General features: G+C 71.2%; 173 protein-coding genes, 4 tRNA genes, 1 other RNA gene, 3 pseudogenes and 1 riboswitch (1 of these 182 running past the window's edge). Of the genes and pseudogenes, 98 read left to right on the top strand and 83 right to left on the bottom strand.

Features of this window, described 5'->3' with window-relative positions:
• Positions 1–118: 118 nt before the first annotated feature.
• The 5 genes and pseudogenes from ACIRRU_RS13990 to ACIRRU_RS13970 all read right to left on the bottom strand — a co-directional run bounded on the left by ACIRRU_RS13990 (position 119) and on the right by ACIRRU_RS13970 (position 4,307).
• Complete coding sequence (locus ACIRRU_RS13990; RefSeq protein ID WP_403679632.1) at positions 119–1,498, bottom strand: serine hydrolase domain-containing protein; 1,380 nt, start codon at positions 1,496–1,498, stop codon at positions 119–121.
• Between the two features lie 161 nt (positions 1,499–1,659).
• A complete protein-coding gene (gene argG / locus ACIRRU_RS13985; RefSeq protein WP_363204193.1) occupies positions 1,660–3,108 on the bottom strand; it encodes an argininosuccinate synthase in 1,449 nt (482 codons plus the stop codon).
• Positions 3,109–3,176: 68 nt separating this feature from the next.
• Positions 3,177–3,571: pseudogene (locus ACIRRU_RS13980) on the bottom strand (hypothetical protein).
• 39 nt (positions 3,572–3,610) lie between these two features.
• The gene (locus ACIRRU_RS13975) at positions 3,611–3,913 is read right to left on the bottom strand and encodes a hypothetical protein (protein ID WP_403679649.1); all 303 of its coding nucleotides are present in this window, start codon (positions 3,911–3,913) and stop codon (positions 3,611–3,613) included.
• 58 nt (positions 3,914–3,971) lie between these two features.
• Positions 3,972–4,307 (bottom strand): hypothetical protein, encoded by a 336-nt coding sequence (locus ACIRRU_RS13970; protein ID WP_403679629.1) that lies wholly within the window; start codon positions 4,305–4,307, stop codon positions 3,972–3,974.
• Positions 4,308–4,506: 199 nt separating this feature from the next.
• Between ACIRRU_RS13970 and ACIRRU_RS13965 the strand changes: the two genes are divergently transcribed.
• The gene (locus ACIRRU_RS13965) at positions 4,507–5,748 is read left to right on the top strand and encodes a hypothetical protein (RefSeq protein WP_403679626.1); all 1,242 of its coding nucleotides are present in this window, start codon (positions 4,507–4,509) and stop codon (positions 5,746–5,748) included.
• A 419-nt stretch (positions 5,749–6,167) separates the two neighbouring features.
• Here the strand turns inward: ACIRRU_RS13965 and dnaB are convergent, their stop codons facing one another.
• Entirely contained in the window at positions 6,168–7,643 is a 1,476-nt protein-coding gene (gene dnaB, locus ACIRRU_RS13960) for a replicative DNA helicase (protein WP_363204195.1), read from the bottom strand.
• 458 nt (positions 7,644–8,101) lie between these two features.
• Between dnaB and ACIRRU_RS13955 the strand changes: the two genes are divergently transcribed.
• Positions 8,102–9,439: an MATE family efflux transporter gene (locus tag ACIRRU_RS13955; protein ID WP_403679623.1), complete on the top strand. Its 1,338-nt coding sequence runs from the start codon at positions 8,102–8,104 to the stop codon at positions 9,437–9,439.
• Positions 9,440–9,649: 210 nt separating this feature from the next.
• Here the strand turns inward: ACIRRU_RS13955 and rplI are convergent, their stop codons facing one another.
• The 4 genes from rplI to rpsF form a co-directional block, all read right to left on the bottom strand.
• On the bottom strand, positions 9,650–10,096 hold the full coding sequence (gene rplI, locus ACIRRU_RS13950) for a 50S ribosomal protein L9 (protein WP_363204197.1): 447 nt from the start codon (positions 10,094–10,096) through the stop codon (positions 9,650–9,652).
• Between the two features lie 18 nt (positions 10,097–10,114).
• Positions 10,115–10,351 carry a 30S ribosomal protein S18 gene (rpsR, locus tag ACIRRU_RS13945; protein ID WP_003967857.1) on the bottom strand — a complete coding sequence of 79 codons (237 nt, stop codon included), beginning with the start codon at positions 10,349–10,351 and terminating at the stop codon, positions 10,115–10,117.
• Positions 10,352–10,393: 42 nt separating this feature from the next.
• Positions 10,394–10,999, bottom strand: coding sequence for a single-stranded DNA-binding protein (locus ACIRRU_RS13940; RefSeq protein ID WP_363204198.1), 606 nt, complete (start codon positions 10,997–10,999; stop codon positions 10,394–10,396).
• 75 nt (positions 11,000–11,074) lie between these two features.
• Positions 11,075–11,365: a 30S ribosomal protein S6 gene (gene rpsF, locus ACIRRU_RS13935; protein WP_006126011.1), complete on the bottom strand. Its 291-nt coding sequence runs from the start codon at positions 11,363–11,365 to the stop codon at positions 11,075–11,077.
• Positions 11,366–11,711: 346 nt separating this feature from the next.
• Between rpsF and ACIRRU_RS13930 the strand changes: the two genes are divergently transcribed.
• The 3 genes from ACIRRU_RS13930 to ACIRRU_RS13920 all read left to right on the top strand — a co-directional run bounded on the left by ACIRRU_RS13930 (position 11,712) and on the right by ACIRRU_RS13920 (position 14,398).
• A complete protein-coding gene (locus tag ACIRRU_RS13930) occupies positions 11,712–12,023 on the top strand; it encodes a hypothetical protein (RefSeq protein ID WP_403679621.1) in 312 nt (103 codons plus the stop codon).
• 161 nt (positions 12,024–12,184) lie between these two features.
• Positions 12,185–13,303 (top strand): lipid II:glycine glycyltransferase FemX, encoded by a 1,119-nt coding sequence (locus ACIRRU_RS13925; protein ID WP_403679619.1) that lies wholly within the window; start codon positions 12,185–12,187, stop codon positions 13,301–13,303.
• A 63-nt stretch (positions 13,304–13,366) separates the two neighbouring features.
• Positions 13,367–14,398 (top strand): alanine racemase, encoded by a 1,032-nt coding sequence (locus ACIRRU_RS13920; protein ID WP_363204201.1) that lies wholly within the window; start codon positions 13,367–13,369, stop codon positions 14,396–14,398.
• A 27-nt stretch (positions 14,399–14,425) separates the two neighbouring features.
• On the opposite strand, the gene ACIRRU_RS13915 is transcribed toward ACIRRU_RS13920, so the two are convergent.
• Positions 14,426–15,934 carry a glycosyltransferase family 87 protein gene (locus ACIRRU_RS13915; protein ID WP_403679616.1) on the bottom strand — a complete coding sequence of 503 codons (1,509 nt, stop codon included), beginning with the start codon at positions 15,932–15,934 and terminating at the stop codon, positions 14,426–14,428.
• A gap of 172 nt (positions 15,935–16,106) precedes the next feature.
• Positions 16,107–18,872, bottom strand: a complete 2,766-nt coding sequence (locus tag ACIRRU_RS13910; RefSeq protein WP_403679614.1) for a transglycosylase domain-containing protein — start codon at positions 18,870–18,872, stop codon at positions 16,107–16,109.
• 391 nt (positions 18,873–19,263) lie between these two features.
• On the opposite strand from ACIRRU_RS13910, the gene ACIRRU_RS13905 reads away from it, so the two are divergent.
• The 3 genes from ACIRRU_RS13905 (at position 19,264) to ACIRRU_RS13895 (ending at position 22,489) form a co-directional block, all read left to right on the top strand.
• Positions 19,264–19,953 carry a helix-turn-helix transcriptional regulator gene (locus tag ACIRRU_RS13905; RefSeq protein ID WP_363204204.1) on the top strand — a complete coding sequence of 230 codons (690 nt, stop codon included), beginning with the start codon at positions 19,264–19,266 and terminating at the stop codon, positions 19,951–19,953.
• Between the two features lie 59 nt (positions 19,954–20,012).
• On the top strand, positions 20,013–21,095 hold the full coding sequence (locus tag ACIRRU_RS13900; protein WP_403679611.1) for an inositol-3-phosphate synthase: 1,083 nt from the start codon (positions 20,013–20,015) through the stop codon (positions 21,093–21,095).
• A 125-nt stretch (positions 21,096–21,220) separates the two neighbouring features.
• Positions 21,221–22,489 carry an MFS transporter gene (locus tag ACIRRU_RS13895; protein ID WP_403679610.1) on the top strand — a complete coding sequence of 423 codons (1,269 nt, stop codon included), beginning with the start codon at positions 21,221–21,223 and terminating at the stop codon, positions 22,487–22,489.
• A gap of 97 nt (positions 22,490–22,586) precedes the next feature.
• On the opposite strand, the gene ACIRRU_RS13890 is transcribed toward ACIRRU_RS13895, so the two are convergent.
• Positions 22,587–24,029 (bottom strand): CCA tRNA nucleotidyltransferase, encoded by a 1,443-nt coding sequence (locus ACIRRU_RS13890; protein ID WP_403679608.1) that lies wholly within the window; start codon positions 24,027–24,029, stop codon positions 22,587–22,589.
• Positions 24,030–24,212: 183 nt separating this feature from the next.
• Here ACIRRU_RS13890 and ACIRRU_RS13885 point away from each other — a divergent pair, with 183 nt between their 5' ends.
• From ACIRRU_RS13885 to trxA, 7 genes are all read left to right on the top strand, one after another.
• Positions 24,213–26,510 carry a DUF6049 family protein gene (locus tag ACIRRU_RS13885; RefSeq protein WP_403679606.1) on the top strand — a complete coding sequence of 766 codons (2,298 nt, stop codon included), beginning with the start codon at positions 24,213–24,215 and terminating at the stop codon, positions 26,508–26,510.
• A gap of 50 nt (positions 26,511–26,560) precedes the next feature.
• Positions 26,561–28,720, top strand: coding sequence for a murein biosynthesis integral membrane protein MurJ (murJ, locus tag ACIRRU_RS13880; protein WP_403679604.1), 2,160 nt, complete (start codon positions 26,561–26,563; stop codon positions 28,718–28,720).
• A 129-nt stretch (positions 28,721–28,849) separates the two neighbouring features.
• Positions 28,850–30,583, top strand: a complete 1,734-nt coding sequence (locus ACIRRU_RS13875) for a serine/threonine protein kinase (protein WP_403679601.1) — start codon at positions 28,850–28,852, stop codon at positions 30,581–30,583.
• 109 nt (positions 30,584–30,692) lie between these two features.
• Positions 30,693–31,415, top strand: a complete 723-nt coding sequence (gene sigM, locus ACIRRU_RS13870; protein WP_403679600.1) for an RNA polymerase sigma factor SigM — start codon at positions 30,693–30,695, stop codon at positions 31,413–31,415.
• A complete protein-coding gene (locus ACIRRU_RS13865) occupies positions 31,412–32,377 on the top strand; it encodes a hypothetical protein (RefSeq protein WP_403679598.1) in 966 nt (321 codons plus the stop codon). The genes sigM and ACIRRU_RS13865 overlap by 4 nt, the downstream gene beginning before the upstream one ends.
• A 124-nt stretch (positions 32,378–32,501) precedes the next feature.
• Complete coding sequence (gene trxB / locus ACIRRU_RS13860; RefSeq protein WP_363204213.1) at positions 32,502–33,473, top strand: thioredoxin-disulfide reductase; 972 nt, start codon at positions 32,502–32,504, stop codon at positions 33,471–33,473.
• A 52-nt stretch (positions 33,474–33,525) separates the two neighbouring features.
• Positions 33,526–33,855, top strand: coding sequence for a thioredoxin (trxA, locus tag ACIRRU_RS13855; protein ID WP_363204214.1), 330 nt, complete (start codon positions 33,526–33,528; stop codon positions 33,853–33,855).
• Positions 33,856–33,953: 98 nt separating this feature from the next.
• Here the strand turns inward: trxA and ACIRRU_RS13850 are convergent, their stop codons facing one another.
• The 9 genes from ACIRRU_RS13850 to rpmH all read right to left on the bottom strand — a co-directional run bounded on the left by ACIRRU_RS13850 (position 33,954) and on the right by rpmH (position 40,885).
• On the bottom strand, positions 33,954–34,571 hold the full coding sequence (locus ACIRRU_RS13850) for a GNAT family N-acetyltransferase (RefSeq protein ID WP_403679595.1): 618 nt from the start codon (positions 34,569–34,571) through the stop codon (positions 33,954–33,956).
• A 311-nt stretch (positions 34,572–34,882) separates the two neighbouring features.
• A complete protein-coding gene (locus tag ACIRRU_RS13845; RefSeq protein WP_403679592.1) occupies positions 34,883–35,974 on the bottom strand; it encodes a ParB/RepB/Spo0J family partition protein in 1,092 nt (363 codons plus the stop codon).
• Entirely contained in the window at positions 35,971–37,047 is a 1,077-nt protein-coding gene (locus tag ACIRRU_RS13840; RefSeq protein WP_403679589.1) for a ParA family protein, read from the bottom strand. Before ACIRRU_RS13840 ends, ACIRRU_RS13845 begins: the two co-directional genes overlap by 4 nt.
• Positions 37,048–37,375: 328 nt before the next feature.
• Positions 37,376–38,092 (bottom strand): 16S rRNA (guanine(527)-N(7))-methyltransferase RsmG, encoded by a 717-nt coding sequence (gene rsmG / locus ACIRRU_RS13835; protein ID WP_403679586.1) that lies wholly within the window; start codon positions 38,090–38,092, stop codon positions 37,376–37,378.
• 109 nt (positions 38,093–38,201) lie between these two features.
• Complete coding sequence (locus tag ACIRRU_RS13830; RefSeq protein WP_363204218.1) at positions 38,202–38,714, bottom strand: R3H domain-containing nucleic acid-binding protein; 513 nt, start codon at positions 38,712–38,714, stop codon at positions 38,202–38,204.
• A 14-nt stretch (positions 38,715–38,728) separates the two neighbouring features.
• A complete protein-coding gene (gene yidC / locus ACIRRU_RS13825) occupies positions 38,729–39,997 on the bottom strand; it encodes a membrane protein insertase YidC (protein WP_363204219.1) in 1,269 nt (422 codons plus the stop codon).
• Between the two features lie 3 nt (positions 39,998–40,000).
• Entirely contained in the window at positions 40,001–40,360 is a 360-nt protein-coding gene (gene yidD / locus ACIRRU_RS13820; protein WP_363204220.1) for a membrane protein insertion efficiency factor YidD, read from the bottom strand.
• Positions 40,357–40,728: a ribonuclease P protein component gene (gene rnpA / locus ACIRRU_RS13815; RefSeq protein WP_403679583.1), complete on the bottom strand. Its 372-nt coding sequence runs from the start codon at positions 40,726–40,728 to the stop codon at positions 40,357–40,359. The genes yidD and rnpA overlap by 4 nt, the downstream gene beginning before the upstream one ends.
• A 19-nt stretch (positions 40,729–40,747) precedes the next feature.
• Positions 40,748–40,885 carry a 50S ribosomal protein L34 gene (rpmH, locus tag ACIRRU_RS13810; RefSeq protein ID WP_003967884.1) on the bottom strand — a complete coding sequence of 46 codons (138 nt, stop codon included), beginning with the start codon at positions 40,883–40,885 and terminating at the stop codon, positions 40,748–40,750.
• A gap of 252 nt (positions 40,886–41,137) precedes the next feature.
• On the opposite strand from rpmH, the gene dnaA reads away from it, so the two are divergent.
• From dnaA to ACIRRU_RS13765, 9 genes are all read left to right on the top strand, one after another.
• Complete coding sequence (gene dnaA, locus ACIRRU_RS13805; protein WP_403679580.1) at positions 41,138–43,234, top strand: chromosomal replication initiator protein DnaA; 2,097 nt, start codon at positions 41,138–41,140, stop codon at positions 43,232–43,234.
• A 1,114-nt stretch (positions 43,235–44,348) separates the two neighbouring features.
• A complete protein-coding gene (dnaN, locus tag ACIRRU_RS13800; protein ID WP_363204286.1) occupies positions 44,349–45,479 on the top strand; it encodes a DNA polymerase III subunit beta in 1,131 nt (376 codons plus the stop codon).
• A gap of 191 nt (positions 45,480–45,670) precedes the next feature.
• Positions 45,671–46,555 (top strand): phosphogluconate dehydrogenase (NAD(+)-dependent, decarboxylating), encoded by an 885-nt coding sequence (gene gnd, locus ACIRRU_RS13795; RefSeq protein WP_403679578.1) that lies wholly within the window; start codon positions 45,671–45,673, stop codon positions 46,553–46,555.
• A gap of 66 nt (positions 46,556–46,621) precedes the next feature.
• The gene (gene recF / locus ACIRRU_RS13790) at positions 46,622–47,752 is read left to right on the top strand and encodes a DNA replication/repair protein RecF (protein ID WP_403679575.1); all 1,131 of its coding nucleotides are present in this window, start codon (positions 46,622–46,624) and stop codon (positions 47,750–47,752) included.
• On the top strand, positions 47,749–48,384 hold the full coding sequence (locus ACIRRU_RS13785; protein ID WP_403679573.1) for a DUF721 domain-containing protein: 636 nt from the start codon (positions 47,749–47,751) through the stop codon (positions 48,382–48,384). The genes recF and ACIRRU_RS13785 overlap by 4 nt, the downstream gene beginning before the upstream one ends.
• Before the next feature lie 428 nt (positions 48,385–48,812).
• Positions 48,813–50,885 carry a DNA topoisomerase (ATP-hydrolyzing) subunit B gene (gene gyrB, locus ACIRRU_RS13780; protein WP_363204225.1) on the top strand — a complete coding sequence of 691 codons (2,073 nt, stop codon included), beginning with the start codon at positions 48,813–48,815 and terminating at the stop codon, positions 50,883–50,885.
• Between the two features lie 46 nt (positions 50,886–50,931).
• Positions 50,932–53,568, top strand: a complete 2,637-nt coding sequence (gyrA, locus tag ACIRRU_RS13775; RefSeq protein WP_403679571.1) for a DNA gyrase subunit A — start codon at positions 50,932–50,934, stop codon at positions 53,566–53,568.
• Between the two features lie 93 nt (positions 53,569–53,661).
• Complete coding sequence (locus tag ACIRRU_RS13770; RefSeq protein ID WP_403679568.1) at positions 53,662–54,261, top strand: DUF3566 domain-containing protein; 600 nt, start codon at positions 53,662–53,664, stop codon at positions 54,259–54,261.
• Positions 54,262–54,340: 79 nt separating this feature from the next.
• A tRNA-Ile gene (locus tag ACIRRU_RS13765) sits at positions 54,341–54,414 on the top strand.
• Positions 54,415–54,756: 342 nt separating this feature from the next.
• On the opposite strand, the gene ACIRRU_RS13760 is transcribed toward ACIRRU_RS13765, so the two are convergent.
• On the bottom strand, positions 54,757–55,125 hold the full coding sequence (locus ACIRRU_RS13760) for a DUF6344 domain-containing protein (RefSeq protein WP_403679567.1): 369 nt from the start codon (positions 55,123–55,125) through the stop codon (positions 54,757–54,759).
• A 291-nt stretch (positions 55,126–55,416) separates the two neighbouring features.
• On the opposite strand from ACIRRU_RS13760, the gene ACIRRU_RS13755 reads away from it, so the two are divergent.
• The gene (locus ACIRRU_RS13755) at positions 55,417–55,551 is read left to right on the top strand and encodes a DLW-39 family protein (RefSeq protein WP_219818897.1); all 135 of its coding nucleotides are present in this window, start codon (positions 55,417–55,419) and stop codon (positions 55,549–55,551) included.
• A 390-nt stretch (positions 55,552–55,941) separates the two neighbouring features.
• The gene (locus ACIRRU_RS13750; protein WP_403679646.1) at positions 55,942–57,270 is read left to right on the top strand and encodes a hypothetical protein; all 1,329 of its coding nucleotides are present in this window, start codon (positions 55,942–55,944) and stop codon (positions 57,268–57,270) included.
• A gap of 21 nt (positions 57,271–57,291) precedes the next feature.
• Here the strand turns inward: ACIRRU_RS13750 and ACIRRU_RS13745 are convergent, their stop codons facing one another.
• Together ACIRRU_RS13745 and ACIRRU_RS13740 are read right to left on the bottom strand one after the other, a co-directional pair.
• A complete protein-coding gene (locus ACIRRU_RS13745; protein WP_403679564.1) occupies positions 57,292–58,815 on the bottom strand; it encodes a protein kinase in 1,524 nt (507 codons plus the stop codon).
• A gap of 178 nt (positions 58,816–58,993) precedes the next feature.
• Complete coding sequence (locus ACIRRU_RS13740) at positions 58,994–59,542, bottom strand: helix-turn-helix domain-containing protein (protein WP_403679562.1); 549 nt, start codon at positions 59,540–59,542, stop codon at positions 58,994–58,996.
• Between the two features lie 135 nt (positions 59,543–59,677).
• On the opposite strand from ACIRRU_RS13740, the gene ACIRRU_RS13735 reads away from it, so the two are divergent.
• From ACIRRU_RS13735 to ACIRRU_RS13725, 3 genes are all read left to right on the top strand, one after another.
• Positions 59,678–59,750: transfer RNA gene (locus ACIRRU_RS13735), tRNA-Ala, on the top strand.
• Positions 59,751–60,053: 303 nt separating this feature from the next.
• Positions 60,054–60,560, top strand: coding sequence for an FBP domain-containing protein (locus tag ACIRRU_RS13730; RefSeq protein WP_403679559.1), 507 nt, complete (start codon positions 60,054–60,056; stop codon positions 60,558–60,560).
• Between the two features lie 84 nt (positions 60,561–60,644).
• Positions 60,645–61,229, top strand: coding sequence for a TerD family protein (locus ACIRRU_RS13725; RefSeq protein WP_403679557.1), 585 nt, complete (start codon positions 60,645–60,647; stop codon positions 61,227–61,229).
• A 222-nt stretch (positions 61,230–61,451) separates the two neighbouring features.
• Here the strand turns inward: ACIRRU_RS13725 and ACIRRU_RS13720 are convergent, their stop codons facing one another.
• Entirely contained in the window at positions 61,452–62,168 is a 717-nt protein-coding gene (locus tag ACIRRU_RS13720; protein ID WP_403679555.1) for a DUF5324 family protein, read from the bottom strand.
• Between the two features lie 278 nt (positions 62,169–62,446).
• Here ACIRRU_RS13720 and ACIRRU_RS13715 point away from each other — a divergent pair, with 278 nt between their 5' ends.
• Together ACIRRU_RS13715 and ACIRRU_RS13710 are read left to right on the top strand one after the other, a co-directional pair.
• The gene (locus ACIRRU_RS13715; protein WP_403679553.1) at positions 62,447–62,974 is read left to right on the top strand and encodes a peptidylprolyl isomerase; all 528 of its coding nucleotides are present in this window, start codon (positions 62,447–62,449) and stop codon (positions 62,972–62,974) included.
• 285 nt (positions 62,975–63,259) lie between these two features.
• Complete coding sequence (locus tag ACIRRU_RS13710; RefSeq protein ID WP_403679550.1) at positions 63,260–64,165, top strand: rhomboid family intramembrane serine protease; 906 nt, start codon at positions 63,260–63,262, stop codon at positions 64,163–64,165.
• Between the two features lie 352 nt (positions 64,166–64,517).
• Here the strand turns inward: ACIRRU_RS13710 and crgA are convergent, their stop codons facing one another.
• Positions 64,518–64,772 carry a cell division protein CrgA gene (gene crgA / locus ACIRRU_RS13705; RefSeq protein WP_032776522.1) on the bottom strand — a complete coding sequence of 85 codons (255 nt, stop codon included), beginning with the start codon at positions 64,770–64,772 and terminating at the stop codon, positions 64,518–64,520.
• A gap of 152 nt (positions 64,773–64,924) precedes the next feature.
• On the opposite strand from crgA, the gene ACIRRU_RS13700 reads away from it, so the two are divergent.
• The 6 genes from ACIRRU_RS13700 (at position 64,925) to ACIRRU_RS13675 (ending at position 69,801) form a co-directional block, all read left to right on the top strand.
• Positions 64,925–65,692: a DUF881 domain-containing protein gene (locus ACIRRU_RS13700; RefSeq protein WP_403679547.1), complete on the top strand. Its 768-nt coding sequence runs from the start codon at positions 64,925–64,927 to the stop codon at positions 65,690–65,692.
• Between the two features lie 30 nt (positions 65,693–65,722).
• Positions 65,723–66,472: a class E sortase gene (locus tag ACIRRU_RS13695; RefSeq protein WP_403679545.1), complete on the top strand. Its 750-nt coding sequence runs from the start codon at positions 65,723–65,725 to the stop codon at positions 66,470–66,472.
• Positions 66,473–66,561: 89 nt separating this feature from the next.
• Positions 66,562–66,747 (top strand): hypothetical protein, encoded by a 186-nt coding sequence (locus ACIRRU_RS13690; RefSeq protein ID WP_363204237.1) that lies wholly within the window; start codon positions 66,562–66,564, stop codon positions 66,745–66,747.
• Positions 66,744–67,382: an aminodeoxychorismate/anthranilate synthase component II gene (locus tag ACIRRU_RS13685; protein ID WP_363204238.1), complete on the top strand. Its 639-nt coding sequence runs from the start codon at positions 66,744–66,746 to the stop codon at positions 67,380–67,382. The genes ACIRRU_RS13690 and ACIRRU_RS13685 overlap by 4 nt, the downstream gene beginning before the upstream one ends.
• Positions 67,383–67,801: 419 nt before the next feature.
• Positions 67,802–69,037, top strand: coding sequence for a class E sortase (locus ACIRRU_RS13680; RefSeq protein WP_403679541.1), 1,236 nt, complete (start codon positions 67,802–67,804; stop codon positions 69,035–69,037).
• Between the two features lie 26 nt (positions 69,038–69,063).
• Positions 69,064–69,801, top strand: a complete 738-nt coding sequence (locus ACIRRU_RS13675) for a class E sortase (protein ID WP_403679539.1) — start codon at positions 69,064–69,066, stop codon at positions 69,799–69,801.
• 86 nt (positions 69,802–69,887) lie between these two features.
• On the opposite strand, the gene pknB is transcribed toward ACIRRU_RS13675, so the two are convergent.
• The 6 genes from pknB to ACIRRU_RS13645 all read right to left on the bottom strand — a co-directional run bounded on the left by pknB (position 69,888) and on the right by ACIRRU_RS13645 (position 77,950).
• Positions 69,888–71,870 carry a Stk1 family PASTA domain-containing Ser/Thr kinase gene (pknB, locus tag ACIRRU_RS13670; RefSeq protein ID WP_403679538.1) on the bottom strand — a complete coding sequence of 661 codons (1,983 nt, stop codon included), beginning with the start codon at positions 71,868–71,870 and terminating at the stop codon, positions 69,888–69,890.
• Positions 71,871–72,042: 172 nt separating this feature from the next.
• Positions 72,043–73,500, bottom strand: a complete 1,458-nt coding sequence (locus ACIRRU_RS13665; protein ID WP_403679535.1) for a peptidoglycan D,D-transpeptidase FtsI family protein — start codon at positions 73,498–73,500, stop codon at positions 72,043–72,045.
• Positions 73,497–74,897, bottom strand: a complete 1,401-nt coding sequence (locus ACIRRU_RS13660; protein WP_363204243.1) for an FtsW/RodA/SpoVE family cell cycle protein — start codon at positions 74,895–74,897, stop codon at positions 73,497–73,499. Before ACIRRU_RS13660 ends, ACIRRU_RS13665 begins: the two co-directional genes overlap by 4 nt.
• 22 nt (positions 74,898–74,919) lie before the next feature.
• On the bottom strand, positions 74,920–76,422 hold the full coding sequence (locus ACIRRU_RS13655) for a Stp1/IreP family PP2C-type Ser/Thr phosphatase (protein ID WP_403679645.1): 1,503 nt from the start codon (positions 76,420–76,422) through the stop codon (positions 74,920–74,922).
• Between the two features lie 135 nt (positions 76,423–76,557).
• Positions 76,558–77,076, bottom strand: a complete 519-nt coding sequence (locus ACIRRU_RS13650; RefSeq protein ID WP_363204244.1) for an FHA domain-containing protein — start codon at positions 77,074–77,076, stop codon at positions 76,558–76,560.
• 10 nt (positions 77,077–77,086) lie between these two features.
• Positions 77,087–77,950, bottom strand: coding sequence for a DUF3662 and FHA domain-containing protein (locus ACIRRU_RS13645; protein WP_363204245.1), 864 nt, complete (start codon positions 77,948–77,950; stop codon positions 77,087–77,089).
• Positions 77,951–78,265: 315 nt separating this feature from the next.
• Between ACIRRU_RS13645 and ACIRRU_RS13640 the strand changes: the two genes are divergently transcribed.
• Both ACIRRU_RS13640 and ACIRRU_RS13635 read left to right on the top strand, forming a co-directional pair.
• Positions 78,266–78,348, top strand: a tRNA-Leu gene (locus ACIRRU_RS13640).
• Between the two features lie 401 nt (positions 78,349–78,749).
• The gene (locus tag ACIRRU_RS13635) at positions 78,750–79,532 is read left to right on the top strand and encodes a ScbR family autoregulator-binding transcription factor (protein ID WP_403679531.1); all 783 of its coding nucleotides are present in this window, start codon (positions 78,750–78,752) and stop codon (positions 79,530–79,532) included.
• A gap of 343 nt (positions 79,533–79,875) precedes the next feature.
• On the opposite strand, the gene ACIRRU_RS13630 is transcribed toward ACIRRU_RS13635, so the two are convergent.
• Positions 79,876–80,487: an FMN-dependent NADH-azoreductase gene (locus tag ACIRRU_RS13630; RefSeq protein ID WP_403679529.1), complete on the bottom strand. Its 612-nt coding sequence runs from the start codon at positions 80,485–80,487 to the stop codon at positions 79,876–79,878.
• Positions 80,488–80,632: 145 nt separating this feature from the next.
• Here ACIRRU_RS13630 and ACIRRU_RS13625 point away from each other — a divergent pair, with 145 nt between their 5' ends.
• From ACIRRU_RS13625 to ACIRRU_RS13605, 5 genes are all read left to right on the top strand, one after another.
• Positions 80,633–80,983 carry a winged helix-turn-helix transcriptional regulator gene (locus tag ACIRRU_RS13625; RefSeq protein ID WP_403679526.1) on the top strand — a complete coding sequence of 117 codons (351 nt, stop codon included), beginning with the start codon at positions 80,633–80,635 and terminating at the stop codon, positions 80,981–80,983.
• Between the two features lie 218 nt (positions 80,984–81,201).
• Positions 81,202–82,299, top strand: coding sequence for a hypothetical protein (locus ACIRRU_RS13620; protein WP_403679525.1), 1,098 nt, complete (start codon positions 81,202–81,204; stop codon positions 82,297–82,299).
• Between the two features lie 203 nt (positions 82,300–82,502).
• Positions 82,503–83,936, top strand: a complete 1,434-nt coding sequence (locus tag ACIRRU_RS13615) for a DUF2252 domain-containing protein (RefSeq protein ID WP_403679523.1) — start codon at positions 82,503–82,505, stop codon at positions 83,934–83,936.
• A gap of 222 nt (positions 83,937–84,158) precedes the next feature.
• On the top strand, positions 84,159–85,034 hold the full coding sequence (locus tag ACIRRU_RS13610) for a J domain-containing protein (RefSeq protein WP_403679520.1): 876 nt from the start codon (positions 84,159–84,161) through the stop codon (positions 85,032–85,034).
• Positions 85,035–85,079: 45 nt separating this feature from the next.
• Positions 85,080–85,424: a rhodanese-like domain-containing protein gene (locus tag ACIRRU_RS13605; RefSeq protein ID WP_010071374.1), complete on the top strand. Its 345-nt coding sequence runs from the start codon at positions 85,080–85,082 to the stop codon at positions 85,422–85,424.
• Positions 85,425–85,606: 182 nt separating this feature from the next.
• On the opposite strand, the gene ACIRRU_RS13600 is transcribed toward ACIRRU_RS13605, so the two are convergent.
• The 6 genes from ACIRRU_RS13600 to paaA form a co-directional block, all read right to left on the bottom strand.
• Positions 85,607–86,830, bottom strand: a complete 1,224-nt coding sequence (locus ACIRRU_RS13600) for an acyl-CoA dehydrogenase family protein (protein WP_403679518.1) — start codon at positions 86,828–86,830, stop codon at positions 85,607–85,609.
• A 119-nt stretch (positions 86,831–86,949) separates the two neighbouring features.
• Complete coding sequence (locus ACIRRU_RS13595; protein WP_403679516.1) at positions 86,950–88,008, bottom strand: 2Fe-2S iron-sulfur cluster-binding protein; 1,059 nt, start codon at positions 88,006–88,008, stop codon at positions 86,950–86,952.
• Entirely contained in the window at positions 88,009–88,506 is a 498-nt protein-coding gene (gene paaD, locus ACIRRU_RS13590) for a 1,2-phenylacetyl-CoA epoxidase subunit PaaD (RefSeq protein ID WP_403679513.1), read from the bottom strand.
• Entirely contained in the window at positions 88,500–89,216 is a 717-nt protein-coding gene (paaC, locus tag ACIRRU_RS13585) for a 1,2-phenylacetyl-CoA epoxidase subunit PaaC (RefSeq protein ID WP_403679511.1), read from the bottom strand. Before paaC ends, paaD begins: the two co-directional genes overlap by 7 nt.
• Positions 89,213–89,503 carry a 1,2-phenylacetyl-CoA epoxidase subunit PaaB gene (paaB, locus tag ACIRRU_RS13580; RefSeq protein WP_363204254.1) on the bottom strand — a complete coding sequence of 97 codons (291 nt, stop codon included), beginning with the start codon at positions 89,501–89,503 and terminating at the stop codon, positions 89,213–89,215. The genes paaC and paaB overlap by 4 nt, the downstream gene beginning before the upstream one ends.
• Entirely contained in the window at positions 89,500–90,579 is a 1,080-nt protein-coding gene (gene paaA / locus ACIRRU_RS13575) for a 1,2-phenylacetyl-CoA epoxidase subunit PaaA (RefSeq protein ID WP_403679508.1), read from the bottom strand. Before paaA ends, paaB begins: the two co-directional genes overlap by 4 nt.
• A gap of 115 nt (positions 90,580–90,694) precedes the next feature.
• Here paaA and ACIRRU_RS13570 point away from each other — a divergent pair, with 115 nt between their 5' ends.
• The 3 genes from ACIRRU_RS13570 to ACIRRU_RS13560 are packed head-to-tail and all read left to right on the top strand — an operon-like array spanning position 90,695 to position 93,779.
• Positions 90,695–91,507, top strand: coding sequence for a DUF5819 family protein (locus tag ACIRRU_RS13570; RefSeq protein ID WP_403679506.1), 813 nt, complete (start codon positions 90,695–90,697; stop codon positions 91,505–91,507).
• Positions 91,504–92,943 (top strand): HTTM domain-containing protein, encoded by a 1,440-nt coding sequence (locus tag ACIRRU_RS13565; protein ID WP_403679504.1) that lies wholly within the window; start codon positions 91,504–91,506, stop codon positions 92,941–92,943. Before ACIRRU_RS13570 ends, ACIRRU_RS13565 begins: the two co-directional genes overlap by 4 nt.
• A complete protein-coding gene (locus tag ACIRRU_RS13560) occupies positions 92,940–93,779 on the top strand; it encodes a TrmH family RNA methyltransferase (RefSeq protein WP_403679501.1) in 840 nt (279 codons plus the stop codon). The genes ACIRRU_RS13565 and ACIRRU_RS13560 overlap by 4 nt, the downstream gene beginning before the upstream one ends.
• On the opposite strand, the gene paaN is transcribed toward ACIRRU_RS13560, so the two are convergent.
• Positions 93,780–95,480 carry a phenylacetic acid degradation protein PaaN gene (paaN, locus tag ACIRRU_RS13555; protein ID WP_403679498.1) on the bottom strand — a complete coding sequence of 567 codons (1,701 nt, stop codon included), beginning with the start codon at positions 95,478–95,480 and terminating at the stop codon, positions 93,780–93,782.
• 156 nt (positions 95,481–95,636) lie between these two features.
• Here paaN and ACIRRU_RS13550 point away from each other — a divergent pair, with 156 nt between their 5' ends.
• Positions 95,637–96,239 carry a TetR/AcrR family transcriptional regulator gene (locus ACIRRU_RS13550; RefSeq protein ID WP_403679496.1) on the top strand — a complete coding sequence of 201 codons (603 nt, stop codon included), beginning with the start codon at positions 95,637–95,639 and terminating at the stop codon, positions 96,237–96,239.
• 192 nt (positions 96,240–96,431) lie between these two features.
• Here ACIRRU_RS13550 and ACIRRU_RS13545 read toward each other — a convergent pair whose 3' ends face one another.
• Positions 96,432–96,953: an Lrp/AsnC family transcriptional regulator gene (locus ACIRRU_RS13545; protein WP_363204260.1), complete on the bottom strand. Its 522-nt coding sequence runs from the start codon at positions 96,951–96,953 to the stop codon at positions 96,432–96,434.
• Between the two features lie 268 nt (positions 96,954–97,221).
• On the opposite strand from ACIRRU_RS13545, the gene pdhA (ACIRRU_RS13540) reads away from it, so the two are divergent.
• The 7 genes from pdhA (ACIRRU_RS13540) to ACIRRU_RS13510 all read left to right on the top strand — a co-directional run bounded on the left by pdhA (ACIRRU_RS13540) (position 97,222) and on the right by ACIRRU_RS13510 (position 106,239).
• The gene (gene pdhA, locus ACIRRU_RS13540) at positions 97,222–98,382 is read left to right on the top strand and encodes a pyruvate dehydrogenase (acetyl-transferring) E1 component subunit alpha (protein WP_403679492.1); all 1,161 of its coding nucleotides are present in this window, start codon (positions 97,222–97,224) and stop codon (positions 98,380–98,382) included.
• Entirely contained in the window at positions 98,379–99,410 is a 1,032-nt protein-coding gene (locus ACIRRU_RS13535; RefSeq protein ID WP_403679489.1) for an alpha-ketoacid dehydrogenase subunit beta, read from the top strand. Before pdhA (ACIRRU_RS13540) ends, ACIRRU_RS13535 begins: the two co-directional genes overlap by 4 nt.
• The gene (locus ACIRRU_RS13530) at positions 99,410–101,005 is read left to right on the top strand and encodes a dihydrolipoamide acetyltransferase family protein (protein WP_403679487.1); all 1,596 of its coding nucleotides are present in this window, start codon (positions 99,410–99,412) and stop codon (positions 101,003–101,005) included. The genes ACIRRU_RS13535 and ACIRRU_RS13530 overlap by 1 nt, the downstream gene beginning before the upstream one ends.
• Positions 101,006–101,147: 142 nt before the next feature.
• Positions 101,148–102,125, top strand: a complete 978-nt coding sequence (locus tag ACIRRU_RS13525) for an NTP transferase domain-containing protein (protein WP_403679484.1) — start codon at positions 101,148–101,150, stop codon at positions 102,123–102,125.
• A 71-nt stretch (positions 102,126–102,196) separates the two neighbouring features.
• Positions 102,197–103,960 carry a molybdopterin-binding protein gene (locus ACIRRU_RS13520; protein ID WP_403679481.1) on the top strand — a complete coding sequence of 588 codons (1,764 nt, stop codon included), beginning with the start codon at positions 102,197–102,199 and terminating at the stop codon, positions 103,958–103,960.
• Positions 103,918–105,060, top strand: a complete 1,143-nt coding sequence (locus tag ACIRRU_RS13515) for a potassium channel family protein (RefSeq protein ID WP_363204265.1) — start codon at positions 103,918–103,920, stop codon at positions 105,058–105,060. Before ACIRRU_RS13520 ends, ACIRRU_RS13515 begins: the two co-directional genes overlap by 43 nt.
• 189 nt (positions 105,061–105,249) lie before the next feature.
• Positions 105,250–106,239, top strand: a complete 990-nt coding sequence (locus ACIRRU_RS13510; RefSeq protein WP_403679479.1) for an NAD(P)H-quinone oxidoreductase — start codon at positions 105,250–105,252, stop codon at positions 106,237–106,239.
• A gap of 207 nt (positions 106,240–106,446) precedes the next feature.
• Here ACIRRU_RS13510 and ACIRRU_RS13505 read toward each other — a convergent pair whose 3' ends face one another.
• The 3 genes from ACIRRU_RS13505 to ACIRRU_RS13495 all read right to left on the bottom strand — a co-directional run bounded on the left by ACIRRU_RS13505 (position 106,447) and on the right by ACIRRU_RS13495 (position 109,944).
• Positions 106,447–106,995, bottom strand: a complete 549-nt coding sequence (locus ACIRRU_RS13505) for a bacterial proteasome activator family protein (protein ID WP_403679477.1) — start codon at positions 106,993–106,995, stop codon at positions 106,447–106,449.
• 241 nt (positions 106,996–107,236) lie between these two features.
• Complete coding sequence (locus ACIRRU_RS13500; RefSeq protein ID WP_403679474.1) at positions 107,237–107,581, bottom strand: hypothetical protein; 345 nt, start codon at positions 107,579–107,581, stop codon at positions 107,237–107,239.
• 719 nt (positions 107,582–108,300) lie between these two features.
• Positions 108,301–109,944 (bottom strand): protein kinase, encoded by a 1,644-nt coding sequence (locus tag ACIRRU_RS13495; protein ID WP_403679471.1) that lies wholly within the window; start codon positions 109,942–109,944, stop codon positions 108,301–108,303.
• A 314-nt stretch (positions 109,945–110,258) separates the two neighbouring features.
• Here ACIRRU_RS13495 and ACIRRU_RS13490 point away from each other — a divergent pair, with 314 nt between their 5' ends.
• Positions 110,259–111,851 carry a protein kinase gene (locus ACIRRU_RS13490; protein ID WP_403679469.1) on the top strand — a complete coding sequence of 531 codons (1,593 nt, stop codon included), beginning with the start codon at positions 110,259–110,261 and terminating at the stop codon, positions 111,849–111,851.
• A 143-nt stretch (positions 111,852–111,994) separates the two neighbouring features.
• On the opposite strand, the gene ACIRRU_RS13485 is transcribed toward ACIRRU_RS13490, so the two are convergent.
• The 3 genes from ACIRRU_RS13485 to ACIRRU_RS13475 all read right to left on the bottom strand — a co-directional run bounded on the left by ACIRRU_RS13485 (position 111,995) and on the right by ACIRRU_RS13475 (position 114,524).
• On the bottom strand, positions 111,995–113,026 hold the full coding sequence (locus ACIRRU_RS13485; protein WP_403679642.1) for a phosphotransferase: 1,032 nt from the start codon (positions 113,024–113,026) through the stop codon (positions 111,995–111,997).
• A 164-nt stretch (positions 113,027–113,190) separates the two neighbouring features.
• The gene (locus ACIRRU_RS13480; protein ID WP_403679466.1) at positions 113,191–113,667 is read right to left on the bottom strand and encodes a pyridoxamine 5'-phosphate oxidase family protein; all 477 of its coding nucleotides are present in this window, start codon (positions 113,665–113,667) and stop codon (positions 113,191–113,193) included.
• 197 nt (positions 113,668–113,864) lie between these two features.
• Positions 113,865–114,524, bottom strand: coding sequence for a response regulator (locus tag ACIRRU_RS13475; RefSeq protein ID WP_403679463.1), 660 nt, complete (start codon positions 114,522–114,524; stop codon positions 113,865–113,867).
• A gap of 348 nt (positions 114,525–114,872) precedes the next feature.
• Between ACIRRU_RS13475 and pdhA (ACIRRU_RS13470) the strand changes: the two genes are divergently transcribed.
• The 3 genes from pdhA (ACIRRU_RS13470) to ACIRRU_RS13460 are packed head-to-tail and all read left to right on the top strand — an operon-like array spanning position 114,873 to position 118,503.
• A complete protein-coding gene (pdhA, locus tag ACIRRU_RS13470) occupies positions 114,873–116,033 on the top strand; it encodes a pyruvate dehydrogenase (acetyl-transferring) E1 component subunit alpha (RefSeq protein ID WP_403679460.1) in 1,161 nt (386 codons plus the stop codon).
• A gap of 2 nt (positions 116,034–116,035) precedes the next feature.
• Positions 116,036–117,016: an alpha-ketoacid dehydrogenase subunit beta gene (locus ACIRRU_RS13465; protein ID WP_403679458.1), complete on the top strand. Its 981-nt coding sequence runs from the start codon at positions 116,036–116,038 to the stop codon at positions 117,014–117,016.
• Between the two features lie 11 nt (positions 117,017–117,027).
• Positions 117,028–118,503 (top strand): dihydrolipoamide acetyltransferase family protein, encoded by a 1,476-nt coding sequence (locus tag ACIRRU_RS13460; protein WP_403679455.1) that lies wholly within the window; start codon positions 117,028–117,030, stop codon positions 118,501–118,503.
• An 84-nt stretch (positions 118,504–118,587) separates the two neighbouring features.
• Here ACIRRU_RS13460 and ACIRRU_RS13455 read toward each other — a convergent pair whose 3' ends face one another.
• From ACIRRU_RS13455 to ACIRRU_RS13445, 3 genes are all read right to left on the bottom strand, one after another.
• Positions 118,588–119,487 (bottom strand): D-alanyl-D-alanine carboxypeptidase family protein, encoded by a 900-nt coding sequence (locus ACIRRU_RS13455; protein WP_403679452.1) that lies wholly within the window; start codon positions 119,485–119,487, stop codon positions 118,588–118,590.
• A 90-nt stretch (positions 119,488–119,577) separates the two neighbouring features.
• A complete protein-coding gene (locus ACIRRU_RS13450; RefSeq protein WP_403679450.1) occupies positions 119,578–120,261 on the bottom strand; it encodes a cation transporter in 684 nt (227 codons plus the stop codon).
• The gene (locus tag ACIRRU_RS13445) at positions 120,261–120,596 is read right to left on the bottom strand and encodes an ArsR/SmtB family transcription factor (RefSeq protein ID WP_403679447.1); all 336 of its coding nucleotides are present in this window, start codon (positions 120,594–120,596) and stop codon (positions 120,261–120,263) included. The genes ACIRRU_RS13450 and ACIRRU_RS13445 overlap by 1 nt, the downstream gene beginning before the upstream one ends.
• 206 nt (positions 120,597–120,802) lie before the next feature.
• Between ACIRRU_RS13445 and ACIRRU_RS13440 the strand changes: the two genes are divergently transcribed.
• Together ACIRRU_RS13440 and ACIRRU_RS13435 are read left to right on the top strand one after the other, a co-directional pair.
• Positions 120,803–121,483, top strand: coding sequence for a GntR family transcriptional regulator (locus ACIRRU_RS13440; RefSeq protein ID WP_403679445.1), 681 nt, complete (start codon positions 120,803–120,805; stop codon positions 121,481–121,483).
• Positions 121,480–122,787, top strand: a complete 1,308-nt coding sequence (locus tag ACIRRU_RS13435) for an MFS transporter (RefSeq protein ID WP_363204280.1) — start codon at positions 121,480–121,482, stop codon at positions 122,785–122,787. The genes ACIRRU_RS13440 and ACIRRU_RS13435 overlap by 4 nt, the downstream gene beginning before the upstream one ends.
• 34 nt (positions 122,788–122,821) lie before the next feature.
• Here the strand turns inward: ACIRRU_RS13435 and ACIRRU_RS13430 are convergent, their stop codons facing one another.
• Positions 122,822–123,646: a maleylpyruvate isomerase family mycothiol-dependent enzyme gene (locus ACIRRU_RS13430; RefSeq protein WP_363204281.1), complete on the bottom strand. Its 825-nt coding sequence runs from the start codon at positions 123,644–123,646 to the stop codon at positions 122,822–122,824.
• Positions 123,647–123,874: 228 nt separating this feature from the next.
• On the opposite strand from ACIRRU_RS13430, the gene ACIRRU_RS13425 reads away from it, so the two are divergent.
• The gene (locus tag ACIRRU_RS13425; RefSeq protein ID WP_403679442.1) at positions 123,875–124,669 is read left to right on the top strand and encodes a carbon-nitrogen family hydrolase; all 795 of its coding nucleotides are present in this window, start codon (positions 123,875–123,877) and stop codon (positions 124,667–124,669) included.
• 69 nt (positions 124,670–124,738) lie between these two features.
• Here ACIRRU_RS13425 and ACIRRU_RS13420 read toward each other — a convergent pair whose 3' ends face one another.
• Positions 124,739–125,230, bottom strand: a complete 492-nt coding sequence (locus tag ACIRRU_RS13420; RefSeq protein WP_403679440.1) for an LURP-one-related/scramblase family protein — start codon at positions 125,228–125,230, stop codon at positions 124,739–124,741.
• 64 nt (positions 125,231–125,294) lie between these two features.
• On the opposite strand from ACIRRU_RS13420, the gene ACIRRU_RS13415 reads away from it, so the two are divergent.
• The gene (locus ACIRRU_RS13415; protein ID WP_403679437.1) at positions 125,295–127,112 is read left to right on the top strand and encodes a thioredoxin-like domain-containing protein; all 1,818 of its coding nucleotides are present in this window, start codon (positions 125,295–125,297) and stop codon (positions 127,110–127,112) included.
• A gap of 93 nt (positions 127,113–127,205) precedes the next feature.
• Here ACIRRU_RS13415 and ACIRRU_RS13410 read toward each other — a convergent pair whose 3' ends face one another.
• From ACIRRU_RS13410 to ACIRRU_RS13400, 3 genes are all read right to left on the bottom strand, one after another.
• Positions 127,206–127,427 carry a DUF6458 family protein gene (locus ACIRRU_RS13410; protein ID WP_403679434.1) on the bottom strand — a complete coding sequence of 74 codons (222 nt, stop codon included), beginning with the start codon at positions 127,425–127,427 and terminating at the stop codon, positions 127,206–127,208.
• 103 nt (positions 127,428–127,530) lie between these two features.
• Positions 127,531–128,829, bottom strand: coding sequence for a M18 family aminopeptidase (locus tag ACIRRU_RS13405; protein ID WP_403679432.1), 1,299 nt, complete (start codon positions 128,827–128,829; stop codon positions 127,531–127,533).
• 344 nt (positions 128,830–129,173) lie between these two features.
• Entirely contained in the window at positions 129,174–131,000 is a 1,827-nt protein-coding gene (locus tag ACIRRU_RS13400; protein ID WP_403679429.1) for an acyl-CoA dehydrogenase, read from the bottom strand.
• Between the two features lie 167 nt (positions 131,001–131,167).
• On the opposite strand from ACIRRU_RS13400, the gene ACIRRU_RS13395 reads away from it, so the two are divergent.
• From ACIRRU_RS13395 to ACIRRU_RS13385, 3 genes are all read left to right on the top strand, one after another.
• Positions 131,168–131,626, top strand: coding sequence for an SseB family protein (locus tag ACIRRU_RS13395; RefSeq protein ID WP_363202967.1), 459 nt, complete (start codon positions 131,168–131,170; stop codon positions 131,624–131,626).
• Between the two features lie 150 nt (positions 131,627–131,776).
• Complete coding sequence (locus ACIRRU_RS13390; protein WP_363202968.1) at positions 131,777–132,733, top strand: pirin family protein; 957 nt, start codon at positions 131,777–131,779, stop codon at positions 132,731–132,733.
• Between the two features lie 65 nt (positions 132,734–132,798).
• Positions 132,799–133,866 carry an AI-2E family transporter gene (locus tag ACIRRU_RS13385; RefSeq protein ID WP_403679426.1) on the top strand — a complete coding sequence of 356 codons (1,068 nt, stop codon included), beginning with the start codon at positions 132,799–132,801 and terminating at the stop codon, positions 133,864–133,866.
• A gap of 44 nt (positions 133,867–133,910) precedes the next feature.
• On the opposite strand, the gene ACIRRU_RS13380 is transcribed toward ACIRRU_RS13385, so the two are convergent.
• Positions 133,911–136,091, bottom strand: coding sequence for a SpoIIE family protein phosphatase (locus ACIRRU_RS13380; protein WP_403679423.1), 2,181 nt, complete (start codon positions 136,089–136,091; stop codon positions 133,911–133,913).
• 199 nt (positions 136,092–136,290) lie between these two features.
• On the opposite strand from ACIRRU_RS13380, the gene aspS reads away from it, so the two are divergent.
• Both aspS and ACIRRU_RS13370 read left to right on the top strand, forming a co-directional pair.
• Positions 136,291–138,090 (top strand): aspartate--tRNA ligase, encoded by a 1,800-nt coding sequence (gene aspS, locus ACIRRU_RS13375; protein WP_403679421.1) that lies wholly within the window; start codon positions 136,291–136,293, stop codon positions 138,088–138,090.
• Between the two features lie 226 nt (positions 138,091–138,316).
• On the top strand, positions 138,317–139,108 hold the full coding sequence (locus tag ACIRRU_RS13370; protein WP_403679418.1) for a L,D-transpeptidase family protein: 792 nt from the start codon (positions 138,317–138,319) through the stop codon (positions 139,106–139,108).
• Positions 139,109–139,205: 97 nt separating this feature from the next.
• On the opposite strand, the gene metG is transcribed toward ACIRRU_RS13370, so the two are convergent.
• Entirely contained in the window at positions 139,206–140,819 is a 1,614-nt protein-coding gene (gene metG / locus ACIRRU_RS13365) for a methionine--tRNA ligase (RefSeq protein ID WP_363202973.1), read from the bottom strand.
• A 199-nt stretch (positions 140,820–141,018) separates the two neighbouring features.
• On the opposite strand from metG, the gene ACIRRU_RS13360 reads away from it, so the two are divergent.
• Positions 141,019–141,714: a response regulator transcription factor gene (locus ACIRRU_RS13360; protein WP_403679416.1), complete on the top strand. Its 696-nt coding sequence runs from the start codon at positions 141,019–141,021 to the stop codon at positions 141,712–141,714.
• Between the two features lie 11 nt (positions 141,715–141,725).
• Positions 141,726–143,024 (top strand): ATP-binding protein, encoded by a 1,299-nt coding sequence (locus ACIRRU_RS13355; protein ID WP_403679414.1) that lies wholly within the window; start codon positions 141,726–141,728, stop codon positions 143,022–143,024.
• Here ACIRRU_RS13355 and ACIRRU_RS13350 read toward each other — a convergent pair.
• On the bottom strand, positions 142,958–144,598 hold the full coding sequence (locus tag ACIRRU_RS13350) for a VWA domain-containing protein (RefSeq protein WP_403679411.1): 1,641 nt from the start codon (positions 144,596–144,598) through the stop codon (positions 142,958–142,960). The two genes, ACIRRU_RS13355 and ACIRRU_RS13350, sit on opposite strands and share 67 nt — an antisense overlap.
• Before the next feature lie 306 nt (positions 144,599–144,904).
• Here ACIRRU_RS13350 and ACIRRU_RS13345 point away from each other — a divergent pair, with 306 nt between their 5' ends.
• Entirely contained in the window at positions 144,905–146,977 is a 2,073-nt protein-coding gene (locus tag ACIRRU_RS13345) for a PhoX family protein (RefSeq protein ID WP_403679408.1), read from the top strand.
• A 190-nt stretch (positions 146,978–147,167) separates the two neighbouring features.
• A complete protein-coding gene (locus tag ACIRRU_RS13340; RefSeq protein ID WP_403679405.1) occupies positions 147,168–147,569 on the top strand; it encodes an RNA-binding S4 domain-containing protein in 402 nt (133 codons plus the stop codon).
• Positions 147,570–147,682: 113 nt separating this feature from the next.
• Here ACIRRU_RS13340 and ACIRRU_RS13335 read toward each other — a convergent pair whose 3' ends face one another.
• Positions 147,683–148,582: a hypothetical protein gene (locus ACIRRU_RS13335; RefSeq protein WP_403679404.1), complete on the bottom strand. Its 900-nt coding sequence runs from the start codon at positions 148,580–148,582 to the stop codon at positions 147,683–147,685.
• Positions 148,583–148,701: 119 nt separating this feature from the next.
• Here ACIRRU_RS13335 and ACIRRU_RS13330 point away from each other — a divergent pair, with 119 nt between their 5' ends.
• The 4 genes from ACIRRU_RS13330 (at position 148,702) to ACIRRU_RS13315 (ending at position 151,775) form a co-directional block, all read left to right on the top strand.
• Positions 148,702–149,109, top strand: coding sequence for a hypothetical protein (locus ACIRRU_RS13330; protein WP_403679402.1), 408 nt, complete (start codon positions 148,702–148,704; stop codon positions 149,107–149,109).
• 170 nt (positions 149,110–149,279) lie between these two features.
• Positions 149,280–149,888: an NADPH-dependent FMN reductase gene (locus ACIRRU_RS13325; RefSeq protein WP_403679640.1), complete on the top strand. Its 609-nt coding sequence runs from the start codon at positions 149,280–149,282 to the stop codon at positions 149,886–149,888.
• A gap of 61 nt (positions 149,889–149,949) precedes the next feature.
• Positions 149,950–150,921 carry an ATP-binding cassette domain-containing protein gene (locus ACIRRU_RS13320; RefSeq protein WP_403679400.1) on the top strand — a complete coding sequence of 324 codons (972 nt, stop codon included), beginning with the start codon at positions 149,950–149,952 and terminating at the stop codon, positions 150,919–150,921.
• Positions 150,918–151,775 carry an ABC transporter permease gene (locus ACIRRU_RS13315; protein ID WP_403679398.1) on the top strand — a complete coding sequence of 286 codons (858 nt, stop codon included), beginning with the start codon at positions 150,918–150,920 and terminating at the stop codon, positions 151,773–151,775. Before ACIRRU_RS13320 ends, ACIRRU_RS13315 begins: the two co-directional genes overlap by 4 nt.
• 200 nt (positions 151,776–151,975) lie before the next feature.
• On the opposite strand, the gene ACIRRU_RS13310 is transcribed toward ACIRRU_RS13315, so the two are convergent.
• The 4 genes from ACIRRU_RS13310 to ACIRRU_RS13295 all read right to left on the bottom strand — a co-directional run bounded on the left by ACIRRU_RS13310 (position 151,976) and on the right by ACIRRU_RS13295 (position 158,481).
• On the bottom strand, positions 151,976–155,797 hold the full coding sequence (locus ACIRRU_RS13310; RefSeq protein ID WP_403679395.1) for an AAA family ATPase: 3,822 nt from the start codon (positions 155,795–155,797) through the stop codon (positions 151,976–151,978).
• A 266-nt stretch (positions 155,798–156,063) separates the two neighbouring features.
• Entirely contained in the window at positions 156,064–156,486 is a 423-nt protein-coding gene (locus ACIRRU_RS13305) for a universal stress protein (RefSeq protein WP_363202984.1), read from the bottom strand.
• Positions 156,487–156,617: 131 nt separating this feature from the next.
• On the bottom strand, positions 156,618–157,361 hold the full coding sequence (locus ACIRRU_RS13300) for an FMN reductase (protein ID WP_403679392.1): 744 nt from the start codon (positions 157,359–157,361) through the stop codon (positions 156,618–156,620).
• A 34-nt stretch (positions 157,362–157,395) separates the two neighbouring features.
• Positions 157,396–158,481, bottom strand: coding sequence for an LLM class flavin-dependent oxidoreductase (locus ACIRRU_RS13295; RefSeq protein WP_403679389.1), 1,086 nt, complete (start codon positions 158,479–158,481; stop codon positions 157,396–157,398).
• Positions 158,482–159,041: 560 nt separating this feature from the next.
• Here ACIRRU_RS13295 and trpS point away from each other — a divergent pair.
• Positions 159,042–160,178 carry a tryptophan--tRNA ligase gene (trpS, locus tag ACIRRU_RS13290; RefSeq protein ID WP_403679387.1) on the top strand — a complete coding sequence of 379 codons (1,137 nt, stop codon included), beginning with the start codon at positions 159,042–159,044 and terminating at the stop codon, positions 160,176–160,178.
• A gap of 149 nt (positions 160,179–160,327) precedes the next feature.
• On the opposite strand, the gene ACIRRU_RS13285 is transcribed toward trpS, so the two are convergent.
• On the bottom strand, positions 160,328–162,334 hold the full coding sequence (locus ACIRRU_RS13285; protein WP_403679385.1) for an NAD-binding protein: 2,007 nt from the start codon (positions 162,332–162,334) through the stop codon (positions 160,328–160,330).
• A gap of 740 nt (positions 162,335–163,074) precedes the next feature.
• Here ACIRRU_RS13285 and ACIRRU_RS13280 point away from each other — a divergent pair.
• A complete protein-coding gene (locus tag ACIRRU_RS13280; RefSeq protein ID WP_403679382.1) occupies positions 163,075–164,148 on the top strand; it encodes a PucR family transcriptional regulator in 1,074 nt (357 codons plus the stop codon).
• Positions 164,149–164,371: 223 nt separating this feature from the next.
• Here ACIRRU_RS13280 and ACIRRU_RS13275 read toward each other — a convergent pair whose 3' ends face one another.
• From ACIRRU_RS13275 to ACIRRU_RS13265, 3 genes are all read right to left on the bottom strand, one after another.
• Positions 164,372–164,827 (bottom strand): tellurite resistance TerB family protein, encoded by a 456-nt coding sequence (locus ACIRRU_RS13275; protein ID WP_403679379.1) that lies wholly within the window; start codon positions 164,825–164,827, stop codon positions 164,372–164,374.
• A gap of 265 nt (positions 164,828–165,092) precedes the next feature.
• Entirely contained in the window at positions 165,093–166,379 is a 1,287-nt protein-coding gene (locus ACIRRU_RS13270) for a cation:proton antiporter (protein WP_403679377.1), read from the bottom strand.
• A gap of 2 nt (positions 166,380–166,381) precedes the next feature.
• Positions 166,382–166,852, bottom strand: a complete 471-nt coding sequence (locus tag ACIRRU_RS13265; protein ID WP_403679374.1) for a cation:proton antiporter regulatory subunit — start codon at positions 166,850–166,852, stop codon at positions 166,382–166,384.
• A gap of 232 nt (positions 166,853–167,084) precedes the next feature.
• Between ACIRRU_RS13265 and ACIRRU_RS13260 the strand changes: the two genes are divergently transcribed.
• On the top strand, positions 167,085–167,639 hold the full coding sequence (locus tag ACIRRU_RS13260; protein ID WP_363202992.1) for a hypothetical protein: 555 nt from the start codon (positions 167,085–167,087) through the stop codon (positions 167,637–167,639).
• 271 nt (positions 167,640–167,910) lie between these two features.
• Positions 167,911–168,693, top strand: a pseudogene (locus ACIRRU_RS13255) (cobalt-precorrin-6A reductase); the annotation flags it as partial.
• A gap of 113 nt (positions 168,694–168,806) precedes the next feature.
• On the opposite strand, the pseudogene ACIRRU_RS13250 reads toward ACIRRU_RS13255, so the two are convergent.
• The 3 genes and pseudogenes from ACIRRU_RS13250 to ACIRRU_RS13240 form a co-directional block, all read right to left on the bottom strand.
• Positions 168,807–170,468 (bottom strand): annotated as a pseudogene (locus ACIRRU_RS13250) (precorrin-2 C(20)-methyltransferase); the annotation flags it as partial.
• Positions 170,469–170,470: 2 nt separating this feature from the next.
• Positions 170,471–171,097 carry a precorrin-8X methylmutase gene (locus ACIRRU_RS13245; protein ID WP_403679372.1) on the bottom strand — a complete coding sequence of 209 codons (627 nt, stop codon included), beginning with the start codon at positions 171,095–171,097 and terminating at the stop codon, positions 170,471–170,473.
• A 182-nt stretch (positions 171,098–171,279) separates the two neighbouring features.
• Positions 171,280–172,575, bottom strand: coding sequence for a cobalamin biosynthesis protein CobG (locus ACIRRU_RS13240; protein WP_403679369.1), 1,296 nt, complete (start codon positions 172,573–172,575; stop codon positions 171,280–171,282).
• Positions 172,576–172,833: 258 nt separating this feature from the next.
• Positions 172,834–172,919: riboswitch (cobalamin riboswitch) on the top strand.
• Positions 172,920–173,012: 93 nt separating this feature from the next.
• Between ACIRRU_RS13240 and cobN the strand changes: the two genes are divergently transcribed.
• Both cobN and ACIRRU_RS13230 read left to right on the top strand, forming a co-directional pair.
• Positions 173,013–176,618, top strand: coding sequence for a cobaltochelatase subunit CobN (gene cobN / locus ACIRRU_RS13235; protein ID WP_403679366.1), 3,606 nt, complete (start codon positions 173,013–173,015; stop codon positions 176,616–176,618).
• Positions 176,619–176,702: 84 nt separating this feature from the next.
• On the top strand, positions 176,703–177,818 hold the full coding sequence (locus tag ACIRRU_RS13230) for a DUF4037 domain-containing protein (protein ID WP_403679364.1): 1,116 nt from the start codon (positions 176,703–176,705) through the stop codon (positions 177,816–177,818).
• Positions 177,819–177,911: 93 nt separating this feature from the next.
• Here the strand turns inward: ACIRRU_RS13230 and ACIRRU_RS13225 are convergent, their stop codons facing one another.
• On the bottom strand, positions 177,912–179,759 hold the full coding sequence (locus ACIRRU_RS13225; protein WP_403679361.1) for a lysyl oxidase family protein: 1,848 nt from the start codon (positions 179,757–179,759) through the stop codon (positions 177,912–177,914).
• A gap of 429 nt (positions 179,760–180,188) precedes the next feature.
• Here ACIRRU_RS13225 and ACIRRU_RS13220 point away from each other — a divergent pair, with 429 nt between their 5' ends.
• Entirely contained in the window at positions 180,189–183,254 is a 3,066-nt protein-coding gene (locus ACIRRU_RS13220; RefSeq protein WP_403679358.1) for an AfsR/SARP family transcriptional regulator, read from the top strand.
• A gap of 171 nt (positions 183,255–183,425) precedes the next feature.
• Here ACIRRU_RS13220 and ACIRRU_RS13215 read toward each other — a convergent pair whose 3' ends face one another.
• The 3 genes from ACIRRU_RS13215 to ACIRRU_RS13205 all read right to left on the bottom strand — a co-directional run bounded on the left by ACIRRU_RS13215 (position 183,426) and on the right by ACIRRU_RS13205 (position 185,445).
• A complete protein-coding gene (locus tag ACIRRU_RS13215; protein ID WP_403679356.1) occupies positions 183,426–183,842 on the bottom strand; it encodes a hypothetical protein in 417 nt (138 codons plus the stop codon).
• Positions 183,843–184,105: 263 nt separating this feature from the next.
• Entirely contained in the window at positions 184,106–185,209 is a 1,104-nt protein-coding gene (locus ACIRRU_RS13210; protein ID WP_403679353.1) for a hypothetical protein, read from the bottom strand.
• Positions 185,206–185,445 (bottom strand): 4-oxalocrotonate tautomerase family protein, encoded by a 240-nt coding sequence (locus ACIRRU_RS13205; RefSeq protein ID WP_403679350.1) that lies wholly within the window; start codon positions 185,443–185,445, stop codon positions 185,206–185,208. The genes ACIRRU_RS13210 and ACIRRU_RS13205 overlap by 4 nt, the downstream gene beginning before the upstream one ends.
• Positions 185,446–185,719: 274 nt before the next feature.
• Between ACIRRU_RS13205 and epsC the strand changes: the two genes are divergently transcribed.
• The 10 genes from epsC (at position 185,720) to ACIRRU_RS13155 (ending at position 197,156) form a co-directional block, all read left to right on the top strand.
• Positions 185,720–186,436: a serine O-acetyltransferase EpsC gene (gene epsC / locus ACIRRU_RS13200; RefSeq protein WP_363203003.1), complete on the top strand. Its 717-nt coding sequence runs from the start codon at positions 185,720–185,722 to the stop codon at positions 186,434–186,436.
• 193 nt (positions 186,437–186,629) lie between these two features.
• Positions 186,630–187,610, top strand: a complete 981-nt coding sequence (locus ACIRRU_RS13195) for a cysteine synthase family protein (protein WP_363203004.1) — start codon at positions 186,630–186,632, stop codon at positions 187,608–187,610.
• Positions 187,607–188,197: a cupin domain-containing protein gene (locus ACIRRU_RS13190; RefSeq protein WP_363203005.1), complete on the top strand. Its 591-nt coding sequence runs from the start codon at positions 187,607–187,609 to the stop codon at positions 188,195–188,197. Before ACIRRU_RS13195 ends, ACIRRU_RS13190 begins: the two co-directional genes overlap by 4 nt.
• 192 nt (positions 188,198–188,389) lie before the next feature.
• A complete protein-coding gene (locus ACIRRU_RS13185) occupies positions 188,390–189,340 on the top strand; it encodes a DMT family transporter (RefSeq protein ID WP_403679346.1) in 951 nt (316 codons plus the stop codon).
• A gap of 631 nt (positions 189,341–189,971) precedes the next feature.
• Positions 189,972–190,799 (top strand): cupin domain-containing protein, encoded by an 828-nt coding sequence (locus ACIRRU_RS13180; protein ID WP_403679345.1) that lies wholly within the window; start codon positions 189,972–189,974, stop codon positions 190,797–190,799.
• Between the two features lie 8 nt (positions 190,800–190,807).
• Positions 190,808–192,667 carry an asparagine synthase (glutamine-hydrolyzing) gene (gene asnB, locus ACIRRU_RS13175; protein ID WP_403679342.1) on the top strand — a complete coding sequence of 620 codons (1,860 nt, stop codon included), beginning with the start codon at positions 190,808–190,810 and terminating at the stop codon, positions 192,665–192,667.
• Positions 192,664–193,755 carry a PrpF domain-containing protein gene (locus ACIRRU_RS13170; protein ID WP_363203009.1) on the top strand — a complete coding sequence of 364 codons (1,092 nt, stop codon included), beginning with the start codon at positions 192,664–192,666 and terminating at the stop codon, positions 193,753–193,755. Before asnB ends, ACIRRU_RS13170 begins: the two co-directional genes overlap by 4 nt.
• Positions 193,734–194,978: an acyl-CoA dehydrogenase family protein gene (locus ACIRRU_RS13165; RefSeq protein WP_403679339.1), complete on the top strand. Its 1,245-nt coding sequence runs from the start codon at positions 193,734–193,736 to the stop codon at positions 194,976–194,978. The genes ACIRRU_RS13170 and ACIRRU_RS13165 overlap by 22 nt, the downstream gene beginning before the upstream one ends.
• Complete coding sequence (locus ACIRRU_RS13160) at positions 194,975–196,435, top strand: dihydroorotase family protein (protein WP_403679336.1); 1,461 nt, start codon at positions 194,975–194,977, stop codon at positions 196,433–196,435. Before ACIRRU_RS13165 ends, ACIRRU_RS13160 begins: the two co-directional genes overlap by 4 nt.
• Positions 196,436–196,520: 85 nt before the next feature.
• Entirely contained in the window at positions 196,521–197,156 is a 636-nt protein-coding gene (locus ACIRRU_RS13155; protein WP_403679333.1) for a flavin reductase family protein, read from the top strand.
• Between the two features lie 168 nt (positions 197,157–197,324).
• Here the strand turns inward: ACIRRU_RS13155 and ACIRRU_RS13150 are convergent, their stop codons facing one another.
• Positions 197,325–197,909, bottom strand: a complete 585-nt coding sequence (locus tag ACIRRU_RS13150; RefSeq protein ID WP_403679330.1) for a TetR/AcrR family transcriptional regulator — start codon at positions 197,907–197,909, stop codon at positions 197,325–197,327.
• A 162-nt stretch (positions 197,910–198,071) separates the two neighbouring features.
• Between ACIRRU_RS13150 and ACIRRU_RS13145 the strand changes: the two genes are divergently transcribed.
• The 3 genes from ACIRRU_RS13145 to ACIRRU_RS13135 all read left to right on the top strand — a co-directional run bounded on the left by ACIRRU_RS13145 (position 198,072) and on the right by ACIRRU_RS13135 (position 200,241).
• Positions 198,072–198,635 carry a hypothetical protein gene (locus tag ACIRRU_RS13145; RefSeq protein ID WP_403679327.1) on the top strand — a complete coding sequence of 188 codons (564 nt, stop codon included), beginning with the start codon at positions 198,072–198,074 and terminating at the stop codon, positions 198,633–198,635.
• A gap of 71 nt (positions 198,636–198,706) precedes the next feature.
• Positions 198,707–198,973 carry a hypothetical protein gene (locus ACIRRU_RS13140; protein ID WP_403679324.1) on the top strand — a complete coding sequence of 89 codons (267 nt, stop codon included), beginning with the start codon at positions 198,707–198,709 and terminating at the stop codon, positions 198,971–198,973.
• Positions 198,970–200,241 (top strand): damage-control phosphatase ARMT1 family protein, encoded by a 1,272-nt coding sequence (locus ACIRRU_RS13135; RefSeq protein WP_403679322.1) that lies wholly within the window; start codon positions 198,970–198,972, stop codon positions 200,239–200,241. The genes ACIRRU_RS13140 and ACIRRU_RS13135 overlap by 4 nt, the downstream gene beginning before the upstream one ends.
• A 681-nt stretch (positions 200,242–200,922) precedes the next feature.
• Here ACIRRU_RS13135 and ACIRRU_RS13130 read toward each other — a convergent pair.
• The 7 genes from ACIRRU_RS13130 to ACIRRU_RS13100 form a co-directional block, all read right to left on the bottom strand.
• On the bottom strand, positions 200,923–201,447 hold the full coding sequence (locus tag ACIRRU_RS13130) for a Pycsar system effector family protein (protein ID WP_363203017.1): 525 nt from the start codon (positions 201,445–201,447) through the stop codon (positions 200,923–200,925).
• Positions 201,444–202,352, bottom strand: coding sequence for a hypothetical protein (locus tag ACIRRU_RS13125; protein WP_366070228.1), 909 nt, complete (start codon positions 202,350–202,352; stop codon positions 201,444–201,446). The genes ACIRRU_RS13130 and ACIRRU_RS13125 overlap by 4 nt, the downstream gene beginning before the upstream one ends.
• Complete coding sequence (locus ACIRRU_RS13120; RefSeq protein ID WP_403679319.1) at positions 202,349–204,424, bottom strand: hypothetical protein; 2,076 nt, start codon at positions 204,422–204,424, stop codon at positions 202,349–202,351. The genes ACIRRU_RS13125 and ACIRRU_RS13120 overlap by 4 nt, the downstream gene beginning before the upstream one ends.
• On the bottom strand, positions 204,421–205,329 hold the full coding sequence (locus ACIRRU_RS13115; RefSeq protein WP_403679317.1) for a hypothetical protein: 909 nt from the start codon (positions 205,327–205,329) through the stop codon (positions 204,421–204,423). Before ACIRRU_RS13115 ends, ACIRRU_RS13120 begins: the two co-directional genes overlap by 4 nt.
• Positions 205,330–205,498: 169 nt before the next feature.
• Complete coding sequence (locus tag ACIRRU_RS13110) at positions 205,499–206,185, bottom strand: Crp/Fnr family transcriptional regulator (protein ID WP_403679315.1); 687 nt, start codon at positions 206,183–206,185, stop codon at positions 205,499–205,501.
• Between the two features lie 170 nt (positions 206,186–206,355).
• Complete coding sequence (locus tag ACIRRU_RS13105) at positions 206,356–207,249, bottom strand: phosphorothioated DNA-binding restriction endonuclease (protein WP_403679313.1); 894 nt, start codon at positions 207,247–207,249, stop codon at positions 206,356–206,358.
• Positions 207,250–207,381: 132 nt separating this feature from the next.
• A tRNA-Ser gene (locus ACIRRU_RS13100) sits at positions 207,382–207,469 on the bottom strand.
• 132 nt (positions 207,470–207,601) lie between these two features.
• Here ACIRRU_RS13100 and ffs point away from each other — a divergent pair.
• Positions 207,602–207,696, top strand: an RNA gene (ffs, locus tag ACIRRU_RS13095) — signal recognition particle sRNA small type.
• A 60-nt stretch (positions 207,697–207,756) separates the two neighbouring features.
• Positions 207,757–208,907 carry the 5' portion of a DNA polymerase III subunit gamma and tau gene (locus tag ACIRRU_RS13090; protein ID WP_403679311.1) on the top strand. It continues 1,087 nt past the right edge of the window, so the window shows 1,151 of its 2,238 coding nt (coding positions 1–1,151); the start codon lies at positions 207,757–207,759; its stop codon lies beyond the right edge, outside the window.

Below are 208,907 nucleotides of genomic sequence, written 5' to 3'. Positions count from 1 at the left end.
GTCCGCGGGGTGGTTTTTGTTTTTTCCGGCGGGCCCCGCGGGGGGGGGGGGGGGGGGGGGGGGGGGGGGGGGTTTTTCCCCACCACCCCCCCCCCCCCCGCTCCCGTCTACGGCGGCTTCAGTCGGCAAGCCCCCGCCAGCCCGCCGCGTCTACACCACCAGGCACCGCGGCCCCGGCCTCATAGGGCTCGCGGGTGAAGACGAACGACCCTAGATCGAGGTGGTCCACCGAGCCGCCGTCCTCCCGGCGTACGACGCGGAGAGTCTCCCCCGCGTAGTAGTCACTCTGCCCCTCCCAGGTGCCGTCCTGCCGCCACGTGAAGACCGCACCCCGTCCGGAGCCGCCCGACGGTGTGAGCCGCACACCCCGGTCCGGCAGCAGCACCAGCGTGAAGGTGTGGGTGCCCCAGTGCCAGATCCCCGTCAGGGCGAGCAGTTCCTCGTCCACCTCGGGCAGCGGACGCCAGGGCTCCGGGATGCGCGGCTCGGCCTCCGCGACGATCCTCACCAGTTCGGCGGCCACCGTGGTGACAGGCGGGCCGGAGGTGACATTGGCGAGCACGACAGCGGCCACGTCCTCCTCCGCGTCGAACCACAGCCCGGCGACGAACCCGGGCAGCGAGCCCGAGTGCCCGAAGAGCACGGTCCCCGCGCCGGTGACGATCTGGAGGCCCAGACCGTAACCGCTCGACCCGGTCTCGGTCGGCGCGGCGGGCGCGCGCATCTCCCGTACGGAGGACGCCGAGAGGACCCGGTCGTCCCCTTCGGCGAGGAAGGCGGCGAACCGCAGCAGATCGTTCGTGGTGGACCAGAGCTGACCGGCGGGCGCCATCAGCCCGAGATCCTCGGCGGGTTCACTCAGCATCACATCGGCCCAGGGGTGGACGGCCCAGCCGCTGGCGTGCGGGGGCACCGGGCCGCCCGTCGTGCGGTGCATGCCCAGGGGTTGAAGGATCTCGCGACGCAGCGCCTCCTCCCAGCTGACCCCACGGACCGCTTCGACCAGCGAACCGAGCAGGGTGTAACCGGGGTTGGAGTAGTGGTGCCGGTGACCGGCCGGGTGCATCTTCGGCCGGTCACCCAGGACGTCGGCGAGCTGGGGCCGCAGGCTGCCCGGCGTCCGCTCCCACCAGGGGGCGGGCGTCTCGGCGCCCAGGCCCGCGCTGTGCCCGAGGAGCTGGAAGACGGTCACGGTCCCCGCGCCGGTGCCGGGCAGGTGCTTCTCCAGCGGGTCGTCCAGGTCGATCAGCCCCTCGTCCCGCAGCCGCAGGACCAGGACGGCGGTGAACGTCTTGGTGATCGAGCCGATCCTGTACTGCGTATCATCGTCCGGAGCGCGCCCCTCGCCGCAGCTCCGCGCCCCGCTCCAGGCCACCCGGCCCTGCCGCTGTACGGCGGCCACCAGGGAGGGTGCGCGGCCGTCCCGCTGGGCGCGGGCGATGCGATGCAGCAGGGCACGTCGGGTACTGGCGAGCAGGTCTTCATCGGAGGAGGTCATGAGCAACACCTACCCGACGGCGCGCTTCCTGACGAACCGATATCAGCGGACCGCCGAGACGCCGTCCGCACACTCCGCGTCTTCACGCCGACGGGCCCTCCACCGGCACGTGTTGCGACCGGCCATCCTCCGGCCCGGTCGCAACACCCCTCGAGGGCCGGTCAGTCGGTGCCGAACTCCATCGCCGCGTGGTCGAGCATCTCGTCGCCGCCGGTGACCCCGCCGCGCGAGGCGATGACCTCGGCTCCGCCCTGGGGCATCGCGCCGATCAGCCCGGTCGAGGCCGCCTGGGCGGCGCCGATGAGCGCGGGATGGGTCGAGCCGACCATGCCGAGGCCCGCGTACTGCTCCAGCTTGGCGCGCGAGTCGGCGATGTCGAGATTGCGCATGGTGAGCTGACCGATCCGGTCCACCGGGCCGAACGCGGAGTCCTCTGTGCGCTCCATCGACAGCTTGTCCGGGTGGTAGCTGAACGCCGGGCCGTCGGTGTCCAGGATCGAGTAGTCGTCTCCGCGCCGCAGCCGGAGCGTCACCTCTCCGGTGACCGCGGTCCCCACCCAGCGCTGCAAGGACTCCCGGATCATCAGCGCCTGCGGGTCGAGCCAACGGCCCTCGTACATCAGCCGGCCGAGCCGCCGCCCCTCGTTGTAGTAGTTGTCCAGGGTGTCCTCGTTGTGGATCGCGTTGACCAGTCGCTCGTAGGCGACATGGAGCAGCGCCATGCCGGGCGCCTCGTAGATACCGCGGCTCTTGGCCTCGATCACCCGGTTCTCGATCTGGTCCGACATCCCCATGCCATGCCGGCCGCCGATCGCGTTGGCCTCCAGCACCAGGTCGACCGGGGTGGCGAACTCCTTGCCGTTGATCGTCACCGGACGGCCCTGCTCGAAGCCGATCGTCACGGTCTCCGGAGCGATCTCCACCGAGGGGTCCCAGAACCGCACGCCCATGATCGGCTCAACGGTCTCGATGCCGGTGTCCAGATGCTCCAGGGTCTTCGCCTCGTGCGTGGCGCCCCAGATGTTGGCGTCGGTGGAGTACGCCTTCTCGGTGCTGTCGCGGTAGGGAAGGTCGTGGGCCAGCAGCCACTCCGACATCTCCTTTCGGCCACCGAGTTCGGTGACGAAGTCCGCGTCCAGCCAGGGCTTGTAGATCCGCAGGTGCGGATTGGCGAGCAGGCCGTAGCGGTAGAACCGCTCGATGTCGTTGCCCTTGAAGGTCGACCCGTCGCCCCAGATCTGGACGTCGTCCTCCAGCATGGCCCGGACCAGCAGGGTCCCGGTCACCGCACGGCCGAGCGGCGTCGTGTTGAAGTAGGAGCGCCCACCCGAGCGGATGTGGAACGCACCGCAGGTGAGCGCGGCGAGCCCCTCCTCGACCAGCGCGGCACGGCAGTCGACCAGCCGCGCGATCTCCGCACCGTAGGCCGTGGCCCGACCGGGCACCGAAGCGATGTCGGGCTCGTCGTACTGGCCGATGTCGGCGGTGTAGGTGCACGGGACGGCGCCCTTGTCGCGCATCCACGCGACCGCGACCGAGGTGTCGAGCCCTCCGGAGAAGGCGATGCCGACGCGCTCGCCGAGGGGCAGGGAGGTGAGAACCTTAGACATAGGAAGAGTATGCATCCCTTCGCATGATCATGCAACACCGGGATGCGACGGCCCCGCTGCGTCAGACCTCATGAACCTGCATCGGCGGCCGTCCATTCCCTCCACTTCCGCGCCTTCACTGCTTGCTCGATGCGGTTGACGATCTCCTTCTTGGACGCCGTGTCCAAGGTCTCCGGGATCTTGTCGGAGGTGTCGGGAAGGACGTCGAGGAGACCCCAGATCTGCTCGCCGGTGCTGACGGTCAGCAGTTGCGGGCACCTCCACTGCAGCGGCGCCTCGGGACGGTGCGTGAGCCTCTGCACGAGTGTCGGGAACAGGTAGTGCGTTGCTTCTGCGGCGAGGTGCTCTCGGGGCCAGTCGAGCGGGAGCGCCGGCTGAAGCCGTGCAGGGCAGCCTCCTGGGCTAGGTCCAGCAGCTGAGCGGTGTCGACGGCTCGGACGGTGCGGGGAAAGGTCGGGGTCATGTCGCGATGATGCCAAGAAGCCCGTGCGGCACCGAGAGGTCAGCCGGGCCGGGATGCGATCTGCTGACGGGCAGACCCCCAGACGTCCTCGAACTCCTCGGAGGTGAGTTGTTCGGAGTCGTGGCCTTCCCATTCCGAGACGGGCAGCTCGGCGGTGATCCCGAATCTGCTGTCGTACTCATCGAGGCGGCCTGCGTCGTAGGCCTGCTGCCAGTCTGCGAGGGAGGCAGCTGCGATCGGGATCAGCTCTGGCCCCTCGAGTTCAACCTGCCGGATCACCCAGCCTTCGGCGTCGACCTCGAAGTAGAACCAGGTGTCTTCCTCATCCCAGTAGCAGCGCATCCATGTGGTCACCAGGCCATGATGCCGGGCCAGATGCGTCGCGTTACTCCGATCTGTCTCATGTTTGAGCGATAAATCCCGCGGATCGGTCGAGCTGGAACGGAGAGCCGCCCTGGGTTGGATCCCAGCCTTGTTGCCGTGCTGCTCGAATGCTGGCAGCAACGTGAGCCGGACGAAGGGGCTCCGTCTCGACGCCCACCCAGTTGCTGGGATGGGCCTGGTCGCTGGTGACGATCAAGGACGTGCCTGGCTGGCTGCCGCTGGCCGCCTCGACCGCGTAGGTCATCGGTGTCCAGCAGAGTCCCTGCATGTAGGAGGGCTTCCTGCGGATCCGCCAGCGGTACTCGATCCCGTCAACGGTTATGCGCCGGGAACCCTTCTTGTTCAGCGCCATCTTCGCCTCCTCCGCCGTGGGACTCTGCTGTGTCGCCGCGGTCGCGAAACGCCGGTTGCTCGCGAACGTACCGAACGTTGTCGCCGACAAGCGCCTTCGGGACTACGGATGAGTTGATCAGCCCATAATTAAAGTCAGTGCCGAGCGACCCGGCGCATCGCACTCGCCCCGGGTGCGCTCACCGCGATCGGAGAGCATCGTGAAGAACAGCCCGTTGTGGCGAGTGGTTGACAACGAGAGTGGTAGCCAGTCCATCGTCAGCACGCCCTCCGAGGCGGTCGCGTTCGTCAACAGCCGGTTCGACACCGATGACGACGACGAGCCGTTCAGCATCGTCGAGGTCGGTCCTCTCCTTCCGAAGCCGCTCGGGATCATCACCGCATGGGCCGCCGAGAAGGACGGCGAACGAACCGACGGGCGCATTGCCCCGATCACCATCAGGCCGGTTGTGACGGACAACGCCGGCGAGTGCGATGACGTAGTGCTCTGGCGCGACGTGTACGTCGCGTGGGACCACGACATGTACACCGTCGAGGAGCCGGACAGCTCCGAGTACAGCGAGGCTTACAGCGCTGCCGAGTTGAGCGCGATCCTCGACGAGTACGCCGACGACTACGAGTACGCGCCTGAAGGGCCCGACAGCCACAGGTGGCCGAAACCGGAAGAGTTGATCACCTACGGCGCCCAGGAGTGCGCCAAGCGGTTCGGGCACCTCGACGACGACGCCCTGCTGTGGCTCGCTGCCACCCGCATCACACTCGCGGAGTGGCGCAACACACCCGTCGAGAACTGGCATGCAGGGAAGAGCCCTCTCCACGACGGCACGATGATGCGGATCAACACGGCAACCACCCGACTCGTGCGCTCGATGCTGTCGTTCGACCATGTCGACTGGATCGGTCTCGGTCTCGCGATCGTCAACCCGTCCCGGGTTCTACCGACCGGGCAGTCTGTTCTCGAGCTCGGGCTGGCATGCCATAACCCTGACGACCCGGCGCACGAGGCTGATCCGCGCGAAGAACTCGCAGAGATGGCACAGGACGCGATCGCTTGGGGGCGAGCGTACTGCCTTCGCGAGAAGGAGTTCGGCCTGCGAACCCTGATTGAATTCTCCTGCGCGTCCGACAACGGCTGGTTCGGAAAACCGAGTTGGGGGCGCATCGTCGATCGGTTCCTTACGGCTGTCGACGACCGGGAGAATGCGCACTGGAGCATGCACCGGGACGAGCCTTGGTTTGAGGAGTGGTTCACCAACCGCCCGGCCGACATTGCGGACACCACGGAATTTCGTCGGTTGCTCCATGCCGGACCTGACCTGCTGTCCGAGGAGGCCGCCGAATGGTGCGTGGATGGCGCCATCAGCTACGTCTGCCAGGACGACCACGCGAACGGCTGCCTGCAGTGCGGCATCCCGCGGGCAACGGACTCCCCCAACGAATGAACGTGGTCGCCGCCGTAGAAAGGCAGCAATGCACTGACAGTGCTCTCTCTCCCGCTCACCCGGCGGGCTCCCCCCTGCTTGGCGAGCCAGTGGCGGTTCCCCTGACTGAGATGTGCGAGCGAAGAGAAGCCGCGCCAGTTCAAGGCGCGCCCTGTAGATGATGTGGTCGCACGTCGTGGCGGACCAGTAAGTACCCGAACAGTGCCGCTGCCCCCTGTACCAGCGAAAGGTCCGCCAGAGTGCCGCTGCCGGAAGCCCATCGATGGACGACGCGGCTCCACTCCGGTTCTCGACCAGCCCGCCGCTCGCGTTCCGCTGGATACGGTGATCGATGCCTCGCTCAGCCCCGCCACCCTGAGTCACCCACGGATCCTCGGCAGCCTCCGATGACACGGGATTTGAGGATCTGCAGCAGGCCCTCAGGTCTGCGCCATGTCCACGAAGCGGGAGTAGTGCCCCTGGAAGGCCACGGTGATGGTGGCCGTCGGGCCGTTACGGTGCTTGCCGACGATGATGTCGGCCTCGCCCGCGCGCGGCGACTCCTTCTCGTACGCGTCCTCGCGGTGCAGCAGGATGACCATGTCGGCGTCCTGCTCGATGGAGCCGGACTCACGCAGGTCGGAGACCATCGGCTTCTTGTCCGTACGCTGCTCGGGGCCACGGTTCAGCTGGGAGAGCGCGATCACCGGGACCTCCAGCTCCTTAGCCAGCAGTTTGAGGTTTCGGGACATGTCCGAGACCTCCTGCTGGCGGCTCTCGGAACGCTTCGACCCACCGGCCTGCATCAGCTGGAGGTAGTCGATGATCACGAGCTTGATGTCGTTGCGCTGCTTGAGGCGACGGCACTTCGCGCGGATCTCCATCATCGACAGGTTCGGGGAATCGTCGATGTAGAGCGGGGCGGCCGAGACCTCGGGCATCCGGCGCGCGAGCCGCGTCCAGTCCTCGTCCGTCATCGTGCCGGAGCGCATATGGTGCAGCGCCACCCGCGCCTCGGCGGAGAGCAGACGCATCGCGATCTCGTTGCGCCCCATTTCGAGGGAGAAGATCACGCTGGGGAGGTTGTTCTTGATCGACGCCGCGCGCGCGAAGTCCAGCGCGAGCGTCGACTTGCCCATGGCGGGGCGAGCCGCGATGACGATCATCTGGCCGGGATGCATGCCGTTGGTCAGGGCGTCGAGGTCGGTGAAGCCCGTCGGAACTCCCGTCATCTCGCCGCTGCGTGAGCCGATGGCCTCGATCTCGTCGAGCGCGCCCTCCATGATGTCGCCGAGCGGGAGGTAGTCCTCGCTGGTCCGCTGCTCGGTGACGGCGTAGATCTCGGCCTGGGCGGAGTTGACGATCTCGTCGACGTCCCCGTCGGCCGCGTATCCCATCTGCGTGATCTTCGTGCCCGCTTCGACGAGGCGCCGCAGCACGGCCCGCTCGTGGACGATCTCCGCGTAGAACGAGGCGTTGGCCGCGGTCGGGACGGACTGCACCAGGGTGTGCAGATAGGGCGCCCCGCCGACCTTGGTGATCTCACCGCGCTTGACCAGCTCGGCGGCGACCGTGATCGGATCGGCCGGCTCGCCCTTGGCGTAGAGGTCGAGGATCGCGGTGAAGACGGTCTCGTGGGCGGGGCGGTAGAAGTCGTGGCCCTTGATGACCTCGACGACCTCGGCGATCGCGTCCTTGGAGAGCAGCATGCCGCCGAGGACCGACTGCTCGGCGTCGAGATCCTGGGGAGGCACCCGCTCGAAGCTCGGGGAACCACCGTCCCAGGCCTCGTCCGAGCCCCGGTCGTGCCGGTCCTCCCGCCCCTTGCGGTCTCCGCGCCGCTGGCGGGAGACAGGCAGCCGGTCCCCGGGACCGGTCTCCGTCCAGGGGTCGTCCAAGGGCTCGGGAATGCTCACCGGGGCCGCCTCCTCCCGTCCGCGTCGCGGACCTAGCCGTGCCACTCTTTCTTACGGCACGGCACCGACAAACAGGTCGCCCGACTCCACTTCCGGCGCGTCTGGTTCGTGGATTCCGGTGCCGGAACGGAGTGCGGGCGCCGGACTACGGTAGGCCTCTCCGCACCGTCAGCCAATCTGGTTATCCACAGGGCATGTGGACGACGCGCGAGATGCTGTGGAGAACCCCGCCGAACCTGTGCACGGACCGGGGGACAGCACTGTGGACAAACTCATAGCAGAATCCGCGTGACCGCCCTGAGCTGGCATTTCTCCGTCCACCGACTGTGGGAGAGAAAAACTTTCCCCCTCATTTCAAGATCACCATGAGCGGCGTCCGGATGCGTGTGCCAGCAGCCGAGAAGTAAGGATCAAAGCTCAATTGCATCTCTTACCTGTGGAAGATTAGATTGGCCTCCATGACCCAGGCCCCCGCGACCCCGAAGACGAGCCGCCGTCGGCACGACCGAGAGATCATCGCCCTGGCGGTACCGGCGTTCGGCGCGCTTGTCGCCGAGCCCCTCTTCGTGATGGTCGACAGCGCCGTCATCGGCCACCTCGGCACCTCGCAGCTGGCCGGTCTCGGGATCGCCGCAGCCCTCCTGATGACGGCCGTGAGCATCTTCGTCTTCCTGGCCTACGCCACCACCGCCGCGGTCGCCCGTCGAGTGGGGGCGGGCGATCTGCCCGCCGCCATCCGCCAGGGCATGGACGGCATCTGGCTGGCCCTCCTGCTCGGAGTCGTGGTCGTCGCGCTCGCGATCCCGTCGGCCCCCTGGCTCGTCGACGTCTTCGGCGCCTCCGACACCGCCGCCCCGTACGCCATCACCTATCTGCGAATCTCCGTCCTCGGCATCCCGGCCATGCTCGTCGTGCTCGCCGCCACCGGTGTCCTGCGCGGCCTCCAGGACACCCGCACCCCGCTGTACGTCGCCATCGGCGGTTTCACGGCGAACGCCGTCCTCAACGTCACCCTCGTCTACGGTGCCGGGCTCGGGATCGCCGGGTCCGCTTGGGGAACGGTGATCGCCCAGGCCGGTATGGCCGCCGCCTACCTGATCGTGGTGGTCCGCGGAGCCCGACAGCACGGGGCCTCTCTTCGGCCGGACGCGGCCGGTATCCGGGCCAGTGCACGGGCCGGTGTGCCTCTGTTGGTCCGGACCCTCTCGCTCCGCGCCGTCCTGATGATCGCCACCGCCATCGCCGCGCGTCTCGGGGACAGCGACATCGCCGCCCATCAGATCATCCTGTCCCTCTGGAGCCTGACCGCCTTCGCGCTCGACGCCATCGCCATCGCGGGCCAGGCGATCATCGGCCGCTATCTGGGGGCGAACGACGAGCAGGGGGCGCGGGAAGCCTGTCGCCGCATGGTCGAGTGGGGCATCGGCAGCGGCGTCGTCCTCGGCATCCTGATCGTGCTCGCCCGTCCGCTGTTCATCCCGCTGTTCACGAGCGACCCGTCGGTGAAGGATGCCCTGCTCCCCGCCCTCCTCGTCGTGGCGGTGTCCCAGCCGATCGCCGGAGTGGTCTTCGTTCTGGACGGCGTACTGATGGGTGCGGGCGACGGCCGCTATCTCGCCTGGGCCATGCTGCTGACGCTCGCGGTCTTCGCTCCGGTCGCTCTTCTCGTACCGGCTCTCGGGGGCGGGCTCACCGCGCTCTGGTGGGCGATGACACTGATGATGACCGTCCGGCTGGCCACGCTCTGGCTACGTACCCGGTCGGGCCGGTGGATCGTCACCGGCGCCACACGCTGATACCGACCCTTCAGCTCCGCTCCCGGCCGCTGTTTCACGTGAAACAGCGGCCGGGAGCGGAGCTGTTTCACGTGAAACGCCGTGTCCGGGCTGTTTCACGTGAAACAGCCCGGAGACTCGGCCACCCTGGGAGCTGGAACGCCCCAGCACACAGTGAAGGGCCGCACCCCAGAGGGTGCGGCCCTTCACTGACTCTGCTGAACTCTGCCCTTAGGCGGCGATGACCTCGACGCCGAGCTTCGCTGCGACCTCGGGGTGCAGACGGACGGACACCTGGTGTCCGCCGAGCGTCTTGATCGGCGAGCCGAGCTCGACGCGACGCTTGTCGACGTCGGGACCACCGGCAGCCTTGATCGCCGAGGCGATGTCGGCCGGGGTCACGGAGCCGAAGAGACGGCCGGCGTCGCCGGAGCGAACAGCCAGCCGGACCTTCACGGCCTCGAGCTTGGCCTTGATCTCGTTGGCCTGCTCGATCGTCGCGATCTCGTGGATCTTGCGGGCGCGGCGGATCTGCGCCACGTCCTTCTCGCCGCCCTTGGTCCAGCGGATGGCGAAGCCACGCGGAACCAGGTAGTTGCGGGCGTATCCGTCCTTGACGTCGACGACGTCGCCGGCGGCACCGAGGCCGGTGACCTCGTGGGTGAGGATGATCTTCATGCTGTGGTCACCCTTCCCTTATCGCGCGGTGGACGTGTAGGGCAGCAGCGCCATCTCACGGCTGTTCTTGACTGCCGTGGCGACGTCACGCTGGTGCTGCGTGCAGTTGCCGGTGACGCGGCGGGCGCGGATCTTGCCACGGTCGGAAATGAACTTCCGCAGCATGTTCGTGTCCTTGTAGTCCACGTACTGGGTCTTGTCCTTGCAGAACGCGCAGACCTTCTTCTTAGGCTTGCGCACAGGCGGCTTCGCCATGGTGTTTCTCCTGTGTGATCAAGAAGTGGGGTACGAGCCGTCCTAGAAAGGAGGCTCGTCCGAGTAGCCGCCGCCGGAGCCACCGGAACCGCCGGGATTTCCACCCCAGCCGCCCTGCTGACCCCCGCCCTGCTGGCCGCCGGACGGCGCGCCGGTCGCCCACGGGTCGTCGGCGGGTGCACCGCCGCCGCCCTGCTGGCCACCGCCACCGGGGCCGCCGCCCCAGTTGCCGCCACCCTGCTGGCCGCCGCCGTATCCGCCCTGGCCACCCTGACCGCCGCGACCGGTGGTCTTGGTGACCTTGGCCGTGGCGTTCTTGAGGCTGGGGCCGACTTCCTCGACGTCCAGCTCGTAGACCGTGCGCTTGACGCCCTCACGGTCCTCGTAGGACCGCTGCTTCAGCCGGCCCTGCACGACGACGCGCATGCCTCGCTGAAGCGACTCCGCGACGTTCTCCGCCGCCTGACGCCAGACCGAGCAGGTGAGGAACAGGCCTTCGCCGTCCTTCCACTCATTGGTCTGCCGGTCGAAGATGCGGGGAGTGGACGCGACACGGAACTTCGCGACCGCCGCACCGGACGGGGTGAAGCGCAGCTCGGGGTCGTCGACGAGATTGCCGACGACCGTGATGACGGTCTCGCCTGCCATGGGTGAACCTCTCGGCGGGGATTGCTTCTGGCTGCTTTGCTGCTACTCGGACCCGGGAACCGCTGAGCCGGAAGCTCAGTGGACCTCGGGACGGAGGACCTTGGTCCGGAGGACCGACTCGTTCAGGTTCATCTGGCGGTCGAGCTCCTTGACGACCGCAGGCTCGGCCTGCAGGTCGATGACCGAGTAGATGCCCTCGGGCTTCTTCTTGATCTCGTAAGCGAGCCGACGACGGCCCCAGGTGTCGACCTTCTCCACCTTTCCGTTGCCCTCACGGACGACGGAGAGGAAGTTCTCGATCAGCGGGGAGACTGCTCGCTCCTCGAGATCGGGGTCGAGGATGACCATCACCTCGTAGTGACGCATGTGGAACCCACCTCCTTTGGACTCAGCGGCCACGGTCGTTCCGTGGCAGGAGGGTCGTGATGCGTACGCAACGGTGTCCCCGAGGAGAACACCCGGCACTGACAATCCCTCTCCCGAACGGCCCCGTGGTGGGGAGTTCCGGGAAGGGCTCGCCGCGCTGGCCTGGGCAGACACCGATGCAGACCGTACAGACTACCCGTAGACCGGCTCCCGGTTGAAATCCGGAGCTCAGAGGGCACAATCGAGACAGACGCGGTGTGAGAGGCGCTACATCCGCACGCTCCCAGGGCGCGCTGCCCGGGTGAGTCGGCGCCGCCCCGCCGCCCGTCCGGCCAGGAGGTACTCCATGGCACAGACCATCCGCCCCGCCACCGGCTCGCTCTTCGCGACCGACGGGAAGCCGCACCCGCTCCAGGACGTCCTGCTCGCCGTGACCCTGGTGCTGGGGCTCCTCGCCTTCGTGACGGCGATGTTCCACCATCTGCACCTCATCAGCTCCTGGGCCGGTCTCGTCGGCATCCTGGCCGGGGGCTACGGGCAGTTCATCTCCCGCACCACCGCGGAACGCTTCGGGCTGATCGTCGGGCTCGGTCTCTCGGGCGTCGGCTTCTTCCTCGGCATGGCCCACGGCGGCCTCTTCGGCGGCGTCATCACCTGACCGGCTCACCGGCCGGTGCGGGCCCCAGGGACGCCTGCACCGGCCCGGCGTGCGATACGGGCCCCCGGGGCCAGGCCGGGCTGCCCTCGGTCACAGTAGGCTTCGGCGCGAGAGCCGGAGCCCCTGACCGATGGGGACACACCTGCCGAGGAGCGCCCCGCATGAGCCTGTCCCTGAGGACCATCAGCCGAGAACAGCATCTGGCGTACATCCAGAGCCTTCCCTCGGCCAGTCACTGCCAGGTCCCGGCGTGGGCTGACGTGAAGACCGAATGGCGCTCGGAGAACCTGGGCTGGTTCGACAAGAGCGGCGAGATGGTGGGGGCGGGTCTCGTCCTGTACCGCCAACTGCCCAAGATCAAGCGCTACCTCGCCTATCTCCCCGAGGGCCCGGTCATCAACTGGTACGCCCCCAACCTGGACGACTGGCTCCAGCCGATGCTCGCCCACCTCAAGCAGCAGGGCGCCTTCTCCGTGAAGATGGGCCCCCCCGTGGTCATCCGGCGCTGGGACTCCGGCGCCATCAAGTCCGGCATCCAGGACCCGGACGTGAAGCGGCTGCGCGACGTCGAGGCCACCCACATCGAGCCGCGCGCCTTCGAGGTCGCCGACCGGCTGCGGAAGATGGGCTGGCAGCAGGGCGAGGACGGCGGCGCCGGATTCGGAGACGTACAGCCCCGGTACGTCTTCCAGGTGCCGCTGGCCAACCGCTCCCTCGAGGACGTCCTCAAGGGCTTCAACCAGCTGTGGCGCCGCAACATCAAGAAGGCCGACAAGGCCGGTGTCGAGGTCGTCCAGGGCGGCTACGAGGACCTGGCCGAGTGGCAGCGCCTCTACGAGATCACCGCCGTGCGCGACCACTTCCGCCCGCGCCCGCTCTCCTACTTCCAGCGCATGTGGACCGTCCTGAACTCCGAGGACCCCAACCGGATGCGGCTGTACTTCGCCCGGCACAACGGCGTGAACCTCTCCGCGGCCACCATGCTCGTCGTCGGCGGACACGTCTGGTACTCGTACGGCGCGTCCGACAACATCGGGCGCGAGGTCCGGCCGTCGAACGCGATGCAGTGGCGCATGCTCCGCGACTCGTACGCCATGGGCGCCACCGTCTACGACCTGCGCGGGATCAGCGACTCGCTGGACGAGACCGACCACCTCTTCGGCCTGATCCAGTTCAAGGTCGGCACCGGCGGCGAGGCCGTCGAGTACGTCGGCGAATGGGACTTCCCGCTCAACAAGCTGCTGCACAAGGCGCTCGACATCTACATGTCGCGTCGCTGACCCGCTTCAATACGGGCAGTACCCCACCGCATCCACAGCCACCAGAAAGGTTCCGGGCCGGCCATGGCGCTCTCCCTCTACGTCGACACCGCGCGCTGGCGGGCGCACCAGAAGTCCGTGATCGACCAGTTCCCCGGCCTCGTACCGGTCTGCAAGGGCAACGGCTACGGCTTCGGCCACGAGCGGCTGGCCGACGAGACGATCCGCTTCGGGTCCGACACCCTCGCCGTCGGGACGACCTACGAGGCGGCCCGCATCAAGGACTGGTTCAGCGGCGACCTGCTCGTCCTGACCCCGTTCCGGCGCGGCGAGGAGCCCGTTCCGCTGCCGGACCGGGTCATCCGCTCCGTCTCCTCCGTCGACGGGGTGCACGCCCTGGTGGGGGCCCGTGTCGTCATCGAGTGCATGAGCTCGATGAAGCGGCACGGTGTCAAGGAGGAGGAGCTGGGGCTGCTGCACGCGGCGATCGAGGACGTACGGCTGGAAGGGTTCGCGCTCCACCTGCCGCTGGACCGCACCGACGGCTCGGACGCCGTCGAGGAGGTCATCGGCTGGATGGACCGCCTGCGGGCGGCCCGGCTGCCGCTGCACACCATGTTCGTCAGCCATCTGCGCGCGGAGGATCTGGCCCGGCTCCAGCAGCAGTTCCCGCAGACCCGCTTCCGTGCCCGGATCGGGACCCGGCTCTGGCTCGGCGACCACGAGGCCACCGAGTACCGGGGCGCCGTCCTGGACGTCACGCCCGTCGTCAAGGGCGACCGGTTCGGCTACCGCCAGCAGAAGGCGGCCTCCGACGGCTGGCTGGTCGTCGTCGCGGGCGGCACGTCCCACGGTGTGGGCCTGGAGGCGCCCAAGGCGCTGCACGGGGTGATGCCCCGGGCCAAGGGCGTGGCGCGCGCGGGCCTGGCCACGGTCAACCGCAACCTGTCGCCGTTCGTCTGGGCGGGCAAGCAGCGCTGGTTCGCCGAGCCCCCGCACATGCAGGTGTCGATCCTGTTCGTCCCTTCGGACGCGCAGGAGCCGCGGGTCGGGGACGAGCTGGTGGCCCATCTGCGCCACACGACGACCCAGTTCGACCGGCTCGTCGACCGCTAGCAGACCCCCTGGGCCACGGCCGAGGCGTCAGTCGGAGCGGGGGCGCGCCGTGCCCCACTCGACCTGCGGTCCGGCGACCGCCTCGGCCGGACGCGCGGACGACCTAGTCTCCGGGGCCAGCACGAACGCGTCCGGCGCCCCGTCGAGCACCCCGCCCGACGGGTCGTCCGACCCGTCACGGCGCACCGGGTCCTTCTCCGGCAGCAGGATGTCCCGGACGATCAGGACGCACAGATACAGCGTGCCCAGCAGGTGGAGCGCGATCGCCAGCTGGTAGCCCTCCTGCGGGAGCCCTTGGTGCTTGTCGCCGCCGCTGGTGTGGGCGAGGTAGGACCAGATGCCCAGGAAGTACATGACCTCACAGGCCTGCCAGATCAGGAAGTCGCGCCAGCGCGGCCGGGCCAGGGCGGCGAGCGGGATCAGCCAGAGCACGTACTGCGGTGAGTAGACCTTGTTCGTCAGGATGAACGCGGCGACCACCAGGAACGCCAGCTGGGCGAAGCGCGGGCGGCGCGCGGCGCTGAGCGCCAGCCCCGCGATGCCCGCGCAGAAGACGACCATCAGGACCACGGAGGCGGTGTTCACCGTCTCCACGTCGATGGGCTTGCCGGTGCGCTGGGTGATGATCAGCCAGAACGAGCCGAAGTCGATGGGCCGCTCCTGGCTGAAGGTGTAGAACTTCCGCCATCCCTCGGGTGCGTAGAGCATCACCGGCAGGTTGACCACCAGCCAGGCCGCTCCCGCGCCGAGCAGGGCCGTCCCGAAGGCACGCCACCGGCCCGCCCGCCAGCAGAGCACCAGGAGCGGACCGAGCAGCAGGGCGGGGTAGAGCTTGGCGGCCGTGGCCAGGCCGATGAGGACGCCGAACGCGAGCACCCGGCCCCGCGACCACATCAGCATCGCCGCGGCCGTCAGGGCGACGGCCAGGAGGTCCCAGTTGATGGTCGCGGTGAGGGCGAACGCGGGGGCCAGCGCGACCAGCAGGCCGTCCCATGGACGCCGCCGGTGCGTGCGCACGGTGCACACCGCGATGACGACCGCGCAGATCATCAGCATGCCCGCGTTGACCATCCAGTACATCTGCTCGCGCTGCTGGATGGGGTCGCTGTCCGGCGTGAGAGTGAGCCAGGAGGCGATCTGCATGAAGACCCCGGTCAGCACGGGGTATTCCAGGTACTGCATGTCGCCGCTCAGCCGGTCGAAGTACGGCACGAGCCCGTCGGCGAATCCGCGTCCGAGGAAGAGGTGCGGGATGTCGGAGTAACAGGCGTGCGTGTACTGCGAGGTGGCCCCGCGGAACCACGCCCACTCGTAGCAGGGGATCTTCTGCACCATGCCGAGGGCGAACGTCCCGATCATGACCAGCGCGACGACGCGTACGGCCGTCAGCGGCCCGTCGCCGAGCCGCGCCCAGCGCCCCACCCGGCCGCCGAACAGCTCGCTCCCGGCCGCCGCGACCTCGTCCTGATCGGTGGGCCGCACCACGGGCCGCTCCTGCTGCTGCACGCTCGTGTCCTCCGCGCTGGGGCTTGGCATGCCGCACATCCTGCCGTACGGGGCCGTGCGCGGGGCAAGCACCGCCCGGGGGACACGGGCGGGGACGGGGGAGGGGAGGGCCGGGACAGGGCGAGGGCCGCCGTCCCCGGGTGGGTACGGCGGCCCTCGCCGCAGTCGTCGGCCGCCCCTGAGGGTCCGGGCCGCGGTCCGGCTATCCGGTTCCCCAGATGGTGCCGGTTCCGCCGGGATTGCCGTTGGCACCCTGGGCGCCGCCGCTGTCCGTCCCGCCGGGCGTGCCGGTGCTGGCGCCGCCGCCGTCGGCTCCCGTGTTCGCACCGCCGTCGGTGGTACCGGAGTTCTGCCCGCCGCCGTCGGCACCGCCGTCCTGACCGGTGTTGGCCCCCCCGTCGGAGCCCTGGCACTCCCAGTCGAAGACCCCGCAGGTCTTGCTCGGCGTCGGCGTCGGACTCGGGGTGGTCGGCGTCGGCGAAGGCGTCGGCTTCTCCTCCTCCTCGGAGGGCGTCGGGGACGGCGTCGGACTGGGCGTCGGGCTCGGACTGACCGCGCCACCGCCCCACACGGTCTCGCCCAGATCCGCGGGCTCCGGGAAGGGGATGGCCTTCTTGCCCTTCATCGCCACGGTCATGTAGTCGTGCCAGATGGAGGCCGGGAACGAGTTTCCGTGGATCTTCTTCTCGCCACCGGTGCCGAACATCTTCTCGAACTTGCGCTTCTTGTTGGACTCGTCGTCGTCGAGCCGGAACATGCTGATCGCCGTCGAGAGCTGCGGGGTGTAGCCGACGAACCAGGCGGACCGGTTGCCGTCGGTGGTACCCGTCTTCCCCGCGGCCTGTCGGCCCTCCAGCCGGGCGGGCTGGCCCGTTCCGTTCTCCACGACGTTCTTCAGCACGTCCGTGACGTTGTCGGCGATGGCGGGCCGGAAGGCGCGCTTGGAGTTCTTCTTGTGCTGGAAGACCACCTCGCCGCCGCTCTTCACCTCGGTCACGGAGTACGTGTCGTTCTGCTGACCGCTCGTGGCGAAGGTGGCGTAGGCGCCCGCCATCCGGATGGCGCTGGGCGAGGAGGTGCCGATGGAGAACGACGGGACGGTGGCGTTCGCCATCATGCCGTCGTCCTTCAGTCCGGCGGCGACGGCGACGTCCTTGACCTTGTCGTTCCCTACGTCCATACCGAGCTGCACGAAGGGGGAGTTGGCGGACTTCTCCATGGCCGTCCGCAGATCGATCTCGCCGTAGTCCGCGTCGCCGTCGTTGACCTGGCGCCACTCCTCGTCGTCCTCGTTCAGCCAGATCTTGCCCGTGTAGTCCCTGATCCGCAGCCGGTTGTCGCCGTTGTAGATGCTCTTCGGCGAGACCTGGGTACGCTCGGACTCACTCTGTTCCTTGCCCAGGGCGGGATCGCGTACGCCGTACTGCATCGCGGCGGCCAGGACGAAGGGCTTCCACGTCGAGCCCACCTGGGCGCCGGTCGCGTCGGCGTTGTTCGTGAAGTGCGTGGTGGCGTCCTGTCCGCCGTACGTGGCCAGGATGGCTCCGGTCTTGGCGTCCACCGAAGCGCCGCCGAACTCGACGTGGGTGTCGGTGTCGGGGCGCTCATCGGGGCGGATCTTGGCCTTGTAGACCTTCTGCACCGCCTTCTCCAGCTGGGTGACCTTGTTCTTGTCGAAGGTGGTCTTGATCTCGAAGCCGCCCAGTTCCATCTGCTTGGCGTCGATGCCCCGCTCGTTGTTGGCGAGGAAGTAGTTCGTGGCGAGGTCGACCAGGTAGCCGGTCTGGCCACCGAGCTTGGCGTCCTTCACCCGGGGCTTCGGCATGGGGAACTTCGTGTACTTGGCGCGCTCCTCGGCCTTCATCCGGCCGTCCTTGACCTGCTCGTCGAGGATCCACTCCCAGCGGTCCATGGCCCGCTTGGTGTTCTTCTCCTTGGTCGCGTTGTTCTTGTCGATCTCGGGTGCGCCGGCCGGATCGTAGTAACTCGCGCCCTTGAGCAATGTCGCCAGGAAGGCGCATTCGCTCGGGTTCAGCTCGCGCGCGTCCTTGTCGTAGTAGGTGCGGGCCGCCGCCTGGAGGCCGGAGGCGCCGCGGCCGTAGTACGAGACGTTGAGGTAGCCGGCCATCACCTCCTCCTTCTTCATCTCGCCGCCGACCTTGAGCGTGATGAAGAGCTCCTTGAACTTGCGCGTGAAGGTCTGGTCCTGGGAGAGCCGGGAGTTCTTCACGTACTGCTGGGTGATCGTGGAGCCGCCCTGGGTCTGGCCACCGGTCGCCATGTTGAACACGGCCCGCCCGATACCGACCGGGTCGATCCCCCGGTCCGTCTCGAAGCTCTTGTTCTCGGCGGAGATCACGGCGTTGCGCATCGCCTCGGGAATCTGCTCGTACTTGAGCTCCTGACGGTTCACCGCACCACCGGTGGCCACCATCTGGCTGCCGTCGGCCCAGTAGTAGACGTTGTTCTGAGCCGTGGCCGCTTCGTTGATGTTCGGGGTGGACACCAGGGCGTACGCGATCCCCCCGACCCCCATCAGCAGCGCCAGGAACCCCAGGCAGAGCCCAGAGAACAGCTTCCACGAGGGCACCCAGCGCCGGAACCCGTACTTCCCCTGGCGCGGGTAGTCGATGAAGCGTTTCTTGCCCGGCCGCCCGTTGTCGCCTCCCCGGCCGCCCGGCCCCTCGGGGCCCCCGCCGCCACGCCGTCGGCCTCCGCCACCCGCGCCGTGGCCGCCCGCCGCGGCACCGCGGCGGCGACCGCCACGCTGAGCCGCACGACGGGCCTCGGCGCGACCGCCGTACGGGCGCTCCTCGCCGGAGGACTCGGACGGCGATTCGGAAGGTGACGCCGAAGTCGCTCTACGTGACGGATCGGCTCGGCGTCCGGTCGGCTGCTGGGCGGCTCTTCTGGCCGCGGCCCGCCCGCCACCCTGCGACTGAGGCGATTTGCGACGGTGCTCGCTCATGGAACGACTACTCCTCGGGCAGGCGAGAGCGCCTGGAAGCGGCAGTTGAGATCCGGTCCCCCCGAATGACGGACAGGCCCCTGCGGAGGGCTCATCCGCAGTACATCCGGCAGTCCGCGATAACTGACGCGTGACGGCGCCTCGCGGTTCCCGGTGATCTGCATGCCGCACAGACTACGCACGGTCAAAACCCTCCTAGGGCCGAACTTCACCCCAAACAACGCAAGTCGATCCCGGGGAATTGACGATGTGACGCCGTTCACGAAGGTCACCCTTGTCGAACCGGCGGGACCGATCTATCGTGCTGATGTATCGAGTCGATACATCAGCACGGCATAAGTACACCGGTGGATCCGGTGGACCAGGTCAGCGGAAGCAGGAGGAGCAGGCAGTGAGTCGACGCTCCGGCATCCTGGAGTTCGCCGTTCTCGGTCTCCTCCGCGAATCGCCGATGCACGGCTATGAGCTGCGCAAACGCCTCAACACCTCGCTGGGGATCTTCCGCGCTTTCAGCTACGGGACGCTGTACCCCTGCCTCAAGACGCTGGTCGCCAACGGCTGGTTGACCGAGGAGCCCGTCGGCGTCCCGGCGGACGCCGCATCCGCGTCCGCCTCGTCACTGACGGGACGCCGCGCCAAGATCGTCTACCGGTTGACGGCGGAAGGTAAGGAGCACTTCGAGGAGCTGCTCTCGCACACCGGTCCGGATACCTGGGAGGACGAGCACTTCGCGGCCCGCTTCGCCTTCTTCGGGCAGACCGAACGCGAGGTGCGGATGCGGGTGCTCGAAGGCAGGCGCAGCAGGCTGGAGGAGCGCCTGGAGAAGATGCGCGCCTCTCTCGCCCGCACCCGTGAACGACTCGACGACTACACACTTGAGCTGCAGCGGCACGGCATGGAGTCCGTGGAGCGCGAAGTGCGCTGGCTGAACGAGCTCATCGAGAGCGAGCGATCGGGACAGGACCGGCGACGGTCCGCACCCGGGGACTCCGCTCAGCAGGACACATCAGGAGAGACGGGCGGCCTGCCCCGGCACCGGGACACCACCCTGCCGGATCCGTCCGACGACACCGCCAAGTGAAGTCACCGCATTCGGTGGGGACTTCATCGGAAACACCGATAACACAGGGAGCAACCGGAATGGGTTCGGTTCGCGTAGCCATCGTAGGCGTGGGCAACTGCGCCGCCTCGCTGGTGCAGGGCGTCGAGTACTACAAGGATGCCGATCCGGCCGGCAAGGTGCCCGGCCTGATGCACGTCCAGTTCGGCGACTACCACGTCCGCGACGTCGAGTTCGTCGCCGCCTTCGACGTCGACGCGAAGAAGGTCGGCCTCGACCTCGCGGACGCCATCGGCGCCAGCGAGAACAACACCATCAAGATCGCGGACGTGCCGAACACGGGCGTCACCGTCCAGCGTGGCCACACCCACGACGGTCTGGGCAAGTACTACCGCGAGACGATCGAGGAGTCCACCGACGCCCCGGTCGACATCGTCCAGGTCCTTAAGGACAAGCAGGTCGACGTCCTCGTCTGCTACCTGCCCGTCGGCTCCGAGGTCGCCGCGAAGTTCTACGCGCAGTGCGCCATCGACGCCAAGGTGGCGTTCGTCAACGCTCTCCCGGTCTTCATCGCCGGTACCAAGGAGTGGGCGGACAAGTTCACCGCGGCCGGTGTCCCGATCGTCGGCGACGACATCAAGTCCCAGGTGGGCGCCACCATCACCCACCGCGTGATGGCGAAGCTCTTCGAGGACCGGGGCGTCGTCCTGGACCGCACGATGCAGCTGAACGTCGGCGGCAACATGGACTTCAAGAACATGCTGGAGCGTGAGCGCCTGGAGTCCAAGAAGATCTCGAAGACGCAGGCCGTCACCTCCCAGATCCGGGACCGTGAGCTGGGCGACGGCAACGTCCACATCGGCCCCTCGGACTACGTGGCCTGGCTGGACGACCGCAAGTGGGCGTACGTGCGCCTCGAGGGCCGCGCCTTCGGTGACGTTCCGCTGAACCTCGAGTACAAGCTGGAGGTGTGGGACTCCCCGAACTCGGCCGGTGTCATCATCGACGCCGTCCGCGCGGCGAAGATCGCCAAGGACCGCGGCATCGGCGGCCCCATCCTCTCCGCCAGCAGCTACTTCATGAAGTCGCCGCCGGTCCAGTACTTCGACGACGAGGCCCGCGAGAACGTCGAGAAGTTCATCAAGGGCGAGACCGAGCGCTGAACCGGCCGTCTCGGCTGACAGCCTCACCGGAGCGCTGAGCGGCGACACTCACCTCCTCCTGCCGCACGTCGAGGGTCCCCGGGCAATCCGCCCGCGGACCCCCGACGTGTGTGACGCTTGCTCCCATGTCTGTCGCGCGTGATCTGCGCCTGCTGCTGCGCCTTCGGAACTTCCGTCGCCTCCTCACCGTGCGACTCCTCTCCCAGTGCGCCGACGGCGTCTACCAGGTCGCTCTCGCCGCGTACGTCGTCTTCTCCCCCGAGAAACAGACATCGGCGGCCGCGATCGCCTCGGCAATGGCGGTGCTCCTTCTGCCGTACTCCCTGATCGGCCCCTTCGCCGGGGTGCTCCTGGACCGCTGGTCCCGCCGCCAGGTCTTCCTGCACGGGAACCTCCTGCGGGCCGCCCTCGCCTGCTGCACGGCCCTGCTGATCCTGGCCTCCGTGCCCGACTGGCTCTTCTACGCCTCAGCCCTGTGCGTCACCGCCGTCAACCGCTTCGTCCTGGCCGGGCTCTCCGCGGCGCTGCCCCGTGTGGTCGACACGGACCGGCTCGTCGTCGCCAACTCGCTGTCCCCGACGGCGGGAACGCTGGCGGCCACCGCGGGCGGCGGTCTCGCCTTCGTGGTACGGCTGGTCGCCGACGAGTCCGACGCGGCGGTCGTCCTGCTGGGAGCGATGCTCTATCTGCTGTCCGCGCTGGCCTCGTTGAGCCTGCCGCGCACCCTCCTGGGCCCCGATCCCGACGGAAGCCCTCTACGGCTGCGGGCGGCTCTGGTGAGTACAGCGCGCGGACTCGTCGCCGGGCTGCGCCATCTGGCGCGGCGCACGCACGCCGCTCGGGCGCTGGCCGCCATGACCGTGCTCCGCTTCTGCTACGGCGCGCTCACCGTCATGGTGCTCATGCTCTGCCGCTACGCCTGGTCGGACAACGACTCCGACGGACTGGCCCTGCTCGGCCTGGCGGTGGGAGTGTCGGGCGCGGGGTTCTTCGTCGCCGCCGTCGCCACCCCCTGGGCCGTGAGCCGCCTCGGACGGTACGGATGGATCGTGGCCTGCGCCGGTGCGGCAGCCGTCCTGGTGCCCGCCCTGGGCCTCTCCTTCACCCCGGTCCCGATGCTGATCGCAGCCTTCGTCCTCGGCGTCGTGACCCAGGGGTCGAAGATCGCGACGGACACGGTCGTGCAGACCTCGGTCGACGACTCCTTCCGCGGCCGGGTCTTCTCCCTCTACGACGTGCTCTTCAATGTCGCGTTCGTCGGTGCCGCGGGGGTTGCGGCTCTGATGCTCCCACCGGACGGCAGGTCCGCTTCCGTGCTCGCGATGGTGGCCGTGCTGTATGCCGCCGTCGCGGCGTCCCTGTTCCGGCGGCGGCACTCCGGCACGAGCCGGTAGCCGCCGATATGCCGAGGGGCGGTGTTTCACGTGAAACACCGCCCCTGGCATCAATGGCGACACATCACGTTTCACGTGAAACATCGCAGCGCCGGGCTCAGCCCTGCCGCGCCCACCACTCCTTGAGAGCGGCTTCCGCGGCGTGCCGCTCCATCGGGCCGTTCTCCAGGCGCAGTTCCAGCAGAAACGCGTACGCCTTGCCGATGACCGGCCCGGGGCCGACATCGAGGATCTGCATGATCTCGTTGCCGTCCAGATCGGGGCGGATGGAGTCGAGCTCCTCCTGCTCCTGGAGCAGCGCGATGCGCTCCTCCAGGCCGTCGTAGGTGCGGGAGAGCGCGTTCGCCTTGCGCTTGTTGCGGGTCGTGCAGTCGGAGCGGGTCAGCTTGTGCAGGCGGTCGAGGAGAGGACCCGCGTCGCGCACGTACCGGCGCACGGCCGAGTCGGTCCATTCCCCGTCCCCGTAACCGTGGAAGCGGAGGTGGAGCTCCACCAGCCTCGACACGTCCTTGACCAGCTCGTTGGAGTACTTGAGCGCGGTCATGCGCTTCTTGGTCATCTTCGCGCCGACCACCTCGTGGTGGTGGAAGGAGACCCGCCCGTCCTTCTCGAAGCGCCGGGTTCTCGGCTTGCCGATGTCGTGGAGCAGCGCGGCGAGGCGCAGCACGAGGTCGGGACCGTCCTCCTCCAAGGCGATCGCCTGCTCCAGGACGGTCAGCGAGTGCTCGTAGACGTCCTTGTGGCGGTGATGCTCGTCACTCTCCAGCCGCAGCGCGGGAAGCTCGGGCAGCACATGCCCGGCCAGACCGGTGTCGACCAGGAGCCCCAGGCCCTTGCGCGGGTTCCGGGAGAGCAGCAGCTTGTTGAGTTCCTCGCGAACCCGCTCGGCCGACACGATCTCGATCCGCGCGGCCATCTCCGTCATCGCCTTCACGACATCGGAGGCGACGTCGAAGTCCAGCTGCGCGGCGAACCTGGCCGCACGCAACATGCGCAGCGGGTCGTCCGAGAAGGACTCCTCGGCCGTCCCCGGTGTCCGCAGCACCCGTTCGGCCAGGTCCTTCAAGCCTCCGTACGGATCGACGAACTCCTTCTGCGGCAGCGCCACGGCCATCGCGTTGACCGTGAAGTCACGGCGCACCAAGTCGTCCTCGATGGAGTCGCCGTAGGAGACCTCCGGCTTGCGTGACGTCCTGTCGTACGCCTCCGACCGGTAGGTCGTGACCTCGATCTGGTAGCCGTCCTTCTGCGATCCGACGGTGCCGAAGGCGATCCCGACCTCCCACACCGAATCGGCCCAGGGGCGGACGATCCTGAGGACGTCCTCGGGGCGGGCATCGGTGGTGAAGTCCAGGTCGTTCCCGAGTCTGCCGAGCAGCGCGTCGCGGACCGAGCCGCCGACCAGCGCGAGACCGAATCCGGCCTCCTGGAATCGGCGGGCGAGGTCGTCGGCGACCGGGGACACCCGCAGCAGCTCACTCACCGCGCGGTGCTGCACCTGGCTCAGTGCACTGGCGTTCTCTTCGTTGGCGTTCGGCACAACAGAAAAGGGTACGTGCCCCGACCGGCCGGGACGTCATCGTTTACCGGGGTCCTGCGGGCCACCCGCGATCATGTGGCATGGACCCCAGCACTTCGGCCCGACGCACCTCGTTACCATGCGGGGACGCAGGACCGAACGACGACCGACAGAACCTGACGACGACGAGGAACGGGTAGGCGCGTGGCCGAGGCGGCAGACTTCCAGGAGACGCGTCCCTCTCCTGCCCGCCGATGGCTGAGGCGCACGGCCTCCGTGGTGCTCGGAGCGCCCCTGCTCCTCGGCCTGCTGAACGTTCCGGCCACCGCGACCGCTGTCGGCGCCGCCGAGCCCGCCAAGGCCCCCACCGGCTCCCGTACGGTCGATGTGTCCCTCGACACGATCTCCCCAGGCGTCCCCACGAAGGACGACACCCTGACCGTCTCCGGGACGCTCACCAACAAGGGCAAGGAGACGGTCAGCAGCGCCGAGGTCGACCTGCGCGTCGGCCCCCGGCTCTCCGGCCGCGGACAGGTCGACGACGCCGCCAAGCGCACCGGCTACGTTCCCGGCGCCGACCCGGAGGCCGTCGGCGGAAAGTACACGGTGAGGTTCCCGAAGCTCAGCAGCGGACTCAGCCAGGACTTCACGTTCTCCGTGCCCGTGGACAAGCTGGGCCTGGACGACCCCGGTGTCTACCAGCTCGGCGTCTCGGTCTCGGGCCGCACCACCGGCGTCCCCTACGAGCAGGTGCTGGGCATCGAGCGGTCGTTCCTGCCCTGGCAGCCCGAGACGAGCGACAGCAGGACCAAGCTCACCTTCCTCTGGCCGCTGATCGCGTCCCCCCATGTGACGGCGGAGACCCGCTCGGACGAACAGCAGACGCCCGTCTTCACCGACGACGACCTGGCCAAGGAGATCGCGCCGGGCGGTCGACTGGAGCGGATGGTGTCCCTGGGCAGCCGGCTCCCGGTGACCTGGGTCGTCGACCCCGACCTGCTGGCGAGCGTCGCCGCGATGGCCGGGAAGTACGAGGTCGAGTCGGGTGACACCACCGTGCCGGGCAGGAACCAGACCCTCGCCAAGCAGTGGCTCACGGCCCTGGAGAAGGTGGTGGAGGACGGCAAGGTGGTCGCGCTGCCGTTCGCCGACCCGGATCTGGCCTCGATCGCGCACCGCGGCACGACCGTCTCGGGCACGCTGAGCCATCTGCAGAACGCCTCCACGGTGGCCGCCACCACCGTGGAGACCCTCCTCCACGTGAAGCCGTCCACCGACTTCGCCTGGCCCGTCAACGGCGTCGTGGACCCTTCGATCGTCGACGTCGCGACCTCGGCCGGCGCCCACAACGTGATCGCCCGCAGCGACAGCTTCCCGGAGTCAGGGCAGCTCCCCTACACGCCGACCGCGGCCCGGCCGATCGGCGGCGGCACCACCGCGGTCGTCGCCGACGGCCGGCTGTCGACGGCGTTCGACGGGAACATGTCGAGGGCGAACACCTCCACCCTCGCGATCCAGAAGTTCCTCGCCCACACCCTCGCGCTGACCGAGCAGACCCCCGACAACCAGCGCAGCATCGTCGTGGCGCCGCCCCGGATGCCCACCACCGCCCAGGCCCAGACGATGGCCCGCGCCCTGGAGGGCCTGTCGGGCAACCGGTGGACGCAACCGTCCGACCTGGTCGCCGCCGCCGAGGAGAAGCCTGACCCGCAGGCGACGACCAGGATCCCGCGGACCTCCGCGTACCCGAAGAAGCTCCGCGAGCAGGAGCTGCCCACCCAGGCGTTCGAGGACATCCGGACCACCCAGGGCTCGCTCGACAGCTTCCAGATCATCCTCACGCAGCCCGAGCGCGTGGTGACGCCCTTCGGGAACGCCGTCAACCGGTCCATGTCGACGTCCTGGCGGGGGCGGTCCCTGGAGGCGCAGCAGTACCGGGACGCGGTCCGCGGCTACCTCCGGAGTCTGACCAACGAGGTCCAGCTCATCGAGAAGTCCGACGTGACCCTCTCCGGGCGCAGCGCGACCATCCCGGTGACGGTCCAGAACAAGCTGGTGCAGGGCGTCGACCGGCTGGTCCTCCGGCTGACCTCGGACAACATCCGGCTCAAGTTCAACGACGACGGGACCAAGGCCGAACTGCCGGTCAGCATCGCGGGCGGGCACAGCCAGTCGGTGAAGTTCGACACGGCGACCAGCGCCAACGGGCGGGCCCAGGTCACCGCCCGGCTCTACACGGAGGACGGCACCCCCTACGGCGAGGAGATGACCTTCACCGTGAAGGTCTCCGAGGTGACGCCTACCGTGCTGCTCGTGATCGCCGGTGGCCTGCTGCTCCTGGTGCTGGCAGGCGTCCGGATGTACAGCCACCGCAAGCGCGCCGTGGCGAGCGACCCGGCGAACGGCGACGGCGGCGGACCCGAGCAGCCGAGTGACCCGACTCCGGACACCGGTCCGGAAAGCGGGGCCCCGTTGGGAACGGGTGAGAAAGTGGACCGTTGAGCGATGTCTGTCGTGGCCGGTCGGCCGGGGACGATGAGGTAGGGGTTTCGATGAACGCGCCGTACGACGGTGACCGCGGGCAGGGCGCGGGCGGAGCAGCGTCTCCGGGCGGGCCTCCGGTTCCTCCGGACCCGGGCCGGGACGGCTCGGCCGAGCCGGACCCGTACCTCCAGCACGCCTACGAGGACGACCCCTACCGCGCCTACGGCCTGGCCGCGCAGGACCCGGTGGGCGAGGCGCTGTACGACCGCGCCGCGCACCCGCCGCCGCCCCCCGGCACCTACCAGGAGCCGGGCCCGCTCTACCAGCAGCCGCCCGCTGCCCCGCACGCCCCCGACCCGCGCATCTGGGCCCAGACACCGCCGCCCGAGCCCGCCGGCCCCTCCCGGCACCTGCCGTACGGGGACCGGCCCGCGACCACGCAGTTCGTCGGCGTCGACGACCTCGTCACCCGGGCATCGGACGACCGGCAGGAACCGGACGCCTTCGCCCACCTCTTCCGCGACCAGGAGGGGTCGGGGAGGCCCCCCGGGCCGCCCGACCCCGAGCCGGTACCCGCCCCCGCGCCCGCCAAGGGCGGCGGCAAGGTGTCCGGGCTCCTCAAGTCCAGCGCCGTCATGGCGGCGGGCACGCTCGTCTCCCGCCTCACCGGATTCGTCCGGTCCCTGGTGATCACCGCGGCGCTCGGCGCCGCACTGCTCGGTGACAGCTTCACCATCGCGTACACCCTGCCGACGATGATCTACATCCTCACCGTCGGCGGCGGTCTCAACTCGGTCTTCGTGCCCCAGCTCGTCCGCGCCATGAAGGACGACGCCGACGGCGGCGAAGCCTTCGCGAACCGGCTGCTGACCCTGGTGATGGTCGCGCTCGGCCTGATCGTCGCCGCCGCCGTCCTCGTGGCGCCGGTGCTGATCCAGCTGATGTCCAGCACGATCGCCGACGACGTGGCAGCCAACAGCGTCGCCGTCACCTTCGCCCGGTACTGCCTGCCCACCATCTTCTTCATGGGCGTACATGTGGTGATGGGTCAGATCCTCAACGCCCGCGGCAAGTTCGGCGCGATGATGTGGACCCCGGTCCTCAACAACATCGTCATGATCATCACGTTCGGGCTCTTCATCTGGGTCTACGGCACCTCCGCCGAATCCCGGATGGGCGTCGACACCATCCCGGCGGAGGGCGTCCGGCTGCTCGGCATCGGCACCCTGCTCGGCCTGGTCGTCCAGTCGCTGGCGATGATCCCCTACCTGCGCGAGACGGGCTTCCGCTTCCGCCCCCGGTTCGACTGGAAGGGCCACGGGCTCGGCAAGACCGTCAAGCTGGCCAAGTGGACGGTCCTGTTCGTCCTGGCCAACCAGGCGGGCGTCCTGGTCGTCACCCAGCTCGCCACGGCCGCGGGCAAGCTGGCCGACAAGGACGGCACCGGCTTCCTGGCCTACTCCAACGCCCAGCTGATCTGGGGCATGCCGCAGGCCATCATCACCGTCTCCGTCATGGCCGCGCTGCTGCCCCGCATCTCCCGGGCCGCGCACGACAACGACCCGGGTGCCGTCCGCGACGACATCTCGCAGGGACTGCGCAATTCGGCCGTCGCCATCGTGCCGGTGGCCTTCACCTTCCTCGCGCTCGGCCTGCCGATGTGCACCCTGCTGTACGCCTCCAGCGGCGCCGAGGCGGCCCGCTCCATGGGCTTCATCCTGATGGCCTTCGCCCTGGGGCTGATCCCGTACTCCGTGCAGTACGTGGTGCTCCGCGGCTTCTACGCCTACGAGGACACCCGCACGCCCTTCTACAACACCGTCATCGTGGCCGCCGTCAACGCGGCCGCCTCCGCGCTCTGTTACGTCGTCCTGCCCGCCCGCTGGGCCGTCGTCGGTATGGCCTTCTCCTACGGTCTGGCCTACGCGGTCGGGGTGGGCGTCGCCTGGCGCCGACTGCGCAACCGGCTCGGCGGCGACCTGGACGGCGCCCACATCGTGCGGACCTACGCCCGCCTCTGCATGGCGGCGGTCCCCGCGGCGCTGCTCGGCGGCGGTGTCGGATTCGCGATCCTGGAGCTTCTCGGCACCGGTGCGGGCGGCTCACTGGTCGCCCTGGTCTTCGGCGGCGTCCTCCTGATGGGCGTCTTCTTCGTCGCCGCGAAGAAGATGCGCATCGAGGAGGTCAACGGCCTGGTCGGTATGGTCCGGGGACGGCTCGGCCGCTGAATGAGCGCCCGCCCGCACAACCATCACCGGACTCCGCGTGTCGTGCATAGCGCGGGAGTGTGGGCACAATTGGCGTGACCGGCAGAGCTGGCTGGGCATCGCGCAACGGATGGGGAGGCAGGAACGACGGTGGCGGAACGTAGCACGGCTTCCGTCGACGTGGCCGACAACAGCGGCGACGAGCCGTTGACCGCGAAGGCGGACGGGACCACGACCGACGGAACGGCGCAGGCCGAGGACGCCGCGGGGGCGAGCCCCGAGAACGCCGAGAACACGGGCGGTGGGCGGGCGCGTTCCGAGGCCGTTCCGGCATCGCCCGACCTGCACAGCGGTCACAAAATCGCCGGGCGCTACCGCCTGGAGGAGTGCGTCACCCGTCTGGACGGCTTCAGCAGCTGGCGTGCGGTCGACGAGAAGCTCCGCCGCGCGGTGGGGGTCCATCTGCTTCCCGCCGCCCACCCGCGCGCCCGTTCCGTGCTCGCCGCGGCGCGCTCCTCGGCCCTGCTCGGCGACCCCCGTTTCGTCCAGGTCCTGGACGCCGTCGAGGAGAACGACCTCGTCTACGTCGTCCACGAATGGCTCCCGGACGCCGTCGAACTCACCGCCGTGCTGGCCGCCGGACCGATGGAGGCGCACGACGCCTACCAACTCGTCAGCCAGCTCTCCCAGGCGATGACCGCCGCCCACCGTGAGGGCCTGGCCCACCTGCGCCTCACCCCCGGCGCGGTCCTGCGCAGCTCCACCGGCCAGTACCGCATCCGCGGTCTCGCCGTGAACGCCGCCCTGCGCGGCATCACCGCCGAACGCCCGCTCCGCACGGACACCGAAGCGATCGGCGCGCTGCTGTACGCCGCGCTGACCCACCGCTGGCCGTACGAGAACGACGCCCACGGTCTCACCGGGCTGCCCAAGGGCCTCGGGCTCATCGCCCCGGACCAGGTCCGCGCCGGAGTCCACCTCGGCCTCTCCGAACTCGCCATGCGCGCCCTCGCCAACGACGGCGCCACCGCCTCCCGGCAGGAACCGCCCTGCACCACCCCGGAGGAGCTGTCCAGGGCCGTGGCGGCGATGCCGCGCATCCAGGCCCCGGAACCCACCTTCGCCGCGCCGCCTCCCTACCAGCGGACCACCTATCAGCAGGGCACGTACGGGCGCCCCTCCACCCACCCGTCGGCCGTTGCCCAGCCCGTGATGGCGGCCCCTCCGGCCCCCCTCCAGAGCCGCACCGGCAAGGTGCTCAAGTGGACCGTCTCGGCACTCCTGATCGCCGCCCTCGGCCTCGGCAGCTGGCAGCTCGCGGAGACCCTGCTCGACCGCCGGGGCAGCGCGGGGGACCCCGCACCCTCCCAGGGCCCCTCCGAGCCGGACGACGACGGCAAGGGCCAGGCGGACCAGAAGCCCCTCACCGTCGACAGCGCCGTCGAGTACTTCCCGGACGGGAAGTCGCAGAACTCCGGGGGTGTGGCCCTGACCCACGACGGCGACCCCTCGACGTTCTGGCGCTCCAAGACCTTCGTGGACGGACCGACCCTGGCCCCGTTCAAGGAAGGGGTCGGCATCATGTACGACCTCGGCTCCGAGCAGAAGGTCTCCACGGCGTCCATCGGGCTCACGTTCGCCGGTGATCACACCACGATCGCGCTGTACGCGGCCGACTCCCTCTCCTCGTCGGCGCCGCTGACATCCATGAAGAAGATGGCCGACACGGAAACCACGGGCACCACGGCCGAGCTCACGACGGACAAGCCCGTGAGCACCCGTTACGTCCTGGTGTGGATCACGGACATGCCGCGGTCGCCCGCCAACGACTACAGCGGGGACGGATACAAGCAAGGCGTGACGGACGTCGAGTTCACCGGGTGACCTAGGCCCTGGGGCAGACGCCGTATCGGTCCGGCTGTACGGTGTCAGCCCGGAGATCGTCTCCGGGGTGCAGCACCACTCGGTCATCCGCACAGTTCAGGGGAGAGGAATGGTCGCCGGACCCGCAGATCCTGGATCGAGCGACGCGGACCTGCTCGCCCGGCACGTCGCCGGGGACCCGGACGCCTTCGGTGAGCTGGTACGCCGTCACCGCGACCGGCTGTGGGCCGTGGCCCTGCGCACCCTGGGGGACCGGGAAGAGGCGGCCGACGCCGTCCAGGACGCCCTGGTGTCCGCCTTCCGGGCCTCCCACACCTTCCGGGGACAGTCCGCCGTGACCACCTGGCTGCACCGGATCACCGTCAACGCCTGCCTCGACCGGGTCCGCAAGGCAGCCTCCCGCAGGACGTCCCCCGTGGACGACGCCGAACGCCTCGACCAGCTCCTGGAACCCCACGAGTCGGCCGAGGCGCCCGCCGTACGCCAGGACCTCCACCGCCAGCTCCAGGACGCCCTGGCCACCCTGTCCGCCGAACAGCGAGCGGCCCTCGTCCTCGTCGACATGCAGGGCTACCCCGTCGCGGAGGCCGCCAGGATCCTGGAGGTGCCGTCCGGCACCGTGAAGAGCCGGTGCGCCCGGGGCCGGGCGAGACTGGCCCCCCTGGTGCGCCATCTGCACGGAGGAGCGGCGGACGAGGACGACCCCGACGGCAACGAAGACGCCTCCGGAGGGAACCGGACGCCCAGCCGATCCGTCCCACCGGCGTCAGGACCACTAGACGCGGGATCGAACGACCCTGCCGCAGCGAAGGGAGGAGGTGGGCGCCCATGACCCCCACGACTGACACGGCTCAGCACCCGGAGGTCTCCGAGATCTCCGATCTCACCGAGGGACTGCTCTCCCCCTCCCGCACCGAGGGAGTCCTCCGCCACGTCGCGGGGTGCGCGCTCTGCACAGAGGTGCGGGACTCGCTGGAGGAGATCCGCGGGCTGCTGGGAACACTGCCGGACCCTGGGCCGATGCCCGAGGACGTCGCGGCTCGTATCGACGCGGCGCTCGCAGCCGAAGCCGGCGCACCCGCGTCCGACATGGACGGACCGGTCGATGTTTCACGTGAAACATCAACACCGGAACCAGCGGACGCGACGCCCCCGGTCTCCCGGACCGCGGCCGCGGGTTCCAGCACTTCCGCCCCGGACCGCCCCGCCGGCCGACCCTCCGCCGCTACCGGACCAGGGCGCCACCCGACTCGTCGCCGTCGCCGCATCGCCGTCCTCGGCACCGTGTTCGGCGCCGCAGTCATCGGCATGAGCGTCTTCCTCCTCCAGAGCCTCGCCCCCTCGAACGAGACCGCTCAACAGGCCGACAGCGGAGTCAGCGCCTCGGACAACGGCGCGGCCACCTACACCGACGGCACCCTCGAAGCCCGGGTACACAACCTCATCGGCGACGGGGCGAGCCAGGAGAGCCCGGGAGTGAAGAAGGTGCCGCCGAACGCCGACACCCAGTCGACGAGTGAGGCGGCCACTCCGGAGAACGAGACCTCCAGGAGCCCGTTCCAGGCCCCTGCCGTCTCTGTGCCCCCGTGTGTCCAGCAGGCCACCGGCCGCACCACCCCCGCCCTCGCCATCGATGAGGGGACCTACCGGGGAACGGACGCCTACCTCGTCGTCCTTCCGCACCTGAGCGACCCCTCACGCGTGGAGGCCTACGTCGTCGCCGCCTCGTGTGTGGACACCGCGCCGGAGTCCACCGGTCAGCTGCTGCTCACCCGCGCCTACGACCGCTCCTGAGGACCGCACGGGACCGCTACGGCACGTCGGGAATGCATCACCCGTAGGATCCGTTGGGTGGGGTGAGAGTCATTGAACCGACCCCGTAGGCAGTAGGCAGTCTGCAGAGACGAGGAAGAAACCCGTGAGCGACGTCCGCAATGTGATCATCATCGGCTCCGGACCGGCCGGGTACACCGCCGCGCTGTACACCGCCCGCGCCTCGCTGAACCCGTTGGTCTTCGAGGGCGCCGTCACGGCCGGCGGTGCGCTGATGAACACCACCGACGTGGAGAACTTCCCCGGCTTCCAGGACGGCATCATGGGCCCCGAGCTCATGGACAACATGCGGGCCCAGGCCGAGCGCTTCGGCGCCGAGCTGATCCCCGACGACGTGGTCGCCGTCGACCTCACCGGGGACATCAAGACCGTCACCGACACCGCGGGCACCGTCCACCGTGCCAAGTCCGTCATCGTGACGACCGGCTCTCAGCACCGCAAGCTCGGTCTGCCCAATGAGGACGCCCTCTCCGGACGCGGCGTCTCCTGGTGCGCCACCTGCGACGGGTTCTTCTTCAAGGACAACGACATCGCCGTGGTCGGCGGCGGTGACACGGCGATGGAAGAGGCGACCTTCCTCTCCCGCTTCGCCAAGTCCGTCACGATCGTCCACCGCCGGGACACCCTGCGCGCTTCCAAGGCTATGCAGGAGCGTGCCTTCGCCGACCCGAAGATCAAGTTCGCCTGGGACAGCGAGGTCGCCGAAGTGAAGGGCGACCAGAAGCTCTCCAGCCTCACCCTGCGCAACACCAAGACGGGTGAGACGTCCGAGCTTCCCGTCACCGGCCTGTTCATCGCCGTCGGCCACGACCCGCGTACCGAGCTGTTCAAGGGCCAGCTGGAGCTCGATGACGAGGGGTACCTGAAGGTCGAGGCGCCCTCCACCCGCACGAACCTGACCGGCGTCTTCGGCGCCGGAGACGTCGTCGACCACACCTACCGCCAGGCCATCACGGCCGCGGGCACCGGCTGCTCCGCCGCGCTGGACGCCGAGCGCTTCCTGGCCGCCCTGGCCGACGCGCAGCCCGCCGAGCCGGAGAAGACCCCGGCCGTCTGAGCCACCCATCGCACCACCCCGAGAGACTCCCCCGAGACATAAGGAGGCCGCCGTGGCCGGCGCCCTGAAGAACGTTACGGACGACACCTTCGACGAGGTCGTCCTCAAGAGCGAGAAGCCCGTCCTGGTGGACTTCTGGGCCGCCTGGTGCGGTCCGTGCCGTCAGATCGCCCCCTCGCTGGAGGCGATCGCGGCCGAGCACGGCGAGATCGAGGTCGTGAAGCTCAACATCGACGAGAACCCGGCGACCGCCGCCAAGTACGGCGTGATGTCCATCCCGACCCTGAACGTCTACCAGGGCGGCGAGGTCGCCAAGACCATCGTCGGGGCGAAGCCGAAGGCCGCGATCCTCCGCGATCTCGAAGGCTTCATCGGGCAGTAGCCATCCGCATTTCAGCGCAATGTTTCACGTGAAACGGACCCACCTTGATCAAGGTGGGTCCGTTTCACATCGCGGGGCAGTCGTGGAGCCTGCCGGTGTCACAGCGGGCGCAGCGCGGGTTCCTTCTTGACTGCTCCGAGAAGCCGGTCCAACGCCATCTCCACGTCTTCCTTCCAGGAGAGCGTCGTGCGCAGTTCCAGCCTCAACCGCGGGTAGGTGGGATGCGGCCGTACAGTCTTGAACCCGACCGCCAGCAGATGATCCGCAGGCAGCACGCAGGTGCCGTCCGTGGACCGGGCGTCGCCGAACGCCTCGATCGCCCTGAAGCCCCGGCGCAGAACGTCCTTGGCCACGGTCTGCACCATGACACGACCGAGCCCTTGCCCCTGGTACTCGGGAAGGATCAGCCCCGTGATGAGCTGAACAGCGTCAGGGGAGAGCGGGCTCGTCGGAAAGGCCGTCGAGCGGGGTACGTAGGCGGGGGGAGCATAGAGAACGAAGCCGGCCGGCACATCGTCCACATAGATCACCCGCCCGCAGGAGCCCCACTCCAGGAGGACCGCGGAGATCCAGGCTTCCTTCTCCAGCTCCGGCTCGCCCGCCTTTACCGCAGCTTCTCCACTGACCGGGTCAAGCTCCCAGAAGACGCACGAGCGGCAGCGCTCGGGGAGATCCTGAAGGTTGTCCAGGGTGAGTGGTACGAGCCGACGCCCCATGACGGCGATTCCTCATTCTCTGCGCCCGCCGCCGCGCGTGCGGCTGCCAGCGCGCTCCGTTCCTGGAACAGGCTGCCGACGAATCCCCCGACGACGCCCAGCCCCAGGCCGACCGTGACCAGCCGACCGCGGCTCACTCTTCGCAAGGCCCCCGCCCTCCTCTGAGGTCGATCACCATGGCAGCACCATTCCAGATCGCATCGTATCCACCCAGAGGTGAGGGGGACACCGCGAGACGGCAAAGGGCGGACCGTGTTCCGGTCAGCACCGGCGCACGGCCCGCCCTGGGGAGCCTGCGAGCAATCCGCCGCTCAGCCCTCGTCGTCCCCCTCGGACGTCTCGGCCAGTCGTCGCTCCAGGACGCGGCCCTCACCCGGGGCGAGACTGCCGAGAATCCGGTCCAGATCCTCTATCGAGGCGAACTCCACAGTGATCTTGCCCTTCTTCTGGCCCAGGTCGACCTTCACCCGGGTCTCGAAGCGGTCGGACAGCCGGGTGGCCAGGTCACTCAGTGCGGGTGACAGCCGCCCCCCGGCGCGGGGCCCCTTGGCCTTCGGAGTGCTCGTGGGGCGTGAGCCCATGAGCGTGACGATCTCCTCGACCGCGCGCACCGAAAGCCCCTCCGCGACGATGCGGTGAGCCAGCCGGTCCTGCTCGTCGGAGTCGTCCACGGAGAGCAGGGCACGGGCGTGTCCGGCCGAGAGGACGCCCGCCGCGACCCGGCGCTGGACCGGCGGCGAGAGCTTCAGAAGCCGCAGGGTGTTGGACACCTGAGGCCGGGACCGGCCGATCCGGTCGGCCAACTGGTCATGCGTGCAGTTGAAGTCCTTGAGCAGCTGGTCGTACGCGGCGGCCTCCTCCAGCGGGTTCAGCTGAGCCCGGTGAAGGTTCTCCAGCAAAGCGTCCAGCAGCAGCTTCTCGTCGTCCGTGGCACGGACGATGGTGGGAATCCGGTCCAGTCCCGCTTCGCGGCACGCCCGCCAACGCCGCTCGCCCATGATGAGCTCGTAGCTGTCGGAGTCCACCTTGCGCACGACGACCGGCTGGAGGAGACCGACCTCCTTGACGGAGGTGACCAGCTCGGCCAGCGCGTCCTCGTCGAACACCTCACGAGGCTGGCGGGGGTTCGGCGTGATCGACCCGATCGGCAGCTCGGCGAAGTACGCGCCGGACTCCGACGTGCCCTGCTCGGGCTGGCTCTCCGGTGCGGAGGCGGGCTCGGGCACCACGGGGGAGGACGGCAGCGCGGTCACCTTGGCCGCAGCCACCCCGCGCTCCGCCGTCAGGACCGGTCGCGTTCCGGACGCCCCCGGGCCGCCGGGGCCCGGCACCTGCTTCTCCTGGGGAGCGGCGGGGATCAGCGCACCGAGCCCCCGCCCCAGCCCTCTACGACGCTCACTCACTGGATGCCCTCCGAAACGTTCTGCTGGCTGTTCTGACTGCTCGTGTGGGCGTGCGAAGCCTCGAAGTGCACTCCGACGCCCCGCAGGGCAATCTCCCGGGCGGCTTCGAGGTAGGAGAGCGAGCCGCTGGACCCGGGGTCGTAGGTCAGTACGGTCTGCCCGTAGCTCGGAGCTTCCGAGATGCGCACGGATCGCGGAATGCTCGTCCGCAGCACCTCCTTGCCGAAGTGGGTGCGGACCTCCTCGGCGACCTGGGAGGCGAGCCTCGTCCGGCCGTCGTACATCGTCAGCAGGATCGTCGAGACATGCAGCTCCGGGTTGAGGTGACCCCGGACCAGATCGACGTTCCGCAGCAGCTGCCCCAAGCCCTCCAGCGCGTAGTACTCGCACTGGATGGGGATCAGCACCTCGGCCCCGGCCACCAACGCATTGACCGTCAGCAGGCCGAGCGAGGGCGGGCAGTCGATGAGGACGTAGTCCAGCGGCTGCTCGTAGGCCTGGATGGCCCGCTGGAGTCGGCTCTCCCGCGCCACCAGCGACACCAGCTCGATCTCCGCACCGGCGAGATCGATGGTGGCCGGAGCGCAGAAGAGGCCCTCGACGTCCGGAACAGGCTGGACCACCTCGGAGAGCGGCCGGCTGTCGACGAGCACGTCGTAGATGGAGGGGACATCGGCATGGTGGTCGATGCCCAGAGCCGTGGAGGCATTGCCCTGCGGGTCGAGGTCGACCACCAGGACCCGCGCCCCGTGCAGGGCCAGGGATGCGGCAAGGTTGACCGTGGTGGTCGTCTTGCCGACTCCGCCCTTCTGGTTGGCCACCACCATGACGCGGGTGCGGTCGGGGCGGGGCAGCCCTTCGCCGGCGCGGCCGAGGGCCTCGACCGCCAGCTGAGCGGCACGGCCGATGGGTGTGTCGTCCATCGGTGGCGGTGTTTCACGTGAAACACCATCCCCCACGGACTCGGTTCGGGGACCGGGGACCGGGTCGGTCATCGGTCCCGCGATGTTGGCGTCGGACCGCAAGGATTCACTCTCCTCGACTTCAGGCTCGCAATGCACAGAGCCTGCCATGCTTTCGGGGTCGTGAACCAGCGAGGCCCGCTGTTCTGTGGATGAATCCGTGCGTGTGGACAACTCGGCAACCCGTCCGGGTTTACGGTCGCGCGGTGTGGCAGCCGCACGACCGCGGCCGATGATTCCCTGGAGCAGAGAGCGACGTTTCACGTGAAACACGATGCCTCTGCCGGGCAACTACCAGGCCACGACACTCCGCAGGGGGTACGTATGGCCGTTTCAGCGGCATTTCCTGGCCAATCACCACCAAGAGTGACAAGCGCGGCATTCCGACCGGCCGCGGGGAGGCTGCCAACCGGAGCCCGCCCCCTGCTCGGGGCCCCTCTCAGCGGCGCCTGCGCGTACGACCCGTCCGGGCCGCCTTGGCCTTCTTTGCGGCGAACCTCACACCGCCGGGGCTCTCACCGACCACGACCCGAACCACCGTGGAGAGCGGATCGACCACGCCCTCCCCGACATGGAGCACCTCGGTCTCCTGCACACCGAGCTTGCTCAGCGCGGCCCTGGCGCCCTTGATCTCCTCTTCGGCGGTGTCGCCCTTGATCGCGAGCATCTCTCCGTACGGCTTCAGCAGGGGCACACCCCAGCCCGCCAGCCGGTCCAGCGGCGCCACCGCGCGCGCGGTCACCACCTGCACCGGCTGAAGCGTCCCGAGCACCTCCTCGGCCCGGCCGCGCACGACCGTCACATGGTCCAGGCCGAGCAGTTCGACGACCTCCTGGAGGAAGTTCGTGCGCCGGAGCAGCGGCTCCAGCAGCGTGATCTTGAGGTCGGGACGTACCAACGCCAGCGGGATACCGGGCAGACCCGCCCCCGAGCCCACATCGCAGACCGTGACGCCCTCCGGCACGACCTCGGAGAGCACCGCGCAGTTCAGCAGATGGCGCTCCCACAGCCGGGGCACCTCACGCGGGCCGATCAGGCCGCGCTGGACTCCGGCATCCGCCAGCAGTTCCGCGTACCGGACAGCCTCCGGGAAGAACTCTCCGAATACCGTCCGCGCCTCCGCGGGCGCCTGGGGGAGTTCTGCTGCCTCCGTCACGGGGACCGTCCTTCCGTACCGCGCTGGCGCACTGTGGGTGGCTGACTATCAGGCTGACAAGGATCGGCCCCGCCTGCGGACAGACGGGGCCGACAGGACAAGGGTCCGGTCAGGCCGGGAGAACGACGACGAACCGCTGCGGCTCCTCGCCCTCCGACTCGCTCCGGAGCCCGGCCGCGGCGATCGCGTCGTGCACGACCTTGCGCTCGAACGGTGTCATCGGATCCAGCTTGACCGGCTTGCCCGAGCTCCTGACCTCGTCCGCGGCCTTGGCACCCAGTTCGGCGAGAACCTCGCGCTTCTTGGCCCGGAAGCCGCCGATGTCCAGCATCAGACGGCTGCGGTCGCCGGTCTCCCGGTGCACGGCCAGCCGCGTCAGCTCCTGGAGAGCCTCCAGGACCTCCCCGTCACGGCCGACGAGCTTCTGGAGATCACGCGCCGAGTCGCTGATGATCGACACCGCGGCCCGGTCCGCCTCGACGTCCATGTCGATGTCGCCGTCGAGGTCGGCGATGTCGAGCAGTCCTTCGAGGTAGTCGGCCGCGATCTCGCCCTCCTGCTCCAGGCGCGTCAGGGTGTCGCTGCCCTCAGCGGCGGCCGTGGAGGTGGTGCCTTCCGTCACGGATGGACTCCTTCTTACTTCTTGGACGGGTGCTTGGGCCGCTGCGGACCCTTGCGCTGTCCGGACTTGGCTTGGCGGGAGGAACCGGAGGCGGGCTTGCCCGGAGACTTCGGCTTGTCGTCCTTGGACGCGTCCTGCTTCTGGAGCGAGGTCGTGGAGCCCGCGGGCGCGCTCTCGGTGTCCTTGGCCGCGCCCGCGGAGCCTGCCGGGCCCGTCGTCTGACGCTTGGCCTTGGTCTGGCGCTTGGGCTGCTGACGCTTGTGCGCGGTGCCATCGGCCTCGACCGCGGCGGTCTCGCTCTTCAGCACGGTGCCGTCCTCCTGGGCCGCGAGACCCAGCTTGGCCAGACCGGTGATGAACTTGCGCTCGATGTCGTTGCGGTCGGAGCCCTTGATGACGATGGCCTTGACCATCCTGCGCCGGGTCCGTCCGCGGACCTGCCCGTGGGTGGTGACGCTCTTGAGCACCCGCTGGAGGTAGGCGTCCTGCGCCTTGCTGCCCGGGGTCGGGTTCTGGTTGATCACGTACATCTGCTGACCCATGGTCCAGACGTTGGTGGTCAGCCAGTAGACGAGGACACCGACGGGGAAGTTGATGCCCATCACGGCGAAGATGACCGGGAAGATGTACATCAGCATCTTCTGCTGCTGCATGTACGGGGTCTTGACCGTCAGGTCGACGTTCTTCGTCATCAGCTGGCGCTGGGTGAAGAACTGCGACGCGGACATCAGCACGATCATCAGCGCGGTGACGACGCGGACGTCGGTCAGGGAGGCGTTGAGCGAGGCGACCTTGTCGGCACTGTCCATGAACTTGGCGGCCAGCGGGGCACCGAAGATGTGCGCCTCACGCGCGCTGTCGAGCAGCTGCTGGTCGATCGCGCCGATCTTCTTGCCCGAGGCGATGGACGACAGCACGTGGTACAGGGCGAAGAAGAACGGGGACTGCGCCAGGATGGGAAGACACGAGGAGAGCGGGTTGGTGCCCGTCTCCTTGTACAGCTTCATCATCTCTTCGGACTGACGCTGTTTGTCGTTCTTGTAGCGCTCCTGGATCGCCTTCATCTTCGGCTGGAGCACCTGCATGTTGCGGGTCGACTTGATCTGCTTCACGAAGAGCGGGATCAAGCAGATCCGGATCAGGACCACCAGGGAAACGATCGACAGGCCCCAGGCCCACCCGGAGTCATCGCCGAACAGCGCTCCGTAGATCTTGTGGAACTGGACGATGATCCACGAGACAGGCGTGGTGATAAAGCTGAACAGACTGGCAATCGTGTCCACTAATCAGGCTCCTTGAGCATTGGGCGAGGTCTCTGCGGCCGGGCTCGGAGGTTCGGAGACCGACCCCCCGGGCTTCACATCAGCGGCGGACTCCCCGCCCTTGTCGCCGCGCAGGGCGTTACGCAACAGCTCGTGCCACCGCGGGCGCTTGCGCGGCGGGACGTGGTCCACACCGCCGGGCGACCACGGATTGCACCGCAGGATGCGCCAGGCGGTCAGCGCTGTCCCCTTGATGGCACCGTGCCTGTCGATCGACGTATATCCATAGTGGGAACACGACGGGTAATAGCGGCAGACAGGCCCGAGGAGTGGACTGATCGTCCACTGGTACAGCTTGATCAGCGCAAGCAGCGGGTACTTCATCGCGCGCCCCCTCCCAGCAGCCGCTGAAGCGCGGCATCCAGGTCTCGGGCCAGCTGTGCGTGGTCGGCGTCGCCCGAACCGGGCAGCGCCCGTACGACAACAAGGCTACCGGGGGGCAGCTGTGCCAGCCGGTCGCGGACCAGGTGGCGAAGCCTCCGCTTCACCGCCGTCCGTACGACCGCGCCTCCCACCGCCTTACTGACAACGAAACCCGCACGTGGTGGGGGAACAGTCTCCCCCGTCACGTGCGGGTCCGGTTCACCGCTGCGTAGATGGACGACGAGCAGGGGACGTCCGGCTCGACGTCCTCGTCGTACCGCGGTCGCGAAGTCCTCGCGCCGCCTCAGCCGATTCTCGGTAGGCAGCACGGCATGGACCTGTAAGCGATCAGGCGGACAGGCTGCTGCGGCCCTTGCCGCGGCGGTTCGCGAGAATCGCACGGCCGGCACGGGTACGCATGCGCAGACGGAAGCCGTGGGTCTTGGCGCGACGACGGTTGTTCGGCTGGAAGGTGCGCTTGCTCACTCGGGGGCTCCAGAAATGATTCGTGTCTTGGCGGGACATCGCCTGGCTGTCACCGTGCGCCCACGAGGAACTCGCGTAAACGCCTTAGTGCACCGCTTCACAATCACAGATCGTGATCTTTGCCCATCGGAGGCAGGCGGCAGCAGCCATCGACAACTCGACCTGGTCACGGTACGCGCGGCTACGCCATCCGGTCAAACCAGCTCCGCGCGACCCCCCATTGTGCACAGCCTGTGGACAACAACTTGAACCGTGCGGGTCGCCCTGACTACCGTGGCTGAACTCCGGTTCTTTTCCTTCCCGACTGCCGGGCCTCACCCGACCCGACCCATCCCGTCCCGAGAACCACACATTCGTGGGACATGCGAGAGAGCGTGCCTTGTGGCTGACGTACCTGCCGATCTTGCCGCAGTGTGGCCGCGAGTGCTGGAACAACTCCTCGGGGACGGCCAACAGGGCATCGAGCCGAAGGACAAGCAGTGGATCGAGCGCTGCCAGCCACTGGCCCTCGTCGCCGACACCGCGCTCCTGGCCGTCCCCAACGAATGGGGCAAGCGCGTCCTGGAGGGCCGGCTCGCGCCGCTGATCAGCGAGACGCTGACCCGCGAGTGCGGCCGCCCCATCCGGATCGCGATCACCGTCGACGACTCCGCCGGCGAACCGCCCGGCCCGCCGGCCCCTTCGCGGCACCAGCCGCACGCCCCGCACCAGGGTCAGCAGGGGCACCGCTACCCGGGCCAGCCGCACGAGGACCCCCCGCACAACGACGCCTACGACGGGTACGGCCACCGCCCCGCCGACGACGGTCTGCCGACGGCCCGCCCGGCCTACCCCGACTACCAGCAGCAGCGCCCCGAGCCCGGCGCCTGGCCGCGCACCCAGGAGGACCTCTCCTGGCAGCAGCCGCGGCACGCCGGCTACCAGGACCGCGAGCAGCCCCCGGCCGAGTCCTACCGCGAGGCGGAGGCGTATCAGGAGGGGCCGTCCGCGTACCAGGAAGGCCGCGGCTACCAGGACAGCAAGCCCTACCGCGAGAGCGAGCCGTACCGCGACCAGTCCGCGGAGTCCTACCGGGAGCAGCCCGCCGAGCCGTGGCGTGAGCCGTACGGCACCGGGCGCCCCCCGCAGCCGGAGCGCGACTACCGCTCACAGCCGCCCGAGCACCAGGGGTACGAGCCCTCGCGCCCCGACCGGCAGGACCAGCAGCAGCCGCAGCACCGCCAGGGCGGACCGGGAGGCGGCCCCGGCAGGACCGGCGGCGCGGCCCCCGGCCCGATGGGCGCCCAGCCCGCCCCCGCGCCGGGTCCTGGCGAGCCGCACGCCCGGCTGAACCCGAAGTACCTCTTCGACACCTTCGTCATCGGCGCCTCCAACCGGTTCGCGCACGCCGCGGCCGTCGCCGTCGCCGAGGCGCCCGCTAAGGCGTACAACCCCCTCTTCATCTACGGGGAGTCGGGACTCGGCAAGACGCACCTGCTGCACGCCATCGGGCACTACGCGCGCAGCCTCTACCCGGGGACCCGGGTGCGATACGTGAGCTCGGAGGAGTTCACCAACGAGTTCATCAACTCGATCCGCGACGGCAAGGGCGACACCTTCCGCAAGCGCTACCGCGACGTGGACATCCTGCTGGTCGACGACATCCAGTTCCTGGCGAGCAAGGAGTCGACGCAGGAGGAGTTCTTCCACACCTTCAACACCCTGCACAACGCGAACAAGCAGATCGTTCTCTCCTCCGACCGGCCGCCCAAGCAGCTGGTGACGCTGGAGGACCGGCTGCGCAACCGCTTCGAGTGGGGTCTGACCACCGACGTCCAGCCGCCCGAGCTGGAGACCCGGATCGCGATCCTGCGTAAGAAGGCGGTGCAGGAGCAGCTCAACGCCCCGCCGGAGGTCCTGGAGTTCATCGCCTCCCGGATCTCGCGCAACATCCGTGAGCTGGAGGGCGCCCTGATCCGGGTGACCGCCTTCGCCTCCCTCAACCGGCAGCCGGTGGACCTCGGGCTGACCGAGATCGTCCTCAAGGACCTGATCCCGGGCGGCGAGGAGTCGGCCCCGGAGATCACCGCCCCGGCGATCATGGCGTCGACCGCCGACTACTTCGGTCTCACGGTCGACGACCTCTGCGGATCCTCGCGCAGCCGCGTCCTGGTGACGGCGCGCCAGATCGCCATGTACCTCTGCCGGGAGCTCACCGACCTCTCGCTGCCGAAGATCGGCGCGCAGTTCGGCGGCCGCGACCACACGACGGTGATGCACGCGGACCGCAAGATCCGGGCGCTGATGGCGGAGCGGCGCTCCATCTACAACCAGGTGACCGAGCTGACCAACCGCATCAAGAACGGCTGAGTCCCGGGGCATTCAAGGGCCAGGGCATTCGGGGTCCGCGGCCGCCGGGGCTCAGGGCCTCCGAAACTCCGGGCCGCTGGGGATCAGGGCCTCCGGGTCTCGGGCGGCCTGGGGCCTCCACGCGTCCAGGGCCCAGGCCGGGGCTCTCCAGCCCCGCTCTCACCCCGCCCGCTCCTCCTCGCCCCTTCTCCCGCGCCACTCCCCCCGCGAGCTTGTCCTGGCGCGCTTCTGCGGCGTCTGTCGCGGACCTCCACGGTCCCCGGCAGGCGCCTTTTCGCGCTTCCCGGACCTCCGCGCGGGCTCCCCGAAGACCGTGACGAGCGCCCGTCCGAGGCCGTTCTGTTCGAATACGACCTGCTCAGAGGCCCTTCTCCACAGATGTGCCAGGAATCTTCCGTCCACAGCCTGGGGACCCGGAAGTTGTCCATACTGCGTCCACAGGGTGTCCTGCCGATACTTCATCAGGGCAGGTCATGCGGTTGGGGATTTGTGGCCAACCGTGATCCACAACCTGTGGACAAGATCTTCTTCCACAGGGGCCGGTCGAAGTTGTCCACCGGCCGCCCACAGGCTGGGGGCTGTTGTCCCCAATATGGACCGGCTTCTCCACACCCCTGTCCACTGTTCGGCAACACGACACCCGCTCTCACCGCCCGGAGTGAAAGGCGTCACACCAAGAGGCGGGATTGGGCTGTGGGGAACAGGGGTAAAGCTGGGGACGGCTCTGGGGAGAAGTGGCCCTCCCCTGTGTATCGGGTGTGCAGAACTTTCCCCCGTCCACAGAAAGCCCGGGTTGTCCACGGGCGCCACCCACAGGACCGGTGGACAAAAAACCGTCGTTGACCTGCGCAAACGACGTTATCCACGGTATCCACAAGGCCTACTACTACTACCACCCAGAGTTAGCCAGGAATCCGCTTCGAAGTGGGGCCTGTGTACAACTCGACCGTCGACCGCCGCGAAGCTCTTGGCCCGACTTGACCCCGAGCAGCAACGACTGTCGGTGCCGTACGTCAGACTGGACCCCGGAGTCATCGCCTGCCCTTCGGCAGCGGGCTCCGACCAGACGACGAAGGCCAGCAGGGCGAGCGAGCGACAGCAGGAGGCGGTTCCGGTGAAGATCCGGGTGGAGCGCGATGTACTCGCGGAGGCGGTGGCCTGGGTGGCCCGCAGCCTCCCGGCCCGTCCGCCGGCGCCCGTTCTCGCGGGTCTTCTGCTGAAGGCCGAGGACGGAGCACTCTCTTTCTCCAGCTTCGACTACGAGGTCTCGGCGAAGGTCTCCGTGGACGCGGAGGTCGACGAGGACGGCACGGTGCTCGTCTCCGGCCGCCTGCTCGCGGACATCTGCCGCGCCCTGCCCAACCGCCCGGTGGAGATCTCCACCGACGGGGTGCGCGCCACCGTGGTCTGTGGCTCCTCGCGGTTCACCCTCCACACCCTGCCGGTGGAGGAGTACCCGGCGCTGCCGCAGATGCCGACGGCCACGGGCACCGTCCCCGGTGAGGTCTTCGCCTCGGCCGCCGCCCAGGTCGCCATCGCCGCGGGCCGGGACGACACGCTGCCGGTGCTGACCGGTGTGCGCATCGAGATCGAGGGCGACACCGTCACCCTCGCCTCCACCGACCGCTACCGCTTCGCGGTCCGCGAGTTCCTCTGGAAGCCGGAGAATCCGGACGCCTCGGCGGTGGCCCTGGTGCCCGCCAAGACGCTCCTGGACACGGCCAAGGCGCTCACCAGCGGCGACACGGTCACCCTGGCGCTCTCCGGCTCCGGTGCGGGTGAGGGCCTGATCGGGTTCGAGGGCGCCGGCCGCCGCACCACCACGCGGCTGCTGGAGGGCGACCTGCCGAAGTACCGCACGCTGTTCCCCACCGAGTTCAACTCGGTCGCGGTGATCGAGACCGCCCCCTTCGTGGAGGCCGTCAAGCGGGTGGCCCTGGTCGCCGAGCGCAACACTCCCGTACGGCTCAGCTTCGAGCAGGGCGTCCTCATCCTGGAGGCCGGTTCCAGCGACGACGCACAGGCTGTGGAGAGGGTCGACGCGGTGCTGGAGGGCGACGACATCTCGATCGCCTTCAACCCGACGTTCCTCCTGGACGGTCTGAGCGCGATCGACTCCCCGGTCGCCCAGCTCTCCTTCACCACGTCCACCAAGCCCGCCCTGCTCAGCGGCCGCCCGGCCGTGGACGCCGAGGCGGACGACGCGTACAAGTACCTGATCATGCCGGTGCGGCTCTCCGGCTGACGCCCGACTGCCACCGGCCGGTCCACGGACGGTTCTCCGGCGGGCCCGCTCAGCGCGGAGCGGGCCCGCCGTGCTGTCCGCGGGGGTGTTCCGGGGCGGGCGTAGGCTCGGACCCCGGGGGCCGGGCACACCACCCGCCCCCTGGGCAACAGCCCCTGACGCTTATCGCCACGACGCTTAAGGAATCTCTGATGGAGCTCGGTCTCGTCGGCCTCGGCAAGATGGGCGGCAACATGCGCGAGCGCATCCGCCGCGCAGGCCACACCGTCATCGGTTACGACCGCAATCCGGACGTCGCCGATGTCCACAGTCTCGAAGAGCTGGTGGGGAAGCTGAAGGGCCCGCGGGTCGTGTGGGTCATGGTCCCGGCCGGTGCCGCGACCCAGTCCACGATCGACGAGCTGGCCGAGCTTCTCTCGCCCGGCGACGTCGTCGTCGACGGCGGGAACTCCCGCTGGACCGACGACGAGAAGCACGCGGTCGAGCTGGGCATCAAGGGCATCGGCTTCGTCGACTGCGGCGTCTCCGGCGGTGTCTGGGGCCTGAAGAACGGCTACGCCCTGATGTACGGCGGCGACGCCGAGAACGTCGCCAAGGTCCAGCCGGTCTTCGACGCGCTGAAGCCCGAGGGCGACTTCGGTTCGGTGCACGCGGGCAAGGTCGGCGCCGGGCACTTCGCGAAGATGGTCCACAACGGCATCGAGTACGCCATGATGCAGGCCTACGCCGAGGGCTGGGAGCTGCTGGAGAAGGTCGAGTCCGTCACCGACGTGCGCGAGGTCTTCCGCTCCTGGCAGGAGGGCACGGTCATCCGCTCCTGGCTGCTCGACCTCGCGGTCAACGCGCTGGACGACGACGAGCACCTGGACAAGCTCCGGGGCTTCGCCGCCGACTCGGGCGAGGGCCGCTGGACGGTGGAGGCCGCCATCGACAACGCGGTGCCGCTGCCCGCGATCACCGCGTCCCTGTTCGCGCGGTTCGCCTCGCGCCAGGACGACTCGCCGCAGATGAAGATGATCGCCGCGCTGCGCAACCAGTTCGGCGGCCACGCGGTCGAGTCCAAGTCCGAGAACTGACCGGCACGCCGGCCGCGCGCCGGCGCCACCACCATCTGCGAAGCACGTCGGGGAGAGGTCGGCACCATGCACGTCACGCACCTCTCCCTGGCCGACTTCCGCTCGTACGCCCGGGTCGAGGTCCCTCTCGACCCGGGCGTCACCGCGTTCGTGGGGCCCAACGGGCAGGGCAAGACGAACCTCGTCGAGGCCGTCGGCTATCTCGCCGCCCTCGGCAGCCACCGGGTCTCCTCGGACGCCCCGCTGGTGCGGATGGGCGCCGAGCGGGCCGTGATCCGGGCGGCCGTCACCCAGGGCGAGCGCTCGCAGCTGATCGAGCTGGAGCTGAACCCGGGCCGGGCGAACCGCGCGCGTATCAACCGGTCCTCGCAGGTCAGACCGCGTGACGTGCTGGGGATCGTCCGCACGGTGCTGTTCGCGCCGGAGGATCTGGCCCTGGTCAAGGGCGATCCCGGGGAGCGGCGGCGGTTCCTGGACGAGCTGGTCACCGCGCGTTCGCCGCGGATGGCCGGGGTCCGCTCGGACTACGAGCGGGTGCTCAAGCAGCGCAACACGCTCCTGAAGTCCGCGGCGATGGCCCGTCGCCACGGCGGCCGTTCGATGGACCTGTCCACGCTCGACGTGTGGGACCAGCACCTGGGCCGGGTCGGCGCCGAGCTGCTGGCCCAGCGGCTCGACCTGATCGCCACGCTCCAGCCGCTGGCCGACAAGGCGTACGGGGACGTCGCGCCGGGCGGTGGGCCGGTGGCGCTGGAGTACCGCAGTTCGGTGGGCGAGGACGTGGGGCCCGAGCGGAGCCGCGAGGAGCTGTACGAGCAGGTGATCGCCGCGCTCGCCGGGGTGCGCAAGCAGGAGATCGAGCGCGGGGTGACGCTGGTGGGCCCGCACCGCGACGACCTGCTGCTGGGGCTGCGCGGGATGCCCGCGAAGGGGTACGCGAGCCACGGGGAGTCCTGGAGCTACGCGCTGGCGCTGCGGCTGGCCTCGTACGAGCTGCTGCGTACCGAGGGGAACGAGCCGGTGCTGGTGCTGGACGACGTCTTCGCCGAGCTGGACGCCCGCCGCCGGGAGCGGCTGGCGGAGCTGGTGGCGCCGGGCGAGCAGGTGCTGGTGACGGCCGCGGTCGCCGAGGACGTGCCGGGGGCGCTGGCGGGCGCGCGGTACGCGGTGTCCGCGGGCGAGGTGGAGCGGGTATGAGCGGTCTCGGTGAGGCCGGGCCGCCGGGCTCCGGCGCCGATCGGGGGCGTACGGCCGGGCCCGGCGGGGGCGGGGCCCCGGGAGGCGACGCGGCCGCGGCGGGCCTCGGAGGGGCGAAGGCGGCCGAGCCGAGCGGTGTCGATCTGGCCCGGGTCGCGTTGCGCGCGGCGAAGGAGCAGGCGAAGGCGCGGGGGGCGGCGGCTCAGCAGCGCAAGCAGGCGAGGCGGGGCGGGGGGCTGCGGTCGGGGGCCCGTTCGGACGGGCGGGATCCGCAGCCGCTGGGCTCCGCGATCAACCGGCTGATCACCGAGCGGGGCTGGGAGACCCCGGCGGCGGTGGGCGGCGTGATGGGGCGGTGGCCGCAGATCGTCGGGGAGGACCTGGCGAAGCACTGCGTTCCGCTGCGGTACGACGAGGCGCCCGAGGCCCGGGTGCTGACCGTGAGCTGCGACTCCACGGCGTGGGCGACGCAGCTGCGGCTGCTGGCCCCGCAGCTGGTGGCCCGGCTCAACGCGGACCTGGGACAGGGCACCGTACGGATGATCAAAGTGGTCGGGCCGGGGGGTCCGGAGCGCCGGTACGGGCCGCTGCGGGCGCCCGGCAGCAGGGGGCCCGGCGACACCTACGGGTGACGCTCCTTCGGCCGGCTCCCGGCCGCGCGGGGCGCGAGTCCCCGGCCGTCGCTGGTCCTTGCCTGGTATCCGACCGTTCTGAGCTGCGCTTTTGGCGTAAAATTGTCGTGTACTGGGCGAGCGTTGCGCGGTGATCGTCCTGGTTCGCCCCGGGAGAAACCGGGCGGTACGTCCGAAGCGTCCCTCACCGTAGCCGGAGGTTGACAGGCCGAAGCGCTCCATGCCGGTCAGGGCCTCTTGGAGCCCCTTCCCGAATATGGGGAGTCGTCAGCCGCTCATTCAGGGCGGCACATGCGGACTCAGGTGCCCGCAAACCCCCATTCATGTCGGCGCTACCGGTAGACTGGTGGGTAATCCCGCCGCTGAGGCGGGAGTCGTCGATACAAGCCGAACGACGCAGCCGCTCCCGCCTGTCCGGAGGACGGCCTGTGCTGTGCCAGAAAGGGCGCTTCGTGGCCGATTCCGGCAACCCCAACGAGAACATTCCGTCCACGGCCGGTGAGCCGGGCGAGGTCTCCGCCGCCTCGTACGACGCCAGTGCGATCACCGTGCTGGAAGGGCTGGACGCGGTCCGCAAGCGACCTGGCATGTACATCGGCTCGACCGGTGAGCGCGGCCTGCACCACCTCGTGCAGGAGGTCGTCGACAACTCGGTCGACGAGGCGATGGCGGGTCACGCGGACACCATCGACGTCACGATCCTCCCCGACGGCGGGGTGCGCGTGATCGACAACGGCCGTGGCATCCCGGTCGACATCGTGCCGTCCGAGGGCAAGCCCGCCGTCGAGGTGGTCCTCACCGTGCTGCACGCGGGCGGCAAGTTCGGCGGCGGCGGCTACGCCGTCTCCGGTGGTCTGCACGGCGTCGGCGTCTCCGTCGTCAACGCCCTGTCCACCCGGGTCTCCGTCGAGGTCAAGCGCGACGGCCATCGCTGGACCCAGGACTACAAGCTCGGCGTCCCGACCGCCCCGCTGGCCCAGCACGAGGCCACCGACGAGTCCGGTACGACGGTCACCTTCTGGGCCGACGGGGACATCTTCGAGACCACCGAGTACAGCTTCGAGACCCTCTCGCGCCGCTTCCAGGAGATGGCGTTCCTCAACAAGGGCCTCACCCTGAAGCTGACCGACGAGCGCGAGTCGGCGAAGGCGACGGCGGGCGCGGACAGCGCGGACGCCACCGAGGTGCCCGAGGAGGAGACGGCCCGTTCGGTCACGTACCACTACGAGAACGGCATCGTCGACTTCGTCACGTACCTCAACTCCCGCAAGGGCGACGTCATCCACCGGTCGGTGATCGACATCGAGGCCGAGGACAAGGACCGGCTGCTGTCGGCCGAGATCGCCATGCAGTGGAACACGCAGTACACCGAGGGGGTCTACTCCTTCGCCAACGCGATCCACACGCACGAGGGCGGTACCCACGAGGAGGGTTTCCGCGCCGCGCTGACCTCCCTGGTCAACCGGTACGCCCGGGACAAGAAGCTGCTGCGCGACAAGGACGACAACCTCACCGGCGAGGACGTCCGCGAGGGCCTGACCGCGATCATCTCGGTGAAGCTGGGCGAGCCGCAGTTCGAGGGCCAGACGAAGACCAAGCTCGGCAACACCGAGGCCAAGACCTTCGTGCAGAAGGTCGTCCACGAGCAGCTGACGGACTGGTTCGACCGGAACCCCAACGAGGCCGCCGACATCATCCGCAAGGGCATCGCCGCCTCGACCGCCCGTGTCGCGGCGCGCAAGGCGCGCGACCTGACGCGGCGCAAGGGGCTGCTGGAGAGCGCGTCGCTGCCGGGCAAGCTCAGCGACTGCCAGTCGAACGACCCCACCAAGTGCGAGATCTTCATCGTCGAGGGTGACTCCGCCGGCGGCTCGGCGAAGTCCGGCCGCAACCCGATGTACCAGGCGATCCTGCCCATCCGCGGCAAGATCCTGAACGTCGAGAAGGCCCGGGTCGACAAGATCCTCCAGAACACCGAGGTCCAGGCGCTCATCTCGGCGTTCGGTACCGGGGTGCACGAGGACTTCGACATCGAGAAGCTCCGCTATCACAAGATCATCCTGATGGCGGACGCCGATGTCGACGGCCAGCACATCAACACCCTGCTGCTGACCTTCCTCTTCCGCTTCATGCGGCCGCTGGTGGAGGCCGGGCACGTCTACCTCTCGCGCCCGCCGCTCTACAAGATCAAGTGGGGCCGGGACGACTTCGAGTACGCGTACTCCGACCGCGAGCGCGACGCCCTGGTCGAGCTCGGCAAGCAGAACGGCAAGCGGATCAAGGAAGACTCGATCCAGCGCTTCAAGGGCCTCGGCGAGATGAACGCCGAGGAGCTGCGCGTCACCACCATGGACGTCGACCACCGGGTCCTGGGCCAGGTCACGCTGGACGACGCGGCGCAGGCCGACGACCTCTTCTCGGTGCTCATGGGTGAGGACGTCGAGGCACGGCGCTCGTTCATCCAGCGCAACGCCAAGGACGTCCGCTTCCTCGACATCTGAGTCGGCCGCACCAGCACGCCGCAGCTCGAAAGGACTTTGACCAGCAATGGCCGACGAGAACACCCCTGTGACGCCCGAACCCGCGACGCCCGAGGAAGACACCGTCCCCGGCGTCGGCATGCGTGTCGAGCCCGTCGGGCTCGAGACGGAGATGCAGCGCTCCTACCTCGACTACGCGATGTCCGTGATCGTCTCGCGTGCGCTGCCCGACGTACGGGACGGCCTCAAGCCCGTGCACCGCCGGGTGCTGTACGCGATGTACGACGGCGGGTACCGCCCCGAGAAGGGCTTCTACAAGTGCGCCCGCGTCGTCGGTGACGTCATGGGTACGTACCACCCGCACGGCGACTCCTCCATCTACGACGCCCTGGTGCGCCTCGCGCAGCCCTGGTCGCTGCGGATGCCGCTGGTGGACTCCAACGGCAACTTCGGTTCCCCGGGCAACGACCCGGCCGCCGCCATGCGGTACACCGAGTGCAAGATGATGCCGCTGTCCATGGAGATGGTCCGGGACATCGACGAGGAGACCGTCGACTTCCAGGACAACTACGACGGCCGCAACCAGGAGCCGACGGTCCTCCCGGCGCGCTTCCCGAACCTGCTGGTCAACGGCTCCGCGGGGATCGCGGTCGGCATGGCGACCAACATCCCGCCGCACAACCTGCGCGAGGTCGCCGCCGGTGCCCAGTGGTATCTGGAGCACCCCGAGGCCTCGCACGAGGAGCTCCAGGACGCGCTGATCGAGCGCATCAAGGGCCCCGACTTCCCCACCGGCGCGCTGGTCGTTGGCCGCAAGGGCATCGAGGAGGCGTACCGCACCGGGCGCGGCTCCATCACGATGCGGGCGGTCGTCGCGGTCGAGGAGATTCAGGGCCGCCAGTGCCTGGTCGTCACCGAGCTGCCGTTCCAGACCAACCCCGACAACCTCGCGCAGAAGATCGCCGACCTGGTCAAGGACGGCAAGGTCGGCGGGATCGCGGACGTCCGCGACGAGACCTCCTCGCGTACGGGCCAGCGCCTGGTCGTCGTGCTCAAGCGGGACGCGGTCGCCAAGGTCGTCCTGAACAACCTGTACAAGCACACCGACCTCCAGACGAACTTCGGCGCCAACATGCTGGCGCTGGTCGACGGGGTGCCGCGCACGCTGTCCATCGACGCGTTCATCCGCCACTGGGTGACGCACCAGATCGAGGTCATCGTCCGGCGGACCAGGTTCCGGCTGCGCAAGGCCGAGGAGCGCGCGCACATCCTGCGCGGCCTGCTCAAGGCGCTGGACGCCATCGACGAGGTCATCGCGCTGATCCGCCGCTCCAACACGGTGGAGATCGCGCGCGAGGGCCTGATGGGCCTGCTGGAGATCGACGAGCTCCAGGCGAACGCGATCCTGGAGATGCAGCTGCGCCGACTGGCCGCACTGGAGCGCCAGAAGATCACCGCCGAGCACGACGAACTCCAGGCGAAGATCAACGAGTACAACGAGATCCTGGCCTCGCCCGCCAAGCAGCGCCAGATCGTCAGCGAGGAGCTGGCGGCGATCGTCGAGAAGTTCGGCGACGACCGGCGCTCCAAGCTGGTGCCCTTCGAGGGCGACATGTCCATCGAGGACCTGATCGCCGAGGAGGACATCGTCGTCACGATCTCCCGCAGCGGCTACGTGAAGCGCACGAAGACGGACGACTACCGCTCGCAGAAGCGCGGCGGCAAGGGCGTGCGCGGGACGAAGCTCAGGGAAGACGACATCGTCGACCACTTCTTCGTCTCCACCACCCACCACTGGCTGCTGTTCTTCACCAACAAGGGCCGGGTCTACCGGGCCAAGGCCTACGAGCTGCCCGACGCGGGGCGGGACGCGCGCGGCCAGCACGTCGCCAACCTGCTCGCCTTCCAGCCGGACGAGAAGATCGCCCAGATCCTCGCGATCCGCGACTACGAGGCCGTGCCGTACCTGATCCTGGCGACGAAGGGCGGTCTGGTGAAGAAGACCGCGCTCAAGGACTACGACTCGCCCCGCTCCGGCGGCGTCATCGCGATCAACCTCCGGGAGACCCCGGACGGCCGCGACGACGAGCTGATCGGCGCCGAACTGGTGTCGGCCGACGACGACCTGCTGCTCATCAGCAAGAAGGCCCAGTCGATCCGGTTCACCGCGACGGACGACGCGCTGCGCCCGATGGGCCGCGCCACTTCGGGTGTGAAGGGGATGAGTTTCCGCGAGGGCGACGAACTCCTCTCGATGAATGTCGTCCGGCCCGGTACGTTCGTCTTCACCGCTACCGACGGCGGGTACGCCAAGCGCACCCCCGTCGACGAGTACCGCGTCCAGGGCCGCGGCGGCCTCGGCATCAAGGCCGCCAAGATCGTGGAGGACCGCGGTTCGCTCGTCGGTGCGCTGGTGGTCGAGGAGAGCGACGAGATCCTCGCCATCACACTCGGCGGTGGTGTGATTCGTACGCGAGTCAATGAAGTCAGGGAGACGGGCCGTGACACCATGGGCGTCCAACTGATCAATCTGGGCAAGCGTGACGCCGTCGTGGGCATCGCGCGCAATGCCGAGGCCGGTCGTGAGGCGGAAGAGGTCGACGGGACCGCTGACGCCGAGGACACGGCCGAGGCCCACGCCGCGGGCGTGGCAGAGGGCACTGTCGAGGGCACGGCGCCTTCGACCGGGGAGCACGAGGAGTAGAGCGTGAGTGGAGCCACGGGCGCCGGTTCGGCCGCTTCCGGAGCTGGATCGAACGGTGCCCGTGGCCCTGCCACGGACTCCCAAGGGGGCACGGTGACGGACACACGAGGGCCTCAGCCCCAGTACGAGGGTTACGCGACCGGGCCGCTGCCCGGCGAGCGTGAGCCGGCGGGGCCGTCGGGGCCCTACCACCCGCCGCAGGCGTACCAGGCGCCCGGCGACGGCTCCGACGGCGGCCGGCAGCGCCCCGGACCGGGCGGCGGCACCCTGGGCGGCCAGCAGGCGACGCGCAAGCCGCGCACGGGCGCCCGGACCACGCCGCGGACCCGCAAGGCCCGGCTGCGGGTGGCCAAGGCCGACCCGTGGTCGGTGATGAAGGTCAGCTTCCTGCTGTCGATCGCGCTGGGCATCTGCACGGTGGTGGCGGCGGCGGTGCTGTGGATGGTGATGGACGCGATGGGCGTCTTCTCCACCGTGGGCGGCACGATCAGCGAGGCCACCGGCTCGAACGAGAGCAACGGCTTCGACCTCCAGTCGTTCCTGTCGCTGCCCCGGGTGCTCATCTTCACCTCGGTCATCGCCGTGATCGACGTGGTCCTCGCCACCGCCCTGGCCACGCTGGGCGCCTTCATCTACAACCTGTCGGCGGGCTTCGTGGGCGGCGTCGAGCTGACGCTGGCCGAGGACGAGTAAGCCGTCAGGTATCGATTTTGGGACTGGCCCCGACGTGCGCTAATCTTCTGAAGTCAGCGCGGAGCAGCACAAGCGCGGCGGGGCTATAGCTCAGTTGGTTAGAGCGCATCCCTGATAAGGATGAGGCCACAGGTTCAAATCCTGTTAGCCCCACAGCGGCATAACGCCAGATCAGAAGGCCGGTAGATCTCCAGGATCTACCGGCCTTCTGCATGTACTGCTCTTGGTATCCCACTACTAGCCCGTGACTTCCTGGTGCGCTCGCCGAAGGAGACGTACCGGAGGGGGCGTGGCGGAGAGTCCTCGGACGCACGGGCACGCGTCTCCCCGGACATAACGAGAGGCACCCGGCCGGTGCGCGCGAGCACGCGTCTCCTCGGGCACACGAGAAGCCCCCCGGCCGGTGCGCGCGAGCACGCGTCTCCCCGGGCACACGAGAAGGCCCCCGGCCGGTGTGAACCGGACCAGGGGCCCCGGAGTGCGGAGGTGCGGGGATCAGGGGGGTGGCGCCGGGGAGTCGCCTTCCGGGGCGGTGGGGTGGGAGCCGTCCTGGCCGGTCGTGCGGGCGGCGTCAGCGGTGTCGAGCGGCAGGTGGCGGGTGGCCGGGGAGGAGCCGTGGGCCTCGGCCCGGATGCGCTGCTTCATCGTGGGCGGCAGGGCCCGGTCACGCGGAAGGGTCCATCGCACCGGGGGAGCCGCCGGGGTTGCCGCCGTCGCGCTCGTGTGTTCGTGGCTCGTGGCGCTCGGCTGCGTGGCGGCGTTCGCGACGGGCGCCGTGGCGGTGGCGAGGCCCAGCGACGCCAGGAGGGCGAAGAAGGCGGTGATGAAGGCGGTCCAGATGTTCTTGGGCTGGAAGGTGCTCATGGCCCCTCGCTTTCGGACGGTCCGGTTGCTGACTCCTCCGATGATGTGGATCCGGGGGCCGAATCCGGGGAGCGACGCCCGCGCTGCGCCGATCTTCGGATTAACACCACTCGTATGGTGCAACTGGAGTGGACAGCCCCTCGCGGGTGGTCGGGGAGGGGTGCCGAGGGGGTGTCCGGGAGGCCGCGGCCGGGCTGCTTTTGGGTTCCGGGGAGGTCACCGATCGGTATCGGCCGGTGTGTATAGTCGGCGGCAGAAGGCCCCCATTCCAAGGAAAGACGAGGTCGCGCGGTGAAGAAGCTTCTCCTGGTCGCACTGGCCGCCATCGGCGGGCTCCTCGTGTACCGCCAGATCCAGGCGGATCGCGCCGAGCAGGATCTGTGGACGGAGGCGACCGACTCCGTGCCCGCCGGTCCGGGTGTGTGAGACGGCACAGTCTGTTACGGGCCCCGGTCGCTGAGCGGCCGGGGCTTCGTGCTGTCCGGGGCCGGGGCCGCACCCCGGTGATCCTCCCGGGCGCTGGTGCGGGACCGTGACACCCCGCCCTTGAGTTCGCTCAGGCGAATCGTTAGCTTGCTCAAGCAAACGGGTTGGCCGCCGGGGCGGAGAACGCGGGCAAGAGGGGCAATCCGGCTACGGCCGGAGACAACTGCGGTGTGTGCGGGGCAGGATGGACCGGCATCACGGCCGCCGCCGGGCCGGACCTCCCGGCCGTCGCGGCTGTCACGTCGGGAGAGCTCCTGCCGGTCCCCGGCCATGGAGCGGGGACCGGGCGGTCGAGGGGTACGGGTGGGCGAGGACGACGAGGGGGAGCGCGTGAACAGCCAGCGCAACAGGGGGCGGTTGACCGCCGCGGCACTCGCGGCGATGTGCGCGGTGGCGGTGCTGCCGGGCCAGGCGCACGCGGCCGGTCCGGGGGAGTACGCCTTCGACCCCGACGCGAAGAAGGTGCAGGGGGCGCGGACCAACGTCGAGGCCTCCACGCTGGACGAGGGCGTCCCCTACCGCAGCACGATCAAGCCGGGCGAGAAGCTCTACTACCGGGTCACCCTGGACGACGTCTCCGCCGCCTACGTCTCGGCGGTCGCGGTGCCCGGCGACAGCGGCCCGGCCGCCTACGGCGACGGCCTCACCATCAGCCTGCGGGACCTCGACGACTCCCAGTGCAGCTCGGAGAAGGCGAATTTCGGTTCCGGAGAGTACGCGCGGCCCGTCACCGCGTACGCCTACCGGACGCCCAAGGAGGACAGCACGACCTGCCAGAAGGGCGGGGCGTACGACGTCCTCGTCGAGCGGGAGAGCGAGGAGGGCTCCAGCCCGGCGGCCTGGGACCTGGAGCTGCGCTTCCTCCTGGAGCCGCGGCCGCGGAGCGGGGCGGCCCTGCCGACCGAGGCCCCGTCCAGCTTCCCGTCGGCCACCCCCGCCCCTCCCGCCGGGCAGCCGCGGGAACGCTCCGGCGGCGCGGGCTACTCCGAGGCCACGGGGCTGGAGACCGGCCGGTGGAAGGACTCCGTCGCCCCGGGGCAGACCCGCTTCTACCGGGTGCCGGTGGACTGGGGCCAGCAGGTCTACGCCACCGCCCGGCTCGCCAACAGCACCGACGGAACAACGGAGTTCGTGGGCAACGCGCTCACCCTGTCGCTCGACAACCCGGCCCAGGGCCATGTCACCGAAGCCTCCCTCTCGTACTCCGGCAGGCCGGCGTCCGCGTCGCTGAGGCCGCTGCCGCCGGTGGACCACTCCAACAGGTTCGCCTCCTCGACGCAGGGCGGCGCCATGCGCTTCGCGGGCTGGTACTACCTGTCGGTGAGCCTCAGCCCGAAGCTGGAGAAGACCTACGGCAGCGAGCCGATCCGGCTGGAGCTGGCCGTCGAGGTGAAGAACGACGCCGAGAAGTCCCCGTACGAGGAGGGGGACGCCGGGGTCTTCGGCGTGACCGAGCAGGACAAGGACACCGCCCGCAAGGGCCAGAACCAGCAGCAGGCCGCCAAGAGCGGCACGATGCAGGTGATCGCGGTGGCGGGCATCGGGACGGGCACCGTGCTGGTGCTCGGCCTCGGTGCCTGGACCCTGCTGGCCCGCCGCCGCGGGGCCGCCGGAGCCCCGGCGGCGGCCGGACACCGGGCGCCGCCGCAGGGCTGGTAGCGGCGGCCGCCCCGACGGGCCTCAGACCTGGGTCAGGGCCCAGACGCCGACCGCGAAGCAGATCAGCGCCACCACCAGCACCGGGACCGCCACCTTCGGGGGCGGTCCCGGACGCGTTCCCCGCCCCGGGGTGTGCGGTGCGGCGTGGTGGACCGGGGGGCCCGGCACGTGCGGATCCGGATGCGGCTGCGGCGGCTGGCCCGGGTGGGCGCTCGCCGGCGGGGCGGCCGCCTGGGGCTGTGCGGCGTACGGGTGCGGCTCGGGCCGCTGGTGCGGTTCCTGGGCCGTGTAGGGCCGGGTGACCACGGGGTCGCGCGGGACACCGGAGGTCGGCGCCCGGGAGAGGTCCCGCGCGCCGGGGCCGTACGGGGGGTGCTCGTGCGCCGGGTCGGGGCCGGGCGCCGGGTGCGGGGGCACGGCCGGGGCCTGGGTCGGCGGGGCCAGGTGGAAGCTGCCCGTCTCCGACAGGGAGACGGGAGGCGCGGCGGGCTGCTGCTGCCGGGGGTCGGAGAGCTGCTGCGGGCCGGTCTGCTGTGCCGCGTCCTGCGGCGGCACGGGTGCCGCAGGGCCGGTCACGGAGTCGGCGGCGAGCCCCGACGCGGGCGCCGAGGCCGGTGCGGCCGCGGCCGCTGGTGCGGCCGCAGCCGGTCCGGCCGGGGGCCGGGAGGCCGGGCCGTCGGGGCCGAAGCCCGCCGGCAGGGGGCCGATCTGGTCGAACACCTCCACGGGCTCGTCGTCCGGACCCGCGTCGGGCAGCATCTCGACCGCGGCGGTCAGCGCCTTGCGCGCGCCCGTGGCGGTCCGGAACCGGGCGTGCGGGTCGGGCTGGAGCAGCCCGGCGAGCACCTGCCAGAGCGGTTCGGGAACGCCGTCGGGGGCTCCCGGGGTGCCGTGCGCGGCGAAGTGCTCGACCAGCGCCTGGGAGTCCGGCTTCTGCCCCTGGAGGAGGTAGAGCGCGACCAGGCCGACCGCGAAGAGGTCCGCCGGGAAGTCGGGCTCGGCGCCCATCATCTGCTCGGGAGCGAAGTAACCCGGCGTGCCCACAACGTAGTTGGTCTCGGTCAGCCGGGGCTCCCCCTTGCGCATCGAGATGCCGAAGTCGGAGAGGCGCAGATGCGGGCGGCCCGTTCCGGTCGCCTCCATCAGGATGTTGGCGGGCTTGATGTCCCGGTGGACGACCCCCTCCGCGTGCACCGTGGACAGCCCGGACAGCAGCTGGTCCAGCAGCAGGCAGACGAAGCGCGGCGGCAACGGGCCGTAGTCGCCGATGACATGGGCGAGCGAACCGCCGCCGACCAGGTCCATGGTGAACAGGACCTTGTCGTCGTCGGCGGCCCAGCTGGCCGGGGCCAGCACATGGGGGTGCTCGATGCGCAGCGCCTGCTCGCGGACGAAGCGCAGCAGCGTGTGCGCGTCGCTCTGCTGGAGCACCTTGGCCGCCACGTACCTGCGGCGCCGGTGGTCCCAGGCCCGCCAGACGGCGCCGACCCCACCCCGTCCGATCGGATCGATCAGCTCGTACCTACCGGCGAAGACCTCACCCATTGCGCTGCGCCCGCTCCCCGTCCCTGTTGTCGCCGCGGCCTCTGCCCCGGCCGTTCCCGGCCCCCGGGCTCTGCCCGGTACCGGGGCGCCGCACGGTACGCGTGCCCCGGCTCCGTGGTCGTACGTCGTCGCTCCGTCGCCGTGCCGTCCGCCGGCCGGCTCGCCGTGCCCGGAGCCGTCAGCTCTGGTGCCCCTCGTAGTGCGCGACGGCGTCCGCGGTGCGTCCCGCCCCGTACACCTTGAGGAACTCTGCCAGCTCCGGGTGGGTCGGGGCGAGGGCGTCCGCGGCATCGATGATGTCGCCGGCCGCCGCGACGGACCGCAGCAGGGACTGGATCTCGCGGACCACCCGGCGCACGGTGGGAGCGCCGCCGGTGGTGGCGGTCTGGCCGGTGGAGGTGAGGACCGACCCGCCCTGCGACTTCTTGATCTCCTCCATGCGGTCGGTCGCCTCGCCCGCGCTGACGCTGCCGTCGGCCACCTGACCCGCCAACTCCTGGAGCGCCTGGACGCGTTGGACGACGGCGGGGTTGCCGATCTTGGCCCGCTGGCCGCTCATCAGCTGGGAGAGCATCGGAGCCGACAGCCCGAGAACCGCGGCCAGCCGGGCCTGGTTCAGGCCGAGATCGTCGATGAGCCGACGGAAGAGCGCGCCCAACGGCTCTCCGTACCAGCTGCGTTGAAGCTCTCTGGCTCTTGCCGTCGCCTCTTGCTGCGCTGCGTCCATGGCGTCTCCCCTTCGCTGCGGCTTCGCTGCCGCGAACCTCGTCGTGCATCCTACGGAGAGTGTTCGTTCACCGGGAGCCCTATCTTTTTGGAAGAACCCGGGGGGTACCCGGTACTCTGGTTCCCGTCGGTACCCGGGGCCTTAGCTCAGTTGGTAGAGCGCTGCCTTTGCAAGGCAGATGTCAGGAGTTCGAATCTCCTAGGCTCCACCCCACAAGTGCCCTCTGAACTGCGGAAACGCAGGGCGGGGGGCACTTCGGCGTCGGTGGGCGGCTCACTCCGCGGACCTGTGGGCGGCGGTGCGGAGACGTGGGTGCGCGGGCGCTCGGGGGCGTCCTCCCGCGCCGGGCCGCAGACCGCGATCCCGCCCGCTCCGGTCTCCCGCTCTCTCCCTCCCCGGCGAGGCCCCGGCCGCGCCGGACACGGACACGTCCCTCGGTTGAGGGGGAAGGCTGTCGGCGCCCGGAATAATCAGCTGTCCGGCTCGGACGCCTTCGATATATTCATTCACCATGGAATCGTTGAGTGAGAAAGCCATCCGGAATTCCTTTGTGAACTGCACCAAAGGTGAGGCCTCCCGGTTGCGGCTCCCTCTCGACTTCGGAGAACTGGACTGGGACGATCTGGACTTCCTCGGCTGGGTCGACCCGGGGGCGCTGCTGCGGTCGCACATCGTCCTGCCGGGGCCCGACGGTCCGCGCGGCATCACGCTGCGTGTTTCGAGCGCTGCCCGCAAGAGCGCGGTGAAGTCCAGCATGTGTCAGGTATGCCTCACGGCGCATTCGTCGTCCGGGGTGAACCTCTTCGTCGCCCCGCTGGCCGGCCCGTCCGGGCGGCAGGGCAATACCGTGGGCATCTATCTGTGCGCGGACCTCGCCTGCTCCTTGTACATGCGGGGGAAACGGCAGCCGAAGCTGCGTTTCCGCCAGTTCGAGGAATCCCTCACCGTCGACGAGCGCATCGCGCGAGCGATGGACAACCTGAACGGCTTCGCGGACAAGGTGACCAGTGCCGCCTGAGAAAACCCGTCTCCGGGAGTCCGCCCGGCGGGGTCACCAGGCACACTTCGTACGTAAACAGTCGAGCCACCGAAGGACTCAGGCATGATCACGTTGACGAAGGAAGACGGCCCGGCGGACCTGGGCGGGGTGACTCACCTGTCCATCGGGGTCTCCTGGGACCCGACCGTCGGGAGCAGCGGCGGCCTCATGGGGAAGCTCCGGCAGAAGGCCGGGACGGACCTCGATCTGATCGCCATCGCGTTGCAGGGTCCCGACCCGGTACGGCTGGCCGGTCTGGACTCGCTCGACCCGCTGGGCAACGGCTCGCTGGTGCACAGCGGGGACAACCAGACCGGGCACGGGGACGGTGACGACGAGACGGTCACCGTCGAACTGGCCCGGGTGCCCACGAACATCACGTCGATCGTCTTCGTCGCCGCCGCGTACAAGAAGCGCAGCGCCTTCAAGAACGCGCGCAACATCAGCTTCAAGGTCTACGACGCCACGGGCGGCAGCACGCAGCAGGTCGCCGACATCTGGCCGAGCATGCTCACCGACGACAACGGCTGCGCCGTGGCCAAGGCCATCCGGGACGGCGCGGGGTGGAAGCTCCAGGTGATCAACGAGACCGGGAAGATCAAGCAGGGTGACGAGCAGTCCCTGATGCGCTTCGCCGTGAGCGGATAGCCCGGGACGTGCGGGAATTACCCCCCTACGTCGGAGGCCCGGAAAGCCCGTGAGGTGCGGGGAGATCCCGTGGTCCCGGTGGCGGCCGGGGGTGACACACGGATGCGGCTGCGGAACCGTCTTCTACGGTTCCGCAGCCGCATCGCGTTCTTGTGCCGGGACCCTGAGCGCTGTCAGGGACTCCCGGACCGGCTCAGTACGGCCGGTGGGGCCGCCCGGGTGTCAGGGGCGGTCGTCCAGGCCCGGGGTGTCCCCGTTGCGCGACTCGGCCTCGGCCTGCTTCGCCTGGACCTCGGGGTCGAGGTCCGCGCGCTCGCTGCCGTCGACCGTGCCGAGCGGCCGGTCGTCGCCGACCTCGGTGGCCACGGGCGGCTCGACCAGCCAGTCCGGATTGGCCTGCTTGTCCCACCAGCGCCAGGCGGCGTAGGCGCCGCCCGCGACGACGCCCAGGATCAGGAAGCCCCTGGTCGCCCGGCCTGCCTTGGCCCGGCGCTGCTGCTTACGGGCGAGCTTCTGGATGTCCTTGGCCGTGACCTGCGTACGCAGCGCGGCCAGGGCGGCGGCACTGCGGGCGGAGGCCTGCTCGGCCACGGGCTGGGCGACGGCCCGCGCGTGCTCGACGCGCGGCGCGGTGTAGTCGGCGGCGGTGCGCGCGGCCTTCCGGGTCGAGACGGCCGCACGGTGTGCGGCCTCGTCGACCTTGGGCGGCACATGGGTCCGGGCCTGTTCGAGGCGCGGGGCGAGATGGGACGCGTACTGCACACGGGCCTGCTTGGCGGCCTTGTTCACCTTCGGCGCGAGGCGAACGCGGGCCTCGTGCGCGTAGTGGGCTGCCTGCGCCTTGGCCGCGTCGGCGTAGGGCGCCACCACTTCCGCGGCGTGCTGCGCGCTGTCCTTCGCCGAGTCGGTTGCGGCGCGCACGCTGTCGATGCGGGTCACGGGATCCTCCTCCTTGGTGGCGGGTTGGTAGACCGCCTGTCCGCCCAGTTCGAAATCATGCCTGCCAAGACCATGACCAGCATGCGGGACGGGCATCCGGGTCATGATCGCCTTTTGGGGCATAACGGTTTTCGTGCTCATAACGGTGTATCGGAGTCTGCCGACGACAATGCCACGGTTCGCTCGCGAACGCGCCGTTTCGCCAGGCATCCGGCCGTACATTTCCCGTTACGTGGGAGGATCGGCGGACGTCAGCGAAGGATTACGGAAGGCAGACCGTGGCCGAGCAGCTTTACGCCACCTTGAAGACCAACCGGGGCGACATCGAGATCCGGCTTCTGCCGAACCACGCCCCCAAGACCGTCAGGAACTTCGTCGAACTGGCCACCGGCCAGCGCGAGTGGGTCAACCCGGAGACCGGTCGGTCGACCACGGACCGGCTGTACGACGGCACGGTCTTCCACCGGGTCATCAACGGGTTCATGATCCAGGGCGGCGACCCGCTGGGGAACGGCACCGGAGGCCCCGGCTACAAGTTCGCCGACGAGTTCCACCCGGACCTGGCCTTCACCCAGCCGTATCTGCTGGCCATGGCCAACGCGGGCCCGGGGACGAACGGCTCCCAGTTCTTCCTGACCGTGTCGCCCACGGCCTGGCTGACCGGCAAGCACACGATCTTCGGCGAGGTGGCCGACGACGCGGGCCGCCAGGTCGTCGATGCCATCGCGGCCGCCCCGACCAACCCGCGCACCGACCGTCCCCTGGAGGACGTGGTGATCGAGTCCGTGGTCGTCGAGACCCGCTGACCGCCTCCGCGACCGCCCGCTGACCGACTCCGCCACGGCCCCCGTCCCCCTCGCCTTTCCGACCGCCCGTCGTGGCCCGCGGGCCGGCCGCCCGCCGCGCTTCGCCTGAGCGGACGGACGGACGGGCCGACCGGAGGGTGGACGGGCGGGTGGCGGGGCAGGCGGTCAGGCGGTCGGCCGGGCGGGAACCAACCGCCCCGCCCGGCCGTACTGTTGATAGCGGGCCGGCGGGGCGGGCGGGTCCGCGCCGCCGACGCCCGAGGACCGAGAGGCAGGCCAGCACCGATGGACCAGCAGCCCCCGGCAGACCGTGAGGCATCGGCGGGCGGCTCGCCGACGCCGACCTGCTACCGGCATCCGGGCCGGGAGACGGGGATCAGCTGCACGCGCTGCGAGCGGCCGATCTGCACCGAGTGCATGGTCAGTGCCTCGGTCGGCTTCCAGTGCCCCAACTGCGTACGCGAGGGTTCCGGCACCGGTCACTCCCCGGCGGCGAGCCGCCCGCGCACCCTGGCGGGCGGGACCGTGGCCGCCGATCCGCGGCTGGTCACCAAGATCCTGATCGGTATCAACGTCGCGGTCTTCGTCCTGGTCGCCGCCGCCGGTCCCACGCTGCTCAACGACCTGACGCTGCTCGGGCGCGCCTGGGACCCCACCCCGCCGCCGGGGACCGTCGAGGGTGTCGCCGAGGGCCAGTGGTATCGCCTGGTGACCTCGATGTTCCTGCACCAGGAGGTGTGGCACATCGGGTTCAACATGCTGGGGCTGTGGTGGCTCGGCGGACAGCTGGAGGCGGCGCTCGGCCGGTCCCGCTACCTCGCGCTCTATCTGCTGTCCGGCCTCGCGGGCAGCGCCCTGACCTATCTCATCGCCGCGCCGAACCAGGCTTCGCTCGGCGCCTCCGGCGCCGTCTACGGCCTGTTCGGCGCGACCGCGGTCCTGATGCGGCGGATGAACTACGACATGCGCCCGGTGCTGGTGCTGCTGGCGCTGAACCTGGTCTTCACCTTCACCTGGGGCGGCATCGCCTGGGAGGCGCACGTCGGCGGTCTGGTGGCGGGCGTGGCCATCGCTCTCGGCATGGTGCACGCCCCGCGGCAGCACCGTACGGCTGTGCAGGCCGGCACCTGTGCGCTGGTCCTGCTGGTCAGCCTCGGGGTCGTCGTCGCCCGGACGATCACGCTCACCTGAGCGGAGAGTGAAGCTCTTCACCCCCAGGGTGACCGAAGTTGTCCACAGTCTGCACGAAATCTTGTGCATGACCAGAGGAACAGTCGTTCCCCTCGTCGCTGACCTGGGTTTTCCCGCCTGATATACGGGGTGCAGCCCCCCTCGATGAGGGAGGCTGCGGTCATACCGGCGTCAACTTCAGGGGAAGTTATCCACAGATCGTCAGACCTTTTCCCCCGACTGTGGATAACTCTGTGGGTAACTCAGGGCAAGGCTTGCGCGAGCGGAAGGGCACCGAGTAGGGATCCGACGGCCGACGAAGCGGACCGATGGCCGACGGAGCGGAGAAGGTCCGCTGCTTGCCCTGCGTCCGCTACTTCCACTGCGTCGACACGGCGAAGCCACCGGCGATGAAGCCGAAGCCGACCACGATGTTCCAGTTGCCCAGGGCGTCGATCGGCAGATCGCCTTCGGTCACGTAGAACACCACGATCCAGGCCAGCCCGATGAGGAACAGGGCCAGCATCACCGGAGCCACCCAGCTGCGGTTGGTCAGCTTGATGGCCGTTGCCTGCTTCGCCGGAGGCGGCGTGAAGTCGGCCTTCTTGCGGATACGTGACTTCGGCACGAGGGACTCTCCTGTCGATGCGCTGCGTGACCGCGCAGGGATCTGTGGCGGGCGCCGGGGACGGGTTACCAGGCGATGCCAGGGGGAATGCTGCCTCCCCCGAGCGTCCGTTAGCGTAGTGCTTCCCTGGCGCCTGATGAGATAAGGGTACGTTGAGCAATTCCGCCGACTCCCCCGAAGGCCCGGCCCGGCACACCTCCGCGTGGGCGGTCCGGGGGCTCACCGCTGTCGTCTTCGCCCTGGCCGGACTCATCTTCGTCACCAGCGCCAACACCGCCAAGGGCACCAACCTGCGCAGCGACTCCTCCCTGCTCAAGCTCTCCGACCTGATCAGGGAGCGCAGCGAGAAGAACGCCGAGCTGAACCGGTCGACGGCCGTCGTGCGCTCGGACATCGACGCCCTGGCGCAGCGCGACGACGGCTCCACCAAGGCCGAGGACGCCCGGCTGGAGGCCCTGGAGAAGGCCGCGGGCACCACCGAGATCACCGGCGACTCCGTCAGCGTCACCCTCAACGACGCGCCTCCCGACGCCACCGCCAACCCGGGCTACCCCGAACCGCAGCCCAACGACCTGGTCATCCACCAGCAGGACCTCCAGGCCGTGGTGAACGCGCTCTGGCAGGGCGGGGCCCGCGGTATCCAGGTCATGGACCAGCGGCTCATCTCCACCAGCGCGGTCCGCTGCGTGGGCAACACCCTGATCCTCCAGGGCCGCGTCTACTCCCCGCCGTACAAGGTCACCGCGATCGGCGACCCGGGCAAGCTCAGGCGGGCCCTCGACGACTCCACCGCGATCCAGAACTACCAGCTGTACGTGAAGGCCTACGGGCTCGGCTGGAAAGTCGACGAGGACGAGGCGGTGACTCTTCCCGGGTACTCGGGCACAGTGGATCTCCATCACGCACAGCCTGTGGAGTGAGCCCGAGCTGAGCCCCGGGGAGGCCGTCCGGTGTCGGTGCGCTTCGTCGTCAGGACCTTCAGCGAACTGTGCGTCACCGTGGGCACGTTGATCGTGCTCTTCGTCGCCTACGTCCTGTTCTGGACGGGGGTGAAGGCCGCCGACGCCGCCGAGGGCGAGATCGACACCCTGCACGGCCAGTGGGGGGCCCGGGAGCCGGTGACGCCCGCCCCGCCACCCGCGCCGCCCCCGGCCTCCGGCGGAGCCTCCCCCTCCTCTTCGCCCTCCGGCTCCGCCGAGCCCCCGTCGTCGGCGGCCCCGGCCCCCTACCGCGCCGGAAAGCCCTTCGCGACGATGCGCATCCCCCGCTTCGGCTCCGGCTGGGAGTGGCCGGTGCTGGAGAACACCGAGGTCAGCACCTTGCGGAAGGGGCTCGGCCACTACAGCGGTACCGCCCGCCCCGGTGAGACGGGCAACTTCGCGGTGGCCGGGCACCGGCGGACGTACGGCGACCCCTTCAAGGACTTCCCCGAACTGCGCCCCGGGGACGCGGTGATCGTCAACGACGGCGCCACCTGGTTCACCTACCGTGTCGTCAAGGAGCCGTACCGGACCGTGCCCGGCGACACCGCGGTCGTCGACCCCGTGCCGCGCGGCTCCGGCTTCGAGGAGCCGGGCCGCTATCTGACGCTCACCACCTGCGAGCCGGAGTGGGGCAGCAGCCACCGGCTGATCGCCTGGGCCCACCTGGACGCGACCCGGCCGGTGAGCGAGGGGAAGCCCCCGGAACCCGCCGGGTGACCCGGGCCCGCCCCGTGGTTTTCCACAGCTGACCCACGCTCGTGCCGCGGCCCTCTAATCTGGTGCGAGTACCGAACGGAGGAATCAGCATGTACGGCTGGATCTGGCGGCATCTGCCGGGCAACGCATGGGTGCGGAGCGTCATCTCGCTCGTGCTGATCCTGGCGGTCGTCTACGCACTGTTCCAGTACGTCTTCCCGTGGGCGGAGCCCCTGCTCCCGTTCGGTGACGTGACCGTCGACGGCGAGGGCGGCGGAGCGGGGGCCGGCCAGTGAGCGCGCGCATCCTCGTCGTGGACAACTACGACAGCTTCGTCTTCAACCTCGTCCAGTACCTCTACCAGCTCGGCGCCGAGTGCGAGGTGCTGCGCAACGACGAGGTGACCACCGCCCACGCCCAGGACGGCTTCGACGGGGTCCTGCTCTCGCCGGGCCCCGGCACCCCCGAGCAGGCCGGGGTCTGCGTCGAGATGGTCCGCCACTGCGCGGACACCGGTGTTCCGGTCTTCGGCGTCTGCCTGGGCATGCAGTCGATGGCCGTCGCCTACGGCGGTGTCGTCGGCCGGGCCCCCGAGCTGCTGCACGGCAAGACCTCCCCGGTCACCCACGAGGGCCAGGGCGTCTTCGCCGGGCTGCCCTCCCCCTTCACCGCGACCCGCTACCACTCGCTCGCCGCCGAACCGGCCGCGCTGCCACCGGAGCTGGAGGTCACGGCCCGCACGGCCGACGGCATCATCATGGGGCTGCGCCACCGTGACCGGGCCGTGGAGGGCGTCCAGTTCCACCCCGAGTCGGTGCTCACCGAGCACGGCCATCTGATGCTCGCCAACTGGCTGGTGCGGTGCGGCGACCAGGGGGCCGTCGCCCGCTCGGCGGGGCTCGCGCCGGTGGTGGGCAAGGCCGCCGCGTGACCCCGGGCCGCCCCGAGGACGCCGGAGAGGAGGGCGGGCCGGACACACCGGGGACCTACGAGCCGGACGCGGCCCTCGTGGCGGCGGTGGGCGGCCTCGCGGACCCCCTGACCGATCCGCTGCCCGGCCGGCACGGCTCACCGTGGTTCCGGGCGGACACCATCCCGGGCAGCCGGTCCGGACAGGGAGCCTCCGCTTCCGACGGACCGGAGCGCGGGACCTCGGCGCACGGCACCCCGGCGCAGGGGACCCGAGCGCAGGAGCCCCCGGCGCACGGAACCGGAGCGCACCCGACCGGAGCACCGACGGCCCCGGCGCCGACGGCCCCAGCACCCACGCCTCCGGCGTATGGGAACCGGACCTACGAGAGCCGTACGTATGAGACCCGGGCGTACGAGACCCGGGCGCATGAGAATCGGGTGCTCGAGGCCCCGAGGGCGCGGACCTCGGCCACCGAGCCCCCGCAGCAGGCGTTTCACGGCCTCCAGCAGCCCCAGGGAGCGCCGGACGAGTGGTATGACCCCGAGGGCTACCAACGCGACTGGTACGGCCCTCAGCGGCCCTCTGCGCCCGAGGAGACGCAGGGTCGGTCACGGCATCTGCCGCGGACAGCGGACCCCGTGGCAGATCTCCTGACGGATCCCGCGGCGGACTCCCGGCGAATAGCGCCGTCCGGGGAGTACGCGTACGCGGACCCCGCGGCGACCGGGATGCCGGTGACGCCCGCGGAGGGGGCTCGCCCATCGGGTCCTGGATCCGCCCCCGCCCCCGGAGCCGCCCCCGAACCGCGTACCGAGGTCATCGACCGTGTCTCCGCCGAGCCGTCCCCCGCCCCCGGAGGACGGGCCGAGAGGCGGAGGGCGGCCAAGGGGCGCGGCCGTCGTCGCCCGGCGGCCACGGGACCGGCCGCTGCGGCGACGGCGGCCGCGCCCACCGCGCCCCTGTCCCGGGTGGAGGCGCGGCGCGCGGCGCGGGCGGCGAAGGACAGCCCGGCGGTGGTCGCCAGCCGGGTGGTCGGTGAACTGTTCATCTCCCTCGGCGTGCTGATGCTGCTCTTCGTGACCTACCAGCTGTGGTGGACCAACGTCCGGGCCGAGCAGATCGCGGGCCGCGAGACCAGCAAGATCCAGGACGAGTGGGCCAACGGCGACCGTAAACCCGGGGTGTTCGCCCCCGGTGAGGGGTTCGCGATCATGCACATCCCGAAGCTGGACGTCGTCGTCCCGGTGGCCGAGGGCATCGACAAGGAGAAGGTCCTCGACCGGGGGATGGTGGGCCACTACGGCGAGGGCAGTCTGAAGACGGCCATGCCCGAGGACAAGCAGGGCAACTTCGCGGTGGCCGGGCACCGCAACACCCACGGGGAGCCGTTCCGTTACGTGAACAAGCTGAACCCCGGCGACCCGATCGTGGTCGAGACACGGGACGCGTACTACACGTACGAGATGTCCAGCATCCTGCCGCAGACCTCGCCGTCCAACGTCTCGGTGATCGACCCGGTGCCGGTGGGCTCGACGTTCACCGGGCCGGGCCGGTACATCACGCTGACCACCTGCACCCCGGAGTTCACGAGTACCTACCGGCTGATCGTCTGGGGCAAGATGGTCGACGAACGGCCGCGCAGCGAGGGAAAGCCCGACGCTCTCGTGGGCTGAACCATCATCACGACAGGGGCGGTGCGGTGGCAGCGAGGACCGAGCACGACGAGCGGACCGATGCGCCCGAGTCACCGGCGCCCGAGCGCTCCCGGCACCCGATCGCCACCGCCGTCAGCGTCTTCGGCGAGCTGCTGATCACCGCGGGCCTGGTGCTCGCGCTGTTCGTCGCGTACTCCCTGTGGTGGACCAACGTGCTCGCCGACCGGGAGGCGGACCGGCAGGGGGACACGGTCCGCAGCCGCTGGGCGGACGGGCCGAGCGGTCCGGGCGCCCTGGACACCAAGGACGGCATCGGCTTCCTGCACGTCCCCGCGATGGACAACGGCGAGGTGCTGGTCAAGAAGGGCACCGACCCGAAGAACCTGAACAACGGCATCGCCGGCTATTACACGGACCCGGTGAAGTCGGCGTTCCCCTGGGACGACGAGGGCAACTTCACGCTGGCCGCGCACCGGGACGGGCACGGCGCCAAGTTCCACAACATCGACAGGCTGAAGAACGGTGACGCGGTCGTCTTCGAGACCAAGGACACCTGGTACGTCTACAAGGTCTACAAGTCGCTGCCCGAGACCTCGAAGTTCAACGTCGACGTGATCCAGCCGGTGCCCGAGGAGTCGGGCGTCAAGGAGCCGGGCCGCTACATCACGCTCACGACCTGCACCCCCGTCTACACCTCGCGCTACCGGTACATCGTCTGGGGCGAGCTGGAGCGTACGGAGAAGGTCGACAAGGACCGCACGCAGCCGGTGGAGCTGCGCTAGTCCCCCCCCCGGTCACGGAGCACGGCACAGGGCCCCGGTCACCTTCGCGGTGACCGGGGCCCTGTGATCTGTGCCGGGGCGGGCGGTCAGCCGCCCGGACCTCCGAAGAGGCCTCCCCCGCCGCCCTCGATGGTGACCAGGGTGACGGTGCTGCCCTTGTCCGCCTCGCTGGTGGGGGCCGGCTGGCTGGTGATCACCCGGGCGTCCGGCTTGTCGACCGAGCCCGGGGCGAGCTGGACGACGAAGCCGAGCCCTTCGAGCTGCCCCTTCGCGTCCTGGTAGGACTTGCCGCCGATGTCCCCGGGGATCTGGACCTTCTGCGGCTCCTCCTGCTTCGGGCCCTTGGAGACCTTGAGGACGATCTGCGCGTCCTTGGCCTGCTTCCCGGGCGACGGGGTCTGCTCGACGACCGTGCCCTGCGGCTTCTCCGAGTCCACGTCGGTCCGGGAGATGTTGCTGAAGCCGATGCCCTGGAGCTGTTGCTGCGCCGCGTCGAAGCTGCGGCCCTGCATGTCCGGCAGGTCCAGCAGCGCCTGCTTGGCGATCGTGATGGTGATCTCGGCCCCGTCCTCGGCGGACTCGCCGCCCTTGGGGTCCTGCTTGATCACCGTGTTCTCGGCCTTCTCCGACTCCCGGGTCTCGACGTTGACCGTGAAGCCCTTGCCCTCCAGGACCTCGCGGGCGCCGTCCTCGGACTTCTCCAGGACGTTGGGGACCTCGATCTTGGGGGCCCCGGTGGACACGACGACGGTGACGGTGCCGTCCTTGTCCATCTCCGCGCCGTTCTGGGGGTCCTGCGAGCAGATCTGGCCCTTCTCCTGCTGCTCGCAGGCCTCCTCGGAGCCGACGGTCACCTTCACACCGGCGTTGTCCGCCAGTTGTTCCGCCTCCTTGACCGTCGACCCGACCAGGTTCGGCGCCTTGATCCGGCCGTCGTCGCCGCTGGAGGAGAAGATGACCCGGCCGATCAGGACGGCCCCGATCAGCACCAGGACGGCGGCGACGACCAGCAGGATCGTGGAGGTGTTGCTCTTCTTCTGCTGCTGACGCCGACGCCCGGCGCGGTCGTCGTAGCCGTAGCCGCCGTCGTCCGGATTGACCGGTGGCAGCATCGAGGTCTGCCCGCTGTTCGGGTCGGCGGAGCGCAGCGCGGTGGTGGGCTGTTCGGCGCTGTAGCCGTCGTAGCCGCCGTACCCCGCGGCGCCCATCGCCGCCGCGGCCGCGACCGGCTGGCCGTCGAGGCAGGCCTCGATGTCGGCCCGCATCTCGTCGGCGGACTGGTAGCGGTAGTCCGGGTCCTTGGTCAGCGCCTTCAGGACGATCGCGTCCATCTCGGGCGTGATCTCGGGGTCGAAGGTGCTCGGCGGCTGCGGCTCCTCCCGTACGTGCTGGTAGGCCACCGCCACGGGCGAGTCCCCGACGAACGGGGGCCGCACCGCGAGCAGCTCGTACAGCAGGCAGCCGGTGGAGTACAGGTCGGAGCGGGCGTCGACCTGCTCGCCCTTGGCCTGCTCCGGGGAGAGGTACTGGGCGGTGCCGATGACGGCCGCGGTCTGCGTCATCGTCATCCCGGAGTCGCCCATGGCGCGGGCGATGCCGAAGTCCATGACCTTGACCTGGCCGGTGCGCGTCAGCATGACGTTCGCCGGTTTGATGTCGCGGTGGACGATCTGGGCCCGGTGCGAGTACTCCAGGGCCTGGAGGATGCCGACGGTCATCTCCAGCGTGCGCTCGGGGAGCAGCCTGCGGCCGGAGTGCAGCAGCTCCCGCAGCGTCGAGCCGTCGACGTACTCCATCACGATGTACGGGATGGAGACCCCGTCGACGTAGTCCTCGCCGGTGTCGTACACGGCGACGATCGCGGGGTGGTTGAGCGAGGCGGCCGACTGGGCCTCTCGGCGGAACCGGGCCTGGAAGGACGGGTCGCGGGCCAGATCGGCCCGGAGCGTCTTCACCGCTACGGTGCGGCCGAGCCGGGTGTCGTGGGCGAGGTAGACCTCGGCCATGCCACCACGGCCGAGCACCGAGCCCAGCTCGTACCGGCCGCCGAGGCGACGCGGCTCTTCCATAACTGTTCCAGCCCTCTCCGTCAGTCCGACCGCACCCGTGTGAGGTCCGCGGCGGTGCGCTGTTCGCGCATACGCTACCGGGCACCGGTGACGTGATCAGCCCGCACCCGGCAGCCGATATCCGACCGGTATGCGATGCGCCGGTGTGGACGGACGGCCGCCGTGACGGGCCTCACTTCTTGCTGTCGATGACCGCCTTCATCACGTTCTTCGCGATGGGGGCGGCCAGTCCGCCACCGGAGATGTCGTCCCGGTTGGCGTTGCCGTCCTCGACCACGACGGCGACGGCGACCGGTGAGCCGTTGTCGGTCTTCGCGTACGAGATGAACCAGGCGTACGGCTTCTCGCTGTTGTTCAGACCGTGCTGGGCGGTACCGGTCTTGCCGCCCACTGTGACGTCCGGGATCTGCGCGTTGGTTCCCGTGCCGTCCTTGACGACGCTCTCCATCATCTGCTGGAGCTTCTGCGCGTTCTCCCCGGAGACGGCACGGCCCAGCTCCTCGGGCTCGTGGGTGTAGACCGGGTCCAGGTTGGGCGCCTGGCGCTCGGAGACCATGTACGGCCGCATCAGCTTGCCGTCGTTGGCGATGGCCGAGGCCACCATGGCCATCTGGAGCGGGGTGGTGCGGTTGGAGGCCTGGCCGATGCCCGCCATCGCGTTCTGCGGCTTGTTGTCCTCGGGGTAGATGCTCGCGTCGGCGCGGACGGGGGTGAAGACTTCCTTGTTGAAGCCGAACTTGTCCGTCTGCTCGATCATCTTCTCGTTGCCGACGTCGTCGCTGACCTTGCCGAAGACGGTGTTGCAGGAGTACCGCAGGGCGTCCCGCAGCGAGGCGTCCTTGCAGGGGATGCTGCCCTCGTTCTTCAGCTCCACCCGGGTCTGCGGCAGCGTCCAGGGCAGCGGGGAGTCCGTCTTGGCGTCGATGTCGTCGTAGAGGCCGTTCTCCAGCGCCGCGGCCGCGGTGACGACCTTGAAGGTGGAGCCCGGGGGGTAGGTCTCGCGCAATGCCCGGTTGAGCATCGGCTTGTCCTTGTCCTGGAGGAGCTTCTGCCGGTTGTCGGAGTCCTTCATGGAGTTCCCGGCGAAGACCGAGGGGTCGTAGGACGGGGTGCTGGCGAGAGCGAGCACCGCGCCGGTCTTGGGGTCCAGGGCGACGACAGCGCCCTTCTTGTCACCGAGGCCGTCGAAGGCGGCCTTCTGGGCGTCGCCGTTGAGGGTGGTGACGATGTTGCCGCCGGTCTTCTTGTCGCCGGTGAACATCGACAGCGTCCGGTCGAAGAACAGCTGGTCGCTGTTGCCGGTGAGGATGTCGTCCTCCAGGCTCTCCAGCTGCGAGGAGTCGAAGGCCTGCGAGGAGTAGCCGGTCACGGGGGCCCACAGGGGGCCGTCCTTCCAGACCCGCTTGTACGTGAAGTCGCTGTCCTTCGTCTCCACGGATCCGGTGATCGCCTTGCCGTCCACGATGATGTCGCCCCGCTCGTGGGCGTAGCGCTCGATCTGGACGCGGCGGTTGTACTTGTGGCTGTTCAGCTCGTCGGCACGGACGTACTGGAGCCAGTTGTCCCGGATGAGCAGGGCGAGCACGAGGATGCCGCAGAAGAGCGCGATCCGACGCAGGGGCTTGTTCACGGTCGGACCACCTGGGTCATCTCGGCGTCGGTCGACGGGGCGGGGGCGGGCGCCGGGCGGCGGGCGGTGTCACTGATTCTGATCAGGATGGCGATCAGCGCCCAGTTGGCCAGGACGGAGGATCCGCCCGCCGCGACGAAGGGCATGGTCATACCGGTGAGCGGGATGAGCCCCATCACGCCGCCGGCGACGACGAACACCTGGATGGCGAACGAACCGGAGAGGCCGATGGCGAGGAGCTTGCCGAACGGGTCGCGGGCCGCCAGCGCGGTGCGTACGCCGCGTTCGACGATCAGGCCGTAGATGAGGAGCACGGCCATCATTCCGGCGAGCCCCAGTTCCTCGCCGACGGTGGCGAGGATGAAGTCGGAGTTGGCGGCGAAGCCGATCAGGTCGGAGTGTCCCTGTCCCAGGCCCGTACCGAGGGTGCCGCCGGAGCCGAAGGCCATCAGGGACTTGGCCATCTGCTCGCTCGCCGCCTCCTTGCCCCACCCGGCGAAGGGGTCGAGCCAGGCGGTGACGCGCTGCTGGACGTGCGGTTCGAACGAGGCGACGCCGACCGCCCCGATCGCGGACATCAGCAGACCGAAGACGATCCAGCTGGTGCGCTCGGTGGCGACGTACAGCATCACGACGAACATGCCGAAGAAGAGCAGCGAGGAGCCGAGGTCGGTCTCGAAGACCAGGATCAGGATGGAGAACGCCCAGACCATCAGGATCGGACCCAGGTCGCGGCCCCGGGGCAGGTAGAGCCCCATGAACCGGCGGCTGGCCAGGGCGAGCGCGTCCCGCTTGACCATCAGGTAGCCCGCGAAGAACACGGTGATGATGATCTTGGCGAACTCACCGGGCTGGATCGTTCCGACGCCGGGGATCTTGATCCAGATCTTGGCGCCGTTCACCGCCGGGAAGAACATCGGCAGGATCAGCAGGAACAGCGCCACGACCATGGAGATGTACGTGTAGCGCTGGAGGATGCGGTGATCCTTCAGCACGGCCAGCACGACGACCAGCAGAGCCACCCCGATGGCGGAGAACAGCAGCTGCTTGGAGGCGGCGGGCGCGAACGTCTCCAGGGCCTGGAACCGCTCGGACTGGTCCAGGCGCCAGATCAGCGCCAGTCCCAGTCCGTTCAGCAGCACGGCCAGCGGCAGCAGCAACGGGTCGGCGTACTTGGCGAACCTGCGGACCACGAGGTGGGCCACGCCGCCGAGCAGCGCGAGCCCCGCCCCGTAGCCGAGCATGCCCGAGGGCAGCTCCCCGTTGAGGGCGAGGCCCACGTTGGCGTAGGCGAACACCGAGATGGCGACGGCGAAGACGACGAGCGCCAGCTCGGTGTTGCGGCGGCTCGGTGCGTCGATCGCGCCGATGGTGGTCGTGTTGGTGACAACGCTCATGGTGCTGAAGGCCCCCTACGGCTTACTGCTTACCGCACTGCGGGACCAGCTTCTGCTCTTCCTCCGAGAGGCTGGGGCCGGGAGTGGGAGCTGCGGTCGTCGCGGTCCCCTTGGCGGGGGACGTGGCGGAAGTCCTGGCGGCGGGGGCTCCGGCGGTGCCGCCGGCCTCGCCCTCGCCCGTACGGGCCCTGTTCTCGGCCTCGGCCGCGCGGCGCTGCGCGTCCTTCTTGCAGGCGGACGCCTGGGCGGCGAGCTCGGTGACCTTCTCGCGGGCGTCGCTGAGACTGCCCTCGGCGATGGTCGCCTCGACCTGCTTGCGCTGGTACGGCGGCAGGTACTTGAGCTCGATCTCGGGGTGGTCCTTCTCGACCTTCGAGAGGGAGACCCAGGCGAGGTCCTGGCTGATGCCCCGGAACAGGGCGACGTTCTTGTTCTGCGCGCCGACGTAGTACTGGGTCTGCGTCCAGCGGTAGCCGCCGTACAGACCGCCGCCGATCACCGCCAGGGCGAGCACGATGTAGACGGAGCGCTTGAGCCATTTACGCCCGCCGCCCCGTACGACGTAGTCGTCGTCCGTATACGCCTCGTAGGAGTCGTCCGGCATCCCCCCGTAGCCGCCGCTGTCGCCGCTGCCGGGCGGGCCGAAGCCACCGGCGGGCGGGGCGGCGGGGCGGCCGAGTCCGGCGGCGCGTCCGGCGGGCGTCTGCATGGCCCCGCCGTCGCCCAGCTGGGCCTGGTTCTCGGCGACCGCGCCGACGACGACCGGGGTGTCGTTGAGCTGCCCGGCCAGGGTGTCGTTGCTGTCGACGTCCAGGACGTCGGCCACGATGCAGGTGATGTTGTCGGGGCCGCCGCCGCGCAGGGCGAGCTGGATTAGCTCCTGGATGGTCTCCTGCGGGCCCTGGTAGCTGGCCAGGGTCTCTTCCATCGTCTGGTGGGAGACGACGCCGGAGAGGCCGTCGGAGCAGATCAAGTAGCGGTCGCCGGCGCGGACTTCGCGGATGGAGAGGTCCGGTTCGACGTGGTCGCCGCTGCCCAGAGCCCGCATCAGCAGGGAGCGCTGGGGGTGGGTGGTGGCCTCTTCCTCGGTGATCCGGCCCTCGTCGACGAGACGCTGCACCCAGGTGTGGTCCTGGGTGATCTGCGTCAGCACGCCGTCGCGCAGCAGGTAGGCGCGGGAGTCGCCGACGTGGACCAGGCCGAGCCGCTGACCGGTCCACAGCAGGGCGGTGAGCGTGGTGCCCATGCCCTCCAGCTGGGGGTCCTCCTCGACCATGACGCGGAGCTGGTCGTTGGCCTGCTGGACCGCGGTGCCCAGCGAAGTCAGCAGGTCGGAGCCGGGGACGTCGTCGTCGAGCTGGACGAGGGTGGAGATCACCTCGGAGCTGGCGACCTCCCCGGCCGCCTGGCCGCCCATGCCGTCGGCGATGGCGAGGAGGCGGGGCCCGGCATAGCCGGAGTCCTCGTTGCCCTCGCGGATCATGCCCTTGTGCGAACCGGCGGCGAAGCGCAGCGACAGACTCATGCGCACCTGCCCCGTCGACTCCGCCTCGGGGTACAGCCTGTCTCGCGCCACCCTGCCCACCCTCCGGTCGGGAACCGGGCAGCGTCCGTCGTCCAGGCCGCCGCGGCTCGCTCGCTCCGCTCGCTCATTGTCGTACTACTTCCGCAGCTCGATGACGGTCTTGCCGATACGGATCGGCGCGCCCAGCGGAATCGGTGTCGGGGTGGTGAGCCGGGTCCGGTCCAGATACGTGCCGTTGGTGGACCCGAGATCCTCGACGATCCACTGGCCGTCCCGGTCCGGGTAGATCCTGGCATGCCTGCTGGAGGCGTAGTCGTCGTCCAGCACGATCGTCGAATCGTGGGCCCGGCCCAGGGTGATGGTCTGGCCCTGGAGCGCGACCGTCGTGCCCGTGAGCGTGCCTTCGGACACGACCAGCTTCGTGGGTGCCCCGCGGCGCTGCCGACCGGGCTGCTGGCGCTGCTGGGGCGGCGCCGCTTGTTGTTGTTGGCGGCCCTGCTGCGGACGCGTCTCGGCGGCAGTACGGCGTGAGCCGCGCTGCGTGACGCGCGTTCCGAACAGATCGCTGCGGATGACCTGGACGGCCACGATGACGAACAGCCACAGAACAGCCAGGAAACCTAGCCGCATGACCGTCAGGGTCAGCTCTGACATTGCCCCCGCTTCACCCTTCGGCTTGCCGGTAAACGATGGTGGTGCTGCCCACGACGATCCGCGAGCCGTCGCGGAGCGTAGCGCGGGTGGTGTGCTGCCCGTCTACCACGATGCCGTTGGTAGACCCGAGATCCTGGATCGTCGAGGGCGTTCCGGTCCGGATCTCACAGTGCCGGCGCGATACGCCGGGGTCGTCGATCCGCACGTCGGCGTCGGTGCTGCGTCCCAGCACCAGCGTCGGGCGGGAGATCTGATGGCGGGTGCCGTTGATCTCGATCCAGCGTCGCGTCCGGGCGTCCGGCAGCGGGCCGGACGCGGCGGGCGGGCGCCGGTCGTTCGCGGGGCCGGAGGGCCGTGCGGAGCCCGGCGGCGGGGCCGCGGGCATCGGCGGAGCGGCGCTCGGAGGGTAGCCGTAGCCGCCGTCGGGGGCCTGCGGGGCGGGGCGTCCGGCGGCGGGGCGCTGGGGCTCGCCGGGACCGTGCTGGTCCTGCTGTGACGAACTCGACGCCAGGGTGCGGCTGCGCACGCGGTAGAGGCCGGTGTCGAGGTCGTCGGCCTTCTCCAGGTGGACCTTGATCGGTCCCATGAAGGTGTAGCGCTGCTGCTTGGCGTAGTCGCGCACCAGGCCGGAGAGCTCGTCGCCCAGCTGGCCCGAGTAGGGGCTGAGCCGCTCGTAGTCGGGGGTGCTGAGCTCGACGATGAAGTCGTTGGGGACGACGGTCCGCTCGCGGTTCCAGATCGTCGCGTTGTTGTCGCACTCCCGCTGGAGGGCGCCCGCGATCTCGACCGGCTGCACCTCGGACTTGAAGACCTTGGCGAAGGTGCCGTTGACCAGCCCTTCGAGGCGCTGCTCGAAACGCTTCATGACCCCCATGGGGCACCTCCTCCGGTGTTCTCGTCCCTGTACTGCTTACTGATCGTATCCACGCGTCGGGAAATCGGCTGGTTCCCCTTGTCTGGGCTGTGGATGAGTGTCACCCCTCACACGGATCGTAGAGGTGGCCTCCTCACAGTGTCCCGCACCCGGGACGCACTCTGGAGGAGTGGGGGCAGCGGCCCGGGGTTCCCGCTTCCCCTCCGGGAGCCGGTGAAACAACGGATGTGAATCCACCCAGTCCAGCGTGCTAATCTTCCGGATGTCGCCAGGCGCTCGCACCACTCGGTGGGAGAGCCTGAAAACACCACTCATGCGCGAGTGGCGGAACGGCAGACGCGCTGGCTTCAGGTGCCAGTGTCCTTCGGGACGTGGGGGTTCAAATCCCCCCTCGCGCACGACGGCAGTTGCTCGCAACTGTCAGGTCGGTTCGACAGAACCCCCGCACCGGAGAGATCCGGTGCGGGGGTTCTCCGTTGTCCGTCCGTGCCGACAGCAACCTCGTTCGCCCGCGCTTACAGCGACCTTTCGCCCGTGCCGACGGCGACCTCGCGGCAGCGGCCGGCCCCGGGCTCGGTGTTCCTTACGGCCGGGCGGGGTACGGGCGGAGGAGGGGCCCGGTTCGGGCGGCCTGGCGGAAGGGGCGGCGTGGTCGGCGGTGCCGGTCCGCGAGGCGCGGTTTCCGGACAGACGGAAAGCCGGAGCGGCGGCGCGCTTGCTTACGCTGGCTCCAGAGGTCGGATCGACGGCGACTCGGCGGTGCAGGGCCGAGGCGCACAGAATGTCCCGGAGGCGGAACATGGCGAAGCAGGCTCGCGCGGTCCAGACGTGGCGGACGATCGTGGACGCCGCGGCGAGTGTCTTCGACGACTACGGCTACGAGCGTGCCGCCATCTCGGAGATCCTCCGCCGGGCCAAGGTCACCAAGGGGGCGCTGTACTTCCACTTCGCCTCCAAGGAGGCGATCGCCCAGGCGATCATGGACGAGCAGGTGTCCACGGTCGACTTCACGGTGGTCGGCTCGCCGCTCCAGTCCCTGGTGGACGTCGGCCAGCAGTTCGCCTTCGCGCTGCGCCACAACTCGATGGCCCGCGCCGGTACGCGGCTCTCCATCGAGGGCGTCTTCCTCGGCGGCCCGCACCCGTGGGGCGACTGGATCGACGCGACGGCCCGCATGCTGGAGCTGGGGAAGGAACGCGGCGAGGTGTTCCCCCAGGTCGACCCGGTGGTGTCGGCCAAAATCATCGTCGGCTCGTTCACCGGTATCCAGCTGATCTCGGAGGCCGACACCGGCCGCCTGGACCTGCGGGAACAGGTGGCACAGATGTTCCGCCACATCCTGCCGTCCATCGCCCATCCCGGTGTGATCGCCCACATCAAGCCGGAAGGCCGGGTGGACCTGGAGGCCCAGGCGCGCGAGGAGGCGGAGCGCGAGGCCCAAGAGGCCCGCGAGGCGCAGGGCACCGGGCCGGCGGGAGAGGCCCGGGAGGCGCGGGAAGTGCCGGGGAGCGGTGCTGTCTCCGGGGTCGATGCGGGCGTCCGGCCGACCGGTGCGGGGGTGGCGGCCGGAGGGGTCGTCTGATCCGCTGGTTGGGCACCGGCTCGTGCTGACTTCGGGCACGGATTCGCGCTGTTCGGGCAGCGAGTGGTGTCGTCGGGCGCGGGGCGTGGGGGAGCTCGGGTTCGCGTAGGCGCGGGTGGGGTCGCCGATGTGCACGGCTCTGACCGGTGTGCCCGGCTCTGTCGGCGTACATGGGATCCGCGGGCGGGCTGTGTTTCACGTGAAACGCCCGGTTCGTCGCGGTGGTCGGCTGTGCCGGGGCCGCGGAGTTCCCAGGATTCCGCAGCCCCGCTGTCGTGCGCTCTCGGGCTGTTCGGTCCCTTGGTTCGGTCCGTTGGCCCAGCCTCTTGTTCTGCCGGTGTTCTCAGGCGGCGAGGCGGGAGGCGAGGGCCTTGGCCTTCTCCCGGGCTTCGCTGAACGCCTGGGTGCGGGAGGCTTCGGCGAGCGGGATCAGCTCCGCCATCGACGGCTTCGAGTGGGCGAGGGTCAGTTCCGGAACGATGAAGTCGACCTCGACGGAGAACATGGTGGTGAGCACTTTCTCCACGTAGTTCTGGACAAATTCGAAGCTCTCTCGGGGCGTCCCCGGAGCGTACGAACCGCCCCGGCTGGCGACGACGGTCACGGGGACGCCGGCGATGGAAGTGTCCGGTCCCGAGTTGTGCCCGACGATGATCACTTGGTCCAGCCATGCCTTGAGGGTGGACGGGATCGTGAAGTTGTACATGGGCGCACCGATCAGGACGGCGTCCGCCGCGGCCAGTTCCGCGGCGAGCTCCCGGCGCAGCGGGTCGTCGGCGCCCGCGGCCACGGCGGCGGCGCTCAGGTGGGGCAGGGGCTCGGCGGCGAGGTCACGGTGGACGACGGTGCCGTCCGGGTGCTGTTCGCGCCAGGCCTCCACGAACGCAGCGGTGACATCGCGGGACGCGGAGCCCTGCGGGAAGACGGCGGAGTCGAGGTGCAGCAGCGTGGCCATGGAGGTCTCCACAGAGGGCGAAGGGAAGAGGGGGACGGAAGGGGAAGGGGGCGGGCACCTGTGGGCTCCCTTCCGTACGTAACTAGTAATAGCACAGTTCCTTACTTTTCATAAGTGACCCACGGCGGCGCAGTACCCTGAGGGCATGGCGGAGCACAGTGAGCAGGCCTGTCAGCGGGTCGATGTGGGGATCAGTCGCGTCTTCGAGCTGCTCGGCAAGCGCTGGACCGGCCCGATCGTCTCGGTGCTGTTGCGGCGGCCGGTGTACTTCGCCGAGCTGCGGCGGGCGATCCCCGGGATCAGTGAGCGCATGCTTTCCGACCGGCTGACCGAACTCGGCGCGGCCGGTCTGGTGATCCGCGAGGTCGACGAGGGCCCGCCGCTGCGCGTCGCGTACCGCCTCACCGAAGCAGGTGCCGCCATGGAGCCCGCCCTCAAGGAGCTCGGGCGGTGGGCGAACACGCACCTGGCGCCGGAGCGCGGAACCGGCTGCTGACGATCCCCGAGCCGACCGTCTGTGGTCCCGGCGTCGGTTGCTGACGACTCCGTCAGCTGCTGACGACTTCAGGGCCGGGTGCTGATGGTGCCGGTCCCTCTCTGTCCTCCTGTTCGGTCCCGGCCTCTGAGGGGTCGCGAACTTCCGGCTGGCCGTAATAAAGATGTATGCTACAACTAATAAATAGTTGTCAAGGCCAACCATGGGAGATCGTTCTGATGTCCGCAGGCTCTCGTACCGCGCCCGGCGCCCCCGCCGGGTCGTTGCGCCATGTACTGGGTCACCTCCTCACGCCCCTGCTGATGTGCGTCGGCATGGGGCTCGCCTACCTGGGGGCCTTCCACGCCCCGCAGCCGCACGAGTTGAGGGTGGACGTCGTCGGGTCCGGGCCGAGCGCACAGGTCCTGGCCCAGACCCTCCAGGACCGGGCGGACGGCGCGCTGAGCGTGCGGACGGTCGCGGACCGCTCCACGGCGGTGGAACACCTCAGGACCCAGGACAGCTTCGGGGCGTACCTCCCGGGCGCGAGCCCGGAACTGGTGGTGGCCACCGCGTCCTCGGACACCAGCGCCACCGTCGTCGAGAAGGTCTTCACCGCGGTGGCGGCCGAACAGGGCGCGCCCTTGAAGGTGACGAACGCGGCGCCGACCGCGGACGGCGACCCGACCGGTCAGGGTGTCTTCTTCCTGCTGGTCGCGATCAGCATCGGCTCGTACGCCTCGGTCGCCGTGATCGGTGGTGCGGGCGGTGCGCTGCCGCTGCGGACGCGGGCCGCTCTGGTGGCGGGCGCGTCCCTGGTGGTGAGCCTGATCGGGGCGGTGTTCGCGGGACCGCTGTTCGGTCTGGTCGACCACGGGCTCGCCGGGCTGTGGGGGCTGGCTTGGCTCTACTCCGCGGGCATTCTGCTGATCGGCGTCGGGCTGCACACCTTCCTCAAGCGGTGGACGACGCTCGGCGTGATGGTCCTGTTCGTCATGCTCAACTTCACCAGCTCCGGCGGGATCTTCCGCCCCGAGCTGCAACCCGGCTTCTTCGGTTCGCTGCACTCCTTCTGGAACGGCGCGGGCTTCGTCGAGGGAGTGCGCAGTCACGTCTACTTCGGCGGTTACGCGTTCGGCGGTCACGTGCTCGTCCTGGTGCTCTGGTTCGTGGCGGGCCTGGCGATGCTGGGTCTGGCCGGACTGGCCGAGGCACGCAGGCGGTCCGAGCCGTCCCTGGGCCGCGATGCCCCGCGGGGGACCGCGTCGCGGCCCGCTGGAGCGGAGCGGGCGGAAGAGCGGGTCGAGGAGGAACTGGAGGAGGCGGTCGGCGTCTGACCGCGACCTCGGTACCGCCGCCCGGCGGCTGAAGGTGTGGTCTGTGGTCTGTCCACAGGGTGGGGCCGTAGTTGTCCACAGGGGCGGACGGGCCTGCGGGAACGGCGGTACCGTCGTGCTCGGTCGCTGGTGCACAGGACCGCTGCCCGGCGGGAAGGCCGAGCAGCCGGAGAGCGGTACGAGGGTGGGGGAGGCGACGCTCCATGAGCGGAACCGGGGCGACGATGCCGGAGCAGCGTGCTGCGGGGGCGGATCCGCGCATTCCGGTGGTGCCCGGGTTCGCCCGGCGCGGGGCGCCGATCTCGCAGAAGGCGGCCGGGAAGGCGCTGCGGGAGGGGGTCCCGCGCTCCTCGCACGCCTCGCTGCTCCTGCCGGAGGGACGGCCCGACGCGGTGCGCGCGGTCGAGGAGTCGAACCGGGGCCGGGTGCCCAGCCTGACGCCGATACGGGTCGGGCGGATGGCGGCCACACCGTTCGCCTTCCTGCGGGGTGCGGCCGGGCTGATGGCGCATGACCTGATGGGCACCCCCGTCACCGGTGTGGGAGCCCAGCTCTGCGGCGACGCCCACGCGGCCAACTTCGGCCTGTACGGCGATGCCCGCGGCAACCTGGTCATCGACCTCAACGACTTCGACGAGACCGTGTTCGGGCCCTGGGAGTGGGACCTCAAGCGGCTCGCCACCTCCCTGGTGCTCGCGGGCCGGGCCGCGGGGGCCGACGAGGACACCTGCCGCCGCGGGGCGTACGACGCCGCCGGCGCCTACCGGCGCACCATGCGGCTGCTGGCCCGGCTGCCCGCACTCGACGCCTGGAACGCCATCGCGGACGAGGAGCTGGTCTCGCACACCGACGCCCGTGATCTGGTCGGCACCCTGGAGAAGGTCTCCGAGAAGGCCCGCAGGAACACCAGCGCCCGGTTCGCCGCCCGCTCCACGGAGGAGGGCCCCGATGGCGGCTGCCGCTTCGTCGACGCCTTGCCGGTGTTGCGCCGGGTGCCGGACGCGGAGGCGTCGGCGGTGGCGGCCGCGCTCGGCGGCTACCTCTCCACCGTCTCCGAGGACCGGGTGCCGCTGCTCGCCCGGTACGCGATCCACGACGTGGCGTTCCGGGTGGTAGGGACCGGCAGCGTCGGGACCCGGTCGTATGTGGTGCTGCTGCTCGACCACCGCGGCGAGCCCCTGGTCCTCCAGGTGAAGGAGGCCCGTCCGTCGGTGCTCGCGCCCTACCTTCCGGCGGTCGGTTTCGATGTGCCGCACGTGGACCACGAGGGCCGCCGGGTGGTGCTCGGGCAGAAGCGGATGCAGGTCGTCAGCGACATCCTCCTCGGCTGGGCAGAAGTCGACGGGAGGCCGTTCCAGGTGCGTCAGTTCAGGAACCGCAAGGGCAGCGTCGACCCCGCCGCACTCGCCGCCGACCAGGTCGACGACTACGCCCGGATGACCGGTGCCCTGCTCGCGCGGGCGCACGCGCACAGCGCCGATCCCCGCCTGCTCGCGGGCTATTGCGGCAAGAGCGACGAGCTGGACGAGGCGGTGGCCGCCTTCGCGGTGACCTACGCGGACCGTACGGAAGCGGATCACGCCGAGCTGGTGCGGGCGATCAAGGCGGGTCGGCTGGCCGCGGAGTTCGGGATATGACGGGGCTTGCCGCGTGGGGCCGCGGGGCTGGGGGGCCGTGGGGACGGGGGGCTGCGGGCATGGCCGGTCCGTGGGGCGTGAGCCGGTCCGTCAGGGGGATGGGGGCGCGGCCGGTCCGCGGAGGGGGACGGCGGGGACGGACGGGGGCCTTGGAGTGGTGGTGCCGGGCTGCCGGGGCCGCCGTTGTCCCGGACCGCCGGGCCGGGGCCATACGCTGGACGGGTGACCCACGAAGCCACCGGGGTGCCGACCACCCCGAACGATGATGACCGGCAGCATGAAGACCGGCCGGAGGCGCCGCAGCCTCCGCCGGAGGAGAACGAGCCGCGTCCCGAGGCGCGGCTCGCCAAGGCCGTGCAGGCCGCCGAGCAGGCGTTGATCGAGTTCGAGATCGCCGTGGAGACCTTCCGGGTGGAGGTCGAGAACTTCTCCCGGCTGCACCACCAGAAGCTGGGCCCGATGTACGCCCGTCTCGACGAGCTGGACGCTTTGATCGCCGAGGCACGGGCCGCCCGCACCGGTGACCCGGAGGACCGGCGCAAGGCCGAGGAGGCGCGGGCGGCCGTCCTGCCGATGCCTGGTGTCGACGAGCTGTTCCACGACTGGATGGACAGCGACGGGCTGTCCCCGGAGGCCGCTGCCATGCTGACCGAGCAGCCGGTCCGGTCGCCGAAACGGGTCCGGCCGAGCGAGGAGGCCCGCAAGCTCTACCGCGAGCTGGCCCGTAAGGCGCACCCCGACCTCGCGCGGGACGAACAGGAGCGGGCGCGCCGGGACGAGTTCATCGCCCGGGTGAACGCCGCCTATGGGCGCGGTGACATCGCGTTGCTCGAAGAGCTGGTGGCGGAGTGGGAGGCGGGCCCGGCGCGGCCCGCGGTGCCGTTGAGCGAGAGCGAAGAGCTGTACGCCCGGTTGGAGTGGCTCAGCAGGCGCAAGGAGCTGCTGACGGCGGTCGCCAAGGAGCTGGAGGAGGGCGCCATCGGCTCGATGCTCCGGATGGCGCCGGACGACCCGGACCGGTTGCTGGAGGACATCGGTGAGCAGCTGCTGGGCGAGGTGTCCCGGCGTGAGGCCGAGCTCGCGGGGCTGGTGCAGTAGCGTTCCGGGTGACCCGCCGCGTACGTACGAGAGAAGGCATGACCCATGAACTTCGCCCCGCTGCCCTCGGTGGATGCCGCGGCGGTGCCGTCGGACGGCTTCGTCCTGGACGTCCGTGAGAACGATGAGTGGGCGGCCGGTCATGTCGAGGGTGCCCTGCACATTCCGATGAGCGACTTCGTGGGCCGGTTCGGCGAGCTGACCGAGGCCGCCGAGGACGGGCGTCGCGTGCATGTGATGTGCCGGGTCGGCGGCCGGTCGGCCCAGGTCACCCAGTACCTGGTCCAGCAGGGCATCGACGCGGTGAACATCGACGGCGGTATGCAGGCCTGGGACGGCGCCGGGCGCCCCATGGTCACGGACAACGGGACGCCGGCCTTCGTTCTCTGAGAGCCCGGGAGCCGGAGAGCCCGAGAGTTCGCCCGGGAGCCCGGGAGCCGGAGAGTTCGCCCGGGAGCCCCGGGGCTCGGGAGCCTGGGAGCCGTCCCCGGAGCCCGCGGCCGCCGGGCGGTCAGGCCCAGGTCACGTGGTCCCGGACGGGCGGGCGGGCAGCCTGGTCCCGGGGCGGCCGGTCAGCCGAGAGGGTGGGCGGCCAGCAGCTCTCCCAGGGCCTCTTCGTGGGCGGCGGCGGGACCGAGGGACAGCTCGATCTGCTTCGCCCAGGCGTGGAACCGGTGCAGGGGATACTCGGCGTCCGCGCCGAAGCCGCCGTGCAGGTGCTGCGCGGTCTGCACGACGCGGCGGACCCCGTCGGAGGCCCAGATCTTCGCGACCGCGACGTCTCCCGACGCGGGCAGTGGCCCGCCCGCGTCGGTGGAGATCCGCCAGGCGGCCTGCCAGAGCGTCGCCTCCATCGCCCGCAGATCGATGTACCGGTCGGCGGTCTGCACGGCGACCGCCTGGAACGTGGCCACCGGGAACCCGAACTGTTCGCGCTTGCCGGTGTATTCGGCGGTCATCGCCAGTACGCGCTCGCCGAGCCCGAGGGCCAGCGCGCAGGTACCCGTGGTGAGCAGGGACCGCAGCCAGTCCCAGCAGCCCGAGGTGCCGATCAGCTCGCGGGCCTCGATCCGCACGGCGTCGAGCCGGACCTCCGCGAGGCGCTCGCCGCTGGTGGAGACCTGCTCCGCCAGGGTGACGCCGTCACGGGCGCGTGGCACGAGAGCCAGGACCGCGTCGCCCTCGGGGGTGTGGGCGGGCACGGCGATGAGGTCGGCCGCCTGGGCCCAGGGCACCGCGGACTGCACGCCGTCGAGCACCCACCCCGAAGGGGTGTCTCCCGAAGGGGCGTCGCCGTCCGCTCCCGCGTCGCTCCACGGCCCATCCGGTCCCGCGTCGCCCCGCGGCCTCTCCGGTTCCGCCTCCGGCCGTGCGGTGACGGCGAGTTCGGCCGCTTCGAGGCCGCTGCGCCCGTTGGCCCCGGCGGTCAGGATGAGCTCGCCCCGGGCGGCCCGGGGCAGCAGCTCCGCCGCGAGCGCGCCGTGCCCGTACCGCTGGATCGTCATCGCGACCGCACAGCTCTCCAGTAGCGGTACCCGGGCCAGCACCTTGGCCGATTCCCGCAGGACCAGGCAGAGTGCGATCGGGTCGAGCCCGGCGCCGCCGTGGTCCGGTGACAGGGTGAGCCCCAGCAGGTCCGTGCGTGCCAGCTCGTCCCACAGCCGCCGGTCGATGTCCTCGGCCACGGCGCCCGGTGTCAGGGCGGGGCTGGGCACACCGTCGGGCGCGACGCCCGAGAAGACTGCCCTGGCCGCTTCCACGGCCGCCTGCTGTTCCTCGGTGAAGGTGAAGTCCACAGTCCCGGCCTCCCGTTACCCGTTGACGCTCCCTGACGGGTCGTCAAGATAGAACAGGTTCTATGGGAAGGGAAGTTCTACGGGATGGGAAGGGAGTAGCGCGGCTCCCCGCGGGTCCCTCAGCGGTCGAAGTCCAACTCCACCTCCGAGGTGAGCGGATGGGACTGGCAGGCCAGCACGAAGCCCGCCTCGGTCTCCTCCGGCTCCAGTGCGAAGTTGCGCTCCATCCGGACCTCGCCCGTGACCAGGAACGCCCGGCACGTCCCGCACACCCCGCCCTTGCAGGCGTACGGGGCGTCCGAACGGCTCCGCAGCACCGTGTCCAGCAAGGACTCCGCGTTCTCCACGGGCCAGCGGCCCGAGCGGCCGTGGAGGGTCGCCGTCAGCGTGGAGTCGGCCGGGGCGGTGACCTTGGCCACCGGGACACCGGAGGGGCCGTCGTCGACGTGGAAGATCTCCTGGTGGACGCGGGTCCGGTCGACGCCGAGCGCGCGCAGGGCCTGCTCCGTGCCTTGGACGAGGCCGAGCGGGCCGCACAGGAACCAGCCGTCCACCTCCCCCACCGGAAGCACCGCGGGCAGCAGGCCGGTGAGCCGTTCGGTGTCCAGCCGCCCGGAGGGGAGACCGGCCGACTGCTCCTCGCGGGAGAGCGCGGTGACCAGCTGGAATCGGTGCGGGTAAAGGTCCTTGAGGTCGGCCACCTCGTCGAGGAACATCGTCGAGGCCGCGGTGCGGTCACTGCGGATCAGGCAGAACCGGGCGGTCGGCTCCCGCTCCAGCAGGGTGGCCGCCATCGACAGCACCGGGGTGATGCCGCTTCCGCCGACCACCGCGGCGAACAGCCCGGGGCGCGGCTCCAGGACGAAGCGGCCCATCGGGGGCATGGCCTCCACCTGGTCGCCGACGGCCAGTTTCTTCAGGGCGTACGTGGAGAACGCCCCGCCCTCGACCCCGCGGATGCCCACCCGCAGCACCGGCTCTCCGGGCCGCTCGGTGGCCGGTGCGCAGATCGAGTAGGAGCGGCGGACCTCCTCGCCGTCCACGGTGTAGCGCACGTTCAGATGCTGGCCGGGGGCGTGGCGGAAGGTCTCGCGCAGCTCGGTCGGCACGGCGAGGGTCACGGCCACCGCGTCATCCGTGATCCGTTCGATCGCGCTGACCCGGAGCGGATGGAACATCTACAACTCCTTGAAGTGGTCGAACGGTTCACGACAGGCGACGCAACGACGCAGGGCCTTGCAGGCGGTGGAGGAGAACCGGCTGAGCAGCTCGGTGTCCGTGGAGCCGCAGTGCGGGCAGCGCACCGAGAGCGTCAGCGACACGGGCCCACCGTCGGTGCTGTGGGCGCGGGGCGGGGCGATGCCGAACTCGGCCAGCTTGCGGCGCCCTTCGGCACTGATGTCGTCCGTCGACCAGGCCGGCGCCAGCACCGTGACCACGGACACCTCGGGCACGCCGTGGTCGTGCAGCACCCGCTCGATGTCGGCCGACATCGCCTCGATCGCCGGGCAGCCGGTGTAGGTCGGGGTGAGCCGGACGGTGACCCGGCCCGGCCCGTCCACCGTGACGTCCCGCAGGACCCCCAGCTCCGCCAGGGTCAGGACCGGCAGCTCGGGGTCGGGCACGGAGCCCGCGAGACCGCGCAGCTCCGCCTCCAGCCGGGTGTCGGTCACCATGACGCCCCCGGGTGGCTGCGGTGCAGATGCTGCATCTCGGCGAGCATGCGGCCGAACGGCTCGGTGTGCAGGCCCTGCCGCCCGGCGCCCGCCGCCCAGCCTCCGGACCGCGGGCCCGACGGGACGACCAGCGTGGCGCGCGCGACGACGTCGGTGACGGCGATGAGCCAGCTGTCCCCCAGCGCCTGCCAGTCGACACCGGAGCCGGGCGCGTCCAGCCCCTCGACCGGCTGGAACAGCTCACCGGTGAACCGCCACAGCGCGTCCAGGCCCTCCTGCATCCGGGCGTGGCTCTCCTCGGTCCCGTCGCCGAGCCGCAGGACCCACTGCTCGGCGTGGTCCCGGTGGTAGGCCACCTCCTTCACGGCCTTGGCGGCGAGCCCGGCGAACTCGCCGTCCCCGGCCGCCAGCCGCTCGTACAGCAGGTGCTGGTACACCGAGAAGTAGAGCTGCCGGGCGATGGTGTGGGCGAAGTCCCCGTTCGGCTGCTCGACCAGCTGGAGGTTGCGGAAGGCCCGCTCCTCGCGGAGGTAGGCCAGCTCGTCCTCGTCGCCGACGAGTGAGAGCAGCACCCGGGCCTGTCCCAGCAGGTCCAAGGCGATATTGGCCAGGGCCACCTCCTCCTCCAGGACGGGGGCGTGGCCCGCCCACTCCCCCAGCCGGTGCGAGAGCACCAGCGCGTCGTCGCCGAGTGCGAGAGCCGCGCTCACAGGTGCTTCACCCCTTCCGGGATCTCGTAGAACGTCGGGTGGCGGTAGGGCTTGTCCCCGGCGGGCTCGAAGAAGGAGTCCTTCTCGTCGGGGGAGGAGGCCGTGATCGCAGTGGAGGGGATCACCCAGATCGAGACGCCCTCCGAGCGGCGGGTGTAGAGGTCGCGGGCGTTGCGCAGGGCCATCTCGGCGTCCGGCGCGTGCAGGCTGCCCGCGTGGGTGTGGGACAGGCCGCGCCGGGAGCGCACGAACACCTCCCACAGGGGCCAGTCGGTCGAGCCGCTCATGCCGTCTCCTCCACATGCTGTGCGGGCGCGCCGTCCATCGGCGGGGCCGGTGCCGGGGTGTGCTTGGCGGCGTACGCGGCGGCCGCGTCCCGGACCCAGGCACCCTCCTCGTGGGCCCTGCGCCGCTGGGTGATCCGCTGTTCGTTGCAGGGGCCGTTGCCCTTGAGGATCTCGTGGAACTCCGCCCAGTCGATCGCGCCGAAGTCGTGCTGTCCGCGTTCCTCGTTCCACCGGATGTCGGGGTCCGGGAGCTCCAGGCCCAGGGCCTCCGCCTGCGGTACGCAGATGTCCACGAAGCGCTGGCGCAGTTCGTCGTTGGAGTGCCGCTTGATCTTCCAGGCCATGGACTGCTCGGAGTGGGAGGACGCCTCGTCCGGGGGACCGAACATCATCAGCGACGGCCACCACCAGCGGTTCACCGCGTCCTGGGCCATGGCGTGCTGGGCCTCGGTGCCGCGGCTGAGGGCGAGAAGCAGCTCGTACCCCTGGCGCTGGTGGAAGGACTCCTCCTTGCAGATGCGGACCATGGCGCGGGCGTAGGGGCCGTAGGAGCAACGGCAGAGCGGCACCTGGTTGGTGATCGCCGCCCCGTCCACCAGCCAGCCGATCGCACCGACGTCGGCCCAGGTCAGCGTGGGGTAGTTGAAGATCGACGAATAGCGCTGGCGGCCCGCGTGGAGCTTGTCGAGCAGCTCCTCCCGGCTGGTGCCCAGGGTCTCGGCCGCGCTGTACAGATACAGGCCGTGGCCCGCCTCGTCCTGCACCTTGGCCATGAGGATCGCCTTGCGCCGCAGCGAGGGCGCGCGAGTGATCCAGTTGGCCTCGGGCTGCATGCCGATGATCTCGGAGTGGGCGTGCTGGGCCATCTGGCGGACCAGGGTCGCCCGATAGGCGTCGGGCATCCAGTCGCGCGGCTCGATCCGCTCGTCGGCCGCGACCGCTGCGTCGAAGACCGCGACCAGGTCCGCGGCCGCCCCGTCCCCAGCGCTCGCCGCAGCCGCATCAGCCGCGTGTGCCGCGCCGGACGTGCTGCGCGCCTTCTGGTCCTGCGTCTGGTCCGCAGTCACTGCCGCCATCCCGGGCTCCCTACCGACCGATCGTTCGGTTCCGTGACTTCAATGGTGAGTCGGAGGCCCGTAGGGTGTCAACCCTGTGGATAACTGAGCGGTGATCGACGGCGGGCGGGGCGGGATGGATTCGGACCACGACGGGAGCTCTGCCGACGGCGAGAAGGACCCCTGGCCCCCGGCGACACCACGGCAGACCGCGGGCCCGGACGTATCTCCGTCCCCGGCCCCGCCCCTACCGCCCCCGCCTCTGCCCCCACCGCCCCCGGCTCCCGGCACCGGCGGTATAGCCGGGCTCTCCTTCCCCTACCAGGTGGTCGCGGCCCTCTCGCTGTCCCTGATCGGGCTCCTCGCCTGCGCCCATGTGGCCATGGTGTTCCTGCACGTCAGCCCGTCCAACACGGTCACCAAGCAGCACGGCAAGGCGATCGACGACTGGGTCTACCCGGAGTTCGAACAGAACTGGAAGCTCTTCGCGCCCAATCCGCTCCAGCAGAACGTCGCCGTCCATGTGCGGGCCGAGGTGGCGGAGGCCGACGGCCGCCGCACCACCAGGTGGATGAGCCTGACCCATGAGGACGCCGAAGGGGTCCGCGGCAATCTCTTCCCCAGTCACATCCACCAGAACGAGCTGCGCCGGGGCTGGGACTTCTACGTCAACTCCCACGACAGTGAGAACCGCGCCAACGGCCTGCGCGGCGAACTCTCCGAGCGGTACGTCCGCCGCATCGCGATGCTCCGGCTGAGCGAGCGCGACTACGGCGGCACGATCGAGCGCATCCAGCTCCGTTCCGCCACGGCGTCCATCGCCCCGCCTCCGTGGAGCACGGAGAAGATCAGCACCCGGCCCGTCTACCGCGTACTCCCCTGGTGGACCGTGACCCCGGACGATCTCCCCGCCGACGACGCGGCGCCCCCCGCGGAGGGCGACCAGTGACCATCCCGCAGCCGTCCGCCCCGCGGCCCGAGCGGCCGAAGCAGCCCGCCGACGCCTCTCCGCCCGAAGGCGGCTCTCCTCCCGAAGCCCCACAAGCCCTCGAAGCCACCGGAGCCCGCGACGCCACCAGGACCCCGGGAAGGGCCGGTTCCGCCGCAGCCGTCGGCGGCAGACTCGCCCGCGCTCTCCAGCAGGTCACCGCCACGGCCCTCGGCCCGTACCAGAGCGCCGTCGTCCGGATCGGTTTCGCCGCCACGTACCTGTTCTTCCTGTTGCGCGAGTTTCCGCACCGGTATGAGCTGTACGGTCCCGACAGCCCGTGGCGCTGGGATCTCGCCCGCCAGCTCACCGAGAGCAACGGCGCCTTCTCCGTCCTCATGTGGACGGACAGCGCGCTCTGGTTCGAGGCCGTGTACGTCCTGACCCTGCTGTCCGCGCTCGGGCTGCTCCTCGGGTGGCGGACCCGGACCATGTCCGTCCTCTTCATGGTCGGCGTGCTCTCCGTGCAGAACCGCAGCATCTTCATGGGCGACGGCGGCGACAACGTCGTCCACCTCATGGCGATCTACCTGGTCCTGACGCGCTGCGCCCGGGTCTGGTCGCTGGACGCCCGGCGCGCGGCGCGGAACGTGGAGCGCGCGGCGGCCGGACTCCCGCCCGTACGGGACATCGCGGGGCCCGTCCTGTGGGCGCTGCTCGGCCCGGTCCTGGTGGCCGCCACCCTCATGGGCGGGTTCGGCGGCACCTGGTGGCTCCCGGCTCTGCTGTGGGTGGTCTGGCTCTCCGCCGCCGCCTGGTGGGCGGTCAACCGCTACGCGCCGCACGGGGAACCCCGCGCGCTGCTCGACGTGCTGGCCAACCTCGCGCACAACGCCACACTCGTCGTGATCATGGCCGAGGTCTGCCTGATCTACGCGACCGCCGGCTGGTACAAGATCCAGGGCTCACGCTGGCAGGACGGCACCGCGCTCTACTACCCCCTCAAGCTCGACTACTTCACCCCGTGGCCCGCCCTGTCGGACGTCCTCGCTTCCAACGGGCTGATGGTGATGGTGCTGACGTACGGCACGGTCATCGTGCAGGTCGCCTTCCCGTTCACGCTCTTCAACCGGCGGGTCAAGAACGTCCTGCTGGGCGTGATGATCTGTGAGCACGCGGGGATCGCCCTGCTGCTCGGGCTGCCGTTCTTCTCCCTGGCGATGATCGCGGCCGACGCGGTGTTCCTGCCGACCGCCTTCCTTGTCTGGCTGGGCGGACGTGCCGTCCTCGGCAGACGGCGGCTGCTCTCCCTGCTGCCGGGCCGGGCACCGGAGTCGGGCGCCGCTCACGGCTCCCCGGAGACCAGGGATCCCGGAGGACCGGACAGGGGCGGACCCGGGGGTACGGAGGAGCCCCGGCGCCCTGGCGGCGGCGGGGGTCATACGCTCGTCGGGTGAGCAGTGAGACCGGCAGAACCCCGAAGCCCCCGGCAGTGTCCGCGGACCCCGCCCCGGCGGACAGCCTCCCCGCGGACCCCGTCCGGGCCGACGCCCCCGCGATGGACCCCGCCTCCTCGGATGACACCGCCTGCTTGGACGCCTCCGCCCCCTCGGAGGGCCCCGCCCCGGCGGACGCCCCCGCCGAACTCCTCCAGTACGACGACGGGCACGCCCAGGGGATCGGCGTCGGGCCGCATACGCTGCCCTGGCCCGAGGGCGAGCGCTACGACCCCGAGCTGCTGGCCCACGGCGACCGGCGCAACGTCGGTGACGCGTACCGCTACTGGACGCGGGAGGCGATCGTCGCCGATCTCGACCTGCGGCGGCACGACTTCCACGTGGCCGTGGAGAACTGGGGCCACGACTTCAACATCGGATCCGTGGTGCGCACCGCCAACGCCTTCCTGGCGAAGGAGATCCACATCGTGGGCCGACGCCGCTGGAACCGGCGCGGCGCCATGGTCACCGACCGCTACCAGCATGTACGCCACCACCCCGGCACGGCGGACCTGACCGCGTGGGCGGCGGCCGAGGGGCTGCCGATCATCGGGATCGACAACCTGCCCGGGGCCGTGCCGCTGGAGCGGACCGTGCTGCCGCGCCGGTGCGTCCTGCTGTTCGGGCAGGAGGGGCCGGGTCTCACCGAGGAGGCGCGTGAACACGCCGCGATGGTGTGCTCGATCGCCCAGTTCGGATCGACCCGGTCCATCAACGCCGGAGCCGCCGCCGCCATCGCGATGCACGCCTGGATCCAGCGCTACGCGGAGGTCCCGGACCCTGGGGGCGCCCGCTAGCTATGCCTGGCGGCGCACCTCCACCACACGGAAGCGGTTGGCGACGAAGGCCCCGTCGCACAGGGCCGCGTTCGCGGCCGGGTTGCCGCCGGAGCCGTGGAAGTCGGAGAAGGCCGCGGTCTGGTTGACGTAGACACCCCCGGTCAGATTCAGCGAGAGCTGGGCCGACTCGTCGAGGCAGACCTCCTCGACCGCGCGCTCCACCTCGGGGGAGGTGGTGTACGCGCCGACCGTCATGGCGCCCTTCTCACGGATCGTGCGGCGGAGCAGCTCCAGGGCGGCGGGCGTCGAGTCGACCGCGACCGCGAAGGACACCGGGCCGAAGCACTCGGAGAGGTAGGGCGCGGCGTCGTCGGACGTGGAGCCGTCGAGCTTGACGAGGACCGGCGTCCGTACGACCGCGTCGGGGAACTCGGCGTTCGCGACCGTACGCGAGGGCAGGGCCACTTCGCCCAGCTCACCGGCCGCCTCGACCCGGGCCCGGACGTCCGGGTTGACCAGCGCGCCGAGCAGCGCGGCGGCGCGGGCGTCGTCGCCGAGCAGGCCGGTCACGGCGGCGGCGAGGTCGGTGACCACGTCGTCGTAGGACTTGGCGCCGTCGTCCGTGGCGATGCCGTCCCGGGGGATCAGGAGGTTCTGCGGGGTGGTGCACATCTGGCCGCTGTACAGCGAGAGCGAGAAGGCCAGGTTGGCGAGCATGCCCCGGTAGTCGTCGGTGGAGTCGACGACGATCGTGTTGACGCCGGCCTTCTCCGTGTAGACCTGGGCCTGGCGGGCGTTCTCCTCCAGCCAGTCGCCGAAGGCGGTGGAGCCGGTGTAGTCGATGATCCGGATCTCGGGGCGGACCGCCAGCGTCTTGGCGATGCCCTCACCGGGCCGCTCGGCGGCGAGCGCGACCAGATTCGGGTCGAAGCCCGCCGCGTCCAGCACCTCGCGGGCGATGGACACCGTGAGCGCCAGCGGGAGCACGGCGCGCGGATGCGGCTTGACCAGCACCGGGTTGCCCGTGGCGAGGGAGGCGAAGAGGCCGGGGTAGCCGTTCCAGGTGGGGAAGGTGTTGCAGCCGACGAGCAGTGCGACGCCGCGGCCGGACGTGGTGAACGACTTGTGCAGCTTCAGGGGGTCCCGCTTGCCCTGCGGCTTGGACCAGTCGGCGGTCCGAGGGGTGCGGACCTGCTCGTGGTAGGCGTACGCCACGGCCTCCAGACCGCGGTCCTGGGCGTGCGGCCCGCCCGCCTGGAACGCCATCATGAAGGCCTGGCCGCTGGTGTGCATGACGGCGTGCGCCAGCTCGTGGGTGCGGGCGCTGATCCGCGACAGGATCTCCAGACAGACCAGGGCCCGGACCTCCGGACCCGCCTCCCGCCAGGCGGCCCTCCCCGCCCGCATCGCGGGAAGCAGGACGTCGAGGTCGGCGTGCGGATACTCGACGCCCAGCTCCGGCCCGTACGGCGAGATCTCGCCTCCGGTCCAGCCGTCGGTGCCCGGCTGCCCGAGGTCGAGCCTGGTGTTCAGCACCGCGTCGAACGCGGCCTTGCCCTCGGCAGCCCCGAGGCTGCCCGGCGTGCCGCCCTCGCCGTACGCCTTCGGGTGCTCGGGGTGCGGCGACCAGTACGCGCGGCTGCTGATGGCGTCGAGGGCCTGGTCGAGCGTGGGCCGGTGGGTCTCGGACAGCTGCTGGGGGGTGAGCACGGCGGCCATGGCGGACCAACTCCTCATCGAGCCGGGCGGGGAGGTACGGACGGAGTTAGAGTAACCGAACGATCGGTCGGGACAAGGGGCCGCAGGAAACCTGTGGACAACTTCGATGGTCCCCGCGTACACGGGGGCGATCCCTCATGGGGGAGGATCGCGGACATGACCACGGCCAAGCGGGACACGTACACCCCGGAGACCCTGCTCACCGTCGCCGTCCGTGTCTTCAACGAGCGCGGCTACGACGGCACGTCCATGGAGCACCTCTCCCGGGCCGCCGGTATCTCGAAGTCCTCCATCTACCACCACGTGGCGGGCAAGGAGGAGCTGCTCAGGCGGGCTGTCAGCCGGGCGCTCGACGGACTCTTCGGCATCCTCGACGAGCCGGGGGCGCTGCGCGGGCGCGCGATCGAGCGGGTCGAGTACGTCACCCGCCGCACGGTCGAGGTACTGATGGCCGAGGTCCCCTACGTGACGCTGCTGCTGCGGGTGCGCGGCAACACGAAGACCGAGCGCTGGGCGCTGGAGCGGCGGCGGGAGTTCGACCAGCGGGTGTCGGAGCTGCTCCAGGCCGCGGTGGCCGACGGGGATCTCCGGGCCGACGTGGACATACGGCTCGCCACCCGGCTGCTGTTCGGCATGGTGAACTCGCTGGTCGAGTGGTACCGGCCGCAGGCCGGCGGCTTCCCGGGCGAGGACCAGCTCGCCGACACGGTGGTCCAGCTGGCCTTCGAGGGCATGCGGGCCGGCGGGGACCGCGACTGACCTGTCCGCGCGATGCGGGGGCGCGGACCGGACGCGGGGTGCGTGGGGTGTGCGCTGCGCGGTGCGGGGGCCGGGGCGCGGGGGGTGCGCGCTGCGGGGGCCGGGGTGCCGGGTGTCCCGGGGTGCGGGCAGCGGGGGCCGGGTGTGCGGGGTGCGGGCAGAGGATGCCAGGTGTGCGGCCTGCGGTCGCGCTCAGCTCAGTTCCGTCGGGCGGTCGGGGAGCGGGCCGAGGTCCGTCTCCTCGAACACCAGCAGCGTCCGCGTCGAGAGCACCTCGGGAATGGCCTGGATCCGGGTGAGGACCAGTTCGCGCAGTGCCCGGTTGTCCGGGGTGTGCACCAGCAGCAGTACGTCGAAATCGCCGCTGACCAGGGCGATGTGCGTGGCCCCGGGCAGTGCCTGGAGCTGCTCGCGCACGGTCCGCCAGGAGTTCTGCACGATCTTGAGCGTGATGTACGCGGACGCGCCCTGGCCCGCGCGCTCGTGGTCGACGCGGGCGCCGAAGCCGCGGATCACCCCGTCCTCGACGAGCCGGTTGATGCGGGCGTAGGCGTTGGCGCGCGAGACGTGGACCCGCTCGGCGACCGACCTTATCGAGGCGCGGCCGTCCGTCTGGAGGATGCGCAGGATGTCGCGGTCGACGGCGTCCAGCGGCCGCGCGGGCGCGCTCTCGCCGGGGTCCTCGCCCCTGTCGGCCATTTGTTCAGCGGCCATCTGCCCGCGCCTCCCTGCCCTGGACGACCTGTCTCCATCTCAGGCTGTGGAGAACCGTTTGTCCACAGGCTGGCGCCGCCTGTAGCCAAAATGCGCCCGCGACCGAACAATCGGTAGGTGAGGCGCACCACACCCGTGCCTCGCCCACACCTCGACATCCAGCTCCCCGTGCCACCCCGATCGACGTCCAGCCCCAACCGACGTCCCTGCCTTGTCGGCGCTCCGATCGACACCCCGCGATCTCCCCCGATGCCAGGAGGTGCTTCTCATGACGGTCCAAGAGCTGCCCGGCGCGGCCGCCCACCGGCCCACGCCGCCCCCGGCCTGGAAGCCGGTCACTGACCCCGCCCCGCTGCTCCCGGACCCGGAGCCGTACCGGGTGCTCGGTACGGACGCGGTCGCCGACGTCGATCCCGAGCTGCTGCTCCGGCTCCACACCGAGCTGGTCCGCGGCCGCCGGTACAACGCCCAGGCGACCGCGCTGACCAAGCAGGGCCGCCTGGCCGTCTACCCGTCGAGCACCGGCCAGGAGGCGTGCGAGGTGGCCGCCGCTCTGGTCCTGGAGGAGCGCGACTGGCTCTTCCCCAGCTACCGGGACACGCTGGCCGCGGTCGCCCGCGGCCTGGACCCGGTCCAGGCCCTGACCCTGCTGCGCGGGGACTGGCACACCGGCTACGACCCGCGTGAACACCGCGTCGCCCCGCTCTCCACCCCCCTCGCCACCCAGCTGCCGCACGCCGTGGGGCTGGCGCATGCCGCCCGGCTCAAGGGAGACGACGTGGTCGCGCTGGCCATGGTGGGCGACGGCGGCACCAGCGAGGGCGACTTCCACGAGGCGCTGAACTTCGCGGCGGTCTGGAAGGCCCCCGTCGTCTTCCTCGTACAGAACAACGGCTTCGCGATCTCCGTGCCGCTGGCGAAGCAGACCGCCGCGCCCTCCCTCGCCCACAAGGCCGTCGGATACGGGATGCCGGGCCGCCTCGTGGACGGCAACGACGCCGCCGCCGTGCATCAGGTGCTGGGCGAGGCGGTGGAGCGGGCGCGGCGCGGCGAGGGTCCGACGCTGGTCGAGGCGCTCACCTACCGCATGGACGCGCACACCAACGCCGACGACGCCACGCGCTACCGGGTCGACAGCGAGGTCGAGGCCTGGCGGGCGCACGACCCGGTGCTGCTGCTGGAGCGCGAGCTGACCGGTCGGGGACTGCTCGACGACCAGGGCATCGAGCGGGCACGGGAGGCGGCCGAGCACATGGCGGCCGCGCTGCGCGACCGGATGAACGCCGACCCGGTGCTGGAGCCGATGGACCTCTTCGCCCATGTGTACGCCGAGCAGACCAGCCAGCTCCGGGAACAGGCCACCGCCCTGCGCGCCGAGCTGGACGCCGAGCAGGACCACGACGAGCACAGCGCGGAGGCGGGGCGATGACCACCGCGGCACCCACAGCCGGCGGACGTACGGCGAAGGCGAAACCGGCCACCATGGCGCAGGCCCTCGGGCGTGCCCTGCGGGATTCCATGGCCGAAGACCCCACCGTCCATGTCCTCGGTGAGGACGTGGGCACGCTCGGTGGGGTCTTCCGGATCACCGACGGGCTGGCTGCGGAGTTCGGCGACGATCGGTGCACCGACACTCCGCTGGCCGAGGCAGGCATCCTCGGCACGGCCGTCGGCATGGCGATGTACGGGCTGCGGCCCGTGGTGGAGATGCAGTTCGACGCCTTCGCCTATCCGGCCTTCGAGCAGCTGATCAGCCATGTCGCCAAGATGCGCAACCGCACCCGGGGGGCCATGCCGCTCCCCATCACCGTGCGGGTGCCGTACGGCGGGGGCATCGGCGGGGTCGAGCACCACAGCGACTCCTCCGAGGCGTACTACATCGCCACGCCCGGCCTCCACGTCGTCACCCCGGCCACCGTCGAGGACGCGTACGGGCTGCTGCGGGCGTCGATCGCCTCCGACGATCCGGTCGTCTTCCTGGAGCCCAAGCGGCTCTACTGGTCCAAGTCCACCTGGTCGCCCCAGGCCCCGGCGGCGGTGGAGCCGATCGGCAGGGCCGTGGTCCGGCGCCCCGGGCGCAGCGCCACGCTGATCACGTACGGGCCGTCCCTGCCGGTCTGCCTGGAGGCAGCCGAAGCGGCGGTCACCGAGGGCTGGGACCTCGAAGTGGTGGACCTGCGGTCGCTGGTTCCCTTCGACGACGAGACGGTCGCCGCTTCGGTGCGGCGCACCGGGCGCGCCGTCGTCGTCCACGAGTCGACCGGGTTCGGCGGGCCCGGCGGTGAGATCGCGGCCCGGGTCACCGAGCGGTGCTTCCACCACCTGGAGGCTCCGGTGCTGCGGGTGGCCGGGTTCGACATCCCCTACCCGCCGCCGATGCTGGAGCGGCACCATCTGCCGGGAGTGGACCGCGTGCTCGACGCGGTGGCGCGGTTGCAGTGGGAGGCGGACAGCTGATGGCACGGGTGCTGGAGTTCAAGCTGCCGGACCTCGGCGAGGGGCTGACCGAGGCGGAGATCGTCCGCTGGCTGGTGGAGGTCGGCGAGGTCGTCGCCATCGACCAGCCCGTCGTGGAGGTCGAGACGGCCAAGGCCATGGTGGAGGTGCCGTGCCCCTACGGAGGCGTGGTGACCGCCCGCTTCGGTGAGGAGGGGTCGGAACTCCCGGTCGGCGCCCCTTTGCTGACGGTCGCGGTCGGGGCGCCGGACGGATCGGAGCCTTCGGCCGACAGGTCGCCCGGCTCGCCCGCGTCGGCGTCGTCGGACTCGTCATCGGCTGCGGGGTCATCGACCGCGTCGTCGGGCTCGTCGGCTTCGGCGTCCGCGTCCGCGGAGGAGTCTTCGAGCGGGTCGGGGAACGTGCTCGTGGGATACGGGACGGGCGCACCGGCCGCACGGCGTCGGCGCATCCGGCCGGGCGGGCTGACGACCCCTGCCGATGGTGGAGCCGCGGCCCCCGTCCAGGTGGTCGAAGCCGCCGCCCCGGCCCCGGCTTCTGAGACGGCATCGGCACCGGCTGCCTCTGTGGCCGGTCCCGCTGTCGACGGGGTGGCGCGGGATCGCGCGGTGGACCGGCAGGGGCCCGTGGCCGTGGTCTCTCCCTTGGTCCGCCGGCTGGCCCGGCAGCACGACATCGATCTGCGGCTGCTGACGGGGTCGGGCCGCGACGGGCTGATCCTGCGGGCCGATGTGGACGCCGCGATCAGCCGGGCGGCGGAGACGGCCACCGCAGGCGTCACCGCGGCCGGGAGCGCGACGGCGAACGGGACTGCGACGACCACATCGACCGCGGCAACGAAAGCGTCCGGCGCTTCTTCGGTTCCGGCAGGCACGAGGGCGTCGGCTGGTGCGGACGGCGAGCGGATTCCGCTGCGCGGTGTGCGGGGAGCGGTCGCCGACAAGCTGTCGCGGAGCCGGAGCGAGATCCCGGACGCCACGTGCTGGGTGGACGCGGACGCCACCGAGCTGATGACCGTCAGGGCCGCGATGAACGCGGCGACAGGCCCGTCCGCCGGGCCGAAGGTCTCGGTCCTGGCCTTGCTGGCGAGGATCTGCACGGCCGCGCTGGCCCGGTTCCCGGAGCTCAACTCCACGGTGGACAAGGACGCCCGGGAGATCGTCCGGCTGCCCGGGGTGCACCTCGGGTTCGCCGCCCAGACCGAGCGGGGTCTGGTCGTCCCGGTCGTGCGGGACGCGCACACGCGTAACGCGGAGTCGATCGGGGCGGAGATCGCCCGGCTGACCGAGCTGGCGCGGACCGGGAAGCTCAGCCCGGCGCAACTGACCGGCGGTACGTTCACGCTGAACAACTACGGGGTGTTCGGCGTCGACGGTTCGACGCCCATCATCAACCACCCGGAGGCGGCGATGCTCGGCGTCGGCCGGATCATGCCCAAGCCCTGGGTGCACGAAGGGGAGCTGGCCGTCCGTCAGGTCGTCCAGCTCTCGCTGACCTTCGACCACCGGGTGTGCGACGGCGGGACGGCCGGGGGCTTCCTCCGTTACGTGGCGGACTGTGTGGAGCAGCCCGCGGTGCTGCTGCGCACGCTGTAGGGGTGTCCGGCCGCGCAGCCGGAGCCGGCTCGTCGGCCGCGCTGCCCCCGGAGTCGGCGCCTACGTGCCCGTCCTGGGGTGATTGGGTCTTCCGGCCACCCCGGACGGGGTGGCGCGGTGGGGCGCGGCCCATACTCGACGTATGACCGCCTACGACGTGATCGTCCTGGCCGGCGGGGCCGCGAAGCGGCTCGGCGGCGCCGACAAGCCGGCCGTGCGCGTGGGCGGCCGGACCCTGCTCGACCGGGTCCTCACCGCCTGCGCCGGGGCGGGTGTCACGGTCGTGGTCGGCGATCGGCGGCCCACTGCCCGGCCGGTCACCTGGACCCGCGAAGTCCCGCAGGGCGGCGGCCCGCTGGCGGCGCTCGGCGCGGGGGTGCGGCTGACGACGGCGGACGTCGTCCTCGTCCTCTCCGCCGATCTGCCGTTCCTCGGACCGAGCACGGTGCAGTCCTTGGTCGCCGCCGCCGCTGTCGCTGCCGAAGGGGAGGGTGGGGCGGGCGGGGATGGTGCTCTGTGCACTGACCCCGACGGACGCGATCAGCCGCTTGTCGCCGCCTATCGCGCGGAGCCGTTGCGCCGGGAGTTGGCGCTCATCGCCACCGAGCACGGCAGCCTCGCCGGGTTGCCGCTGCGGCTGCTGACCGCGGAGCTGGATCTGGCCCGGGTCGACGCCGGGCCGCACGCCGCGTTCGACTGCGACACTTGGGACGACATCGCCGCTGCCCGCGCCCGGATCAGGGAGCATGGGGCCGTGCTGGACGAATGGATCACCTCGGTCAAGAACGAACTCGGAATCGAACTCGACGTCGACACCGGTGTCCTGCTCGACCTCGCGCGTGACGCCGCGCACGGAGTCGCCCGGCCCGCCGCCCCGCTCACGACCTTCCTGGTCGGATACGCGGCGGCCAGAGCCGGTGCCGACGCGGGGCCCGAAGCGGCTGCCGCCGCGGTCGCGGACGCCGCTCGCAAAGCCGCCGACCTCGCACTGCGTTGGGAGGCCGAAGCGGCGGCCGCTGCGGGACCGGCTGCCGGGACCGAGGGCGGCGCCGAGGTGGCGGGTGAAGCGACGGGCGAGGCGAAGCCGGACGCGGGCGGCGAGGGGACCGGAACACCGTGACCGCCCCCGGTTCGCCCGATCCCGGCCCGGCCGGTCCCCCCTTGACCGCCCCCGGCCCGTCGGATTCCGGTGTGGTCGGCCCCGGCCTGAACAGCTCCGGTTCGTATGGTCCCGACCGCGCGGAGTCCGCGAACGACCTCGCCCGTGCCGAGGAGGAGCGGGCTGTCGAACAGGCCCTCGCCCTGGTCGGCGGGTCGAGTTACCGCCCCCGGCCCGTCGCCGACAGCGGTCCTGGCAGCACCCGCACCACCTCCTCCAGCAGTGCTCGCGACGGCGCGTCCAACGACGCCCAGCGCGACGGCCGTCGGCCCGGTGCGTCCGGTGCACCCGCCGATGATCACGTGGCCGAGGCCGACCGTGAACCCCTGCCGCGCCCCACCGGGAACCACCCGGAAGCCGGAGCCGAAACCGAAGTAGGGGCCGACGTCCGAGCAGAAGACGGAGTCGGAGCCGAAACCGACGAAGGGGCCGGAGCCGAAGACGGATTCGGAGCCCGAGGCGGACCGACCCTCCCGCACGCCAGTAGCCCTCGTGGCACCCCTCCCACCGGCACCCCTCCCACCCGTACCCCCGCCGCCGTATCCCTCTCCTGGGAGCGGGCGCGGGCGGTTGCCGCGCGGGAGGGGCGGTCCGGTCCGGCGGCGGTCGTCCGGTTGCCGCTCGACCGCGCGCTCGGGCATGTGCTCGGCGAGGCGCTCGGCGCGCTCACGGACCTGCCGTCGTTCGACACCTCGGCGATGGACGGCTGGGCGGTGGCCGGACCGGGTCCCTGGGCGTACGAGGCCGGGGCGGGCCTCCTCGCGGGACGTCGGGCCACCACGCCGCTGCCCGACGGCACCGCCGTACGGATCGCCACCGGGGCCCGCGTCCCCCCCGACACCACCGCGGTCATCCGGAGCGAGCACGCACACGCCGACGAGGCCAAGGGGCTGCTGCACGCGCGGCGCTCCGTCGTGACCGGGCAGGACATCCGGCCCCGGGGCCAGGAGTGCCGCTCCGGCGAGCAACTCGTCCCGGCCGGGACCGTGGTGACCCCGGCGGTGCTCGGGCTGGCCGCGGCCGCCGGGTACGACGCGCTGCCTGCCGTGCCCCGGCCGCGCGTCGACATTCTGGTTCTCGGCGACGAACTGCTGGCCACCGGGCTGCCGCACGACGGGCTGATCCGTGACGCCCTCGGTCCCATGCTGGGCCCCTGGCTGCGGGCTCTGGGCGCCGAGGTTTCGGAGCCCGTCCGCCTCGGGGACGACGCCGGAGCGCTGCGGGAGGCCATCGTCTCCACGGACGCCGACGTCATCGTCACCACCGGCGGCACCGCGGCCGGTCCGGTCGACCATGTGCACCGCGTCCTCGACGGGCTCGACGCCGAGTTGCTGGTCGACGGAGTGGCCGTCCGCCCCGGTCACCCCATGCTGCTGGCGCGACTACCCGGCGCCGGGAACCGGGTTGGGCAACTGCCGGGCGGGCCCTGTCTGGTCGGGCTGCCCGGGAACCCGCTGGCGGCCGTGGCCGGGCTGCTGACGCTCGCTGAACCGTTGCTCGCGGGGATCGCGGCCCGCCCGGCCCAGGACGCGTACCGGGCGCTCGTCCACGCCGACGTACCCGGTCATCCGCACGACACCCGCCTCGTCCCGGTGGTCCATCGCGCGGGGCGGCCGGGCGGCCGGGACCATGTCGCGCCCCTCCGGTTCAACGGTCCCGCGATGCTGCGCGGGATCGCCGCGGCGGACGGGTTGGCCGTCGTACCCCCGGGCGGGGTACGGTCCGGCACCGAGGTGGAGATTCTGGATCTCCCGTGGGCCCCGGCGACGCCGTGGTCGGAAGGGTGTTTCACGTGAAACTTCCCGGCCACGATGCGATGGCCAGGCGAGCCGACGAACTGGTCGTGCCGACGCGGGTGATGCTTCCCCGCCGGGTGGCCGTCGGTCCGGCCCGTCAGGTGGCCAAACGCCTGCTGATGGCGCTGCTCGTGCTGGCCGCGACCGTGCTGATCGTCTGGCTCGACCGCAGCGGTTACAACGACAACGCCGACGGCAAGGTCGATCTGCTGGATGCGATCTACTACGCGACGGTCACCCTCTCCACCACTGGGTACGGGGACATCACCCCGTACAGCGACGGAGCACGGCTGATCAATGTGGTGCTCGTGACACCGCTGCGCGTGATCTTCCTGATCATCCTGGTCGGGACCACTCTCGAAGTCCTCACGGAACGGACCCGGGAGGACTTCCGGCTGAAGCGTTGGAGAGCCAACTTGCGTGACCACACCGTCGTCGTCGGCTTCGGTACGAAGGGCCGGTCGGCGATTCTGACCCTCTGCGCCACCGGTCTGTCGAAGGACCAGATCGTCATCGTCGACCCGGCCACCAAGGTCATCGAGGCCGCCAACGCCGAGGGCTTCACCGGAGTCCTCGGGGACGCCACCCGCAGCGATGTGCTGCTGCGCGCCGAACTCCAGAAGGCGCGGCAGATCATCATCGCGACCCAGCGCGACGACACCGCCGTGCTGGTCGCCCTGACCGCACGCCAGCTGAACCGGAGCGCGAAGATCGTGGCGGCGGTCCGTGAGGAGGAGAACGCACCCCTGCTCCGGCAGTCCGGCGCGGACGCGGTGATCACCAGCGCCAGCGCCGCCGGACGGCTGCTCGGCCTCTCCGTCCTCAGCCCGAGCGCGGGCACCGTGATGGAGGACCTGATCCAGCAGGGCAGCGGCCTCGATCTCGTCGAACGGCCGGTCATAAAGGCCGAGGTGGGCAAGAACGTGCGGGAGACCGAGGACCTGGTCGTCAGTGTGCTGCGCGGCCACCGGCTGCTCGGTTACGACGATCCGGCGGCCAGCCCCCTGCAGTTGACGGACCGCGTCATCACCATCGTGCGGGCCAGTCCGACGTCGGCCGCCACGCCGAAGAGCCCGCCGCCCCCGCCCCAGCGCTCCTGAGCGTCGAGGCAGTCCCCCGCGCGACAGGGCGACCGCACGGCGGGGCGATTGCACGACGGGGCGACCGCACGACGGGGCATCGGCACGACGGGGCATCGGCACGACGGGCCGTCCGTGATGGCCGCCGAGGCGTCCGTGATCGGACGGGGCGTCCGCCGGGGTGGGCGCGGCGGGAGTAGCCTCGCGGCCATGCATGCGATCACGATCCCCGAACCCGGTGGCCCCGAGGCGCTCGTCTGGGCTGAGGTCCCCGATCCCGTACCCGGCGAGGGCGAGGTTCTCGTCGAGGTTGTCTCCAGCGCCGTGAACCGCGCCGACGTGCTCCAGCGGCAGGGTTTCTACAACCCGCCGCCCGGTACGTCCCCCTACCCCGGTCTGGAGTGCGCGGGCCGGATCGCCGCGCTCGGCCCGGGGGTGAGCGGCTGGGCGGTCGGCGACGAGGTGTGCGCGCTGCTGGCGGGCGGCGGGTACGCGGAGAAGGTCGCCGTACCGGTGGGCCAGCTCCTCCCCGTACCGGAGGGGGTCGGCCTGGTGGAGGCGGCGGCGCTGCCCGAGGTCACCTCGACGGTCTGGTCGAACGTGTTTCTAATTTCCCACCTGCGGCCCGGTGAGACGGTGCTGATCCACGGCGGTTCCAGCGGGATCGGCACCATGGCCGTCCAGCTCGCGAAGGCGGTCGGCGCCCGGGTCGCGGTCACGGCGGGCAGCCCGGACAAGCTGGCGCGGTGCGCCGAGCTGGGAGCGGACATCCTGATCAACTACCGCGAGCAGGACTTCGTCGAGGAGGTGCGGGAGAACACCGCCGGGGCGGGGGCCGACGTCATCCTCGACATCGTCGGAGCCAAGTACCTGGAGCGGAACGTCCAGGCGCTCACGGTGAACGGCCGCCTCGCGATCATCGGACTCCAGGGCGGGGCCAAGGGGGAACTGAACCTCGGGGCGCTGCTGGCCAAGCGAGCCGCCGTCACCGCCACCTCCCTGCGCGGTCGTCCGCTCGGGGAGAAGGCCGCCATCATCGCCGCCGTACGCGAGCACGTGTGGCCGTTGATCGGCGGCGGGGTGGTCCGTCCCGTCGTGGACCGCACGGTGCCGATGCAGGACGCCGCCGAGGCGCACCGGATCCTGGAGTCCAGCGCGCACATCGGCAAGGTGCTGCTGGCCGCGCCCGCCGCGCCCTGACCGCCCGCCACCACCCGTGATCTGACCCGCAGCCGCCCTCGCGGGGGCTGCGGTCTCCCGGGCGCCGGGCGCCCGACCCGCAGACGTACATCAACAGGCACATCGGATACGCACGACGGGAACGTACGACGGGGCCCGGCCCCCACCTCACGGTGGGGGCCGGGCCCCGTTCGGTCGCTGCGGCGGCTACGGGTCGCGGATACGGGCTTACAGATACGGGCCCGAGCGGACCGGGCCGTGCGGGTCCGCGCCGCCCTCCTCGTCCTCGCCGCTCATTCCCGGCGGCAATGCGCGGCGCATCTGCTCCAGCTGGGCGCGGGCCGCCATCTGCTGGGCGAACAGAGCCGTCTGGATGCCGTGGAAGAGGCCCTCCAGCCAGCCCACGAGCTGCGCCTGCGCGATGCGCAGTTCGGCCTCGGAGGGCACCGAGTCATCGGTGAACGGCAGGGAGAGCCGCTCCAGCTCCTCGACCAGCTCGGGGGCCAGACCGTCCTCCAGCTCCTTCACGGAGCTGGCGTGGATCTCCTTCAGCCTGACGCGGCTCGCCTCGTCGAGAGGGGCCGCCCTGACCTCCTCCAGCAGCTGCTTGATCATGCTGCCGATGCGCATGACCTTCGCGGGCTGTTCCACCATTTCCGTCACCGGGACCTCGCGCGACTCGTCGTCACTGGCACCGCCGCCGATAGCCATTCCGTCCTGGCCCACGACAAGGACCTGCGGGTGCTCCTGCGACCGGTCATTCCTCGGCATTTCCATGCCGCCATTGTCTCGCACACATGCCGTACACCACGGTGGTGCCCCCGGAAACGGACGATCCACCTTCTCCAGGGGCACCGGAACGCGTTCCGCCCGGGTTCAGCCCGCGCGCCGCGCCAGGGGCGGCCGGGAGCTGGTGAGGGCCGCGGCGAGCAGTCCCGTCGGCACGGGACGACCAGGTCCGGCAGCCCGCGTCCCCCCCATGGCAGCGCCTCCGGCCGGGAACGGACCGGGGTGCCCCTCAGGCCGTACGGCGCATACGGAACGCGAGGAAGCCGAGCCCCAGGCCGACCAGGGCGATGCCCGAACCGAGGGAGAGCTGCTGCACCTGCCGTACCGCGGCGGCGTCCAGCGCCTGTCCGGACCGCCGTGCCGGATCGGTGAACGCGTCGGGCGGTGGGGTGAACACGGGTACTTCGGAGCCGTCGTCCACGACCTGCTCGGCCTCGCCCCGGTCGCGCGTCCCGACCGGCGTCTCGTCCCTGGTCTCGACCCGGGCGAGCTCCAGAGGGGTCAGGGAACGACCGGGCCGCGCCCTGCCGATCCCGGCCTCGTGCCCGGCCAGGGGGGCGGTCGACCCGGTCACCTGGGGCGAAGCGGAAGGGGAGTCAGAGGCTTCGGCAGGGCCGGAGAGCTCGCCCGCAGGCGCGGTGTCGGCCTCGGCACCTCTCGCGGCGGAGGTCCCGGGGAACGGGCTCGTACCGCCGGACTGGGGGACTCCGGAGCTCGGAAGGCCGGACGACTGCGGGTGCGGGGGCGGGCTCGAAGGGAGCGCGGAGGGGGACGCCGGACCCGACGGGCGCGGGGCCGTAGGGGAGACCGACGCGGACGGGGCGGCGGCGAACGACCGGGTGACCTTCGCCGCGGTCGGCGATCCGTGGGCGGGTCCTCCCGGCGGCCCCAGAGCCGCTGCGGCCGCCGCCATCAGACAGACCGCGCATCTCGACGCCCACGCTGCCGGAAGTCCTGGAGCCATGAGATCAGCGTCACACGGGCCCCTCCATCCGGCATCCCGGATGCGGTATCCGAAACTCCAGGGCCGCTGCCGGTCCTGAAGGGCTACGCGGAGAACAGAGAAGTCTCCACGACGATCAGAAATGAGCGAATCGGCACGCTCGACAGCCCCTGGGTACCCAGGATCAGCCTCCTCCGGAGCCGTCGGGAGCAGAAGGACTGGAGCAGTCAGAACAGAAGGACCGGAGCAGCCAGAACAGAAGGAAAGGCCGCGTGGCGGACAACGGCGCGGGGCAGGAACAGCCGCTCAGTAAGGAACAGCCGCTCAGGGAGAAGGGACCGTGCGGGAGGTCAGGAGGGCCGGCCCGTGGAGACCTTCAGCTCGAAGTGGGCGCCCTGTTCGTCGACCGCCGTACCGGAGGACGGGAACTGTCCGACGACCTGGCCCTCCGCGTAGGTGTTGCCCGGCTCCTCGATCTCCTTGATCGTCCAGCCCGCGGCGGCCGCGCACGCCTTCGCCGACAGGATGTCCTTATAGATGAAGCTCGGAGCGCTGACCTTCTTGGGGTCGTTGGAGTCCTCCGAGGCGTTCGAGCACATCGTGTCCTTCATCGTGCGATTGCGCTCCGGCGGGCGGTAGCCCTGGTCCGAGGACTCGCTGGTGCCCGGGTCACCGCCCTTGCCCGCCTGGTCGTCCTTGCCGTTCTGGAGGGCGATCGCGGTGATCAGGCCGCCGACGGCGAGGAGCGCGACGACGATCGAACCGACGATGACCGGCATGTTCCGCTTGGACCCGCCGCCGCCCGGACCTCCGGGGGACGTCGGGTGCTGCGGGTTGATCGTGTACGGCGGCGGGGTCTGGTGGGAGAGCTGGCCCGGGGCCGGGTACCCCTGGACCTGGCCGGACTGCGGGTAGCCGTAGCTCGGGGTGGGCGCCGGGGTCGGTTGGCCGTAGGGCCCCGGCTGCTGGTGCGGGTGGGGCTGATACGGCGTCTGGACGCTCTGGGGGGCCGGGGTGGACTGGTCGACCGGCGGGAACACCGCCGAGCCGACCCCCGACCCGCTGTTGGCGGGTCCGCCGCCCGCCACGATCATCGGGGCGCCGGTCTGGCCGCCGGAGGCGTTCAGCACCCGGGCGATCTCGTCGCGCATCGCGGCGGCGCTGGGGAAGCGCTCGTTCGGGTTCTTCTTGAGCGCGCGGGCGACGAGCGCGTCCACCGCCGGGGTGACCGACCGGTTGATGCCGGACGGCGCCCCCGGCTCCTCCTGCACATGCGCGTACGCGATGGCCAGCGGGGAGTCCGCGTCGAAGGGCAGCCGCCCGGTGAGCAGCTGGAAGAGCATGATGCCCACCGAATACAGGTCGGACCGGGCGTCGACGCCGCGGCCGAGGGCCTGCTCGGGGGAGAGGTACTGCGGGGTGCCGACGACCATGCCGGTCTGCGTCATCGAGGTGACACCGGACTGCATCGCGCGGGCGATGCCGAAGTCCATGACCTTCACGACGCCGCGCTTGGTCATCATCACGTTGCCGGGCTTGATGTCCCGGTGGACCAGGCCCATCTCGTGGCTGGTCTCCAGCGCGGCGAGCACGTCCGCCGTCACCTTGAGGGCCTTGTCGGCGGGCATCGCGCCGTGCTGTCGGATGTCGGCGGCCAGCACCGAGCCGAGCGGCTGCCCCTCGACGTACTCCATGACGATGTAGGGCATCAGCGCACCGCCGAGCTCGTCCTCGCCGGTGTCGAAGACGGAGACGATGTTGGTGTGCTGGAGCTTGGCCACGGCCTGCGCCTCACGCCGGAAGCGCTCACGGAAGGACTGCTCGCGGCCCAGCTCGGTGTGCAGGGTCTTGATCGCGACCTGGCGGTCCAGGGCGGAGTCGTAGGCGAGGTAGACGGAGGCCATCCCGCCCTCGCCGAGCAGGTCGCGCAGTTGGTAGCGGCCGCCTGCGACCGAACCGCCCGCATAGCGGCCCTGTGCGCCGTCCTGGCTCATGACGTGCATCCCCCTCGGCGGCGCGCAGGTGAGCGGTGTGCCGTGCGCGCGATATTCCCTGATGTACGCGCCAAGTCTGCCCGAGGGGTCTGACACGTCAAGCCGGGTGCCCGTTCCGTGACCCTCGGCACAGGAAGTGTCCCGGAAGCGTTACAGGAAACGCATGAAAAACAGGTGGAGGGCGCGCCGGGCGGTCGGATGATCGGTCCGGGACGGAACCGTGGTGTCCGCCGGAGGCTGTAGCGTGACGTGGCAACGCAGCAAGGCACCGTGAGAACCCGCGGACGCGCGGACAGATACGACGGCGAGGACTGATGGCACCCGATTCCGAAGCAAACGGCGGCGGAGTCTCGGATGGCACCGACTCCTGGGGCGTCGGCGGCGTCGTCGGTGACGGACGTTACCGGATGACCCACCGGCTCGGCCGGGGCGGCATGGCCGAGGTCTACGCGGCGGAGGACATCCGGCTCGGACGCACCGTCGCGGTGAAGCTGCTCCGTTCCGACCTGGCCGAGGACCCGGTCTCCAAGGCCCGCTTCACCCGCGAGGCACAGTCCGTCGCGGGCCTCAACCACCACGCGATCGTCGCCGTGTACGACTCCGGCGAGGACGTCGTGGGCGGCCAGACCGTTCCGTACATCGTGATGGAGCTGGTCGAGGGCCGGACGATCCGCGATCTGCTCCTGACCGCCGAGGCCCCGCCGCCCGAGCAGGCCCTGATCATCGTCTCGGGGGTGCTGGAGGCCCTCGCCTACTCGCACCAGCACGGCATCGTGCACCGCGACATCAAGCCCGCCAACGTGATCATCACGGATTCCGGCGCGGTCAAGGTGATGGACTTCGGGATCGCCCGCGCCCTGCACGGCGCGCAGTCGACGATGACCCAGACCGGCATGGTCATGGGCACGCCGCAGTACCTCTCCCCCGAGCAGGCGCTCGGCAAGGCCGTCGACCACCGGTCCGACCTGTACGCCACCGGCTGTCTGCTCTACGAGCTGCTCGCGCTGCGTCCTCCGTTCACCGGTGAGACCCCGCTCTCGGTGGTCTACCAGCACGTCCAGGACATCCCGGTGCCGCCGTCCGAGGTCTCGGACGTGGTGCCGCCGGAGCTGGACGGGCTGGCGATGCGCTCGCTGGCGAAGGACCCGGACGACCGGTTCCAGAGCGCCGAGGAGATGCGCGGCCTCGTCCAGTACAGCCTCCAGATGCTCCAGGTGCAGGGTGGTCACACCGGGACCTGGAACACCGGCCCCGTCGCGCTGCCCGAGGGCGGTCACACCCCCTCGCAGGGCATCACCGGTTCCACCCGGGCGATGGGCCACCCGGCGCACGGGGACACCTCCCAGGGCCCGATCCTGCCGCCGCTCAACCCGGACGACGGAGGCTACGACGGCGGACAGCGGCGGTCTCGCGGCGGGCGCGGCAAGATGTGGCTCTTCGTCCTGCTCGCGCTGATCGCGATCGGTGCGGGGGTCGCCTTCGCGCTCAACGCGGCGCAGGGCAACGGCGACAAGAAGGATCCCGTCTCGCCCTCCCCCTCGGTCAGCCGGTCCGAGGAGAAGCCCTCGGAGAAGCCGTCGCAGGACGAGACGTCGAAGGAGCCGGAGCAGCCGGACAGCACGGGCGGCGGTCAGACGCAGCCGAACCCGCCGCCGCCGACCCGGGACCCCACCCCGAGCAGGCCCACCTTCACCCCGTCCCCGACCCCCTCCGAACCGGACCCCGGCACCTCGGACGGCAACACCAACGAGGGCTCCAGCGGGGAGCCCACCGGCGATCCCACCGCCCCGACCACCGACCCGGGGACCCCGGGCGGCAACGGCGGCGACGACGGCGGAGCCGGTGGAGGTGACGACGGCGGTACGGGGACCACGCCCGGCGCCTCGGCGGGCAACACCACCTCCTGAGTCCGCGCGGCCGGCCCCGGGACGAACACCGTGAGCACGCCGCACCCAGCCCCGCCACGCGGCCCGGGTGCGGCTCACTCCGCGGACCGGGTGAAGCGGACGGGTGGGGTCGCGGTTCGTGCCGTGAAGCGGACGGGCGCGGCTCACTCCGTGAACGCCGCGCGGACCTCCTCGTAGGCGTCCGTCCACCAGACCACCAGGGCCGACACCGCGGGGAACTGCGGGTCGGCCCTCCGGTCGTCCAGGCGGTAGCGCCAGCGCAGTATCCAGAAGTCGTTCAGCCGCTCCCACCACACCCGGTGCACCGCGGCCGCCAGCTCCGCCCGCCCGGCCCCGGTCGCCCGCCGGTACGCGCGGGCGTACGCCCGTACCTTGGCGAGATCCAGCCGCCCGGCCGGGCGGACGAAGAAGATCGCCGCGGCCCGTACGGCCTCCTCGGCGCGCGGCTGGACGTCCAGCCGGTCCCAGTCCACGATCGCGACCGGATGGGCGCCCCGGTAGAGCAGGTTCAGCGGGTGGAAGTCCCCGTGCACCCAGCCGGTGGCGGGTCCGTCCGGGGTCGGCGGGCGGCGGTGGGCGTGCTGTTCGAGCAGGGCGCGGCGCTCCACGAGGCGGTGGACGGCGAGTTCGTCGAAGGCGTCGCGCGGGGCGTTCCGGCCGCCCTCGCCGCGCGCGGCGGCCAGCAGGTCGTCGATCAGCGCGAAGGTGTCGGCGGGGTCCGGGCTGTGATGGCCGGGCCGGGGCGGCCCGTCGGGGTCCGGCGGACCGTCGCGCGGGGCCATCACCTGCTCCAGGCCGGTGTGCACGGTCCCCAGGAGCGTGCCGAGCCGACGGGACTGGGCCAGGGTCAGCTCGGCGCCCGCCCGGTGCAGCCCGTCGACCCAGGGGTGCAGGGCGTAGCAGCCCTCACCGATCACGGTGACCGTGTCGCCCCGGGTGTCCGACAGGGGCGGGACGACGGGCACACCGAGCGACTGGAGGCGCTGGGTGGCCCGGTGCTGGCGGACGATCGCGGCGGGCTCGCCGGAGGTGTCGTCCAGGTGCCGCTTGTCGAGGTGGTGCTTGAGGAAGAACGCGCCACGCGTGGTGGAGACCCGGTACCCGTGGTTCAGCAGGCCCTTGGTGACCGGCTCGCAGGCGAGCGGTTCCCCCACCTCGGGGTATCGGCGCAGCACCTCGCCGACCGGGGGAACAGGCGGGCGGATGACATATGAGCGCGGCACTTACCAGATGTTAGATCACTCTGTGTGGCGACTTCGCGGACTTGCGGTCACCGCAGCAGGTGCGCTAAGTGCGCTGGGGGATCCCTTGGTGATCAGGCCCCGCGTGCCCGGCATGATCAGCGAGACACCCGCTGGGCGCGGTCGGCGAAGCTCAGCGTGTGCTCCGTGACGAAGTGCGGGTCCACCCGGATGTAGGCGGGCGCGAAGGGCTCCCCGTTCACGGTGGCGGGGGCGGCTCCGAACAGCTGCCGCTGCTCGGGGGCGGGGTGCGCGATCTCGGCGGGGCCGGTGAACTGCACCGACCACAGCTCCCCGTCACCGGACGACGGGCCGTTGTAGTTGTCCGCGCCGTACGCCACGACGCTCCCGTCGCACGCCTCGTGGTAGCCGAACCCGCTGTGCATCCGCAGCAGGATGCGGCCGTCGCTCACGATGTGCCGGGCCACGGCCAGGAAGGGCAGGGCCCGGATGCTGGTCGCGAGCCGGCCGTAGGGGACCCGGCCGAGCAGCTCGATCGGCGCGGCCCGCTCGATGGTGCCGGCCGCGCGGCGTGCGCGGGGGGAGCCGTGGTGGCCGGGGGAGTCGATGGGCATGGACTCCACTGTTCCCCCGCTGTAGGGCGCGAGTAAGAGTCGCCTGCCCCGGACGACCCGGGACCAAAGTCCCGTCGGCCGCCCCGGAGGTGACCCGGCCGCCCAAAGGGAACCTGTCCGTCCCCAGGCGAGATCCGGCCGCCCCGGAGGTGACCCCTCCCGCCCCGGCGCCCGGTTGTTCAGCGCCGCCCCGTCGTTCAGCGGCGCTCGGCCTGGAGTCGCGCGACGTACGCGGCGGCCTGGGAGCGGCGCTCCATGCCCAGCTTGGACAACAGGCTGGAGACGTAGTTCTTGATGGTCTTCTCGGCGAGGTGCAGCCGCTCCCCGATGACCCGGTTGGTCAGCCCCTCGCCGATCAGGTCCAGGATCTTGCGTTCCTGTTCGGTGAGGCCCGCCAGCTTGTCGTCGCCCCTGCCGTTGTTCCCGTCGCGCAGCCGCTCCAGTACCCGGGCCGTGGCCACCGGGTCCAGCAGCGACTTGCCTGCGGCCACGTCCCGCACCGCGTTCAGCAGTTCGTTGCCGCGGATCGCCTTCAGTACATAACCCGACGCCCCGGCCATGATCGCGTCGAAGAGCGCCTCGTCGTCGGCGTACGAGGTGAGCATCAGGCAGGCGATGCCCTCGTCCTGCGAGCGGACCTCCCGGCACACCTCCACCCCGCTGCCGTCGGGCAGCCGCACGTCCAGCACCGCCACGTCGGGCCGGGTCGCGGGGATCCGTGCCAGCGCGTCCGCGGCCGTGCCCGCCTCACCGACCACCTCGATGTCCTCCTCGACGGAGAGGAGCTCGTGGACGCCACGCCGGACGACCTCATGATCGTCGAGCAGAAATACCCTGATTTTTCCTTCTTCGCGCACGATCGCAGTCTCACACACTCGCCTCTCCTCCGCTCTTCCCTGCCGCTGATCCGCGGGATAACGTGCCGTTGTTCCGGCGGCCTGTCAGGCTGTTTCCAGTGCTGTGACCAGCAAGGCTTCGCGGTTTTTTCGATTTACTTGGAAATCCAAGCAAAATCGCAGGTCAGATAGGTTTTCGCAGTTATGCGAAGCACTGGGTAACGTGCCTATGACAGGGCGCTCGCCGGGGCACCTGTCACGCCTGATCCCCGGCCGAGCGGCACCCACCCCGTGCACGGGTCCGGATTCAGGCGAGCCGCACTGGTTCCCGGCAGACCCCGGGGGCCGGACCGACGGAGGAGCACGCACGTGACCGTGGAGAGCACTGCCGCCGCGCGTAAACCGCGACGCGCGAGCAAGCGGACCAGCGCCGCGAAGAAGCCGCAGAGCGCCGAGCCCCAGCTCGTACAGCTGCTGACGCCCGAGGGCGAGCGCGTCGAGCACCCCGACTACGGCATCGACCTTAGCGCCGACGAGCTGCGCGGCCTTTACCGGGACATGGTGCTCACCCGCCGGTTCGACGCCGAGGCGACCGCGCTCCAGCGCCAGGGCGAGCTGGGTCTGTGGGCCTCGCTGCTCGGCCAGGAGGCCGCGCAGATCGGCAGCGGCCGTGCCCTGCACGACGACGACTACGTCTTCCCGACCTACCGCGAGCACGGTGTGGCCTGGTGCCGGGGCGTCGACCCGACCAACCTCCTGGGCATGTTCCGCGGCGTGAACCACGGCGGCTGGGACCCGACCACCAACAACTTCCACCTGTACACGATCGTCATCGGCTCGCAGACCCTGCACGCCACCGGCTATGCCATGGGCGTGGCCAAGGACGGCGCGGACTCCGCCGTGATCGCCTACTTCGGCGACGGCGCCTCCAGCCAGGGCGATGTCGCGGAGTCGTTCACCTTCTCCGCGGTCTACAACGCCCCGGTCGTGTTCTTCTGCCAGAACAACCAGTGGGCCATCTCCGAGCCCACCGAGCGTCAGACCCGGGTGCCGCTCTACCAGCGCGCCCAGGGCTTCGGCTTCCCCGGCGTCCGCGTCGACGGCAACGACGTCCTCGCCTGCCTGGCCGTCACCCGCTCCGCGCTGGAGCGCGCCCGCCGCGGCGAGGGCCCCACCCTCGTGGAGGCCTTCACCTACCGTATGGGCGCGCACACCACCTCCGACGACCCGACGAAGTACCGGGCCGACGAGGAGCGGGCCTCGTGGGAGGCCAAGGACCCGATCCTGCGGCTGCGCACGTACCTGGAGAAGTCCGGCCACGCCGACGAGGCCTTCTTCACCGCGCTGGAGGCGGAGAGCGAGAGCCTCGGCAAGCGGGTACGGGAGGCGGTGCGCGCGATGCCCGACCCGGAGCCGATGGCCCTGTTCGAGCACGCCTACGCCGACGGGCACTCCCTCGTCGACGAGGAGCGCGCCCAGTTCGCCGCCTACCAGGCATCGTTCGCAGACTCCGCCGAGGAGGGCAAGTAGCCATGGCCGTGGAGAAGATGTCCATCGCGAAAGCGCTCAACGAGTCGCTGCGCCTCGCCCTCGACACCGACCCCAAGGTCCTCATCATGGGTGAGGACGTCGGGAAGCTCGGCGGTGTCTTCCGTATCACCGACGGACTCCAGAAGGACTTCGGCGAGGACCGGGTGATCGACACCCCGCTCGCCGAGTCCGGCATCGTCGGCACCGCGATCGGCCTGGCCCTGCGCGGCTACCGCCCCGTGGTGGAGATCCAGTTCGACGGCTTCGTCTTCCCCGCGTACGACCAGATCGTCACGCAGCTCGCGAAGATGCACGCCCGTGCGCTGGGCAAGATCAAGCTGCCGGTCGTCGTCCGTATCCCCTACGGCGGCGGCATCGGCGCGGTCGAGCACCACAGCGAGTCCCCCGAGGCGCTCTTCGCGCATGTCGCGGGCCTGAAGGTGGTCTCCCCCGCCAACGCCAACGATGCCTACTGGATGATGCAGCAGGCCGTGCAGAGCGACGACCCGGTCATCTTCTTCGAGCCGAAGCGGCGTTACTGGGACAAGGGCGAGGTCGACACCGAGTCCATCCCGGGTTCGCTGCACCGGGCCGCCCGCGTCCGCGAGGGGAGCGATCTCACGCTCGCCGCGTACGGGCCGATGGTGAAGGTCTGCCTGGAGGCGGCCGCGGCCGCGCAGGAGGAGGGCAAGTCGGTCGAGGTCCTGGACCTGCGCTCGATGTCCCCGATCGACTTCGACACCATCCAGACGTCCGTCGAGAAGACCCGCCGGCTCGTCGTCGTGCACGAGGCGCCCGTCTTCTACGGCTCCGGCGCGGAGATCGCCGCCCGGATCACCGAGCGCTGCTTCTACCACCTCGAAGCGCCCGTGCTCAGGGTCGGCGGCTACCACCTGCCCTATCCGCCCGCCCGGCTGGAGGAAGAGTATCTGCCCGGCCTGGACCGGGTGCTCGACGCCGTCGACCGCTCGCTGGCGTTCTGAGGAGAGGGTCCGTGACGACGATGACCGAAACGTCCGCTCGTTTCCGCGAGTTCAAGATGCCCGATGTCGGCGAGGGACTGACCGAGGCCGAGATCCTCAAGTGGTACGTCCAGCCCGGTGACACCGTCACCGACGGCCAGGTCGTGTGCGAGGTCGAGACGGCGAAGGCGGCCGTCGAGCTGCCGATCCCGTTCGACGGCGTGGTGCACGAACTGCGCTTTTCCGAAGGCACGACCGTCGACGTCGGCCAGGTGATCATCTCGGTGGACGTCGCTCCGGGCAGCGGCGACGCGGCCCCGGTCCCCGCTCCGGTGCAGGAGCCGGTGGAGACCGCCGCCGCGCCCGCCCCGGCGGCCACCGCCGACGGTGGGCCGAAGGGCCGTACGCCGGTCCTGGTCGGCTACGGCGTCGCCGAGAGCTCCACGAAGCGCCGCCCGCGCAAGGGGGCGGTGGCCCCGGAGGCAGCCGCCGTGGCTGCCGCGGTGCAGGCCGAGCTGAACGGGCACGCTGCGCCCGCTCCGGCGGCCGACGCTCCGGTCACCCGCCCGCTGGCCAAGCCGCCGGTCCGCAAGCTCGCCAAGGACCTGGGCATCGACCTGGCGACGGTCACCCCGACCGGCAAGGACGGGATCATCACCCGCGAGGACGTCCACGCGGCGGCGACACCCGTAGCCACTTCGCCCGGGACTCCCGCCGCGCCCGCGGCTGCCCCCGCGGAGGAGGCCGGCGCTCCGGTGGTGGCGTCCCCGGTGGAGGCCGGCGCTCCGGTGGTGGCGTCCGGCTCCGCCCGCGAGACGCGCATCCCGGTCAAGGGCGTCCGCAAGGCGATCGCGCAGGCGATGGTGGGCAGCGCGTTCACCGCGCCGCACGTCACCGAGTTCGTCACGGTCGACGTCACCCGCACGATGAAGCTCGTGGCGGAACTGAAGGAGGACAAGGACATGGCGGGGGTGCGGGTCAATCCGCTCCTCATCATCGCCAAGGCCCTCCTCGTCGCGATCAAGCGGAACCCCGACGTCAACGCCGCCTGGGACGAGGCCAACCAGGAGATCGTGCGCAAGCACTACGTCAACCTGGGCATCGCGGCCGCGACCCCGCGCGGCCTGATCGTGCCGAACATCAAGGACGCGCACGAGCTGACCCTGCCGCAGCTCGCGGCGGCCCTCGGCGAGCTGGTCTCCACGGCCCGGGACGGCAGGACGTCCCCGGCGGCGATGGCGGGCGGCACGGTGACCATCACCAACGTCGGTGTCTTCGGCGTCGACACGGGCACCCCGATCCTGAACCCCGGGGAGTCCGCGATCCTGGCGGTCGGCGCCATCAAGCTCCAGCCATGGGTCCACAAGGGCAAGGTGAAGCCGCGTCAGGTCACCACGCTGGCCCTGTCGTTCGACCACCGCCTCGTCGACGGCGAACTGGGCTCGAAGGTGCTGGCCGACGTGGCGGCGATCCTGGAACAGCCGAAGCGCCTGATCACCTGGGCGTAGACGCGTTCGCAGGCATTCGTACGCAAAGGGGCCTGCCCGCACGATATGTGCGGGCAGGCCCCTTTCCCGCCCTGCGGGCGCGGGTTACTTGGCGAAGCCGTAATCCATCAGCTTCTTCGCGTCGGCGGTGCGGTTCGCCTCGGAGGAGGAGGTGAGCACCGTGCCGATGACGGTCTTGCCCTTACGCGTCGCGGCGAAGACCAGGCAGTACTTGGCGGTCGGGCCGGAGCCGGTCTTCACGCCGATCGCGCCGCTGTAGCTGCTGAGCATCTTGTTGGTGTTGCTCCACGACATGTAGCGGTAGCCGCCGCTCTTCGTGGTCACCTTCTGCTTGGTCGACTTGGTCTTGACGATCGCGCGGAAGGTGGAGTTCTTCATGGCCTTGCCGGCGATCAGCGTCAGGTCGCGGGGGGTCGAGTAGTTCTTCCCACCCCCTATGCCGTCGAACGAGTCGAAGCTGGTGTTCTTCAGCTTGAGGCTCTTGGCGGTGGAGTTCATCTTGCCGATGAAGGACTTCACCCGAGCCGCGCGGGTCGAGCCGGAGCCGAACTTGTCGGCCAGGGCGTAGGCCGCGTCGCAGCCGGAAGGGAGCATCAGGCCGTAGAGGAGCTGGCCCACGGTGACCTTGTCGCCGACGATGAGCCGTGCGGACGAGGCGTTCTTCGAGACGATGTAGTCGCTGTAGGCCTTCTGGACCGTGACCTTGGAATTCAGGTTCACGTTCTTCTGCGACAGCACCACCAGCGCCGTCATGATCTTGGTGGTGGAGCCGGTGGCCCGGCGGGTGTCCGCGGACTTGGCGTAGAGCGCCTTGCCGGTGCCGTCGTTCATCACGAAGCCGCCCTTGGCGACGATCTTCGGGACCGGCGGCGCGGCGGCGTGCGCCGTGGAGGCGAGGGCGCCGCTCGCGAGCAGCGCGCCTGCGGTGAGTGTCACGGTGGCCGTGACGGAGACGCGATTGACGCGCTTGATGCCGATTTTCAACTGAACGCTCCAAATGCCCCTGAAATGCGGCTACATAAGGGTGCCGCTCACCATCTTGAGACTACTGAGAGGCGTCCAGGGATGCGTCCCCTAGCAGGTGAATTCGCACGCGCTGGAATTGACGCCTGTCGGGGATCCCGGGGCGCAGCATCCCTTTCCCCGCCACGCGTCGCGCCCCTCCTTGGCCGCGACGGCGGCGATGCCGAGAGCGGCGACCGGGTCGGCCCAGGACCAGCCGAGGACGGCGTTGAGTACCAGACCCACGAGCAGTACGGCGGACAGATAGGTGCACAACAGGGTCTGCTTGGAGTCCGCGACGGCGGAGGCGGAGCCGAGTTCCCGCCCTGCTCTGCGCTGGGCGGCGGAGAGGAACGGCATGATCGCGAGCGACAACGCCGCGATGACGATGCCGGGCAGCGACCGTTCGGCTTCCCCGGCCCCGCCGGACAGCGCCCGGACCGCGTCGACGGCGACGTACGCGGCGAGTGCGAAGAAGGACAGGGCGATGATCCGAAGTGCGGTCCGCTCCCGGGCCTCGCGCACCGCGTGCTCGCGGGCGGAGAACTGCCAGGCGACCGCGGCGGCCGAGGAGACCTCGATGACGGAGTCCAGTCCGAAGCCGATCAGCGCGGTGGAGGAGGCGATCGTTCCGGCGATGAGGGCGACGACCGCCTCGACGGCGTTGTATCCGATGGTGGCCGCCACCAGCAGCCGTATCCGGCGGGTGAGCGCGTCCCGGCGGGCCGGGGACGGGCCGAGGGAGACCGTCGCCATCAGCAGCAGCCCTTCGTCCCCGCGTCCGGGCAGGTGCGGTCGGACGCGACGGCCACCACCGCGGTGCGCAGGTCGTCCAGGGCGTGGCCGAGGCGTTCGTCGGCCAGTTCGTACCGCGTGCGTCGGCCGTCCGGCACGGTGACCACCAGTCCGCAGTCGCGCAGGCAGGCCAGGTGGTTGGAGAGCCGGGAGCGCGAGACCCCCAGGGCCTCGGCCAGGTCGGAGGGGTACGCCGGGGCCTCGCGGAGCGCGAGCAGCAGACGGCAGCGGATCGGGTCGGCGAGCGCGCGGCCGAACCGCGCGAGCACCTCGACGTCGGGGGCGATGGTCAGCATGAGCTGACAGTACAGCGATTGATGAATTCAGGGAAGCGTGAACTATGCGAGGTGTCCGGCGCTGCCCGAGGCGTCCCCCGGTGACCGGATGTCCCACTGGTCCGGTGGCCGGATGCCCCGCTGGTCTCACCGCCCTCCCTCGCACCCGAGGTCCAGATGCCGGACCACACTCTCGTATGCGTGCATGTTGTATCTATGCTGTGCGCATGCCTGTCGCGCCCTCCCCCGTACCGCCCGCCTCCTCCTCCCTCAAGCGCCCGCCCGCCGCCGAGCGGGTCTACACACACATCAAGGAAGCGGTCCTGGACCGGCGCTACGAGGGTGGGACGCTGCTCACCGAGGGAGATCTCGCGGACGCGGTCGGGGTGTCCCGGACGCCCGTGCGCGAGGCGCTGCTGCGGCTGGAGGTCGAGGGGCTGATCAAGCTCTACCCGAAGAAGGGCGCCCTGGTGCTCGCCGTCTCCGCGCAGGAGATCAAGGACGTGGTGGAGACCCGGCTGCTGGTCGAGGAGTTCGCGGCCCGCAAGGCGGTGCCCGCCACCCCGCAGCTGGTCGCCCGGCTGGAACAGCTGCTGGAGGAGCAGCGGCGACTGGCGCAGGACGGCGATCTGGCGGCCGTCGCGGTCAAGGACCGGTGTTTCCACGCGGAGATCGTCAGCCACGCGGGCAACGAGATCCTCCTGCGCCTCTACGACCAGCTGCGCGACCGGCAGCTGCGGATGGGCGTCGCGGTGATGGAGGCCCACCCCGATCGCATCCAGGCCAACATCACCGAGCACGGGGAGCTGCTGGCGGCGATCCGGGCCGGGGACGCCGAGGCGGCCGCACAGGTCGTGCGGCGTCACGTCGGCCGGGTGCGGGTGCTGGTCCGGGGTGAGGACCGGTGACCTCGGCCGCCCCCACCCTCTCCCTGCCCGGTGACCCGCCCGGCGGCCGACGCGCCGCCTGGGTGTGGGGCATCGGCGTCGCCGTCTACTTCGTCGCGATCATCTTCCGTACGAGCCTGGGGGTCGCCGGACTCGACGCCGCCGACCGGTTCGACGTCAACGCCTCGGCCCTGTCGACGTTCTCCATCCTCCAGCTCCTCGTCTACGCGGGCATGCAGATACCCGTCGGGCTGATGGTCGACCGGCTCGGCACCAAGAGGGTCCTGACCATCGGGGCCGTCCTGTTCACCGTGGGCCAGCTCGGCTTCGCGCTCTCCCCCTCCTACGGCATGGCGCTCGCCGCCCGCGCGCTGCTCGGCTGCGGGGACGCGATGACGTTCATCAGCGTGCTGCGGCTCGGCAGCCGCTGGTTCCCAGCCCGGCGCGGCCCGCTGATCGGACAGGTCGCGGCGCTGTTCGGGATGGCGGGCAACCTCGTCTCGACGCTGTTCATCGCCCGCGCCCTGCACAGCTTCGGCTGGACCACCACCTTCGTCGGCAGCTCGCTGGCGGGCGTGGTCGTGCTGGTGCTGCTCCTGCTGTTCCTCAAGGACCACCCCGAGGGTCACGAGCCGCCGCCCGCCGAGCACACCGGCGCCGCGTACGTCCGCCGGCAGATCGCCGCCGCCTGGCGCGAGCCGGGGACCCGGCTCGGGATGTGGGTGCACTTCACCACCCAGTTCCCGGCGATGGTGTTCCTGCTGCTGTGGGGGATGCCGTTCCTGGTCGAGGCGCAGGGACTGGGCCGGGGCACGGCGGGCACGCTGCTCACGCTGGTGGTGCTGTCCAACATGGCGGTGGGACTCGTCTACGGGCAGATCGTCGCCCGCCACCACGAGGCCCGCACCCCGATCGCGCTCGGCACGGTGGCGACGACGGCGCTGCTCTGGGCCTCCGCGATCTTCTACCCGGCCGACCACACGCCGATGTGGCTCCTGGTCGTGCTCTGCCTGGTGCTCGGCGCCTGCGGACCCGCCTCGATGATCGGCTTCGACTTCGCCCGCCCGGCCAACCCGCCCGAGCGCCAGGGCACGGCCTCCGGCATCGTGAACATGGGCGGGTTCATCGCCTCGATGACCACGCTGTTCGCCGTCGGGGTGCTGCTGGACGCGACGGGCGACAACTACCGGGTGGCCTTCGCCTCGGTCTTCGTCCTGGAGGCGCTCGGCGTCACCCAGATCCTGCGGCTGCGCCGACGCACGGCGGCCCGGGAACGCGACCACCACGTGGTCAGCCGTGTCGAGGCGGTCCACGTGCCCGCGTGATCCGGCGGGGGCGCGGGCACGCGCACCGGCGGGGCTACGGCGTGACGGAGAAGTTGGCCAGGATCGCGGCGGCCAGCTCCTGGTCGCCCTCGATCTTGATCTGGTCGGCGACGGCGGCGGGCCGGACCCGTCCGCACGCGAGCCGGACGTACGTCTCCCAGTCGAGCGACAACGTCACGGCGGGACCCAGGGACGGCGCACCGTCTATCGAACCGCGGCCGTCGGCGTCGACCCGTACGGTCCGCAGGAACTCCACCGGGCCGTGCACATCGAAGACGACCGCCGAGTTGGCGGGGGCGCCCGCGTCCTTGGCGACCACCTTCGGCAGCGCCAGGAGCAGGATGTCCCGGGTGATCAGCGCTCCGGGGGAGTCGAGGTTGCCCGGCTGACCGAGCGCGACACGCAGATCCTGCTCGTGCACCCAGACGTCGAAGGCCCGCATGTGCAGGGCCGTTTCGAGGGTCTGCTCGGCGCCCAGCGGTGCGCGGACCGTGGTCTCCGGAGCGCGCGACTCGTTGCGGAGCTGGCGGGCCCGGCGAATGAGGACGTACTCCAGCTCGGAGGTCATCTCCGGGGCGGTGTGGTGGCGCCGGACGTCGACCTGCATCTCCATGTAGCGGGCGAAGTCGCTCTGCACGTGGTAGAGATCGCGCGGCAGCGTGTGGATCGGCCGGGGGTCGCCGAGCATCTCGCACTCCATGCCGATGACGTGCGACACGATGTCGCGCACCGACCAACCCGGGCAGGGCGTACGGCGATTCCACTCGCTCTCGGCGAGGGGCTTCACCAGCTCGGCTATCGCCTCGAGGGAGTGGGTCGCGGCGTCGGTGTAGGTCTGGAGGCTGGGATGGACGGTCACGGGACCCCTCGTGCGGTTCTGCGGTGCATGGGCTGGAGAGCAGGGAGTGCTGGCGGTCGGGCGGGCACTGACGGCGCTGTCGGAGAGCTGCGTGGGAGGTTCGGTGGCTCGGACCCACCGGCGGTGGAGGGTGGGTCCAAGTTACGCTGCGAGCAGGCACCCCGGCAGTGCTTTCGTGTGACGATCGTAGGCCCGTGTTGACGGCTCGAATGCCAGGACGGTGGTAGTGTGCGCGCCTCGCTCATCCAGATCGCAGTAGACCCTGATGAATCGGTCACCTCCCGCAGGGAGCGGGCGGCCTCCCTGGTCGTCGCCCAGCGGGGAGCCGATCTCGTGGTCCTCCCCGAGCTGTGGCCGGTCGGCGCCTTCGCCTACCAGTCCTTCGCCGAGGAGGCCGAACCCCTCCAGGGGCCCACCCACGACGTGATGGCGAAGGCGGCCGCCGAGGCGGGCGTCTGGCTGCACGCGGGCTCGTTCGTGGAGCGCGCCGGGGACGGCACGCTCTACAACACCGCGCTGGTGTTCTCGCCCGCCGGTGAGCGCTCGGCCGTCTACCGTAAGATCCACCGCTTCGGCTTCGACCAGGGCGAGGCGGTGATGATGGGCGCGGGCGAGGAGCTGGTGACCGTTGCCCTGCCGCAGACGACCCTGGGCCTCGCCACCTGCTACGACCTGCGCTTCCCGGAACAGTTCCGCGCGCTCGTCGACGCGGGCGCGGAGACGCTCGTCATCTCGGCGGGCTGGCCCGAGCGCCGCCGCGCCCACTGGACGCTCCTGGCGCAGGCCCGTGCCGTGGAGAACCAGGCGTACGTCCTCGCCCTCGGCACGGCGGGCACCCACGCGGACGTCCCGCAGGCCGGACACAGCATCGTCGTCGACCCGTGGGGCGAGGTGCTGGCCGAGGCCGGTGCGGAGGAGGAGATCCTGACCGTGGAGTTCGACCCGGCGAAGGCGGGTGCGACGAGGGAACAGTTCCCGGCCCTCAAGGACCGCCGGCTGGGGCTGGCGCCACCACGGCGGTGATCCGGTGCTGTTTCACGTGAAACGAGGTGTTTCACGTGAAACAGCGAACTGCCCCGCACGGCAACGGATTCAGCCCTCGTTCTCCTTGTCCGCCAGGACGATCACGCACATCGCCACCGCGATGAGCAGCGCGGTGTCGGCGTCGTCCCGGATGACGTCGATGCCGTAGGTGTCCCGGATCGTCAGCCAGCGGCGCGAGACCTGGGCCAGGAGTTCGCCGTCGTACTCGATGGCGAACTCGCGGTCCAGGATCTTGCCGCTCACGTCCAGCTCGGTGCCGTCGAGCAGGGTCACCCGGTAGTGGTTGCGGAGCATCGACAGCCGCTTGCGCTTGACCTTCGCCAGTTCCTCGCCGCCGCGCTCGATGAGCATGGTGTCCCGCAGGCTGACCAGCTTCTGGCGCAGCTCGACCAGGACCCGGCCTTCGGCGTCCTTCAGCTCGAAGGTGTCGCGCAGCCGCATCGCCTTGCCGTCGACCAGGAAGACCTTGCGGCCCGCGTCGTCCTCGATCCAGTAGTCGTCACCGATGGCGAACAGTCGCTCACGCACTACAAGTCTCATGCGACACAGGTTCCCCCGGCCCCCGGCGGAATGCGTGCAGGCGGCCACGGTGTTGACTGGTGACATGGCTACACGTGCACGCGTCCGCGCCCCCGAACTCACCGGCAAGGGCGGCTGGCTCAATACAGGTGACCAGCAGTACACCCTCGCTGACCTGCGAGGACGTATCGTCATCCTCGACTTCTGGACGTTCTGCTGTGTGAACTGCCTCCACGTTCTGGACGAGCTGCGCGAGCTGGAGGAGAAGCACCGCGACACCGTGGTGATCATCGGTGTCCATTCGCCGAAGTTCGTCCACGAGGCCGAGCACCAAGCCGTCGTCGACGCCGTCGAGCGTTACGAGGTCCACCACCCCGTCCTGGACGACCCCGAGCTGGCCACCTGGAAGCAGTACGCCGTCCGCGCCTGGCCGACGCTCGTCGTGATCGACCCCGAGGGCTACGTCGTCGCCCAGCACGCGGGCGAGGGGCACGCGCACGCCATCGAGAAGCTCGTCGGTGAGCTGGAGGCCGAGCACACCACCAAGGGCACGCTCCGCCGGGGTGACGGCCCCTACGTCGCCCCCGAGCCCGTCGCCACTCACCTGCGCTTCCCGGGCAAGGCGCTGCTCCTGCCGGACGGGGGCTTCCTCGTCTCCGACACCACCCGGCACCGCCTGGTCGAACTGGACGCTGACGGCGAGACCGTACGGCGCAACTTCGGGACCGGGGAGCGCGGTCTGCGCGACGGCGGTCCGGACGAGGCCCGGTTCAGCGAGCCGCAGGGGCTGGCCGCCCTCCCCGACGGCCGGGTCGCCGTCGCGGACACCGTCAACCACGCCGTCCGGGCCCTCGACCTCACCACCGGGGTGACGAGCACCCTCGCCGGGACCGGCCGCCAGTGGTGGCAGGGGACCGCGACCAGCGGTCCGGCCCGTGAGGTGGACCTGTCCTCGCCGTGGGACATCGCCTGGTTCGGGGACCGGCTGTGGATCGCCATGGCGGGCGTGCACCAGCTGTGGACGTACGACCCCGAGGCCGCAAGCGTGGGCGTCGCGGCCGGGACCACCAACGAGGGGCTGGTCGACGGACCGGCCGCCGAGGCCTGGTTCGCCCAGCCGTCCGGGCTGGCCGTCTCCGCCGACGGTGAGCGGCTCTGGGTCGCCGACTCCGAGACCTCCGCTCTGCGGTACGTCGACCGGGACGGGAACGTGCACACCGCCGTCGGCACCGGGCTCTTCGACTTCGGACACCGGGACGGGGCCGCCGACCAGGCACTTCTTCAGCACCCGCTCGGAGTGACCGCACTGCCCGACGGGTCCGTCGCGATCAGCGACACGTACAACCACGCCCTGCGCCGCTACGACCCGGCCTCCGGCGAGGTCACCACCCTGGCCACCGACATCCGCGAGCCCAGCGACGCGGTGCTGGTCGACGGCGATCTGGTCGTCGTCGAATCCGCCCGCCACCGGCTGACCCGGCTCCGGCTGCCCGACGAGGCGGTCCGGGTCGCGGACCAGGCGCACCGCACCCGGCGCGCGGCCACCGAGATCGCCCCGGGCACCCTCCGGCTCGACGTGGTCTTCCAGGCGCCCGCCGGGCAGAAGCTGGACACCCGCTACGGTCCCTCGACCCGACTGCTGGTCTCCGCGACCCCGCCCGAACTGCTGGCGGACGGCTCCGGCACGGGCACCGACCTCGGCCGGGACCTGGTCCTCGCGGACGGGATGACCGAAGGCGTCCTGCACGTCTCCGCGATGGCCGCGTCCTGCGACGACGACCCGGCCAACGAGTACCCGGCCTGCCATGTCCACCAGCAGGACTGGGGGGTACCGGTCCGCGTCACGGCCGACGGCGCCGCCCGGCTGCCGTTGGTACTGGCCGGGATGGACGACCAGGGCTGAGACGAGGGCCGGGCCGCTGCGAGGGTCCGTCGTCGCCCCGCACGACAGGCGGCAGGCGACGACGGACCCTCGCAGCGGCCCGGCTTCTTCAGCTCAGTGGTAGTGCTGCTGATCGTCGTGGACGACCGCGGTGTTCGTCGGCACGACCATCCGACGGCGCCGCGCGATGCTCATGTAGACGAAGACCCCGATGAGTCCGACGAGCATCATGATCCAGCCGACCAGGTCGATGTTGATGCCGTCGACCTGCCAGTCGGTGGCGAACGCCAGGATGGCGCCGACGCCGATCAGGAGAATGCATCCTCCGAGTCCCATGATTCCCGCCTCCTCGACCGCCCGGTGAGTCCGGACCGCTGTACGAGGCGGGTACCCGGCCCGGCAACAAGCATGTGCGCCAAGGCGGTTGGCCTTGTAACGGTCAGCCCGCCAGGAACGCGGCCAGTGCGTTCGCCAGCAGATAGGGGTCGTCGGCGCCGCACAGTTCGCGCGCGCTGTGCATGGAGAGAATCGCGACGCCGATGTCCACGGTCTGGATGCCGTGGCGGGCCGCGGTGATCGGGCCGATCGTCGTTCCGCAGGGCATCGCGTTGTTGGAGACGAAGCTCTGCCACGGCACGCCCGCCCTCTCGCAGGCCGCGGCGAACACCGCCCGGCCGCTGCCGTCGGTGGCGTACCGCATGTTGACGTTGACCTTGAGGATCGGCCCGCCGTTGGCGACCGGGTGGTGCGTCGGGTCGTGCCGCTCCGCGTAGTTGGGGTGCACCGCGTGCCCGGTGTCGGAGGAGAGGCAGACCGTCCCCGCGAAGGCGCGGGCGCGGTCCTCGTACGTGCCGCCGCGCGCGAACACCGAGCGCTCCAGCACCGATCCGAGCAGCGGCCCGTCGGCCCCCGTGTCGGACTGGGAGCCGTTCTCCTCGTGGTCGAAGGCCGCCAGCACCGGGATGTAGGGGATCTCGGCGTCGGGCTGACCGGCGACGGCGGACAGGGCGGCCGTCGCGGCGTGCACCGAGAGGAGGTTGTCCATCCGCGGCCCGGCCACCAGCTCCCGGTCCCGGCCGAGGTAGGAGGGCGGCTCGATCGCGTGCGGCATCAGATCCCAGCCGGTCACGTCCGCCGCGTCGACCCCCGCCTCCTCGGCGACGAAGCGGATCAGGCCGCCCTCCTCCACATCGCCGAGCCCCCAGATCGGCTGCATGTGCCGCTGCCGGTCCAGCTTGAGCCCCTCGGTGTTGGCCGACCGGTCCAGGTGGACGGCGAGCTGCGGCACCCGCAGCAGCGCCCGGTCGATGCTGACCAGCCGGTGACTGCCGTCCCGCAGCGAGATCCGTCCGGCCAGGCCGAGATCCCGGTCGAGCCAGGTGTTCAGCAGGGTGCCGCCGTAGACCTCGACGGCGATCTGGCGCCAGCCGTGCGCACCGCTGTCGGGCAGCGGCTTCACCCGGAGGTTCGGGGAGTCGGTGTGCGCGCCCGCGATCCGGAACGGGGTGTGCGCCTCGGCGCCCTCCGGCACGTACCAGGCGATGATCGCCCCGCCGCGCAGCACGTACTTCCCGCCGGTCGAGGCGTCCCAGGCGGCGGTCTCCTCGACCTGACGGAACCCGGCCTTCTCCAGCCGGGCGGCTGCGTTGGCGACGGCGTGGTACGGGGACGGGCTGGCCGCCAGGAAGGACATCAGGTCATCGGTGTGCGCACGGTCGAACCGGAGAGGGGAACTCATGTTCTTCACTGTAACGAGGACTCGCGGTCCGCTATCCGGTCACGGGGCGAGGCCCCGCCCCTACAGCTCACCGATCGAGGTCAGCGGAGCCGGGGGGGCGACCTCCACGGCGAGGAGGAGGTCTGCGGCTTCGTGACGGGTCTGGCTGAGCCCCGCCACCCACGAGGCCGGAGTCGTCCGGCTGACGGGGCGGCGATTCGGGCAGTGCCTCGGCGGTCATGGTTCCTCCCCGGACGGGATTCCGGGCCGTGCACCCAGCGTATTTCAGCCGACACGACAGCGCCGCCACCCGAAAGATCTCGGGTGGCGGCGCCGGTTGACGGACCGGTCGGGCGAGTGGGGTCCTAGAACGCGGCCTCGTCCAGGTCCATCAGGGAGTTGTCGACGGTCTCGGCGAGGGCGCGCTCGGTCGAGACGCCCGGCAGGACGTTCGCGGCGAAGAACTTCGCGGCGGCGATCTTGCCCTGGTAGAAGGCGGCGTCCTTGGCGGAGGCGGACGGCAGCTTCTCGGCGGCCACGACCGCGCCCTTGAGCAGCAGGTACCCGACGACGACATCGCCGGAGGCCATCAGCAGGCGGGTCGTGTTGAGGCCGACCTTGTAGATGTTCTTGACGTCCTCGCCGGTCGCGGTGAGGTCGGTGATCATCGTGCCGACGATCGCCTCCAGGTCCACGGCCGCCTTGGCGAGCGAGTCCAGCGCGGGGGCCAGGTCATCGTTGCCCTGGCTGGTGGCGAGGAACTTCTTGATCTCCTCGGAGAGCGTGTTGAGCGAGGCGCCCTGGTCACGGACGATCTTCCGGAAGAAGAAGTCCTGGCCCTGGATCGCCGTGGTGCCCTCGTAGAGCGTGTCGATCTTGGCGTCGCGGATGTACTGCTCGACCGGGTACTCCTGGAGGTAGCCGGAGCCGCCGAAGGTCTGGAGCGACTGCGCGAGCTGCTCGTAGGACTTCTCGGAGCCGTAGCCCTTCACGATCGGCAGCAGCAGGTCGTTCAGGCCGTTCAGCGCCTTGGCGTCCTCGCCCACGGCCTCCCTCTCCTGGATCGCGTCCTGGACCGAGGCCGTGTAGAGCACGAGGGAGCGCATGCCCTCGGCGTACGCCTTCTGCGTCATCAGCGAGCGGCGGACGTCGGGGTGGTGCGTGATGGTGACCTTGGGCGCGGTCTTGTCCATGAAGTTCGCCAGGTCCGGACCCTGCACGCGCTCCTTGGCGTACTCCAGCGCGTTCAGGTAGCCCGTGGAGAGGGTGGCGATGGCCTTCGTGCCGACCATCATGCGGGCGAACTCGATGATGCGGAACATCTGGCGGATGCCGTCGTGCTTGTCGCCGATCAGCCAGCCCTTGGCGGGGATCTGGTCGCCGAAGGTCATCTCGCAGGTGTTGGAGGCCTTGAGGCCCATCTTGTGCTCGACGTTCGTGGCGTAGACGCCGTTGCGCTCGCCCAGCTCGCCGGTGGTCCGGTCGAAGTGGAACTTCGGGACCATGAAGAGCGACAGGCCCTTGGTGCCCGGCCCCGCGCCCTCGGGGCGGGCGAGCACGTAGTGGATGATGTTCTCGGACATGTCGTGCTCGCCCGAGGTGATGAAGCGCTTCACTCCCTCGATGTGCCAGGAGCCGTCCTCCTGCTGCACGGCCTTCGTCCGGCCGGCGCCGACGTCGGAGCCCGCGTCCGGCTCGGTCAGCACCATCGTCGAGCCCCACTGCTTCTCGACGGCGATCTCGGCGATCTTCTTCTGCTCCTCGTTGCCCTCCTCGAAGAGGATGCCGGCGAACGCCGGGCCGGAGGAGTACATCCACACGGCCGGGTTCGAGCCGAGCAGCAGCTCCGCGTAGCCCCAGATCAGGGAGCGCGGCGCGGTCGTGCCGCCGATCTCCTCCGGCAGGCCCAGGCGCCAGTACTCGGAGTCCATGAAGGCCTGGTACGACTTCCTGAAGCTCGCCGGGACCGGGGCGGTCCTGGTCTCCGGGTCGAACACCGGCGGGTTGCGGTCGGCGTCGGTGAAGGAGTCGGCGAGCTCGTTCTCCGCGAGCCGGGCGACCTCCTCCAGGATGCTCTTCGCGGTGTCGACGTCCATCTCACCGAACGGACCGGCGCCGTACACCTTGTCGCGCCCGAGGACCTCGAAGAGGTTGAACTCGATGTCGCGGAGATTCGACTTGTAGTGCCCCATGGGAAGGCTCCGTAATCAATAGCAGTGGCGCGCAGCGCCCCGGGGAGTGGTGCGGGTCGGGCGACAGGCAGGCATGGGTCGAACAGCTGACCTCTACGATGATGCTACCCGTCAGTAATAAGGTGCAACCCCTCAAGCCGTAGATGTGTCCGATTACTCTTTGCGGTATGTACGGCTACGACCAGAACCCTGGTGCTCAGCAGCAGATGGGTCAGACGGGTCAGATGGGCGGCGGGTACGCGGACCAGCCGCTGTATCCCGAACCGTCGCCGCCCTCCCTGGCCGACGCGGTACGGGCCTTCACCACCGGCTCTCTCTCCGCCGAGGACTTCCAGCAGATCTTCGCCTCGTCGAAGGTCTACTGCCCGCGCGGCGACAATCCCGGCTTCCTGGCGCTGCACAACACGCAGCAGCCGGTCATCCCGATGTTCACCACGCTCAAGGAGCTGCGGCGGTACGCCGGCAAGGAGTCCAAGTACTTCGTGATCACCGGGGCCGAGGTGATCGACCTGCTGCCGACGGGATACGGCTTCGTCCTGGACATGGAGGGCGATCACCGGATGGTCTTCGACGCCAAGGCCGTCGAGCAGATGGTCGACTTCGCGATGCGCCGTATGTACGGGTAGGCGGCCCGCCGCACGACGGCCGAGGGCCCGCGCCGCTTGTGGTGCGGGCCCTTTCCGCTGCCCGGGGAGCCCCGGGAATGCGCGACGCCTTGCAGGATGTTCACCGTTCAACTAAATTGGCTCCAGAACACTCGCCCGGAGGTGGCTCCCATGCCCGCAGTGACCGTCGACAACCCGCTGACCCTGCCCAAGGTGACAGCCTCGGGTGACGCCGTGGCCCGTCCCGTGCTCGCCGTCACGACCGCGCCCAGCGGGTTCGAGGGCGAGGGCTTCCCGGTGCGGCGCGCGTTCGCCGGGATCAACTACCGGCACCTCGACCCGTTCATCATGATGGACCAGATGGGTGAGGTGGAGTACGCCGCCGGGGAGCCGAAGGGCACCCCCTGGCACCCGCACCGCGGCTTCGAGACGGTCACGTACCTGATCGACGGGACCTTCATCCACCAGGACTCCAACGGTGGCGGCGGCACCATCGAGAACGGCGACACCCAGTGGATGACCGCGGGGTCGGGGCTGCTGCACATCGAGGCGCCGCCGGAGTCGCTCGTCATGTCCGGCGGGCTCTTCCACGGTCTCCAGCTCTGGGTGAACCTGCCCAAGGCCGACAAGATGATGAACCCCCGCTACCAGGACATCCGCGGCGGCGAGGTCCAGCTCCTCGCCTCCCCGGACGGCGGGGCGCTGCTCCGGGTCATCGCCGGTGAGCTCGACGGCCACGAGGGCCCCGGCATCACCCACACCCCCATCACGATGATCCACGCCACCGTCCGTCCCGGCGCCGAGGTGACACTGCCCTGGCGCGAGGACTTCAACGGCCTCGCCTACGTCCTGGCCGGGCGCGGTTCGGTCGGCGCCGAGCGCAGGCCGATCGCGATGGGCCAGACCGCGGTGTTCGGCTCGGGCGGTGCGCTCACCGTCCGCGCGGACGAGCGGCAGGACGGCCACACCCCGGACCTGGAGGTCGTCCTGCTCGGCGGCCGCCCGATCCGGGAGCCGATGGCGCACTACGGTCCCTTCGTGATGAACAGTCAGGCCGAGTTGCAGCAGGCCTTCGAGGACTTCCAGGCGGGCCGCCTGGGAACGGTCCCCGCCGTCCACGGCATGTGACGGACTGTCACCCGTACGGTGTGCGTCGACGAGCCCGCCGACGCACACCGTGATCGGCTGGGAGGGTGCCCGCATCCAAGCCCCTCCTCCCCGAGAGCGCCCGCCGCACCGCCGCCTGGTGCGGCGTCGTCCTGCTCGTCGTGGGCGTCGCCGCCGTGGCGATCTGGCTGGTCGTCGAGCTCAAGACCGCGGTCACCCCGGTGCTGCTGGCCCTTCTCGGCACCGCGCTGCTCGGCCCCGTGCACCGCTGGCTCATCGCCCGTCGCCTCAACCGGTCGCTGGCCGCGGGACTGACCTGCGCGGCCCTCGTGGCGGTGGTCGGCGGGGCCGGGTACATCGTGGTCACCGCCCTCGTCGACTCCGGGGCGCAGATCGTCGCCTCGCTGAAGGACGCCGGTCAGTGGATCGTCGACCATCTGAACATCGGCGGCAGCACCGATGTCGACAGCCTCACCGACAACGCGAAGAGCCTGGTCGACAAGTTCGGGGCGAGCGCGGCGGGCGGTCTGCTCAGCGGCATCAGCCTGGTCGGTTCGCTGGTCGCGACCAGCGTGCTGGCCCTGCTGCTGACCTTCTTCTTCCTGCGCGACTCGGACCGGGCCGTGCACCTCGCCCACTCGGTGGCCCCGCGGGGCACCGGCGGCCTGGTGGAGGCCATGGGGCGCCGGGCGTTCGAGGCCGTCGAGGGCTTCATGCGCGGGACGACGTTCATCGCCCTGATCGACGCCGTGTGCATCACGGTGGGCCTGCTGATCCTGGACGTGCCGGGGGCGGTGGGGCTGGGCGCGCTGGTCTTCGTCGGCGCGTACATCCCGTATCTCGGTGCGTTCGTCTCCGGCACGGTCGCGGTGCTCGTCGCGCTGGCGGACCGGGGGTTCGTGACCGCGCTGTGGGCCCTGGGGGTGGTGCTCGCGGTCCAGGTGCTGGAGGGCCATGTGCTCCAGCCGGTGATCCAGAGCCGTACGGTCCAGATGCACCCCGCCATGATCATGGTCGCGCTCACGGCGGGGGCGAGCGTGGCGGGCCTGCTGGGCATGCTGCTGGCCGTCCCGGTGTGCGCGGCGGCCTTCGGCGTCCTGGGCGAGCTCCGCAAGGGCCACGGCTCCCCTCCGGCGCCCGAGCCCGCTCCGTAGCGGTCACCGCCGGGGGCCTGCGCGGCGGGGCCGCGCAGACGGCCTCAGGAGGCGGCTTCCGCCAGCTCCTGCCCTTCTTCTCCTTCTCCCTCCCCCTCGCCTCCTGCCTGCTCTGCGGGCTGCTCCGGCTCCTGCGACTCGTACAGCTCGAACCAGATCGACTTGCCCTCGCCCCGGGGGTCCACCCCCCACGCGTCCGCGAGCATCTCCATCAGGACCAGCCCCCGCCCGCTGGACGCCATCTCGCCGGGCCGCCGCTTGTGCGGCAGTTCGTCGCTCGCGTCCGCGACCTCGACGCGCAGCCGCCGCTCACCCCGCTCCCCGCCGATCTCGGCCACCATCAGCGCGTCCCCGTCCGTGTGGACGAGCACGTTGGTGGCCATCTCGGAGACCATCAGGACCGCCGAGTCGATCTGCTCCGGGTCGTTCCAGTCGTGCAGGAGCTCCCGCACCAGCTGCCGCCCCACCGAGATCCGCTCGGGCTCGGCCTGCGCGATGGTCAGCACGCTGCGCCGCGGCGGGGCCTGCCGGGCCGCGGCGATCTCGCGCCGCAGCACCAGCACCGCGATGTCGTCCTCCCGCCGGTCCGCGAGCGGCCCCGTCGTGTAGTGCGACGTCGGCCCGTGCACGGCCTGGACCAGGGCGTCGGCCAGCTGCTCCAGATCCTCGGTGGGCTCCTCCAGGACCGGCCGCAGCCGGGTCCAGCCGGTGGCCATGTCGTGTCCGCCGGTCTCGATCAGGCCGTCCGTGCACAGCATGATCGTCTCGCCGGGCTCCAGGACCACCCGGGTGGTGGGGTAGTCCGAGTCCGTCTCGATGCCGAGCGGCAGTCCGCCCGCCGTCTGCCGGATCACCGCGGTGCCGTCGGCGCTGACCACCACCGGGTCCGGATGGCCCGCCCGAGCGATGTCCAGGGTCCCGGCCTCCGGGTCCACCTCCGCGTACAGGCAGGTCGCGAACCGCGGCGCCGCGGGCTCCTCGTCGCCCTCCACGCTCTCGTACGCGTCGGTGAGCCCGGACAGGAAGCGCGAGGCCCGGGAGAGCACCGCGTCCGGGCGGTGCCCCTCGGAGGCGTAGGCGCGCAGAGCGATGCGGAGCTGGCCCATCAACCCGGCGGCCCGCACGTCGTGACCCTGGACGTCCCCGATGACCAGGGCGATACGCCCGTTGGGCAGCGTGATCATGTCGTACCAGTCGCCGCCGACCTGGAGGCCGCCACCGGTCGGCACGTACCGCGCGGCCACCGTCATCCCGGGGATGTCCGGCCCCAGGGTCGGCATCATCGAGCGCTGGAGCCCCAGCGACAGTTCGCGCTCCGTCTCGGCGACCCCGGCACGGGCCAGGGCCTGGGCCAGCATCCGGGCCACCGTGGACAGGACCGCGCGCTCGTCGGGCGAGAACCCCACCGGATGCCGGAACCCGGCCATCCAGGCCCCCATCGTGCGGCCGGAGGACACCAGCGGCAGGAAGGCCCAGGACCGGCGGCCGAAGCGCCGGGCGAGCGGCCAGGTGATGGGGAAGCGGCGGCGGTACTCGTCCGGCGACGGGAGGTAGATCGCCCGGCCGGTACGGACCACCTCGGCGGCCGGGTAGTCGGTCTCCAGCGGCATGTCGGTGAAGGGGTCCTCGTCCCCGACGTTGTGCCCGTGGTGCCCGATGATCGTCAGCCGCTCCCCGGCGACCCCGAAGACCGCCAGCCCGTCCGGGGAGAAGCCCGGCATGGACAGCGATCCGGCGACCCGCAGCACCTCCTCGGTGGACCGGGCCTCGGCCAGTGCCCGCCCGGCATCCAGCAGGAACGCCTCCCGGGAGCGGCGCCAGTCCCCGGTGATCGGCGTGTGCGTGGCGTCGGAGGAGCCCGGCTGGGGTTCGGCGACCTCCTGGAGGGTGCCGATGAGGAGGTAGTTCTCGGTGTCCCGGTCGTCCGGGAAGACCGGCTTGGAGCGGCTGCGTACGGTGCGCAGCACCCGTCCGCGCTCATCGACGATCCGCAGCCGTGCTTCGGCCAGGGTGTCCTCGGCGACGGCGAGGTTCACGATCCCGTAGATCTCGTTCCAGTCGACCGGGTGGAAACGGGAGCGCACGGCGGACTCGCGGTAGGCGCCGGGCTCGGGAGGCAGCCCGAGCAGCCGGGCCGCCTCCGCGTCGAGCGTGACCGTGCCGGCTGCGTTGTCCCAGCGCCACAGGCCGGTCGCGATCGCGGCCAGGACTTCCTCGGTGCGCATTGCCCCACTTTAGGAAGATGTGCTCGGCGGACGCCACCGAGGGGGCATCCGGAGCGCGTCCCGGCCGGAGCCCGGCGGGGACACCGCGGGGCCGAGGGAGGAGAGCACCACTGACCGAGGGAGCTCAAGCGCCCCCGCGCCGGGCGGTAGCCTGGGGTGGCTTATCCCGCCCCTAATCGCGAAGACTGGATGAACGACGATGCATCGGTACAGGTCCCACACCTGCGGCGAGCTCCGCGCCTCTGACGTCGGCACCGACGTCCGGTTGAGCGGCTGGCTGCACAATCGCCGAGACCTGGGCGGCATCCTCTTCATCGATCTGCGCGACCACTACGGTCTGGTGCAGCTCGTCGCGCGTCCCGGCACCCCCGGCAACGATGCGCTGGCGAAGCTGACCAAGGAGACCGTCGTCCGGATCGACGGCAAGGTCTCCGCGCGCGGCGCCGACAACGTCAACCCGGAGCTTCCGACCGGCGAGATCGAGATCGAGGTCACCGAGGTCGAGGTGCTCGGCGAGGCGGGCCCGCTGCCGTTCACGATCAACACCGAGGACGGCGTCAACGAGGAGCGGCGCCTGGAGTACCGCTTCCTCGACCTGCGCCGTGAGCGTATGCACCGCAACATCATGCTGCGCTCGGCCGTGATCGCCTCCATCCGCTCCAAGATGGTGGCCCTCGGCTTCAACGAGATGGCGACCCCGATCCTCACCGCGACCTCCCCCGAGGGCGCCCGTGACTTCGTCGTGCCGTCCCGGCTGAACCCCGGCAAGTTCTACGCGCTGCCGCAGGCTCCGCAGCAGTTCAAGCAGCTGCTGATGATCTCGGGCTTCGACCGCTACTTCCAGATCGCGCCCTGCTTCCGCGACGAGGACGCCCGCGCGGACCGTTCGCCGGGCGAGTTCTACCAGCTCGACGTCGAGATGTCGTTCGTCGAGCAGGAGGACGTCTTCCAGCCGATCGAGAAGCTGATGACCGAGCTGTTCACCGAGTTCGGCAACGGCCGCGAGGTCACCTCGCCGTTCCCGCGCATCCCGTTCCGCGAGTCGATGCTGAAGTACGGCAACGACAAGCCTGACCTGCGCGCCAAGCTGGAGCTCGTCGACATCTCGGACGTCTTCGCCGACTCCGAATTCAAGGCGTTCTCGGGCAAGCACGTCCGCGCGCTGCCGGTCCCGGACACCGCGGGCCAGTCCCGGAAGTTCTTCGACGGCCTCGGTGAGTACGCCGTCGAGCAGGGCGCCAAGGGCCTGGCCTGGGTGCGGGTGGGCGAGGACGGCACGCTGGCCGGTCCGATCGCCAAGTTCCTCACCGAGACCGACGTCAAGACGCTCACCGAGCGACTCGCGCTCGTCCCGGGCCACGCGGTCTTCTTCGGCGCGGGCGAGTTCGACGAGGTCTCCAAGATCATGTCGGCGGTCCGGGTCGAGGCCGCCAAGCGCGCCGGCCACTTCGAGGAGGGCGTCTTCCGGTTCTGCTGGATCGTCGACTTCCCGATGTACGAGCGGGACGAGGAGACCGGGAAGATCGACTTCTCGCACAACCCCTTCTCGATGCCCCAGGGCGGCCTCGCCGACCTGGAGGAGAAGGACCCGCTGGACATCCTCGCCTGGCAGTACGACATCGTCTGCAACGGAATCGAGCTGTCCTCGGGCGCCATCCGTAACCACGAGCCCGAGCTGATGCTCAAGGCCTTCGAGATCGCCGGGTACGACCGCGAGACCGTGGAGCACGAGTTCGCGGGCATGCTCCGCGCGTTCCGCCTCGGCGCCCCGCCGCACGGTGGCATCGCCCCGGGCGTCGACCGCATCGTGATGCTGCTGGCGGACGAGCCCAACATCCGCGAGACGATCGCCTTCCCGCTCAACGGCAACGCCCAGGACCTGATGATGGGCGCCCCGACCGAGCTGGACGAGACCCGTCTGCGGGAGCTGAACATCCAGCTGCGCAAGCCGGTCGCCGCGAAGGGTGCGGGGACGCCGGAAAGGCCCGCCGAGAAGTAGGGCGCCCGTCCGCCCCCTCTCCGCCTTGCGCATGTTTCACGTGAAACAGCCCCCGGTCACCTGATCGGGGGCTGTTTCGTCGCGTGCGGCGGAACACCGGTGGCGGCCGGGCGACGCGGTACGGCCGGATGGCCCCGATGCGGATTCGGCCGGGCCGGGCCCGGCAAAGACTGGCACCGAGACACCCCTACCGCACCGCGTGCCGCCACCCGAGGAGCCAGTCACCGTGTCTGTCCCGCGCCGTCCGCCGGCCCTGCTCGCCGCGCCGCTTCTCGCCCTGCTCCTCCTGCTCACCGGCTGCTCCTCCGCCCCGCCCTCCGCCCCCGCGTCCGATCCGGTGCGCGGAGCGGCGGGCCCCCAGTCCGACGCCGCGTCCGGCAACCGGTCCTCGCCCAGGGCCACGCCCACGCCGGCTCCCACGCCCGCCGAGATCCCCGGCCTGGGGCCGGGGACCCGGGCGAGCATCCCGGAGGACGCCCGGCAGGCGTTCGTCGTCACGGGGGAGGAAGCCGACGCCAACCAGTCCAGCGCGACCCTCTACAGCCGCGAGGACTCCGCCAAGGGCTGGAAACCGGTCGCGGGCCCCTGGCAGGCGCACAACGGCATGGAGGGCTGGACCGACCACCACGTGGCGGGCGATCTGCGCTCCCCGACGGGCGTCTACTCCCTCACCGACGCGGGCGGCCGTCTCCCCGATCCAGGCGCTCTGCTCCCGTACGACGAGCACCCCCGGTTCGCGCTGGACGGTGTCGGCTTCTTCGGGGAGCCGCTGGAGGGTTCCTTCGACCACGTCATCGCGATCAACTACAACCGCACGGAGGGCGTCAGCCCTCTGGACCGCACCCGTCCCCTCGGCCTCGGACGCGGCGGCGGCATCTGGATCCACGTCGACCACGGGGGCCCCACCCAGGGCTGCGTCTCGGTCCCGGAGAACCGGATGAAGGAGCTGCTGCGCACTCTGGACCCGGAGTTGAGCCCGGTGATCGTGATGGGGGACGCCCAGTCGCTGAAGCGGTGAGCCGACCCGTACGCCTGCGGCTCACCGCTGCCGTACGCGTACGCACAGGAGCCCGGAACCGTGAACCACGGTTGCGGGCTCCTGTGCGTACGGGGTGTTACGCCGGCTTCTCCTCCAGGCGGGGGAAGAGCACCGCGCCCTTCGTCACCGTCGCGCCGACGGGCAGGACGCCCCAGGCACCCGCGTCCTGGACCCTCTGGTCGGCCAGGGCGCCCAGGGACTCCTCGGCGCCCAGGGACTCCCAGAGCTTCTGGGAGGTCTCCGGCATCACGGAGTTCAGCAGGACCGCGACCCCGCGCAGCGACTCGGCGGCCGTGTACAGGATGGTCGCCAGACGGGCCTGGCCCTCCGGGGTGGTGTCCTTGGCCACCTTCCACGGCTCCTGCTCCGTGATGTAGCCGTTCACCTGCTTCACGAAGTCGAAGACGGCCAGGATGCCGCCCTGGAAGTCCAGCTCCTCGCCGATCTTCCGGTCGGCGGCCGCCACGGCCTCCGCGAGGCCCTCCCGCACGGCCCGCTCGGCGTCTCCGGAGGCCGTCGCCTCCGGCAGCGCCCCGCCGAAGTACTTGCCGACCATCGCCGCGACGCGCGAGGCGAGGTTGCCGTAGTCGTTGGCCAGCTCGGAGGTGTAGCGGGCGGAGAAGTCCTCCCAGGAGAACGATCCGTCGCTGCCGTAGGAGATGGCCCGCAGGAAGTACCAGCGGTAGGCGTCGACGCCGAAGTGCGAGGTCAGATCCTGCGGCTTGATGCCGGTCAGGTTCGACTTGGACATCTTCTCGCCGCCGACCATCAGCCAGCCGTTGGCGACGACCTTGCCGGGCAGCGGCAGACCCTGGGCCATCAGCATCGCGGGCCAGATCACCGAGTGGAAGCGGAGGATGTCCTTACCGATGAGGTGCACGTCCGCCGGGAACGTCCCGTCGAACTTCTCCTGGTTGGCGCCGTAGCCCACCGCCGTCGCGTAGTTGAGCAGCGCGTCGACCCACACGTAGATGACGTGCCGGTCGTCCCACGGCACGGGGACGCCCCAGTCGAACGTCGAGCGGGAGATCGACAGATCCTGGAGACCCTGCTCGACGAAGTTCACCACCTCGTTGCGCGCCGACTCGGGCTGGATGAAGCCCGGGTTCGCCGCGTAGAACTCCAGCAGCTTCGGGCCGTACTCGCTCAGCTTGAAGAAGTAGTTCTCCTCCTTGAGGAGTTCCACCGGCTTCTTGTGGATCGGGCAGAGCTTCTGCCCGGCGAAGTCGCCCTCGCCGTCGATGAGATCGCCGGGGAGCTTGTACTCCTCGCAGCCCACGCAGTACGGGCCCTCGTAGCCGCCCTTGTAGATCTCACCCTTGTCGTACAGGTCCTGCACGAACTCCTGCACCCGGTCGGTGTGCCGCTTCTCCGTGGTCCGGATGAAGTCGTCGTTCGCGATGTTCAGATGCTCCCAGAGCGGCTTCCACGCCTCCTCGACGAGCTTGTCCGCCCAGGCCTGCGGAGTGACGTCGTTCGCCTCGGCCGTGCGCATGATCTTCTGACCGTGCTCGTCCGTGCCGGTGAGGTACCACACCTTCTCGCCGCGCTGGCGGTGCCAGCGCGTGAGCACGTCGCCCGCGACGGTCGTGTAGGCGTGGCCCAGGTGAGGAGCGTCGTTGACGTAGTAGATGGGGGTCGAGACGTAGTACGCCGCCGCCCCCTGCTTCTCGGATCCAGTGGCCGCCATGGGCGAAATCCTAACGGCCCGTCGAAGATCCACTCACATCGATAAAGCACCCACCGCGGCCGGGGCCGTGAGGGGAGAGCTCCGCGAAACCCTCCTTGCCGTCATGCTGCCGTCATGCTTCCCGCGGGGAGGCCGCATCCTGGTGGGGGGAGCGGACAGCGGGCAGCGGACAAGCGCGCACGAGGCAGGGGAGATCACCATGCGGGTACTGGTCGCCGAGGACGAGGAGATCCTGGCGGAGCTGGTCGCCACCGGACTGCGCCGCGCCGGTTTCGCCGTCGACACGGTCTACAGCGGCGACGCGGCCCTCGCCTACCTCGGACTGCACGACTACGACGTCGTCGTGCTCGACCGCGACCTTCCCCGGGTGCACGGCGACGACGTGGCCCGCCGCCTGGTCGCCTCCGGGTCGCGCACCCGCATTCTGATGCTCACCGCCTCCGGAGCCATGGAGGACCGGGTCGCCGGGCTCGACCTCGGGGCCGACGACTACGTGAGCAAGCCCTTCGACTTCCCCGAGCTGGTCTCCCGCGTGCGCGCCCTGCGCCGCCGCAGCGCCCGCCCCGTACCGCCCCAGCTGGAGCGGCACGGCATCCGGCTCGACACCGTACGGCGCTCCGCTTTCCGCGACGGCCGGGACCTGGACCTCTCGCCCAAGGAGTTCACCGTGCTGCAACTGCTGCTGGAGGCCGACGGCGGGACGGTCGGCGCCGACGAGCTGCTGGAGCGGGCCTGGGGCACCAACGCCGAATCCGCCCCGGGCTCTGCCCTCTCGTCGTCCGAGCAGGAAAGGCCCCACTCCGGTGCCGTACGGGTCTGTGTGAGCCAGCTCCGCGGCAAGCTGGGCGAGCCCGCGCTGATCCGCACGGTGCAGGGCGCGGGGTACGCCCTGTGAGGCGCCCGGCCGTGGCGCGGAGGCTGCTCGACGCGTCGAAGCTGCCGCACTCGACGATCAGGACCCGCATCGCCCTCGTGTACGGCGGGGTCTTCCTGGTGCTCGGCACCGCTCTGCTGGCCACCGTCAACCTGGCCTCCCGCGCCGGTACGGAGACCGAGGCGCGGGCCATCGCGTCCTCCGCCGTGGAACTGCCGCCCGGGTACACCGTGAACGGGCCGCTCATCGTCCGCGGCCCGAACGGCGGGCCCACCGTGTACGAACTCACCGACCACGTCAGCGACGCGGCGGGCGAGCAGCTCATGTACTGGTCGTTCGCCGCGCTGCTCGTGATGACGGCGGGCGCGGTCGGCGTGGGCTGGTGGACGGCGGGCCGGGTGCTGCGGCCCGTCCACGCGATGACCGCGAAGGCCCGCAGCCTCTCCGAGCGGACCCTGCACGAGCGGATCGCCTCCAGCGGGCCCGACGACGAGCTGAGGGAACTGGGCGAGACGCTGGACGCGCTGCTGGACCGGCTGGAGAAGGCGTTCGACAGTCAGCGCAGGTTCATCGCGAACGCCTCGCACGAGCTGCGCACCCCGCTGGCCACCCAGCGCGCCGCGATCCAGATCGGCCTGGACGATCCGTCCCCCGCGGACCTCGCCGCCACCCGGCAGACCTTGCTGGACGCCAACCGGCGCAGCGAGCGCCTCATCGAGGGGCTGCTCGTCCTGGCCCGCAGCGAACGGGGCCTGGCCTCCGACGAGCGGGAGGAGGTCCGCCTCGACCAGGTGGTGCGGGAGGAGACGGCCCGCTGCCCGGGGGCGGGGCTGACAGCGACAGAGGCGAAGGCCGGGGAGGGCCCGGAGGCGCGGGCACAGGACGGCGAAGGGGCCGCCGTGCGCGTCGCGGCCGCCGTCTGCCGGGTCCGCGGCAACCGGCTGCTGCTCGCCCAGCTGGTGGCGAACCTGCTGGCCAACGCGGTCACGTACAACGTGCCGGGCGGCTCGGTGGAGGTCTCGCTGACCGAGGACGGCGCGCTGCTGGTCCGCAACACCGGGCCGGTGGTCTCCGAGGCCGACATAGCGGAGTTCTTCGAGCCGTTCCGGCGAGGCGAGGGACGGGACCGGATGGGCCCGGGGTCGGGCCTCGGGCTGTCGATCGTACGGTCCATCGCGACGGCTCACGGCGGGACGGTCACGGCGGTACCGTGCCCGGAGGGCGGCGGTCTCGCCGTGACCGTGCGGCTGCCGGCCGACGGGGCTCAGACCCCGCGGGCGGCTCCGCGAGCGGCGGTCCAGGCGGGCAGACCGGCCAGCACCGCCTGGTAGAGCTCGGCGTCCGCGATCTCCCGGGGGGTCGGGCCCGCGTGGAAGAACCCGGCGTTCGGAAGGTTCAGCCTCCGCAGGAAGTCGAAGCCCTTCCCGTCCTGCTCGCCGAAGGCGACGAACTGGAAGTACAGCGGCAGCCGCGCGGCCTCCGCGAGCGCCTGACGGGCGGCCTGCTTGGCGTCCGGCGGACCGTCCGTCTGGAAGATCACGAGCGCCGGACCGGTGGCCCCCGCCTTCTCGTGCTGGGCGACGACCTCTTCGATCGCGCGGTGGTAGTGCGTCCGGCCCAGGCGGCCGAGCCCGGCGTTCAACTCGTCGACGCGGCCCTCGTGGCCGGACAGCTCGATCGTGCCGGTGCCGTCGATGTCGGTCGAGAAGAAGACGACGGACACGCTGGCGTCCTCGTCCAGGTGCGCGGCGAGCGCGAGCGTCCGGTCGCCCAGGTGCTGGGCGCTGCCGTCCTTGTAGAACGGCCGCATCGAGCCGGAGCGGTCGAGCACCAGGTAGACGCGGGCGCGCAGCCCGGTCAGCCCGTGCGCCTTGAGCGCCGCCTGCGCCGTCTTGTACGGGGCGACGAGCCGGGGGGCCCGTGACCGGACCCGCGCGAGGGTGGTGGCGGGCTTGCCGGGGGCGGCTGCGGGAGCGACGACAGGGGCGTCAGCGGCGCCGGAGACGGCGGTCTCGGGTCCGGTGGTGCCGAGGCTTTCGGGCTCCGTCCCAGCGGACTCGGTGATCTCGGCGGACTGGGCGGCGGCCGGGGTGGCTGTCGCTGCCTGGGGGGCCTCAGGGGCCTGCGGGGCCTGCGGGGTTTTGGGAGTCTCAGGGGTCTTGTCGGTCTCGGGCGCGGCCTCCGGGGCTTCCGCGACGGGAGCGTCCACGGTGGCCGCGGGCTCCGGCATCGGAACGGGCGAGGGCACGGGCGCGACGGCCGCTTCCGGCGCGGGTGCGGGCTCCCGCCCGGACGAGTCCCGGATCTCCGGCTCGGCCGGTGAGGCGGGCGCCGGCCCGGCTTCGGGCCCGGCTTCCGACGGGGCCGCGCGTGTGGCCTCCGGCTCCGGCTTCGGCTCCGGCTTCTGGGCAGGCACGGAGACCGGGGCCTCGTCGAGGTCGAAGTCGATCGTGATCGCCTCCGGAGCCGCTGCGGCCGGGACCGGAGCCGCGGACTCCGTCGGCTTCGTCGCCTCGGGCGTGGTCCCCTCCGAGCGTCCCTCCGGTGTTGCCGCCGGGGCGGAGCCCTGCGCGGGGACGGTCGGCGTCGGCCTGGCCGGGGCGGCGGCCTTGTCGAAGGCCTCCGCCACCAGGTCGGCGGCGCGCGAGCCGCCGCGCTCCGCGGAGCCGCCGCCGGTGTCCGCGGCGGAGGGGGCGGCCGGGGTGGCGGGGGACGCCGGCGAGGCCGGGGCCGGGATGGACGCCTTCGGCTCCTCCGGTTCCGCCGCGGACCCGGCCGCCGAAGTGGTCTCCTGCTCCGCCTCCTTGGGCTGGGTGCGCTCGGCCTGGGGCGGGACGGTGGCCGTGGCCGGCTCGTCCTGCTCCGTGCGGCCGAACACCTTGCGCAGCAAGCTCCGAATGCCCATGGGCGAGGCCTTTCGCATGAGTTGGGTGCGGTGAATGTCCGACCTGGAGGAATTCATCCCTGGCCAGGACGGATACGTAAGGTTAGCGGCCGGATCCGGCCGTTCGCCGGTGCGGCCCACCCCCGCGTCAACCGAGCCGACAGTGATCCCCGAGCGTGCCCGTGGTCCGTCTCAGGCCGTGTCCACCGGACCACCTCGCGGAAACAGCGGTGGTCCGGACTTCACCCTCTGTTCATCGGAAGTCCCTCGGGTCGCGTGGAGCCGCCCCTACCGTCACGCACGAGTACATAGACGGAGGGAATCCACGTGCGTAATCTGCTGCCGCTCATCAGCTCGCATCCGGGTGGGCGTTCCGCGCTGACCTGCCGCTTCCGCTGCGGGGACGCCTGCTTCAAGGAGACGCCCAACACCAGTGACAACGCGTACGCCGGTGACATCATCGCCGGTGCGCTGTCCCGCCGCTCGATGATGCGCGCCGCCGCCGTGGTCACCGTCGCCTCCGCCGCCGGCGCGGCCGCGTTGACCGGCCCGAACGCCCCGCAGGCGGAGGCCGCGGCGCTCGCCGGACACGGCCACGGTAAACCCTGGCCGCCGCAGAAACCGGGCTCCTCCGGCGCCCGCGGCCTGCGGTTCGCGCCGGTCGCGCCGAACACGAACGACAAGGTGACCGTCCCCGACGGCTACGCCCAGAACGTGGTGATCCGGTGGGGCGACCCGATCCTGCGCGGGGCGCCCGCGTTCGACCCGGACAAGCAGACCGCGAAGGCGCAGGCGGGCCAGTTCGGTTACAACAACGACTTCCTCTCCCTGCTGCCGCTGCGCGGGGAGCGCGGCCGTCAGGTCCTGGTCGCCAACCATGAGTACACGGACGAGGTGATCATGTTCCGTGGCTACGATCCGGCCAACCCGACCCGCGAGCAGGTGGAGATCGCCTGGGCCGCGCACGGACTGTCTGTGGTCGTCGTCCAGGAGGAGCACCGCACCGGCAAGCTGGGAGCGGTCAGCCGTCACCCGCTGAACCGCCGTCTCACCGTCACGAGTGAATTCCGCCTCACCGGACCTGCCGCGGGCAGCACCCTGCTGCGGACGTCCGCCGATCGCTCTGGCCGCAAGGTGCTCGGCACCCTCAACAACTGCGCCGGTGGTACGACCCCTTGGGGCACCACGCTGCACGGTGAGGAGAACTTCAACCAGTACTTCGCCAACGGCACCACCGCCATGCACAAGCGGTACGGGATCGGCACCAGCGCTACCGAGCGCAAGTGGGAGCGGTTCGACCGCCGGTTCGACCTGGCGAAGGAGCCCAACGAGGCCAACCGCTTCGGCTGGGTCGTCGAACTCGACCCGTACGACCCGGACTCCACCCCGCGCAAGCGGACCGCGCTGGGCCGGTTCAAGCACGAGGCGGCCCAGCCCCGGCTGACCGCGGACGGCCGCCCGGTCGTCTACATGGGCGACGACGAGAGGTTCGACTACTTCTACAAGTTCGTCTCCAGCAAGCGGATGAAGAAGGGCAACTCGCGGGCCGCCCGTGAGCACAACCTGACGCTGCTGGACGAGGGCACGCTGTATGTCGCCAAGCTGACCGGCGACTCCCCGGCCACGGAGATCGACGGCACCGGAAAGCTTCCCGCCGACGGTGAGTTCGACGGCAGCGGCGTCTGGATCCCGCTGGCCACCGGCACCACCTCGCACGTCCCCGGCATGACCGCCGAGGAGGTGTACGTCTACACCCGTGCGGCCGGTGACAAGGTCGGCGCGACCAAGATGGACCGCCCCGAGGACATCGAGCCCTCCCCGCGCACCGGCCGGGTCTACGTGGCGCTCACCAACAACACCGACCGGGGCAAGGCGGGCAAACCTGGGGCGGACGAGGCCAACCCGCGCAACGCCAACAAGCACGGTCAGATCCTGGAGCTCGCGGAGAACTGGGACGACCCGACGAGCGACGGGTTCGCCTGGCGGCTCTTCCTCGTCGCGGGCGATCCGGACGACCCGGCGACGTACTTCGCCGGCTTCCCCAAGGAGAGCGTCAGCCCCATCTCCTGTCCCGACAACGTGGCGTTCGACGCGTACGGCAACCTGTGGATCTCGACCGACGGTAACCAACTCGGATCCCACGACGGCCTGTTCGGCGTGGCGACGCAGGGTGACCGACGGGGCGAGCTGAAGCAGTTCCTGACCGTGCCGACCGGAGCGGAGACCTGCGGTCCCGTCATCCAGGACCGCCGCGTCCTGGTCGCCGTCCAGCACCCGGGCGAGGTCGACGGCGCGACCGTGGACAAGCCCGCGAGCAGCTGGCCGGATGGACCCGGCAAGATCGTTCGCCCCTCCGTCGTCGCCGTCTGGCGCAAGGACGGGCGCGACATCGGCGTGTGATCCGGCCTCTGTCGAGAGGGGGCGACAGGGGGCCGGGGACACCGGCGGCCTCCGGAGACGTGCGGAGACTCGGGAAGGCCCTGGAGGCGGACTCGGCGCGAAGCCGGGTCCGCCTTCGCGTGGGCGTTCCGCACCGGGGGAGGATGCGGACGCCCTACCGGAGCGAGCGCGTCGCATTACAGTCGGACCCATGGTTTCCGGTGACGCACCACAGGCGGCGGGGAGCGTCCGGGTCGACGCGTGGATCTGGTCGGTCCGGCTGACGAAGACCCGCTCCCAGGCGGCCGCCGCCTGCCGGGCGGGGCATGTGAAGGTCGGCGGGGAGCGGGCCAAGCCCGCCCAGATCGTCCGCGTCGGCGACGAGGTACGGCTGCGGCACGCGGGGCGGGACCGGGTGGTCGTCGTCTCGAAGATCGTGAAGAAGCGCGTCGGGCCCCCGGTGGCCGTGGAGTGCTACATCGACAACAGTCCGCCTCCGCCTCCGCGTGAGCTGGCGATCCAGGTCCCCGTACGGGACCGGGGCGCGGGTCGCCCCACCAAGCGCGACCGCCGCGAGATGGAACGCCTTCAGGGACGCCCGCCGGAGCAGTGACCGGGCACTCCGGAGCAGCGATCGGAGCGCTGAGGAGCATGGCGGCGGGGGCCCTTCGCCTCGGCGGCTGTTTCACGTGAAACAGCCGCCCGACTCCGTTTCCGTACCCCGTGTCAGCTCCGCGTGGCGGTGGGCCGAGGCTTTCGGCGTCCCAGGAGGAGACGGGTGAGCAGCGCGCCGACGAGCAGGACAGCACCGGCGGCCAGCACCACCCACACCGTGGTCCGCAGCGAAGCGGTCAGGGCGTCGACGACCGCGGCGGCCGCGTCACGGTCCTGACCCGGTGCCTCCTCCAGCGCCCGGCTCCGGCCGACCGCGACCACGATCCGGAGCACGATCGCACCGAGCGCCAGTCCGCCGCCCACCACCGCGGTGACCCACAGCCCTCTCCGCGCCCCACGCCGTACCGTGGCGAGGCCCACCACCAGGACGAGGAGCACCACGGTGGCCACCGCGGGCCAGATGCTGCAGTAGCGCAGCCACCGCAAGGAGGCCCTGAGGCTGTCGGCCTGGTCGGGGCCTAGCACGGTGATCTCCGTCCGCTGGACCGGGATCCGGTCGGCGAACGGCACCCCGTCGCGCACGAGTTCCTGCTTGACCTGGTCGATGACCGGTGCCAGATCGATGCGCACGGACTGGCCGCCGTCACCGTTCAGCGCGTCCTCCACCACGCCGTGGGCGCCTCGGTTCGCGGTGTCCCAGGCTTTACCGAAGGCCGTGGTGGTCGTGAAGGAACGCACGGTCTCGTGCAGGAAGTCCCGGACCGTGTCCTGGAGCGGCCCGAGATCGATCTGGCTCATCGCCTCTTCGGTGATCACCTCCGTGACGGTGGACCGCACCGCCGGGTCGGAGGAGAGCGGGGAGACGGCGGCGACGTACCGGTCGGTGTCGTCGATCTCCAGGTCGACCCAGGCGGAGAGCGCGCTGAACGGCACCAGGACGGCGAGCAGCACGAGCAGGACCGCCGAGAGGGCAGTCGAGGTCGCTGAGATCGCTGAATGAAGGGTCCGCACCCCACCAGGGAATCCCGTACGGAGTCGGCCCGCTCCGGACCGTAGGCCATTCGAGTTGCCGGGCGGTGCGGGCGGGTGTGCTCTGGAGGGACGGGGGGCGACGGAAGGAGCTGTCCGCGATGGCCACACACGCAGCCATGCCCGGCCGGAGGACCCCCCGGGCGCACGCACGGCCCCGCCGCCGCACCACGCTCGCCTGGGCGCTGCCATTGGTGCTCGGTGTGATCTACGGCTTCTACGCGGCCTTCATCCGCCGCGACGGCGGCCCCAGCACCGGCGGGCAGGTTCTGCTCGGCCTCGTCTCGGGCGCCGCCCTGGCAGCGCTCTGCTTTGCGCTGGGCCGGACCCAGCGGTCCCTGCCGCTCGTGCTGCGGGCGGTGGCGTACGGAGCGCTCACCGCTTCTGCGATCGGCTTTCTGGTGAGCCTCACCGACACCAGTGTGCTGCGGTCGGCCGGGCTGGGGCTGGCGGTGGGCGCGGGCGTCCTCGTCGTCACGTTCTACACGCTCTACAGCCGGGAGACCTGAGGGCCGGGAGCCGGGACCTGAGGGCCCGGAGCCTGCCGTGCGAGGCTCCGCGTCCGGCCCGCTCGTGCACGAGCGCGGCCGCCAGATTCAATCTGGCGGCCGCGCCTCGCCGTCTCGCGCCCACAGGGTGAGGAAAGCGGGAGGAGGAGCGAGTGATCACGGACGACGGGATCGATGAGGACGCGGGCAGCAGCAGTGGTGACGGTGGCATCGCGGGCACCGGCGATCCGCTGCGGGTCGCCGTGATCATCGGCAGTACGCGCGAGGGGCGGATCGGCGACGCGGTCGGCCGCTGGTTTTTGGAACGGGCCCGGGGCCGGACGGAGCTGGAGCTCGCCGTCCTGGATCTCGCCGCGTTCGACTTCCCCGTGCACTACCCCGGGCGGGCCACGGAACAGATGACGGAGTTCACCGAGGCGATCGCCGAGGCCGAGGCCTATGTCGTGATCACCCCGGAGTACAACCGCTCGTTTCCCGCCTCGCTGAAACAGGCCATCGACTTCGCCTACGACGAGTGGCAGACCAAGCCGGTCGCGTTCGTGAGTTACGGACACGGCTCCGCCGGGCTGTACGCGGTGGAGCAGCTGCGCTCGGTCTTCACCGAGCTGCACACGGTGACCCTGAGAAACGGGGTCGCCCTCGACTTCCTCCAGCAGCCGCTGGAAGGCCGGCCCGGGGACGGCGGACGGGACCGTGCCGTGGGACTGATGCTCGACCAGCTCGGCTGGTGGGGCTGGGCGCTGCGCGAGGCACGGGCCACCCGCCCCTACGTCTCCTGACCCCGGCACACCGGGCCGAAGCGCATCGCACCCTGAACAGACGACCTCCAAGGAATGGATCATGAGTACTGAACTGGCCATCGAGACCGCGGGGCTGGTGAAGGTCTTCGGCGACAACCGCGCGGTGGACGGCGTCGACCTGGCCGTCCCGACCGGCACCGTCTACGGCGTCCTCGGACCCAACGGAGCGGGGAAGACCACCACCGTCCGCATGCTGGCGACCTTGCTGCGGCCCGACGGCGGAACGGCCCGGGTGTTCGGCAAGGACGTGGTGAAGGACGCCGACGCGGTCCGCAGCCGGGTCAGTCTGACCGGGCAGTACGCCTCGGTGGACGAGGACCTAACGGGTGCGGAGAACCTCGTTCTGCTGAGCCGTCTCCTCGGGCACTCCAAGCCCGCGTCCCGCGACCGGGCGGCCCAGCTGCTCGAAGGATTCGGGCTGAGCGAGGCCGCGGGGAAGCAGGTGAAGAACTACTCCGGTGGTATGCGGCGGCGTATCGACATCGCCGCGTCCATCCTCAACACCCCCGACGTGCTGTTCCTGGACGAGCCGACCACCGGACTCGACCCCCGCAGCCGCAACCAGGTGTGGGACATCGTGCGGGCGGTCGTCGCCCACGGCACCACGGTCCTCCTCACCACCCAGTATCTGGACGAGGCCGACCAACTGGCCTCCCGTATCGCCGTCATCGACCACGGCAGGGTCATCGCCGAGGGCACCAAGGGCGAGCTGAAGGCCTCCGTCGGATCCGGCACCGTCCACCTGCGGCTGCGGGACGCCGACCAGCGGGCCGAGGCCCAGCAGATCCTGGCGTCCGCGCTGGACGCGGTGGTCCAGCTGGACGCGGACCCGGTGGCCCTGACCGCCCGGGTCGACGGGCACAGCACCGAGCAGGGCGCCTCGGAACAGGCCGGACGGGCTCTCGCCGAGCTGGCCCGGTGCGGCATCACGGTCGACAACTTCTCGCTGGGACAGCCCAGCCTCGACGAGGTCTTCCTCGCACTCACGGACAAGAAGGGAGTGGCGGCATGAGCACCGCGACCGCCAAGACGGAGCTGGAAGACATCGCGCTGGCCGATCCGGACCGGGAGAGGCTCTCCGCGCTCCTGGTGGGCCACGACCGCCCGCCGAGGCCCAGCGCCCTGTCTGCGTCGGTGACCTTCGGCTGGCGCGCCATGCTGAAGATCAAGCATGTGCCGGAACAGCTCTTCGACGTCACCGCTTTCCCGATCATGCTGGTCCTGATGTACACGTATCTCTTCGGCGGGGCTCTGGCGGGCTCCACGCAGGAGTACATCCAGTTCCTGCTGCCCGGCATCATGGTGATGAGCGTCGTGATGATCACGATGTACACGGGGATCGCGGTCAACACCGACATCGCCAAGGGCGTCTTCGACCGGTTCCGTACCCTGCCGATCTGGCGACCCGCACCGATGGTCGGCTATCTGCTCGGTGACGTCCTGCGCTATCTGCTGGCGTCCGCGGTGATGCTCGCCGTCGGCATGATCATCGGGTTCCGCCCGCAGGGCGGCGCCATCGGTGTGCTCGCCGGGGTCGGTCTGCTGGTGTTGTTCTCGTTCGCGTTCTCCTGGATCTGGACGATGTTCGGCCTGCTGCTGCGGACCGAGAAGTCCGTCATGGGCGTCAGCATGATGGTGATCTTCCCGCTGACCTTCCTCAGCAACGTCTTCGTCGATCCGGGGACGATGCCGGGCTGGCTCCAGGCCTTCGTGAACAACAGCCCGGTCACCCACCTCGCCACGGCGGTGCGCGAGCTGATGGCGGGCAACTGGCCCGCCGCGGACACCGCTTGGACGCTGGGCTGGTCCGCCGTGTTCCTGGTGGTCTTCGGTGCGGCGACGATGCGGCTCTACAACCGCAAGTGACCGACGACGCCCGGGACCGGCCGGTCGGCCGGTGCGGCCCGGCCCGGCGAAGGTGGAGGGGGGCGGCTGATGGCGGGGCCGGGGAGGGGCGGCTCGCCCCGCCCGGACGGATCCGCCCGGGGGCGCGGTTCGGGCTTAGCGCCCGGCCCTCCGCCGCTGAACGTCCGGCTGGATCCGTCCGGGGGTGCGGTGCTTGCGGGTCAGAGTCGCCAGCGCGGGGTGTGGGCGGGGCGGTAGGCGCAGGTCGTTCCCGTCGTCACGGACGCCTTGAGGTGGTCCGCCAGGGCGGGGTGAAGGGCGTCCAGTTTGCGCAGGGTGTCGCGGATCCGGGCGGTGACCGTCTTGCGGGCCCGCTCGGTCTGGTCGCCCAGGCGGCGGGTGCGGCCGCCGAGACCGGCGGCGGTGCGGAGTTCGTCGAGGAGGGCTTGACGTTCCCGGTCGTACTTCTCGACGAGCCGGACGTCGTCCCGGGCCGCGGCTCGGTCTATCTCGGCGTCCAGCCGGTCCAGATGTCGCTTGTACTGGCGCTTGGCCTCCTCGTCCAGCACCGGGTCGCCGCCGAGCTGCCCGGCGGCGACGACCAGCCCTCCGCCCTCCGGCGCGAGCAGGTGGGCGGCCGGGATGTCGGCGCCGGGCTGCCCGAGGAGGCTGTGCAGGTCGCGCAGGCCCTTGGCATCCGGTACGTGCACGGTGACCCCGTCCCAACACAGCTGCCAAACCGGCCCGTTCCGGCGGAACTCGGCGGTGGGCGAGGGAGACGCCCCGACGCCGCGCCCCGGCCCGTTCTCCGGCGCTGGCCCTGACCCCGGCCCTGACTCGGGGCTTGGCCTTGGACCTGGCTCGGCATCCGGCCCCGGCGCTGAGTTCGGTGCCGGTCTCGCCTCCGGTGCGGGTGCTTGCTGTGGGGGCGGTCCTGACTCCGGTTCCTCCCCTGACGCCGAATGCGGCTCGGGGGTGGGGCCGGGGTCTCGCTCCCCGGGGTGGTCCTCGGCGGTGAAGGGGGTCCCGGCGGGGGCACCGGGATCGGCGCAGGCGTTGGACAGCATGGCGGAGTCGGACAGGGCGGAGACGTTGGACAGGATGGGGCCGATCGGGCCGAGGACAGTGGTGGGTGGGACGGGCGTCTCGGGGGTGATGGGAGCGTGAGCATCGGGGCGCCCGAGGAGGGTGGCGGCCTCGGCGGCCAGGTGGTCCAGCCCCAGTTCTTTCGCCTCCCGCACCACGGCGGTGAGGAGCCGACGTGCCTGACGGGCGTCGTCCGCACCGTTCGTGTCGGCGTGGGCGAGCAGGGTGCGGGCCAGGTGCAGGCGGGCGCGTACGGCCCAGGGGCGGGCGCCGAGCCGGTCCGCCGAGGCGGCGGCCTCGGTGAGCGCCGCCACCGCCTCGTCCCGGTCGGCGCGGGCGGCGGCGAGCATCCCGAGCCAGAGGTCCACGGGACCGCCGATGTCGCAGCCGTACAGGGAGACGACCCACTGGCCGGTGTAGGGGGTGAGTTCGTCCTCCGCGCGGGCGATGAGACGCGGGTCGCCGGTGGCCGCGGCCGTCTGGGCGAGGAGCCGCAGCCAGAGCGGCATGAACGCCCGCGGGTAGGGGGCGGCGCGCTCCTCGTGCTCCGCGACCAGCCGAAGGCCCGGCGTGGCGTCGCCCTGCTCCACCGCGGTGACCGCGTCCAGCAGCGCGGGGTGCGGGTATCCGCGGCTCGGAAGCCCGGCGAGGACCTCCTCGGCTTCGGCGAAGTGCCCCTGGATCAGGTGCAGGGCCCAGTGCAGGTGGTGTCCCATGAAGCCGAACGCCGCGTGGTCGTTGTTGTCCGGGTCGAGCGAGTCGTCGTCGAGCGCGGCGGCCGCCTCGGCGAACCGGCCCTGGAGCGAGGCGATGAGGCTGCTGTCGACGGCGACGCTCAGGGCGAAGCGGGGCAGGTCGGTGCGTTCGGCGAGCCGGACGAACGCCCGGAACTGGTCGAGGAAGGTTGGGTCGCCCAGCTCCAGCAGGGCCACCCACCGCATGGACGTCGCGTGGAGCTCCATGTCCTGGTGCTGGGTGCGGCGGCCGACGACGGTCATCTCGTCGGTCAGCCCGATCCGCTCGACCGCCGAGCCGAGACCCCAGACGGAGTCGTGGCGGGCCCAGAGCGAGAAGGCGAGGGCCTCGTCGTCCGATCCGCTCCGCGCCAGCGCCATGATGTGGATGGCCAGCTCCTGGGCGAGCCGGTCGTCGGAGACGCCGTCCTGGCCCTCCTTGCCGGTGATCCTGCGGTGCGCTTCGGCGAGGAGACCGCCCGCCGAGGCGTCACGGCCGCCCAGCGACCCGTCGCGGTAGAGGGTGATCGCCACCCGGGCCAGCAGCTCCGGTTCGTCCAGCTCCCGGGCCAGGTCGACCGCGCGGTCCAGGTGCCGCCGCGCCTCGGCCTCCTCCCCGGCGTGCCGGAGCTGCCCGGCGAGGTCCAGACAGATCAGTGCCGTGCGCCGGGGGTCGGGGCCCTCGTCGGCCGTGTCCGCGACGGTGAGGGCGCGTCGGTAGTGACTGAGGGCCTCTTCCTCGGCCAGCCGCCCCGACGCGTCCCGGGCGGCGGCCAGGAGCAGGTCGATCCGGCGGTCGCGCTCCAGCTCACCGCCCGACAGATGGGCGTGCCGGGCGAGGTCGCCGGGGTGCACCGCGGCGTCGAAACCTCCGTGGGCGTCCAGGGCCCGTACGACGTCGGCGTGGTGGCGGCGGGCCTCCTCGTCGCCCAGGGAGGCGTACAACGTCTCGCGCAGCAGGTCGTGGGCGAAGGCGTACTGCCCGGACGGGCGGGGGACGACGACACGGGCGACGACCGCCGACTCCAGCAGCCGGTCGACGTGGGCGACCGGCGCCCCGTGCACCACGGCCAGCACCTGGCGGCGGAACTCCCGGCCGAGCACCGCGGCGGCCGTCAGCAGCGAGACGACCGGGTCCGGCAGCAGGGCGAGCCGCTGCCGGACCGCTTCCCGCACGCCGGGCGGGATGGTGGAGACCGGGCTTCCGCTGTGCCAGAGCCGGGCGGTCTGCTCGACGAAGAAGGGGTTGCCGCCGGTCCGCCGGTGCACCTCGTCGATCAGCGCGGGCGCGGGCTCGCGGCCGGTCGTCACGGTCATCAGCGCGCCCACCTCCGCCCGGCCGAGGCCGGTCAGGGTGAGTGTCGTCGAGGCGCGGGAGACCAGCGGGAGGATCAGGGCCTGGAGCGGGTGACCGGGGGCGTCCACCTCGACGTCCCGGTAGGTGCCGACGAGCAGCAGCCGCTCGAACCAGGCGTGCTGGGCGGCGAATTCGAGCAGGCGCAGCGAGGCCGGGTCGGCGCTGTGCAGATCGTCGAGGACGACCACCAGCGGCCTGCTCTGGGAGATCGTGACGAGGGCGGTGGTCACCGCGTCGAACAGCCCGAACGCCTCGACGCCCTCCACGCCACCCGACCCGAGGACGGCACCCGCCCCGATGACCTCCACGGCCCCGACGCCTTCCACGGCCCCGATTCCCGCCCCCGACGCAGCAGCCGCCCCTGGCCCGGCACTCGCTCCGAGGCCGACCACCGCCCCTGACCCGGCTGCTATCCCGGCTGGCGTCCCGGCTGGCGTGGCGGGGCCGGCTCCGGTCCCCGGTCCGGGGCCCGCCCCGGGCCCCGTTGTCAGGGGTTCCGCGTTCCCGTGAGGGACAGGGGAGCCGTGTGTGCCCGCGCCCGGGTCGCCGAGGAGCACGCCGAGCCTGCCGTCCGAGGCCTCCTGGGCCGCTGCCCACTCCGCCGCCGTGGCGGACCGGCGCAGGGCGCGCAGCACCTGCACCCAGGGCCAGTAGCCCGGGGTGCTGTCGGAGTCCCAGCACGAGCCGCCGACCACCAGCGCACCGCGACGACGGGCCTCGTGCGCGGCGTCGGTGACGAGGGTGGTCTTGCCGATCCCGGCCTCGCCCGTGACGAGCACGAGACCGCCGTGGCTGTCCGTCGCCCGCGCGATCTCCGCACGGAGGACGCCTGAGGGGTGGTCGCGCCCGAACAGAGCTGGGGTCATGCCCACACGATAGGAGCCCCCACTGACAACGGCCCCCGCTTATCCGGGCGCCCACCCCTGACCTGCCGAAAGGTCCTGTCGGACACCGCTGCGGTCAGAGTCCGCCGCTGCCTTACGCCCGTCCCGTACGGACCCGTCGCCTCACGCCCGTCCCGTACGGACCCGGCGCCGCAGTCGTGTGGCCCGTACGGGCCCGGCACCTCACCCGCGTACCGTCGTCGCCTCGGTCGCCGGGCCCGGCCGGGCCGTCCGTACCGCTCGGCGTCTCAGTCGCGTACGACCGTCACCGGGCACGGTGCGTGCTGGGTGACGTGCAGGCTGACGGAACCGAGCAGGGTGGCCTTGAAACCGGTGTGGCCGCGCGCGCCCACGACGAGCAGGTCGGCGCCCTGCGCGCGGTCCAGGAGGGCCTGCGCCGGGTTGCCGATGACCACGATCTTGCTGACGGCGGCCGCGCCCTCCCCGCCGAGGGCTTCTTCCAGAGCCTCGTTCAGCGAGACCGTGGCCAGGGTCTGCGGGTCGAAGTCCTCCGGCATGCCCGGCATCATCGAGGCCCAGCTGGTCGCGGGGTACTCCCAGCTGTTCACCGCCTCCACGGTGGCGCCGGTCAGCTCGGCCTGGCGTACCGCCCAGTGCAGTGCCTTGATCGATGCGTCGGATCCGTCCACGCCCACGACGATCCTGCCCATGTCTGCCTCCAGCTCACTCCGGTGATACCGGTGGTCACACCGGTCACTTCGTCCAGGTCACTCGGCTCGGTACAGCGTCCGTCTTCACTGTAGTCAAAGCGGACAATAGGTTCGGTCGGTGCCCGGCCGACTCAGCGCGGCCGCAGCTCCGCGAGCTGTTGCTCGAAGGGGACGACCGCGTCCTCCCCGTCGTCCAGGCCCGGTGTGCGCGAGGCGCCGGAGACCGTGCGACCCAGCATCGCCGAGGCCAGTTCGCCGCCCGCGCGCCGGATGCGGGACGGCAGGCCCTCGGTGTACTCGTCGCCCCCGGAGCCCCAGTCCTCGGAGGCGGCGTAGACGGAGGTCGGTACGGTGACGGCCCGCAGGTAGGCGAAGAGCGGGCGCAGCGCGTGCTCCAGGACCAGCGAATGCCGAGCCGTGCCGCCGGTCGCGGCGATGACGACGGGCTTGCCGGTCAGTGCGGTGTTGTCGATCAGGTCGAAGAAGGACTTGAACAGACCGTTGTACGAGGCGGTGAAGACGGGTGTCACGGCGATCAGCCCGTCCGCCGCTGTCACCGCGTCGATCGCTTCCCGTAGTCGGGCCGACGGGAAACCGCTGACCAGGTGGTTCGCGATGTCCACGGCGAGGTCGCGCAGCTCGATGACCTGGACCTCGCTGATCTGGGCCTCGGAGACCTGGACCTCGGCGACCGGGTCCTCGAGGCCCTGGACCCCAGCGCTCCGGTTCCGGTCGGCCGACGGCGGGTTCTGCTCGGCCAGGAGCCGTTCGCGGGTGGCGGCGGCCAGCCGGTCGGCGAGCAGCCGGGTGGAGGACGGCTGGCTGAGCCCGGCCGAGACGGCGACGACGCGCAGGGGGGTGGTGGGGGCGGACATCGGGCCGGACCTCCTCTTGCTCGGTTACTGCTCGTTACTGCTCAGTGGTGCGGGCGGCGGTCACCGCCGGGTGGACGGGCGCGGTCTCCGGCACCCCGGCCGGCCGCAGGTTGGCGAACTCCTTGCGCAGCACGGGCACGACCTCCTCGCCGAGGATGTCGAGCTGCTCCAGGACCGTCTTCAGCGGGAGCCCCGCGTGGTCCATCAGGAACAGCTGCCGCTGGTAGTCGCCCACGGCGTCCCGGAACGTCAGCGTCCGCTCGATGACCTCCTGCGGCGACCCCACGGTCAGCGGGGTCTCGCGGCTGAAGTCCTCCAGGGACGGGCCGTGGCCGTAGACCGGGGCGTTGTCGAAGTACGGGCGGAACTCCCGTACCGCGTCCTGGGAGTTCTTCCGCATGAAGACCTGGCCGCCGAGCCCGACGATGGCCTGTTCGGCGGTGCCGTGCCCGTAGTGGGCGTAGCGCCGCCGGTAGAGGGAGACCATTTTCTTCGTGTGCTCCATGGGCCAGAAGATGTTGTTGTGGAAGAACCCGTCACCGTAGTAAGCGGCCTGTTCCGCGATCTCCGGGGAGCGGATGGAGCCGTGCCAGACGAACGGCGGGACGCCGTCCAGCGGGCGCGGGGTGGCGGTGAAGGACTGGAGCGGGGTACGGAACGTGCCCTCCCAGTCGACGACGTCCTCGCGCCACAGCCGGTGCAGCAGGGCGTAGTTCTCGATGGCCATCGGGATGCCCTGGCGGATGTCCTTGCCGAACCAGGGGTAGACCGGTCCGGTGTTGCCACGGCCCATCATCAGGTCGACGCGGCCGTCGGCGAGGTGCTGGAGGGTGGCGTAGTCCTCGGCGATCTTCACCGGGTCGTTGGTGGTGATCAGGGTGGTGGACGTGGACAGGATCAGGTTCTCGGTGCGGGCGGCGATGTAGCCGAGCGTCGTCGTCGGGGAGGACGGGACGAACGGCGGGTTGTGGTGCTCGCCGGTCGCGAAGACGTCCAGGCCGACCTCTTCGGCCTTCTGCGCGATGGTCAGGGTCGCCTTGATCCGCTCGTTCTCGGTGGGGGTGCGGCCGGTGGTCGGGTCGGTCGTGAGGTCCCCGACGGTGAAGATCCCGAACTGCATGACGTCCGCCTTCCTGCTTCCTCTTCCTGGGGCCGGGTTTCTGAACCCCGGCTGCGGAGCGGTTCCCGGCCGTGGGGCCGAACCCCGAGCCATTTGGTTGAACGTTGAACTACATCCTACAACGGGACCCTCCTCCGACCTATTCCGGACCGGCGGCCTACTCCGGACTCCGGGCCGACAGCGTGCTCCGGACCGGCGGCCTGTTCCGGACCGGCGGCCTGTTCCGTCAGTCCGGCCTGTGCCGGACCTCTGGCTTGTTCCGTCAGTCCGGCCTGTTCTGGCCCTTCACCCTGTTCCGATCCGCCTATTTCGTTCGCCCGTGCCCGCACACGTACCTACACTCGGTGCATGACCTCCGTCCCGTGCCGAAACTGGTGGCGCTCCTCCTAGGAGCGGCCGGAGTATCTGCGCGGAACCAGGGCCGTTCGATCCGGACGGCCCTTTTCGCTGCCTCCTCACGACCCTCGTCCCTGCTGACCGGCCGGGTACGGAGGCGAGGCACCGCGCCACCTCAGGGGCCGTCCTCCACGCATCCACCCACGCGAGGACAGGCACGCATCATGACCATGGCCAAGACCACGACCTCCGCAGCATCCACCCCGACGCCGAGCTCCACCCCGACGCCGAGCCCCACCCCTGCCCCGAGCCACACCACCCCGAACTCGGTCCCCGCCGAGCGCCGCAGCGCCGAGCTGGAGCGGCGACTGGCCCAGGACCCCTCCCGCTTCCGGGTCCTCACCGGGGACCGCCCCACCGGCCCCCTCCACCTAGGGCACTACTTCGGCACCCTGCGCAACCGGGTCCGCCTTCAGGAACTCGGCGCGGACATCCTGATCCTCATCCCCGACTACCAGGTCCTGACCGACCGGGACACCGCCGAGCGGCTGGGGGAGTACACCGACGGGCTGCTCCTGGACCACCTCGCGCTCGGCATCGACCCGGCCCGGTCCACGGTCTTCAACCACAGCGCCGTCCCCGCCCTCAACCAGCTCCTGCTGCCTTTCCTCAGCCTCGTCTCCGTCGCGGAACTGGGCCGCAACCCCACAGTCAAGGACGAGATCGCGCACTCCCGGCAGTCGGCGGTGAGCGGGCTGATGCTCACCTCCCCGGTCCACCAGGCCGCCGACATCCTGTCCTGCAAGGGCGACGTGGTCCCGGTCGGCCTGGACCAGCTGCCCCACCTCGAACTCACCCGAACGATCGCCCGCCGCTTCAACGAGCGGTACGGGAACCTCTTCCCGGAACCCGACGCCCTGCTCTCCGCCGCGCCGCTCCTCCTCGGCACCGACGGCACCAAGATGAGCAAGAGCCGCGCCAACTCCATCCCCCTCGGTGCCACCGCCGACGAGACGGCCCGCCTCATCAGGGGCGCGACCACGGACGCAGACCGGCGCATCACCTACGACCCGGACAACCGGCCCGGCGTCTCCTCGCTCGTCCTGCTGGCCGCGCTCTGCCTGGAGCGGGACCCGCACGCGGTCGCGGCGGAGATCGGCGACAGCGGGGCGGCCGCCCTCAAGCGCACGGTGACCGACGCGGTCAACGGCCACCTCGCCCCCTTCCGGGCCCGGCGGGCGGAGTACGCGAAGGATCTGACGTACGTGCGGTCCGTCCTGCGGGCGGGCAACGAGCGGGCTTCCGCGATCGCGGAGGCGACGCTGGACGAGGTACGGGAAGCCATGGGCACGTTCCGGTAGGTGCTCCCGCCGGGCTGCTGCCCCGGGGCTCCCCCCTTCCCTAGGTTTCGCCCCCCGGGGCATGGCCCGCCCCGGGCTTCGGTCCTCCTCCCGGATTTTTGCCCCCCCGGGACATAGTTCCCCCCGGCTCGGGTCACCCGAGCCGGGGGTTACCGCCGACCCGGCGCCGGTTGCCGTCGCAGCAGTTCCGCCAGGCCCCGGCGGGTGGCCGCGATCACGACCCGGTCCTGGGCGCGGAGCACGTATCCGGGAGGCGGCTCCCACACCAGGCCGGGGGCGGGTGCCGACGCGTCGCCGGCCGGGGTGTACGGGGGGAGCGCGGTGAGGTCCGGGTTGCGGTCGGCGGGCGGGGTCGCGTCGATGGCCAGGATCCGCCAGGCGCCCGCCCGGAACGCCTCCTCGACCGTGTGGTCCTCCAACTGCGGGTGCCCCGCCACCTCCAGGGCCGCGAAGAGCATGACCTTGCGTTCGACCGGGACCGCGCCCAGGATCTGACGGCCCATCATGGCCACCGCGAACGACGGCGCGGCCAGGTGGGAGACGGAGCGGGAGCGGGTCAGGGCCTGCGGGTGCGCGGTGCGCAGGGTGCGGTAGACGGCGGTGGCGAACTCGTCGTCGTACAGCCGCAAGGCGACCCGCAGGTCCGGCTTCACCGACCGGGCGTAGAGCGCCGCCTCCAGGTTCGTCGTGTCGATGCTGGTGAGCGCGAGGAGGGCGTGCGCCCGGCGGATCTTGGCCGCTTCCAGGACGCCTTCCTGGGTGACGTCGCCGATGACCGTCGGGACGTGCATGGAGCGGGCCAGCGGGATGCCCCGCGCGTCGGGGTCCTCCTCCACCACGACCACCGGTATGTCCAGTTCGCGGAGGCGTACGAGGACCCGCGTACCGATCTTGCCCAGTCCCAGCAGCACCACGTGACCCGACAGGCCGCGCGGCGGGCGGCGCAGCGAGGACGCGGTGCGCAGGGTGCCGAAGGCCTCCAGGACGGCGGCGATCAGCAGCGGGAGCAGCAGGATGCCCGCGACCCCGGAGAAGATCTGGATGACCTTCCGGGCCGTCGTACCGTCCTCCGACGGGTCGTTCATGCTCAGCAGGTCGAGCAGGATGAGATAGGCGGAGCGCGGCAGGCTGTCCTCCGTGGTGAGGACCGAGACGATCACCAGGGCGACCGCGGCCAGCGCGAACCCCAGGGCCGACCAGCGCAGCCTGCGCGAGAAGACCTGGGCGAGCGGGGCGCCCCGGCCGCCCATCCGGGTCGCGGGGCGGTCCGGATCGGCCCGGCTGATCGTTTCCAGGACGACGGTGCCCCGTCCGGTGGCGGCGGCCACGGCGCTCGCGTCGGGCAGCAGCCGGGGCCCGTCGTCCCCGCTGCTGTCGGAACCCTCCGCTCCCGCCGGGTCGTTGGCGGTGGCGGACAGCAGGGCGAGCGTGCACAGCCCCGGGTCGGCGGTCCGCCCGGGGCGGGGCGGGGGACGCTCGGCGGCGCGCAGCAGCAGGCCCTCGGCCTGGATGACCTTGCTGCTACCGGTGAGGGCGGTGGCGGCGAGCGCGGGGGCGGCGGTGTCGGCGTCGGAGAGGACGGTGGTGGACGCGTCGAGTAACGCCGGGTCGATACCGGGCATGGCGACGGCCGCCGCCTGGTCGAGCAGCTCCTCCAGATGCTGCCCGAGCTTGCGGTTGTAGAGCCGGATCACCAGGCGCAGCCGGGGGTTGAGGCGGCGGGCGGTCAGCGCGGCGCGGATGTTGCGCTCGTCGTCGTCGTAGACGAGCGCGAGCGCCGCCGCCCGGTCGACGCCCGCCTCCTCCAGCACGTCGTCGGACGGCTCGGGGGCCTCCATGATGCGCACGGCCTCCACCCCGGCGTTGGTGTCACCGGTGCCGCCCCCCGGGCCGTCGCCCCCGGCCCCGGTGGCCGTGCGGTTCATCGCCGCCGACATCCGGCCGAACAGGGCCGCCGCGCGCCCCCGTTGGGTCAGCGGCGTCTCGGGGTGGTTGGCGTCCCGGCCGGGCGGCAGGAGCAGGGTGACCCGCTCCCCGTAGACGTACCGCAGCTCCACCGCGAGCCGTCGGGCCAGCGCGTCGTCACCGCAGACGATCATGTGGCCGGAGGCGGGCGGACGCCCCGGCTGCGGGGGAGGGGGGACGAAGCCCAGCATGCCGTGGCCCTTCCGACGAGATGTTCCCCGATCCTGCGACCGGTCCGGTCTTCTCCTGCACCCGGTCCGGTCTTCTCCTGCTTCTCCTGAGACCGGCCCGGTCTTCTCCTGCGAGCGGCCCGGCTCTTCTCCTGCGAGCGGCCCGGCTTTGCCGATCAGCCTTCTCAGTCTTCCTGATCGGTGTGAAGTGTTGGTGATCCGCGCATGATGATGCGGCGGGGCCGACCGGTCGTTCGCCGGGCCGCGGCGGCTACCGGGCCCCGCGTACGGCGGTGAGGGGGATCGGGCCCCGCGGGGCGGTCGGTCGGCTTCAGTGGACGGGTCTGCGCGACCGGAGCCGGGCATCCGCGCGTCCCCGGCTCGTGCGTCCGCGTCCCGTGCCCGCGGCGACGGCGCCGAGTCGTCCCGTGCCGGGCGCGAGGGCGGGGCGGAGGTGCGGGGCCCGGTGCTACGGCGCTGCCGGAACATGCCGCAGCGACCGGGTCGTTCCCCTCAGGTTCCCCCGTCGAATCCCCCGTGGATTGTCCGAGGGGGGCTCCTGTGTTCCCCCGTTTCCCCCGTGCTCCCCCGTGTGTTTCCCCCGTGCTCCCCCGTGGTGTTGCTGACCTGATCCTGTCATTCGGACGCCCCCGTCGCATTGCCGGATTCCGGCAATCTTTATGCTTTCCTGATGCCGGGCACCGGCACCGCCCCGCGAGCGTGGGGAAATGACCGGACTGTTGCACGGCTGAAGGAGAGGCGTGGCCGAGCCGAGGATTCCCGAGGAGATGTTGGGTGACTATGCCTATATTCTGGGCGAAGTCGCCACCACCGGGCGTCGGTTGACGCGCGCGGAGCTGGAGAGGCGCCGGGCGCTGGGCCGGGAGGCGGCGGAAGCGGGCCATCAGCTGAGGGCGCTGGTGACGATGCACCTGGCGCAGACGCGTAGCGCCTGGCCGGCCGCCGCTGCCGGAAACTCCCCCGCCGTGACGGACGCCGTGCTGGCGGCGGTGGAGCAGGCGGTCGACGCGTTCGCCGAGGGCTTCGAGCGCGCGCAGCGGCTGACGGTGCGCCGGGAGGAGGCGGCACGCCGGGAGTTCATCGACGATCTGCTGTACGGGCGGAGCGACTTGGTCCGGCTCGCGGAGCGGGCCACCCGCTTCGGCCTGCGGCTCTCCCGGGCGCACGCGGTGGCGGTGGCGTCGGGTCCGGAGGCGTACACGGAGACGGACGCGGTGCCGCGCAGTGTGGAGGCGGCGCTGCTGGCGCGGTTCAGCGGCCGCAAGATCCTGCTGACGACGAAGGACGGCCGGATCGTCTGCATCGCGCCGGGCGGCCAGCCCGACGTCCTGCGCTTCTTCGCCAAGCAGTCGCACGCGGCGACGGACGGTGGCCGGGTCGCGATCGGCCGCCCGCACAAGGGGCCGGGCGGGGTGGTCCACTCGTACGACGAGGCGCTCGAAGCGCTGGACCTGGCGGACCGGCTGGGGATGGGGGACCCCGTGCTGTACGCCTCGGACCTGCTGGTCTACCCGGTGCTGACCCGGGACCGGCAGGCGATGGCCGATCTGGTGCGCAGCGAGCTGGGCCCGCTCCAGAAGGCGAGGGGCGGGGCGGAGCCGCTGCTGAACACCCTGGCGGTCTACTTCGACGCGGGCTGTGTGGCCGCCGAGACTGCCCGCCGACTCGCGCTGAGCGTAAGGGCGTTGACGTACCGGCTGGAGCGCATCCACCAGCTCACCGGCTCCGATCCGGCGGACCCGATGCACCGCTACAGCCTCCAGACGGCGGTGATCGGCGCGCGGCTGCTGGACTGGCCGGCGAAGGAGCTGTGACCCGTTCCGGCCGCCCTCGACCGGTCCGAGCTGTGACCCACTCCCGCCGCCCTCGACCGGCCCGAGCTGTGACCCGCTCCCCGGCCGCCTTCGACCGGCCCCGGTCCCGCGCCTCCTCCTTAGGAACGCGGCCGGATACGGGGCCGGGAACGAGAAAGAGGAGCGGGGAGAGAGACGCGGAGCGGAAAAGGCCGGAAAGTGACTGGCTCTCGTGGGCGTTCGCTCAGAGGTCGAACTCGTGCGGCGGCAGGTCGAGCGCGAAGCACGCCTCCCGCACCACGGCCCGCTCCGTGGCGTCGAAGTCGCCGTCGGCGCCGCCGATGACGATCCCGATCTGGATGACGGCACGCGCCTCGGCGGGCTTCTTCTTCGCCTTGGCGATGTCCTGGAGGATGCTGACCTTGCCGAAGTCGAAGTCGGCGGTGAGCTTGTCGACGTACTCGTTGAACCGCCGCTGGAGGTCGTCCGCGGGGAAGTTCTGAAGGACGTCGTTGCTCATGATGAGCCCGGCGACGCGCTGGCGCTCGGCCGGGTCGACGGAGCCGTCGGCGGCGGCGACCAGGGCGCACATGGCCATGCTCGCGTCCCGGAAGGACCCCGACTTCAGCTCGTTCTTCTTCGCCTCCAGCTGCGTCTGCATCGACGACGCGGATTCCTTGATGCGATCCCAAAGAGCCATGACATCTCCCTACGTTGCGGTGCAATGCCGAAATAAAGGCAACTCTACAGACGTGTAGAAGTTAGCAGCCGGGGTCTCCCGCCGACGGCCGAACCGGTGGCCCGTACGCGCCGAGCGAAAGGTTCCGGACACGGCGACGGCCGGTCGGAGCCGCCCCGCAAAGGCGATCCGGCCGACCGGCCGTGGATCCCGCTGTGGGATCCCGCGGTGGTTCCCGCTGTGATTCCCGCCCTGGTTCCTGTCGTGACGTGGGGGGCGCAGGGAGCTACTCCCGCTTTTCGCCCGCCGGTTCCGGCGTGAGGTCGTCGTGCGCGCCCAGCCGCCGCTCGGGCGCGGCCTTCGCGACGGGCTCCTTCGCGACGGGTTCCTTCGCCGGGTCGCCCGCGTCCTTTCCGCCGCCGCGCCGGGCCTCGATCCCCGCCGCGAGCGGCTGGGTCCAACGGGCGGTGAGCGGACCGAGGATGACGAGGATCAGGACGTACGCGGTGGCGATGGGACCGATGCGCGGCTCGGTGGCGACGGCGAGCCCGGCGATGACGATGGAGAACTCACCGCGCGCCACGAGGGTGCCGCCCGCCCGCCAGCGCCCGCGCGGACCGACTCCGGCGCGGCGGGCCGCGTAGTAACCCGTGGCGATCTTGGTGAGGGTGGTGACGACGGCGAGCAGGGCCGCGGGCAGCAGCACCGGCGGGATGTCCGCCGGGTCGGTGGAGAGCCCGAAGAAGACGAAGAACACCGCGGCGAACAGGTCGCGCAGCGGGGTCAGCAACTTGCGCGCGCCCTCGGCGACTTCACCGGAGAGCGCGATGCCGACGAGGAACGCGCCGACGGCGGCGGAGACCTGGAGCTGCTGGGCGATCCCCGCGACCAGGACGGTGAGGCCGAGGACGACCAGGAGCAGCATCTCCGGGTTGTCGGAGGAGACCGCGCGGCTGATCAGCCGGCCGTGGCGCAGCGCCAGATAGAGGACGACACCCACGGCCCCGAGCGCGATCACCAGGGCGAGGCTGGCGCCGGCCAGGCTGACCCCGGCGAGCATGGCGGTGAGCAGCGGCAGGTAGACCGCCATCGCCAGGTCCTCCATGACGAGGACGCCGAGGATGACCGGGGTCTCCCGGTTGCCGAGCCTGCCCAGGTCGGTCATGACCTTCGCGATCACGCCGGACGAGGAGATCCAGGTGACGCCCGCGAGCGCGACGGCCCCGACGGGACCCCAGCCGAGCAGGAGCGCGGCGACGGCCCCGGGCGTCGCGTTGAGGACGAAGTCCACGGCCCCGGAGGGGTATTGGGTCTTCAGGCTGGTGACCAGCTCGGAGGCGCTGTATTCGAGCCCCAGCAGGAGGAGCAGCAGGATGACGCCGATCTCGGCGCCGACCATGGTGAACTCCTCGCTGGCGTCGAGCGGGATCAGCCCGCCGTGCCCGAACGCCAGCCCGGCGAGGAGGTACAGCGGGATCGGGGAGAGCCCGATCCGCCCGGCGAACCGTCCGAGGAGTCCGAGCCCGAGGATGACGGCTCCCAGCTCCACCAGCAACGCGGTCGTGTCATGCACGGTCAGCCCTCCGCGATGATCTCGGAGAGCGCGTCGACGCCCTCACGCGTACCCACGGCGACGAGCGTGTCCCCGATGGCCAGCCGGAAGTCCGGTTCCGGCGACGGGTGTGCGCTGTGCGTGCGCAGCACCGCGACGATGGACGCCCCGGTCCGGGTCCGCGCGCGCGTCTCCCCGAGCTGCCGCCCGCCGTACGGAGACCGGGAACCGAGCGGGATGTGCTCGGTGACGAGGTCGATGCCCTCGGTCCGTACGGCGTCGATGGGCGCCGGGTCGATGAGGTGCGCGAGCGCGGTGGCCTCGGCCGTCGTCAGGGGGACGGAGAGCCGGCACGCGTCGGGGTCGTCCTGTTCGTAGAACCCGATGAACCGGCGGCCGTCGTGGTGGACGACGACGGAGATGTGCTGACCCGTCTCGGTCGTGAAGTCGTACTGGGCACCCACTCCGGGCAGGGACGTGCGGCGGGTTCCCATGGCTTCCTCCCGAGACGTGCGGTGGTGGGCCGTACGTGATGATCTCTTTGTCCGGCCCACACCCTATCGGGCGGCCGAAAGGCGTCCTGGGGACCCGGAAACCGTTGCCTGAATGGTCACTTCACCACCCTTTCGCGTCGCGAAGAGGCCAACCCGCCCCCTTCCGGTCCGGGCCCCCCTACTGTGCGCACCAGCCGTGCTGACCCGTCGCGGCCACCCGAGGAGGAATGCTGTGCTGTCGCCCTACGGTCCTCAGAACGCTCCCGCCGGTGACGTGGGTGCGGCGTTGCTGCTGATCGACTCCCGGCTCAAGACCGTCCACGACGGCAAGGACCGGACCGATCCCGAACAGCGGGAGCTGGTACGCCAGTTCACCGCCTCGTTGAGCCGTGAAGGGGTCCTGGACCTGCTGGACGGCGCGTGCACGCTCATCTACATGTATATGACGTGGCTGCGGCAGGCCCACGAGGAGCACGACAAGGACGTCATCGAGTACGTGGTCCCCAGCCTCGTCACCACGATGCGGCAGATGACCATGAGCGTCAGGCCCGAGGCGATCCCGACCATGGCGGGCATGGTCATCGCGGCGGGCACCGGCCTGAGCCCCACGCTGTGGCGCAAGCAGTACGGGGACTGGACCGAGGCGGAGCTGACCCCGCTGGAGGCGACGGCCTTCCTGCTCGCCGAGCACATCAACCGCATCGCCGACGACCCCGACTTCTCCACCCGCATGATCACGGAAGCCCTGACCAGGGCGGAGACGGAGAGGGAGGCGGAGGAGGGCTGAGCGGCGCCGTCGCCCCGTCCGGTCCGGTGTGCTTGAGTCCCGTCCGGTCTGGTGTGCTTGAGTGGGGTGACCCGGAAGTCCCCGGTCTCCGGTCCCGGGTCAGGTCCAGGTCCTTCCCGGGTCAGGTCCTTCCCGGGTCCCGGTCCGTCTCGGTCCCGGTCCGTCCCGGGTTCAGGTCCGTCCCGGTCCCGGTCCCGGTGCTCCGCGCCTCGCTGTTCGGCGCCGGAGCGGTCCCGGGGGCCTCCCGCGCTCATGAGAAGAGTCCGTTCCGATGCCTGTGCACGGCCCTGCCCCGGGGAGCAGGACGCATGTCCTGGTGCTGGGGGGTACGACCGAGGCGCGCCGACTGGCCGAGAGCCTTGCCGGTGACCGGGGCGTCCGGGTCACCACCTCGCTCGCCGGACGCGTCTCCGCCCCACGGCTGCCCCCCGGTGACGTGCGCGTCGGCGGGTTCGGGGGACCCGACGGGCTCGCCGCCTGGCTCCGCGAACACCGGGTCGACGCGCTCGTCGACGCCACCCACCCCTTCGCCGCGACGATGAGCCGGAACGCGGCCGGGGCCGCCGCGTCGGCCCGGGTCCCGCTGCTGGCCGTGCGCCGGCCGGGCTGGACGGCCCGGGACGGCGACCGCTGGCACTCCGTCGCCTCGCTGACCGAGGCCGCCGCCCTGCTGCCGTCGCTCGGCGAACGGGTCTTCCTCACCACCGGACGGACGGGGCTCGGCGCCTTCGCGGGGGCGGACCTCGACGCGCTGTGGTTCCTCGTCCGGTCCGTCGACGCCCCCGAGCCGCCGCACCCCCGCCGGATGCGGGTCCTGCTCGACCGGGGGCCGTTCGGCCTCGCGGGGGAGCGGGAGCTCGTCCGGCGTCACCGCGTCGACGTCCTCGTCACCAAGGACAGCGGCGGCGACGCCACCGCCCCCAAACTCGCCGCCGCCCGCGAGGCCGGGATCCCCGTCGTCGTCGTGCGGCGGCCACCGGTACCGGAAGGAGTGCCGGTGGCCGGCACGCCCGACGAGGCGGTGGCGTGGGTGCGGCGGCTCTACGCGGAAGGCCCGGGGGACGCGGCCGCGTCCGGAGCCTCCGGGGACGCGGCCGCTCCGGACGTCTCCGGGCAGCGGGCGGACACTCCCGGCGTCTCCGGGCAGCGGGCGGACGCGTCCGACGGCTCCGGGTAGCGGCGCGGCGTCCATACGATGCCCCGGTCGTCCCCGTCACCGCCCCGCCGCACCCAGCGGGTCTGCGACGAGCCCACGATCAGCAGCGTCCGCATGTCCACCTCCGCCGGGTCGAGATCCGCCAGCCGCACCGTACGGACGGACTCCGCGGGACCGCCGACGTCCCGCCCCAGCACCACCGGGGTGTCCGGGGAGCGGTACTCCAGGAGCAGGTCGCGGGCCCGGCCGACCTGCCACGTACGGGACTTCGAGCCCGGGTTGTACAGGGCGAGCACCAGGTCGGCCGAGGCCGCCGCGCGCAGACGTTCCGCGATGACCTCCCACGGCTTGAGCCGGTCCGAGAGCGAGATCGTCGCGTAGTCGTGGCCGAGCGGCGCGCCTGCGCGGGCGGCGGCGGCGTTCGCCGCGGTGACGCCGGGCAGGACCCGGACCGGGATGTCCGCGTGGGCGTCCTGCGACGCCGCCTCCAGCACCGCCGTCGCCATCGCGAAGACCCCCGGGTCGCCGCCCGAGACCACCGCGACCCGGTGGCCCCGCCGGGCCAGGTCGAGCGCGAACTCCGCCCGCTCCGACTCCACCTTGTTGTCCGAGCCGTGCCGCGCCTGCCCGGGACGGACCGGCACCCGGTCCAGGTACGTCGTGTAGCCGACCAGGTCGTCGGCGGCGGCCAGCGCGCCCCGCGTCTCCGGCGTCAGCCACAGCGGGCCCGCCGGACCGGTGCCCACGACCACCACCTCGCCCGCGGAAGCCCCTGCGGAAACCTCCGTGGACGCCCCCGCGGAAGCCTCCGTAGAGGCCCCCGCGGAAGCCTCCCGGGACGTCCCCGCGGGCCTCGGTGCGTCGACCCGGCTGGGCAGCACCGCCACCGAGAAGTACGGGACGGACGCCGGGTCGATCGCGGCCAGTTCGCCGGTACGCTCCCCCGCCATGGTGGCCCGCTCCACGTACCGCGCCTTATCCAGCCGGCCCGACGCCTCGAACGCCCCGCGCACCGCCGGGAACGTCCGGCCCAGCTTCATCACCACCGCGGTGTCGGTGGCGGCGAGGCGGGCCGTCAGCTCCTCCTCGGGGAGCGTGCCGGGCAGGATCGTCAGGATCTCCTCGCCCTCGACGAGCGGGGTGCCGAGCCGGGCCGCGGCCGCGCTGACGGACGTGACGCCGGGGACGACCTCGGTCGCGTACCGGTCGGCGAGCCGCTTGTGCATGTGCATGTACGAGCCGTAGAACATCGGGTCGCCCTCGGCGAGGACCGCCACCGTCCGGCCCGCGTCGAGATGCGCGGCGAGGCGGGCCGCGGCCTTCTCGTAGAACTCCTCCAGCGCGCCCCGGTAGCCGCCCGGGTGGTCCGTGGTCTCCGTCGTGACCGGGTAGACCAGGGCCTCCTCGATGTGGTCGGGCCGCAGGTGGGCCGCCGCGATGGACCGGGCGATGGACCGGCCGTGCCGGGCGCTGTGGTACGCGATCACCTCGGCCTCGCCGATGGCTTGGACGGCCCGCAGGGTCATCAGGCCCGGGTCGCCGGGGCCGAGGCCGACGCCGTAGAGGCGGCCGGTGCCGCCGCCGGAGTCGTGGAGAGGGCCGCCCCCGGAGTGGGGGAGGGAGCCGTCGCCGCCGGAGTCGTGGAGGGGGCCGTCGCCGCCGGACTCGCTCATCACTACTCCTCCTCGCTGGCGATGGCGTTGAGCGCCGCCGCCGCTATCGCGCTGCCGCCGCGCCTGCCCCGGACGATCAGGTGCTCCAGGCCCGAGGCGTGCGCGGCCAGGGCCTCCTTGGACTCCACCGCGCCGACGAAGCCGACCGGGACGCCGATGACGGCGGCGGGGCGCGGGGCCCCCTCCTCGACCATCTCCAGCAGCCGGAACAGCGCGGTCGGCGCGTTGCCGACCGCGACCACCGCCCCCTCCATCCGGTCCCGCCACAGCTCCAGGGCGGCCGCGCTGCGGGTCGTCCCCAGCTTCGCGGCCAGGGCGGGCACGGCCGGGTCGGACAGCGTGCACACCACGTCGTTGTCCGCGGGCAGCCGCCTGCGGGTGACGCCGCTGGCCACCATCTGCACATCGCACAGGATCGGTGCGCCGGAGCGCAGCGCGGCGCGGGCGTCGGCCACGGCGTTCGGGGAGAAGGCCAGGTCGCGTACCAGGTCGACCATGCCGCAGGCGTGGATCATCCGGACGGCCACCTGGCTGACGTCGGCGGGCAGCCCGGCCAGATCCGCCTCCGCGCGGATGGTGGCGAAGGACTGGCGGTAGATCGCCGGTCCGTCCTTCTCGTACTGGTGCACAGCGCTGTCGCTTTCTTCGGCTGATGGTTCACAGGGGCCGGTTCACGGGGACCGGATCACGCGGACTGGATCACATGGGCCGGTCCACGCGGACTGGATCACATGGGCCGGTCCACGCGGGCCGGTTCACGCTGGCCGGATCACACGGTCCGATTCACGCGGGCCGGTTCACACGGGCCGGTTCACCGGGACGGGGACCGCGAGCGGGCCGCGGCGACCGCCGCCGCCAGGGCCGCCGGATCGTCCCGGACCGTCTCCGGGGGGTCCCGCCGCTCTCCCCGCACGTGCGAGACGCGGTGCCCGTCGGGGGTGGCGACCACGTCGATCCACTCCCCTTGGGGGTGGCCGCAGCGGCGTTCGCACCCGGACCAGTACACAGGGAGCCGCCCGACCGGTCCGACGGCGGCCCCCGCCTCGGCCCGCACGTCGGAGGAGGACTTCGCGCAGCCGGGGTGGCCGATGCACGCGCCGACACCGGTCCACGGGGAGTCGGGGGCGGTGATCAGTCCGGCCGCCGCGAGGGCGCCGAGCGCCTCGGCCGCGTCGTCCGGCCCCCCGAACGGGCCCGGGACGACGACCCCGCGCCACGGGGTGAGCCGCAGTTCGCCCCCGTGGCGGCGGGCCGTCCCGGTGAGCAGCCGCCACTGGGCGGGGGTGAGCCGCCCCAGGGGGACGCCGACGCTGATCGCGTTCGACGAGCCGTGCCGTCCCGGGGCGGGGGGCGTCGCCGTGCGGGGGCGGGGGCGGCGCACCGCCGGGCCGGCCGTCGCGCCCACGGTCCGGACCAGCGCGGCCCGTACGCCATCGGGCAGGTCCCGTACCCGCCACGCGCCGGAGCCCGGGGCGGCGCGCAGGAACGCTTCGGCGGCCCGGAGCGCGGTGCGCGGGCCCTCGTCGGCGGACGGCAGCCGGAACACCTCGTCCTCGGCCCCGATCCGCAGGAGGCAGCCGTCGTCCGCCGCGATCAGGGTGACGTCCGCGCCCAGCGCGTCCACGTCCCCGCGCCCGTCGTCGAGGGCGAAGAGGAAGCGGCCGGAGAGCGCGGCCGCGGCGGGCGAACCGCACAGCAGCCGGTCCAGCCCGGTCAGCCAGGCCCGGAGCGGGGGTGGACCGTCCAGCCCGGCGAGCGGCGAGGCCACGACGTTGCGGGCCCGTTCGTGTGCGGCGGAGGGCAGCAGCCCGGCGGCCGTGAGGAGCTCCGCGAGTTCGCCGCCGCACTCCGCGCCGAGGCCGCGCAGCTGGACGTTGCCCCGCGAGGTGAGATGCAGCTCACCGTCCCCCAACCGGTCCGCCGCTGCCAGCAGGGCGTCCGCCTGAGCCGCGGTCAGCACGCCCCCGGGTATCCGTACGCGGGCCAGCGCCCCGTCGTCGGCCCGGTGCAGCCGCAGTGTCCCCGGGCAGGCGTCGCCTCCGGCGCGTGGCGGGGCGCTGCCCGCGGAAACGGGCGAGGGGGCGGAATCGGGCATGGCGGCGAGCATACCGACCGGGCCGGGCCCGGTGGCGGGCCCGCGGCTGTGACCTGCGGGACAGCGCGGGCCCGGCCGGACCGGAGCGCGCACCTCCCGCCCGCCCCGGGGAGGCGCGCGCCTCCCCGCGAGGGACCCGCGTACGCCCCGCCCCGAGAGCGATCCGAGGGTGATCATCGCCGCACCCCCGCCCCCTGCCCCGTCCTCTCTCCGCCGCTTAGGATGCTGGCGGTGGTCCGTTCAGGCCGCCATCGCCAGACGGCGACAGGGGAGGAAGCCCGGTGCGATTCCGGCGCGGTCCCGCCACTGTGAGTCCGGCCGCCGCCGCCACCGGCTGCCGGGCGAGTCAGGAACTCCCTTCTCCGCGTGCCCGGGTCGGTTACCGGCCACCGGGGAGACCCTCCGACACCGCCCGGGGCGTGGACACCCCGAGGAAGGCCTGACGCAGCATGATCCTGCTCCTGTCGACGTCCGACACCGACCTCCTGAGCGCCCGCGCCGCCGAGGGACCCGTCAGCTACCGGTACGCCAACCCCTCCCGCGTCGGCCTCGACGGGCTGCCGGGGCTGCTGGAGGGCGCCGACCTCGTCGTCGTGCGGCTCCTCGGCGGCGTACGGGCGTGGCAGGAGGGGCTGGACGCGGTGCTGGCCACCGGCCGCCCGGTCGTCGTGCTGACCGGTGAGCAGGCCCCGGACGCCCAGTTGATGGCCGCGTCCACCGTGCCGATCGGGATAGCCGCCGAGGCGCACGCCTACCTCGCGCACGGCGGGCCCGCGAACCTGGAGCAGCTGGCCCGGTTCCTCTCCGACACCGTGCTGCTGACCGGCCACGGCTTCGAGCCGCCCGCCCCGGCCCCCGCGTGGGGCCCGCTGGAGCGGGAGGCGCGCGTGGTGCCCGAGGACGGGCCGACCGTCGCCGTCCTCTACTACCGCGCCCACCACATGAGCGGGAACACCGCGTTCGTGGACGCGCTGTGCCGGGCGGTGGAGGATGCCGGGGGCCGCCCGCTCCCGCTGTACGTCGCCTCCCTGCGGACCCCCGAGGCCGAGCTGATCGCCGAACTCCGCACCGCCGACGCCATCGTCACCACCGTCCTCGCGGCGGGCGGCACCAAGCCCGCCGAGGCCTCCGCCGGGGGCGACGACGAGTCGTGGGACGCGGGCGCGCTGACCCAGCTCGACGTCCCGATCCTCCAGGCGCTCTGCCTGACCAGCCCGCGCAGCGCCTGGGAGGAGAACGACGAGGGCGTCTCCCCGCTGGACGCGGCCACCCAGATCGCGGTGCCGGAGTTCGACGGCCGCCTGATCACCGTCCCGTTCTCCTTCAAGGAGATCGACGAGGACGGGCTTCCGGCGTACGTCCCCGACGCCGAGCGTGCCGCGCGGGTCGCCGGGATCGCCGTACGCCACGCGAAGCTGCGCACCATCCCCAACGCGCACAAGCGCGTCGCGCTGGTCCTCTCCGCCTACCCGACCAAGCACTCCCGCATCGGCAACGCGGTCGGCCTCGACACCCCCGCGAGCGCGGTGGCCCTGCTACGGCGGCTGCGCGCCGAGGGGTACGACTTCGGGCCCGAGGCGGACATCCCGGGGCTGGTCTCCGGCGACGGCGACGAGCTGATCTACGCGCTGATCGAGGCGGGCGGCCACGACCAGCAGTGGCTGACCGAGGAGCAGTTGGCGAAGAACCCGGTCCGGATTCCGGCCGCCGACTACCGCCGCTGGTTCGCCGGGCTGCCGCGGGAGCTGCGGGAGGCCGTGGAGGAGCACTGGGGCCCGGCCCCCGGCGAGATGTTCGTGGACCGCTCCGCCAACCCGGAGGGCGACATCGTCCTCGCGGCCCTGCGGCGTGGGAACCTCCTCATCCTCATCCAGCCGCCGCGCGGCTTCGGCGAGAACCCGATCGCGATCTACCACGACCCCGATCTCCCGCCGTCCCACCACTACCTGGCCGCCTACCGCTGGATCGCCGCCTCCGCCGAGGACAACGGCTTCGGTGCGGACGCGATGATCCACCTGGGCAAGCACGGCAACCTGGAGTGGCTGCCCGGCAAGAACGCGGGCCTCTCCGCCGCCTGCGGCCCCGACGCGGCCCTGGGCGACCTTCCCCTGGTCTACCCGTTCCTGGTGAACGACCCGGGCGAGGGCACGCAGGCCAAGCGCCGCGTCCACGCCACCCTCATCGACCACCTGGTCCCGCCGATGGCCCGCGCCGACAGCTACGGCGACATCGCGCGGCTGGAGCAACTCCTCGACGAGCACGCCCAGATCGCCGCGATGGACCCGGCGAAGCTGCCCGCGATCCGCGCCCAGATCTGGACGCTGATCCAGGCGGCGAAGCTCGATCACGACCTCGGGGTGGAGGACCGTCCGGAGGACGAGGGCTTCGACGACTTCATCATGCATCTGGACGGCTGGCTCTGCGAGATCAAGGACGTCCAGATCCGTGACGGCCTGCACGTCCTGGGCAGTCCGCCCGCCGGGAACGACCGGGTCAACCTGGTGCTCGCCGTGCTCCGCGCCCGCCAGATCTGGGGCGGCACCGCGTCCCTCCCCGGCCTCCGTGAAGCGCTGGGCCTGGACGAGTCGGCCGCCACCCGCACCGCCGCCGACGCGATCGAGGAGCAGGCGCGCGCCCTGGTCCAGGCGATGGACGACGCGGACTGGGTGCCGGAGGCAGTGGCGACGGTGGCGGCGGGCCTTCCCGAAGCCGTGGCCGACATCCTCACCTTCGCGGCCACCGAGGTGGTCCCCCGCATGGCGGCCACGACCGACGAACTGACCCACGCCGTCCACGCGTTGAACGGCGGTTTCGTCCCGGCAGGCCCCTCCGGCTCCCCACTCCGAGGCCTGGTCAACGTCCTCCCGACGGGCCGCAACTTCTACTCGGTCGACCCGAAGGCGGTTCCCTCCAAGCTCGCTTGGGAGACGGGCCAGGCCCTGGCCGACTCCCTCCTGACCCGCTACCGCACCGACCACGGCGACTGGCCCACCTCGGTCGGCCTGTCCCTCTGGGGCACCAGCGCGATGCGCACGGCGGGCGACGACATCGCGGAGGCGTTCGCGCTGCTCGGCATCCGCCCCGTCTGGGACGACGCCTCGCGCCGGGTGACGGGCCTGGAGCCCATCCCGTACGCCGAGCTGGGGCGCCCCCGTATCGACGTCACGCTCCGCATCTCCGGCTTCTTCCGGGACGCGTTCCCGCACACGGTGGGGCTGCTCGACGACGCCGTACGCCTGGCCGCCTCGCTGGACGAGCCGGCCGAGCACAACCACGTACGGGCGCACACCCAGGCCGACCTGGCCGAGCACGGCGACGAACGCCGGGCCACCACCCGCATCTTCGGCTCCCGCCCCGGCACCTACGGCGCGGGCCTCCTCCAGCTCATCGACTCCCGCGACTGGCGCACCGACGCCGACCTCGCCGAGGTCTACACCGTCTGGGGCGGCTACGCCTACGGCCGCGAACTGGACGGCCGCCCGGCCCGCGAGGAGATGGAGAGCGCCTACCAGCGCATCGAGGTCGCCGCGAAGAACACCGACACCCGCGAGCACGACATCGCGGACTCCGACGACTACTTCCAGTACCACGGCGGCATGGTGGCCACCGTGCGCGCGCTGAAGGGCAGCGCCCCGGAGGCGTACATCGGGGACTCCACCCGCCCCGAGACGGTCCGCACCCGCACCCTCGTCGAGGAGACGTCCCGCGTCTTCCGCGCCCGCGTCGTCAACCCCAAGTGGATCGAGGCGATGCGCCGCCACGGCTACAAGGGCGCCTTCGAGCTGGCGGCGACGGTCGACTACCTCTTCGGCTACGACGCCACGACCGGCGTCGTCGCCGACTGGATGTACGACAAGCTGACCCAGACCTACGTCCTGGATCCGGAGAACAAGCAGTTCCTCCAGGAGGCCAACCCCTGGGCCCTGCACGGCATCGCGGAACGCCTGCTGGAGGCCGAGTCCCGCGGCATGTGGGCCAAGCCCGACCCCGCGGTGCTCGACGCGCTGCGCCAGGTGTACCTGGAGACGGAGGGCGACCTGGAGGGCGAGGACTGACGCGGCGGGCGCACCGCCACCGGTCGGGCGCGACGCGGCGGATATGCGATGGCCCCGGCGGCCCCCGCCCAGCACAGTGGGCGCATGACGACCCCCGCCCGCGCCTTCCTGCCCGGCCTCGAACTGTCCCGGATCCTCTATGAGGAGGCGGTGCGCCCGATCCTCGAAGCGGAGCTCCCCGGGCTGCGGTACGCCGCGGCCCGGGTCGGTCCGGGCTCCGAGGTGCTCGGCTTCGACACGGCCCGGTCGGCGGACCATGACTGGGGCCCGCGCCTGGATCTGTTCCTGGAACGGGCGGATGCGGAGGCGTACGGGGAGCGGATCCACCGCCTGCTCGCCGAGCGGCTGCCCAAGCACGTACGCGGCTGGCCGACACACTTCCGGCACGCCGGCCCGTCGGACCCGGTCGGGCACATGGAGCCGACCGACGGCCCGGTCGACCACCGGGTCGCGGTGCGCGAGGCCGGCGGCTGGCTGCACGACCAGCTCGGCCTCCGCCTGCCCGGCGCTGCCGGGGACATCCCGCAACCCACGGTCCGCGACTGGCTGGCCATGCCGCAGCAGAGACTGGCGGAGGTGACGGGCGGCGCGGTGTTCCACGACGGGGTCGGCACGCTGACCCGGGCACGGCGGGAACTGGCCTGGTACCCGGACCAGGTGTGGCGCTATCTGCTGGCCTGCCAGTGGCAGCGGATCTCCCAGGAGGAGGCGTTCGTCGGGCGCTGCGCCGAGGTGGGGGACGACCTGGGATCGGCGGTCGTCGCGGGACGGCTGGTGCGCGACCTGATGCGCCTGTGCCTGCTCCTGGAGCGGGAGTACGCCCCGTACGGCAAGTGGCTGGGGAGCGCGTTCGCCCGGCTGGCCGTGGCGGGTGACCTGCTGCCCTCGTTGCGGGGAGCCGTCACCGCCGACGACTACGCGACCCGCGAGCGGCACCTCTGCGACGCGTACGGGCGGGTGGCCGCGGCGCAGAACCGCACGGGCCTCACCGAGGAGGTGGACCCGGCGCGGCGGCCGTACCACAGCCGCCCGTTCCAGGTGCTGCACGCCGAACGCTTCGCCCACGCGCTGGCCCGCACCGTCACCGAGCCGGAACTGCGGGGTCTGCCGCTGACCGGGGGCGTGGACCAGTGGGCGGACAGCACGGACTTCCTGGCGCGGCCGGGGGCGGTGCGCGCGGCGGTGGAGGCGCTCGGCTGAGGCGGCGCGCACGCCGTCGGCCCCGGGAGGACGTCCCGGGGCCGACGGATCACACGGGGGAGGCGAGACGGATCAACGCCTGTCTGACGCGCACTAGTTGGCGTTCACCAGGTCGTGCGCGGGGACCTTCACGGTGCGGGCGCCCTTCTTGCCGCCGAGGACGACCTTGCGCAGCGCGCTGTTGTTCTTGTGGTCGGTCTCCTTCAGGCGGTTCTCCGGGTTGGCGAGGACCTGGATGTAGTACGTGCCGTTCGGCAGGTCCGTGATGTCGAAGGACTGGCCGGGCAGGTCCTGGGTGTAGGTGTCGCCGGAGCCCACGTCGAGCACCTCGCGGACGGAGATGGAGTTCTCCTGGCCGCACGCGGTGGACAGATCGGTGTTGCCGGGGTGCCAGTTGGCGTTCTTGACCGTGTAGTCGACCGCGTCCGTGTTGGCCAGGCAGAAGGCCTCCTTGCCGCTGCGCACGGCCTCCTTCTTGTCGGCCTTCAGCAGCCGGTAGCTGGCGAAGTCGGTGAAGTGCCAGTGCTCGTGGCCCGGACGCGGGTCCCACTCCATGGTCCCGGTCGGGGCGTAGCCGACCTGCTTGCCCTGGGCGTCGTAGAAGTACTGGTAGGCGTCCATCAGCTTCTTGCCCGGGGAGCGGAAGCCGTCCACGACGAGCTTGGCCGGGCCGGCGTTCCACACGTTGGCGCTGAAGGCGAGGTAGTCCTTGCCGGGCACGTCCTCGTAACCGTCGCTCACGGTGATGCCGTAGGCGGGCAGCGAGCGCAGGTCGGGCTTGGGCACGTCGGGTACGGAGGCCTTGCCGGAGGGCCGCTTCGCCGCGGGCCGCTCACCGGGCGCCTGGCGCGACCCGTCGGTCTGCCCGGGGCGGTCGCCGACCCGGGCGGCCGCGAAGGACTGCCGCTGGAGCGACTCCTTCTTCAGCGCCCAGGGCAGCGCGGGCGGGGCGGGCGGGTAGGGCCCGTGGCCGACGTTGAAGGTGGGGGCGGCGCCGGTCGTCCGGCCGGCGGGGGCCTCGGGGCGGGCGGGGGCACCGTGCGCGGCATGGGCGGAGGCGTTCCCGGTGCGGGCGGCGGGAGCTCCCGGGGCCTGCCCGTGCCCGGCGTGGCCGCCGTGCCCGCTGTGCGCCGCGTCGTCCGCGTGCTGTCCGTGCTTGCCGTGCGCGGCGGCGGACCCGGCGGTCCTGGGGGCGGCGCCGCGGGGCGCGGAGCCCGCGCCCGCTTCCTCCCCACTGAGCTCGCGGACGGTGACCTTGACCTTCTGCGGCTTGTTCGCGATGCCGAAGAGGTCGCGGTACTTCTTCGTCACGGAGATCGTCGCGGTGTAGGTCCCGGCGGCCAGCTGGGCGGGCTCGGCGTAGTAGCCGGCGTAGGTGTTGGACGCCCAGCCGTTCTCGACGCCCCACACCGAGCCGAGGGTGAAGGGGTTCACCGGACAGCTCTGCGGATACTTCGAGTTGGCGGGCGCGTCCGGCCGGACCCGCCCGGAGGCGTTGTTGGGGCAGAAGGCCTCCGTCTGCTTCAGCACGGTCTTGCCGGCCGCGTCGGTGACGGAGATCTGCGCGAAGTCGGGGAGTCCGGAGAAGTCCTTCACGAGTCCGGCGGGCAGCGCCTTGACCGTGGTCTTCTTCCCCGTCCGGAGCACCTGTGCGGCGACGACCGGGTCCTTGTACGACTTACGGGTCACCCGGAGCTCGAAGGCACCGTTCTCCGAGGTCAGATAGGTCCCGAGGTCCAGATAGACCCCGGGGTCGTCCTTCCAGGAGTCGAGCGTCACCGAGGGGGACGCGGCGATCAGGCTGAGCTTCGGCGAGGGCTCGGCCGTCCTGGCGTCGGGCGCGGCGGCCACGACACCCGCCGTCACGGCGACCGCCGCGGCGACGGCGATCGAGGGGCGGATGAGGCGGTTGGTGCGGCCCTGCGGGAGTCTGGTCATCATTCCTCGTACTTCCGGTCTCCGAGTGCGCGATGGAACGTGGACGAGCAGCACGACCCCAACTCACCGGTGGCGACGCTGTGTCCGGCCTGTGAGATGCGAACCCGGATTCCCGGGTTGTCTCCGGCCTTCCGATCGGCTCGGGTTGTCCGAAAGCAGAGCCCTCGCGGCACCGCCCGGTCGGGCACATTCGTCTGCGGCCGACGGTCCGTTCGGGCGTTTTGCCGAAGCGGGTCCGGTCGTGACGGCTAATCGAACACGCCGGGCGCGGCGTTCCAGGGAGCGGTACGTTCCGGGGCCGTCTTGCCGCCTGACGCGAAGCCCTGATGAGATGGATGCCGGAGACTCATCTGGACGGCAGGAACGCGGAGCGTCGGCTATGCGTGGGGGGTGGCGGAAACCCCTTCCGCGGCCGCCGGAGGAGGAAGCATCGTGAACGAGGTCGCGGACACCCATGGAGTGCAGTTCCGGATTCTGGGCTCGTTCGAATGCTGGGACGGCAACGACCGAATCCGGGTCGGCGGACCGGTGCATGAAAAAGTGCTTGTCACACTCCTGCTCGAACCTCAGCGCGTCCTCCCGGTCTTTCGGCTGGTGGAAGCCGCCTGGGACGAGAACGCCCCCGCCACCGCCGCCCATCAAGTGCGCAAGGCCGTCGCGGAGTTACGGCAGCGCATTCCCGGCGGACGGGATCTGATCGTGACCGAGGGACCCGGATACCGGGCCCTCACCGCGCCGACCCAGGTGGACCTCGGCCGATTCACCGAGGGATTAAAACAAGCCAGGGAAGCCGCTGTCGCCGGACAGAGCGCCTATGCCATGACGACTCTTCGCGAGGCGCTGGCGCTATGGCGGGGGCCTTTGCTCTCGGGCACCGGCGGATCGGTTCTGTCCGCGGCCTCCGCCGCCCTGGAGGAACGCCGCCTCACCGCGGTGGAGCAGCTTTTCGACCTGCGGCTCGCGAGCGGCGAAGGAAGCGAGATCATCGGGGAATTACGCGAATTCATCGATGCGCATCCGCTGCGGGAAACTCTGCGTGGCCAGCTCATGCTCGCCCTCTTCCGTTCCGGACGACAGGCCGACGCGCTGGAGGAGTTCGCCAAGGTCCGGGACTACCTGATCGACGAACTCGGCATCGGCCCCGGCGACGCGCTCTCGGAGCTGCACAACGCGGTGCTCCGCAACAGTCCGGAACTCGCTCCTCCACAACTGCCCGCCGCCGTCCCCTTCACCCCGGAGGACAAGCCCTCCACCCTCCCGTACGACCTGCGCGACTTCACCGGACGGGAGGCGGAAGTCAGCGAACTGCTCGGGTTCGTGGAGGAGGCCCCGGGCTCCGGACCGCTGATCGTCGCCATCGACGGCATGGGCGGAAGCGGCAAGACGTCCCTGGCCGTGCGCGCGGCACACCAGCTCGCCGAGAACTACCCCGACGCCCAGCTCTACATCGACCTGCGCGGATTCACCCCCAACGGCCGCCCGCTGAGCGCCGGCGCGGCGGCCGAGGCCCTGCTGCGGATGCTCGGTGTCCCCGGTGACCGCATCCCCGACGACGCGGAGGGCCGCATCGCCCTGTGGCGGCGCACGATGAGCACCCACCGGATGATCCTGCTGCTCGACAACGCCATGGACGATTCGCAGGTCAGACCGCTTCTCACCTCCCCGACCGAGACCCTGGTCCTCGTCACGAGCCGGGCGCTGCTCGTGGATCTCGACGCGGCCCACACGGTGTCCCTGGGGGTCATGCCGCCGAGCGACAGCGTCGCCCTCGTCGAGGGCGTACTGGGCCGGACGCGAGCGCAGAACGAGCCCGAGGCCGTCGCCCAGCTCACGGAGCTCTGCGGCCACCTTCCGCTCGCCCTGCGGATCGCGGCGGCCCGGTTGCGCAAGCGCCCGCGCTGGACCGTGCGTTACCTCGTCAACCGGCTCCGGGACGACGCCCACCGGCTGGCCGAACTCAACTCGGGCGAACGCAGCGTCGAAGTCACGCTGCGGCTGTCCTACGAGGGCCTGGCCGCCGAGACCCGCGAGGCGTTCCGGCTCCTGGGCCAGCACCCGGGGTCCGAGATCGACACCTACGCCGCCGGAGCCCTGCTCGGGATCAGCGCCCGGGAGGCGGAGGAGGTCCTGGAATACCTCCTGGACATGCACCTCCTCCAGCAGCACGAGACCGGCCGCTACGCCTTCCACGACCTCGTCCGCAGCTTCGCGCAGAACCTCGCGCGCGGCGGCGGCACCCGCAGACAGCCGGAGGCCGGCGGGGAGCAGCACGCCGCGGCGGACGGGGACGACGAGATCGTGCGCGCCGTGGGACGGCTGCTCGACTTCGCCCTGGCCGCGACCGACGCCGCCTGTGACCTGCTGTTCCCCGGGCGGGCCCGGGTGGAGCGCTCCGGGCCCCCGACGCCGACGGCCGAGCTTCCGCCGCTGGAGACCGTCGAGCAGGCCCGCGACTGGCTGGAGCGCGAACAGGACTCGCTGCTGGCCGTCGTCTCCCTGGCCTACCGCTGGGAGATGGACCGGCACGTGGGGCTGCTGGCCGCCAACGTTGTCTTCCCGCTCGATCTGCGCGGGCGGCTGGAGGAGTTCCGGGAGCTGGGCCGGATCGCGGTGGCCGCCACCCGCCGGCTCGACGACGCCGCTCTGCTGCGGCTCAGCCTCTCCAACCTCGCCGTGGCCTGCTGGAAACTCGGTCACCTCACCGAGGGCATCGCCATGTCGGAGGAGGCACTGGCCCTGGCCATCGGTCTCGACGACCGCCGGGGCGAAGCGAAGGACACCGGTGTCCTCGGGCTGCTGCTCAGCACCCTGGGACGGTACGACGAGGCGCTGCCACGGCTCCAGCAGTCCATCGAGATCAAGCGGCAGCTGGGCGCGGAGCGTGCCGAGGCCGAGTCCCTGACCAACCTCAGCAGCCTGTACGCCGAATGGGGGCGCTATCCCGAGGCGGTGGAGGCGGCCACCCGCTCCGTCACCCTCTCCCGCTCCATCGGTTCGGTCGACAAGGAGGTCGAGGGGCTGACCGATCTGGCCGTGGCGAGAATCGGCCTGGGCGAGATCGACGCGGCCTCGGACCTCCTGGCCCGCGCCCGCAAGCTGGCGGGGGAGGTCATGTCACCCGCCGACCTGTCGCTGGTGCTCGCCCTGTCCGCCGAGGTCGCCGACCGGCTCGGCGAGAGCGCCCAGGCCACGGAGTGGGGGGAGTCGGCGCTCCACCTGGGCGACCTGAGCGGCGTCCCCATGCGCGAGGCCGCCGTCCACAACATCATCGGCCGGTTCCACACCCGTAACGGCCGGTACGCACCGGCCTTCGAGCTCCACGCGCGGGCCCGCGACGCGGCCTCACGCATCGGTTACCGCGTCGAGGAGGCCCGCGCAATGGCCGGCATGGCCGACGCCCTGGAGCAGATGGGCGAGCGGGAAGCGGCCTCGACCCACCGGGAGTCGGCCCGCGAGGCCTTCGACGCCATGGGGATACCGACGTCCCGGGCCGCGTGAGGCGGCCGCGTCCGGCCGACGCGGTGCCCGCGGGGCCGCCGCGAACAGGTTCTTCCGGTGCTGCCGGCTCTTCCGGGCCTTCTAGTTCTTCCGGTACTTCCGGTTCCTCGGCGGACATGAGAGCGCTCTCGCCGCCGTGAGGCGACGAGAGCGCTCGGAGAGGGAAGTGGCTCAGACCAGGTTGGGGCCCTCGCCGCCGGAGGCGGGGGTCAGGTTCGGGCCTTCGCCGTCCGAGGCGGCGGTCGCGTTGGGGCCCTCGCCACCGGAAGCCGGGGGCACGTTGGGGCCCTCGCCGTCCGAGGCGGGGCGTACGTTGGGGCCTTCGCCGTCCGAGGCGGTGGTCAGGTTCGGGCCCTCGCCGGTGTCGGACCGCGTGGCCACGATGTTCGGCCCCTCGCCGGTGTCCGATCCCGCGGCCACGATGTTCGGGCCCTCGCCGGTGTCCGATCCGCCGAGGACAGCGGAGCGTGCGGTGGCCGACAGGGCGGAGAGACCATCGTCCGCCGCCGCCGCGGAGGTGGCGGCGCCTCCGGCCATGAGCACGGCGGCCGTAAGGATTCCCACCATCGTCGACACCGAGTTCCGCATGATCTACCGCCTTCTGGAGTGGTCTTGCCGGGACGTTCCTGCTGACGGGAATGACTTTCGCGGGCGCTGCTCCCCGGTCGTTCCACTTCCGCTACCGACTCCCGGACGCCGACCGGGAACGCGGCAGGAAACCCCTGTACACAGGCGTGGGAGGCTCATTTCCTGGTCGGCGCGGCGGGGGGAACACGTACACGAAAGGGCCCACCGGCGACAGCGGTGGGCCCCTCCGTCGAGCGGGTCCGGGTGGATCGAGCGGATGCGGGTCAGGTGGGACAGCCGAGCAGGGCGGCGGTGCGGGAGGCGAGTTCGGCGGGTGTGAGCGCGGTGAGGACGACGTACCCGTCCCGCGCCTCCCGCACGTCCGCGGGTGCCGCGATCCGCCCGGGTGCTCCGGGCGGATCGGACATCGGGACGGCGGCGGCACACCCCACCGGCATCGCGGCCTTCAGCGGCTTGCCCGACAGGGCGTGGACCAGTTCCCGTTCCGCGACCAGGCCCGTGGTGAGCTCGATCAGCCGGGAGACGGGCCAACTCGCCTGCTGTGGAACCGCGTCCACGACCCGTGGCCCGTGTCCGGTGCGCGCGACGCGGATGAACGCGTACCCGAACTCGTAACCGACCAGGTCCAGGAGGCCCGTGGCCAGGGCCCTGATCTCCGCTTCCTCCGCGCCGGTGATCGGGGCGGGGAAGGTGTGGACGGCGAGACCGGCGCCCCGGGGTGCCGTGGCGGTTCCGGCCGCCCGGTCCGGCCCGGCCTCCGCGCCGGGTTCCCCCCGGTCGCTGAAACGCCCGCCACCGGGACCTCCGCCGCCGGAACCCCTTTCACCGGGACTCCCGTCGCCGGAACGTCCGTCTCCAGGACCTCCGCCGCCGGGAATCGCGTCGCGGAAGCTCCCGTCGCCGGAGCGGAACTCCACGATGCCGGTGACCCGGTGCATCCCCTCCACCGTGAGGGTCTCCACCCCGTACCCGACATCGCACAGCGGCGGCCTGTGCTCCGGCTCGTCCGGCAGGGCCAGCGCCTGCCACTGGGGGCCGCTGAGGTTCAGCAGGTTTCTGACCTCGACGGCGTCCGCGAGCAGCCGGGCGGCGGAGGCGGGGTTCGGTGAGACGCCCAGTTCCTCGGCGGTCTCCAGCACGGCGGGGTGGGAGCTCGCCTCCCCGCAGGCCACCATCCGGCCCACCCGGTGGGTGAGCACGGTCTTCCTGAGGTGCGCGCGAAGCTCCTCGTCCGTGAATCCGGCCGTGTCCGCGAGGGTGACGACATGGAAGCCGGCCTCCGTCGCCGCCACCGCCAGTTCGGGTGACGGCGCGACGAGGAGGAGACGCCGGGGATCGGCGGTGCCGGATCCGGCCGATGCCGTCATGGCCGCTGTCCTCCGGTGTCCTGCGGGCCGGGCCGGGAGACGGCGTCCGCGAGGAGGGCGTCGGCGAGCACGCCGCCCTTCCCCCAGTGGTCGGTCTCCACGTCCCGCACGATCACGGTGACGGCCTCTTCGGGACATCCGGCTATCCGGGACACACAAGCGGTCAGTTCCTCGACCAGTTCCTGGCGCTGGGCACGATCGTTCCCTTTCCACCAGTCAACGGAAATCACAGGCACGGGAGGACTCCTTCGGTTCGGGGCGAGGTGGGGAGCGGCGCGGGACCGCGGTGGCCGCCGACGCGGAACCGGGCCGGCTGTCCGGCCGGACGGTCGCGTGGTGCTCAGGCGAGTGTGGGCCGGACCGTTCCTGAATGTTTCCCGGCCCGTTCCCCTCTCGTTCCGCACAGCCCGGGACGCTCCCGCCGGGTGGGAACGCGGCGGGACTCGGGCGGGAAGCCCACCGGGCAGTCTCTGCACCAGTCATGAGGCCCACCCCGCCCCTGGAGCCACGATGAGCCTGCTCAGTTCGACGAAACCGGAATCGCGTCCGGCCCTCGGTCCCGCACCCGGCACCGCCTCCGCGTCCGCCGGCGGGTCCGGGGGGCCGGCGGCCACCCCCGCCTCCCCCACCCCCCGTCTGCTCGCCGCGCTGCGCGAGGACCTCTCCGTCGTCGTGGCCCGCGACCCCTCCGTACGGGGCGGGAAGGAAGCGATCCTGCACCCCGCGCTCACCGCGCTGTGGGCGCACCGTGTCGCCCACCGCCTGCACGGCCGCGGCCTGCGCATCCCGGCCAGGCTGCTGGCCCGCTGGGCCCGCCGGGTGACGGCGGTCGAGATCCACCCCGGGGCCGTCCTGGGCCGCCGGGTCTTCATCGACCACGGCGCCGGGGTCGTGATCGGGGAGACCGCCGTCGTCGGTGACGACGTGACCATGTACCACCAGGTCACCCTGGGCGCCGTCGGCTGGTGGAGCGACAACAAGCGGCCCGAGGGCGACCGCCGCCACCCCGTCGTCGGCAGCGGCGTCATCCTCGGCGCCAACGCCACCGTCCTCGGCCCGGTGACCGTGGGGGACCGGGCGGTCATCGGCGCCCAGGCCCTGGTCAACAAGGACGTCCCGGGCGGTGCCCGGGTGCTCGCGCCCACCGCCGTCATCAAGGAACCCGGCCGTCGGCCGCAGCTGATGGAGGACGTCTTCACCGTCATCGCCTCCGCGGGTTCCTGGTGACCGCCTCCCGCCGGTCGCCGCTCACGGCCCTCCGCCGGTCCCCCGCGACGGCCCTCCGCCCGGTCTCGGTGACGGCCTTCCGCCGGTCCCCGGTGATGGCCCTCCGCCGGTTCCTGGTGACACTCCTGCACCGGTTCCCGGTGACACCCGAGGCTTCCCGCCCCCGACTTCCCCGATTGCGAGAGATGCAGCCATGACCACCACCGTCAACGCCCCGCTCACCTCGGTCGCCCCCGCCCGCCCCGCCGTCGCCTCACGGATCGAGGACCTCGTCGGAGCCACACCGCTGCTGGAACTGCGGCTGCGCGATCTGGCGCCCGGCGCCCGGGTGCTGGCGAAGCTGGAGTCCGCCAACCCGATGTCCTCCAGCAAGGACCGCGCCGCCCTGTACATGCTGCGAGCGGCCGAGGAGCGCGGCGCGCTCCGGCCCGGCGGCACCGTGATCGAGGCGACCTCCGGGAACACCGGGATCTCCCTGGCCGCGTTCGCCGCCTCCCGCGGCTACCGCTGCGTGATCGTCCTCCCGGACAACGCCACCGCCGAACGGGTCAGGCTGCTGCGCGCGTTCGGGGCCGAGATCGTCCAGACGCCGAGCTCGCTCGGCTACCCGGGGGCGATCGCCGAGGCCGAGCGGCTGCACGCGGCCACCCCGGGCTCCTGGTTCCCCTGCCAGCACGAGAACCTCGACAACGTACGAGCCCACTACGAGACCACGGGGCCGGAGATCCAGGCGGCCGTGTCCTCCCTCGGCCGCCGCGTCGCGGCCTTCGTCTGCGGGGTGGGCACCGGCGGCACCCTCACCGGTGTCGCCCGCGCCCTCAAGGAGCACGATCCGGACGTCCGCGTGATAGCGGTCGAGCCGGAGAAGTCGCCGGTCCTGTCCCAGGGATACGCGGGCCAGCACCGTATCCCCGGGCTCAACGGCGGCTTCGTGGCCGACACGACCGACGTCTCCCTCATCGACGAGGTGGTGACGGTCTCCGACGAGGACGCCCTGCTCACCGCGCGGCGGCTGGCGACCGGTCAGGGCCTGTTCACCGGCGTCTCGTCCGGCGCCGCCGTGTACGCCAGTGAGCGCGTCGCCCGCAGGCCGGAGCTCTCCGACGGCATCGTGGTGACCCTCCTGCCGGACACCGGCGAGCGCTACCTGAGCATGTGGGAGGACCAGGCATGAGCCACGCGATGTTCCGGGCCTACGCGGACGCGGTGAAGGCCGAGATCGGCACTGCCACGACCACCCGGTTCATAGCCCTCGCGGAGACCACCGACGGGCGCTTCGGGCTCTTCCACCACTCGATGCTGCCGGGGGCCGGCGGGGCGGACCCGCACTACCACTCCAAGATCTCCGAGTCCTTCTACGTCCTGTCGGGCGAGGTCCGGCTCCACGACGGCACCGGCTGGCGCACCGCCCGTGCCGGGGACTTCCTGCACGTGCCGGAGAACGCGGTGCACGGCTTCCGCAACGAGAGCGACTCGCTCGTGGAGATGCTGATCCTCTTCACCCCGGCCGAACACCGCGAGGGCTACTTCGAGGGCCTGGCCGCCCTGCTCGCCGACGGAAACCGTCCCTCCCGCGAGGAGATGGTCGCGCTGATGGAGAAGTACGACCAGTTCGAGGTCGACGCCCCCGACACCGATCACGACCACCCGCACCAGCACACGCACGGCGACGGCCCCGACCACCATCACCACCACGGTCCCGACCACCACCATCACCACGGTCCCGACGGGGCGCACTCCGCTCCGCACCACCACGACTGACCGGCGGCTCAGCCCGGCGGCTCCGACCGGCCCCGCCGGTGGCCCTCCCGTACTCCCCGCTCTCCCCGCCGTCCCCGTCCCCGACCCCGTTTACGTCTCCGACCTCCCCGACGTCCTCTCCCTCCCCGTACTCCAGCCCGTGCCCGTCCTCACCTTCCCCGTTCCTCCCACCTCTTCCGAGGAGATCACCTCATGAACCTCGCCAACTGGGGCCGCTTCGGTCTGCTGGCCGCTCTCTGGGGCTGCAGCTTCGCCTTCATCAAGATGTCGCTGGAGGCGTTCGCGCCCCTGCAACTCGCCTCCGGACGACTCGTGGTCGGCGCGCTCGTCGTCCTCGCCATCCTCGCCGTGAAGCGCCTTCACCTGCCGGGGCGCCCGCTGTGGGGCCACATCGCCGTAGCCTCCGTCTTCGGCAACGTCATCCCCTTCACGCTCTTCGCCATCGGCGAGCAGCACACCACCGCGACCATCGCGGGCGTGATCCAGGGCGCCACCCCGCTCATCACCATGGGCGTCGCCGCTCTCGCGCTCTCCGAGGAGAAGCCGACGCGCCGCAAGGTGATCGGCCTGGTCGGCGGGTTCGTCGGGCTGATCATCGTGGTGGGTCCGTGGAACACCGACGGCTTCGGCTCGATCGGCGGCCAGCTGGCCTGCGTCGGGGCCGCCGCGAGCTACGCCGTGAGCTTCGTGTACATCCGCCGCTTCATCGGCCCCCACAAGCTGCCCGCGCTCTCCGTGACCGCGGCCCAGCTGGGCATGGCCTCGGTCATCACCCTGGTGCTCACCACGTTCGTGACCGGCTGGAGCCTGCACGGCGACCTCACCGCCAAGCCGCTGCTCGCCCTCCTGGTCCTCGGCGCGGCCTCCACCGGTATCGCCTTCGCGCTGCTCAACCGCCTGATCGCGGACGCCGGTCCGACCACCGCTTCCGGCGTGAACTACCTCGTACCGGTGTTCTCCGTGGTCGTCGGCGTGCTCGCGCTGGGCGAACCGCTGTCCTGGAACGTACCGGTGGGCGGCGTCCTCGTCATCGCCGCGCTCGCCCTCGCGGAAGGCCGGATCTCGTCCCTGACCCGGGCCGGGAAGCCCGAGCCGACGTCACCGGTCGCCCCCGACCGCGTCCCGGAGAAGAGCCGCCCGTAGCACCGCCGTACGACGGACCGGCACAGCCACGCCTGGACCGGTCCCAGCCACAGCGGGAACAGCACAGCGAAAACAGCACGACGCGGCTGCGGCTGCGGCACGAACAGCGGCGAGGAGCGGCCACAGCGCGGCCCGCAGCAGTCACAGCGGCCCGCAACAGCCACAGCGCGGCGCACAACAGCCACAGCACGGCACTGAACAGCCACCTCGCAGGAAACCGCCACAGCGCAGCCAGGTCTCACCGAGCCGGGGCCGGCGCGGACACCCTTCCCAGGGTCCGCGCCGGCCCCGGCTCGTTGCCGTGCCGCCGGTCCTCCCAGCAGCGGAACCCACCGCGGCCGCCCTCCCGGCCCCGCCCCGGATCGCCCAGCCACGCGGCCGCCGTGCCGCCGGGACGCCGTGCGGCCGGTCCTCCCCGAAGTGGCCGGATTACGGATCGGTTCCCGGCCACCTCCCCGGCCCCGGTAGCGAGGCGGGAGGGCGACGGGACCGCTCGGCGCGAGTCTTTCTTCACAGGGCGCCATCAGGCCACCCGGCTCTACGGCCCCCGGCGTCACCCCTCTCTCCCTCCCCCCTCTGCCCTTCCAGCCCCCTGCCCTGCCCTCCCCTCCCTCCTCAAGGAGCAACTCGCATGACGCGCACCACCACCTCGCCGTCTCCCAGCGCTCCCTCCCTCGGGGACGCTCGGATCATCTCCGCCGGGGACTTCTTCTTCGCCCCGCTGGCCGGCCGGCTCACCGAGGTCGCCACTCCGGTGAGCCCCGCCGTCGGCTCCACCCACGTCACGCTGCATGTCGTCCGTATCGCTCCGGGCGAGACCTTCAGCCCCGAGTCGAGCATCGAGGAGGAGAACACCGCGGTCGTCTTCGACGGCCGGGGAACGGCCACGGTGGGCTCCCGGAGCCGGAGCGTGGAGCGGTCCCACGCCGCGTACGCCCCCACGGGCCAGGCCCTGAGCCTCACGGCCGTCGAGGACGTCCTCACCGTCTACATCTGGCGCACGCCCCTCACGCCGGGCCGCCGGCCCGGGACCGACCCCGAGCCGTTCTCCACGCTCTGGGACGAGACGACCCAGCTGCGCGGCTTCGGCGGCACCGGCCAGATCGCTCCCGACGGCGACCGCGCCACCATGAACTTCGTCTTCTGGCCCGGCAACGGCAGCAGCCAGCTCTGTCTGCACTGCGGCATCCAGCAGCCGGGCCAGACCTTCAACGTCCATCTGCACCCCGACAGCGACGAGGCGTTCATCGCCTTCGAAGGCATCGGCCAGATGTACCTGCGCGACCGCTGGTTCGACGTCGCCGCCGGTGACGTCCTGTACGCCGCGCCGGGTGTTCTGCACGGCGCCCGCAACCCGCACACCGGGCCCGACGCCCGGCGCTTCGTGACCTGTGGGGGCCCCAGCCCCTACGACCCGGCGCTCTATTCCGCCGCCGGCCTCTCCTCCGACGTCAGGTGATCTGAGTCATGTGCCGAATCCACGGATCCTTCCACGCCCGCACCACCGACGACGAGATGCGCCGGGTCGCCGGACTCCAGCACCACGGCGGCCCCGACGCCCAGTCCTTCGCCCGGCAGTCCGGCTGGGCCCTCGGCAACAACCGGCTCTCGATCATGGACCCCGAGGGCGGGGACCAGCCCTACCGCCTCGGCGACATCACCGTCGTCTTCAACGGTGAGATCTACAACCACGACCGGCTGCGCACCGAACTCATGCGCCAGGGCTTCCACTTCGACGACCGCTGCGACGGATCGATCCTCCCCGCGCTCTACCTGACGTACGGGGACCGGTTCGCCGAGCACCTCGACGGCATGTTCTCCGTCGCCGTGATGGACCTGCGGCGCTCGCCGCGCCTGGTGATCGCCACCGACGCCTCCGGCATGAAGCCGCTCTACTACCACTGGGAGGAGCGCGGCGGCCAGTTCCACTTCGCCTCCGAACTGCCCGCCCTCCTCGGCTTCGACGGTGTGCGCCCCTACGAGGACGAACTGGGCCTGCACACCTACCTGTCGGCCAAGACGCCCTTCGGCCAGCGGACCATGTTCGAGGGCATCGACGTCCTGCCGCCCGCCACCACCGCGGTCGTCACCCGCGAGGACGGGCTGCGCCTCACCTCCCGCCGCATGGGGTACGAGACGGCTCCGCCGGTCGACGAGGCGCGGAGCCTGTCCCGGGCCGGCGCGTCGCTGCGCGAGCTGCTGTCCCGCGAGGTCTCCCGGCTGCTGATCGCCGACGCGCCGGTCGCGGCCATCACCTCCGGCGGACTCGACTCCAGCCTGGTCACCGCGCTCGCGGCCCGCATCCTGTTCGAGCGGGGCTCCAGCGATGCGCTGCACACGTTCAACATCGCCTACACCGGCAACTGGCCCGGTGACGAGCGGGCCTTCGCCTCGGAGGTGTCCCGGCACACCGGCACGGTGCACCACCAGGTGGAGATCGACCCGGCCACCTTCCCGGACCTGATGGGCGACGTCGTACGCCACCTCGGCCAGCCCAACGCCGACCCGATCACCCTCTCCACCTTCTCGCTGTTCCGGGCGGTCCGCGACGCCGGGTTCAAGGTGGCCCTCACCGGGGACGCGGCCGACGAACTCTTCGGCGGATACAGCCGCATGACCCAGGCGCTCGCCGCGCCCGAGGGCGCCGACTGGGCGGGCCCCTACCTCGACCACCTGGCCGCGGTGCCCCAGTCCCTGCGCCGGCAGCTGTACACCCCCGAGTACGCAGCCCGCGTCCTGGCGCCCGGCGCGTCCCCGCTGCCGCCCGGCCTCACCGACATCCTCGCCCACGGCGAGGGCAGCAGGCTCCAGCGCATCACCCGGATCGAGCAGCGCTACCGGCTGCCCGCTTACCACCTCCGCCGCGTCGACCACCTGTCAATGGCCAGTTCGGTGGAGGCCCGGCTCCCGTTCTGCCAGCCCAGCGTGGTGCGCTTCGCGGCGTCCCTGCCCGACCAGCACCGCACGGTTCCCGGTGTCGGCGTCAAGCGCGCGCTGTACCGGGCGGCCGAGGGCCTCCTGCCCGACAGCGTCCTGAACCGGCCCAAGCAGCCCTTCACCCTGCCGATCACCGCGATGCTGGCCCCCGGGCAGCGGCTGTGGGCGATGGCCCGCGACGTCCTGTCCCCGCAGGCCCTGCGCGCCGACGGGCGACTGCGGTACGAGGTGGTCGACGCCCTGTTCGCCGAGCAGGAGGCCCGCCCGTCCGACGGCACCTCGCTGGCCCTGTGGGCCCTCATGTCGCACCAGATGTGGCGAGTTGAGTTCTTCGGCCCGTCCACCGGCGCGCGCCGGGGGACCCGCGAACTGGCGGTGATGGCCGGATGATCGTCTCCCTGGTCAAGGCGACGGGCGCCCCCTGCCCCACCGCGGTGCTGGACGGCCGCGACCTCCCCGAGTCCGACCCCCAGCTGCTGGACGCGCTGACCGACCTGCGGGCCGACCTGACCCGGCAGGGCTCGGCCGACGTACTCAAGAACGCCATCGTGCGCCCCTCCCGGCACCCGCTCTTCGACCTGGACTACCGCTTCGTGCAGTCCCTGCCGCAGAGCCACGACAGCTTCGACCTCCGCGGCTCCTGCGGCCACTCGATCCTGGCCGCCGTCGAGGCGGCCGCCCGCACCGGCATGATCCAGCCGCTGGTGCCGGGGTGCCGGGTGCGGGTCAACGTCCTCAACAACGGTGACAACGTGGTGTGCGAGGCCGAGGAGACCTTCGGCGACGGCACCCGGTTCACGGCGCACTTCCTGTGCTCGCCGCCGCTGGAGCTGCCCGAGCTGCTGATGACGGGCGAGCCGGTGACGTACGTCCCCTTCGAGGGGCGGACCGTGCCCGTCTCGCTGGTGTCGATGGGCAATCCGTACGCCTTCGTCGACGCGACGCAGCTCGGCGTCGACGGGCCGGACGCCCTGTTCGGCGACGACCCGGCCCTGTTCGACACCATGACCCGGCTGCGGATCGCGGTCTGCGCCTCGCAGGGCTGGGACACCTTCGGGGCCTTCCCCAAGATCGCGGCCGTGCTCCCGCAGGACGGCGGCGGACTGTACGTACGGGCCGTGTCGGTTCCCTCCTGGCACCCCACGGTCGCGCTGACCGGCGCCATCTGCCTGGGAGCCGCCGCCGGCATCACGGGCACCGTGCCCTGGTCGCTGGCGGGCCGCGAGGCCCGGCACCCCGACGCGCTGCTCCAGGTCCGCACCCCGGGCGGCTGCGTCCGGGTGGCCGCCCACTCGACGTCCGGCCCCGACGGGCGGCGCGAGCTGGCCTGGGTGTCGGTCGCCGAGAAGCAGGTCGAGTACCGGGGACTGCTGCCGCGCTCCCGCCCCGCCGACGCCCCGCTCCCCTCCGCCGATCCCCGCCTCGTCCCGTCCACCTCTCTATCCGAGGAGAACCCGTGGGTTCCGCTGACAGCCTGACCGCCGTACGCGACGACATCCGCCCCGGGGCGTTGTCCGACCCGTTCGCCATCGACCCGTTCCCCGGCGGCCACCGCCGCGCCGCCCGCGACGTCACCGCCCGCCCCGCCCCGCTCCTGCCCACCCCTCCGGTCCTGGAGCGGCTGGCGGCCTGCGCCGAGGCGGCCGACCTCGGCGGGGAGCCGGACCGCGAAGCCGTCGCGGTGCTCCGCGAGAGCGGTCTGCTGGCCCTGGTCGTCCCGAAGTGCTACGGCGGCGGCGGCGCCGACGCGGTGGCCCTCAACACCTGTGTGGAACAGGTCGCGTCGGTGAACGCTTCGGCGGCGATCATGCTCTTCCAGCACTGCGCCGTGACCAGCCGCATCGTCGAGAACGGCTCGCCCGCCCAGCACCGGGAGGTGCTGCCCAGGCTGGCCGACGGCCGCTGGCTGGCCGCCTCCGCCTGGTCGGAGAGCGGGGCCGGCGCCGACAAGAAGAACCTCGCGACCCGGGCGGACCGCACGCCCGAGGGGGACTGGCTCCTGGACGGCGCCAAGTCCTTCACGACCAGCGCGGGCCTCGCGGACGTCTACCTCGTCCTGGCCCAGACGCCGGAGGAGACCCCGGCTGCTGCCTCCTCCGGGGACACCGGGTACGGAGCGGCCGGGCAGACGTTCTTCCTGGTCCCGGGCGACCACCCGGGACTGGTCCCCGACACCTCGATGCGGCTGACCGGGATGCGCGGCTCCGCCACCGGATTCGTCTCGGTGCGCGCGTGCGTCGTGCCGGACTCCGCACGGCTCGGTGCGACGGGCGTCGCGGCGTCCATCATCGCCCGGGTCCGCGACAGCGGCGCCTCCCTCGGTGCCGTCGCCGTGGGCGTCGCCCAGGCCGCGCTCGACGCCGCACACGCGCACGCCGAGCGCCGGGGGCTCTACGCCCACCAGGCGGTCCGGCACCGCCTGGTGGACCTGGCCACCGAGGTGGAGTCCGCCCGCGCGGTGGTGGAGCGGGCCGGCCGGCGCACCGCCGCCGACCCCGGGATGGCCACGCTCCACTCCAAGCTGGCCGCCTCGACGGCGGCGGAGCGGGTGGTGGCGGACGTGGCCCGCTTCCTGGGATCGGCGGGCTACGTGGAGACGCATCCGATCAACCGGTTCGGGCGGGACGCCCGCGCCGTCGCCCTGATGGGACCGACCAACGACCTCTGCAAGGAACTGGTGAGCCTGCCGTGGAACCGATGAACTCCCCCTCCCGCATATCCGCCGACTCCTCCCCGGCCGACCTGGTCGTGGAGGGAGGCCGCCTGGTCACCCCCGAGGGGGTGACCGAGGGCAGCGTCGTCGTCCGCGACGGCCGCGTCGCGGCGATCGTCGCCCCCGGCGCCCCGCTGCCCGCCGGCCCCCGCCTGAGCGCCGCGGGCCGGTACGTCCTGCCGGGCCTCATCGACTCCCACGTGCACTTCCGCACCCCTGGTCTGGAGCACAAGGAGACCTGGGAGAACGGCAGCCGGGCCGCGCTCGCCGGCGGCGTCACGACGGTGATGGACATGCCCAACACCCGCCCCCCGTCGCTCGACGAGGCGACCCTGCGGGAGAAGGCGGCGCTGATCGCGGGCCGTTCCTACGTGGACCACCGGTTCCACATGGGAGCGGACCCCGACCACCCCGAAGTGCTCGCCGGCCTCGCCCCGGAGGTGGCGACCTCCGCCAAGGCGTTCATGGCGGGCCACCACACCGCCCCCGTGGTCTTCCGCGAGGCGCACCAGCTGGAGGCGGCGTTCGCCGCCGCCGCGCGCGGCGGGGTCCGCCTGGTGCTGCACGCCGAGGACCAGCACGTCTTCGACCTGCTCGACTCCCACACCGGCGACCCCGATTCGTACGACGGCTACGAGCCCCACCGGCCGCGCTCCGGGGCGATCGTCGCGGTCGCCAAGGTCGTCCAACTGGTCCGTACGTACGGCACGAAGACGCACATCCTGCACGTGTCGTCCGCCGAGGAGACCGACCTGCTCGTGGCCGCCGCGGCCGAGGGGCTGCCGATCAGCTTCGAGGTCACCGGGCACCACCTCGCGTTCACCGACCACGACACCGCCCTGCGCGGCCCCCGCACCCGGCTCTCCCCGGCGATCCGCGCCCCCCGCGACCGGGACCGGCTCTGGCAGGCCGTACTCAGCGGCGAGGCGTCCACCATCGGCAGCGACCACGCCCCGCACACCGTCGAGGAGAAGAACCGGCCCCCGGCCGAGGCGCCTCCCGGCCTCCCCGGTGTCCAGGAGCTCGCCGTGTCGGTCTGGACGGGCATGCTGGCGCGCGGCATCGACCCCGACGCCGCCGCCGTCCACCTGACCCGGCTGATGGGGACGGGCCCCGCGGACCTGTTCGGCCTGACCGGCAAGGGCCGGCTGACCGTCGGCGCCGACGCCGACCTGGCCCTCCTGGACCCGGCCGCCCGCTGGCAGCTCTCGGCCTCGCACGTCGAGTCGCTGTGCGGCTGGTCGGCGTACGAGGGCTGGATGTTCACCGGCCGGTTCACCACGGTGGTACGCGGCGGCCAGGTCGCCTGGGACCTGGCGCGAGGCACCCAGGGCGAACCCCTGGGCCGCTGGCTACCCGGCCCGCCCCCGGCGACCTCGGACCTCCCGGCAGAGGACACCCCGCCCCTCGAGCGGACCCGCGAACTCGAAGGGGCGACCCGATGAACGCCGACTCCCCGTCCGCCCCGGTCCTCCCCACGGAGGAGACCCCGGCCCCTGTGCGGTCCCGCGAACTGGAAGGAGCGACCCGATGAACGCCAGCTCCCTGCTCACCGCGTCCGCGAGGACCCACCCGGCCCGGCCCGCCTCGGCGCCACGAGCCTCCGCACCGCGGGGCGGCTCCCCGGCGACCGGACCCGCCGCCCCGGCCCGGATGGCGCCGGGCGACATAGCGGCCGACGAGTTCCGTTCCGCCATGGCCTCACTCGCGGCTCCGGTCACGGTGGTGACCTGCTACGACGCCACGGGCACCCCGCGGGGGCTGACGGCCAGCGCGGTGTCCTCCCTCTCCCTGGACCCGCCGCTCATCCTGGTCTGCCTCGACCGGAACTCCCGTACCCACGACGTGCTCGTCTCCGCGGACGCCTTCGCGCTCCACCTGCTGGGCCCGGAGAACGAGGCGCTGGCGAAGCGGTTCGCCGGCCCGACCGACCAGCGCTTCGAGAACGTCCCCCTGTCCTCCGGCCCGACATCGCACCACGCACCTCAACTGGCGGACTGCGCACTGCGGTTGACCTGCACCCGGTACGAGGTCATCGAGGCGGGCGACCATTCGATCCTGGTGGGCCGGGTCACCGCCTCCGACTGCCTGGGCAGCCCGGCCGGCGGCCTGGTCTGGCACCACCGCGGCTTCGCCCACGCAAAACCGGCCGAGACCACCCCCTGACCGGCCCGACGGGCTACGCCCGCACAACGTCGAGGGCCCCCGCAACTCGCTGCGGGGGCCCTCGACGTATCGCCCGGTGAGAGCAGGGGCGGGGGATGCGGGACGCGAAGGAGGCCGCGCCGCACGCCCGGTGCGCGGCGCGGGACGTGCCGGGGAACCCGGAGGAATTCAGGCGCCGCGTGCTCGCAGGATGTCTTCGACGCCCAGGAGGAAGGTCTCGGCGATCGGCTTCGGGTCGGAGAGGCAGCCCGCGGCCATGGCGCCGTCGCGGAGCATGACGAGGTGCCGACCGGCCCCATCGGCGGGCTGGTCGCCAACCTGTGCCAGCAGTTCGGTGACGGTCTCCAGGAACCACTGGCGGTGAGCCAGGACGGCCTGGTGGATGGGGTGGGCGGGATCGGCGTACTCCGCCGCCGCGTTGAGGAAGGCGCAGCCGCGGAAGCCAGGGCTCTGAATGCCTCCGGTGATGAACCGGGCGACAGCCCGGACCGCGTCGGCCGCGGAACCCTCACGCGACCGCGCGACCTCGACGCCCGACCGCATCCCGCGATCGGCCTGGTCGAGGTAGGCGAGGACGAGCTCTTCCTTGCCGGTGAAGTGCCGGTACAGCGTGGCGCGGGTGACCTGCGCCTCCGCGATGATCCGGTCGACGCCGACGGAGTGGATGCCCTCCGCGTAGAAGATCCTCGTCGCCGTGTCGAGCAGCCGGGCCCGCGCCGCCGACGTGCTGCCCCTTCCCGTGCCTTCGCTCATGCGGCCAGATTACCGCACGCATGAGGGAGAACGTTCGGTCTTGACAGGGCGGCCCTCGCTGCCTTCTCATGGTGAATGAGACCGAACGTTCTCCCTCTCCCGTAGCGGGCCTCCGGTGCCCAGCCGACCGCTGTGAACTCGGTTTTCCTGAAAGGACCTTCCATGGACACCCTCGTCGGTACCCCTCCCACCACCAGCGTCCCCACCACCCTGCGCAAGCTGTACTTCCTGCGCTTCGCGTTCGCTGCCGTGTGGGCCGCCCTGCTGTTCGCGACCGCCGACAAGCTGGGCGCACTCGCCGTCACGCTGCTGGTGATCTATCCCTTGTTCGACATGGCCTGCGCGGTCGTCGATATCCGGGCCGCCCGGATATCGACGAGCCGACCGGCGCGCGCCCTGTACGCGAACATCGCGCTCAGCGCCCTCACCGGCATCGGCCTCGCCGTCGCGGCCACCTCCGGCATCCCCGCCGTCCTGCGGGTCTGGGGTGCCTGGGCGATCACGGCAGGCATCGTCCAACTCGTCGTCGGCATCGCGCGACGCCAACTCGGCGGCCAGTGGGCGATGATCGCCAGCGGCGGCATCTCCACGCTCGCCGGCGCCTCCTTCATCGCCCAGGCGGGCAAGGACGGCGCCTCCCTGACCAGCCTGGCCGGTTACGCCTTCCTCGGCGGCGTCTTCTTCCTCGTCTCCGCGCTCCGCCTGCGCGACGAGCGCGGCCGGTAGCCCGACGACCGCGCCGTACGGCCGGAACCGGGCGAGCGGCCCGGGCTCGCCCCGGGTGGCATCCTGCACCCATGCGAACCGGAACCGGCCTGACCGAGAAGAACCTGCGGCGGCTCCTCAACGAGTGGGATCCGATCGGCGTCGCCGACGAGGTGTCCGACGAGTACGACTGCATGCTCGCGCCGCTCCTCGGGAGGCTCCGCCGTGGTGCGGACCAGGCGGAGATCGCCGCGTTCCTGCGGACCGAACTGGTGGAGCACTTCGGCCTCACCCCCATACCGTCGGAGCCCGAGGCGGTGGCCACCCGCTTGACGGCCCTGAAGGCCGAGGACGCATGAGCGGCGAGCGAGAGGCCCGGACCATGGCGGAGAAGACGGCCCAGGGCAGGGATGACGGCGTCGGCAGCGGACCACGCCCGCCCGCTGAACAGTCCGCACAGGTCATCCTGAGCAACGAGCCCGGCTCGTTCGCCCGGGGCGTCCTGGCCGACCGCCATCCTGCGTTGATCCAGCAGGTACGGGAGGCCTTCCCGTACGGCCCCCGCCAGCACGAGGCACTCGACGCCCTGCTGGAGCAGAACAACAACGGGGTGATCGAACCGCTCGCCCCCTCGGAGCCCGACCATGAGCAGTGGTCGGTCTGGGGGCGGGGACTCTTCGGGCGATCGTGGTTCGACGCCCCGTTCCTGTGGGCGGAGAGCTACTTCTACCGCAGGCTCCTCGGCGCCACCGGCTACTTCGGGACGAGCCCGTGGCGGGGCGTCGACCCCTTCGCCCCCTTCAAGCAGGCCGAGCTTCGCGGCACGGCGGTGGACGAGGAACTCCGCGCCCTGGACGCGCTCGCCGACGTACCGGCCGACGAGCGAGCCACGGCCCTGCTCCACGCCTCGGTCTGGGGCAACCGAGCGGACCTGGGCTTCCGCGTCACGGAGGGGGATACGGCATCCGGTACCGCTGCCGATGACCTGGTCGCCGACGACAGCCCTCTGCTCTGGCAGCTCCTGCCCGCCGGAGCCGACGCCACGGTCGCCGTGGTGGCGGACAACGCGGGGCGGGAGCTGATCCCGGACCTGATCCTCATCGACCACCTGCTCCTCCACCGCCATGCCGAGCGGATCGTGCTCCACGTGAAGCCCTACCCGTACTACGTCTCCGACGCGATGACGGCCGACGTGGTCGACTGCCTGCGCCGCCTGGTGGAGGCACCCGGCGAGGCGGGCCGCATCGGAAGCCGCCTCTGGGACGCCATGGCGACGGGGCGCCTGGAGATCCGGGCCCATCCGTTCTTCTGCGCCCCGCTGCCGTACGAGGAGATGCCGGCGGACTTGCGGGCGGAGTTCGCGGCGGCCACCGTGACGGTCCTGAAGGGCGACCTCAACTACCGCCGCCTGGTGGGCGATCGGACGTGGGACGCGACGACACCGTTTGCCCACCGCACGGCGTACTTCCCCGGTGCGGTCGCGGCGCTGCGCACACTGAAGTCCGACGTGGTGGTGGGGTTGGAGCAGAAGACGCTGGACGCTCTGGAACGGTCCGGCGCCGCTTGGCGTACGAGCGGTACGCAAGCCTTGATCCAGGTCCGAGGGGAGACCGGCCCCCCACGCTGAACCGCGAAGGCCCCCGCAGCAAGCTGCGGGGGCCTTCGACGTATTGCCCGGTGAGAGCAATGGCGGAGGATACGAGATTCGAATTCGTGAGGGGTTGCCCCAACACGCTTTCTAACTGTTCGTGTGGAGGTACACCGCTGGCCAGAGGTGTTTTGGCCAGTTGAGCAACTCTCGTGGGACTGGGGCGTGAACGGGGCTGGGCAGGCGTGAATGAGACTCGAACTGAGACCACGCTCGCGCCGCCTTGTTGGGTAATCGCTGACGCCTCCGTGAGCGCCGCGGATAGCGTGGATGCCCCGAAGTAGCCAGCGGCCCCGCTGACAGGAGCGCCGGAGTGGTCGCCACAACCGTGAGACTCCGGTCCGGGGACCGCGCGTTGTCCGTCGGGCCGGAGCGGCGCCTGACGTGGTGAGCAGTTGGGGGTGGCCGCTATCTCGGCCGCGATGGGTGCTCGATGGGGGGAGACAGCTCACCGTCACCCTCAAGGGCTGCAGGCCTTCGAGCAGCGGTGTGCACGCGTAGGGGGCTCGTGCCTTCCTGCAGCGGCCCTTGTGCTGGTCGGCGGGACGGCGCACTGATGCTCCAGTGCGGAGATTGAGAGGCTGTCCCGTGGCTACGAATGGTCCGCGGCCTCCTTTCCGGTCGTGGGACGCCGCTGCCGACCAGTCGCTCCGAAGCGCCTCAGACGCCGGAGAGCAGCGCTGCGCTCACGGCAGTGACTGCTGGCAGCAGCATGAGGACGGCGCCGTGTACGCATCTGTTCTTGGTGCGGGCGATGCGGCTGGTCACTGTCAGGGCGCGGAACAGGCGGGGGTGCGGATCGGAGCTACTGAGGAGGAGTCCCGACGACAGCTCCGCACGCTTCTCCGCCCGGACCACGTCCTCGTAGTAGGCGAGGATGCGGGAGCTCTCCCTGATTCTCGGTCCGTGGCGGGGCAGCAGCGCCGCCAGCAGGAACAGCAGGGCTACCGTCGTGGTGACCGCCGCCGTCCACCACAGTGGGTGGGGCCAGAAGGTGCCGGGCGGGCGGCGGATCAGGAGGAGTCCGAGCAGCGATCCCCCGGTGGCGAGGAGGACGGCGGCCTTGCCGTCCGCCCGCCCTATCTCAATGTGGTTCTGGGCGATCAGCTCGCGTGCCAGTTCCACCACGTCCCCCGGCTCGGCGCCGTGCGACGGGCGGCGGGCGAAGGGCAGGCGGGGGATCACCGGTGATCCCCATACGGGCCGTTCCCGTCCTCCGCCGCGTCGGTATGGCCGATTCTGCGGAGAATCTCGTCGCCCTGCGAGACCCCCACGTCACTCAGGACACGGGCCAGGTTGACGCCGACGAAGCCCCGGTCCTCAGGTGTCAGTGACTGAAGCGTCGCCGCGAGGGTGCGTTCCCAGCCGTCCCGGTCGGAGAGGAGCTCGCGGTGAGTCACTGTCCAGTCGAGCACGTCCCTGGCCTGTTCCGGTTGGTGCAGGAGCCAGAGGGCGGCCAGCCCGACGGGACCGCCCGCGACAACCTCCCGATAGAAGTGGTACGCCGCACGGTGGGCTTCGCCGAAGCCCGGCGGAAGGGTGGGCCCCGCACCGGTGCCGGGGGTAGGCAGAAGCGCGGCCGGAGGGTCCAGGAACCAGTACGTGAGGCCGGACCCGTCGATCACCTGTGGCCGGCCGGGCGGTTCGACCTCGGTCGTACCGAGGTGGGGTGGGGGTTTCCGCAACGGGTCGGCGGTGCCGGGCAACGTGGCGTTCTCGCTGATGTGGCCGACCACCAGGTGTCGGGCCCGTTCCTCGGTCACCCGGTTCCTCGCCGCGACGACCGGGTTGGTGATCTTCCAGACGACCTCGTAACGGGCAGGGGGTTTCGGCGGCCGGCGCGGGATGTCGACCGAGATCCGCCGCTCCGCGAGCGAGACCCACACGATGTCGAAGAAGTCTCCCTGACGCACCGCGCGCGCTGTCGGCCGCGGATAGCCCCAGTAGTCGCCGCCGCGGGGCGGCACCATTCCGTCGGCCCCGTCCTCTGCGAGGAACACCAGGGCGCGGTCCTCCGGGGAGCCGAGGCGTAGGCGGAACAGCTGCCAGGACGGCGAGGAGTTCAGAGGCGTGATGAGTGGGCCGGTCATGAGGCGAACCCTTCTGCGGGGGAGGCCGTACGGACGCGATGGCGGCGCAGGGCGAATCGCATGACGCCACGGTGGCTCCGGGCCGTGCCGGAGAGTGAAGCGAGGAAGCGCGAGAAGGCAGTCCGATGCCGTAGGTCCGGGTCGCTCTCGATCAGGGACAGGCCCGCCGCTGTCGCTTCGTGAGTGGCAGGGTCGTCCAGGGCTGCGACCACGAGGTCGAAGGCCAACTCGGGGTGGTTCAGGAGCAGGTCGGCGAGACTGACGCGCCGTACGCCCGGCGCGCCGGGCCGTGGGAAGACCGTCTGGCTCATCGATTCGATGACATGTACCGCCATGGCGTGACGCTGTGTGCCCGGCTCGGCCCCCTGCCACTCCCGCAGGCAGTCGAGGACTGGGGCGTGGTTGACGTCCTCGGAGAGAAGGGTGCTGAGAGCGAAGGACACCGCGGTACGCAATCCACGCTCCAGCTCTTTGTCCGACTCGTCCAGTACGGCGTCCAGGAGTTTCAGAGCGACGGCGGGCCGGGCCAGGCCGTAGCTGCCGGCGCAGGTCTCGGCCACGGTGCAGCGGAGGGTGACGAGGGTGGCCCGGCTCCATTGCCGTAACAGGTCCCGTACCGCGCCCGTGAGAGCGGGGTACTGGACCATCTCCCCGAGCGCGTAGGCCACCAGGCGGCGGTGCCAGCGCTTGCCCGACGCGGCGAAGGGGTGCAGTTGGCGCAGAGTGTCCGGGCCGGTCGCGTGGGCCAGTACCTTCCCGATCGCCTGACCCGCCGGCAGTTCGATGCCGGAGCGGTGGGGGGACTCGTCCAAGGCCCTCCACAGCAGGCCCGCCATGCCCTCGTAGTCCAGCCACAGGCACCGGAGCAGGGCGTCCGACCGGTGCTGGCCGGAGAAGACGACCGGCTGGACCGGATAGCGCCCGAAACGGGGCGGCAACAGGCGCGCACCGACGGCCGCCAATCGGTCCTCGAAGGGCGGTCCGAGAACGTCGCGCCGCGTCTGCGGCCCTTCCGGGGCCAGTCCACGCGTATCGGTACGCTCCGGCCGCCCGGCGGTGACCGGTGCCGGGCCGCCGCGTTCGTCGATGTGGCGGCGGAGAATCGCGCTGAACTCCTCAAGAACCGTACGGTCCTGTCCCGACAGCAGCGAGATGGCAGCCATCAGGGAGAGACTATCGGCCCGGTGGCTCGATTCCGCCAGCGCTTTGCGGGCCGCCGTGGGACTGCCGGTTTGCAGTTCGTCAAGGACGGAAGCGGCGGGCTTCCCCGACACGACGAGGTCGCGCAGCCCCTCCGCCAGGTCGACACCGTCCCGGGGCAGCGGGTGAGCGTGCAGATAGCCGGTGAAGTCCGGGGAGGCCAGGTGTCCCAGTGTGTCAGCCCTCTGTTCAGGGGTGAGCTCACCCGCCTCGGCCATGGTCTTCAAGCGTTTCGCGGCCACCTCGGCCGACGGCGGAGGGCGGTGCACGACCTGCCAGGGCACCGTGTCGCCGGGAAGCGCCAACTCCGCCCGCACGGTGACGATCAGATGGGCGCCCGATCGACGTAGCAGCGCGGCCAGCGCGGTGAGCGCGACTTCGCCGAGCGAGGCGGCGGCCGCCGGGGACAGACCCTGGAGCAGATAGCCGCACCCCTTCTTGGGGCGCCAGCGTGAGAGGTCGTCCGATGAGTCCAGGCCGGTGATGCCGCCGACTCCGTACCGTTCTGCCAGCAGCGCGAACGCGGCGGTGCTCGCGCCTGTGCCGCTGCCCGCTCTCAGTATCAGGATGTGGCAGTCCAGCATCTTCCGGCACTGTGCGTAGGCCGGTGGTTCGACGAATCCGCGCAAGCGGGCGTGGACATCGTCCGCAGGGTACGGGCCTTCCCGCAGGCGAGGTTTGACGATGTGGTCCGTGGCGGTCTCGTCGAGCGGGGCGCCGATCATCACGGTGACGTCGCCGGCGATTCCGCCCATGACCGCCATGCCCTGGTCCAGCCGCTGCTGGTTGTCGCGGTAGGAGTTCCTCGGACCCGGTCGGCCGTCGGCGTCCGGACTGCCCGGCTCAGGAGAGGTGTCCGCGTCGGCGCTCACCGGTGGTCTCCGGCTTCGCCGACCCGCTTGTCGCCCGCCACGTTGTCGCCACCGCCCCAGTGCTGGTTGGTGCCGCGGTACGAGGTGGAACCGCCGGTGTACGTGATGTCCCGTCCGACGCTCCCCATCACGGCAGCGCCCTCAGCGACATGCTGCGTGTTGCCGCTGTAGTGCGTGCCGGGCCGCGCCACCGGGTCCTGTTCCTGATCGGTGGATGCGTCGGCCGGTACCGCGGATTCCTCGCGCGGTCGCACACCGGCCTGCACGAGGTTTCCGGACGGCGACGGGACGTACAGCCATGCCCGCTGCGCGAAGTTCTTTCCCTCCACGGTGGCCGGGACCTCCACACAGCGGTCGGGGTGCAGCCGGGTGTACGCGCCGAGCACGACGTCCTCGTAGACGCGCTGGGAGATGATCGCGGCCAGGTGGGTGACCTGCTCGCTCGCCGCAGCCAGGATGGCCTTGACCGGACGGGAGTCCAGCAGCCGGTGCGTGTCGTTGCGGGCGGTGCCGTTGCCGTCGCCGGCACCGCCCGCGTCCGGCAGCGGCCCGACGTGGACGCTGGCCCGGAGCCGGATACGAGGGCCCACGCACTGCCTGTTGTACGCGCCGAGGATGTCGTCCAGCACTTCCAGGAACGGCCAGAGGACAAAGGGCAGCAACGCCGGATCGAAGCCGAACGCCACGCCGTCCCCGGTGTTGGCCGGAAACCGCTTGGAGTCGCGCAGCTCGTAGAGCCCGGCTCGCTCCAGCGCCTGGTCGACGAGTTCGGGGATCAACTGGCTCACCGGACCGTGCTGCACGGCGGGGAGACCGGTGAAGTCCTTTGCATCGACGGCAAGCAGGGCGCGGTAGGGAGGAAGTGGACGGCTCTCGGTGTACGGGGCGGGAACGGGCGTGGACATGCGTGATCTCCTCGCGGACGGTGGGACGGTGACGAAGCCGGTGGTCGGCTGATTCGAGGTTCCGTCGGTTCCGTCCGTCCGACTGCACAGCGCAGGGCACTCCGCGGGTGTCGCACGTCACAGCGAAGGCGTGCTCAGGCGACGGTTCCCGCTCCCGGCGCGGGCGCGTTCATTCCGCCGAGGACGGAGAGAAGGACGAGGCGGGTGTGGTCCTCGGTGCGGCTGTCGCCCAGTCGCGGAGCGTCTTCATATCCTTGATGACGATCACTCTGCGGGCAGTCTCCACCGCGCCGGACTCTCTCAGCCGTTGTAGTCCAGTGATGACCGCATTGCGGGTCACTCCGATCGCCTGGGCGATCTCCTCCTGGCTCAGGCCGGTCAGCCGTACGACGCCCGATTCGGCTCCGGGCGCGGTGAGTTCGGCGAGGCGCAGGAGTGCCCGCGCCAGCCGGACGACCAGCGGCAGGGTCAACAGTTCGGTGCGGTGGACGTCGGACTCTCGCAGTCGGGAGAGAGCCTGGCGCATCAAGTCCATGATGAGACCACGCTGTTCGATAAATCGGCGGAACCGTTCCGCCTCCAGCACGACAGCCGTGCAGGGGGTGAGCGCGACCACTTCTGCCATGCGTGGCGTGCCGTTGAAGACGGACACCTCGCCCAACAGGTCGCCCGGCCCCCGGAAGGCCAGCCAGGTCACGACTCCGCCCGGTTCCCGGTACACGACCTTGGCGAGGCCGTCGGTGAGGGCGAGCAGGTGCGTTCCCGCAGAGCCCTGTCTCAGCATCACGCTGCGTTCGCGAAAAGCGCGGGTCACCCCATGGTCCCGTAGCTCGCGCCATGCCTCGTCCGACAGCACCCGTCGCCTTCCCCGTCCCGTCCTGTACGCGGGCCCGCCCTGCCCCGTACGCGACCTCTTGAGTCGCCCGCCTCCACGAGTTCTACGTCGGCCTGACCGTTTCCGCTGCGGTTCGGGCGAACTTGTCCGATAACGGCTGTCGCCTGAGCACGGGCTGCTGGGTCGGACGATCACGCCCCGGAGACGAGGCGCGGGATGCCGCGGAAGACTTGCCCGGTGTGCCAGGACCGGTGGCACGCCGCGACCGGGCTCGTGCCCGGCTGGGGGCCGGTCAAGGGGCGGCCCGCCAGCGCTGTCACATGCTCGCGCGCCGCCGGGCTTCGTCCGACGAACTCTTGCGACACCAGGATGCGGTGGCCTTCGCCGACGCCGAGGGCGCCCTTGTCGAACAACTTGTGATGCAGCGCGCACAGGCACAGACCGTTGTCGACGTCGTCCGGGCCGTCGAACGCCCACCAGCGCACGTGCGCGGCCTCCAATCCGACCGGCACCACGCCGATTCTGCCGTCGTAGCCGCAGAAAGCGCACTGGTACTCATAGGCGGCCAGCACCATCTCCCGCATCCGCCGGTTTCGTTGCCGCCGCCCGGCCAGGAGCGGTCCGGACTCCGGCGGCTCCAGCCTCAGCCCCACCGCCTCGCGGAGCTCGCCGTGGAGCGACGGCGGAAAGTGCTGATCGAGCAGCACCCGGGCGATTCGGCCGAGCAGCGACGGCTCGCGTCGCAGGGCTGCCCGCGGCTCCGGCACCAATCGCCCCGCCGCGCCGGTCGCCCGCAGCTCCAGCACCCCGGTGCCGGGACTGCCGGGCCCCCGATCGGTACGTACTTCCCATACCCCGTCGCTGACCAGATGGTGGAAGGGGTAGGCGGGCGTCGTCCTGTTGGCAGGCCCGTACTCGGCAAGCAGCAGCTTCAGATCTTCCTCCACCACGCTGTACCGCAACTCGCCGTCGGAATCCTCTTGGAACCGGCCGAGGGCGTACAGGAGCAGCAGGGGCTTGTGCGGAGCCCGTATCCCGTTCCCGGTCCATTGCCTGAGCTTCGCCGCGCGTTCGAGCCAGTCCATGACCGGCGATCGTAGCGACGTCACCGGGAGGGGAGCGGGTGGCCGACCGCGACTGGAGGGGCGACACAAGCAACGTCGAAGGCCCCCGCAGCAAGCTGCGGGGGCCTTCGACGTATTGCCCGGTGAGAGCAATGGCGGAGGATACGAGATTCGAACTCGTGAGGGGTTGCCCCCAACACGCTTTCCAAGCGTGCGCCCTAGGCCACTAGGCGAATCCTCCGCCGCAAACAATACAAGACGTTGGAGGGTGCTCGCGAACCTGATCCCTGGAGATCGTCCGGCGAGGGAGCGCAGGTCGTCCGGTGGGGTGGGCGGGTGGACCGGAGGGGGTGGGGATCGGTTAAGGTGGGCGTCAGCCCCTCACGTGGCGCTATCTGACTGAACTCCCCCAGGGCCGGAAGGCAGCAAGGGTAGGTTGGCTCTGGCGGGTGCGTGGGGGGCCCTTTGCGTTGGCCGGTGAGGTGCCCGTGGGGCCGGGTGTCAGTGCGCCCCGATAACCTCGTAGATGTGTCGTCCCTTGCGCTGTACCGCCGCTACCGCCCCGAGTCGTTCGCCGAGGTCATCGGTCAGGAGCATGTCACTGACCCGCTCCAGCAGGCCCTGCGGAACAACCGGGTCAATCACGCGTACCTGTTCAGCGGGCCGCGTGGTTGTGGAAAGACGACCAGCGCGCGCATCCTCGCCCGCTGTCTTAACTGCGAGCAGGGGCCGACGCCCACCCCGTGCGGGGAGTGCCAGTCGTGTCAGGACCTCGCGCGCAACGGGCCGGGGTCCATCGATGTGATCGAGATCGACGCCGCCTCGCACGGTGGTGTGGACGACGCCCGTGATCTGCGGGAGAAGGCGTTCTTCGGGCCCGCCTCCAGTCGTTACAAGATCTACATCATTGACGAGGCGCACATGGTCACCCCGGCCGGGTTCAACGCCCTGCTGAAGGTGGTCGAGGAGCCGCCGGAGCACCTCAAGTTCATCTTCGCGACCACCGAGCCCGAGAAGGTCATCGGGACGATCCGGTCGCGTACGCACCACTACCCGTTCCGGCTCGTGCCCCCGGGGACCCTGCGCAGCTATCTCGCCGATGTCTGCGGCCGGGAGAACAGCCCCGTCGAGGACGGCGTCCTCCCGCTCGTCGTGCGCGCCGGTGCCGGGTCCGTCCGTGACTCCATGTCCGTCATGGACCAGTTGCTCGCCGGTGCGGGCGACGACGGTGTGACCTATGCCATGGCCACCTCGCTCCTCGGCTACACGGACGGCTCGCTGCTCGACTCGATCGTCGACGCCTTCGCCGCCGGTGACGGGGCCGCCGCCTTCGAGGTCGTGGACCGGGTCATCGAGGGCGGCAACGATCCCCGCCGGTTCGTGGCGGATCTGCTGGAGCGGCTGCGGGATCTGGTGATCCTCGCCGCCGTTCCCGACGCCGGGGAGAAGGGGCTCATCGACGCCCCCGCCGACGTCGTCGAGCGGATGCAGGGCCAGGCCTCCGTCTTCGGCGCCGCCGAGCTGAGCCGCGCCGCCGACCTGGTCAACGACGGCCTCACCGAGATGCGCGGGGCCACCTCGCCGCGCCTCCAGGTCGAGCTGATCTGCGCCCGGGTCCTGCTGCCCGCCGCCTTCGACGACGAGCGGTCGATGCAGGCCCGGCTCGACCGGCTGGAGCG

Origin of the sequence: Streptomyces sp. NPDC101181, assembly GCF_044767975.1 — a bacterium.
In the GTDB taxonomy this organism is placed as follows: domain Bacteria; phylum Actinomycetota; class Actinomycetes; order Streptomycetales; family Streptomycetaceae; genus Streptomyces.
Note: the sequence above shows the minus strand (reverse complement) of the source record. Positions and strands in the feature narration are given on the sequence as shown.

Bases quoted from the DNA above. Each gene is read 5' to 3' on its own strand.
- ACIRRU_RS13840 (WP_403679589.1), bottom strand. From the start codon at position 37,047: ATGGCAGGCTCTGTGCATTGCGAGCCTGAAGTCGAGGAGAGTGAATCC.
- ACIRRU_RS13320 (WP_403679400.1), top strand. From the start codon at position 149,950: ATGAGTACTGAACTGGCCATCGAGACCGCGGGGCTGGTGAAGGTCTTC.
- ACIRRU_RS13925 (WP_403679619.1), top strand. From the start codon at position 12,185: ATGAGCCTGTCCCTGAGGACCATCAGCCGAGAACAGCATCTGGCGTAC.
- rpsF (WP_006126011.1), bottom strand. From the start codon at position 11,365: ATGCGTCACTACGAGGTGATGGTCATCCTCGACCCCGATCTCGAGGAG.
- ACIRRU_RS13495 (WP_403679471.1), bottom strand. From the start codon at position 109,944: ATGAGCCAGGACGGCGCACAGGGCCGCTATGCGGGCGGTTCGGTCGCA.
- ACIRRU_RS13970 (WP_403679629.1), bottom strand. From the start codon at position 4,307: ATGGCGCTGAACAAGAAGGGTTCCCGGCGCATAACCGTTGACGGGATC.
- ACIRRU_RS13360 (WP_403679416.1), top strand. From the start codon at position 141,019: ATGCGGGTACTGGTCGCCGAGGACGAGGAGATCCTGGCGGAGCTGGTC.
- ACIRRU_RS13350 (WP_403679411.1), bottom strand. From the start codon at position 144,598: ATGGGCATTCGGAGCTTGCTGCGCAAGGTGTTCGGCCGCACGGAGCAG.
- ACIRRU_RS13615 (WP_403679523.1), top strand. From the start codon at position 82,503: ATGAGCGGAACCGGGGCGACGATGCCGGAGCAGCGTGCTGCGGGGGCG.
- ACIRRU_RS13225 (WP_403679361.1), bottom strand. From the start codon at position 179,759: ATGATGACCAGACTCCCGCAGGGCCGCACCAACCGCCTCATCCGCCCC.
- ACIRRU_RS13400 (WP_403679429.1), bottom strand. From the start codon at position 131,000: ATGGGGCACTACAAGTCGAATCTCCGCGACATCGAGTTCAACCTCTTC.
- ACIRRU_RS13420 (WP_403679440.1), bottom strand. From the start codon at position 125,230: ATGAGACTTGTAGTGCGTGAGCGACTGTTCGCCATCGGTGACGACTAC.
- ACIRRU_RS13135 (WP_403679322.1), top strand. From the start codon at position 198,970: ATGAGCGGCGAGCGAGAGGCCCGGACCATGGCGGAGAAGACGGCCCAG.
- ACIRRU_RS13285 (WP_403679385.1), bottom strand. From the start codon at position 162,334: ATGCTGGGCTTCGTCCCCCCTCCCCCGCAGCCGGGGCGTCCGCCCGCC.
- ACIRRU_RS13785 (WP_403679573.1), top strand. From the start codon at position 47,749: ATGAGCGGTCTCGGTGAGGCCGGGCCGCCGGGCTCCGGCGCCGATCGG.
- ACIRRU_RS13450 (WP_403679450.1), bottom strand. From the start codon at position 120,261: ATGGCGACGGTCTCCCTCGGCCCGTCCCCGGCCCGCCGGGACGCGCTC.
- ACIRRU_RS13150 (WP_403679330.1), bottom strand. From the start codon at position 197,909: ATGAGCGAAGGCACGGGAAGGGGCAGCACGTCGGCGGCGCGGGCCCGG.
- ACIRRU_RS13605 (WP_010071374.1), top strand. From the start codon at position 85,080: ATGAACTTCGCCCCGCTGCCCTCGGTGGATGCCGCGGCGGTGCCGTCG.
- ACIRRU_RS13490 (WP_403679469.1), top strand. From the start codon at position 110,259: ATGGCACCCGATTCCGAAGCAAACGGCGGCGGAGTCTCGGATGGCACC.
- ACIRRU_RS13895 (WP_403679610.1), top strand. From the start codon at position 21,221: ATGTCTGTCGCGCGTGATCTGCGCCTGCTGCTGCGCCTTCGGAACTTC.
- ACIRRU_RS13125 (WP_366070228.1), bottom strand. From the start codon at position 202,352: ATGACCGGCCCACTCATCACGCCTCTGAACTCCTCGCCGTCCTGGCAG.
- ACIRRU_RS13940 (WP_363204198.1), bottom strand. From the start codon at position 10,999: ATGGCAGGCGAGACCGTCATCACGGTCGTCGGCAATCTCGTCGACGAC.
- argG (WP_363204193.1), bottom strand. From the start codon at position 3,108: ATGTCTAAGGTTCTCACCTCCCTGCCCCTCGGCGAGCGCGTCGGCATC.
- paaA (WP_403679508.1), bottom strand. From the start codon at position 90,579: ATGGCGGCAGTGACTGCGGACCAGACGCAGGACCAGAAGGCGCGCAGC.
- gyrA (WP_403679571.1), top strand. From the start codon at position 50,932: ATGGCCGACGAGAACACCCCTGTGACGCCCGAACCCGCGACGCCCGAG.
- metG (WP_363202973.1), bottom strand. From the start codon at position 140,819: ATGGCGGCCACTGGATCCGAGAAGCAGGGGGCGGCGGCGTACTACGTC.
- ACIRRU_RS13295 (WP_403679389.1), bottom strand. From the start codon at position 158,481: ATGCAGTTCGGGATCTTCACCGTCGGGGACCTCACGACCGACCCGACC.
- ACIRRU_RS13510 (WP_403679479.1), top strand. From the start codon at position 105,250: ATGCATGCGATCACGATCCCCGAACCCGGTGGCCCCGAGGCGCTCGTC.
- gnd (WP_403679578.1), top strand. From the start codon at position 45,671: ATGGAGCTCGGTCTCGTCGGCCTCGGCAAGATGGGCGGCAACATGCGC.
- sigM (WP_403679600.1), top strand. From the start codon at position 30,693: ATGGTCGCCGGACCCGCAGATCCTGGATCGAGCGACGCGGACCTGCTC.
- ACIRRU_RS13955 (WP_403679623.1), top strand. From the start codon at position 8,102: ATGACCCAGGCCCCCGCGACCCCGAAGACGAGCCGCCGTCGGCACGAC.
- ACIRRU_RS13480 (WP_403679466.1), bottom strand. From the start codon at position 113,667: ATGCCCATCGACTCCCCCGGCCACCACGGCTCCCCCCGCGCACGCCGC.
- ACIRRU_RS13595 (WP_403679516.1), bottom strand. From the start codon at position 88,008: ATGTTCCATCCGCTCCGGGTCAGCGCGATCGAACGGATCACGGATGAC.
- ACIRRU_RS13660 (WP_363204243.1), bottom strand. From the start codon at position 74,897: ATGAGCGTTGTCACCAACACGACCACCATCGGCGCGATCGACGCACCG.
- ACIRRU_RS13625 (WP_403679526.1), top strand. From the start codon at position 80,633: ATGGCGGAGCACAGTGAGCAGGCCTGTCAGCGGGTCGATGTGGGGATC.
- ACIRRU_RS13745 (WP_403679564.1), bottom strand. From the start codon at position 58,815: ATGGGTGAGGTCTTCGCCGGTAGGTACGAGCTGATCGATCCGATCGGA.
- ACIRRU_RS13655 (WP_403679645.1), bottom strand. From the start codon at position 76,422: ATGAGTCTGTCGCTGCGCTTCGCCGCCGGTTCGCACAAGGGCATGATC.
- recF (WP_403679575.1), top strand. From the start codon at position 46,622: ATGCACGTCACGCACCTCTCCCTGGCCGACTTCCGCTCGTACGCCCGG.
- ACIRRU_RS13300 (WP_403679392.1), bottom strand. From the start codon at position 157,361: ATGTCCGCCCCCACCACCCCCCTGCGCGTCGTCGCCGTCTCGGCCGGG.
- ACIRRU_RS13390 (WP_363202968.1), top strand. From the start codon at position 131,777: ATGCCCGCAGTGACCGTCGACAACCCGCTGACCCTGCCCAAGGTGACA.
- ACIRRU_RS13710 (WP_403679550.1), top strand. From the start codon at position 63,260: ATGGACCAGCAGCCCCCGGCAGACCGTGAGGCATCGGCGGGCGGCTCG.
- ACIRRU_RS13160 (WP_403679336.1), top strand. From the start codon at position 194,975: ATGAACTCCCCCTCCCGCATATCCGCCGACTCCTCCCCGGCCGACCTG.
- ACIRRU_RS13240 (WP_403679369.1), bottom strand. From the start codon at position 172,575: ATGCTCGCCGCCATGCCCGATTCCGCCCCCTCGCCCGTTTCCGCGGGC.
- paaB (WP_363204254.1), bottom strand. From the start codon at position 89,503: ATGAGCGGCTCGACCGACTGGCCCCTGTGGGAGGTGTTCGTGCGCTCC.
- murJ (WP_403679604.1), top strand. From the start codon at position 26,561: ATGAACGCGCCGTACGACGGTGACCGCGGGCAGGGCGCGGGCGGAGCA.
- ACIRRU_RS13315 (WP_403679398.1), top strand. From the start codon at position 150,918: ATGAGCACCGCGACCGCCAAGACGGAGCTGGAAGACATCGCGCTGGCC.
- ACIRRU_RS13915 (WP_403679616.1), bottom strand. From the start codon at position 15,934: ATGCCAAGCCCCAGCGCGGAGGACACGAGCGTGCAGCAGCAGGAGCGG.
- ACIRRU_RS13760 (WP_403679567.1), bottom strand. From the start codon at position 55,125: ATGAGCACCTTCCAGCCCAAGAACATCTGGACCGCCTTCATCACCGCC.
- ACIRRU_RS13545 (WP_363204260.1), bottom strand. From the start codon at position 96,953: ATGGCCGCTGAACAAATGGCCGACAGGGGCGAGGACCCCGGCGAGAGC.
- ACIRRU_RS13170 (WP_363203009.1), top strand. From the start codon at position 192,664: ATGATCGTCTCCCTGGTCAAGGCGACGGGCGCCCCCTGCCCCACCGCG.
- ACIRRU_RS13910 (WP_403679614.1), bottom strand. From the start codon at position 18,872: ATGAGCGAGCACCGTCGCAAATCGCCTCAGTCGCAGGGTGGCGGGCGG.
- ACIRRU_RS13620 (WP_403679525.1), top strand. From the start codon at position 81,202: ATGTCCGCAGGCTCTCGTACCGCGCCCGGCGCCCCCGCCGGGTCGTTG.
- ACIRRU_RS13550 (WP_403679496.1), top strand. From the start codon at position 95,637: ATGACCACGGCCAAGCGGGACACGTACACCCCGGAGACCCTGCTCACC.
- ACIRRU_RS13190 (WP_363203005.1), top strand. From the start codon at position 187,607: ATGAGCCACGCGATGTTCCGGGCCTACGCGGACGCGGTGAAGGCCGAG.
- ACIRRU_RS13725 (WP_403679557.1), top strand. From the start codon at position 60,645: ATGATCACGTTGACGAAGGAAGACGGCCCGGCGGACCTGGGCGGGGTG.
- ACIRRU_RS13630 (WP_403679529.1), bottom strand. From the start codon at position 80,487: ATGGCCACGCTGCTGCACCTCGACTCCGCCGTCTTCCCGCAGGGCTCC.
- ACIRRU_RS13930 (WP_403679621.1), top strand. From the start codon at position 11,712: ATGGCACAGACCATCCGCCCCGCCACCGGCTCGCTCTTCGCGACCGAC.
- ACIRRU_RS13405 (WP_403679432.1), bottom strand. From the start codon at position 128,829: ATGAGTTCCCCTCTCCGGTTCGACCGTGCGCACACCGATGACCTGATG.
- ACIRRU_RS13975 (WP_403679649.1), bottom strand. From the start codon at position 3,913: ATGCGCTGCTACTGGGATGAGGAAGACACCTGGTTCTACTTCGAGGTC.
- ACIRRU_RS13230 (WP_403679364.1), top strand. From the start codon at position 176,703: ATGACGACCCCCGCCCGCGCCTTCCTGCCCGGCCTCGAACTGTCCCGG.
- ACIRRU_RS13310 (WP_403679395.1), bottom strand. From the start codon at position 155,797: ATGACCCCAGCTCTGTTCGGGCGCGACCACCCCTCAGGCGTCCTCCGT.
- rplI (WP_363204197.1), bottom strand. From the start codon at position 10,096: ATGAAGATCATCCTCACCCACGAGGTCACCGGCCTCGGTGCCGCCGGC.
- ACIRRU_RS13850 (WP_403679595.1), bottom strand. From the start codon at position 34,571: ATGGGGCGTCGGCTCGTACCACTCACCCTGGACAACCTTCAGGATCTC.
- ACIRRU_RS13380 (WP_403679423.1), bottom strand. From the start codon at position 136,091: ATGCGCACCGAGGAAGTCCTGGCCGCGATCGCGACCGGCCTGTGGCGC.
- ACIRRU_RS13865 (WP_403679598.1), top strand. From the start codon at position 31,412: ATGACCCCCACGACTGACACGGCTCAGCACCCGGAGGTCTCCGAGATC.
- ACIRRU_RS13900 (WP_403679611.1), top strand. From the start codon at position 20,013: ATGGGTTCGGTTCGCGTAGCCATCGTAGGCGTGGGCAACTGCGCCGCC.
- pdhA (WP_403679492.1), top strand. From the start codon at position 97,222: ATGACGGTCCAAGAGCTGCCCGGCGCGGCCGCCCACCGGCCCACGCCG.
- ACIRRU_RS13530 (WP_403679487.1), top strand. From the start codon at position 99,410: ATGGCACGGGTGCTGGAGTTCAAGCTGCCGGACCTCGGCGAGGGGCTG.
- ACIRRU_RS13525 (WP_403679484.1), top strand. From the start codon at position 101,148: ATGACCGCCTACGACGTGATCGTCCTGGCCGGCGGGGCCGCGAAGCGG.
- ACIRRU_RS13445 (WP_403679447.1), bottom strand. From the start codon at position 120,596: ATGCTGACCATCGCCCCCGACGTCGAGGTGCTCGCGCGGTTCGGCCGC.
- yidD (WP_363204220.1), bottom strand. From the start codon at position 40,360: ATGAAGTACCCGCTGCTTGCGCTGATCAAGCTGTACCAGTGGACGATC.
- ACIRRU_RS13395 (WP_363202967.1), top strand. From the start codon at position 131,168: ATGTACGGCTACGACCAGAACCCTGGTGCTCAGCAGCAGATGGGTCAG.
- pknB (WP_403679538.1), bottom strand. From the start codon at position 71,870: ATGGAAGAGCCGCGTCGCCTCGGCGGCCGGTACGAGCTGGGCTCGGTG.
- ACIRRU_RS13330 (WP_403679402.1), top strand. From the start codon at position 148,702: ATGGCCACACACGCAGCCATGCCCGGCCGGAGGACCCCCCGGGCGCAC.
- ACIRRU_RS13105 (WP_403679313.1), bottom strand. From the start codon at position 207,249: ATGGACTGGCTCGAACGCGCGGCGAAGCTCAGGCAATGGACCGGGAAC.
- ACIRRU_RS13990 (WP_403679632.1), bottom strand. From the start codon at position 1,498: ATGACCTCCTCCGATGAAGACCTGCTCGCCAGTACCCGACGTGCCCTG.
- ACIRRU_RS13570 (WP_403679506.1), top strand. From the start codon at position 90,695: ATGGATTCGGACCACGACGGGAGCTCTGCCGACGGCGAGAAGGACCCC.
- ACIRRU_RS13690 (WP_363204237.1), top strand. From the start codon at position 66,562: ATGTACGGCTGGATCTGGCGGCATCTGCCGGGCAACGCATGGGTGCGG.
- paaD (WP_403679513.1), bottom strand. From the start codon at position 88,506: ATGGTGACCGACACCCGGCTGGAGGCGGAGCTGCGCGGTCTCGCGGGC.
- asnB (WP_403679342.1), top strand. From the start codon at position 190,808: ATGTGCCGAATCCACGGATCCTTCCACGCCCGCACCACCGACGACGAG.
- cobN (WP_403679366.1), top strand. From the start codon at position 173,013: ATGATCCTGCTCCTGTCGACGTCCGACACCGACCTCCTGAGCGCCCGC.
- paaN (WP_403679498.1), bottom strand. From the start codon at position 95,480: ATGGCCGCCGTGCTCACCCCCCAGCAGCTGTCCGAGACCCACCGGCCC.
- ACIRRU_RS13215 (WP_403679356.1), bottom strand. From the start codon at position 183,842: ATGCGGAACTCGGTGTCGACGATGGTGGGAATCCTTACGGCCGCCGTG.
- aspS (WP_403679421.1), top strand. From the start codon at position 136,291: ATGCATCGGTACAGGTCCCACACCTGCGGCGAGCTCCGCGCCTCTGAC.
- ACIRRU_RS13415 (WP_403679437.1), top strand. From the start codon at position 125,295: ATGGCTACACGTGCACGCGTCCGCGCCCCCGAACTCACCGGCAAGGGC.
- ACIRRU_RS13185 (WP_403679346.1), top strand. From the start codon at position 188,390: ATGAACCTCGCCAACTGGGGCCGCTTCGGTCTGCTGGCCGCTCTCTGG.
- ACIRRU_RS13275 (WP_403679379.1), bottom strand. From the start codon at position 164,827: ATGGCTCTTTGGGATCGCATCAAGGAATCCGCGTCGTCGATGCAGACG.
- ACIRRU_RS13920 (WP_363204201.1), top strand. From the start codon at position 13,367: ATGGCGCTCTCCCTCTACGTCGACACCGCGCGCTGGCGGGCGCACCAG.
- trpS (WP_403679387.1), top strand. From the start codon at position 159,042: ATGACCATGGCCAAGACCACGACCTCCGCAGCATCCACCCCGACGCCG.
- epsC (WP_363203003.1), top strand. From the start codon at position 185,720: ATGAGCCTGCTCAGTTCGACGAAACCGGAATCGCGTCCGGCCCTCGGT.
- ACIRRU_RS13440 (WP_403679445.1), top strand. From the start codon at position 120,803: ATGCCTGTCGCGCCCTCCCCCGTACCGCCCGCCTCCTCCTCCCTCAAG.
- ACIRRU_RS13635 (WP_403679531.1), top strand. From the start codon at position 78,750: ATGGCGAAGCAGGCTCGCGCGGTCCAGACGTGGCGGACGATCGTGGAC.
- ACIRRU_RS13210 (WP_403679353.1), bottom strand. From the start codon at position 185,209: ATGACGGCATCGGCCGGATCCGGCACCGCCGATCCCCGGCGTCTCCTC.
- ACIRRU_RS13340 (WP_403679405.1), top strand. From the start codon at position 147,168: ATGGTTTCCGGTGACGCACCACAGGCGGCGGGGAGCGTCCGGGTCGAC.
- ACIRRU_RS13505 (WP_403679477.1), bottom strand. From the start codon at position 106,995: ATGGAAATGCCGAGGAATGACCGGTCGCAGGAGCACCCGCAGGTCCTT.
- ACIRRU_RS13115 (WP_403679317.1), bottom strand. From the start codon at position 205,329: ATGTCCACGCCCGTTCCCGCCCCGTACACCGAGAGCCGTCCACTTCCT.
- rpsR (WP_003967857.1), bottom strand. From the start codon at position 10,351: ATGGCGAAGCCGCCTGTGCGCAAGCCTAAGAAGAAGGTCTGCGCGTTC.
- ACIRRU_RS13740 (WP_403679562.1), bottom strand. From the start codon at position 59,542: ATGGACGCAGCGCAGCAAGAGGCGACGGCAAGAGCCAGAGAGCTTCAA.
- ACIRRU_RS13650 (WP_363204244.1), bottom strand. From the start codon at position 77,076: ATGTCAGAGCTGACCCTGACGGTCATGCGGCTAGGTTTCCTGGCTGTT.
- ACIRRU_RS13145 (WP_403679327.1), top strand. From the start codon at position 198,072: ATGGACACCCTCGTCGGTACCCCTCCCACCACCAGCGTCCCCACCACC.
- ACIRRU_RS13305 (WP_363202984.1), bottom strand. From the start codon at position 156,486: ATGGGCAGGATCGTCGTGGGCGTGGACGGATCCGACGCATCGATCAAG.
- ACIRRU_RS13155 (WP_403679333.1), top strand. From the start codon at position 196,521: ATGAACGCCAGCTCCCTGCTCACCGCGTCCGCGAGGACCCACCCGGCC.
- ACIRRU_RS13195 (WP_363203004.1), top strand. From the start codon at position 186,630: ATGACCACCACCGTCAACGCCCCGCTCACCTCGGTCGCCCCCGCCCGC.
- ACIRRU_RS13730 (WP_403679559.1), top strand. From the start codon at position 60,054: ATGGAATCGTTGAGTGAGAAAGCCATCCGGAATTCCTTTGTGAACTGC.
- ACIRRU_RS13410 (WP_403679434.1), bottom strand. From the start codon at position 127,427: ATGGGACTCGGAGGATGCATTCTCCTGATCGGCGTCGGCGCCATCCTG.
- ACIRRU_RS13535 (WP_403679489.1), top strand. From the start codon at position 98,379: ATGACCACCGCGGCACCCACAGCCGGCGGACGTACGGCGAAGGCGAAA.
- ACIRRU_RS13465 (WP_403679458.1), top strand. From the start codon at position 116,036: ATGGCCGTGGAGAAGATGTCCATCGCGAAAGCGCTCAACGAGTCGCTG.
- ACIRRU_RS13140 (WP_403679324.1), top strand. From the start codon at position 198,707: ATGCGAACCGGAACCGGCCTGACCGAGAAGAACCTGCGGCGGCTCCTC.
- ACIRRU_RS13645 (WP_363204245.1), bottom strand. From the start codon at position 77,950: ATGGGGGTCATGAAGCGTTTCGAGCAGCGCCTCGAAGGGCTGGTCAAC.
- ACIRRU_RS13265 (WP_403679374.1), bottom strand. From the start codon at position 166,852: ATGGGAACCCGCCGCACGTCCCTGCCCGGAGTGGGTGCCCAGTACGAC.
- ACIRRU_RS13180 (WP_403679345.1), top strand. From the start codon at position 189,972: ATGACGCGCACCACCACCTCGCCGTCTCCCAGCGCTCCCTCCCTCGGG.